The organism is Limosilactobacillus panis, assembly GCF_019797825.1.
Classification (GTDB): Bacteria; Bacillota; Bacilli; order Lactobacillales; family Lactobacillaceae; genus Limosilactobacillus; species Limosilactobacillus panis_A.
Genome location: NZ_CP081855.1, coordinates 1035894 through 1266579, shown reverse-complemented (window position 1 = coordinate 1266579; position 230686 = coordinate 1035894). Strand labels below are relative to the sequence as shown.

The following is a 230686-nucleotide window of genomic DNA, read 5'->3' as shown; positions in this document are numbered from 1 at the left end:
AGCAAGCAGACCGCTGGTTGCTCAGCGACCGTTACTTGATGAATCAGTTCCAAAGCCAGTTGGCTAAATTGGTGGACGCAGACACCACCCTAAATCAGTTTAACGAAACCCTGCGTGAACACGGGGATGAAGCGGCCTTCTGGTTGACGATTCGCCAATCAACGGAAAGAAGTTCTATGCGGTTGAGTGGGGGACTGCTGGCTGCCAACCACTTTTTGACGGAGAGTGTCTACCCGTACTTTGCCCAGCCGCTCTTCATTGGGGCCACCCTCTTTACCTCGGCCCGGTCACAATACCTTTACCACCAGCTCGATCTTCAGCGGCAGGAGACCCTTACCAAGCGCTTTAGTTCGCCGTTTGACTACCAGCACCATTCGAAGGTCCTGATTGCAAAGGATGCCCCCTTGCCGGGTAACCAGAAGAATGCGGACTACATTAACTACTTGGCATCAACGATTTACAAGCTGACCAAGCAGTCGAACTGCCAGACGATGATCCTCTTTAACTCGCTGATAATGATTGAACAAGTTTATAGCCAACTGCGGGAGACCGACCTCTTCGACCAGCGGGACATCTTGGCGCAGGGAATTACCGGCAACCGCGATAAAATCCTGAAGCAATTCTCGACGGGACAGAATGCCGTCTTGCTAGGCGCCACTTCCTTTTGGGAAGGGGTCGACCTGCCCCAGGCGGCCCTTGAGTTACTGATTATCACCCGGCTGCCATTCGATGCCCCGGATGAGATCATGAACCGGTCCCATAACAACCTACTTCGTCGGCAGGGGAAGAATCCCTTCTACCAGTCCGAGCTCCCCCAGGCAACCATGCGCCTGCGGCAGGGAATTGGTCGCCTGATTCGGACGGAAAAGGACACCGGGGTGGCCGTCATCCTGGACCCCCGCCTGGTAGCCCGGCGCTATGGTGAAACAATCATGAGGAGCATCAAGCGTGACTACCCGGTCGATGTCTTACCAACGGACCAGCTGGTCAAAACAACAAATAATTTCTTAAAAAAGGGGCATTAATTCCTGATTAAGTAAATTATTTGGTATAATCATAAAGATTGACATATCGAATATGGCAGTTAAGTGATACTAGATTGAGGAAGGGAAGAATAATATGCAAAGTCGGCGCGAAGTTCAACGGGCCCATGATCGTGGATCGGCCCTGCGAACGCTTCGAAACATTATCATTGCCATTTTGCTGGTCCTCCTGCTCGGCTGGAGCATTTTTGCAGTTAGCAACCAGCCGCGGGCAGAGGCCAAGCGGCAGGCAACCCAGATGGCTGAAAAGTATGCCCACTTGCAGCATCCACAGCACTTTTACATCTATAACCGGGAAAGCACCTTTTACACGGTTACCGGAAAGAACCGGAGTGGTCAACCCATTATGGTGATTGTCCCGCAAAAGGGTGGCAATATCCGGGTCCTGAAGCAAAACGCGGGGCTCTCTGCCCAGCAGGTTCGGGCAATGACCAGCCGCAACCGACGCCCAGCAGAAATTTTGAAAGTGGCACCCGGGGTGTTTAATGATAAGACCGTCTGGGAAGTTACCTACCGTAATAAGAAGGGTAACCTATGCTATGACCTGATCAACTTTAAGACTGGTCATTACGTTCAAGAAATTAATAATTTGTAGCTGAAGTTGGGAAAAAGTATTAGAGCGTTCCGTTTGGCTAGTATAGGAAGGTCGTTGGCACGGAATGAGCCGGCGATTGTCCTTAGCTAGACCTGGAGCGCACTTTTTTTCCGTGATTATTGTGTAATGAGGGGGGGAAGGCTGCGGTTCTTTTTCATCCTCTTCATTAATTTATGAAATAACTTTAAGGAGGGAGATTATGGCAGAAAATTCTCTGCAGCGGTATTTACAAGCGGGGGAGACCTCGGTGAGCAACATCCTGCTTCGCCACTATAAGGAAATTGGCCTGACCACGTCCCAGCTGGTCCTCTATTTACAGTTTAAGTCCTACCAGGACCGCGGCAATGCGAGTCCAGATATCCGGCAGATCGCCAAGAACCTGGCAACTTCCGAAGTCCAGGTGTTTGACCAGCTCCACCAGATGGTTATGAGCGGCCTGGTTGACCAGCAGATGCGCAAGACAAACGACGGTAAGGAAGAAGCGGCCTACGACTTTACACCGCTGATTAACCGTCTGGCCGTCTTTGATGACCAACAGGCTACCCAACATGTCGAGACGACGGCGGCAAATAGCCGGATGAAAACCTTCAACTCGCTGGAGGCCGAATTTGGTCGGCCACTTTCTTCGATGGAGATGCAAATCGTCAACGACTGGTTGGATAAAGACGGCTATTCGACCGAGATGATCAAGTTGGCCCTAAAGCAGGCGGTCTTGAATAGCGCCCTAAGCCTGAACTACATGGAACGGATCTTGCAGAGTTGGGACCGCCAGGGTTTAAGAACCCGCCATGATATCGAGCAACACGAGCGTCAGTTTGAGCAGCGGCGGGGGCAGCAGGAAAGCGCCACCAGCAACAAGCGCCAGCGAAAGAAGGGGCCCAAGATCCCAATCTACAAGTTGGGCGAATAGAGTTTGAAAGGGGAATAAAATAATGGAGCACAAGTCATCACATGCGGTCATGAAGGGGATGGGCTGGGCCGGACTAGCCTCAGTAATGTGGGGGATTTCGGGGACCACCCTCCAGCTGATCTCCCAAAACTTGGCCATCCCAGCAACCTGGATGTTGTCGACCCGGACCTTGATCACCGGGTTTATCCTTCTGGTCCTGAGTTTTATTATTTACGGCCGGAAGACCTTTAACGTCTTCAAGTCACGGGATACGGCCATCTCGGTGGTAACCTATGCCATCTTTGGGTTAATGCTGAACTTACTGACATTCTACTTTGCGGTTCAGACTGGGAATGCTTCGGCGGCCACAATTCTTCAGTACCTTTCACCACTGTTCATCGTCTTGGGGAACATCTTTATCATGCGGCAGCGGCCCTTCCGAAGTGACATCATCGCCTTCGTCCTAGCGTTGATTGGGGTGGTAATGTGCATCACTCGGGGAAACCTGACGTCGCTAGCCTTGCCGTTTATTTCGGTTCTTTGGGGCCTGGGGTCCGGGATTACGGCAGCCTTCTACGTTGTCTTACCCCGGCGGGCATCAGCGAAGAATCCGCCCCTGGTGGTTCTCGGTTGGGGGACCATGATTGCGGGGGCCCTCTTTAACCTCTACCGGCCAATGTGGGTCAACCCGCCGCACATTTCCACGACCCTGGTCCTGTCAGTAGGGACCGTGATCCTCTTCGGGACGATCCTGCCATTTGGCCTGCTTTTGCACGCAATTAACTTTGCCCCATCCGACGTGATCAGTATTATGGATGCCCTCCAGCCAATCGTTACGTCAGTTTTGAGCGTAATCTTCTTCCACCTTCATTTGAACTGGGTAGAGATCACCGGGATTGTCATCGTGTTGGTTGCCATCTACATCCTGCAAGATGGACGGCGGCGTAAAGAAATTTAAATAAGAATAAGCTCCAGCCTTCGGACGCTGGAGCTTATTCTTTACGGTGGGTAAGGAGGAAGCTACCCTTTAAACCCAAAATGGGGTTGTGACAAAAGCCTCTGAATCAGAAGCTCCATTCGGAATTTAACAAAAATTCTGAATGGAGCTTTTTGATTATCTGAATATTTTGAGAAAATGAGCGGCCTTCCGGCCATTTTCTTCATGTTTAATGCCATTAAAGCAATCCCAATTTGTCTTTTGGCTTTCTTAAGACCACGTACTGTGAACCTTTTAAAACCCAAATAAGCCTTCAAGTTACCAAAAACAGTCTCTACATCGTACTTACGACGGGAGTAAGTGTTGGAATTTGAAAGCGACTCGCGAGCTTTCGACTTAAAATATTCCCACTGTGGGTTCACCATAAGGTACTTAGTGTTCCCATGTGGTGTTAATGCCTGAGAAATAATTTGATGATTCTCATCATACTTCTCTGCTTGATATACTTTGAAATCACGACGGAATTTGTATTTATCATTTCGGTATGCGTATCGTTTAAAGTTGAATCGGACGCCCTGTGGGTTTACATAAAAGTCATCAGCCTCATGATATTCCCAGTTCATTACTTTTCGATCATCAGAACGCCACTTACGGCTATTCTCTTTAATCATGGTGCTGTAAGGAATTAAAGCTGTACAATCAGGTAGCTCATCTTCGATATACTTATAATTGCGTTCTGATCCGTAACCAGCATCGGCAACAATTTCTCGCCCCAAAACTTCGTTCTGGGCGAGATGAGATAAGAATGGGATTAATGTTCTAGTATCGGTTGGGTTCTGCATGAGTTCATAACCCAGCACGTACTGTGAGCTAGTCATAATTTGAAGATTATACGCTGGCTTTGTTTGACCATTACGCATCGGATCTTCCTTTAAACGCATAAAAGTAGCGTCATGATCGGTTTTGGAATAGCTATTACGTTGGCCAGCGATCTGCGATTGGGCTTGGTATTCAAGATGCTTTTGACGACAATGGTCTAAAGCATGGAGATACTTTTTGGCATGACGTCGTTCCTGCTTGGCCGGATTGGGCGAAACCTTTGCGGTTTCGGCCACCCGTTGGTTTAACTCTTCAATCCGTTGTTCAAGTAAGGCAATAATCGTATCAAGTTGATCAATGTCAAAGCTATCTTCATCAACATCAATCTTAACTTCTGCTTGCTTAATTTCACGAATTAGTTTTTGAGCCTTTTCAACGTTTAATTCGCGATACTTAATGGTGCGTTTCTTCCAAACAAAGGAATACTTATTTGCGTTAGCTAAAATCTTAGTGCCATCAATGAATGAAGCCTCATCGATCATTCCCTGAGCCTTTAAATAGTCATGAAATTCCTTGAAACTACTCTGAATCATATCTTCCAATTCTTGGGAGACAATGAAGCGAGCAATGGTGCGGTAGGTTGGGCGCTGTTCTTGAGTCAACCACATCGCAACAATGTTTTCACGAGCAAAGCGTTCAATTTTCCTAGAGGAAATGATACCATAGCTGTAAGCCAGTAAAACTAACTTTAACAGCATTCGTGGATCATACTCTCTTGGTCGACCCATAATATTGGGTCGCCGCAGCGCTAAGCTTTCAACCAGCCGATTAATATAACGTGCTGGATGATTTAACTCAGGTTCATAAGCAGTAGGTATGTTCAAACTAAGTTGATTCATGTTATAATCAGGTTCCAATGTTTTTGTATCCTTTCGAGGGTATTTTGGAGGCATCGACGGTCAGGTCGATGTCTTTTCTTTTACTAATATTTTAAAGGAAAATGGAGTTAAATGAAATCCGAAGATTTCATCTAACTCCATTAATTATTTGGGACTTATGTCACAGCCCCATTATTTAATCTTCGGATAACGAGCGTCTGCAGCCTGTGGATTAGCGGCTGGCTGTTGGGCACCACCGCCATTAGTATTACCACTTTTACCAGCATTGCTGTTGGTATTGTTGTTGCCACTGTTGCCATTGCTTGAGTTACTATTAGCGGTTGTATTCTGGTTCCGGTTGTTACCATCCTGGTCTTCATTGCTAAAGACGGAACGCGAAGTAACAATCGAATCAATGGATGATGAACCACTGCGGTCGCTACTGCTGCGACTGCTGTCGTCGTCATCACTGCTTCCGCTATCATCATCGATTGCAGCGTATTGGAGGGCCCACTTAGAGTCCTTGATCACTAGCTGCCGTTTACCATTTACCCGGACCGCTTCAACCGTATCTGGCATCTTCCAGTCACTAGCATGGTTTTGACTATCAAGGTATTGCATCAGGTCCCTGTAAAGAATCTGGGCATCGGTTGTTGAGGATTCAGCAATTGGGCTTTCCGACATTGGGTGGTCATAACCAGTCCAGACGGCAATCGAGTAGTTCTTGGTGTAACCCGCCATCCAGGAGTCCATGACACCGGATTTGCCGCTACCACCTGGGTAGTTCGTTGTCCCGGTCTTCCCGGCCTGGTTGACCCCGTCCAAACGAGCAGCCGTGGCACTTCCTTGGGAGTTAGTGAAGACCCCCTTGAGCATGTCGGTCATCATGTAGGCCGTTGCCTTGTTCATTGCCCGGTGGCCGGTGGAACTGTAATGCTTGACCGCGCCATCCTGGGTGGTGATTGATGAAATGTAGAACGGCTTGTGGTAAATCCCACCGTTAGCGAAGGCCGCGTAAGCAGCGGAAACCTGAAGTGGTGAAATGTACAGGGCAATCCCACTTTGCAGGGTGTACGGTTTCTTTTGGGAGATGCCGAGACCCTTTAAGAAGGTCGTTGCCCGTTTGATCCCGACTTGTTGCAGGGTCCGGATAGCCGGGACGTTCCGTGATTGCACGAGGGCAGCCCGCATCGTCATCGTTCCCTTGTACTTGTTATCAAAGTCATGCAGGGCAATGTTGGTGCCAGGGTAGTAGAACTTGGTATCTGAGACGGACTTGAAGGTTGGCCACTGCAGGTATTCGATTGCCGGACCGTAGTCCATTAATGGCTTGGCAGTCGAACCGGAACTCCGGTTAGTTTGGACCGCCCGGTTAAGGCCGTAAATAACCTTACCAGTGTGACGGCCACCAAGCATGGCAACAATCTGACCATTGTGGGGGTCGGTAACGGCCACCCCGGCCTGCATTTGGGGACTCTGGAAGGAGACCGTGTTGTTGGCCAGGTCGTATAGCTTTTTCTGGGCATCCAGATCAAGGTTGGTGTGGACCTGTAAACCATCGTTGTACGGGTTGTAACCCTTGGCTTCTAGGTCAGCCAGGACCTGTTTGACGTAAGGGTCAACAACCTTTTCGTTAACGTTAACGTCCCCGCCGGAAGTGTTTCCATGGTGGGGGTCCAGGTCAGCGGTGATGCTGTCCTTAGCCGCGTTGTCGGCCTGCGATTGGGTAATGTACTTACTCCGCACCATTGCGTTTAGGACTTCGTTTCGCCGTTGGGTCGCCGCCTGGGTGTTGGTCGACAACGGGTTATAGTAGGTTGGTGACTGCGGCATCCCGGCAAGCAGGGCCAGCTGAGACAGGCTCAGCTCGTCCAGGTTCTTACCATAGTAATATTGAGCCGCCGTTTGCATACCGTAGACCCCGTTACCCATGTAAACCTTATTAATGTAGAAATCGAGGATCTGGTTCTTACTAAAGTGGCGCTCAACGTTGATTGCCAGCCAGGCTTCCTGGGCCTTCCGCTTGAAGGTCCGGTCCGAGGCCGCAGTGGAGAATACGGAAAGTTTAACCAGTTGTTGGGTTAAGGTACTTCCTCCTTGCATTCCGTCGGAGTGACCAAAGATGTTTGAAGTGGCCGCTCCCATGATCCGAATCGGGTCAATCCCGTGGTGTTTGTAGAAGCGCCGGTCTTCAATAGAAACCACGGCGTGCTTCAACGTTGCTGGAACCTGACCATCTTTGGCGTATTCCCGTTTTTGCAGACCAAGGCGGGAGATAACCCGGTTTTGGTCATCATAAATCGTGGTCCCGTTTTGACTAGCCAGTTCACTCTCGCTGATTTTTGGGGCACTAGAAGCATAGTAGAAGAAGAGGGCCGCACCGGCGACAATCAGTAAGACGATTATCCCGGCCACCCATAACAGGATCTTCTTGATTAAGCCCCCGCTACGCTCGTCATCAAAATCTTCTTGACTCGGTTGATGCCGGTCGCCACGGGTCGGTTGATCATTATTCGACATGATAGACTCCTTTGTTCTTCGCAGCGATTATCTGATCGACTGCTTTGAGATATGGTAGGCGGGGGTTCAACTGGTAGCCAATTTGAAAGCCCGCCTTTTGAATGTCGGTCAGCAGGATTGATTTCCGACTGCCACTGGCCTGTTCATCCCAGTACTGGAAGAGAATGCTTGCCGGCAGTAAGTAGACGAGGTCAAGCTCCGTGAACTTAATAAAGGCAAAACAAATTCCGCCCTGCTTAACACACTCACGCATATGATGAATCTGGTGAGGATGAAAGTTCTTCAAAGGAAAGGACTGCTTATTGCGGGTCTCCTTGGCATCGAAATCGATGTAATACCCCTTGTAGACACCATTGTAATCGGTCGTCGATGGGCGCCTGAAGTAGGCCTCCCGAATAACCGCCGCACTCCGCTTCGGGTAGTCGACTTTGACTAGCTGAATGGGCGTCGGCTTTTTATGAATAACTGCAATGTGACGACTCAAGTAGTACTGATTACTATGGTTGATTTCATCCTCGAGCGACATCCCCCGCTTGGCATAAATTGACTGGTGGGGGGTCGGTAAATCCCGCTGGGCGTGATATGATTGATGGGGATGCTGGCCATTGGGATAGTGAATAGTCAAGGTGCTCACTCTCCTAACTAGCAATATATTATACCAGAATATTGATAAACTGATTGATACAGAATTGTTACGGAGGTAATTTTATGCGCCGCTTGTGGGTAACCGGCTACCGTAGTTACGAGCTCAACACTTTCAAAGACGATGACCCTAAGGTTTTGGTAGTCAAACGGGTCCTAACTGCCCGGCTAAAAAGCTACTTAGATGAAAGCTCGGACGAATTTTGGCTGATCACCGGGCCCCAGCTGGGGACGGAGCAGTGGGCAGCAGAGTGTGCTCTGGACTTGCGGAAGGACTACCACCAGCTCAAGGTGGCCATTATGTTGCCGTTTGCTGACTTCGCTGGTAAGTGGAACGCCGCCAACCAGGCTAAGCTGGCCACCCTCCGCGAACGGGTTAACTTCTCTAAGGAGGTCACCACAAAACCGTATGAGTCACCGGAGCAACTCCGCCTGTACCAGCAATTCATGATTACCCATACCGACCGGATGCTGATGGTGTATGACCCTGACCACCCGGGGAAGCCTAAGTACGATTACCGCTTAGCGCAGAAGTATGGCGAAAGTCAAGACTACCCCCTGGACCTAATTGACTTTGATGAGCTTCAGGAAGCGGCCCTTGAATGGGGTGAGCAGGAACGTGAAAAGAAACTGGCGGAGAAGGGGTACTAAAAAAATCCTTGCAATCAAGGCAGGTTTTGGTAAGATAGTTATGTATTACGCAAACTAAACAATTGAGGTGTTCAAAGTTGGGTAACATAAATTATACTCCACAAGATATTTTGCATAAGCAATTTAAAGAACACAGCATCGGTAAGGGTTACGATATGGCTGATGTTGATGAGTTTCTTGATAATGTTATCAAGGACTACGACACCTACAACAAGGAAATCGACCGTTTAAACGATGAAAACGAGCGGTTAAAAGCTAAGGTTGACGAACTCAACCGGCAAGTTGAAGTTGGCGCCACGATGAATACCCGGTCAGCTAACCAGCAACCCGTTTCTAACGCCACCAATATGGATATCTTAAAGCGGCTTTCCAACCTGGAACGCCGGGTATTTGGTTCCCAACTGGGTGACAACAACGGCAACGACGATTCACACTTGCTTTAGTGTGCGTTATCAAATATAATAAGATTTTGCAAGCTTTGGGTAATTGAGCGCAGCTTTTGTTGCGTTAGGAAGGTCCATGCTCGCACAGGCTGCGATGCCTGTAGTGTTTGTGCTCGCTGAAAAAATAAGGCGGGGCACCGGCTTGTCCGGTGACGGCGGAAAAAACGGCTAAGGTTTTACTATGCCCGAGTATTCCTGAAAAGTGCCACAGTGACGATACAGCAGGGGAAACCTTGCTGGTGGAACGCGGTAAACCCCTCAAGCGGTAAACCCAAACTACGGTAGGGGAGCTTTGGATAGCAAATTGAAGCGATTCCAGGGGAGAGTTTTTTAACTCTGAGATAGATGATTACCTCGGTCCAACCATTGCCTGGTGGTTGGGCTACGACAAAACATGGCCTACAGATGCTTGCAAACAGGTGAGGCTGGGAGAAGACTTTGTTTTCTCACCAGCCTCTTTTTCATATCCGAGTGTTACACAGTAATCGCGGAAAAACCAATAGGCTTGCTCCGCTTCGAAGCGCGCTCCTAGTGTCTACCGCCGCGCAGCAAGTCCATTGATTACGGACAATCGCCGGCCCGTTCCGTGCCAATGATCGTCCCATACTAGCCAAAGGCGCGCTCTGATGCTTTTTTCCAGCTTCTTTTTTTAGTTTTAAATTTCTGCCAGTCCTTGACTTTTTTCACAAAACTGGTATCTTATAGTCAATCAATGTCCTTTAAGTTAGTCCCGTGAGGCTAGTAAGGTTCGGCTATAATAACGCGAGTACCAGATAAGACCCTGGTATTAGTGAACCCCTAGACGAAACGGCTTTGTCTAGGGGCTTTTCTTTTGGGGCATGATCAAAAGAGGTGTAATGATGAACAAACAGATTATTGACGCAATGGCAATGAAGCGAGCTTTGACCCGAATTACTTATGAAATCATTGAACGGAACAAGGGCTTTGACGACCTGATCCTGATTGGGATTAAGACCCGCGGTGAATTTCTTGCCCGGCGGATTGCGGAACAGATGGCCAAACTCGAGAATGCCCAGATTCTAGTGGTTCCCCTTGATATCACCGGTTACCGTGACGACTTGCAAAATGACCAGGTGGCAAAAGAAAGTAAAGTCACCACGAAATTGCCGGTCAACATTGATGACAAACAAGTCGTTTTGGTTGATGATGTCTTTTTCACCGGCCGGACAGTGCGGGCGGCAATGGATGCCCTGATGGACCAGGGACGGCCCCAAAGCATCCGGGTGGCGGTTTTGATTGACCGCGGCCACCGGGAAATGCCAATCCGGCCTGACTTTGTTGGCAAAAACGTTCCAACATCCAGTGAGGAAAAGGTTAAGGTCAACATGACCGAAGTTGACGACCAGGATGACGTTGAACTAATTAACTTGAATAAGTAACCATTAATTTTGCTCCAGAGAGGGCAGCATGGTTACTTCTCCTTAATATAGGTGGAGAAGACCAGACTGCCCGGAGCAAGAGCCCCAGGCTTTTTTATTAAGGAGAATCAAATCATGACTGAATTTGTTAAGTTACCACACTTTGTAAGTGTTGAAAATTTGGGTGTTGACCGGATTAATACCCTGATCAAGCGGGCTGAATATTTTAAGAACGGTGGTGCAAGGCCCCAGCTAAAAACGCCCGTCTACGTCACGAACATGTTCTTTGAGAACTCAACCCGGACGCATACCAGCTTTGCAATGGCCGAAAAGAAGCTGGGCCTTACCGAAATCCCCTTTGACGCCGCCCACAGTTCGATGAGCAAGGGCGAGACCCTTTACGACACTTGCCTGGTGATGAATGCGCTGGGCGTTAACCTGTCCGTCATTCGGGCAAGTCAAAACGCCTACTATGAACCGCTGATTAACCACCGTGCCGACCAGCACCTCAACTTGGGGATTGTCAATGCCGGTGACGGGAGCGGCCAACACCCATCCCAAAGCCTCTTAGATATGATGACCATCCACGAGCACTTCGGTAGTTTCAAGGGCTTAAAGATTGCCATTGTTGGTGACATTACCAACTCCCGGGTTGCCCGGTCCAATATGGAAATCCTGACGCGGCTGGGGGCTGAAGTTTACTTCTCTGGTCCCGACTACTGGTACGACCATGCCTTTGACAAGTACGGTAAGTTCTGCCCGCTAGACGACTTGGTGGACAAGGTTGACGTGATGATGCTTTTGCGGGTGCAGCACGAACGGCATGCCGGTGACGCTAACGAAAGCAAGTTTGACGCGGCTAAGTACCATGAGAAATACGGAATCAACCATGACCGTTATAACCGGCTGAAGGACCAATGCCTGATTATGCACCCCGGTCCGATCAACCACGACGTCGAACTTGCCGGTAACCTGGTTGAAGCACCCAAGTGTGCCTTCTTTAAACAAATGCAAAACGGCGTCTTCATGCGGATGGCAATGTTGGAAGCAGTTGTCCGTGGTCGTCACCTGGGAGGTTTGGAATAGATGAAAACTTTAATTCAAAACGGCACCGTCTACGTCAACGGTCGGCTGATTTGCGCCGATGTCTTAGTTGACGATAACATTATCGAAGCCATTGGCAATCTTCCCGACCTCGCTGACGAGGTTGGTCACATCATTAACGCCAGCGGAAAGCTGGTAACACCTGGCCTGGTGGACGTTCACGTTCACTATCGCGACCCTGGCCAAACGCAAAGGGAAACAATCAAGACCGGGACAGCAGCTGCCATCCATGGTGGTTTTACCACGGTCGGGGCAATGCCAAATGTTGACCCCACCCCTGATACCCCTGAACGGGTGGCCCACATGGTCAAACGTAACCAGGAGGAGGGCCTGGTCCACATTGCCCAGTTTGCAACGATCACAACCGGGCGGCAGGGTGACCAGCTGGTCGACTTTGCAGGCGTCAAGCGCGCCGGTGCCTTTGCTGTTTCCAACGACGGGAGTGGGGTGCAAACTGCGGGCACCATGTACAAGGCGATGGAAGGTGCCGCTAAGGCGGGTCTCCCGTTAGCTGCTCACGTGGAAGACAACTCCCTCCTTTTTGGCGGCGTAATGAACGAAAGTCAGCGGGCAAAGGAATTAGGCTTGCCCGGCGCACCGAGCGTGTCTGAATCAGCTCAGGTTGCGCGTGACCTGGTGCTGGCTAAGGCAACGGGGGTCCACTACCATATCTGTCACGTTTCAACTAAGGAAAGTATTGAAATGGTCCGCTTCGCAAAGCAGCAGGGGGTCAATGTAACCTGTGAAGCCACTCCGCACCACCTCTTGTTAGCCGACAAGGATATTCCAGCAGGTAACACCAACTACAAGATGAACCCGCCGCTGCGGCATGAAGAAGACCAGCAGGCGTTAATTGCGGGCCTGCTTGATGGGACGGTCGACATGGTTGCAACGGACCACGCTCCCCACACCGTTAGTGATAAGCCGAATGACTTTACTAAGGCAGCTAACGGCATCACGGGAAGCGAGACGGCTTTCTGTGAGCTCTACACGAAACTGGTCAAGACCGGAATCTGCCGCCTTACGCAGCTGCTCGACTGGATGACAGCCAAGCCGGCCGACCTCTTTGGCTTGAAGGATGCGGGACATTTAGAACCCGGTAAGCCGGCTGACATTGCAATCTTTGACCTTGACCACCAATTTGAGATCAAGCAAGAAGATTACCAATCCAAGGGGATCAATAATCCCTTTACTGGTGACAAGGTCTATGGTGAGACCGTCTTGACGATGGTCGACGGCAAAGTGGTTTACGAACGAAAGGAAGATTAATGATGGAACGCTACCTTGTACTAGAAGACGGCAGCGTCTACGCTGGTGAGGCATTTGGCGCGGACTGCTCAACGCTTGGTGAAGTGGTCTTTACGACGGGGATGACTGGTTACCAAGAGGCAATCACTGACCAGTCCTACGCTAACCAGATCCTGGTATTTACCAACCCCTTGATTGGTAACTATGGGGTCAACCTGGATGACTACGAGTCATTGCAGCCCCAAATCAAAGGAGTAGTTTGTCACCGGGTCGCCCGGCGCCCCACCAACTGGCGAATGCAAGATACCTTGCCAAATTTCTTAACTCAACGAAAGGTACCGGGAATTCAAGGCATTGACACCCGGGAACTGGTGCGCAAGCTTCGCCAACACGGGACATTGCACGGGGCAATCGTTGACAACGTGGCCGACCCGGACAAGCTCTTGAAGAAGATCCAAACTGCCCACCCAACCGCAGGGATCATCAGCCAGGTTTCAACCAAGTCACCGTACCCGAACCCCGGGACGAAGCGGAATATCGTCGTGATTGACTTTGGAATCAAGCACAGCATTCTGCGCGAACTGGCGGAACGGGAATGCAACGTCATTGTCCTGCCGTACACCGCCACGGCGGAGGAAATCTTGAACCTCAAGCCCGACGGTATTCTCTTGTCCAACGGTCCTGGTGACCCGGAGGAGATGACGGACGCCGCAAAGATGGTTGCCGAGGTAGAAAAACACCTGCCGCTGTTTGGCATCTGCATGGGGCACCAAGTCTTTGCCCTCGCTAACGGTGCGAAGACCTACAAGATGAAGTTCGGCCACCGGGGCTTTAACCACCCGGTTAGAAACATTGCTACCGGTGAGATTGACTTTACCTCCCAGAACCACGGGTACGCGGTTGATCCGCAGTTAATTGACCAGGACAAGCTGCTGGTGACCCATGTCGAAGTAAATGATGGCACGATTGAAGGGCTACGTCACAAGCAGTACCCGGCCTTTTCAGTTCAGTTCCACCCGGACGCTGCACCGGGCCCCCACGATGCTGACGGCTTATTTGATGACTTTATTAGCATGGTAGACCAGCAAAGGAGTGCACGAACGAATGCCTAAACGGACAGATATTCACAAGATTTTAGTAATCGGGTCTGGACCGATCATCATTGGTCAGGCGGCTGAGTTTGATTATTCTGGAACCCAGGCCTGCTTAGCATTACGGGAAGAGGGGTACGAGACCGTTCTCGTTAACTCCAACCCGGCAACAATCATGACGGATAATGAAATCGCTGACCACGTTTATATCGAACCCTTAACGGTTGAATCTGTCTCCCGGATTATTCGGAAGGAATACCCGGACGCTATTTTGCCAACTCTGGGAGGTCAGATTGGCCTGAACCTGGCCGTGGCCCTTTCCAAGACGGGGCTGCTAGATGAATTGCACATTGAGCTCTTGGGGACCAAGTTAGACTCCATCGATGAGGCGGAAGACCGGGAAAAGTTCAAGGAACTGATGCAACGGCTCCACGAACCCGTGCCGGCCTCCCAAACCGTGGAGACGGTTGACGGTGCCCTGAAGTTTGCCCACGAGATTGGCTACCCGGTAATTGTTCGGCCGGCCTTCACCATGGGTGGTACCGGTGGTGGAATGTGCCACAATGACGAGGAACTGAAGACGATTGCTGCCAACGGGTTAGACCTTTCACCAGCTACCCAATGTCTGATTGAAAAGTCGATTGCCGGTTACAAGGAAATCGAGTTCGAAGTGATGCGCGACGCCAGCGATAACGCAATGGTGGTTTGCTGCATGGAAAACTTCGACCCGGTCGGCATCCACACTGGGGACTCAATCGTCTTTGCCCCGAGCCAGACCCTTTCGGACCGGGAATACCAGATGCTGCGGGACTGTGCCTTGAAATTGATCCGGGCCCTCAAGATTGAAGGGGGCTGTAACGTTCAATTAGCGTTGGACCCGAATTCCTACCACTACAACGTAATCGAGGTTAACCCCCGGGTATCCCGGTCCTCGGCACTGGCTTCTAAGGCCACTGGTTACCCAATTGCCAAGATGGCCGCTAAGATTGCGGTTGGCCTGACTTTAGACGAGATCAAGAACCCGGTTACCGGAACAACCTATGCCGAGTTTGAACCGGCCCTCGACTATGTCGTTTGCAAGATTCCGCGCTGGCCGTTTGACAAGTTCACCCTGGCCGACCGCCGGCTGGGCAGTCAGATGAAGGCCACCGGGGAAGTCATGGCGATTGGCCGGGCCGCCGAAGAGACCCTGCAAAAGGCCGTGCGGTCCCTAGAAATCAACCAGAAGGGCCTCTTCTCTGTTCCAGCCCACAAGGCCACGGATACGGCCCTAGAAGACAAGTTGGTGCACGCCGAAGACGACCGACTCTTCTACATTGCGGAAGCTTTCCGTCGCGGTTACACGATTGACGATGTCCACGAGCTGACTAAGATTAACGACTACTTCTTGGACATCGTTCTCCACCTGGTCCAACTTGAAAAACAAATTCAGGACAAGCCGGCGGGCCTGGCAACTTTGCGGTTAGCCAAGAAGTACGGCTTTAGTGACCAGACGATTGCCAACCTGTGGAAGACGACGGCAGATAAGGTTCGAGCAATGCGGAAGGATAATGGAATCATCCCAGTTTATAAGATGGTTGACACCTGCGCGGCAGAGTTTGACTCATCCACCCCGTACTTTTACAGTACTTACGACCGGGAAAACGAGAGTCACCGAACTGGCAAGAAGTCAGTGCTCGTCATTGGCTCTGGCCCGATTCGGATTGGCCAAGGAGTCGAATTTGATTACGCGACTGTCCACTGTGTTAAGGCCCTCCAGTCAATGGGCTACGAGGCAATCGTCATGAATTCGAACCCGGAGACGGTTTCAACTGATTTCTCCGTTTCTGACAAGCTCTACTTCGAACCGCTCACCTTAGAGGACGTTATGAATGTAATCGACCTCGAACAACCAGTAGGCGTAATCGTTCAGTTCGGTGGCCAGACGGCAATTAACCTGGCGGCCGGATTGGACAAGAACGGGGTCCAGATCCTGGGAACCAGTGTTAAGGACCTTGACGCGGCGGAAGACCGGCGAATCTTTGATGAGATTATTAAGAAGCTTGAACTGAAGCAACCAGTTGGCCTGACCGCCACGACCCACCAGGGAGTGATTGAGGCAGCCGAAAAGATCGGCTACCCGGTATTGGTACGGCCAAGTTATGTCCTGGGGGGCAAGGCAATGGAAATCGTATACAACGAGGACGAACTGCGCCAGTACCTGAAGGAGAATGCTGACGTGGCCGCTGACCACCCAATCTTGATTGATGCCTACCTGGAAGGCCGCGAATGTGAAGTCGACGCCATTTGTGACGGGACCGACGTCTTGCTGCCGGGGATCATGGAGCATATCGAGCATGCTGGGGTCCACTCGGGGGACTCGATGGCGGTTTACCCACCACAAAGCTTTGACGACGACATCAAGCACCAGATTGTTTCGGCCACTAAGAAGTTGGCAATTGCCCTCAAGTGCAAGGGAATCATGAACATTCAGTTCATCATCCATAACCACGAGGCCTATGTTCTGGAAGTCAATCCACGAGCTAGCCGGACCGTACCGTTCCTTTCTAAAATCACCGGAATTGAGATGGCCCAAGTCGCTACCCGGGTAATCCTCGGTAAGAGCCTGGCTGACCAGGGTTACCACGATGGCCTCTACCCGGAGAGCAAGATGATCCACGTCAAGGCGCCGGTATTTAGCTTCAATAAGCTGGATGACGTTGACGCTTACCTGGGACCCGAGATGAAGTCCACCGGTGAGGTCATGGGGTCCGACCAGACCTTTGCCAAGGCCCTCTACAAAGCCTTTGCCGGGGCCAAGATGAAGCTGCCGGACAACGGGAGCGTCTTGTTAACCATCGAAGATAACGACAAGCAGACCATCCTGCCACTGGCCAAGCGCTTTGCCCTGATTGGCTACCGTCTTTTGGCCACTAAGGGGACGGCAGATTTCTTGAAGGACAACGGCCTACATGTTGAAACCGTTGGTAAGATTGGTGAAGATGATGGTGACAAAAACATTATCCGGGTCATCAAGGATAACAAGGTTGACCTGGTGATCAACACGATGGGTCACAACTATGCCAAGAATTCCGATGGCTTTATCATCCGGCAGACGGCAATCGAGCATAATATTCCTCTGCTGACGGCGCTAGACACGGTGGGGGCCCTTCTTTGGGCTTTGGAAAACCGGTCATTCTCCGCAACCGCCCTTTAAAATAATTAAAAGTGGTGTCACCGGACTTCAAGGGGTCATTAACGAAAGCCTTCATAAATAAAAAAGTCCTCAGTGGGGCTTTTTTACTTTATTGTTAGACATGTCTAATAACTTTAAGGTGGCTTTTAGGATCATGAGGAAGGCCGGGTTAACCCCAGTTAAAATTAATGATTTTTGCGCCGATTTTAGTTATACTGGATTAAACCTAATAGAGGAGTGACTTTTTCATGGAAATTACAATTAATGGTGAAGCAAGACAATTAGTTGGCAACCCGCCAGCAGTTGGTGAAGAATTTCCCCACTTCAAGGTTTATGACAAAAATGATGAGAAGATCAAAACGCGGCAACTGCTGGGAAAGGTCACGTTACTAAGCGTTGTGCCAAACATTAATACCCCCGTTTGCAGTATTCAAACTAAGCACTTTAATTCAACGATGGACCAGTTCCCAGACGTTAACTTTTTAACGATCTCGACCAACACGATTGAAGACCAGCAAAAGTGGTGCGCTGCCGAAGGTGTCAAACACATGCAGCTGGCTTCTGATAAGGACGAGTCCTTTGGCTATGAGTCCAAACTGTTGATCCCAGATGAAGGAATCCTTGCCCGGTCGGTCTGGATCCTCGATCAGAATGGCAAAATCGTTTACCGCGAAATTTTGAAGGAACTCACTGATGAACCAAACTATGATCAAGCGTTATCTGAGTTGAAAAAGTTAGTCTGACAATGAAAGCACCTGATAAAGGCAAGCTCATATAAAGGTACATTCAATGTTCGGATAACACCAGAACTTCATAGAGATTTAGTTAAATATGCTGACGATAATGAGGAAACGTTAAATGCGGCAGTAACGACTGCCATTGAGAACTTAATACAAGTTAACTGAAAAAAATTTAAGCAGCTCGCGCCGGTGAATTCGGTGCGGGCTGCTTTTTATAATCTGCTGAATAAACACATTGGGCTCACGGTTGGGAGTTCAATGTTAATACTCGCTGTTTGTAAAATTAAGTTAGAAAAAGGCCATTTGTGATAGACTTTTGAATAACCACAAACAAAAGTAAAGAAACATCACAAATGACCTATAGACATCTTACCACACGTGAATTAACCCTCATAGCTGATTTGGAACTAAAACCTATCAAACCGCCAAACTTCTCAAGCGTAGTCAGGAAACGATTTATCGAATTTATCGTTTCCTTAATGGCGGTAAAACCATTGAACAATATCTTGAAAAATACCAGCGTAATAAACGTCACTGTGGTCGAAAACAAGCTCAGTTGCCCCAAAATGAAGTTGAGTATATTAACGACCAAATTAAAGCTGGCTGGACACCGGATACCATTATTGGTCGTAAGGAACATGCCATTAGCTGTAGTATGCGGACTCTTTATCGGATGTTTGCTCGAGGACAGTATAATTTCAATGCTCAACAGTTACCGATGAAGGATAAACGTCACCCCAATGGCTATGTCGAACGACGTGGTAAGGCTGGTCAGCTTGGACGCAGTATCTATCAACGTTATCAAGACTTCCCTCATGACCAGGATGAGTTCGGTCACTTTGAAGCCGATACTGTTCAAGGCAAAGCCCATCGTGGAGCTGTCATGACCTTGGTAGAACGTCAATCCAAAGTCATGTTTGTTCTCAATGTTCATCGCAAAACTGATGAAGCAGTTAATTGTCACTTAGATAAATGGCTTTCAAAAATGCCCCGTCACTTGGTTAAGTCAATTACCTTTGACAACGGTAAAGAATTCGCTGGTTGGCGTGACATCGCTAATAAGCATGACATTCATACTTATTTTGCGGAAGTCGGGGCACCCAATCAACGTGGACTTAACGAGAATAATAATGGCATTTTAAGCCGTGACGGTCTCAGTAAACGATTAGACTTCCGCAACCTACCTGATGAATTAATTACCCAACTCATGTCATACCGTAATCGAATTTCACGGAAATCGCTTCACTATCGCACACCTGTTGAAGTATTCATGAAGAATATCACAGATGAACAGCTTTCAACATTTTTCTAATTTAAATTGACATTTCAGGAGTGTAAACCCTAAGGGGTATTGTACGGTCCGAATTCATTCGAATGCTGAAGGCCTTTTGCGTCTAGTGGGAATTGTTTCCGATTACTGACCGGATATGTTAAATTTAATAAAAAAGGTGGGACGAAAATGAAATTAGAAGTAACTGATCATGCGGCAAACTGGTTGAAAGGCCACCTGGGCCTCCATGAAGGAGACCAACTAGCCTTTGTGGCGGAGAAAGGGCCGACGGGTGTCAAGGTCAAATACCAAGTGCCAACTGAACCGGGTCAGGCAGTCGCAAAGGTGGTCAAAGCTGGGGTCACCTACTACATCGATTTTAGTGATGAGTGGTACTTTTCTGGAAAGGTGACCACCGTCGATTATGAAAAGCAAAGGGGGATTAGCTACCACTTTGCGGCGGAAAATGATGATTTGAAGATTGTCAAGGGCAACGTAGTTCAGGCGGATAGCACGACGGCGGCGTCACGGGACTTTGAAGATTTTTGGGAATAGGATGGTAATAATGAAGGAGGTTAAACTAAATAACGGGATTATCATGCCCGCAGTGGGGTACGGAACCTACCAAACGGCACCGGAGGAGACAACGAAAAATGTCCTCTTGGCCCTGCAGACGGGGTACCGCCTAATTGACACGGCCCAGTATTATGGCAACGAGGCTGAGGTCGGCGAGGCCTTGACTGAGAGTGGGCTGGCCAGAGACCAGGTCTTTGTCACCACCAAGGTGCAGACTAGTGGCTACGCGGCCACCAAGGCAGGCTTAGACGAATCGTTGCGACGGTTTAACCATGACTACTTTGACCTGGTGATCATCCACTGGCCGACCGGGAACGATGACGAGACCTACCGGGCACTAGAAGACGCTTACCAGGACGGCAAGGTGCGGCAATCGGCCTCAGTAACTTCAACGCTTCCCAGGGCCAAGCGATTATCGATGGAGCAACCGTGGCCCCGGCGATTGACCAGATTGAAACCCACCTGCTCTGGCAGCAAAAGCGGATGCACGCCTATTTGATGAGCAGGGGGATGGTTCACGAGTCTTATGCACCACTGGGTGAGAACCAGCCCGGCTTTTTGAATCAGCCGGTTTTGCAGAAGGTGGCGGCGCGTTACCATAGGACACCGGCCCAGGTTACCCTGCGCTTCTTAAACCAGGAAGGGATCGTTGTGATTCCAAAGACCCTGGACCCGCAGCATATGGCAGATAACTTAGCGATTTTTGATTTTACCTTAGCCCCGGCTGATGTGCGGCTGCTGGAAAGCTTGGATAAGCGGCAGGCAATTGTCGGCTGGCCAGCAACGATGCAGAAGGACCAGTATTAGCATTCTTTATGCTCATCGGGTAAAATAGGGTTAACATTGAATAACGAGGAGATTTGATTTTGCAAAAATATCAATTAATGGCAACGGCGGCGGCCGGGATTGAGGCCCTGGTCGGCAAGGAACTCCGCCAGTTAGGTTACGAAGCCAAGGTTGAAAACGGCCGGGTGCGCTTTACCGGCGACATGCGGGACATTTTAACCACCAACCTGTGGCTCCGGACGGCGGACCGGATCAAGATTATTGTCGGCGAGTTTCCTGCCCGGACCTTTGATGAGCTCTTTGAAAACACGACGGCGTTGCCCTGGGAAGAATTCCTCCCGGTCGATGCCGAATTCCCGGTGGAGGGCCGCAGTCACCATTCTCAGCTCCATAATGTTCCCAGCGTTCAGGCAATTGTGAAAAAGGCGATTGTCCAACGGCTGAGTAAGGTGTACCACCGGCGGACACGGTTGCCAGAAACAGGGAACCTGTACCCGCTAGAAGTTGTAATTAACAAGGACCAGGTAATGTTGACCCTGGATACGACGGGAGAGAGCCTGTTCAAGCGGGGCTACCGGAAGAATAAAGGGGGCGCTCCCTTGAAGGAAAACATGGCGGCAGCGTTGGTGATGCTTGCCCACTGGTTTCCTGATAACCCGTTTGTGGATCCGGTTTGTGGTTCAGGAACGATTCCAATCGAGGCCGCTTTACTGGGACATAACATTGCTCCGGGGATCAACCGGGCCTTTGCGTGTGAGCAGTGGGTTAACTTAACGCCAGCGGGCTTATTTGATGACGTCCGTGATGAGGCTGATGATAAGGCGGATTATGATGTCAAACTCGACATCCATGGTTATGATATTGACCAAAACATGGTGGAGATTGCTGAAGAGAACTGTCGGGCCGCTGGATTGACCCATGACATTACCTTTAAGCAATTGGCGCTAAAGGACTGGCGGACTGACAAGTGCAACGGGGTCATCGTGGCCAACCCGCCATACGGGGAACGGCTGAGTGACCATGCGGCTGTCCACGAATTGTACCGGCAGATGGGGGAGCTCTACCGACCACTGACGACCTGGAGCAAGTACATTTTGACCGCTGATTTGGAATTTGAGAAGTACTACGGGGCAAAGGCAACCAAGCGGCGGAAGCTGTATAATGGTGCTTTGCGGACCGACCTTTTCCAATTCTGGGGTCATAAGGACCGGAGTAAGTTTAGGACAGTGAGATGATATACAAATAGGAAAACCGGTTAGAAAATATGGAATAATTATTTTAAGTTAGCTTAACGGCTGGCTTTTTTGTATGCACCAAAAGATTACGTGGTAAGACATAAATTGGCATATTGAAGGAGTAATTTTTGCCTAGAAAGCCTCCTTATCGGACGTTAAATTAAATGAATTTTAAAAAATTTTGCCTTTTCTTATCAGTGGCGAGAAATTAATTTTGGCACCGTAGCAATATCATTTTAAGCCCGTTAGCATGATATTGCACCCACTTAAATAGGTAAAGTAATTTAATTATCAACTGAAATTGAATTTCAAAATACCCAAACTTTAAATTATTGGTGATTTGTAAGTCGTGACCAGGAGGAATAAAATATAAGTTGTTAAAAAATTATTAAAAGTGTTTTTACGTATACGAAGAAATTAGGAGAAGACAGTCGATGTCAGAGAACAATGATACTAAAGATGAATTAGCGGGTCAGCAGTCGTTGAATGAACAAGTTGTTCGTCATCACCACCACCACCGCCATCATCGTCACCACCACCGGCGACGGATATTGAAGAATATCTTTTGGTGGGCCGTGGGGATTCTCCTGCTTTTTGCAATTTTCTTTGCAACAATTGCATGGCGAAACCTGAAAGTCACGACGAATGACATGTACAACAGCGCCGGCATCACTAAACAGCGTGATGCCGATAAGGTGCTTGCAAAGCGGCGGCCGGTATCGATCCTCTTACTGGGGACCGATACTGGGGCCCTTGGGCGAAACTACAAGGGGCGGACAGATACCATGATGGTAATGACCCTTAACCCCAAGAAGAAGACGACCACGATTGTCAGCCTGCCGCGGGACATGAAGGTCGACCTCCCCGGTTACCCTGATGAGTCACCGGCTAAGATCAACGCCGCCTACACATTTGGCGGGGTAAAAGAGAGTGTCAAGGTTGTTCACCAGCATTTCAATATCCCAATCGATTACTACGTCCTGGTCAATATGGGCGGCCTGGAAAAGGCAATCAACCAGGTTGGCGGGGTCGATGTCAAGTCACCACTGACCTTCACATACGGTGGTGTTTCCTTCAAGAAGGGAACGACCTATCATCTGAATGGGAAGAACGCGTTGAAGTTTAGCCGGATGCGTTATGACGATCCGCAGGGTGACTACGGACGGCAACAACGGCAACGGTTGATCATCACTGCTTTATTGAAGAAGTCCATTTCTTATAAGACGGTCCTCAACCGACAATTTTTAAAGTCAATTGCTGACAGTTCACAGACGGACCTGACTTTTAAGAATATGGTCACACTGGCCAAGGACTACCGCCAGGCAAATGCCAAGGTGGTCCAAGACCACGCCCAAGGACGGGGCCAAAACGATGATGGCCAGGACTTTGAAGTAGTACCAAGTTCCGAACAGGAGCGGGTAACGACCCTGCTTCAGAATAGTTTGAATAATTAAGGAGTAGACAATGACGGATTCACAAAGCGAAGCAACGAATACGATTGACCTTCACCGGTTACTGGTGATTATTCGCAATAATTACCTGATGCTGATTTTATGGACAGTCTTGATTGCCGTGTTAGGCTTTGCCGTGGCAAAGTTTGCGGTAATTCCGAAATATACGGCTAATACAGAAATACTGGTTAACCAAAAGCACAGTAATAGCAACGGTCAGGCATATAACGACCAGCAGGCCGATGTCCAGATCATCAATACCTACAAGGACATCATCACGAATAACGTGATCTTGGAGCAGACCAGTAATGAGCTGAATAGTAGTAGTCAGGTGGCTAAGGAATATGGTCGCAATTACAATGTTCCCGCTAGTCAACTGAAAAAGGGCATCAAGATCAGTAACGAACAGAATTCGCAAGTCTTTTCAGTAGCGGTAACGACCGATGACCCACAGAAGTCAGCAGCAACCGCCAACACGATTGCGTCCGTCTTCAAGAAGCGGATCAAGAAGATGATGAGTGTCAACAACGTCACGATTGTGTCGCGGGCATCGGCACCATCTGCGCCGTCCTTCCCGAACGTTAAGTTGTTCACCCTGGCCGGGGCAATCTTGGGACTTTTAGCTTCCTTTATTTACTTGATTATCAAGGAACTGATGGATACCGCGGTTAACTCTGATGAATTCATGGTTGATGAGTTAGGGTTAACGAACCTGGGGCACATCGATCACATTCATCTTGACCGGAAAAAGGAAACACTTAACAGTAAACAGCGTTCAAATACAAGCGCAAGGCGTCGGGTTTAAGGAGGTCAGAAAATGTCTTTATTTCACCGCAAAAATAAGAATTCAACCGACACAATGGATAACGGGGTTAAGCTAATTACTGCTGTCCACCCGAAGAGTGTTATTTCCGAACAGTTCCGGACAATTCGGACTAACATTAGTTTCATGTCGATTGATAAAACAATCAAGACCTTAGCATTTACCTCGGCCAATGTTTCTGAAGGGAAGTCGACGGTCACTGATAATATCGCCGTGGTTTTTGCCCAAAGTGGGAAGCATGTTCTGCTAGTGGACACTGACTTGCGGCAGCCGACGTTGAGCCGGACCTTCGGGATTGATGGTCGGGAAGGCTTGACTTCAATCCTAAACAGCCAGGAACACTCGATTGACTTAGCGGGGATTATTAAGCCAAGTGAGATTGAAGGCCTCGACCTCTTGCCAAGTGGGCCAATCCCACCGAACCCGGCGGAATTGTTAGGCTCTCACCGGATGCAGACCTTCTTGAAAGCCGTCCGGGGAAATTATGACCTGGTAATTCTGGATGTGCCACCAATGCTGGAAGTTGCGGATACCCAAGTGATTTCCCATAGCCTGGATGCCGTTGTGATGGTCATTCGGCAGGGAAGTACTCAAAAGATGGCCGCGCGGCGGTCGGTTGAACTTCTGAAGATGGCCCATGCTAACCTGCTGGGCTACGTCATGAATGATGTGGTTAGCGATGGTAGTGCCGGATACGGTTATGGCTACGGATACGGCTATGGTTATGGCTATAGGTGATGATGGGGATGACAAATAATGGTCATGGTTGATCTCCATTGTCACCTTTTACCAGGAATTGATGATGGTTCTAAGAGCATGGCAATCTCACTTCGTTTAGCGCGGGAGGCAACGGAGAATGGGGTGACCCATGCTCTTTTGACGCCTCACCACATGAATGGTCGATATGTTAACCATAAGCAAGACGTAATTCGGGAGACGGCAGAATTTCAAAAGCAGCTGCAGGAGCACGATATTCCGTTAACCGTTTTTCCTGGGCAGGAAGTAAGAATTAATGGTAACTTATTAGAGGCATTGGATAATGATGACATACTATTTGCGGATGAAGGTGGTCGCTACCTAATGCTGGAATTTCCAGACGATGATGTACCACATTATACGAATCGAATGATTTTTAACCTGCAACAGCGTGGAATTATACCGGTAATTGTGCATCCCGAGCGAAACACGATGATTATGTCAAAACCGGAGCTGCTATATGGACTGTTAGAAAAGGGCTGTCTATCTCAGATTACAGCAAGTTCATATGTGGGAACATTTGGTAAGAAAGTGGAGCACTTCAGTCGGCAGTTAATTGGAGCCGGACAAGGTTACCTTTTTGCATCAGATGCTCATAACCTACCAGGTCGGAAGTATGAAATGCGACAAGCCTTTGATAAGCTACGACATGAATTTGGGGAAAGCTTGGCCGGCCAGTATCAGCAGAATGCTAAGTCCATTATTAATGGTGAGAATGTACCATTAAATAATTTACAAGTGCTAAAAAAGAAAAGAAAACGTTTTTGGTTGTTTTAGGAGGAAAATGAAATGTCTAAAGCATTAATTACTGGTGGAGCCGGTTTTATAGGATCATTTTTGGCTCACAAATTAGTTGCTAATGAAGACGAGGTTGTTATTGTAGACGATCTCTCTACGGGTCGACTTGAAAATATTGCAGACATTCAAGATAAAGTTACTTTTTATAAGCATACAGTTTGTGACGAAGACTTTATGCATGACTTACTTTTAAAAGAAAAGTTTGATTATATTTATTATTTGGCTGCGGTATCTAGTGTTGCCGATTCAGTAGTTCGGCCTTGGTACACTCATTTAGTTAATCAAGAATCAGTTGTTAATACTCTTGAGTTTATTCGAACTAATGAATTGCCTATTAAGAAGTTCCTATTTACCTCTTCAGCTGCGGTATATGGTAATGCTGCAGACTTTCCTAAAACGGAAGACTCACATATCGATCCATTAACTCCTTATGCAATTGATAAGTATGCTTCTGAGCGGTATACCATTGATTATGGTCACCTTTACAATATTCCGACGGTTGCAGTTCGGTTCTTTAATGTGTACGGTCCACGCCAGAATCCTAATTCCGAATATTCTGGTGTACTGTCAATTGTGACAAAGTGCCTTAAGGAAAACAAACCATTTACTCTTTATGGCAATGGATCGCAGACGCGAGACTTTGTTTATGTTGAAGACGTAGTTGATGCATTAATTAAGATCTCAACTGAGACGAATGAGCCAACAGTATATAATATTGCCAATGGTGATGAAACACCATTGATTGATGTAATTCATACTTATGAAGATATTGCGGGTATAAAGTTAAACATTATCCAAAAAGAGGCTCGTCAAGGAGACATTAATAAATCACGAGCTGATGTTTCTAAACTAAAGGGAATAGGTTTCAAGCCTCAATGGTCATTACATGATGGTTTAACTAATTATTGGAAGTATTACTCAGAAAACTAATGGGAGAATTATTTTGGGAGCTTCAGTAGAAAACACTACTACTACAAATTCAACTGAAAAATATTCATTCTTGGATCAGATTGGTGAACCTGTTCCTAAGTCGAAATTAATTGGTAAAAGAATTTGTGATATTATTTTTGGAACGGTTTTTGGGGTCGTCAGTTTACCCGTTATTTTAGTTTTTGGAATTTTAGTAAAAATGACATCAAAGGGACCAGCTTTTTTTAAGCAACAACGAGTTGGTTATATGGGACAACCAATTACAATTGTTAAATTACGTTCAATGAGAAATGATGCTGAAAAAAAAACAGGCGCTGTTTGGGCTAAAAAAGATGATCCACGCGTTACTAAAGTTGGTCATTTTATGAGAAAAACACGAATTGATGAGTTACCGCAATTTTGGAGTATTATCAAAGGTGATATGAGTTTAGTTGGTCCACGACCAGAGCGTTTTGTTCTTACTGAACAATTTTCTGAGAAATGGCCTGATTTTCCAAAACGTTTAAAAATTATTCCAGGATTGACAGGTTATGCTCAGATACATGGAGGTTACAACCTTAATCCCAATGAAAAGTGTAAATTAGATAATTATTATATTGAACATTATTCATTGGGATTTGATTTTAAGATTGCTCTTGAGACCTTTAGAATTATTTTTACTGGGGATGGGGCGCGATAAAATGCAAAATGAAAGGTTCTTTTCAGTAATTCTAAATACTTATAATAATCAAAGTTCTGTTGTAAATACCTTAAACTCAGTTTTAAAGCAATCATACAAAAATTTCGAACTTATCATTGTCGATGATCATTCCGCAGATAAAACATTAAAGCTGATCAAAGATAATACTATAAAATTAACGATACCTGTTAAGATTATTTCATTAACACGAAACCATGGAGTAGCTTATGCTAGAAATATTGGTGTAGAAAATGCTTCTGGAAAATTCATTGCTTTTATAGATGGTGATGATATTTGGAATAAGGATAAACTGGAAATTCAACATAATTTCATAATTAAAAAGAAAGCTAGGTGGGTATTTAGTAATTATTCTGTTATTAATAATAAATATAAGCAGATAGGGAAACGTTTAAGAGAAACTGGAATTTATAATTACAAAAAAATAATTTCAAATGGTAACCCAGTAGGAATGCTAACTGTTGTTATAGAAGCTAATATATTAAGAAAAAATCCGTTTAGAAAAGTTAAACATGAAGATTATGATTTGTGGATTCGGCTTTCCAAAAAAGGCATACTGGGTTATTTGATTTCTGATAATCTAGCTAAATACATGAAACATAGCAAGTCAATTTCATCAAATAAGCTTGCGTCTATGAAGTGGACATATGGTGTTTTTAGAATTAATAATCTTTCGATGAGTTATTCATTATTTTTAACTATAAAGTATATTGTTAATTATTTTAGACGAAAAAAATATATGAGGTGATAGCATGATTCCAAAAATCATTCATTATGCATGGTTTGGGACAAAAATGCCTTTAAAGATTCAAAATAGAATTGAAGTAATGGAATGAAAAGCTGCCCGGCTGGGAATTTATTTGCTGGAATGAAAATAATTATAATATTCATAAATTATCTTCTAAAAACTTATAGAGGAGAAGTTAATAAAAAATGTTTAATAATTCAGATAATTACACGAGTAATCCAATCATTACAGATATTTTTATTAAAAGATGGCCGTTATTTAAGTTAAATGGAAAAATGCAAGTACTTGAACCAGGTATAATTATCTTTCCTAAGGATTATTTTTGCTATATTAGTAAAAATAAAAATGCTAACTATGCTCAACATTTATTTGATAATAGTTGGGGTACTAAGAATAAAGGCCTTTATGGATTATTAAAAAGAGCTTTTGCTACATTATTTCCTTATAAGTTTGCGCAAATTTCTGCAAAAAGAGGCATGGAAAAATCAAAAAAGCAGGTAGACACATTTAAACTTCATTAGTAATCACCGAGGCAATAACGGTAAATATTATCTTTATTATTGATAATTAAACTTGTTTTACCATAAAATTTAAGAATGTGCGAGGAATATAATGTTTATATATCTTCTATTGTTTGGCTTAGAAATAGTTACTATACCTATATATGTGTATGAGAAAAAATTATATTTAATTATTAATGGTACTTGTTTGTGGCTTTTGATGGCTTATAGAAATTACAGTGTTGGGGTCGATACTTCTACCTACAAGTCCTTCTTCTATCAGTCCGGTATGTATAATGTAAACTCTACACTTAGAAATTGGTTTTTCCCTTTTCATGCAAGATTTGAAAATGGCTTTATTTTTTTAAATCATATTGTCTACAATATTAGTCCTAATTTTCAGCTGATGATTATGGTAACTTCAGCAATTATGATAGTTTGTTTTACTTTTTTTGTCATTCAATTAAATATAAATTATGTTATTGGATTAATTGCCTATGAATCAATTTTTATGGCTAATTGTATGAATTTGATGCGTCAAGGATTGGCAATTTGTTTATGTATGGTTGCTTTTGCTTATGTAATAAAGGGAAAACCATTTAGGTTCTTACTATTTACGTATATTGCAACTACAATGCATGTAACAGCATGGATATTTTTACCTATCTATTTTATTAGAAAAATTAAGTTGAACAAGAAAGGAATTATAGCATTTCTATTTGTTGCAGGAGTAATATTCTTATCATTTGAAACATTATATACAAAACTATCATCTATCATTGATGAAGCTCAAAGTTTTTCTGGTGATGTTGCAAATAATAATTATAACGGTTTGACAAATATAATTATATCATCAGCTATAGTAATATTCATTTTATATATATCAAAACAATTTAAGAATAATGATCTATTATTTATAGATTCACAGCTAATGTTATTATGTGCATTGATTATATATATTCTTGCAATTAAGTTTTCACAAATATCAAGAATGTCATTATTTTTTATGCCTGGTTTATTTCCAATTTTATCCTATGTGGTCGGTTATGATTTTAAAAAGAACAGAATATTGGTCACCATTATGATTATTATTGGCTTAATATTATATTTTGTTGTAATTCAAAAGTATCGTCCTGAATGGGCAGGAATTGTTCCCTATAGTTTTTCTTTTTAAGGGTGAAATATTGTTGAAAGTTTTACAAATTGTACCATCCGTAAGTAAAGGTGATGGCATCGCTAATGTATTAGTCCATTACTTTGAAAACTTAAATAAGGATAATATAGTATTTGATTTTTTGATTTTAAATGAAGCTTCCTTACATGATAAAAATAATTCATTTAAAGATGAAATAACTAAACTAGGAGGAAATATCTATTATTTGGGAAATCCAACTAGAATAAACGAATTCTCTAGAAAATGGAGATGTTTTTGTAGTAAGCATTATAAAGAATATGCATTTTTAGAAAACAATTTGATTTTTTTAGGCTTTTATTTTAAAAATGCAATTTCAAGATTAGGGGTAAAAAAAGTTATAACGCATGTTCATAATCCTGTATATGGAGATACAATGCTAACCAACCTTAGAAATGGTCTTTTTTATCATTTAACAGGTTCTCCTTTAGGAAATGTATTATTTTCAAGTAGTAGAGAATCTGGCATAAGTTTGTTTTCAGAAAATAGATTCAATAAACCATGGTATGTTATTAATAATGCATTTAAAATTGAAAATTACAAATTTAATAATGTATGGAGAACACGAATAAGAAAAAAAATGGGTTGGGAAGGGAAATATGTTATTGGACATGTTGGAAGGTTTTCTCCTCAAAAGAATCAGGAATTCCTAATAAAAGTTTTTGCTAAAACATGTGAGAAGAGGAAGGATGCTTTACTTGTCCTGGTAGGGGTTGGGCAAGATTTAACTAAAATAAAGCGAATAGTCTATAAACTAAATTTACAAAAAAAAGTTGTATTTCTGGGAACAAGAAATGATGTTAATAAATTATTACAAGGAATAGATTTATTTGCTTTTCCTTCTAAATTTGAAGGTCTCGGTTTAGCAGCAGTTGAAGCACAAATTTCAGGTGTTCCTTGTATTATTTCAAATAAATTACCATACGAAGCAAATATTGGACATTGTAAAGTATTAGAAGTAAATCATGGAATCGACGCATGGAGTAAAGAATTTATCAATTTAAAAGACAGCCCCAGAAGATTAGATGGTGTTGAATTAGCTCGCAAAAAGGGCTTTGATATAAATTGTGAAGCTAGAAGACTAAAAGAAATTTATATACATGAAATTTTGAAAAATTAAAGCAATGGTTGAGAATAGGGAAATTATATATGGTTAAAGTATTACAGGTTTTTAATAAATTAAACCAAGGCGGCATTGAACATGTTGTTATTAATCTAATGCAAAATATAGATAGAGATAAAATTGAATTCCATTTTGCTATGACGTCAGGTGAAAAGGGCCTTCTGGATGAGAAAGTGAAAAAGTTAGGTGGCTATATCCATTATTTTAATTCCGGAAGTAGGAATCCATTAAACGTTAAGAAAAATCTAGAAAGAATAATACGCGATAATGGTCCTTTTGATGTGGTACATTCTCATATTTATTTTGCGTCAGGTTATATTTTATATATTGCAAAGAAAATGGGTGTTCCTATAAGAATTGCTCATGCACATGATACGTATAAGGGTGAAAAGAAAACTCTTATTAGAAAAGTATATGAGTATAAAATGCGTAAAATGATTAATAAATATGCAAATTATAAATTTGGTGTTTCAAAGGAAGCAATTTTTCATCTTTTTGGTAATAAGGATCAGAATACTTATATCGTTAATAATGGTATAAATTTTAATGAATATGTAGTCAATGAAAATATACGAAAATATTACAGGAGTAGGTTTCATGTGAAGGATAATGAAACACTCCTTTGCAATATTGGTCGGTTTGAAGACCAAAAGGATCATAATTACTTAATAGATGTTTTCAATCGTCTATTAAAGATTAATAAAAATTATAAACTACTTTTGATCGGAAATGGATCGCTAAAAAAAGCAATAATAAGTAAAGTGGAAAAACTAGGACTTTCATCAAAAGTCGTTTTTTTAGAAAATCGAAATGATGTCAATAAAATTTTAATGGCAACGGATATGTTTATTATGCCGTCAAAATATGAAGGATTACCTTTGTCATTAATAGAAGCTCAGGCTTCAGGGATACCTTGCGTAATATCAAATAATATAACGGATGAGGTGAAAATTAGCCCAAATGTATATTCACTGGAGAAAGATAATTATAATAGATGGATTAATTTTATAATTCAGCATAAAAATGATCCACGATTAAATAATATTGAATATTTAGATAATGCTGGATTTAACGAAATAAAAATTGCAAAATTTGTTGAAAATATTTATTTATCATGATATGGTAGACGACTTTGTATCTTACTTTCATAAAAATTAAAAATTAAAAATAGAAAATAAATGTAAGGAAATATTTCGATGAGAAAAATAGCTATTATTATTCCGTATTTTGGTAAGTTACCACATAATATGAACACTTTTTTGATTACCTGTAAATTTAACGAAAAAATTGACTGGTATATTTTTACTGATCATTCTACAAGTAACTTTCTTAAAGTTGAAAATGTACATTTTATAAGATCTACTTTTAAAGAAGTAAAGCAAAGAATAAAAAGTGTAGTTGGTAATAGAAAAATTGTCTTGAATAAACCATATAAGTTATGTGATTATAGACCTTTGTATGGACTTGCGTTTCAAGATATACTTCATAATTATGATTATTGGGGGTATTCAGATCTCGATGTTGTATATGGTGATTTATGGAAGTTTATAAAAAAAGGAATTAAAGAAAAGGTCGATAAAATTGGGAAATATGGACATTTTATGCTTTTCCGAAATGATAGTGAAATAAATCAAAGATATAAATTACCAATAATGGTTGCTAATAAGAAAGTTTGCCTTTTTAATATTGCTTCTACAACCTCAGCTGCTTATCATTTTGATGAGGCTGACGGAATTAATAAAATTTATAACTATTATGGTTACTCGGTTTATAATAACCGAGATTTGCTTAATGAGCCTTATCCAGAAAATATGGATTTGATATCAATGGATGACCGATTTTTTAAGCTACCTGATGCTTACGTTTGGAAGAAAAATATTTGTCTTTTTGTTTATAAGAGGAATGGTAGAATTAATTATAAGGAATTTGGATATTTTCATTTCCAGAAACGACGTTTTAAATATTTCTTAAATGATAATGGTATAGATATGTTTTATATTGATACATATGGGTATCATAGATTAGATTCTTTCAGTGATCATATAGCTGAAAGCCTAATTAAGGAGAATACTCATTCATTTGCTGAGCGATTTAAATATTTACTATATAGTCTTTTTAAAACGCCATATTATTCTTCTAAAAGTTTTTGTGGTATAAGAATACCTATTATGCATGTCCTTATAAGAATCTATTCAGAGAAAAATTTCTTTGTTTAGTGAGTATTTACAATCTAAGTGCAATAGATTTAAAAACCCGGTTTGTAAAATTAAGTTAGAAAAACAAAAAAACCATTTGTGATAGACTTTTGAGTATCCCTAATCAAAAGAAAGGCAATCACAAATGACCTACAAACATCTTACCACACGTGAATTAACTCTCATAGCTGAATTTTATCGTCAAGACACTCGAGCTTATCGAGTTGCTAAATCACTAAAGCGTAGTGCTGAAACAATTTATCGAGTTTATCGTTACTTGGATACGGGCAAGACAATTACGCAGTATTTAAAGCAGTACCAACGGAATAAGCGCCGTTGTGGTCGTAAACCAATGACGTTACCTGATGATGAAGTAAGTTACATTACCAAGCAAGTTAGTCAAGGTTGGACGCCAGATACCATTATTGGTCGGTCAGAGAAGAAAATCAGTTGTAGTATGCGGACGCTTTATCGCATGTTTGCTCGTGGTCAATATGGCTTTGATGTTAAGCAGTTACCAATGAAAGGTAACCGTCACCCAAATGGCTACGTTGAACGGCGTGGGAAAGCTGGCCATCTTGGTCGCAGTATTTACCAACGTTACCGCGATTTTCCACATTACCAACATGAATTTGGTCATTTAGAAGCTGATACGGTTCAAGGGAAAGCTCACCATGGTGCTGTGATGACCCTAGTAGAACGGATTTCAAAAGTTGAGATTGTTTTGAATGTCCATCACAAAACGGCCGAGAGTGTGAACTATTATTTGGACCAATGGCTATCAAAACAGCCTCGTCATCTTTTTAAGTCCATCACCTTTGACAACGGTAAGGAATTCGCGGGCTGGCGTGAGATTGCCAATAAGCACGATATTCAGACATATTTTGCGGAAGTCGGTGCGCCTAATCAGCGAGGGCTAAACGAAAACACCAACGGTATTCTTCGGCGTGATGGTCTGAGTAAAAAGAAAGACTTCCGTAATCTCCCGGATGAATTAGTTACTCAGCTAATGTCATACCGGAACAATATTCCACGGAAGTCACTGCACTACCGCACACCCATTGAGGTATTCATGGAGAATATCACAGATGCACAGTTAGTTTCTTTCTAACTTAATTTGACATTTCAGGAAAATAAAACCATAGCGGGTAGAATATGTTTAACGACCAAATCAAACTATTCGAGGTAACCAGTTATGAGCTATATCCATCTTACTATAAAAGAATGTGAAATGCTTATGTGTTTATTTAAAGGCTAAAGAATTAACTATTCGCGCAATTGCCTTACATATGAAGCGCAGTCCAAGTACTATTTCTCGTGAATTAAAACGTTGTTCGGGTGAGTACTCTGCTAATACTGCTGAAAATGACTATCACGTAAAACGTCGCAACTGTCATAAACCACTGTTGCTAGATAGTCATCCACAACTACGCCGTAAAATTGTCATTATATTTTAGATTTACATTGGTCTCCCGAACAAATCGCTGCGCGCTTTGCGAAAGAACATCATTGGTGTGTCAGCTATAACATTATCTATCTTCATATTTATAAGCATAATTTAGGTGAAAAGTATAGATCTCATGGTGACACGAGGATTCAGCGTCACTTAAGGCGCAAACATCACACCCGTCATCCTAAAAATACGAAGAAACATCGTGAAGCACAGACAGGTTATATTTCGATTCATGAACATCCTGAATTCATCAATGAGCGTCATCACATTGATGATTGGGAAATAGATACTATGGGAAAAACCGGACATGCGGTTCTCTTGACAGTCGTTGATCGGCTGAGCAATTAGTATTGATCAAAAAAATCAATCATAAAGAAACAGCTGATATTAATCAGGGGTTAATTGATCTTTTAGGGGCTATCCCTAAAGAATTTGTTCATTCATTAACTCCAGATCATGGGCGTGAATTTCTTAGCTTAAACGATATTCAAGAACGTTTAGGAGTGAACATTTACTGGCCAGATCCATATTCACCAGAGAAAAGAGGAACTAATGAAAATACCAATGGGCCTAATTAGAGAATACTTTCCCAAAAGAACTGATATTGATGACTATACAGATAAGGACGTCAGTTTCTGCCAACATCAGCTAAACCGCCGTCCTCGAAAGTTGTACTTGGTTTAACAATTCGTCAGAAAAATGGTGAGAATTTGAAAAAAGTTAATATTATTATTCCTGTTTACAACAAAGGAAAATACTTAGATAGATGTTTGAAAAGTATATTAAAACAAAAGGGCAATTTTCTACTTAATGTCATTATTGTTGATGATGGATCAATGGATAATTCTGTAGAAATTGCATCGAAATATACTGAACTATATGATAATTACGAGTTGATTATAAATGATCATAAAGGAGTTAGTGAAGCTAGAAATACTGGTTTAAAGAATGCTAGTGGTGATTTTGTTTTATTTGTAGATGCTGATGATTCAATAAATAAAGATTACGTTTCTACCTTAGTTAATGCTTATGAAGAAAATGATGTTGATTTAGTTGTTTCTGGGTTAGTAAAAAAGACAAATAATAATATTGTATGTGGAAAAATACAATTGAATTACCAAAATCTATCTTTAAAGAAAAATGGGTATATTAAATTCTTTAATGATAAATCCTTATTTGAAATTGTATATACAAGATTATTTAACCTGAATATAATTAAGCAACATAATATTACATTTAAGGATCAGCAGTTTGGAGAAGATACTTTATTTATGATGGAATACCTTAAATATGTTGATAATGTTCTACTTCTTTCATATATTGGATACAATAACTATATTATAGGTCAAACATTGTCTAGGAGACGTTTAAATAATGTATGGGAAGAAACAGTTATAATGGCAGATAAATCAAATGATTATTTTCATGACAATTATGGGAGAGTATGGCATTATTTATATTTAAGGTCGATAAAGTTAACATTATTAAATAATATGAGATCATATGCCTCGTTTAAGAAAATATGTGAAAAAATTACTACGGATTGGCGATTTAGTAATATAAAAATATCAAAATTTTTCAAAACCAAAGATAAAATTTTTACTTACTGTTTAAAGCATAGATTATTTTATTTGATATATTCGAAATATAAAATAATGACTAAGGAATAAGTTGTTTTTAGCTATGAGAACCCTATCTAATTTGGATAGGTGAGTCAATTACTGTGACAAGATATATTACCGAAATTTAATTGGGAGGTGAAGCCATGCGTCACGCCATAATGGCTATGGGATCTGGAAATGATGCTAGAGTCCTTCAAAAAGTAATCAATCATTTAGATGATTCGGATATTGATTTTTTTATTCACTGGGATTTAAAATACAAAATTCCTAAACTTGTGTCTCAAAAGTCACATGTTTTTTTTACACCGCGGATAAAGGTTTATTGGGGAACTAGTACCCAGATATCTGCTGAAAAGATTTTGCTAGAAAGTGTCTGGCATTATAAACAAAGGTATGATTATATTCATTTGATTTCTTCTAATGACATTCCTTTAATGACTACACAATATTTCAAAGAATTTTTTAATAAGGATCTTTATTTAGGATATTCACCTAGGAATGAGGAGAATACTCAGAGGCTTTCTTTTTATTACCCTATTGATCATTTTAATATTCGAGACCATTTAAATCTTATTCGGTTTATTAAATTAGCAAATACATTATTACATGTTAACCGTTTGAAGAAAAAAATATAATTGTTGAAAAAGGGCCTAATTGGTTTAGTATTCGGAGTACATTTTTACCTATTATTTTGAGTTATAAAAAAATGAAGATTTTTAAGCATTCATTTTTAGGCGATGAAACATTTTTACAAACAATTCTAAGTAATTATCGTCCTAAGCAGTTAAAAGATGATAATGAAATGGCAGCTAGGTACATTGATTGGCAAAGAGGTAAACCATATACGTTTACGGAAAAAGATGTATTGGAATTGGCCAAAATAAAAAACTTCTTAAAAAGTTAATTAAGGAGAAAATATGGAGCATAAACAGAATAATGACTTCTTTAAAAATACTATTAGGGTTATTATAAGTAATTCTGCTCTTTTATTGAGTAGTATATTAGTGGGCCTTATCCTTCCCAAAATATTAGGAGTAGAACAATATGGATATTATAAATTATTTATGTTGTATAGTGTCTATGGTGCACTACTTCATTTTGGGTTTGTTGATGGTATATTATTACATTTTGGTGGAGAAAATTATTGTGAAATTGATAAAAGAAAGCTTAGATGTATAACACGTTTCTTTATATCTTTGGAGCTAGTTGTAAGTTCAATCTTAGTTATTTGCAGTTTGTTCATCCCTAATGATATATATAGATTTATATTTATTGCTGTGGGAGTCTATTCTTTTATTTTAAATACCTTTACTTATTTTCAATTTTTTACTCAAGCTATAATGGATTTTGGCTTCTTATCCAGAGTAAATATGCTTCAAGCAATCTCCACTTCAGTCATAATTATAGTGTTATTATTCTTAATTAAGATTAAAGCAATAAATTATGTAAATTATAGGCAGTATACTTATTGCTTTATAATTACGTATTTGATTATTTTATTTACTTATATGTTTAGATATCATGATTTAGTATTTGGTGAAGCTTTATCCTTAGGAAAAATGAAAAAGACGATTCTAATGCTATTTAAAATTGGCTTTCCGGTTACTATTTCTTACCAAATAAGTAATCTAATTTTAAATTTGGATAATCAATATATTTCTATATTTTTTAATAATAAAATATTCGGCGAGTATTCTTTTGCTTATAGTTTAATATCACTAACGACAACAGTTGTAACAGCTGTATCAACTGTAATATTTCCCTATCTAAATAAGCAGGAGATATCAAATGCTATAAAAAATTATGGATTAAACATTAGCTATATTCTTGGATTAATGTATTTTTTAATTGCTATATATTTCCCTGTACAAGTTTTTGTAAGAATTGTTTTACCTGAATATATAGGTTCACTTGCTTTTTTTAGAATATTGTTACCTGGGGTAGGAATAACTAGTTGTATTTCTTTAGTTATTTTTAATTACTTTAAGATAACCAATAATTCTATGAAATATTTGGCTTTAGGGATTGGTGTTTTAATATTAGCTATAGTTCTTAATTATCTTGCTTATTTTATTTTTAAGGATCCATATGCTATTGCAATATCATCTCTTGTAGTCCTATTTATATGGTATTTATTAAGTAATAGTTATTTGTATAAAAGATATACTATAGAGAGAAATAAAAACACGTTTTATATGTTATTAATGACTTTGGTATTTGAATTTGTTACTTTAATCAAGAATCCAATTATATCTTTGATACTGTACTTGATTGTATATTTTGGAATAACAGAGTTGCTTGAACATAAAGTAGTTGAATATATAAAAGAAAAGATTAAGATATAAAATCTGTTTTTAAGATGCAATAAGAACAGTTAGCAAGTTAAAAAATCTTATTAAAAGCTTTTATCTGTCAAGGGCGGTTCAAAAATGTTATAAAAAGGCGAAATAAAATTGTATGATTTGGGCGGTTTAGGAATTGGCAGTTGCTAGTCGATATGACTTGCCTTTGATCTTAATCACATGTGAGTGGTAGACTAGACGATCTAAAATTGTCTCTGTCGCTGCTTGATTATGTAGTACCGTAAGTAGTCAATAACGATACGTCTAGGCGCGGTCGACCAATCCCAGCCTTGCGGCCGAGGTTGTGAAGGCTGTGGTGCATTATGCTCATTAACTGGCACGATCCAGACCACGTTTATCTGGTTTGCGGGAAAACTGATTTACGTAAAGGAATTGATGGGCTGGCGATGGTTATCGCGGAAAATTATGGACTAGAGTTATACGATAATTCTCTGTTCCTCTTTTGCGGGTCACGTAATGATCGGTTCAAAGGGTTACTTTGGGACGGTAAGGTTTTATTCTACTCTATAAGCGTTTTGAGAATGGTCATTTGAGCTGGCCAAGACATAGTAGTGAAGCTAAAGAGTTATCAGCTAGGCAATTGGATTGGTTATTGAAAGGTTTAAACCCGTTGCCAGTTCGTCGGATCAAAGCTGCCCAACCAGGTACCTTTTATTGAATTACCTCTGTTTAAAATCGTTGTTCTTTGATATAATTACCGAAGAATAATTTAAAGGGAGGTGACGTACTATGAGTAAGAGTTTAGTAGAAGAGAATCGAGAGCTTAAGCAGCAGATCAAAGCTTTGAAGGATCAGGTTAATAAGTTGACAGCGATTATTAAGCTTCAGCAAAACCAAATGTTTGGGAAAAAAACTGAAGTAATTGAGTCCGTAGTTGATGGTCAGCAATCACTGTTTAGTGATGATGAACTAGCTCAGCTGCAAGATTCTAATGTTTCAATCACGGAAGTGATTGAAAAGCAGACAAAACAAGTGGTGCGTCACCGGAAAGCCAAGTCTTCTGGTCAGCGGACCGCTTTTTTGGATGGTTTACCTCAAGTGGATAAGACGATTCATTTAACTAATATGAATTGTCCAAAGTGCCATGAACAGATGAAAAAGATTGGTAATCATTTGTATAGCCGCGAAGTCCGGCTGAAGCCAGCCGAGTTATATTGTGTGAATTTATACCAAGAAAGCTATAAGTGTAATGACTGTGACGAAGATGGTAAAGATATCATCATTAGTAGCGAGATGCCACAGTCGTTATTACCACACAGCTATGTTTCTAGCAGTATCTTGGCTAAAGTAGCTGAATATAAATTTGCCTTAGCTTTACCCTTTCATCGACAAGTAAAGCTCTGGCAAGCCGTTGGTTTGCCAGTTAGTGGTCGTCAACTCGCAACTAATATCATTACAGTTAGTCAAACATACTTGAGGCCACTGTATGACCGGCTAACCCAATTAATGCAAGGTGAAAACGTAATTCAAATGGATGAAACGCCATTTAAGGTCATTGATGAAGCTAAAAACACCAGCTATTTTTGGGCAACCAAGACGACGAGCGAATTTAGTCGTCATCATATGGTGATTTTTCACTATCGTAATACACGCTCAGGAAAAGTAATTGGCGATATTATCGGACAGGACTATCCGGGCTTTATCATGTGTGATGGCTATGGCGGTTACAGTAATCGTTTATATCCCAATGCCCGATTTGGCTCATGCTTGGTTCATATTCGTCGGGAGTTTATTCGAATCACTAAATTACTGAGTAAGGAGCAATTAAAGTATTCGAAAGCTCTCCATGCGGTAAAACTACTCGGGGCCGTTTTCCATAAGGAAAACGGATTAGTATATCAAACTGAAGAGGAAAAGCGGCAGCAAAGAATTACTCATGTGAAACCGTTGCTTGATAGGTTTTACCAGTACTTGGGAAGTATCACTTCACCACAGGGCCGGCTATGTGCAGCCATCAAGAATGCCTTAAAGCTTCGGACAAGAGTATATCGGATTTTTGAAAATGGACAAATCCCCCTAAGCAATAACTCGCTAGAAGGAGAGATCCGTTTTACAACCTTGGTTCGTAAGAACTGCTTGTTTGCGAAAAGCATTCGTGGAGCTGAAGCCAATGCGATTTATTACACGTTAGTGGCAACAGCGAAAATTAATAAACTAAATGTATATAAGTATTTCAAATACCTGTTTGATCGACTACCCAACCAGAAAAGTAGCAACATTGAGGTTTTTTACCATGGGCAGAAGAAGTGCAACGAGTATGTCGTAACTAAAGAAAGGGCGTGAACCGCAAGAAGCCGCGGCTCACGCCCTTTCACTTGTTTTCAATACGTATCGTTATTGACTGCTTACAAACTAGTAGGGGAAATAGATATAGACAAAAGAGTCAGGAAACTTATTTGGACGCTAATTGGAGTGGCCTTGCTACTGTTTAGTAATTGTTTTATCAGCAATGAGATACTCCAATCATCAACATTATTGGTTGCTTGATTCTCTAAGGAAATTAATGTGAACCTCCAATCCCGCCAGAGGTAAAGCGCTTGTATGAGTAAATTTAGGTGTAGCCACTTTTTTGATGATGGAAATACTAATTAATCTAATTTTGTTAGCAGTGGTAATAAAGTAACGAATATAATAATATTCCTTACTAAGATTTGATAAAAACTAATTGAATGGCCATACGTACAATAGGAATATGGTGAGGTTTTTTACGTAATACTGAAACTTGAAAGTATGAAGACAGACTGATCCCTTGGTATCACAGGGCATATTTTAATTAATTTAACCATTTAGCTTGCTGTTAACAGCGAAACTAACCGTTTCGGCAAAAATGTGAAGAACTGATTCATCATCTGAATAATTTGGGCTCTTCTTGCATAAACTTCATGATTAATAATCGTTTTTAACGAATTTAGAAGCCATACCAGTGCTTGAGACAACTCAATATCTGGCATGGCTTCGTTCATTATAAAGAATAAATCCCCAATGGTGCGATCATCCTGATTTTGCCGTTCCTGCCAAGCTAATAGGTCATAAGTCATCATGACAATTGCTAAATGGCCACAAAGCCCGTCATAATTTTGAACTTGTGATTTGTCGAGCCGCAAGTATTGCTTGGCAACTTTAAAGTAATTCTCAATTTGCCATCTTCGGGCGTATAGTTGAATGATCGCTTGTGGCTGAAGGCCTAACTGAGTCGTTGCCAGTACTAGGTAGTCATCTTGACGGGCCCGATTAGCCACAAATACCAAGCGAAGCTTGAATTTTTGGTTCCCGACGTGCGCTTCGACAAAGCAGCTGTATTGATAAGCTTGCTTGGGTTGATATTTTGAGGCCTGCAGTCGCTTGTATAATGTTTTAACTGAATATTGCCGTCCGCGATATTGATAGTAAATTTTGCTGGACCGTTTAAGCATGCCCACGCCGTTTAATCCCAACTTGGTTAATTCATAGAACATTTTTGGTGAGCTATACCAGCTATCAAATAACACATAGTCAGCCAGAACGCCATTTGCGAGGGCTTGCTTGACAAGTTGCAATGAAACGAGGTTCATTTTTTGCTGTGCTTGGCGACGTCTCCGGCCAGCAATTGTTCGTTGATCGGTTGTTTTAGCTGATTTTCCAAGGACGTTTTGTGGCTTCTTGGAAGACATTAATGCAAAGTTGATCGGTAAGAATGTATTGGCGTCACTCCAACCCAAAGTTAAAGCCCGGTATCCCTTAATATATAACTGTTTGTCATGGTCAAAGACTCGCGCTAGTAATTCGGTTTGGGTGGCGTACTCACGGGAAAAGAGTGTATCGTCAATGATCAATGCTAACCGCCGCCGGCGGTCAATAAACGGTCGTAAATGCTTGATTAAATGACTCCCAACTTGACAAATCAAGCGTTGCCAATTGATCCGGCCATCGTTCAAATTATTTCTGACGGTGCGACTGGTAAAGTTAGGTGTTTCATGGGCTCGATAAAGCGAGCGTCCCAGGAACTTTGTCGTGAGCAGCCATTCAATGACCTTCATCAAGCTGATTTCTGAATTCCGGCGATAATTCACCAACTTGGTGAGTTTAGATAGACCAATGAGGGAAGTAAATTGATGAACAATATTGTGAAGCTCGTTTTCTGTATTTTTTTGTCTTATAATATTCATGACGTAAGTCTCCTTTGTATCTTGGTTTTGGTCGACTAAAGTATACAACGCAGGAGAGCTTGCGTTTATTTTTTTGCCAAAAAAGCCAATAACCACACGCCTTTGGCGTGATTATTAGCTTTCAAGTTTCAGGTAATACAATAAGTTTGTATATTTTCTTAGGTAGTTGATCCTTAAAAGCATTTTTAAGGGTTTACATTTAAAACGTGTTTCAAGTAGGTTATGATAATTATGTTAGTTAAATATGTCACTTATGAGAGGAGTATATTTGGTGAAAATCGATGATAGACTGAATTTTTTACTTAATATTATGCCAGATAGAAACTTTATAAATATTATCAGAAATTCTGGTGGGCAATTAGGGTCACCCTCAAAAAAAATAAATGCTCAATATAGAGCATTTTTGATAAATAAAAAAATTCAAAATAACGTAGCACCCAAAGTGCTTAAGGCAATAATTAGTGAAGTAAGTACTATTGGTAATAATAATTCCGAAAACAATGACACTATTTCTCTACTATGCAGAGCTTACCTAAAAAAAGATAGTGAGACATTCAATTTGTACAAAAGTAAATATATTAAATCAAATAGCAAGGAAATATCAAATGATACAGGGCAAAAATCAGTTAAAAAAAATGATAACAAGCACTTAGAAAAGGTTATTGAAAAGCAGAAAGATAAAATAGTTAGCTTAAATAATAAATATCAGTCTGAAGCAGTAGTTGTAAAAAAGATGCAGGTAAAAGTTGATCAGCTAGAAGGTATAAATTCAGAGAATAGTCAGCTTATCACTAGCCAAAATGAGCAAATCAAAAAAATGGCTGATAATATATCTGACTTAAAATCTAAGTTGACTTTGAAAAATAGCTCAAGGAATGTTAATGGCATATATATAAAAGAAATCACATCACTAAAGTCAAAATTAAAAGTAACTCTAAGAAATGAGAAAACTTTAAAAGAGGAAAATACTAATTTACGAGAAGAAACTGTGAAACTTCAAGAGCAAATAGACCGGTTGGCGGCTAGAAATTACATACTAATTGGTATGCCGATTGGATTTAAATATGGTTCAATAAAAATTCCAAGAACAGCCAGGCTACAAATTGCGGTTAATAGTACATATATGAGCGTAAAAGATAGTCAAATAATAAGCTATGTATCAATTGATAATTTGATTTCAAAGTTAGATGATCCATTAACTGCATACGAAAAAATTATTATTTTTAATGGTGAAGTGACTAGAAAAGATATTATAGAGCTAATTAATAAAGCTGGAGAAAATCACTTAGCTTATATAGACAACATAAATGAATTAGAACAAATGTTAAATGGAAATGAGGAAAAATAATGAGTCAACTATTTATCGGTGCATGGAATCATGCAGATAATTATGGGAATATTTCCGATGATGGAGGTGTCTTTTTGATAAAAATGAGGATATAATGTTTAATTTACGGATACTAAATTCATTGGAAAAAGAATATCAAAACTCTCAGATTCACGTATATCCTAATGAACTTGAAAAGTTAGGCTTCCAAGATAATTTTTACGATGACAAGGATACCAGAAGAGAAACCTTAGAAGAGTACTTAAGAAATAAACTTTTCATTTTTAAAATTAATAGTACTGACAAGAAAAATTTATTTGCTTACGATATTAAGACTCATATTAAAAATAGTGACTTTTCAGTAAATGATACTTTTGAGGAAGTACCAATATTATCTGATGAGAGAAATAACTCTAAGAAAATTACTGATAAATTATTAGCAGGAGAGACAATCTTGTCTCATACTGTAAGTATGATAAGTAATAAAAAAGATAGTATTAGTTCATTTATGGTTTCTGAAGATAGTAATTCATCTTTGATGCTATACGAAGATGTCACAGCGGTAAGTACTGATGGTATAGAGAGTATTCAATATCAAACGCCCAACAAAAATAATCCAATTACAGTACGTAAGATTAATCGAAATTCTAAAATGGATAATTACTATTACGATAATGGTGATGGCGATACAAGACATAATATTATGTTTATTCCAACACGGTACTTAAGGGAGGAAGAAAATCAGCTAGAAAATTTTGCAAGTTTTACAACTCTATTAGTTGGAGAAGAAAGTGATGCGACTGATACTAATAAGACCCAAGATACGGATCTATTATTTTTAGATCAATTTAATAGTGTGATTAGGTCATCTAAGTATCACCTTCTTCTTGATGAAGATGACATTGTTAACTTTCACACATCTATTAAGTCGAATCTACTAACTATTCTTGCAGGGCTTAGCGGTACAGGAAAGTCCAGAATAATTCGTGCATATGCAGAAGCATTGGGGATTGATGAAGCCTCTGATCAATTTAAGTTTATATCTGTGAAGCCATCATGGCAAGATGATGCTGATTTACTTGGCTTTGCTGATACAATGAATAATAATTATCGCCCAAGTGATTCTGGATTAGTTGATACATTACTGAAAGCAGAGAAAGACAGCAATCAGATTTATCTAATTGTCTTAGATGAAATGAATTTATCAAGAATTGAGTATTATTTTTCACAATTCTTGTCTGTCTTAGAAAGAGATAGCAATGAGCGATATCTAACTTTATACAATAAATATTTAGAAGCCAGATTATACAATAGTGCAATATATCCACCTAAACTTTTAATTCCTGAAAACGTAAGGTTTATTGGAACAATGAATATTGATGAGTCAACGTTTGAATTGTCGGATAAGTTGTTGGATAGAGCTAATGTTATACAATTAAAAACTCTTCCGTTTTATAAACGTGAAGATATGAAGGTAGAGAATTTAAAACAAAAACAAGAAGAAAAGTCTTGGCGAAAGTTTCCAGTGAAGCTGCTAAATTACTCTGCTCATGGGGTAAGCTTAAATAAAGAACAGTTAGAATTCTTCTGGGATCTACACAAGACTATAAATCAAGTTCTTCCCAACGTTGGAATCAGTTGGCGAAATATAAAGTCAATAGAAAACTTCTTAAATAAGTTGCCTTCTAACTATTATGATAAGTTAGACAAAGCAGTGGATTGGCAGACCTCTGAACGAATACTTACCAAATTACGTGGGACAGATACTATGCTTTCTCCATTAATGTCTCTTAATGAAAAAGATCAAAAATTAAAAGGGAAAATTATCGATGTCTTAGACGAATATTCTGATTTATCTGATTTTACAACATGTCGAGAGACATTATTGGTTAAGGTAAGGGAATTAGTAGCAAATGGTTATGCAAGATAATATTTTTTTAGAAGGAAAAGACCAACCTAAAAAGCAATTTTTATTTAGCGATGATGAACTAAATAGTAGTTATTTAACGATTAATGAGAATTCAGAATGGAGTTTGTTCTTCAAGGAGCCCAGCAATGGGAAACTATATATGGATGGGCTTGACCTATTGTTAGATGAACGTATTAACCACGATGATGGTGGATTATTTATCCAAGCAAGCGATAGGCCATACTATATTTATGATCACAGACAAAATGATAAAAAATACTTACCCGGACTGTATAGATTAAAACTGGTAACGCCTGAAGCAATTAAGTATAGTTGGTTAAAAATAGTGCCGAAGTTTCTTTCAGAAGGTTCTCTGGAGTTAATGCGGCAAGATGTAGAGAATACAGTGAAAGGATTAGCTCGTTCGTTTCGTGCTAATGTTAATGGAAGTTTATCTAATTATTCAGCTTTTATATCTTTTGAAGAGTTGCAGGCGTTAAGTGTTTTAAATGAGAATTATAAGAAGTTTAACTCAAATTCATATTTCATATCACAATCGCCAAGGGTTAAAACTACTCCTTATTATGCGTGGTCAAGAAATGTAAAGCGCTCTATTGACAATAGATCCGTGATAAAGATGAGTATGCAGAAGAGGAATAACGCACTGTATTTGAAAAATTATAAGTTAACAGCTAATACTTCCGAGAACGGGGTTCTAAAGCGAGAGTTAATTGATATTCTGAACATTGTAAACCACATACAGAGTAATCTTTTAAATATTGCTGGTAAGGTAAATAGTTCTTCAATACAAGAGGATCTGGATTTAGTTAATAGGTATAGGTTAAAGATAAACTATATTCTTAGTAATACATGGTTAAAAGATGTTAAAGCTGTATATGATATTGGTGGAGCAGCTAATGCTTATTTAGATCATAGATATATTTTTTTCAGGGATCTTCAATGGAAGTTATTACATGTCTCTAATTTTCAGCCTCGATTTGAAAGACAATATCAGTATTATTGGCATAGAACTGATCTTTTATATGAGATATGGGGATATATAAAGGTGCTTGAAGCTTTAAATAATTTAGGATTTAAGCCTCAGAGAGGTTGGATATATGATAATAAGAACCTAGATTTTAGTGGATTAAAATCAGGTACTTGTGTGTATATGTGTTGTACTAAGGATTCAAAATTTAAATATCATATGAACTTAAAGGTAAAGTATGACAGTGTAATTAGACCAAATGAAGCAAATAAGGTAACGCCCTCTGATCCACTATGGTATAGTTCTAGTCATAATCGGCCGGATATTAGGATAGAAATTTACGATCAAGATATGATTTTCCAAAATGCCATTATCTTAGATACTAAATATAGGCGACTTAAAGATATTAACTCTTTTAAAAAAGGTGGGGCATTAGGACAACTTAACTCTTATCATGATCAAATTTTCAGTCCCTACCCATTTGAAACTGCTAAATATAGGAAATATAAAATATTTCATTACAAAGCGACTAATTCAATTTTAGACGTGGGAGCTCTTTATCCAGGTGATTACAGAAATGTTAGCGATCAATCTGATATTTTAAAAGCAGGTAGGGCAAAATATATTGTATTAAATCCTAAAATTTTAAGAAGTGATGCTTTAATGTCTTTTCTTAGAGATTGTTTTGAAAAACAGGAGCAGCTTTTTGAAAGATTTGAAAAATGGGATAAATTACTGGATGGTAATTTTAAGTAGTCTGGGTATTAGTTATCAGTTAATATAGAAGTATTCTGTAAAAAGATGACCGATAAAATCTCAGCCTTTTGCTTACATAGAAATCACTTCCATCTTACAGTCTTGGCCGAACTAAATAGTCGCAAGATGTCATCAGCTTTGTTTTCTACCTGGTGTCACACAAGAGAATACATGACCACTTAAACCATTCAAATCTATAGTCTGCCATTATTAAAAATATTAGTGAGGTGAGTTAGATGTCTATTTTTGGGAATGCACATAAAGTAAGTATAAAAGATGAAGCCTTAAATACAAAGAACTGGATATCTGATGAGGAATTAGAAAAAATATTCTTTCCTGATGATAATGATGGCGTAATTAATGACATAAATAGTTTAGTGCAATCAAATACACCCCAAACTGATGATTTAATATCAGTAAAAACCAATGCTAGTTACAACATGATTAAGGCAAAAAAATTAAGGGTTGCTTAGCATGAATACTAAAGACAATAAGAGCATTATCCAATTTACTAATCCAGAATTGGTTGAATCAATTTTTATAGATAATCCTAACTATGATGGACAGCTAGATATTCACCAAAATATGAAAATTACTTCAGCACATGACAAAGTATTTTCTAATGGTAAAAATAAGCGAAGTTCGACTGTATCACTAACTGTTTCAAACTTTAATCAGATTGATTTTTCCACTAACAGACCATTTTTCCTTAGAATAACGATGAGGGCTAAATTTACCTGGTACAGTGGCCTAAACGATAAGGAAGAGGAGAATTTTCTGAAGGTAAATGCCGCATCACTATTGCTTTCCTATATTAGGCCACATGTTTATAGCATTACAGCACTTTCTCGCTTTACCGAACAAAATATTCCCTTTATTGATTTTACCAGTCAAATTTAGGGACTAATCATTGCGTTATTTATTAAACTAATCAGATATAATAAGGCCTGATGAAGAAATCTTGTTGGTTCGGCGAAATGTTTTAAAAATCAGTATGTTTTAAAAACGAAAGCAACAATTAATTGTTTGGCCTTTATAAAATGCAATAGGATACAATGGAGATAAAAATTATAATATTCTGTAAAGGCTGACGACAATAATCGTTAGCCCTTTTTGTAAGTGGATAAGAATAACGCGTATTGGAAACAGTCTAATATGAATATACTTCTTGGTAACTTAAAGGTGAATAAGTATTTTGTAGGTAATAATATTTAACCATTTAGAGATTAAGGGAAAATGCTTCTAATTATTATTTTATAATACTGAGGGACATTAATTTACTAGCATATTGTGGAATTACAATATGGCTGTTAAAGAGAATGACGTTAGCCTAGCTGAGCGTAAGTGAATACATGAGATGGAATTATTTCTGATAATTTGTTCCTAAGGGAACAGTATTAAGGTAATTATCATGAAAAAAGTAAATCAATAATTTCTTTGATATTAATTTATACGCAATGTGTTCTGAAAGCGTGAGAAAATTTGGGCCTAGAATAAAAAGTGTACAAGTTAAATAGAGACTCTGATTTAGTATAATTAAGGAAGTAAATTGGAGGATCAAATAATGACGAAGCACAGTTATGACAAGGAATTTAAGATTAACATGGAAGCAAATCATGAATATAGGTTTCAAAATGGTGATCGAGTTTTCATAAAAGGTCAATTTCACCATTATCTAACGCACCAGCCTTATTATCTAATTAGGAATCAGAATGGTAACAATTATATTCTAAGCCAAAATGAGTTTAAAAATCTTATTGCTTCGGAAAGAAGTACGAATGAGAAAATTGATCTATATTTCCAGTATTTCAGTGGTCGCTTAGATGTTTATGCTCAGAAATGGAGTAATGGTAAGGGATATAGTCCAGCTCTAAAAAATTGGTGGGCATTTTATCAAACGCGAAATGATAAAGTGGCACAGGAAAAATTGACCAAAGAATATGCTCCCTACACAAGGAAAGTTGTATATGACCAGATTATTTCTGATGATTGTTATCATCATTATGGAATCTATCCACTAACAGATAATGATTGTACGAAACTCCTCGTTTTTGATTTTGATAAACATGGCGCACCGATTGATCCAAAAAAAGCGACGATGGCTGTTCTAGGAACTTGTCAAAAGTATGGTATTAGTTGTTTGCCCGAAATTTCTTCGTCAGGTGATAGTTACCATATTTGGTTATTTTTTTGTCAACCAATAAAAGCTTGGATCGCTCGTCAGCTTGGCAAGTTAATTTTGGTTGAAACAATGATGAGTAGTGATAATGTTGATATCTCATGTTTTGATCGTATGATTCCTGCACAAGATAGTTTGCCCAAAAATGGTTTTGGAAATTTAATTGCATTACCCTTAAAATGGTCCGAAGTAAAAGAAAAACGGTCAATTTTTACTGATAAACGATTAAATCCCTTGTTACCTACCCAGCTGTTTGATTGTTTAGCAAGCATTAAGCGATATACTTCTGATGAAATTAATCAACTGGTTAATAGAATTATGAAAGATATGCAGTTAATGAAAGGACAAAACAAGTCATTCGCTTTGTCTAATATTACCAATTATCCAGCTGAAATTAGGGGTTATATAAGTGGCGAGATTTATATTAAGCGACAGACATTGACTAGACGTGAGCAGCTTAGTCTTTTGGGCCTAGTGACTTTTGATAATCCAGAGTTTATTAAAAAACAGAGAATGCGAATGCCAGTGTGGAATGTCCCGTCAGTTTTAACTTCTGGACGTATTGATGGAGAATATATTTGTCTTCCACGAGGCGTTTTAAATATATTAAAGAAGTACTGTTCATGTCATTTAGAAAAGCGATTTGCATCTCCAGACAAGCTTAATGCGACCTTCAATGGGAAGTTAAGAGAAGAACAGCTATTGGCTGTAAAAAATCTTGGCGACCATAACTTAGGAATGATATGTGCTCATACAGGTTTTGGTAAAACAGTTGTTGGCTGCGCACTGGCTGCCTGTCGTAAAGCAAGAACCCTTATTATTGTCCCAACAACCAGCATTGCTAAGCAATGGCAAAAGGCCGCATTTAATTTTCTTAAAATTAAAGATAAGCCGTTTATTGAGTACACAGAAAAGGGGCATGTTGTTCGTAAAAAGAAAGTTGAAATAATCAGTGGGTCACGTAATCGCCCATCAAGGCTAGTTGATATTGTTAATATTAGGAAACTTACACGGATGAGTCCAACAGAAAGAAGGGATTTTTATAAACATTATGGCCAGATAATTGTTGATGAGTGTCACCATATATCAGCAGTTACTTTTGAAAGCACTTTGGTTCAAGCTAATGTTCCCTATATAGTTGGTTTAACAGCTACACCAGAACGCAAGGACGGCCTAGAACAGTTTATGCATTATCGCTGTGGGCCAATTTATTACCAGGGTAATGAAGAGGCTAATTATTTAATTCGGCGCTATATTTATCCAAGATATACTAGTTTTGCTGAAGAAAGGACTTTACAAATTAAAGATAATTATTCTCAGAGAATTAATCATTTAGTAATAAATAAAGACCGGAACCAGTTAATCGTTGATGATGTACAACGTGTAGTGTCTGAAAATCGGCACATACTTTTATTAAGCGGAAGGGTTAACCATTTAAAAATATTACAAAAAAGTATTCTCGAATTAGTTGGTAAAGGACAGGTTTGTTTAGTTACTGGTGGTGGAAATTCTACAATAGATATTAAGGATGAGCACTTACCATATGTGATCCTCTCGACTAGTAAATATGTAGGTGAAGGCTTTGATATGCCAAGCCTTGATACACTTTTTTTAACAACTCCTTTCTCTTGGAAAGGAAATACTAAGCAGTACTTAGGACGGCTCGAGAGAGGGTTAAATAAGAAAGATGAATTACGCGTTTATGATTATGTTGATTTAGAAGATAATACTTTTATTAAAATGTATCAGAAGCGGGTAAGTGTCTATCGTAAATTAGGTTATGAGTTTGTTAAAAGTAAAAAATGGAATCGCTATGATTCGGTTTATTATACAAGTCAGGATTACTTATCAGTTTGGCAGCATGACATTGATTGTTCATCAAGTATTTTTATGAAGGTAAAGCAGTTAACGAATCAACAAATTGTTTTGTTGACACAGTTAATGAGAGAGGGAAGAAATCTACATATAGAAGTAGAAAGCTTACCCAGTGAGTATAAAACGAACTTACCCTTGAAAGCATCTAAAGGGAAAGTGGGCGTTAATCTTTGTATTATCGATAATAAGATTTGTTGGTATGGTAACCTGAACCTCGGTGGACGTTCTTATGTTCATGCTTCGGGAATTAGGATTGTAAGCCGTAATATAGCAAAAAAAGTAATAGAAGAAAGTGGCTGATACAGGACGACTAAACATTACAATTTATACAAAGTTGTGAGCTTATCAGCTAAATATAAAAAGAAAGCTTCTCAAATAAACCTTTTCGGAGGTGATCCCCCATCAACTTCACCAACCCCTATTTACCAAGTAACATTTATATTCCTAACGGTGAACCAAAAGTCTATGGTAATCGCGTTTACCTATACGGTTCCCACGACCTGCCCGGTACCCGCTTTCCGTGTGAGGGTGATTACCAGTGCTGGTCGGCCTCCGTTGATGATCTCAGCCATTGGCGAAGTGAAGGAACAATTTACCGCCGACTCCAAGGCCCCTTTATCAGGCGCCACCAGCATGGCCTTCGTCCATTTAGCAAGTACCTCTTTGCTCCCGATGTCGTGCAGGTTGGCGCCCGTTGGTATCTTTACTATGGGGTGGGGATGTCTGGTGCCGGGATTGGAGTCGCCGTTGCGGATTTGCCGACGGGTCCCTTCAAATTCCTTGGACGGGTCACCTGTCCAGATGGTACGATTCTTGGGCACGGTCGGCCGCTATTTACGATGCCGCTAGGGATCCCAATTTTTCATAAAAAGGGTTACCCGTATGACCCCGCCGTTATCTACACGGGTGGCCGGCTGTTTCTTTACTTTGGCTATGGTCACTGCTATGTGGCGGAACTATCGACCACAGACATGCGGACCATCATCAAGGCGCCTGAAACCGACCGGTTCATTTCTCCAGACCTTATTCCAACGAAAACTGCCTGGCGGATGCAAAATGCCCCTTCAATCCGTCAAATTGGCAAGCGCTTCTTCCTAACTTACTATGCTAAAAAGGGGACCAACAACGCGCTTTGCTACGCGACCAGCCAATGTCCATTTGGCCCGTTTAACTTCCGCGGAGTATTGGTCTCCCTTGGTGACGGTGGCGTCTTTGGCAATCAAGCGGGAACTGCCTACCAGGGAAATACGCACGGCGGCCTTTTCTGCGCTGGTGGTCACTACTACCAGTCCTATCACCGGCAGACCGGTGGCCGCAATCCTAACCGTCAAGCATGCCTGGTAGAATTATGCCGCACCAAAGACGGCCTCTTTAAGACGGCCCACTTTACATCGCAGGTGCAGGCGAGCGGCGGCTTGCCCTGGGCCCAGACCTACATGGCAAACACCGCCTGTGTCTTAGTTGACCGGCATGGCTGCTGCCGTAAGCACCGGGCCCCATATTTCGCTCTGCAAAATAACCAGCAGGTAGTAACTAACCTCCGCGCAGGGAGCCAGGTGGGCTTTAAGTACCTTGACTTCAAGGGCGCAAGTAAAAAGCAGCGGATAACGGTCGAGCTCACCAACAGCCGTCCAGGGGAAATCAGGGTGCTGGTTGACGACGAAAAACAGCTGGTGGGGACCATTAAAACCACCAGCGGCCAGCGACGCTTTGTGGGCACGACCAAGATCCCGGCAGGGCGGCACGCGGTTTATTTCGTGTTTAATGGGCTCAAGCGGGCAAAGCTTGTGGCATTTCGGTTTGGGCCTGCATGAATGTGGAGGACAGAGCGGCTTTAATAAGTCCTGGGACAATACGAACCGATATCGCATCAATTATATAAACAGTTACTGGAATGTGTCTGCAGGCTTTTGAACGTGAAGGTGTAACTTAAGCCAAGCTGGGAGCTAACTCCTATATCGCTAACCTTAAGCCGCGTTGGATTGACTTCGACGCCGGCCAGTTGATGAATGAATCGATGGATGACTTGGCAGCGAAGTTCATCCAGTACATCATCGACGTGGCCAGTGGCAAGAAGACCAACAATGAAAAGTATGATGTTCACGGAATCGCCATCTTCAAGACCGGCGTAACGGAATAGCATTTTGTATGTAATAACTGAAACTTGAAAGTATGAAGACAGACTGATCCCTTGGTATCACAGGGCATATTTTAATTAATTTAACCATTTAGCTTGCTGTTAACAGCGAAACTAACCGTTTCGGCAAAAATGTGAAGAACTGATTCATCATCTGAATAATTTGGGCTCTTCTTGCATAAACTTCATGATTAATAATCGTTTTTAACGAATTTAGAAGCCATACCAGTGCTTGAGACAACTCAATATCTGGCATGGCTTCGTTCATTATAAAGAATAAATCCCCAATGGTGCGATCATCCTGATTTTGCCGTTCCTGCCAAGCTAATAGGTCATAAGTCATCATGACAATTGCTAAATGGCCACAAAGCCCGTCATAATTTTGAACTTGTGATTTGTCGAGCCGCAAGTATTGCTTGGCAACTTTAAAGTAATTCTCAATTTGCCATCTTCGGGCGTATAGTTGAATGATCTCTTGTGGCTGAAGGCCTAACTGAGTCGTTGCCAGTACTAGGTAGTCATCTTGACGGGCCCGATTAGCCACAAATACCAAGCGAAGCTTGAATTTTTGGTTCCCGACGTGCGCTTCGACAAAGCAGCTGTATTGATAAGCTTGCTTGGGTTGATATTTTGAGGCCTGCAGTCGCTTGTATAATGCTTTAACTGAATATTGCCGTCCGCGATATTGATAGTAAATTTTGCTGGACCGTTTAAGCATGCCCACGCCGTTTAATCCCAACTTGGTTAATTCATAGAACATTTTTGGTGAGCTATACCAGCTATCAAATAACACATAGTCAGCTAGAACGCCATTTGCGAGGGCTTGCTTGACAAGTTGCAATGAAACGAGGTTCATTTTTTGCTGTGCTTGGCGACGTCTCCGGCCAGCAATTGTTCGTTGATCGGTTGTTTTAGCTGATTTTCCAAGGACGTTTTGTGGCTTCTTGGAAGACATTAATGCAAAGTTGATCGGTAAGAATGTATTGGCGTCACTCCAACCCAAAGTTAAAGCCCGGTATCCCTTAATATATAACTGTTTGTCATGGTCAAAGACTCGCGCTAGTAATTCGGTTTGGGTGGCGTACTCACGGGAAAAGAGTGTATCGTCAATGATCAATGTTAACCGCCGCCGGCGGTCAATAAACGGTCGTAAATGCTTGATTAAATGACTCCCAACTTGACAAATCAAGCGTTGCCAATTGATCCGGCCATCGTTCAAATTATTTCTGACGGTGCGACTGGTAAAGTTAGGTGTTTCATGGGCTCGATAAAGCGAGCGCCCCAGGAACTTTGTCGTGAGCAGCCATTCAATGACCTTCATCAAGCTGATTTCTGAATTCCGGCGATAATTCACCAACTTGGTGAGTTTAGATAGACCAATGAGGGAAGTAAATTGATGAACAATATTGTGAAGCTCGTTTTCTGTATTTTTTTGTCTTATAATATTCATGACGTAAGTCTCCTTTGTATCTTGGCTTTGGTCGACTAAAGTATACAACGCAGGAGAGCTTGCGTTTATTTTTTTGCCAAAAAAGCCAATAACCACACGCCTTTGGCGTGATTATTAGCTTTCAAGTTTCAGGTAATAACCTCATGAAAAAGGCAAAGTACCATAAATTATGGCACCTTGCCTTTTTCCAGTGCGCCCGGCATGGGTATTAGCTAGGTGGTGAAAGTCCACTATGGGCCGTAGTAGTCGGAACCATGAGCCGAGGACAAGGGTGTCCGCTGTGAGGTGGAATCTGAAGGAAGTCTAAGGCAAAGTGCTGCACCGATGAACAAGAAGTAGCTATAAGGCTGAGAGTAACTGGATAAGGTTGCTAGACAAACTAAAGTCCAATACTACTCGAAGTTGCTTTCAGTAAAGCTAACGGTGACATGGTACGAAAGTTAATATTCTTACCCGGGGAGATCTGACCTACACGTTTCCGACAAGAGGAATGAATGAAATTCCACAGAAGCAAGCATAGCAGTGATGTTGTGTTGAGTAAGCCAGAAGTCAGCCGAGGTCATAGTAGTCTAATTAATTAGATGAAGGACCGAACGACAATAACTTATAACTTATATCGGAGGTGTAATCAGGTGCGACAATCGCAGAAAACAGAACCACAAGCTGACCGCTTGTCGAGGATAGGTTTGGAAAACCGAAAGTACACAAGGGCGCGTAGTACCGATTATGGTGAAGGTAAAGGTATGAGTGTCACTATCCAAGACCAAGTCTTGGACCGCAATAACCTGAACCAGGCTTATTTGCGAGTTAAGAGAAATAAAGGAGCAGCGGGCATTGATGATATGACTGTCGATGACCTCCTGCAATATCTTAGAGAAAATAAAACGGAGTTAATCACCAACCTACGTGAAGGCAATTATAAGCCAGTACCGGTTAAACGAGTGGAAATTCCCAAGCCCAACGGTGGAGTGAGAAAACTAGGGATACCAACGGTAGTGGACCGCATGGTCCAACAAGCAGTTGCCCAAGTGCTCACGCCAATCTTTGAGCGTATTTTCTCGGATAATAGTTTTGGCTTTCGCCCTCATCGTGGAGCCCAAGACGCAATCGCAAAGGTAGTTAAACTATATAATCAGGGATATCGAAGAGTAGTCGACTTAGACCCGAAGGCCTATTTCGATAACGTCAACCATGATTTGATGATTAAGTACCTCCAACAATATATTAATGACCCATGGACGCTAAGACTTATCCGCAAGTTTTTGACTAGCGGGGTCTTAGATCATGGGCTTTTCGCTAGGAGTGACAAAGGAACGCCGCAAGGTGGACCATTATCACCATTACTGGCGAATATTTACCTAAATGAGTTGGATAAAGAGTTGACCAGACGTGGCCATCACTTTGTACGCTATGCGGATGATTGTAATATTTATGTTAAAAGTCAACGGGCGGGAGAACGAGTAATGCGCAGTATTACCCATTTTCTCGAAAAGCAATTGAAGGTTAAAGTTAATCCAGATAAAACTAAAGTTGGTAGTCCCCTAAGATTGAAGTTTCTTGGCTTTTCACTAGGTGTAGACCGTAACGGTGCCTATGCCCGACCGGCCAAGCAATCACAAAAGCGAGTTAAGCAAGCACTAAAGCTGTTAACAAAGCGCAATCGGGGAGTATCCATTGAGCAAATGTTTGAGGAAATTCATCGCAAAATGCGGGGTTGGCTTCAATATTACTCAATTGGGAAACTGACTGGCTTTATTCAACGACTTGACCAGTGGTTAAGGGCGCGAATAAGGCAATATATCTGGAAACAATGGAAGAAATTCAAAACTAAGATTACTAACTTACAAAGGCTCGGATTGTCTTATAGTGATGCATATGTCTTCGCTAGTACCCGTAAGGGCTACTGGCGAACCGCACACAGTAAGACTTTGAGTTATTCTCTAACAAATAGAAAACTGGAGTACCTTGGACTAATAAATATGTCCAAGACGCTCCAGTCAATTCAAAGTGATTAAGTTGTCGAACCGCCGTATACGGAACCGTACGTACGGTGGTGTGAGAGGTCGGTAATTGAACTAATCAATTACCTCCTACTCGATTATTCGCACTAGGTAACTATTTTTGCTGACTACCACTTGCCGGCTTGTCAGCGGCCTTCTTGAGTTGGGCGTTGGTCTCCTTCAAGCGCGCATTCTCCTTTAACAGGTCCTTGACCTGGCCCTGCAGCTTTTGCAGTTGCTTAGGGTCAACCTTACTAGCCCGCAACTCCTTGAGCTCCTTATCTTGCTTCAGGTGAGTTGAGAAGGAGAGGAGGTAGATGATTAGGGCCCCAATTAAGAGGCAGACAAGGATTAAGAGAATTAATGGCATCTGGAACTTGGCAAACAGGAGGTTTACCACCACGGATGCCGTGTTAGCAACCGCAAAAATGGCAATGATGATAATTAGGATAATTGAAATAATAGTAGTTGATTGTTTCTTCAATGTTCTTCCCCCAAACTAAATTTACATTTATTGTATAACTTGTTTTGTTTGGCGCATAGCCTTAGAACACAGCTTTTGGTCGTTTCTGAAACTTTTGGTATACTAATAGCGGTATTATTCCAGACTCTTCAAGGCCTGGTTAGCGAGGTGGTGGGCACCCGCATTTTGACTGTCGGGAACCCACTGGGTAACGACGGTCGGGAAGTGGTCAATTAACCGGTTAAGGGTATCGAGTTGCGCTTGGTAATGTTTTGTATAATTTTTGCCAACCGCGTCACTAAGCAAGCGGCTATCGGTGTAGAATAAAACTGTTTGTTCGCTAGCAAAGTGATCACAAAGGTACTGGAAGCCAAACGTGGCGGCCGCAAATTCGCCGCTGTGGTTATCGGCTTTGGCAAGTGTTTTCGTCAGTTGGTACTGGTGGTGGTTGAAAAGGATCAGGACTCCTAAGCCGGTTGGCCCCGGGTTACCTTTTGTTGCCGCATCAGTATAAATTTTGATCATTAAAAATCACCTCATCGGAAGGATGTTTATCATAAATGGAAGAAGAAATACGCTATTTTTATCAACCGGACCTGACTGGGACCATCATTTCCTGGTGCTGGACCTTTATTATTTTCTTGGCGGGCCTGATCATCTGGTTGGAGATCACTCATTTTCAATGGATCACGGCCGTCCTATTCCTTATTTTTGCCGTCCTGGTTTTCTTAGAAATCAAGCGGCGGACCGTGGTGGTGACGCCAACTAAGATGACCTTTAGTCGTTTGTTGCAGAAAGACTACCTGGTAATTCCGCTAGCTGACATCCGCCAACCTCATTTTACTAAACATACGATGTCAATGACAGTCAATGGTGAGATCCTCAACTTTACTTTTACAAACAAGGCCATTCGTCGTTTGCAGGACTTGCTTGAACGTCAGGAAAAAGAAGGGGCCCGGTCATGATGGTGATTATTTCCTTCGTCCTGGTCCTTGTCCTGGTCGTTATTGACCAGCTAGTGAAGCACTGGGTGGTTGCTAGCGTGGCTTTAAACACCGCCCACCCTTTACTTCCCCACGTCTTGGCCCTGACGAACCTGCGAAATAACGGTGCCGCGTGGAGTATCTTAGAAGGGCAGCAGTGGTTCTTTTCACTGGTGACGGTGGTGGCTTTAGCAGTCATCCTCTACCTGTTCTACCGCTGGCGACATAACCCGCGCCTCCTGTTGTCATTGAGTTTTATCTTAGCGGGGGCGGTTGGCAACTTTATCGACCGCATCCAGCACGGCTACGTGGTTGACATGTTTGAAACCCTGTTTATGAACTTTCCCGTCTTTAACGTAGCAGATTGCTGCCTGACGATTGGCGTCATTTGGTTGGTTATTATCATCATTCGTGAGGAAGAGGAATAATATGGAAGAGAATTTACGGTTAGTGGTTAAAGAGGGGATGACGGGGCGCATCGATAAGCAACTGGGTCACCACTTCAGCCAGTATTCCCGCTCACAGATTCAAAAATGGATCGGTGACGGTAACGTGAAGGTTAATGGGCACCCGGTCAAGCCTAAGTATAAGCTGACGGTCGGTGACGAGGTGACCATCGCACCGGAAAAGCCCCAGAAAATTGACCTAGAACCGGAAAATATTCCCCTCGACATCGTTTACGAAGACGATGACGTGGTGGTCGTAAACAAGCCTCAGGGAATGGTGGTCCACCCGGCACCGGGGCACCCTGACCACACCCTCGTTAACGCCCTTTTATACCATTGCCCACTTTCGACGATCAATGGGGAATTTCGTCCCGGGATTGTTCACCGGATTGACAAGGATACCTCAGGCCTTTTGATGGTGGCCAAAAACGATATGGCCCACCATTCCTTAGCCGCTCAGTTAAAGGCCAAGACCAATAAGCGGGAGTATGTGGCGCTGGTTCACGGTGTTATTAAGGATGACCAGGGGACCATTGACGCGCCGATTGGCCGGTCAAGAAAGGACCGCAAGAAGCAGGCCATCGTTAGTGACGGGCGACACGCGGTCACCCATTTCAAGGTACTAAAGCGTTACCGTCACTACACCTTGGTTTCCTGCCGTTTGGAAACGGGCCGAACCCACCAGATTCGGGTTCACATGAAGTCAATTGGTCACCCCCTTGCTGGGGACCCCCTGTATGGTCCGCGGAAGACCCTTCCGGGGGCGGGCCAGTACCTTCACGCCCGGCTACTTGGTTTTAAGCACCCCCGAACGGGAAAAGAGATGGTGTTTACGACGCCACTGCCGGACTACTTTCAGAAAATGCTGGATAAGTTGGAGAGGACGGATTCCAATTAACAGAAAGTACTAAGTCGTATATAATTGGAAGAGTGAATAAGTGAGCAAAAAGCAATTTGCTCAAGAGGGGGATTATTAATGGCATCACGATACCTCATATTTGAAGATGGGTCTATCTTTGCCGGCGATGGTTTTGGCGCCCCGGCTGTGACCTTTGGCGAAGTAGTTTTTAACACCAGCATGACTGGTTACCAGGAGATCATCACCAACCAAATCTACAATAATCAGATTTTGATTTTTACCCAGCCGAATATTGGAAGCTATGGGATTCAGCGTAACATTTATGAGACGATTGTCCCAACAATTAAGGGCGTTGTTGTCCGGTCGCTATCCAACGTGGCAACTAATAACGTCCGCCGGCTGACCCTAGACCAGTACTTAAAGCAGATGAACATTCCGGGAATCAGTAACGTTGACACCCGGGCAATTGTTCATAAGCTCCGTGCTGCCGGAAAGCCGTTGAAGGGGAGCATCGTGCCTGTCCCTGATGACCACGCCTTTGACCAGCTCCACGCCACGGTCCTAACGAGCCAGCAGGTGGCTCAGGTGGCCACGCCCAAACCCTACCCGAATCCGGGAGTGGGGAAGAGCGTCGTTGTCATTGACTTCGGCCTGAAGAACGGGGTTCTGCGGCAACTGAGCCGGCGGAAGTGTAACGTCACCGTCCTGCCGTACACGGCGACAACGGATGAGATTCTCCGTCTAGACCCAGACGGGGTTGTCCTGTCGACCGGCCCGGGTGACCCCAATAAGTTGAAGTCATCGGTCCTGAAGATGATTCGGGAGGTCGAAGCAAAGGTACCCCTCTTTGCAATTGGACTGGGCCACGAGCTCTTTGCGATGGCGAACGGCGCCCGGGTCAAGCGCCTGCCGGTTGAGCACCACGGGATGAATCACCCCTTACATGAGATCGTAACGGACCACATTGTCTACGCGACCCAGGGTGGGGGCTTTCAGGTAGACCGGACAACGATTGACCGCTCCAAGCTCTTCATCACCTATGTTGATATGCTGGATAACAGTATCCAGGGCCTTCGTCACCGGCAGTACCCGGCGTTTTCCGTCCAGTTCTTCCCGGATGGGGCGCCCGGCCCGGACGAGACAAACGGCCTGTTTGATGAATTTATCGAGATCATGAACCGGAGGGAGGCGCAACGGTAATGACAAAAGAAGTTCGTTCCGTCCTGATTATCGGGGCCGGGGCCAATGACATCCAGCACGGGGATGAGCTCGATTCAGCCACCTACCAGGTAGCCACCGAATTTCACCAGCTAGGCATTCACACCATCCTCGTTGATGACAACCCGTTTTCGGTTAGCTTAGAAAGCAGCGACATCATTGACCATGCCTGTGTGGGCCCGCTGGAGGTCGACAACCTCATTCGAATCATTGACCAGTACAAGCCCCACGCCATCCTTCCGACCTTGGGGAACCGGCGGGCCTTTGAACTGGCCCAAAAACTGCTTGATAAGGGAATCATCCAGGAGAGAAATATCCGCCTGTTAGGTATTCCGGAAGGGACCATTCGACAGATCAACAACCCGGTCCTCCTCAGCCGGACCCTCCACGCCATGGATGCACCGACGAAGGCAATTGTTACCGTCAATACCTACCAGGATGCCTTGGAAGAGGCCCGCAAGATTGGCTACCCGGTTATTATCCGGTCGGTCCTTCCCAAGAGCAGCAGCACTCGGCAAATTGTCCATGACCAGCGGGAGTTGGCGACGGCCGTCCAGAAGTGCTTAAAGCAGTCGCGAGCCGACCAGGTCTTTGTTCAGCAGAGCCTGGCAGGCTTTAAGGAAATTGAGGTGGTTGTTCAGCGTGACCAGTCGGGGACGATGATGATGCTTTCGATGGTTGAAGATATGGACCCAATTGGTATTCACGCCGGCGACTCGATTGCCTTTAATCCTCCGCAGACGCTCCTGGATCGGCAAATCCAGGACATGCGAGATACCGCCTTTGCGATTACCCGTAAGTTACGGATTGTGGGGGTCAACCACGTCCAATTTGCCCTTAACCCGGAAAATGATAAGTTCTACGTAATCAAGAACAGTGCCTATTTCGACCGGATGACGGCCTTTGTTGCCCAGTCCACCGGATACCCAATTGCAAAGGTCTGTGCCCAACTATATGCGGGCAAGCTTCTTCGTAATATTGACTTGGGAGTAGGCTATGTTAATCACGCTGCCCTAGTTGAACCGACGATGGACCATATCGCAGCCCGGGTCCCGATGTGGGGCTTTAATGCGGTTCCCAAGGCCGACCAGCAGCTAACAACCGAGAAAAAGTCGGTGGGGACAGCCTTCGGGATTGGCCGCAGCCCGATTGAGGCCCTCTTTAAGGCAATTGAGTCCCGCTATAAGGAACCAACCGACTTCCACCTGTTAGCCCAGGAGAAGCTCTCCGATGATGAGCTCGTAATGAAGCTTGTCCACCCGGCTGCGGGACGGATCTTTGTCCTGATTGAGGCGATGAAGCGGGGCTATTCGGTCGATGAACTCGCCGAAATGACGAAGATCGACCCCTTCTACTTTGACCAGCTCAACCGGATGCGGCTCCTGATTGAAGAGGTTGTTAGTCACCCCCAGAAGGAGCCGGTGTTAATCAAGGCCAAGTACAACGGCCTCAGCAACCAACTGATTGCTCGCTTGTGGAAGACAACTCCAGAGCAGGTCTACCAGATGTATGAGGACCACAAGTTGATGACTAAGTATAAGGAGATTGAGCCCTCAGGTGGGGAGTTCACCCAGCACACCGGGAGCTTCTATTCCGCCCTTGAGTTTGAAAACGAGGCCACCAAAACGGCCCAGCCCAGTGCGGTGATTATCGGGACTGGTGGCCTGCGGTTGGGGATGAGCAACGCCGGGGACTACTTTGTCGCCATGCTTATGCGCCAATTAAAGGCCGACCACTTCCACACGGTAGTGGTCAATTCCAACCCCAGTTCGGTTACCCTGAGTTACTCGTTGGCTGACAAGCGCTACATTGAGCCGGCCACAACGGAAAACATCCTGCAGATCCTGCGAATCGAGCAACCGCAGTTCCTGTTTGTGCCTGCCAGTTACAGTGAACTCTTGACCGCACTGGAGCAGGACCAAGTTGAAAGCCAGCTCGTGGTGATCCCGGATGATGACCTGTCAATGTTGGACGACTATTCTAACCAGCTCGTTTCCTTCAACTTTCTCTACGATGGCAAGTATGCCTACCCACTGGGAACGATCACCAACCTGCTCTCCGTCGACCAGCTGGAATACGAATCAACAGCTATCCGCTATCCGGCGGAGCTGGCCAATGTCGATAACCAGAAATTGAATGATCAAAGCATGGCAGCCATTGCGGGGCAGTCTGGTCCAGGCCTTTACCAGGTAATTTTTGAAAAACAGGCAAGCGGCGGCTTCAAGAAGGTCGGTGTTCAGCCGATTCCACTGCCGGAAATTGCCTTTTTGGCCAAGGCCCTGGGGTTAAACCTCACCGCCATTTTGACCCGGATCCTTACTGGGCGGGCACAGAGTGCGGATATTAATGAGTTCTTGAAACACGAGGGTCCATCTGGCAGTGCTACCTACCGGGCAACTTTCCCATTCAAGGCGCTCCATGTTAAAGACGGTGTCCCGGCGGTTGAGAAGATTATCGGCGCCCGGATGCAGTTTATATAGAAAATAAAATTAGGTACTGATGCTCTTTACAGAGCACGGTGCCTAATTTTTTGTTAATATTTGATGAGTTTTTGAAAAATGTTCATTAAGTGTTATAATCGTTCTTGAAAGCGGTTACCTAGCGCTCATTCGCGAATGCCGCTTGATCAAAGACTTTTTAAGGAGCGTTTTTTAATATGGAAAGTTTAGTATTACTTTTAGGTTTTGCAATTGAAGCAGTGGTTCTCTTAGTTATTAAGCAAATATATTCTTAGTTCGAAAAAATTAAATTTATTCTTGACATTCATTAACGTGGATTATACAATAATGACAATCAAATTAAGAAACGCTTAGAAAAGATGAGTAGTGTTCTAATGACTTTACAGAGAATCACCGGTGCTGAGAGGTGACGAGTCGGCGGCTCACGAAGATGGTCTTGGAGCAAGTTGTGATTGCGAGCTACGGTAAGTAATCCACGGTTGACGACCGATAGCAAGTCTAGGTTTACCAGATCGGTGTACCTATTGAGGGTGGGGATGTGAGTCCCTACCAAATTAGGGTGGTATCACGTTAATGAATTTCTAACGTCCCTAGGAAAGACTATTGCGCCTTTCCTAGGGACGTTTTTGCTTTTAACCATCTTCTCATTTAAGCGGGAAAGGGAGAATTGAACATGAGTGAAAAATTACAAGCACCATACCGTTATGACATTGTCGGCAGTTTCCTCCGACCGGCTAAGTTAAAGGATGCCCGGGCTAAGTATAAGGCGGGTGACATTGACGAAGCCACCTTAAAGGCAGTCACCGACGAATGCATCACTGATCTGATCAATAAGGAAAAGGCGGTGGGCCTTCATGCGGTGACCGATGGAGAATTTCGGCGGAGCTGGTGGCACCTCGACTTTCTTTGGGGCCTGAAAGGGGTTGCCAAGTATGACTACCAGAAGAGCTATAAGTTCCACGGCGCTAAGACCCGGACAGACAATGCCGAATTAGCCGGGAAGGTGGCCTACAACCCTGACCACCCATTCTTCGCGGCCTTCCGGTTTGCCCAGCAGGCCGCTGGTAAGGGGACAGTAGTCAAGCAAACGATTCCATCGCCAACGATGCTTTTCCGGGATAACCGGTCGGACAACTGGCCAGAGTTTTATGACCGGCGGGCTGATTACCTCACTGACTTGGCAACGGCCTATAACAAGACCATCAAGCATTTCTACGAGCTGGGTTGCCGCTACCTCCAGATTGACGACACGACCTGGGCCTTCCTCATTAGTAAGCTCAATGAAACGGCTGACCAAAAAGCCGAACATGCCAAGTATGTTCAACTGGCCGAGGATGCGGTGACCGTTATCAATAAGGCCCTGGAAGGGTTGCCGGCTGACCTGACCGTAACGACCCACATCTGCCGGGGGAATTTTAAGTCGACCTTCCTCTTCTCCGGTGGGTATGGACCGGTGGCCAAGTACCTTGCCCAACTCAACTACGACGGCTTCTTTCTGGAGTATGACTCCGACCGGGCAGGGGACTTCTCACCACTGGCAACGATTTGGAATAAGCGGCCGGATGTCCGGATCGTCTTGGGACTAGTTACTTCAAAGTCCGGCGAACTCGAAGATGAGGGAAAGGTGGTTAAGCGAATTCACGAGGCGGCCGAACACGTTCCTTTGGAAAATCTGTGTTTGAGTCCCCAATGTGGGTTTGCATCAACGGAAGAGGGTAATATTTTAACGGAAGAACAAGAATGGGCAAAATTAAGACTGATTAAGAAGATTGCAGAAGAAGTTTGGAACTAAGAAATTTATAAAGGAGATCATTATTATGGCTAAAGTTGAAAGTTTTACGTTGGATCACACTAAGGTAAAGGCACCATACGTTCGTCTGATTACGGTTGAGGAAGGACCAAAGGGTGATAAGATTAGCAACTACGATTTACGGTTGGTACAACCAAACGAGAACGCCATCCCAACCGCTGGTTTACACACGATTGAACACCTGCTGGCTGGTTTGCTGCGGGATCGGTTAGACGGGGTCATTGACTGTTCACCATTCGGTTGCCGGACCGGTTTTCACTTGATTACCTGGGGTGAACATTCCACCACAAAAGTTGCCAAGGCCCTGAAGTCATCACTAGAAGAAATCGCCTACAAGACTAAGTGGGAAGACGTTCAAGGAACCACGATTAAGACCTGTGGGAACTACCGTGACCACTCCTTATTCTCCGCCAAGGAATGGTCCAAGAAGATTTTGAGCGAGGGAATTTCCGACAAGCCATTTGAACGGCACGTTGTTGACTAGTTTAAAGAAATAAGAGAGGAAGGTTGACTATGTGCAAGAAGAGAGGACGAAAGATTTGGTGGTGGGTGATTGGAATTGTCGTTGTCTTAGCAGCAGCGTTCGGCCTGGGCGTTGCCAGCAATGGCGGCCCACTGGGAAACAGGGAGATCACCATTGGGACAATTGGTCCGGATGTCCAGGTTTGGCAGCACATTGCTAAGAGTAAGGAGGCCAAGCAGGCCAGGCTAAAGATCCGGGTCAAGGACTTTACCGACCCGGTTGCTCTGAATAAGGCTACGGCCAATGGTCAGATTGATGTCAATGCTTTCCAGTCCTGGTCCTACCTCCAGGCTTATAACAAGGAAAATAAGAATGGCCAGTTAGCGGCCCTCGGGACGACCTACCTGGAACCAATGGGGATCTACTCCGACCGTTACAAGAAGATTAGCCAGGTTCCGGATGGGGCCACGGTAGCCATTGCAAATAATCCAGCAAATACGGCGCGGGGTCTTCTCCTCTTGCAGAGTGCTGGTTTAATTAAGCTAAAGAAGAGTTTCAATGCTACGAGTGGTACAAACGAGATTGCTGCTAACCCGAAACACCTCAAGTTTAAGGAAATTGACGATACAACGGGTCCCCGGGTTTTGAAATCAACTGACTTAGTCCTGATTGGGAACACAATCGCCTTGACGGGACACTTGAACGTGTTGAAGGATTCAATTTACCACGAAAAGGTTGACCAGAGTACCAAGAACAACATCAACGTTCTGGCAACGGCCAAGAAGAATCGCAATAACGCCCGTTACAAGAAGTTGGTCACCCTGTATCACAACCAGAAGATTCAGCAGTGGATCAACAAGAAGTACCAGGGAACCAAGGTAAATGTTCAAAAACCACTTAGCTATTTAGAAAAGTAGGGTGATGCTGATGAATATTGTCCACTATCTCGAAACAAACCTACTGCGGTCGCAACGGGCGGTTAAAACCCCAACCGGCCACAAGGTTTGGCGCTGGTTAAACCAACCGGTCAAATAAATAATTAGCTCTCCATTAGCTGGGGAGCTTTTTTATTTGGGCCGTCTTTAGAAGAGAATATTTACTTTAACTAACAACAAAACAAAACGATTTACAACAAAAAACCACAACCAAAAGGGCGTGGCTTCTGCTGACGTTAACTAGTTATTCAACTTATGTGGCGTTACGTATAAAGTTTTCTGCCCGCGAAAAGTAACGAAACCGGGCTTAGCACCGTTAGGCTTATGAAGACGTTTGACCGGCAGGTAGTCAACGGGCACGTTATCAGAATCGCGTCCCTTTGAGAAGTAGGCCGCTAGCTGAGCTGCCTCCAGGATGGTCTGGTCACTCGGGTGGGTATCACGAATCACGACGTGGGAACCAGGGATGTCCTTGACGTGCAGCCAGATTTCATTCTTGTTAGCGGTCTTGAAACTTAGTCGGTCGTTTTGCAGGTTGTTTTTGCCAACGAGAACGAGGGTACCATCACTAGTGTGGAATTGTTCAGGCTTACTTACCCGGACCTTGCGTCGCTTACCCTTATGCTTGTTCTTGATATATCCTTCCTGCTGTAGTTCCAGGCGGATTTCCTGAATGTCAGATGGCGAGGCGAGGTCGATTTGGTTCTGAATGTTTTCAAAGTATTTGATTTCCGCGTTAGTTAGCCCCAGCTGTTTGTTGACATAAGCCACGGAACTCTTTAACTTATCATACTTGGTAAAGTATTTCTGGGCGTTTCGTGATGGGGAAAGCTCGGGGGAGAGGTCGATTTTAAGGGGCTTGTTGTCATTGTAGAAGTTGGGGAGGGTGATTTCCTTCATCCCGTGCTTCAGCTTACCAAGGTAAGTGGTCAGAATCTCGCCGCGAATCCGGTACTTGTCCGCTTCACTGGCGTCTTCAAGCTGCTTATTAAGTTTCTTAACCTTGCGCCGATCCTTCTTAAGTTCGTTCTTAATGACCTTGATTACCTGTCCGGCCAGTTCCTTAGAGCGGTCCTGCTGGGCCTTCTGGGCATAGTAACTATCGAGCATTTCAGATAGTGTTGAGAAGTGCTGGATGGCGTTTTCGTCAGCCCCAACTGGTGGGAAGGCCATGAACTGTTTCTTCTTGCCATCGATAATAACGGGGTCCGGGTCATCAAAACGGTGAATAAACTGCTGGTAAGTAGTTGGAAGGTGGTCACTTGCTAGGAGCCGGTTTGCCAGGTCTAAGGACGTGTCATGACCCAGCCCTTCATAATGGCCTTGCAATTGTTTGGCGAGGCCTCTAGGGGCAGAGAACTCCCGGACCAGGTCACTGTAAAGCTGGTTAGGCAGGTAGGGATTAGCCTTATCCTGCTTCGGCGGCATGACAAAGGTTGCCCCGGGCAAAAGGAGACGGACGCGGTTCTGGTCAGAACCGACGTGCTTAATGGTATCAATAATCTTGCCCGTCTTATCATTGACCAGGGAGATGTTACTGTGCCGGGCCATGATTTCACTAACCAAGATGAGTTTCTGGCTGTCGCCTAGTTCATCGCGGGTATTAAAGATGAGACGAATAATCCGGTCGTTTCCGACTTGTTCGATCTTTTCCAGAATGGCACCGTCAAGGTATTTACGCAACGTCATCGTGAAGTTGGTGGGTACAGCAGGATTCGTGAACGGCACTGTCGTGATTTGAATCCGGGGATAGGTTGGGTTGGCTGAGATTAACAGGGAATAGTTATGCCGTTGGGCCCGAATAGTTATAATCAACTCAGCAGGGTAAGGCTGGCTGATTCGAGCGACCCGGCCGGTCTTTAAAGTCGTATTTAGTTCGTGCACTATGGCATGGGTGAAGAAGCCATCGAAAGACATTGTAATTACTCCTTTACTTTTTACGTTCATTAAAAGGGCGGTATTAATTATAACGTTTTTACCGGTGAAGCGCCAAGCCAAAGCCCTTCTTCGGGTGAAACAATAGTTGGTTTATGACTGCTCTTGTGGTATGCTTCTTATATTATGGATATTTTCTAATATCGCTTGCAATTATTCTATTAAATTTATAACGACTTGGAGGAAGATAAGATGAAAATTGCTGTTGTTACGGACAGCACCGCCAACATCACTCCTGAAGAAGCGGCAAAAAGCAACATTCATGTTGTTCCAATTCCGTTTTCGATTGATGGGAAAAACTTCCGTGAAGGAGTCGACATTTCAACTAGTGACTTCTATCAATTGCTGAAGACTTCGAGTTCTTTTCCAAGTACTTCCCAGCCATCGATTGGTCAAATGATGGAACTCTACCAGAAACTGGCCGATGACGGCTACAATGCGGCTATCAGTATCTTTTTGACTGGTTCCATCTCCGGCTTTCTGGGTAACGTCGCCCAAATTGCCGAAGAAATGAAGGATACGATTAAGATTATCCCGTTTGACTGTCACATTACCTCTGAACCGATGCACTACGTTGTCTTGGAGGCGGCCAAATTGGTTCGCGAACACGAAAATCCGGACGAGGTCATCGCTAAGTTACGGACCTTAAGTGATACGATTAACGATTTATTCGTGGTTGATGACCTGCAGAACCTGGTTCGGGGCGGCCGACTTTCTAACGCCTCCGCCTTTGTGGGATCGATCCTGAAGATTAAGCCTCTTCTGTCGTTCGATAATCCCAATCACTCAATTGAGGCCTTTGAAAAGGTGCGTTCGATGAAGAAGGCAAAACTGCGGTGTGAACAGATCTTCAACGAGAAGTTAGCCAAGGTTGATTACCCAGTACGGGGAATGGTGATTCACGCTAATGCCAAAGAGGCTGGGCAAAAGTGGCTGGATAAACTGCAGGCTGAACACCCTGATATTGACTTCACACTAGGTTACTTCGGCCCTGTGATTGGCACTCACCTTGGACAGGGTGCCTTAGCCCTAGCCTGGATGCAGGATACTACTAAGAAGCCCTTGTAATGGATATGAAGAAGAACTGGCTAAAATATGCAGGAATGATTATCATCACTGCCATCCTCACTATTTTGGTGGGGATTAACAGCTTTCGGATCGTTGCCCCCACGGGAGTGCTAATTGCCCCGTTGGCTGGTTTGATTCCCGTGGCAGTTACCATTGCTATCGGGACCGTCTCTGGAATTATTACGGCCGTGGGTGCTTGTTTTATCTTATTGTTGTTGGGGGATGCGGACTGGTTGATGTTAGCCAACTTTGTTCTCATCACGGCCATGGTTGGCTGGATTATCGGCTGGCGGTTACCACTGCGGCAAAAGGTAAGTCACCAGCAGCTGATTTGGTTAGCGCTGGGCGCGGCCATCGCGGAGGCGGTCCTAAACCTTATTTTCGTCGGTCTCGTCGGCTGGCAAACGGGAGGTAACTGGTTGGCCTTTATTCGACTGGACCTGGTGGCCACTATTCTGACGGCATTGATGTATGCTGTTTTGACAGCGCCATTGGCAATGGTATTCCGCTGGCTTGCCCGGCAGATTTTGCCAGATGATAATCACCCGGATAAGCCTCAAGGGTCCGTCGAAATCAACTTGAGTGAGCATAGTAAAAAGAATAAAGAAAAGGGTGGAAAATAATTTTCCGGCGGCATATCTACCTAGCCGGGAAGATATTTCCCGCCTTTTGTTTGGAGGATAAAATGGAGAGTTGGTTATTTTTAGGGGTCGTCTTACTGATTGCCCTGTTTGGCAAAAACATGTCACTGGTGATTGCAACGGTTGTTGTGATGGCCCTTAAGCTCTTGCCAATGACTGCTAAGTGGTTGCCGGTTATCCAGAACCGGGGAATTAACTGGGGCGTAACGATTATTTCCGTGGCCATCCTGATACCAATCGCTACCGGTCAGATTACCTTCAACGACCTCTTCAAGGCCTTTCGAACGCCGGCGGGCTGGATTGCAATTGCGGCAGGAATCGCGGTTGCCATCCTTTCTAAATACGGAATCAACCAACTGGCGGCGGTTCCCCAGGTGACGGTGGCGTTGGTCTTGGGAACCATCATTGGCGTGGTTGTCTTCAAGGGGGTTGCCGCAGGACCGGTGATTGCCAGTGGGATGACTTACTGCATTGTGAGTTTACTGAATTTACATTTTTAAAGCATGGAAGCTGAAAAACTTTGAAGTGCGCTTTTGACCGTAATGGACTTGCTTTGTGGCGCTAGATAGGTTTTTCCGCGACTACTGTATAATATTCAAAAAATGAAAAAGTGGGTTGGGAAAAATTACATTTTTCCCAACCCACTATTATAGTGCGCCCGGCATGGGTATTAGCTAGGTGGTGAAAGTCCACTATGGGCCGTAGTAGTCGGAACCATGAGCCGAGGACAAGGGTGTCCGCTGTGAGGTGGAATCTGAAGGAAGTCTAAGGCAAAGTGCTGCACCGATGAACAAGAAGTAGCTATAAGGCTGAGAGTAACTGGATAAGGTTGCTAGACAAACTAAAGTCCAATACTACTCGAAGTTGCTTTCAGTAAAGCTAACGGTGACATGGTACGAAAGTTAATATTCTTACCCGGGGAGATCTGACCTACACGTTTCCGACAAGAGGAATGAATGAAATTCCACAGAAGCAAGCATAGCAGTGATGTTGTGTTGAGTAAGCCAGAAGTCAGCCGAGGTCATAGTAGTCTAATTAATTAGATGAAGGACCGAACGACAATAACTTATAACTTATATCGGAGGTGTAATCAGGTGCGACAATCGCAGAAAACAGAACCACAAGCTGACCGCTTGTCGAGGATAGGTTTGGAAAACCAAAAGTACACAAGGGCGCGTAGTACCGATTATGGTGAAGGTAAAGGTATGAGTGTCACTATCCAAGACCAAGTCTTGGACCGCAATAACCTGAACCAGGCTTATTTGCGAGTTAAGAGAAATAAAGGAGCAGCGGGCATTGATGATATGACTGTCGATGGCCTCCTGCAATATCTTAGAGAAAATAAAACGGAGTTAATCACCAACCTACGTGAAGGCAATTATAAGCCAGTACCGGTTAAACGAGTGGAAATTCCCAAGCCCAACGGTGGAGTGAGAAAACTAGGGATACCAACGGTAGTGGACCGCATGGTCCAACAAGCAGTTGCCCAAGTGCTCACGCCAATCTTTGAGCGTATTTTCTCGGATAATAGTTTTGGCTTTCGCCCTCATCGTGGAGCCCAAGACGCAATCGCAAAGGTAGTTAAACTATATAATCAGGGATATCGAAGAGTAGTCGACTTAGACCTGAAGGCCTATTTCGATAACGTCAACCATGATTTGATGATTAAGTACCTCCAACAATATATTAATGACCCATGGACGCTAAGACTTATCCGCAAGTTTTTGACTAGCGGGGTCTTAGATCATGGGCTTTTCGCTAGGAGTGACAAAGGAACGCCGCAAGGTGGACCATTATCACCATTACTGGCGAATATTTACCTAAATGAGTTGGATAAAGAGTTGACCAGACGTGGCCATCACTTTGTACGCTATGCGGATGATTGTAATATTTATGTTAAAAGTCAACGGGCGGGAGAACGAGTAATGCGCAGTATTACCCATTTTCTCGAAAAGCAATTGAAGGTTAAAGTTAATCCAGATAAAACTAAAGTTGGTAGTCCCCTAAGATTGAAGTTTCTTGGCTTTTCACTAGGTGTAGACCGTAACGGTGCCTATGCCCGACCGGCCAAGCAATCACAAAAGCGAGTTAAGCAAGCACTAAAGCTGTTAACAAAGCGCAATCGGGGAGTATCCATTGAGCAAATGTTTGAGGAAATTCATCGCAAAATGCGGGGTTGGCTTCAATATTACTCAATTGGGAAACTGACTGGCTTTATTCAACGACTTGACCAGTGGTTAAGGGCGCGAATAAGGCAATATATCTGGAAGCAATGGAAGAAATTCAAAACTAAGATTACTAACTTACAAAGGCTCGGATTGTCTTATCGTGATGCATATGTCTTCGCTAGTACCCGTAAGGGCTACTGGCGAACCGCACACAGTAAGACTTTGAGTTATTCTCTAACAAATAGAAAACTGGAGCACCTTGGACTAATAAATATGTCCAAGACGCTCCAGTCAATTCAAAGTGATTAAGTTGTCGAACCGCCGTATACGGAACCGTACGTACGGTGGTGTGAGAGGTCGGTAATTGAACTAATCAATTACCTCCTACTCGATTTATCTTCAAATATTCCACAGTAATACACATTTTTAGTGCCCGTGAATCAACGCCTTATAATAGCCGTACAAGACATTCTCAGCTCGCTTATTAGCATTTATTATCCCATTCATTATGGAATTCCGTGAGAAAGTCTTTCAAGATTGCCTGGCGGTGGACCGCAATCTGCTTTGCCGTCGGTGTCTGTAACATCCCCGCCAGCTTGAGAATCTTCTCATAAAAGTGGTTGATGATTGTCTCGTCATCAAGGTTGCGGTACTCCTCATGGGACATGTTTTCCCGCGGCTTGATCCGGGGGTCATAGATCTTTTCATGGTGGGCTCCGCCATAGTAGACAGCCCGGATAATGCCGATAGCGCCGATAGCATCTAGCCAGTCAGCATCACGCACGATTTGGCCAACCTTACTGAGGTGGATCTCGCCCTTATCGAGGGTGTGGGCGAAGGAAATGTTAGCGATGACGTCCATGATGGTGAAAATGTCGTTTGCTTCAAAACCATTCTGCTCCAGGTATGTCCAGAGTTCCTCCTTGGCTTCATCAACGCTCGCCACCAGCTTCTCGTCAATTGTATCGTGGAGGTAAGCAGCGGCAACGGGGAGGAAGGGGTCGACCCCTTCACCCAGGGCAATCTTTTTGGCCATCTTGACGACCCGGTTGATGTGGTCCATTCCATGGCCGGTGCTATCCTCACCAAGTTTATCGATCGTGTACCGCTTAACCGCAGCAATTTGTTGTTCGTGCGTCATTATCTGATGCTCCTTCAGTTAGTTAATGCTTTAAGACTAACGGATTTTTTTAACTAGGGCAAGTCTCTTCTTACTATAATTGTAATTAGGACCCACCAATTTGTAAGCACACTCCCCTAGGCGTATGGGATGCTTCGGTGAATGGAATCTAAAATAGGTGGTGAAAATACGGTGACCCTGTACTATTGTAAGCGCGAAAAGTCATGGCTGAAGAACATTCTACCTGACTCAGCGTAATCTATAAGATGAGCCGGTCACCACTGAGAAAGCTCTGGGCAAACTTAGTTACGGGGTGAAAGTACTGCTTGCCGAACTCATCGATGAGACCGTGAAAGTCCTGGGCCATGGCGACCGTGAAGCTGGGCCCTAGTACACACCGCTTGGCAAGTGACTGGTAGTTACTGAGGTTGGGCACACCGAGCTTAGTAAACAGCGTCCGCGCATACTTATCCGCAATAAAGACTGGGTCATCAAAAATATAGGTACGAAAGACATCCGCTGTCTCGTCCCCAACCCCGTGCAGCTTTAATAGGGCCGCCCGGAGGTTAGTACCATAGGTCTGGCGAATTTGGGGGTAGTCAAAGTTGAACCTGGCGAGCCAGGAAAAAACGGCGGTTACCGCCTTGCTCTTGTTTTTATAGAAACCGGCCGGACGTACCAGTGATTGAATCTCATCCACTGAAAGTTTGGTAATTTGTTCCGGATTAAACCCTGTTCGTTGCCGAAAATTAGCGACCGCCTTATCGGCATTCTGCCAGTTGGTATTTTGTATCATGAGGGCCCCAATGATGATTTCTTCCTTTGAGTCGGCCGGCCACCAGCCAGAAGGGCCCATCTCCCGCTGCATCTTTTGGTAAAGGCTTAATAAAGTTAGTTCCATTCTGAGCACCTACTTCTCCCAGAAGAACTTGATTAGTTCCCGGTTCACCTGGGGATTACGGTGGAGGAGCTCGTGGGAAGCGTTGGGCCCGGTGATTTTAACTTCCTTGTAGGATGCTGCCCGGTCGTTGATTAGGTAGCGAAGGGTCCGACTAGAATTATTGCTAACCTGACTGTCGTTGCCGTTTCCCAAATCGCCGTATAAGTTAAGCACTTTGATTTGCTGGGGATAAGTGTGCCGCAGGGGGAGGAGCTTTTTAAAAGAGGCGTTTTCCCGGGATGGCTTACCCGTTTTCGGGTTGATTGTCAGGTTGGCAGTTTCGTTCCAGCCCATTGCCCCATCAAAGGTGCCGGCCAGTGCGGCCTGTTTTTGAATCTGCGGTAGGCGATGGTCTCGCCCGTCATGAAGCAGGTAGTACATTACGGCGAGGTTTCCCATTGAGTGGGCCTCGATGTTAATCCTCTTGAAATGGTAACGGTCCTGAAGCTTGACGATAACATTTTTGACCCATTGCCCCTGCATGGTATAGTCGGTATTGCGGCTGTTTTCAAAATTTACCATTACCAGTGGGTTCGCGGCTTGGCGGGGGATGGTGCCCAAGAGGGTGACTTTCCCATCGGCATCGACCTCTGCCGTGATGCTGGTCTTGCTGACCCCGGCCTTTTTGATGCCATTAACCATAAATTGCTCGGCATGGGCGCCGCTGTTGTAGCCGTGAAAGAAAATTGTCGGTGTTGTTGATTGGATATACTTAGCCGCGTGAACCGGCTGGGTCCCAACTAGGGTACACAGAATAATAACTAGTGATAGCCAAAAGTAACGACGAAAAATCATTTCAATAAACTCCTTTTTTAAATTGAATGTTAATCGCTTGGCAAAGCAGGGGAAAGTATGATAAAGTTTTTTTAGTCGGAATAAATTAGGATCATTCCAGAATAACGAGAAGGGAAGGTACGAACGATGAAATTAAGAAAGGCCACAATGGAAGATTACGACCAGATCATGTCTATTTTAAAGGATGGCAGTAACCAGCTGGCTGAACAAGGAATTGACCAGTGGCAGGGCGATTACCCGAACGCTGACGTTGTTAAGCAAGACATTGAAAATGGTTGGGCAATTCTGGCGCAGTCTGATGATGACCAAACGGTTGGTTATGTTGCGGTTGTCGACGGGCCAGATGAATCGTATGCTAAGATGAAGGGCAAGTGGCTCATCGATACTGATAAGTACGTGGTCCTTCACCGGGTTGCCGTTCACTCCAAGCACACCGGTCACGGTTACGCTTCAAAGCTCTTTGTTGCTGTTCTGGACTACATTAAGGAACACCGGACAGATATTGAAACTATCCGGATTGATACCCACATTGATAACAAAATCATGCAGCACTTGATTACCAAGCATGGCTTCAAGAAGGTCGGCGAAGTTTATGGTTACTACCGTCCTGATGAAGTGCTGTACGTTTACGCACAATTAACTAAATAGTTGTTATAGGGTACCTGCTAGTGAAGACTCACAGCAGGGCCCTTTTCGTTAGTTAATCCGTTCGGTCACGAACTGGAGGAAGCACTCGGCGGCCGGGGCCAGCATGTTATTTTTGCGCCAGATCAGGAGATGGCCAGTTTCCTTCTTCGGGGTGAAGGGGATAAAGGCAATTTCGGGGTCCGCATTCAAGGCCTTGATTCCCTTAATGCCAATTGCGTAATAGTTACCGAACCGGATCAACTCAATCGTGTTGCTGGGGAGGTTGTTGGTCACCATCCAGTAGAGCTTTGTCTGGTCGAGTTTTAAGATATCACTGACCTCGTCCCGAACGATGTTACGGTGGGGGAGGATCAGCGGCAGTTTATAAAGGTCATTCTTGCTGATGGCGGTTCTTTGAGCCAGGGAATCATCACTATGCATTAATAGGCCCCACTGCTCCTTAATGGGGAGGACGACGTAGTCATACTTGGCCGCCTCGACGGGCTCAATCAGGCAGGCAAGGTCCAGCCGGCCCTCATCAATTTGCCGACGGAGGGCGTCACCGTCACCATCGAAAACATTAAAGCGGACACCCGGATACTCCTTTTGAAAGTCGTTTACCATCTTCATCATGAATGGGGAAACGAGTGAGACAACACAGCCCAGGTTTACGGACCCCACCAGTTCCTTTTCCTGCTGGTGGAGGTCATCTTTGGTTTGGTCGACCAGTTGGAGGAGGGTGGTTGCCCGCTGTTGAAATAGGACGCCTGCCTTCGTTAACTGGAGCTGGCGTTGGGTCCGGTCGAAGAGGGCGACGTCGAAGTTCCTTTTCTAACTCCATGATTTGCCGTGAGAGGGTTGGCTGGGTGATGTGCAGCTGCTTGGCTGCTTTCGTGATATTATTAGTATTAGCAACGGTTAAAAAATACTTTAAAACGCGGGTATCCATTTAGGAGGGCCTCCAATTCTTAATAAATTAATTATACAACAAGGGGCGATTTACGATGGCACAGCAAGCATTAATCCTTTACTATTCACAATTTGGTAATACAGCCCGGTTAGCCAGTCAAATCCATGAAATGACGGGCGCCGATATCCTCCAGGTCAAGGTAGCGGACCAGACCTTCCCGCAGGACATGGAGGCGACGGATGTGGTTTACAAGAATCAGCGGCAGACAAACAGCCTTCCTGAAATTACCACTAAGCTTCCTGACCTGTCTTACTATGATGATATCCTGGTTGGCGGGCCAGTCTGGGATGGCCAAATTGCCTCACCGGTGATGGCACTGCTAGTTAAGTTGCAGGGCTACCAGGGGAAGGTTGCACCATTTTCAACGGGGTGGAGTGACACGGGTAACTACCAGCAGGACTTTATCGCTCATGCTGGGAAGCTAACGGTCCTGGACGGTTACCATGTCCTGACCCATGCCAAGCCAGCGTATTCTTCCGCCAGCCTGATGTCCTGGCTCCGTAAACTATAATACAATTTGAACATTAGCCATTAATTAAAATAAGTATTTCACATTAATGCCGGGGCGTCTAAAGTAAAGTTAACAACTTTGAGGAGGCCTTCACATGGCAAAGAATAAAGATACAGTGAAAAACGATATGTTTGGCTTTGGTGACAAGAACGTTGCCTATGCCAAGTATTTTATCGGGACTAGTTATTTAAATGGCTTAGTTTCACCGGACGATAACATCGATATCAACGTGTCGAATGTTTCTTTCGAACCTGGTTGCCGCAACGACTGGCATATACCACGACGGCTTCCAGATTCTCCTGGTAACAGCGGGTGAAGGTTGGTACCAAGAGGAAGGAAAGCCAGCCCAGCTATTACAGCCCGGTGACGTGGTTGCAATTCATGAAGGAGTCAAGCACTGGCACGGCGCTACTAAGGACTCCTGGTTCGCTCACATTGCAATTACCAAGGGAACCAGCGAATGGTGCGAAAAGGTTGACGATGATTACTACAACAAATTAAGTAAGTAGGAGGGGATTGTTATGGCTAAAAAACAAACAGCAGGTCGTGACCAACTGGGTGACTTTGCACCCAAGTTTGCGGAATTAAACGATGACGTTCTCTTCGGCCAAGTATGGTCCCGGGAAAAAGAATTAAAGCCTCGTGACCGGAGTATGATTACGGTCACTGCCCTGATTACTAAGGGTGCTTTTGCCCAGCTGCCGTACCACATGCGGACTGCTAAAAGCAACGGTATTACCAAGGAAGAAATCGTGGAAGTTATTACTCAGTTGGCCTTTTACGTTGGCTGGCCGAATGCTTGGTCTGCCTTTAACATTGCTAAGAAGGTTTGGGGCGCTGATAAGTAAATCACATCGATTAAAAGCGTTAGGTGGATTTTACCTTCACCTAACGCTTTTGTTGTTAACAAGGTGGTAGAAAAAAGTACATTAGTAGTGTTAGCGTAAAATAGGGAGTGAAGAATGGATGAGTTATCATATTCGGCATTGCTGGCTAATACTATTGGTGTTTGTACTGGGGATAACCCTGCCGTGGACAACAGCTGCCGCTGATAATAATCACATGCGACAACCGATTAGTTGGGTCAAGTCTTCCGAGACAGTTCCTTACCCAGAGTTGAATGGTCGACCCAACCTCTGGGTGAAGGTCAGCCTAAAAGGCAACTGAACCTATATCTATAGTGGAAAGAAACTCTTGTACACGATGTACAGCTCGGCGGGAGCTTACCAAAAGGATCCCCTGACGCACAAGATGGTCAGTGCCACGCCAACGGGGACCTTTGCGACTTCCAATATCCGGATGGACCGGGTCTATAATCCGAACTTGCGGCTAGGGGCCAACTATTGCCTGTCGTGGACGGGGACTACATGTTCCATTCGGTTGTCACAACGGCAGACCAACATCACTACATCAAACGTCTGGCAAAGCAACAGGGGAAGCATCCCAGCTCACCCGGCTGCGTCTGCCTGTCAATTGACGATGCCAAGTGGATTGAACATAATCTACCGACCGGGACCAAGGTCGTGGTGGCCGATAATTAGGACGAAATAAGCATCGGTGCGGAGCCGGTGCCCTTTTTTATATTGAAAAGCATAACGAACAATATTCTCTTTACACCATTGAAAGTTCGCTATAAACTATAATAAACAATATGAAGAGGGTATTTTGATGGCAGAATTAACAATTTGCGGAACATACTTCACTGCAACAGATCCTAATAACGTTCAATCAGTAAAGGACGCCCTGATCATGATTGACCAGACAGGGGTCATTCAACGAATTCTCCAGCCAAGTGATCAGGAGTACGCCGCCCAGCTGCAAAGCGCCCGGCAGGCAGACCGGCTTCTGGAGTTGGATAGCGACCAATACATATTACCGGGATTCATTGATCTTCACGTGCATGCGCCCCAGTGGCCACAGGCAGGATTGGCCCTCGACCGCCCACTGGCCGATTGGCTTAACCACTATACTTTTCCCCTGGAAGCCAAGTTCAGCGACCCCGCCTATGCCCAGCGAGTCTATCACGACTTTGTTCATACCCTGCTGGCCAATGGGACCACGGCCGCAATGATGTTTGGGACGATTCACTTTGACGCCAATATGACCCTCGCCAAGGAAGTTGTTAGCCAAGGACTACGCGGCTTTATTGGCCAGGTGGTAATGGACAACCCTGACCAGACCCCCGATTATTACCGTAATTCATCGGCTAAAGCCGCATTACAGTCAACGGAGAATTTTATCCAAGCGGTTCTGAAGATGCAAAGCCGGACTGGGCAGACGATTACCCCCGTGATTACACCGCGTTTTGTACCCAGCTGTACCGATGAAGCATTGGTTGGCCTGGGCCAGCTTGCCCGCCGTTATGATCTGCCGGTCCAGTCCCACCTTAGTGAAAGCAACTGGGAGCATGGCTACGCAATCGAACGCTTCGGTCAGCACGATACGACCGTGATGGACCACTTTGGTCTTCTGACTGACCGGGCCGTCATGGCCCACGGAACCCAGTTGACTCCCGGTGACTGGCAGGTCTTACGAGAACGAAGGACGGCGATTGCCCACTGCCCAATTTCGAATATCTACTTTGGCAACGGGATTCTCCCGGTTAACCGTCTGCTGAAGCTGGGCAATAAACTCGGCCTGGGTTCTGATATCTCTGGTGGGTATACGCCGAGCCTTTATCATAATGCCCGGCAAGCAGTGAAGTCGTCACAGCAGTTGACCGATGGGGTTGACAACCACCTGCTAGCTGAGCAGCGGGGTGTCCAGGGATCCCGGATTACAATGGCCAACGCCTTCTACCTGGCAACCCGGGGAGGGGCCCAGGCCCTGCACTTAAAGGCGGGCGTAATTCAGGAAGGCTACACCGCTGACCTACAGATTGTACGAATGCACCGTGCATTGATGCCCCTGACGACGGCGGATATTTTCCAGCGCCTGATGTACCAAACGGAACAAGCAGATATTTGTCACGTCTTTGTGGGCGGCAGAGAAGTATACAAGGCATGAAGTATAACAATCACGACACCAAAAGTAATTGAGTGACAATAGAAGCCCTCAGGAAGGTCTTGTCTTGCTGAGGGCTTTCTTGTTCGTCATGTGGCACACACTTGCCGAAATTATCCTCAACTCAATTCAACATCAACTTGGGCCCATCATTGCTTATCAGGGTCATGGCAGAGTCCTTGGCCATAAAGCAGGAGTCAAGATCGATGAACTTAACATTTTGGTGGCCTAAAGCAAAGGCTAGTCCAGCGGCGAGGCCGACCTGCGATTCAATCATGCACCCAACCATGCAACCGATTCCCGCAGTGGCACAGAGGTCGTTGATCTTGGCCGCCTGAAAGAGCCCCCCACACTTCATCAGCTTGATGTTGACATAGTCGGCGGCGTCAGCGCGAATGACTCTGAGAGCATCAGCCGGTAAAAAGACACTTTCGTCAAGCATGATCGGGATCGTTGTCTGCATCCGTAAGCGGGCCATTTCCGCAATTTGGTCAGCGGCTAGGGGCTGTTCAACGAAGGCGATGTTGAGGTTGCGTTCTTCCAGCATAGTCAAGGCCCGCCGCGCCTGCTTGTAATTCCATCCCTGGTTAACGTCCAGGCGGAGGAAAATCTTGGGTCCCACTGTTCTAGCAATTTCGGCCACGGTCGCGACGTCTTCGGCAACGGGGTTGTTCCCAATCTTGATTTTAAGGGCTGTGAAACCCGCGGCAACTAATTCGCGCGCCTCAGTCACCATCTGCTCTTGACTACCGATACTAATCGTATAGTCAGTTTGCATGGTATCCTTAGCACCACCAAAGAGGGCTGGAAATGGTAGTTTGGTGATCTGGCTTAGGAGATCATAAACGGCCATATCAAAGGCCGCCTTGGCCGGCTCATTGTAGCGAATCACGTTTGCCAAGGTAGCCATCAATTCCTCCAGGTGGTTGAGTGACTTGCCGACTAGTTGTGGGCCAATTACGGAATCCATTGTTTCCTTCAAGGAACTCATCGTATCACCAGTGACCTTTTCATTGGGGGTGGCGGCGCCAGTTCCGGTTAGGCCGTTGGTCAGGATTAGCTTCACTTGGACCGCGTGGATCGCCGTTACCTTGTGTAGGTGGGTGATGAAGGGACGCTTCAGGGGTTCGTCAATAACTGCGGTTTGAAAATTTTTGATTACTAGTTGGTCTGTCATGTTTATCAAGTCGATTCTTTTTAGAATATCATAATCATATCACGCCTTAGGAAAAATGGTATACTTACTGATAGGAAAGAGGGATGTTAATTTGGAAAAGACAGTAAAACTAAACAATGGCGTTGAGATGCCGCAGATTGGCATGGGTGTTTGGAAAACCAATCCGGATGATACCGCCGATTTGGTAAGGACCGCTGCTGCCAATGGTTATACCCTGTTTGATACTGCTAAACAGTATGGTAACGAAAGTGGTGTTGGTCAGGGATTGCAAGAGGCAATTAAGGAAAGCGGTAAAAAGCGTGATGATTTCTTCTTAACCACTAAAATCTTTAACGGTGACCAGGGTGACTATGATAAGCTGCGGGCAGCCTTTAACCAGCAGCTCCAGGACCTGCAGACCGATTACGTCGACCTGCTACTTCTCCACTGGCCGGTTTTCGGCAAGTACAACGAATCCTGGCGCGCCCTGGAAGGAATTCTAAAGGATGGTCAAGCAAGGGCAATCGGGGTTTGCAATTTTGATGTTGACCACCTGACTGACCTGATAGACCACGCCCAGGTAATGCCGGCAATCAACCAGATCGAGTTTAACCCCTTTATTCACCAACCCGACACGGTAGCCTTCTGTCAGGGAAATAAAATCCAGCTCGAGGCCTGGTCACCACTGGGCAATGGTCGGGCCCTGGCTAACCCGGTAATAAACCAAATTGCCAAGGAAAAGGGTAAGAGTCCGGCCCAGGTGATCTTGCGGTGGGAACTGCAACAGGGCTTTGTGGTTATTCCCAAGTCTAGCCATCCAGATCGGATGCGAGCTAACCGTGACCTTGACGGCTTTTCTCTCACGGCGGACGAGATGGAAGCAATCGCAGAATTAGATGAGGAAAAACACTCGATTTGGTATGATAAATACAAGTGGTCGGGAAACCCGAATGGGGTTGACGACTACATTGCTAAACCTAATGAATTCTAAAGAAAATCGGCTAACGAAAACACTATTTCGTTAACCGATTTTTTATTATTTATCATGGCGAATTAAAAGAACCGAACCGATTGTACTAATAATTGCGAAGATGGCACCAATATAGCCAATCTCACCAATTGCCAGGAAGTTAACACTGACTGAAGCGGTGAATGAACCCACGGTCACCCCAATGTTTGTACAAATGGGATTAAGGGAAGATGCCAGGTTCATTGCTTCTGGATAGTTGCGGTCAGCGACATTCAAAAACATTACTTGGAGAATTGAACCAGGCATCCCGAGGACCAGACAAATCACGCACAGTAAGATAATGCCGGTGAATGCGTTGGTAAAAGACAGCCCCATCAACAAAAGAAGCAGGAGACAGGCGCCGCTAATCAGGGGCATTTTACTCGTCCCGTACCGTCCAGAGATGGTGCCGGCACAGGTATTCCCAATGATAAACATGATACCAACAAGCCCGAGTAGCAAGTTCAGCTGGGTGGTGCTGTAGTGGAGGACATCGGTGATGATTGGTCGAATGTATGTATAAAAAGTATATTCAGCAGCCATCAGAGCGACCATGATCACGATTCCTAAAAAGATTCGCGGGTCCCGCAGTAACTGAAGCTGATGCATAATTGACCCTTTAGCCTGCTTGGTATTGCGGGGAACCAAGAAAAACAAGAATATCGTAATGATTAAGGTTAAGATACTGATGAAGGCAAAACTAGCGTGCCAGGAAAAAGCGGTGCTAATCGTTGTCCCAATTGGTACCCCAATAATTGTGGCCGTACTAAAGCCTGAAAAGACCGTTGCCACTAACATCGACCGCTTTTGAATAGGAGCGATGATGCTAACGTAGACCAGAACCAGCGAGATAATGGCCCCGGCTACCGCGGCAGTGATTATTCGTGAGGCAAAGAGACAGAGCAGGTTAGGTGAACAGGCTGTCAAGGTATTGCCAACCAGAAAAACGACCATTAAGGTCATCAGCACCTTAAAGCGGTCATACTTTGCGGTTATCGTTGTTAGAACCGGCGTGCAGATGGCATAGGTTAAAGCAAACATGGTTACCAACAACCCAACTGTTGAAAGGGAGGCGTGATAACTTTTGGCAATGTTTGAGATGACCCCCACCACCATAAATTCGTTGCAACCGAGTAAAAAGGCGACGAGGACAAACACAATACTTTGTAAACGATACTTCATAAAGAACTAATCTAATCCCTTCTTCAAGCATATTAATGCAGATAGTGTGCACGTTTTGTTTGGCGGGGACAAAATGGGGATGTTGCTTTTAAAACCCCGGTATTAGTTCAGTGAACTAAACCGTTGATATTATAACATAACCGGTTTAGTAAAACGTTATAATTTAAAAAAATAAGGGGTTAGGAAGCCCCCCTTGTTTAATTGTAAGGGGACCAGCCAGCAAAGGGACTCCCGATTTTGGGTCAAGCTTTTCTGATCTTGTGGTATAGTTTCTGACTTAAAAACAGGGAGGTTAGGAGAAAGAGTAAACAGAAGGCAAAACCACTCTGAATTCCCAGGTGAGAAGACTGACAATGAAGAATATTATTGATGATTCCGACAACGGCAATGATCAGGGCCGTCCCAAACGAGGCCGCAATTTGTCGCATCGTGTTAAAGGTAGCGACGGCATCGGGAACAATCTCGTTTGGCAAAAGGGAGAGGGCCTGAGTCTGTAGGGGAATCAGCATGGTCACTAAACCAAACTGACGGACCGTTTGGAAAATGGTGATCATCAGGACAGTACTCCGGGCACCAATTGCTGCCTGGCAGGTTGTCCCGATAATATCAATGATTAGCCCGGCACCGACGAGGACTTTGATTGGATAGATATCGTAGAAGCGGCCGCTCGTCATTGATAATAAACCGGTCAAAATTGCTCCCGGGAGGACACTAATGGCTGAGACAACGGTGCTTTTACCCAGCACGACTTGGACAAGGAGGGAAATCAGGATGGTGTTCCCGTACATGGTTGCCGTAATCAGCATGTTAATTACCGTTGCTAAGACAAATTGACGGTGAGCAAAAATGCGAAAATTAATCAGTTGGTGGTCACTATGACGTTGGTTGATGTAAAAGAAGGCCAAGGTAATTAACCCAATTGCGACATAACCAATTACGTTAAAGCTGGTTAGTTGGTAGTTGGAAACGTTGGAAAGCCCCATCAGTAATGACCAAAGACCAACCGTGATGGTGATTAGGCCAACCATGTTAAAGCGCGGTGACTCGTTATGTGGAATATAGGGCAGGAAGACAACGGAAAGGATTACCGTGGCAAGGGCGAAAGGCAGGATTAAGATGAAGAGGTACCGCCAGGAAAAGTAGTTCAGCAAGAAACCAGAAAAGGCTGGTCCGAGGATAGGGGCGCAGTTAAAGGCGAGCCCAATGATTCCCATAATTTGTCCCTTCTTTCCCGGCTTGGCGTAACGGATGGCAAGAACGTTAACGAGGGGCATCATCATCCCCGCCCCAATTGCCTGGATCATCCGCGCAATTACGATGAAGGTAAAGCTCATTGCCGCCGCGCCCATCATCGTTCCTAAAAGGAAGATTCCCGCAAACAGGATGAATAAACGACGGAAGGAAAAACGTTTGATGAGGTAGGAGCTGACCGGAATCATGAGAGCGTTAACTAGCATATAACCGTTAATTACCCATTGAACCCGTCCTTCCGAGATATGGAAGACGTTCATAAAGGTCGGAATAGCGATATTCATCAAGGATGAACAAAATAGACCAAAGAAGGTTCCGAAAACCATGATAGCTAGGGCCCGACTAATACGTTGATCTTTCATTGAATAAGATATCTCCTTCGATAAAATTAACAGTAGTTAAGTGTATCAAGTCCCGTTGGAAAGTCAATCATAATTGCAATGCTTCCTAAACAGTTAAAAAGATGCTAGACTAAAATTATCTACATATGTATTAAGAGGGGTGTTAAATGGTGAAAGATTTGCAAATTACGCCGGCTGAATGGCGGGTAATGCGAATCGTATGGACCTTAAATGAAGCAACCAGCCGGGAAATTACGGCAATTCTTCAAAGAAAAGTTGATTGGAAGTCCGCAACGATTAAAACTCTTTTGCACCGCTTAGTTACTAAGGGAGTATTAACTACTACTAAGCATGGTCGGGCCTTCATTTATCATCCGGCGGTTGCGGAACAATCAATGATGTGTCAAGCGGCCGATGATCTCTTTCAAAGTATCTGTGAACGACGGATTGGGCAGACGCTGAACCACGTGCTTAATCAGGTGGAGCTAAGTAAGGATGATATTCGGACTTTACAAGAAACCCTCCAAAAAAAATTGGCGACAGCTCCGGATCAGGTCCAGTGTAACTGTATCCCGGGGAGAAAAATGAACTGTTAGGGAGAAAAGATGATAAAGGGACTAGGAATAGACTTAACAGAAATAGCACGTGTTGCTCACATGGCAAAACAGCATCCCCAGTACGTAAAACGAATTCTAACGCCGCAAGAGATAAGACAGTACCAACAATTTACCGGTCAGCGGGCCAATGAGTACCTCGCTGGCAGATGGTCACTTAAGGAGTCTTTTGCAAAGGCAATGGGTACCGGAATTGGTAAGGCGGTTAGCTTTCAAGATGTTGAAATTATTGACAATCAACTTGGTGCACCAATCGTCACCAAATCGCCCGTTAGCGGGGTGGCCCATGCTTCGGTGAGTCACACTGGTAAATTAGTAATGACAGAGATTATTTTAGAGGATTAGGTAAAGCTTGTTGATGGTTTTTATTAATCATCTGCAGGCTTTTTTAATTTTAAATCAAATAATTTTAGCAATTAAGGTTAATGACTGTAATTACCTAGGTAAAATAATAGAAATATTTATAATTCAGGCCAATTAATTTATTTAGATAAGAAAATAGTTTGACAATCAAAATAATCCTGCATATAATTTGACCATCGAATACTTTGATGTTCGAAATACTTTTTAAATAGAAAGTTGGTGTGATATTTGGCATTAATGACGGCTCAAGAAGTTATGGATTTAATCCCGAATCGCTATCCAATTTGCTACATCGATTACGTAGATTCGATGGTGCCAGGTGAGAGCATTGTCGCGACCAAGAACGTCACCATTAATGAATCGTTCTTTCGCGGCCACTTTCCGCATAACCCAGTAATGCCGGGTGTGTTAATAATTGAAAGCCTTGCCCAGGCAGCTTCGGTTTTGATTCTTAAATCGCCGGAGTTTTACAAAAAGACTGCCTATCTGGGTGCAATTCATAAGGGAAAGTTTCGTAAAATGGTCGTCCCTGGGGACGTAATGAAACTGCATATTAAGATGGTCAAAAAACGTCAGCGAATGGGAATCGTCGATGCAGTGGCGACTGTCGGTGAACGGAAAGTCTGCAGTGCGCAGCTAGTCTTTATCGTTGCCGATCGTCAGGCAAAGATTTAAATGCTTGTTTCGTCTATAATGCATTTTGATATCTTAATTATTTGACATAACAAATAAAAAGGGGAATGCATTATGACCAATGAGTATCAACAAATTAACGAAGCACTAATTAAAATTTATAACGGAATCCTCTGGGTGGAAGAAAAAGAGCTTTGTAAGAGTACTTTTAGCGATTTAACCATCAAGGAACTCCATGCAGTTGATGCTATTTCAATGTATGACCACCAAACCGTTTCCCAGGTGGCAAAGAAACTCCACCTTACTCCGGGAACGATGACGGCCATGACGGACCGTCTAATCAAGAAAGGCTACGTCGAACGTAAGCGTGATAAAGCGGACCGGCGAATAATTCGCTTGTACTTAACTAATAAGGGACGGGTGTTATACCGGGCACACAGGGCCTTTCACAATATGATGGTCAAGAGCTTTTTAAAGGGCATGGATGCTGAAGAGTTATCGATTGTTAACAAGGCGATTCATAACCTGGAGGACTTCCTAAACGAACATGCTTAAAAGGAAAGGTTAGTAGTGAAAAATTGGCGAATTGTTGAGACCGCAAGTGTTGCTCCCCAACAAATCGAAACAAATGATGACCTCAGTAAGTTAATGGACACGTCTGATGAGTGGATTCAATCCCGTACCGGCATCAAGCAACGCCATATTAGCAACGGTGAAAACACCAGTGACTTAGCGGTAAAAGTGGCCACTCGCTTGCTGAAAAAGAGTGGTGTGCCAGCCGGTGACATTGATTTGATTATCGTTGCCACCATGTCACCAGATTCATATACGCCATCGGTTGCTGCAATCGTGCAGGGACAAATTGGTGCACGAAATGCCGTTGCTTTCGATATCTCAGCGGCCTGTTCAGGCTTTGTTTACGCGTTGGCAGTTGCAGGTGGCTTTCTTATGCAGGCCCCATTTCACCGGGCCCTCGTTATCGGCAGTGAGATTCTTTCGAAAATCATTGACTGGCAGGACCGGACAACAGCGGTTTTGTTTGGTGATGGCGCTGGTGGGGTTTTGATTGAGGAGGCTCGTGAAAATTGCCTCTATGGTCAAGACCTGGTCAGCTTTGGGGAACTAAGCGACAAAATTGTTGCCGGTAAGACAAAAGTTGCTACCGATTTTCCTGGCCGGGTTACCAGCTTGTCATCCTTTTCGATGGATGGGCGAGCGGTATACAAATTTGCTACCCACCAAGTACCCGCCTCAATTAAGCAGGCGGCGCAAGATGCGGGAATCGAGCTTAACCAGGTGGACCATTTTTTGCTTCACCAAGCAAACGCGCGAATTATTCGTCAGGTTGCTAAGCGGTTGGATCAGCCGTTAGAAAAGTTTCCAATTAACATTAATGAGTACGGGAACACCTCGGCAGCCAGTGAGCCACTCTTGCTCGATGAGTTGGTTACCCACGGCAAGATAAAACGGGGCGATACGCTTGTCCTGGCCGGTTTTGGCGGTGGCTTGACCATCGGTACAATAATTATCAAATATTAAAGAAGAAAGAGGAATGTAATTATGAGTAAAGATGAAATTTTTAATGACGTTAAGGCAATTGTTGTGGATGAATTAGACATTGATGCAGATAAGGTTAAGCTGGACGCAAATATCCAGGATGACCTTGATGCTGATAGCTTGGATGTCTTTGAAATCATGAACGAACTAGAAGACAAGTTCGATATTGAGTTAGACAGTGATGAATCCGTAAAGACGATTGGTGACGTTGTTGACCTTGTTGCCAAGCAAATCGCAGCCAAGGACTAGGATATGAGACTAGGAATTTTATTTAGTGGTCAAGGCGCCCAAAAGCCGGGAATGGGATTGGATTTTTTATCTGATCCCCTTTTTACAAGCATCGTTTCTCAAGGAAGCCAGATTACCGGGTTGGACCTGGAGAAAATAATGGCTAGCAAGGACGGGGAGTTGAAGCAGACGAAGTATGTTCAGCCCGCCCTTGTGGCAATGAGCTTCGGTATTTACCAAATGCTTAAGCGTGACTTGCCCCAGTTGCCAATCTTCGCAATGGCGGGACTCTCTTTGGGTGAGTACGCGGCATTGATTGCTAGTAAGGCAATTTCTGCAGATCAGGGCCTAAGTCTGTTAAAGGACCGGGGTGCATATATGCAAGCCGATGCTGATCAGGTTGACAGCACGATGGCCGCTGTCTTGAACCCCGTTCATGATAAGGTTGCTGCTATTTGTGATCGTTATTCGCAGGTGTGGATTGCTAACTATAATTCACCGCAACAGGTTGTCTTGGGCGGTGCAACTGACCAGGTCAAGGCAGCTGTTGGTGATATAAAGGCTGAGCAAGCGGCTAAGCGGGTCGTCGTGTTAAAGGTAAGTGGTGCTTTCCATACGCCACTTTTTAACGGTGCAAGAGCCAAGATGCATGACCGGCTAGCAGAAGAGCAGTTCCATAAACCGACAGTCCCGGTAATTAGTAATACAGTCGTAGCCCCCTTTACCGCCGAAAACATCGCTCCCATTATGGAACGGCAGCTGGCGGTTTCGACCCACTTTGGTGAGGACGTTCAGTACATGGTGAAGCTCTTAGAGATTGATGCAACATTAGAGATTGGGCCAGGGAAGAACCTTTCACGCTTTGCCAAGCAAGTCGATTCAAATCTTGTTCGCACCCACATTGGTACGTTGAAGGATTACCAGACTTATTTAAAGGAGAATCAACAATGGAGCTAAAAAATAAGGTCGTCATGATTACCGGAAGTAGTCGTGGCATTGGTGCTGCTATTGCGCTAGCATTCTTAAAAAAAGGATGCCGGGTAATTTTAAACGGTCGCCACGAACTTAATGCGGAGTTGAAGGCCCGTCTTGATCATGTTGGTGGCGAATATGTTTACCTGATGGGTGACCTCGCAAACGCTACCCAGGTTACTTCATTAGCGAAGAAAGCGTGGGATATGTTCGGCGAAATTGACGTGCTAGTTAATAATGCGGGGATTAACCGGGATAAGCTGTTTATCGGAATGAAAGATGCGGATTTTGATGACGTAATCACAACCAACCTCCGTGCTCCCTTTTTCCTGACCCAGCAGGTTCTTAAGAAAATGTATAAGAAGCGGCAGGGTTGCATTATTAATATGGCGAGTGTCGTTGGCCTCCACGGTAATGCCGGTCAGGCAAACTATGCGGTTAGCAAGGCGGGCTTGGTTGGTTTGACTAAGTCGGTTGCTAAGGAAGGGGCGTTGCGCGGTATTCGGTGTAATGCGATTGCTCCCGGAATGATTGACAGCGATATGACCGTTGCTTTATCTGACCACGTTAAAAAGCAAATATCTAAGCAAATCCCCCTGCAGCGGTTTGGTGAGCCGGAAGAGGTGGCCAAAACGGCTGTCTTTCTGGCGGAAAATGATTATATTACTGGCCAAACAATCGTTGTTGATGGTGGAATGACAATTTAGGAGTGAATAAAATGACAAGAGTTGTTGTTACAGGGATGGGCGCAGTTGCCCCCAATGGTAACGGTTTGCACGATTTTGTAGCAAACACCCTCGCGGGGAAGGTGGGCATCAAAAAGATCAGTAAGTTTGATGCAACGCCGACGGGGATTACCGTTGCCGGTGAAGTTGATAATTTTGACCCGAAAGAAGTTGTCGGCAAGAAGTCAGCACGACGAATGGACCTTTATTCACAGTATGCAGTTCAAACGGCAGTTGAAGCGCTGAAAATGGCGGGGATTAATGCGGACAATACTCGCGCTGAAGACCTTGGCGTTATTTATGGCTCTGGTATTGGCGGTTTAACCACCATCCAAGAGCAGATTATTAAGATGCACGAGAAGGGACCTAAGCGGGTCTCACCAATGTTTGTGCCGATGGCAATCGCCAACATGGCTGCTGGTAACATTGCGATTCGCGCTAATGCCCAAAACATTTGCACTTCGATTGTCACTGCCTGTGCCAGTGGTACTAACAGTATTGGCGAAGCATTTCGCCAAGTTAAAGAAGGGCGGGCCCAGGTAATGATTGCCGGTGGGGCGGAAGCCTCTGTTAACGAAATCGGCATTGCTGGCTTTGCGGCCCTTAATGCCTTGTCCACCGCAACAGACCCATTGAAGGCCTCTAAGCCATTTGACCGGGACCGCAATGGCTTTGTACTTGGTGAAGGTGCGGGGGCCCTCATTTTGGAGAGCCTTGAACACGCCGAAAAGCGGGGAGCAAAGATTCTTGGTGAAGTTGTCGGTTATGGCGCTACTGGGGATGCTTATCATATTACTGCTCCTGACCCGGATGGAAAAGGAGCTGCCCGGGCGATGCAAGAAGCAATCGATGAAGCTAATATTAAGCCGGCAGAAGTCGATTACATCAACGCTCACGGAACCGCAACACATGCTAACGATAGTGGTGAAGCTCTTGCTATTAACCATGTATTTGGCAAGGACAACTCCGTTTTGGTCAGTTCGACAAAGGGAATGACTGGGCACCTTTTGGGTGCTGCGGGCGCAATTGAAGCGGTAATTTCTGTTGCTGCGCTTGAAAAAGGTAAGCTGCCAATGAATATTGGTTGTGACCACCAAGACGAAGAATGTCCAGTCAACCTTGTTAATAAGGAAAACCAGGATGCACCAGAGGCAAAGTACGCGTTAAGCAATTCGTTTGGCTTTGGTGGCCATAATGCTGTCTTAGCTTTTAGAAAATGGGGGTAACTTGTTTGGAATTTGATGATATTCAAAAATTAATGACCGGGTTTGAGCACTCCTCAACCCGGGAACTTAAGATTGATGACCACGGTTTCCACCTTTACCTAAGCAAGAATAACCAATCGGCACCCGTTAAAGTTGAAAAGCAGGTTAATGCTGATGATGAAAACGACGCTGCCGAAAAGCCAGCCACTGATTCTAATACCGGCGCAATCAAGGCACCGTTGGTGGGAACAGTTTACCTGCAGCCGAAGCCAGACCAGCCAGCCTATGTTAAAGTCGGTGACCATGTCCACAAGGGGGACGTGGTTTGTGTGATTGAAGCGATGAAGATGATTACCGAGGTTAAAAGTGACCGTGATGGGGTGGTTAAGTCCATCGACGTTGAGAATGGTGACCTCGTAGAATTTAACCAGTCATTGTTTACCATTTCGGAAGGAGAATAATTAATGGCTAAAGTTAATTTAGACTCAACAGATATTCAAAAAATCATTCCGCACCGTTATCCAATGCTGTTGATTGATCGCGTTGAGGAATTAGAACCGGGAAAAATGGCGGTTGCGAGACGAAACGTGACTATTCATGAAGAAGTATTTAATGGTCACTTCCCCAATAATCCGGTTTTGCCTGGCGCTTTGATTGTCGAATCTTTGGCGCAGACCGGTGCGGTTGCTTTGCTGTCTGCCCCCGAATTTAAGGGAAAGACTGCCTATTTTGGTGGAATTCATTCTGCTGAATTTCGGAAGGTTGTTCGCCCTGGTGACTCAATGCAGCTAAAGGTTGAACTAACTAAAATTCGGGGCAATATCGGCGAAGGAAAAGGAACCGCCTTGGTAGATGGCAAACGGGCATGTACCGCTGAAATGACCTTTATGATTGGCTAGGTGAGTTGAATGTTTTCGAAGGTATTGGTTGCTAACCGGGGTGAAATCGCTGTGCGGATTATCCGTTCACTCCGGGAATTAGGAATAAATTCGGTGGCAATTTACTCAACCGCTGACCGGGAAAGTCTCCATGTTCAGTTAGCAGATGAGGCGGTTTGTGTCGGGACGGCACGGCCACAGGATTCATACTTAAATATGCAAAATGTCTTGGCGGCTGCAGTCGGTACCGGTGCGGAGGCAATCCATCCTGGCTTTGGCTTTCTTTCTGAGAATGCCGAGTTTGCAGAAATGTGTGCTGAATGTGGCATCACGTTTATTGGTCCGCGTTCTGAGACGATTGACCTGATGGGGAATAAGGAGCACGCCCGTGTCCAAATGAAGAAGTGTGGTGTTCCAGTTATTCCTGGCAGTGACGGTTACATTCGTGATTATCGGGCGGCGGAACAGGTTGCAAAGAAGATTGGTTATCCGGTCCTGTTAAAAGCGGCTGCCGGGGGTGGCGGAAAAGGTATTCGCCGGGTCGATAGTCCTGACCAGATGGAGCGGTCCTTTAGTGATGCTCAAAATGAGGCCCGCCTGTCATTTAATGATGATCGGATGTATTTGGAAAAGATCATGACCGACGTTAAGCACATCGAAGTTCAGGCCTTTCGGGACCAGTTTGGCCATGCAGTTTACTTTCCTGAACGGGATTGTTCATTGCAACGTAATAAGCAGAAGGTCCTTGAAGAAAGCCCCTGCTGCCTGATTACACCAAAGCAGCGGGCCGCACTTGGTAAAATTGCTCTCCGGGCTGTGAATGCTATTGACTATTTGAACACGGGGACGCTTGAATTCTTAATGGATAAGGACCATCATTTTTACTTTATGGAAATGAACACCCGGATTCAGGTTGAGCACACCGTTACGGAAATGGTTACGGGAATTGACCTTGTTAAAGCACAGTTAAAAGTTGCTGACGGGCAGCCGTTGCCATTTAAACAGGATGATATCCGTTTGAACGGGGTCGCAATTGAATGCCGGATTAATGCCGAAGACCCGGCAAAAAACTTCATGCCTTCAACTGGGAAGGTCAATTACCTTTACCTGCCAGTGGGCAACCTCGGGATGCGGATTGATACGGCCCTTTACCCGGGAACAACGGTCACGCCATTTTATGATTCCATGATTGCGAAGGTGATCGCCCATGGTCATAATCGGCAAGAAGCAGTTGAAAAATTAAAGCGTCTTTTAAACGAGATGGTAATTATGGGAATTCATACGAACCAAAACTTCCATTTAGCAATCCTTAATGATCCTGGATTTTTAGATGGTCACTTTACCACGACCTACTTAGAAAAGACGTTTATGCCACGTTGGAAAGGAGGGCAGGAACATAATGAAACTCTATGAGCAAGATAACACACTATCGGCCCAGCATGTGAAGGCTGATAAGCAAGCAGACTCGAAGGTACCAAATGGCCTTTGGCGAAAGTGCCCAAAGTGTGGGGCCACGGTCCTATCTAAGCAAATTGACCAATACGCGACCTGCCCGTCCTGTCACTATGGATTTCGAATCAGCGCGCACCAGCGTTTGAAATGGGCGGTTGATCATTTTTCTGACCTCGATGAGCAGCTGACTTCTGACGATCCGCTAAGTTTCCCAGGCTACAAGAAGAAGCTGGTGGCCTGCCAAGCCAAAACGGGGTTAAACGATTCAGTTTTGACCGGAGAAGCAAGCATTAAAGATATGCACTTTGCGTTTGGCGTAATGGACCCTACCTTTATCATGGGTTCTTTAGGAACGGTAACGGGTGAAAAGATCACCCGGATGTTTGAACGTGCGACGGCACAACGATTACCCGTCGTTTTGTGGACGGCTTCTGGTGGTGCCCGGATGCAGGAAGGCATTATGTCGTTAATGCAAATGGCCAAGATTTCAAATGCGGTGGCACAACATTCGGCGGCGGGACTCTTGTACATTGTGGTTTTAACGGATCCCACGACGGGTGGGGTTACTGCTAGCTTCGCGATGCAAGGTGATATTACCATTGCTGAGCCCCATGCCCTAGTTGGCTTTGCCGGTCGCCGGGTCATTGAACAAACCATTCAGCAAAAGATCCCTAAGGACCTCCAGGATGCCGAGAACTTGGTCAAACACGGTTTTATCGACCGGATAGTACGACGAGAAGATGAAAAAGCGGAATTATACCGGTTACTAAAGTTGGGAGGTGGCAGAAATCACGAAGAATAATGCAGCAGCAGTGGTTGCTGCTGCCCGGAGCAAGCAAAAAATCACTACAAAAGAACTTATTACGCAATTATTTCCTAATTTTATTCAACTTCATGGTGATCGTTGTGGCGGCGATGATCCGGCAATCGTTGGTGGTCTAGCTACTTTTGCTCATCAACCGGTAACCGTCATTGCCACCGACCGCGGAACAGCAATTGAAGAACGGGTCGCAACCCACTTCGGTTGCCCCACCCCTAGTGGTTATCGTAAAGCATTACGATTAGCTAAACAGGCGGCCAAGTTTCACCGGCCGGTTCTTTTTTTTGTAAACACTCCGGGTGCTTATCCTGGCCAATCAGCCGAAGAGGATGGACAAGGTGCCGCCATTGCGGACAACTTGTTACAGATTAGTCAGTTGCCAACACCCATCATCACCGTTATCTTTGGTGAAGGCGGTAGTGGGGGTGCTTTAGCGTTGGCCTGTGGTGATGAGGTCTGGATGCTAGAAAATAGCACTTATTCGATTTTATCTCCAGAAGGTTTTGCTTCAATCCTGTGGAAAGATAGTAGTCGCAGTGACGAAGCAGCGGAAATTATGCAACTGACGCCTAGCGACCTTTTAAGAAAGCGGGTAATCGAAGGCATTATTCCCGAACCAGCTGATCACCAGCAAGTTACGGCTGAAATTCGCGATGTCCTTTCTAAGCGGTTAAAAAAGTTGAATGAATTTTCTGGTGCGGAGCTTTTGCAAAGGCGCCAAAAACGGTATCGGAAATTTTAAGAGGAGCGAGAAAAAAGAATGGGAATTTTAGATCAAAAGAAAATTATTGTGATGGGGGTTGCAAACCGGCGTTCAATTGCGTGGGGATGTGCCCAAGAAATGGCTAAGCAAGGAGCCGAAATCATTTATACCTACCAAAATGAACGGATGAAGAAAAGCGTTAGTCGACTAGTCAATGACGATGATTACCTGATTGAATGTGATGTGTCAAGCGACGACAGTATTTCGACTGCTTTTCAAAAAATCAAAAGTGATTTTGGCAAGGTTGACGGTATTGTTCACGCCATTGCCTTTGCCAAAAAGGAAGAGTTGAACGGTTCAATCCTTTCAACAACGCGGGCGGGCTACGCACTTGCCCAGGATGTTTCCGCATATTCACTTCTGGCAGTTGCAAAGTGTGCGCATGATTTAGACCTCCTAAATGACCCCGCTAGCATTGTCACTCTGACATATTTTGGCTCAGAACGGGCAATCCCGGGCTACAATGTAATGGGCGTTGCCAAGGCGGCCCTGGAAGCCAATGTCCGGTACTTGGCCCGGGATATGGGTGAATACGGCGTCCGGGTTAATGCTATTTCTGCTGGAGCAATGAAAACACTAGCGGTCACCGGGATTGGTGGTCATTCTAATCTTTTGAAGATTTCAAAAGAGCGGACAGTCGATAACCAAAGTGTTACCCTCGAAGAAATTGGTGATGCTTGCGCCTTTTTGATGAGTAATTTATCCACGGGGGTTGTTGGTGACATTATTTATGTTGATAAGGGTGTCCACCTGATTTGAAAATAAAATGCAATATAAAAGATCCGCAGCGTTCAACTTAATGAGCGCTACGGATCTTTTAGTATTTAAGCTATTTTTCTTCTTTCTTCTGATCGTCGTTATCATCATCAGCCTGAGATTTTTTCTTCAGCTTTATATAAACGACCTTGAACTTCTTAACATAAGAGTTTTGCAGGTCTAAAGGTGTGAAGGAGAAGTTGTCCACCCGAATCGGCTGACCAACCTTTAAATCATACTGACGTTCCAAAAAGAAACCGGTCAACGTTGTAACTTCAGACTTTTCAAACTGAGCGATTTTAGTGTGGAAGTATCGTTCAAAGTCGTCAAGCGGCATCTTCCCAGATACTTCATAGGTTGGATTCCCTTTGGCATCGGGATCCTTCTTTTCAATCATGTCAGAAGTGGCATGGTCAATTTCTTCGCCCACGGTACCAAAGAGTTCTTCATAAATATCCTTATCTGTAATAATACCAGAAGTACCACCGTACTCATCCTGGACAACAACGATTGGAACCTGCTTCTTAACCATGGTTTGCAGGACACTGGTGATGGGTTCATTCTCATAAACGATGGGGATTCGCCGCATAATTGTTCGAATTGACTGCTGGGGATTGATTTGGTTTTGCCGCATCACATCGTAGGAGAAGATGTACCCTAAGATGTGGTCTTTATCATTATTCGCAACAACGGGGACCCGGGTAAACTTCTTTTCAAAGTAAAGCTTAGCGGCGTCTTCAATTGAAGCTTGAATATCAATGACGGCCAGCTGGGTCCGGTCAATCATGATATCTCCGGCAACCTTATCATTCATTTCAAATGCTCGCTGCATGAAAAGAACATCCTCTTTATCCATTTCACCCGCCTTTTCAGACTGACGAGAAAGGGTCACAATTTCATTTTGCGAATAAGTATCTTCTTCAGGCTGAACGTTAAATCCTAATAGCTTAGTGACCCCTGCAGCAGCCACCGCGAACAACCATACGAATGGGTAAAAGATCGTGTGGAAGAACTGAACGGGGTGAACAATTGCTAAAAGGATCGGTACCGGGCGGTCAATTGCCATGTTCTTAGGAACCAAATCAGTAAAGACGGCGTGGAAGAAGGTGAAGATCAGAACACCGATAACTGGCGCCAGTGGTTTCAACACGCTTTCGGGAATCAAGTGAATCTTCATAAGTAAGTCAGTAATGAACTCATCACCAATCCACCCTAAAATCAGCGACGTCATGGTAACACCAACCTGGGCAGTTGATAGGTACTCGTTCAGGTTATTGACCATGTGAATTGCTCGCTTGACTTTCCGTGTCTGGCGGAGTTCGGCTAGTTCGCTGGGCCGAACCTTAACAACTGAGTATTCTAGCAGCGTGAAGAGGGCCGCAAGAAGAAGAATCAATATAATAACAACTAATCTAAACCAATAAGATGACCATAGTGCATCCATATTACAAACTTCACCTAGGCTTTCATTTCTATTTTCATATCTATTGTATCAATTCACTTTTTAGGTGACCAACTATTTAGTAAAAAAGTGCGGTAAAATTAGTTTAATTACATTAATGGGGTGAATTTAATGGGAAATCAGCACGAGGCAGTTAAAAAAACGACCCGGTTAAAAGAAATTGTGGCAGTGATGCGAAAGTACCACTTTTTGTCTAACTTTTATCGGCAGGGAAATCCAGAAGCAATCTGTGCTGCCTTGCAGGAGCTGGGTCCAACCTTTGTCAAGTTGGGGCAAATTCTGTCGACACGACCAGACTTAGTTTCCCCTGAATACGTTAAAGCTTTACGGAAACTGCAGGATCAGGTCACCGCGGACCCCTTTAGTAGCGTTGAGCATACCTTTGAGGCGGCAACCGGGAAGAAAATCGCCACAACCTTCGTTAATTTCGACCGCCACCCCTTTGCCTCAGCATCAATCGGCCAGGTTCATCACGCGACATTATTTGATGGGACGGCTGTGGTCGTTAAGGTCCAACACCCAACGGTTACCCAGTTAGTTAACACTGATTTGGCATTGTTACGGCAGGCAATTAAATTATTAAAGTATGTGCCCACCGGGAAAATGGTGGTGGACCTGGACAAGACGCTAGATGAACTCAGCCGGTCTCTTCTTAGTGAAATTGACACCCTTAAAGAGGCGCAAAATGGGGCCGAGTTTTACCACCTGAATAATGGGGATGGAATTTTTCAAGTACCTAAGGTCTATTTGACTGACTGTGCACCACAAGTCCTGGTAAATCAGGCGATGACAGGAGAAAGTATTCGTACTTTATTCAAAAAGAGCGATGATGAAGCAGTTATTAAACGCAATAGGTACCTTGCGGAGGCGCTCGTACGAAACTTCATGAAGCAGGTTTTTGTTGACCACTTTTTCCATGCCGATCCACATCCAGGAAACATCTTATTTAGTCCTGGTCAAAGTGGTGAACAAAAGATAACCAGGCAGGTTGATAAACGAGTAGGGAGCCGTCAGGTTTCGTATCGCCAATTAGAGGAATTACCACCATACCGACTAACTTATCTCGACTTCGGGATGATGGGGCGGTTAACCCCGGTGATGGCAGATGGTATTGCGGAAGTTATTCTTGCATTAACAACTAAGAATAATAACCGCATCGCGCGGGCTGTTTTAGGGATTTGTAACCAGACTGGGGATTTGAATGAAAACCAGTTTACCAGGCAGCTAGCAAAATTCCTCCGTCCTTATCTTGCGGAAGGTGTCGGGCAGATTGACTTTGCTAACATGCTTTACCGGATTATTCAACTATGTCAGAAAAATAATTTACAAATCAAACCCGAAGTGACCCTGCTAATTAAAGCTTTTGGGACGTTAGAGTCCACGGTAGCTAAATTGGATCCTGATATTTCAATGATGGCAGTTGCCCGACCATTTGGCATTGCTTATTTAAAGCGTAAGCTTAATGCGCGTAATCTAGTGGACGATAGCATTTTTCAAAGTATTGCCACTTTGCAATCAATAAATAAATTGCCAGAAAAGATTGATACGGCACTAGAAGCCTTTAGCAACGGAGACATTGAAATTAAGTTACGGTATAAAGAACAGTCAAAGCTTCTCAAACAGGTCGAACGAATTACTAACCGCTTCCTGGTCGTCATTATCTTAGCAGCGGTCATTTTAGGGTCGTCTTTGCTGGTAGAAAACAGTACGCAACATCCCCATATCTACCATCTAGGTGTAACGGGGTACGCGATATCGATTGCCGTCATCATTATCTTGCTCGTTAGCGAATTGGTCCATCGTTTTCGGCGCTGGCGCAACCAGAATAAGTAGGCGTGGCGATCACTTATGAATAACGATATGGAAGTTATTTTGATTGCATTAATGACCGCCTTTGTCTGGGGAACTACTATCTTTTTGGTGTTAGTTCGTCACTTTGATAACCAGCAGACAATCTTACGGTACAACTTCTGGATAACCTTCTTGATGGTCGTCAATATCATGGTATGTCTCCCTGCCTTATTCTTGGTTAATCAGCAAGAATTAAGCTGGTTAGGCAACCTGGCTTGGCTACTATCATTTGGTACCGACACGCTCATAACGGCTGGCTTAGTTATTTTCATTCTGATTTCATGGTCATGGCACTACCAACGGTTACCAGTAAATTTTGATTTTTTAGTCGTGTTAGGGGCCGGATTGAATAAGGGGAGGGTCCCACCAGTACTAGCAGCGCGGCTTGAGCGTGCTTATTTACTTTGGCATTCTAATTCAACTGCCAAAGTAATTGTAACTGGTGGACGGGTTCACCAGGATGAGATTTCCGAAGCTGTTGCGATGGCAGCCTATTTACGGAAGCGTGGTATTCCATCGAAACAGATTATCTGCGAAGAAGCTGCCCTTAACACATGGCAAAATTTACGGAATTGTGCGAAGATTATTAATAAAAAATGGACAGGGGCGGCTATGCCACAAGTGGTAGTTGTTACTAGTTCATTTCATGTTTTACGGGCAAAGAGCTATGGCCATCGGCTCGGCCTGCACTTTAATTTTACTGGGGCGCCAACACCATGGCCGTATTTACCATTAACAACCATTCGTGATTACCTCGGTAATATCCGTGATCATCGCTACTTTGCAACCATGATTCTGCTTATCGTATTACTAATAATAGGAGTAATTTTATATTAATAAAGCGACTTGATGACTGATTACTCAGTGTTCAAGCCGCTTTATTGCTATTTGTTCTTGTAGACCGCAATTTCAATTAAGTTGTTATCGGGGTCGTGAACATAGATTGAGGTCATCGCTCCTTCGGAACCGTGCTTTTCAACCGGGCCCTCAATTACATCAATATAGTAACTTTTCAGGTGATGAATAATATCGTTTAACTTGTCACCGGCAACAATGCAAAAATCGGCAGCACCAATTGCCGGTTTGGCTGCTTTTAAGTTTGTTGGCCGGTCACCCTTTTGTAAGCGAATCAGTTGGTGACCACAGCGAAGGGTAATTAGGTGGTCGTTGCTTTGCTTATCAATAACGGGCATATCAAAAACTTCGTGATAAAAGCGCATCGATTCTTCAAGGTCACTAACTGTCAAAACGATATGATCAATTCTTCGCATTTTCATATGTAAATTCCTCTTTTCCTGAGATAATATTATACCCTAGTTGGGCCGCCGATGTCAGTTAGCTAACGGTTGGGATATTTTGGGTGCAAAGAGGGTTGATATTTATATCAATAGCTGATCCTTACCGTATCAGTGGCCCTATATTAGTCAGGGCAAGGGCGCTCTGATGTTCATAAATTGAACCCTTACAGCGTTTTTGTTAGATTATAAGCAATTCATGGAAAGTGATGGTGATGGACTTGCTAGAATTTGTTGACCATTTTTTTAATGCCTTTGGTGCGACAATCGTTGTGCCAATAATGATTTTTATTATCGCTCTACTTTTAAGGTTGCCTTTTAAAAGGGCCCTCCTTTCCGGTATTTACGCTGGGGTCGGTTTAACCGGATTTTCTTGGATTATTGGAATGTTCACGCCCGTTGTTACGAAAATAATTCATCAAATGGTTAATAACTCAGAAATTAAGTTACCAGTGGTAGATATCGGCTGGCAAGCTGGTGCACTGGCTAGTTTTGGTTCATCGGTGGGCCTTTCCTTCTTTGTTTTTGGCTTAATCGCCGAATTTATCCTGTTTGCTGTAGGGGTCACGAAGGTCTTCATGCCTTCCAACTTATGGAATAACTTTGGCTTCATGATTTGGGGGACATTAGCGTACTATGTTACTGATAACTACTGGTTATCAATCGGCCTTTCATTCTTTATTTTGCTATATACCTTGCTCCTTGCCGAAGTTCAAGCAGATTGTTGGTCTTCATATTACAAAATTAATAATGCAACAGTTTGCGCCGCGCAAAATATTGTCCAAACTATTCCTGCAATCATCTTGGATCCGCTTTGGAATATATTAAAATTGAACCGGATTAAGTCAACACCGCAACACCTGCAACAGCGGCTGGGGCTTTTAGGGGAGCCAACTTCATTGGGAGCCCTCCTTGGCTTACTTATTGGTATTTTAGCTAATTTACCCCGTCTTGCTAGCTATACTGCTTGGGGACAGATTTTGAGGTTTGCCATTCAATTATCTGCCGTGATGACTATTTTCCCCCTTGTGACCGACGTTTTTGCACAAGCCTTTAAACCGTTAGCTGAAAGTATCGATCAACAACGGCTCAAAAGGGAAAATGATGAAAAAGGAAGTGCTGATCCAGTCGATGATCGTAAACGGTGGTTTTTAGCAGTTGATGACGGTGTCGGTTATGGCGAACCGGCAACGATTATCGCCGGAGTGATCCTAATTCCAATTATGGTCGCCATTGCCTTTATTTTGCCCGGTAATAGGTCCCTCCCGGTTGTCGACTTAATTGCGCTACCGTTCATGATTGAATCAATTGTTGCGATTACTAATGGTAACATTTTAAAAGTAATTGCCAACGGAATTGTCTGGTTCAGTATCGGCCTATACTGTTCTAGTTGGCTTGGTCATATTTACACCGGTGCGATTACTCATTATGGCGCTGCTATCCCTGCTGGAATAGTTTTAGTAACTAGTTTTAATTTGATGGCACGGCCACTTAACGCCCTCGTGTTTGCGGCCTTTATTTCGCGAAATCCAATTTGGATCGCTCTGTGTATTGTCATTTATTTAGTACTCTTATTTGCTCTGCGGCGTTATCGCCCACAAGTTTGGCGGTATTTACGAAAACGGGCGGCCCTTAATGGGGGAACGAAAAATTAAATAAATAATTACCCTGAAATTAGTACAATAGTGCGAAAGATTAAAGTAATTTTCTTTAGTCTTCCGCACTATTTATTATGGGTAAAGGATTTGTAACCAGCATTAATAAATTGGTTAAGCATTTTAACCTCATGATACCATTCATCATCCTTAGTAAAATGATGACGCTTATTAATGGCAAATGAACCATGAAGAAAATATAAAAACAGGGTCTTTGCGTCTTTGTTACCAAGACCAGTACGTTTCATAATTTGCGGAACCATTCGTCCACCTTCATAATTAGCAATTCGTCCAATGATGTATTCACTAAGGTCGGGATCCATGAGTAACGAGCGGTACTGTGGTGAGTCAGCGATTCGCTGGCAGGTAGGTAGCAGAGATTCATTTTTCTTCAAAAAATCAACTGTTATATTACTAGCTAATGTAAGATTGCTATTAGGGTGATCCGAAATCATTAACGCGTCGTCAAGGACGCTATTTAGGAGCACAGACAAATTATTAAAGTGAAGGTAAAAAGTCGACCGGGTAATTCCCGCTTTTCGACATATTTGTGCGACAGAGAGCTGGGAATAGTTATGATTGTTGATTAGATTAAGAAACGCTTTTTTAATAACCTGGATAGTATACAGTGTCCGTCGATCTGTTTTACGAATAGTCATTATTAACTCTCTTACAATTTCAATAATGTGTCATGAAGAAAACAAGTTTGACAAAAGTGTGCTTAACTTATTGTTAAATTTCTTTTAGCCTTGATTAACACGCTTTGTTAGTAGCTAATCTATTTTCAAAATGGAAGCTAGGGGAAATAGTGACATGAAGCAAGACCATTGATTACGGTCAATCGCCGGCCTGTACCATGTCAACGATTTGCCTATGCTACTGGTAACGGGCGCCGGGAAATTTATTTTCTCAGTCATGTTCATAAAGCTAGTTTTGATAACGATTCCAGTAGTCAGCCAGATATTTACTGGTTAGGCTTTGCGGATTAGCAATTAACTTCTCCGGTGCTTCAGCAGCGACGATTTTTCCACCGTTCTTACCACCACGAGGGCCGAGGTCAAGAACATAATCAGCATTGACGACCAGGTTAAGGTCGTGAGTGATTGCCACGACGGTTGCTCCGCGATCAATCAGCTGTTGGATAACGCCCACCAGCGTCTTAACATCGAGGGGATGGAGCCCAATGGTGGGTTCATCAAAGACGAAAAGGGTCGTTGCCTGGTTGTGATTTAGATGTTTAACCAGTTTTAATCGCTGGGCTTCACCACCAGACAAACTGGGAGTACTTTCACCCAGGTGGAGGTAGTCTAAGCCAACCTCTTGGAGCAACTTTAACTCCCGCTCAATCTTTGGAACGTCCTTGAAAACAGGTAGGGCTTGACGGACATCTAACTTTAGAAGGTCCACGATAGAATAATTGTGCCATTTAACTGCTTGAACCGCTTTATTATAGCGATCACCGTTGCAGACAGGGCAGACTTGTTGCATATCGGGGAGAAATTGAATGTCAAGGGTAACAATCCCCGCACCACCACAATTGGGGCAAGCCCCCTGCTTATTGTTATATGAAAAGTAACTGGGGGTAAAGTGCTTTTCCTTTGCCAGTGGCTGGGCGGCAAAAAGCTTTCGTAAGTTGTCCATAATACTGGTGTAGGTGGCAACGGTTGACCGTTGTGTCTTACCAATTGGAGCGGCGTCAACACTGACGACCTCTTTTAGTGGTGATTTCAGTTTGCGGACCTGTTGGGGAAGCTTACCCCCAGTAGCCTGAGCTTTGATTGCGGGAACCAGGCTATCTAGAATCAGACTTGTCTTTCCTGCCCCGGAGAAACCAGTAATCGCACTTAAGCGGTTGATTGGCAGGCTGACGTGAACATCTTTTAGGTTGTAATAGTTGGCAACTTCAAAATCAATTTGCTTTTGTGCTGGTTGGTCATCGGGTCTCCGGGCCATTAGCTTAGCTGTTCCGTTTAGGTAAGGGCCAATCTTTGAATGCGGGTTTGCGGTGACTTCTTTTGGTGTCCCCTGGGCAATCACTTGGCCACCCTCATCGCCGGAACCTGGGCCAATTTCAATAATCCAGTCGGCATTCTTGATGATGTCAACATTGTGGTCAACGACGACAAGCGAATTTCCTTGATTGACTAATTCTTTGAAAACATTTAAGAGCCCACTGATGTTATCTGGGTGGAGCCCAATTGAGGGCTCATCAAGGATGTAAAGGACCCCTGTTGTTTGGGTGCGCAGTGTCCGGGCTAACTGAATCCGCTGCAGTTCACCAGTCGACAGAGTATTGCCATTTCGTGAGAGAGTTAAGTAATCAAGTCCCAACTCAAGCAGGGGGCGGAGGTTATCGTCAAATTCTTTAAACAGACTGCCGGCCATTTTGTTCATGGCGCTTGGCAGTTCATCTAAGACCTTTTTCTTCCAGGCCTTTAAATCACCAAGGGTGAGGTTGGTGACTTCTGCAATATTTAGGTTGCCAGCCAGTTGTTTGAGAAGTTCGGGTCGTAGTCTTGTTCCATGACAGACAGGGCAGGTTGAGTAGTGGAAAAACTCGCTAATCCTTTTCTGGGCCCGCTCACTCTTGCTGGACTTGGCAGAGGCTAAAACGGCAGCGTGAGCATTTTCATAGAGAGCGTTAAAGTCATGGAAAACGCGCCCGGTTCCGGACCGAAAGTCCATTTTAAACTTTTGTTGGGGACCGTTTAAGACAAAGTCCTTCTCCTTAGCAGTCAGGTCCTTGTAAGGAACGTGAATCCGGACACCCGCCTGTTCAGCAACACTCGGCATGAAGTTTCGGCCAGGTAGGTGCCAGGAAGCAACGGCACCATCAGCCAGACTAAGGTTTTCGTCACCAATTAATTTATTATCGTCAATTTCTCGCACCTGACCGGTTCCCTGGCAACGAGCACAAGCCCCATCCGAATTAAAGGCGAAGTCTTCAGCACTAAAGGCCTGGAACTTGGCGCCACACTTTGGACAGGTTAGCTGACCCATACTATTGTCGGAACGACTCATCGCTTCGGCAATCTTCAGACTCGGCTTGAGGCGGTGACCATTAGGACAGACGGGTGAACCGAGGCGGGAAAAAATCAGACGAATAACGTTAAAAATCTCACTCATCGTCCCAACCGTTGCTCGTTCAGATGGGATGCTTGGGCGCTGCCTAAGGGCCAGGGCAGAAGGAATGTGTTTGACACTGGTAACCTCCGCCTGGGCTCCTAACTTGATTCGCCGCCGGGTGTAAGTTGAGAGGGCCTCCAGGTAGCGGCGGGATCCTTCTTCATATAAAATTCCCATTGCCAGTGAACTCTTGCCTGAGCCGGATAAACCCGAGATAGCAACGAACTTGTGTAAGGGGATGTCAACGTCGATGTTTTTTAAGTTATGGACCTTGGCACCACGAACTTCAATTTTGGTTGGTAAGTCATTCACACTTAAGACTCCTTCATTAATAATTACTATTTCTAGGTTACCAAACAATAAACGGGAGCGGCAAATCCGTTCCCGTTATTTTTATTTATGGTATTTTTGGCTAAGAAAGGAAAACATATCCTGGGGTAAGTGACCAGTAATCCGTTGAAAGTCATCCGTGGTTTTATCCATCAACCCCCTTGCTGCTGCCGCGTACATCGAAGCCAATTCATCCCCGTCCCCTTCGAATCGGTAGATATCAGCAAATTCCCTAATAGAAACTGGTGAGTAACCGATTGGCTGGCCAGTAACCTTAGTCATAATCGTACTTAGTTCGACCATGTTATAGTTCTGCTTCATCGTCAGTAAGTAGTTTTGTCCGTGATCGCGGAGGTAGTCTTTGACGGCCACATGGGCAATTGCCGTGGCGCTGTTCTGACGAGAAATGAAGGACATTGCCTGGTCACCGACCGGGTAGATGACATTTTGCCGTTGAATGAGTTCTGGTAAGTAGGGAACCAGTGGGTCGGCATACAAAGCGTTTTTGATGACTGCATAGCCAAAAGGTGAGCTGGCCAGGCGGGCTGGCAGGTAGGCATAGTAACCCGCCATCTGGAAGGGATTATTAAACTGATCAGCGATGAAACTAACATCAACAATGTTCTTGACTCCGACGGTCTTCATCGCTGTCAGGGTGTTCTCAAATTCATTGATTCGGTCCTGGACATCGTAAGTCAGACTTGGAATATAGATGAGGACATCAACTCCCTGAAAAGCACTGACCATAGTAGAAGTGTCCGTATAATTAATCGCCGCTAGCTGGTAGCCAGCATTCTTCAGGCCAGCTGCCTTAGCCGGGGTGTGGACACCTAGGCGAATCGCATCCTTGGGCACTAACTTGCTTAGTTCCGCTACGACCTTACTGCCGAGGTGACCGGTTGCACCCGTAATAAAGTATTGCATTATTAATTTACTTCCTTTCCTTGGTAGCCTCTTTTTGGGCCTGTTTTACGAGAATCGAATCGATAACGTCTGCGAGCTTGAATTGAACGAGCTTAGCTTCCGCCGCAACCTCTGCCTGGTGGTAGTAATCAGCCAGGGTGGCTTGAATGTTACCACCAACGATGCACTCTGGCGCCGTTTTTTCGTCAATTGTGAAGAGGTGGCGCTTGGGACCCTCGACCGCCAGAAAAATATCGTATAAGGATATTTGATCAAGTGGGCGGGCAATCTGAGGGTCGGCAGAACCATGGACGGTTTTAAGTAACCCCGCCTTCCTGAGGGCACTCATCAAGCGGCGGACAACGACCGGTGATGTTTTGACACTTCCCGCAATATTTTCACTAGTTAGCGGTAACTTACCCTTGCATATCGAAATGAAGGCTAAGATATGAATGCTATCGCTAAAACGCGTTGAGATTCGCATGTCTATCCATCCTTTCACTTATTATTGTAACTATATTAGTTACATATGTCCAGGGGCAACACCGCCAATTTCGTACACGTATCAATTGACTTTACATATCCACCCGTACTATATTATTCCCAGCAGCTTAAATTGCCGGAGCTTTTATAGTTACTATAGGAGGCTGAATACCAATGTTGAAGAAAGCAAAATGGTTAGTGATTATTCTTGCAATCATAGTGGTTACAAATTTTGTACCATTAACCGTTAGGGCGAACAGCCGGACACCAATTGTTGTGGGTTCGAAAAGTTTTGCTGAGAGTAAGACCGTCAGTGAAATATACGCGCTGGCCCTCGAACAGGTGGGATACAAGGTGATTCGTAAACCTAATATCGCTAATTCCGTGGTCTACAGGGTGGTTAAGACCGGACAGGTAGACGTCTATCCCGAATATACTGGGACGATTGTTGAGACTTACCTGAAAAAGAATGGCTCCGGTTTAACGGCCCAGCAGATGGCGCGTATTGCCCGCAAAGGGGTACAAAAAGATGGCCTCGTAACCTTTAAATATGCCCCGGGAGACGACCGACAAGGAATCGGAATGCGGAGTAGTGTGGCCAAAAAGTACCACATTAAAACAATTAGTGATCTGCAAAAAAACGCGGCGAAGATTCGTTTTGTTTCGCAGGGAGAGTTTGATAAGCGGGCTGACGCACTTCCAGGAATGAATAAGAAATACGGTAAGTTTAACTTCAAATCACTGCGGGACTACGATGACAGCCTCAAGTACACCATCATGGCGGAAGGAAAGGGTGATGCGGCTCCGGTCTCGACCACTGAGGGTCAGCTCGCTACTAGTAAATATGTACTGTTAAAGGACGATAAGAGTTTGTGGCCACCTTATAACCTTGTTCCGCTGGCAAACAAAAAGTCTGCAAAAGAACACCCCAAGATGGCGGCGGCCCTTGACCGGGTTGACGCTAAGTTGACCACCAAGCAGCTGATTAACCTAAACAAGCAGGTAATGGTTCAGGGAAAGAACTACCGGATGGTCGCCTTGAACTGGTACAAGCAGAATATGCGGTAGAGGAGAGAAAGATGATGACGTCAATTATGCATTATTTTCAAAATGATGGTGGCCAGTACCTACAATATGTCTGGGAGCACCTTTATTTGAGTTTCATCTCGTTAGCGATCTCAATGGCGATTGCACTTCCTCTTGGCTACCTTGGTTCACGAATTCGGTCACTTGCCGCTGTTTGTACAGCCTTTACCCAGGCACTGCGCATCATTCCGAGCTTGGCCTTACTATTTCTCCTGATTCCCTTTATTGGGACGGGGATGCTGCCGGCAACCATTGCCTTGGTTGCCCTAGCCCTGCCACCGTTACTTATTAACACAATTCTGGGATTCAATGAAGTTAGCCCCCTGTATAAGGAAGTTGGTACCGCACTGGGGATGGATCAGCGCCAATTACGCCGGCAGGTTGAGATCCCCCTGGCACTTCCTTATATCCTAAACGGAGTTAAGCTGGCCCTTGTTGAAATCATCGCCAGTGCGACCCTTGCTACTTATATCGGGGCCGGTGGCCTTGGTACGCTAATCTTTACCGGATTGGGTCTCTACAATATGACGTATGTGGTGATTGGTGGAGTCAGTGTTGCTCTCTTGTCCCTGCTTTCGATGGTGAGTTTTGACCTGGTGATTAGGAGGATGAAGAAGAATGTCTAAGGCAGCAATTCAATTTAAAAACGTGCAAAAGAAATTTGGAAGCCGAACAGTCATTTCTGGCCTTAGCTTTACGATCAACGCGGGGGAATTGGTTACCATCCTGGGTTCGTCCGGCTCGGGGAAAACGACCACGCTGAAGATGGTTAATGGTCTGCTGAAGGCGGATGAAGGCCAGATTCTGGTCGATGGTAAACGGTTGGCTGACCAGGATATTGTCCGTCTTCGTCGTCATATTGGCTACGTTGTGCAACAGGTGGGCCTCTTTCCCCACATGACGGTTGCGGAAAACATCGCAGTGGTACCAAAGATGCTCCACTGGAACGGCAAGCAGATCAAGGAACGTGTCAATGAATTGCTTCAGCTGGTCCAGCTGAACCCCGCCGATTACGCGGGTCGCTACCCGTGTCAGCTCTCCGGCGGACAGCAGCAGCGGGTCGGGGTTGCTCGAGCACTAGCTGTCAATCCTCCGTACGTCCTGTTTGATGAACCATTCGGGGCCCTCGATGCCTTGACCCGGATGGAACTCCAGAAGGAAATCAAGCAGATTCACCAGCAACTCGGTGATAAGACTTTTCTGTTCGTCACCCACGACATTAACGAGGCGCTCTTCTTGGGCCAACGGGTAATGGTTATGCATGAAGGGCAAGTTGAACAGTTTGCCACACCATCGGAGGTAGTTAATCATCCAGCCACTGCTTTCGTTCGCGACCTGCTAGGGACAGTTCAACAAAACAAGAAATTGTGGGGTGGTTATCATGATTGAATATTGGCGGGAAAACTACCCAATTATGCTGATTGAAATGGGGCAGCATGCCGAGATGGTCTTTGCAGCCCTGGCAATCGCCATTACGGTTACGATTATCTTAGTGCTCGTCTTCCTTCACCGGCGGAACTGGCTAAACGGCTTGGTCTACTTCTTTTCCTTGCTATATTCGGTACCGAGCTTTGCGTTATTTGCTCTCCTTCTTCCGGTCACCGGCTTGGGAATGCGGACTGCAATCGTTGTTTTAGCTGTCTATTGTGAGTATGTCTTACTGCGGAGCTTCATTACTGGAATCCAGGAAGTAAACCCCGCGATGGTTGAAGTTGCCCGGGGAATGGGGATGACTAACCGCCAAGTCTTTATGAAGGTTCAGTTACCGTTGGCAGTACCTGCAATTTTCTCCGGCATCCAAGTGGCGCTTGCTTCCGCAATGGGAATTGCTACGATTGCGACTACCATTAATGCGGGCGGCCTCGGCGAACTTCTTTTTGAAGGATTACAGACCCAAAAAGTTACCCCAATCCTCTGGGGAACAGTATTAACAATCGTCTTAACGCTGACCAGTGCCGGAATCTTAAGGCTTGTTGAATGGGCTTTTGACCACCGCTGGCGCCGTGTGCTCACTGCCAAGAAGGCGTAATTATGAAAGCTGTAGTAATTAAAGAAGCTGGTGGGCCTGAAAAACTAATTTACCAAGATGTTCCCATGCCAAAAGTTAAGCCAGGGTGGACCCTGATAAAGGTTAAGGGTTTTGGTGTTAACCATTCAGAAATCTTTACACGAAAGGGCCTGTCGCTAACAGTCAAGTTTCCCCGGATCTTAGGGATCAAATGTGTGGGGGGTGGTTGCTAAGACAAGTACCCCGGACCGACTGCCAATTGGGCAAAAGGTCGTTTCCATCATGGGGGAGATGGGACGGGCGTTTGACGGCTCATATGCCGAATACACGTTGTTACCCAATGACCAAGTTTACCCGGTTGAAACCAGCCTTGACTGGACGACTTTGGCAACAATTCCCGAAAGCTATTACACCGCCTTTGGGTCACTTTTGAATCTGCAAATAAAGTCCGGCGAACACGTGCTGGTCCGGGGTGGTTCAAGTGGCGTTGGTGTTGCTTTTGTGAACCTCGTCAAAACTTTAGTCCCAGGCGTTCACTTAACGGGCACAACCAGGTCATTGAAGACCAGCAGGGTCACCTGGCAGGAAGGATAAGTTTGATAAGGTTCTGGAACTAATCGGTCCGGCGACGGTTAAGGATAGCTTTACCCACCTCAATGCGGGCGGAATCGTTTGTAGCACTGGCGAGCTCGGCAACCAGTGGTACCTACCACAATTTGACCCCATCATGGACATTGCACCAAATAGCTACCTGACGAGTTTTTACTCGGGAAACGTTGACGAAGCGAAACTAAATGACCTACTAGGAGTGATTGAAAAATACCATGTCCCAGTAAAGCCGAATCGGGTGTTCAGACTTGACCAAGTTGAGGATGCCCACCGCTACTTAGAAGGGCACCATAGTTTCGGCAAGGTTGTTGTAAGAATATAGGTTTAGCGGCGGAATCCGCTTTTTTTATTTGGGTAAAAAACGGTATAATGCATGCAGAGAATGTTGCAAAGGGGAATTAACGATGAAATTTATTTCATGGAACATTGATTCAATCAACGCGGCGCTGACCGGCACCTCGACCCGCGCCGGCGAAACCCGGGAGGTGCTGCAAAAGATCTATGAGCTTAAGCCAGATGTGCTCGCTATCCAGGAGACCAAGCTCTCCAAAAACGGCCCCACCAAGAAACACTACCAAGCTCTGGATAAGATGTTTCCAGGTTATCAGGTAGCCTGGCGAAGTTCCGTCGAGCCAGCACGGAAGGGCTATGCGGGAACAATGTACCTTTACCTGGATAAGTACAGTCCGCAGGTTACCTACCCACAGATCGGTGCACCGGAACCAATGGATGATGAGGGCCGGATCATTACGCTGGAGTTTTCGAACTTTTTCGTTACCGAAGTCTACACGCCAAATTCTGGTAATGGTCTGAAACGACTAGCAGAACGCCAAATCTGGGATGACCACTACCGGGAATATCTTGAAAAGCTTGATAAGCAAAAGCCAGTAATTGCTAGTGGCGACTTCAACGTGGCCCACGAAGAAATTGACCTGGCCCATCCCGCTAATAACCACCATTCTGCCGGCTTCACCGATGAAGAACGGGAACATTTCACGAAACTACTGGATGCCGGCTTTACGGATAGTTTCCGCTACCTTCATCCGGACGAGAAGGGAGCTTACTCATGGTGGGCCCAACGGGTAATCACCAGCAAGCAAAACAACTCCGGCTGGAGAATTGACTACTGGCTAGTCAGTGATCGCCTTGCTGATAAGCTACAATCTTCCACGATGGTTGACAGTGGCAAGCGTCGGGACCACACCCCAATTATGCTTGATATTGACTTATAATAAAATCCCATTATTCAGCGTCGATGCTGAATAATGGGATTTTATTATTATGCTGGTATTTCTTTATTGGAACGCGTGCGTTTAATCATCTTTTTAACAAGGACGTAGAGGGCAATCACGATTACAATCGCAACCACGGCACCAATCAAACGTTTGTTATCACCCTTAAAGAGGGCATCCCCACCAAAGGCGTAGATGAAAGAAGTCGGCGCCATTCCCACGGCTACCATTGCCAGGTAATGCCAGCGGTTGATATTGAGACGGGCCCCCGCGTAGTTGACCAGGACACTCGGAATGACGGGGAACATGAAGCCAATCGTAAGCCCAATGAGGGGTGACGCTGGTTCATCAGCGAATTCAGCAGCTTGGACTTCTTGGTACGCCTGGAGAGGTCAATCTTCCGAATGACTGCCATGACACCGCAGTTACCAATGATGTTCCCCAGCCAGTTGATGATGAAACCAATGGCTGGCCCATAGCAAAGGCCAACAAAAATGCAGACAAAGGAATTTGACATCCCGGGAATTGCGTTAAAAGTGGCAATCAACGCCAGGAGTAAAAGCATGTCCTTAATTCCGTGGCTCCGAATCATGTGAAGTAAAATTAGTTTGTTGTGGTGGCTCATGTGGAGAAGCAGAGTTAACTCGGGCCGGTAATCACGGTAAATAAAGTAGAGCAGAATTAGTGAAATGATAATCCCACCGGTAATTAATAGGGGCTTATTTATCTTTTTCATTTGTTTTCCTCCCGAGGAATGGTCAGACCCGCTTTTTTGAACAGGTCAGTGAGGGTATGGCGGAGCAAGGGGTCGTGGGCATAAATATATGTTCCGTAGACACCGCGCTTAAATAGAACATTCAGTGAATTCATAATCATCCGTTTCTCCAAGCTCGTGATTTCCTGGGGATCGGTTAAATCAGCTCGTTTCTTGAACGCTTCGCTGTCCGTGTACTTGTCAAGGTTGACCTGGAGCCGCTTGCTGGCAGGAACCTGACTGATTGGTGGCCCAATGATGATTCCCGTATAGTTAAGGTCAAAACCCTGGCAGGTGTAGATGGAGCCAACCTCGTCAATCGTCTGGGGGATCTCCGCCCAGGGCGTAACGGTATAATTATACTGGTCCCATGGCATCTTGAACCGTCCTTCACAGATATAGTGCTTTCCACCATCGAGGGTTGATGGGTACCCGGACGTGGAGAGAATTCGGGAGAGACCGACTTCACTGTTGCGGTGGACAATTGCCTGGCGCATTTTCTCCGCATCATCATATACCCGGAAATCATAGTGGTCACGGGCGTCGCGTGGAATGGGTGTTAACTCGCCTTTACCGGTAAAATGGTTAAACCAGGCAACGAGGTCGTCGCTAGCGGTCATCCGGAACATATGGTGAAGGTGGTACTCCTTAAAGGGATACTGGTGGGTAATTTTTTGCAACCTTTCTGGTGTCCACAGACTTTTCATCCGTAGAACCTGGTACTGGTCAAAGACGATGATCACCACTTTTGCCCGCTTGATGAGTTCAACCAACTGATTGTCATGATAAAAGTTATTGTAGTGGTCGGCCTTTGACAATAGGAGGTGGGCCTCGTCAACTACCGCAACGTCAATCGTCCTCCCGTGCTTATCTAATTGGTTAATCAATGAGGTGGGCCGGGCAAAGTCCTTCTTGTAGAGCTCCGGACGGCGGCCAGCAATTTCCCGGTAAACCTTCAAGATCTCCGGGTGATTGACCAAGAAGTAGTTGCTTGTCTGATAGAAAGGGGAGGATTTATCCTGTCGAGCAGCCGTTTGGATGCGGTCAAACAATTGTGATAAAACAACACTTTTCCCGGTCCCCGCATCACCGTAAACAGTGTATGTGGCTGGAAAGTTCTTTTTTAAATGATCACTGGTAAAGCTTAAAATGTCTTCTACCAGTTGTTCCTGTTCCCGAGTCAATTTTTTTAGCGGCGAGAGTTTCTCAACCGCAGCATTTTCAATTTCCCCCATAATCAAACCAAGTCCCTTTTTCAAAAAATCTTTACCTAATTATGGTATCTAAATCAGACTTGTTCGTCAATTTACGGATTCAGTATTTTCGCCCCTTTGTGAAAAGTGATAAAATAATAGGAAATGCAGGAAGCATAAAGTATCATTTATACCGAAAATCATAAAAGGAGTGGCGATAAATGAATCGGCATCCAGACTATTTACTGAATGAAGTAGATGAACCGGAAGATATCAAAGGGATGACGCTTGATGAACTGAACCGGTTGGCAAATGAAATGCGCCAACTGGTTCTGGAGCGTGATGCTGCAATCGGCGGACACGTTGGTCCGAACCTCGGAGTAATGGAGTTAACGCTTGCTTACCACTATGTTTTTAATTCTCCGCATGATAAAATCATTTGGGACGTTTCTCACCAGTGTTATGCTCACAAAATGCTGACAGGAAGAAAGCTGGCCTTCTTGGATCCTGATCATTACAAGGATATCTCGGGATTTACGTCACCGGCCGAGAGTAACCACGACTTCTTTGAAATTGGTCATACCTCAACTTCCATCTCGTTAGCAGTAGGGATGGCCCAAGCTCGGGACCTTTTGAACCCGGATTCCAAGGATAATGTTGTTGCTGTTATTGGTGACGGCTCCTTAAGTGGGGGACTGGCCTTTGAAGGACTGAATAACGCGGCCAAGCTTAAGTCCAACCTCATTATCGTTGTTAATGATAATCAGATGTCGATTGATGAAAACCAAGGGGGGCTATACCAGGGGCTGAAGGAACTTCGGAAAACTGACGGGTCCTCGCCAAATAATATCTTTAAGTTCATGGGCCTCGACTACCGGTACGTCAAGGATGGCAATGATTTACGGGCCATGATTGACGCCTTTAAGGAAATCAAGGATATTGACCACCCAATCGTGCTCCACGTCAATACACTGAAGGGCAAGGGCTATGAACCGGCAATCAAGGAGAAGATGACTTACCACTGGCGGATGCCATTTGACCTTAAGACGGGTAAAGATAAGCACCCCTTCACTGGTGAGTCGTACAGCGATGCTATTTTAGCTGAGTTGGACCGGCAAATTGCTGCCGGTGAGCCGGTCGTGGCAATGAACGCCGCCATTCCCGGTGCCTTTAACCTGAAAAGATTCCAGGCTAAGCACCCAGATCGCTACTATGACGTAGGTATTGCCGAACAGGACTGCATTAGCTCTGCGGTCGCGATGGCAGTCGCCGGTGCGCGTCCCGTCGTATTTCAAAATGCAACCTTCCTGCAGCGGGCGTACGACCAGTTGGTTCATGACATGGCACTAAATGATGCGCCAGTAGTGATGATTGTTCGTGGGGGAACAATCGCTACCGAATCCGCAACTCACCAGGGATCGTTTGATATTTCGATGATTAGTGACCTGCCGAACATTGAATACCTAGCACCGACAAACGTGGAAGAATTGCTTTCAATGTTGAAATGGGCAATCAAACAGACTGACCAACCGGTTGTTATTCGTGAACCAGAGAAACCACTGATTCACGGGGAAGCAACCCAGGAGGATTACAGTAACATCAAATACAATATTGCCCACCACGGGAGTGAGGTTGCCATCATGGCGGTTGGTGACTTCTGGGAGCTAGGTAAGAAAGTTTGTGAAGAACTCAAAAGGAAAATCAATATTGACGCGACATTGATCAATCCAAAGTCACTTACCGGAATTGATCCGCAGGTTCTTCATCACCTATCAGAAAATCACGATGTTGTCGTTACTTTGGAAGATGGTAACTTAAGTGGCGGTTTTGGTGAGACCATTGATCGTTACTATGGGCCAACACCGATGAAGGTTCTTAACTTTGGTGCACCACGTGAATTTGCCGATAACGTACCGTTAGAGGTTCTGTACGAATGGTACCACTTGACACCTAAGCAAATCGTTGATGATATCGAAAAGGTTATTCACTCCTTATAAAGAAGAAGCGCGCCCCACCTGTCTATGAAGAGGCGAATGGGGCGCTTTATTATTGTTTAAGAGTTTATCAATCTATTCTTTCTCGATATCGGATAGTTATTACGTTGAGAAAAGATAATAAAATTAAGTTGCAGAAAGGAATACATCATGTCACTCAGAAGTTCAGTTGCTGCCGGGGTAGGTCATCTTTCCTACTCCGTCTTACACGGAATCTTTAACCGGGGGAGCTCTTTGCCTGGCCTCGTTGCACTTAAACTCGATCCAGACATCCTTTACCACTACAAAGATCGCTATGATTTCGTAATTGTTGGGGGAACCAACGGGAAAACTACGGCGACCGCATTGGCTGTTCAGGCCCTCAAGCAAAAGTACCCGGACGTACTCTACAACCCAACCGGGTCCAATATGAAACGGGGAATTGCTACTATCTTCGTTACCGCCCCTAAGCCTAAGAAAAAGGGACTAGCGGTACTTGAGGTCGATGAGGCCAACATTGTCCGTATTGTGAAGTACTTTAAACCCAAGACCTTCGTCTTCACAAACCTCTTCCGGGACCAACTTGACCGTTACAGTGAACTATACGCAACCTGGGACCGGATGCTAGAGGGTGTACGGATGGCGCCTAAAGCAACCATTATTGCTAACGCTGATGACCCCATCTTTAATTCCGTTGACTTGCCAAACCCCCGTATCTGGTATGGCTTTAACGACCAGCCGATGGGCGATTTAGAAGCCCCATCAAACACCGATGGGGTGGTTTGTCCGAAGTGTCACCACATCATCCACTACGGATTCATTACTTATGGTGGCTTGGGTGCTTACTTCTGCCCTAATTGTGGCCACAAACGTCCGAAGTTGGATTATGAGGTAACTACCGTTGAGCGAATGACATCGGCGGACTCGGTAGTTAAATTTGATGGGAACGAATTTAAGATTCCCGTTGGGGGGGGCTACAATATTTATAATGCCCTGGCAGCCTACTCACTAGCTCGCTTTATGGGCGTAAACAGCAGCAGTATTAAAAACGCGTTTGCGGAAAGCCCCGAAATTTTCGGCCGCCAGGAAAAGGTGCAAATTGGTGACAAGGAAATGGTCATTATTATGGTCAAAAACCAAATCGGGGTCGACACTGTCCTAGATATGATCAAAACCGACAAAGAGCCGTTTTCCTTTGCCTTCTTACTTACCGCCTTACCAGCAGACGGCGAAGACACTTCCTGGATTTGGGACTGCAATTTTGAAACCCTCAAGGGCTATAATATCCCTTACTACCTAGTCGGTGCGGCCAACTATAAGGATGCCGCGACCCGCTTTAAGTTTGGTGGCTTTAAGGGTGTGAATGTTGAACCAGACCCGGCAAAATTGATTGACCGGATCAAGGAGATTCCTACAAAGCGCATGTATGTAGTAACCTGCTATACCGCCATGCGGCAGCTCCGGAAAGCACTGGCAGAACAGAAGCTGATCGATGGGGGGATGGAATAATGGCAAAGTATCAATTACAATTAGCCCATCTTTATGGGAACCTGCTGAATACTTATGGTGACCTCAGTAATATCATGGCATTAAAGTACTATGGCCAGCTCTTAGACACTGATGTGCAAAGTCGAGTTGTCAGTGTAGAAGATGAGTTCTCGGCAGACGACTACGACTTAATCGTCCTTGGTGCCGGTCAGAAGTTTGAGCAGTCGATCGCGCGAGAAGACATTGATAGTAAACGTGACGAACTCCACCGTTACATTGAAGGTGGCAAGCCCATGCTGGCGGTCGGTGAGGGTTACCAACTGTTGGGACAATCATATATTAACCAGCGTAACGAAAAAGTTGCCGGAGCTAAACTGCTATCCCACCGTAGCGAATTACCGACCGATGGCGAACCGGTCCAGGGTGAGTTGGTTATTAAATCTTTGTTGGGGACCAATATGCATGGTCATGAAAACCACGATCTGGTAACCTTCCTGGGCAATGGTGAAAAGGCTCTGGGGACCGTAATTGAGGGAGTTGGTAATAATCGTGATGACGATACGGAAGGAGCGGTCTACAAAAACACCTTCTGTACCAACATGCATACCGTCCTCGACCGTAATGGTGAGCTGGCGAAGAAGATGTTATTAGTAGCGCTAGCAAATAAGTACCCAGACGCGGATTTAACAGTCCAGCAGAATGTTAAGATTGAATCAACTTATTAGAATTAGGAGCGAAACTAAAAAATCAGGCAGTGGATTTACACCATTGCCTGATTTTTTATATGGCAGATTGTAAAATTTAAGTTGAACATTTAAGTGGACAGAAAAACCCATCAAGGTCTTTAATGGTGTTACCGCACAATCCATTAGAAAGAAGGACCTTGATGAGCACCACTATTTTATCATTCCAGAACCGTGTTGTCATTGAAACGCTTCATAATGAAGGACGTTCCTTGCGATACATCGCTAATTACTTAGGCTTTAGTAAAACCACAGTCTTTAACGAACTTCACCGGCTAAATAGTGAGTACCAGGCTGAGCTAGCGCAAACTGACTTTGAACGCAAGGTTAGTCAACGGGGGCGGAAGTCTTCGCTCACTAAAAACCTTAAACACTTGATCGAGGAAAAGATTCAAGTCCAGAAGTGGTCCCCTGAACAAGTTGCCCATGTAGTTGGAATTGCCTACAAGACGGTCTATAACTGGATTGATCAAGGATGGCTTGATGTACAGTTACCCGATTTGCCTGATCATGGGATTCGTCGTCATCGTGCTAAAGAAAAGCGTGGTACGTTCAGTCACGGCCGCTCCATTGAGGAGCGGCCTCATAAAGTCGAAACTCGCCAGGAATTCGGCCACTTTGAAGCTGATACCGTACTTTCTGGCAAACGTAAAGGTCAAGCTGTGGCTACTTTTGTGGAGCGTAAGAGTCGCCTGACAATTGTTAAACGGCTCCATGGTCGCGACAGTCAGTCCATGACTCAAGCCGTACTTGAACTAGCTAGTCAACTTCAAGACAAGCTCAAGACGCTTACCGTAGATCATGGTAAAGAGTTCGCTAACTACCAGGCAATTGAGCAGCGAACTGGTACTCCGGTTTATTTTGCCCATGCTTATTCACCACATGAACGCGGCAGTAATGAAAACCGTAACCGAGTTTTACGACGCTTTATTCCCAAAGGCCAAGCCATTGAAGAGTTAAGCGATCACAAGCTGATTCAAATTAATTGGTATTTGAATTCCCGGCCACTTAAATGTCTTAATTGGCATACACCAATCGAGATCTTCCTGCTTAATCTACGTCACTAAATTCGTTCAAGTTATTTCTTGCAATCTGCCGTTTATTAAAAATTCTTAGATGCCAAAATGGCTTAGCTTCGTATTTATTAAGTGAGACCAATAATGCGAGGAGAAGAACATATGAAAAGCAAACATATTAAAACAACATTAGCACTTTTTTCCACACTAGCCCTAGTTTCAATAACGGTGACGACGGTAGACGCAAAGGCAATTAACAGTGCAGAAAATACGCCAGCCGGGAAAGTTACCGACCCAATGGAGCGGACGGTTATCCGGGAAATAACGGTTGTGAACCCCCTAAGCAAGGAGAAGACAGTCATTAAACAGGTTGCCACTATTAATGTTGAGCGGATAAAGGCGAAGCATCCTGACATGTGGCCTGAATTTGTGGCCCCAGAGTTTGCTGGTTACCGACCATCCGAACTTCAGCTGGACCCCGTCAAGATGACTCCCCAGATGAAGTCAAGAAAGGTAACGATTGAATACCAACCGTTTACTGATAAGGTCGCCCCTGCAACCCGTTTTTTTATGTTAGATGACGTTGACAATCCTTGTAAATCATCAATTTTAATTCCAGTCCATTCTGATCAATTTGGCCGTTATAAATTACCGACCCCGCCGGCAGGATACCACTACTTCATCACGAATCTGCCAAAAGAAATTCAGTACTTTCCAAATACCGGTCACACCAGCTTCCACCTGACGGTCAAAAAGGATGAAAATGATCAAGAAAAGCCCGCTAGTAAGGTTTTAACCCGGAAAGTCATTTTCCACTTACCGGCTGGTGACAAGGTTATTGAACAGTCTGCACGGGCTGATTTTGTGAACGGCCGCTGGATGATTCAATCTTTCCCGCAATTAATGGTTCCGCAAATGGATGGGTATGTGTCGACGGTCAAATGTGTTCCTGATTTGCAAATTGAAGAAAATGCAATTAACCAGCCTGTACCGACATTTGAGGTCCAGTACAGTAAGAATACAAGTGACCAAAAGGATAGTAGTAAAGAGAAAGGGGAGGAGATGGCGCAAGGCTCAAAATCCGACTCAAAGGATTCATCAACCGCCACTAGCCAAACCGGTCAGGAAAAAGGCAGTCAGACAACGGATTCCGCGAAAGGTGACGGCAGCACTCAAACCGAGAATTCAGGGATTAGTTCTTCTACCCAGACAGATACTGACAGGGGACAAGATACAGATACTCAGACCAGTGAGGCTGAAAAAGGAGACGCAAGCACGCAGGTAGGTGAAAGCACGTCATCAGCAACCCAAACGGAAACGACCGATAGTAAAGATGCCGGGACCCAAACGTCTAAACAGCAGGTAGCCAGTGAAAACACTCAAACCAGCGGGGGAGTATCTGCAGGCACCCAGACCGATGGAGACGAAACAAAGGAAGAGGGCTCCCAGACAGCCGTGGTAGGGATGGAAGATTCGGCGTCCCAGACAGAGAATCCTGAGAAAGCTTCAACGGCAACCCAGACTGAACCTAATATTCAGACCAGCTCGAGTGCTACCCAGACAGATAATGAGGTTCAAGGGGGCTCTGTGGCCACCCAGACCGATGGTGTTTTGACGAATTCTACCGGGACCCAAACTACACCTAGTGTTTCCGTCGGTACGCAGACAGAAACTCATTCGTCAACTGCTTCTGTAGCAATTCAAACTGAAGATAACGGTGTCTCCAAAGGTGTGCAAACTGATTCTGCTACCGAGGAAAGCGCTGGTACGCAGACAGAAACGCCCAGACTAGATTCATCGACGACCCAGACAACTAATAATCTGGGGAAGGTTTCTACTGGGATCCAAACGAGCGGTACTATCGAGAATGTTGCGTCGGGTACACAAACAGAGGGAAGTGACGCTAGGGAAGGCGTTCAAACGGACCTGAAAGTCGGAAACAATGCAGAAACACAAACCGGCGATGTAAACGGTAGTTCTTCAAGCGCACAACTTGTATCAACAGGATCGCAAACGGAGACTGACCCTAGTAGTATTGTTTCATCAAGTACGCAGACGGATGAGAACACTACCACTACTGGTACTCAGACCGATAATTCTGGGGTGACTTCAACTGCTACCCAAGCATCAGGCAGCCAAACTAGTGATGGCACCCAAACTGACGAGTCGCAAGGCAAGGGCCAGGCAAGCCAGAATAACCAGGAAGAAGGATCAAATACAACAACCCAAACGCATCAACCAGTTTATGCAGACGATAGCAGTCAGGCTCACCAAGCTGTTAAGGAGAATGATTCGCAAGTCGCTGAAAAAGGGGATTCCGAGGGAAACAATAGTCGACAACTTAACGGTAATACCCAAGCAGGGGAAGGTTCGGTGAGCAATATTCCAGAAATGTTTGCTAATCACCCGTTCTCAGATAACTCTGCTGACCCGACAAGTATGCGGTCTCAAGGTCGGCCCGGACTTGACCACCATCTTCAACGAGAACTTAACCGGATTCAGGATCCGCTCCGCTCCTTAGAAAATGAACCAATTACAACCCATAATGATCAGCTTCCTCAAACGGGTAATAACCAGTCCAGTACTAAAACAGCATTGTTAGGATTAGTAACAACTGCCTGGACAGCTGCCGTTAGCCTCTTCGTTTTAAAGCGTAAATCCAAATAAATTTAGATTAGTACTTGCATTTTTAATTTTCTCATAGTATTCTAATAACAGTTGAAAATGAATGGAGGAAGTTAGAATGCAATTATCAATTGTACAACATAAAAAACTATCGCTAACCTCCACCACAACCACAACAACTAAGACCGTGGTTGGGGAATAATTAAACACGTATTTGATTCTGTTAATTAACAGCTATTCAATTTACTCAACCACAATTACTTATTAAAGTGTGTGGCTGATTGGGTAAATTGGATGGCTTTTTTTGTTGGAGAAGAGAGGTTTTATTATGTCAATGCATGAAAAGGTTAAATTAAAAAGAACGATGACTCCCGGACAAATGGAAATGATTGCAATCGGTGGAACCATCGGTAGTGGTCTTTTCATGGGGGCAACGTCGACCATCAAGTGGACCGGGCCATCTGTCCTACTAGCTTACGCCCTCGTCGGCCTGGTCCTTTACGGGGTCATGCGCGCATTAGGTGAACTGATATATATAAATCCAGGGACCGGATCTTTTGCTGACTACGGTGAGAAGTATATTCATCCCTTTGCTGGCTACTTAACAAAATGGAGTAATATCTTTCAATTCATCATTGTTGGTATCTCAGATATTATTGCCATGAGTCAGTACCTGAATTATTGGTGGCCCAACCTTCAGGACTGGATTTCCGGAATCATTGTGATTGCAATCCTGACCCTGGCTAACATTGTTTCCGCGAAGGCCTACGGGCGACTGGAATTCTGGTTTGCCATGATTAAGGTGGTAACCATCATTGCCATGATTATCCTGGGTCTTTGCGTGATTGTCCTCGGTCTTGGTAATAACTGGCACCCGGTTGGAATTTCTAACCTGTGGACACACGGCGGATTTTTCACCGGCGGTTTCATGGGCTTCATGTTCTCCCTTTCTGTTATTGCCGGCTCCTACCAAGGAATCGAACTTCTGGGGATTACTGCTGGTGAGGCTGCTTCTCCGCGCAAAGCAATTGTTAAGTCTGTTAAATCCGTTATCTGGCGGATTCTGATCTTCTACATTGGTGCAATCTTCGTCATTGTTTCGATTTACCCTTGGAACCAACTGAAAGCGGTCGGCTCACCATTCGTTGAAACCTTTACTAAGGTCGGAATCACTGGTGCGGCCGGGATCATTAACTTCGTTGTCTTAACGGCGGCCCTGTCCGGTGCCAACTCCGGTATCTACAGTGCCAGTCGGATGCTGTTTAAGCTTTCAATTGATGGTCAAGTACCAAAAGTATTCAGCCGGCTTTCAAAGCGGGTTGTTCCTAACGTGGCCGTTTTGACAATCGCCTTCTGGATCTTCGTTGGTTTCGCCCTGAACTCAATTCTTTCAATGGTCGACGCTAACGCAAAGAACATCTTCGTTATCGTTTATAGTTCAAGTGTTCTTCCCGGGATGGTCCCATGGTTTATCATTCTGCTGGCCGAATTAAACTACCGCCGGCATAATCCGCAAGACCTGGTTAACCACCCATTTAAGATGCCTCTTTACCCGGCATATAACTACTTCAGTCTGATTGCCTTAACAATTATCCTCGTGTTTATGTTCTTCAATCCAGATACGCGGGTATCAGTTTCCGTCGGGGTCATCTTCATCTTCATCATCTGGTTAGTATACCAGCTTAAGGAGCGGAAGAAGGCTGTAGTTAAATAAATCATTAAAACGAGGCTGGGAAAAAACTCCTAGTCAAATTAAAAATCCGGATGATAAATCTAAAATTGATTTATCATCCGGATTTTTATATGCACAGAAAATCGTTCCTGATATGATGTAATTACCCCTAAAAACAAATATAAAGGAATGATTTACATGTATCAAAATTATATCACAGGGCAAACTGAATTCGCACTAAGTTATGAGTTCAAAGTTTCAAAAAATCATATTACACGTTTGATTGATGCTTTTGTTGATTCAATTCCCCAGGAAGTTTTACTAGAAGCAGATGTGGCGACTACTGGTCGCCCACTTTCGCATCCGGCCATTATGCTGAAGATATTGCTTTTTGCTTATTCTCGTCAGACTTACTCTGGTCGGAAAATTGAAACTATGTTAGAAGAGAACTTACCAATGCGGTGGTTGGCTCGTGATCATACTTATAGTTACCATACCATTAATAACTTTCGCAGTAGTAACCATGCAGCGGGATTAATTAAACGGTCCTTTGTTTATTTCACCATGGCATTAGCCGACCATGGTTTAATTAAACATGACGCTTTTTTCGTTGATGGTACTAAAGTAAAAGCTGATGCTAATAAGTACTCTTTTACCTGGCGACGAGCAGTTGAAAAATATCACGCTAAGCTTCAAGCAAACGTGGCTGAACTTTATGATGAGTTAATTGAAAAGAAAGTTATTCAGTCAATGAAACCGGAAATGATTAAGTCTTCGACTGGTATGGAAGAGATTACCGAACAACTTGAAAATGAGATCAACCAATTAAATGAGGAGATTAAACAGGAACCTAAAGTGATTAAGGGTGGTTCCGTTAAGAAACAACGTCGTCGTTTCTTAAAAAAGATCTATCGTAAATTTAAACAAGATTTAGTTCCGCGAGCTAAGAAGTATGAAAAAGCTGAAGATACTTTTCAGGGTCGTAATAGTTACTCAAAGACTGATCATAATGCAACCTTTATGTGTATGAAGGAAGATTCAATGAAAAACCGGGAATTAAAACCAGGATATAATCTTCAAGTTGCTACACATAATCAATTTACCCTAGATTATGGTTTATTCTCTAATCCAACTGATACCAGAACTTTAGTACCATTCTTAAAACAATTCCCTCATTTAGATTTCTTCGATCATATTGTTGCCAATGCTGGATATGGCAGTGAATATAACTATACTGCAATTATTGATGAACTAGGAAAGCAGCCGATTATCCCATATACTACTTATCAGAAAGAACAAAAGCGTAAATATCAACACGATCTAAGTCGGCCACAAAACTGGCAATACAACGCCGAGGATGATTATTTCATTGATCATCAAGGTGTACGTTTTAGCTTCTATCGTTACAGCCGACGGACAGATAAGTATGGTTTTAACCGTGACCTTAAAATTTACCGTGCCGATAAACATCAACTAACCGCCAGGTTAGATCAATTGGCAAAGACCCCGGGTGGTCGCCAACGTCAAATGAACGTTAACCCTACTTGGAATTACTTCAAAGCTAAAATTAAAGATACCCTCTCTTCTGAAGAAGGCAAAGCAATCTACCGTCGCCGTAAATTCGACGTAGAACCAGTCTTTGGCAGAATGAAGAGGGATTTTGGCGTACGTCGAACCCATCTTCGTGGACAACAAGGTGTGGAAAATGATATTGGTTTGGTCTTAATGACCATGAATTTAACTAAATTAGGAAAATTCATGGCTCATTAGGGAGTCAAAATAATTGAAAAAGGAAAAATCCGAACTGCAATTTTCATAAAATTGAAAATTACAGTTCGGATTTTCTTATTAGAAGCTAGTAAACCATTAGTTTTTTCCCAGCCTCGTTTTTTGTCTGAATACAAAATGTTTGACCACAGGTTCGGCAAAATATAGTAAGATAGAGGTATTAAGAATTAGAGAGGTTTTAATCATGTATCGTCTCAAAAGAAAATTCTGGCGGATTATCCTCGCATTGGGAATCCTCTTTGCTGTTGGTGGGCTCGTTAATCAACCGGATAACGGTAAAGCAGCACTGTCACAAGGAATCCAACAGCTTGCTTCCTGGGGAAACCAGAGTCAGCGAAGCAGTCAACCAACGACACTTCCACCGACTAAGCAACAAGCCGAGGCAGTTCTCACGTCGGGGATTCGTTCCCAACTTGGTTCGTCCGTTTCGTGGAATGGTCACGGGGCATTCATCATTAATAATAACCAGCCCAGGCTAAACGCTAATATCAATATTGCTCCCTACGCGGTTAACTATAAAGATCGGCAGGGAAGGGCATGGCGGGGAGATGCCTGGCTAAACCGAACGACCCGTCAATACAGAAACCGTTCTGAAACCGGGAACGGAGCAACAAACTGGCGACCGGCGGGCTTCTTACAGGCGTATAATCTTAAGAACGGGTACCGTCATGCATATGATCGTGGCCACCTCCTCGGCTATGCCTTGGTTGGCGGAATCCGTAACTTCAATGCCTCGGAATCAAACCCGGCAAATATTGCAACGCAGACGGCCTGGGCAAACGAAGCGCGCAGCCCAGAATCAACGGGGCAAAACTACTATGAAGGCCTGGTTCGCCAGGCGCTCGACCAGGGGAAACAGATCCGTTACCGGGTTACCGACCTTTACGACGGCGACAACGTTGTTCCCTCTGGTGCCCATATTGAGGCTCTTTCGAAAGATGGAAGTTTGAAGTTTAACGTATTCGTGCCCAATTGCCAGCGCAATATCAATATTAACTACGCAACGGGAGCTGTAACACAGCGATAATAAAAGACATACAGCCATGAGAAATAGTTCTTGTGGCTGTTTTTTACTTCTCCGGTTAAACATTGGATCCTTTGTCTAACAATTATGAGGAACTTCACTATGAGTCGCCGGCCCGTATTGTGTCAATAATCGTCTTATACTAGTCAAAGGCGTTTTCCCAGCTTCATCAATCCCGAGGCTCTGGAACTGCTGTTGTGGATGTCTCTTGAAAAGGCTGTGAATCTTCTAGTCAGTACATTAAAATATAGGGAAAAGGGATGAAGATAATGGAAATACACACTTGTACGATGTTTTTGGCGGGGAAGAAGGCAACCCTGGACGGCTCAACGATTGTCTGTCGGGAGGAAGACTATTCCAATGCTTTTGATCCACAACGTTTTGTATACGTAAAGCCAACAGAGCAGCCGCGCCACTACGAGAGCAAGTCAACGTCCTTTAAGATTGACTTGCCTGACGACCCGGTCGGTTATACCTCGACGCCGGACGCCGACAGTTCCGCCGGCGTATTTGCTGCTGGCGGGATTAACCAGCACAACGTCAGCATGACTGGAACACTGACAATCACTACTAACTCCCGAATCCTCGGGATTGATCCCTTTAACACCACTGATGGGATTGGTGAGGAAGACTTGGTCACCTTAGTTTTGCCATATATCAAGACAGCTAGGGAAGGGGTAAAACGATTGGGTCACCTGCTAGAAAAATACGGGACTTATGAGTCAAATGCCCTGGCTTTTGGTGATCATGAAGAGGTCTGGTATATGGAAACAATCGGTGGGCACCACTGGGCCGCTGTCCGGATCCCAGACGATGCCTTCGTGATTGGGCCGAACCGGCTGACAATCGATAACTTTGACTTTGCATCCGACAAAACTGCCTGCTCTCCTGACTTACAGGACCTGATTGACCGCAATCAGCTCAACCCGGCCCTCGACGGTCACTACAATCTGCGGGAAATTTTTGGAAGCCAGACCGTTACTGACGCCCACTACAACAACCCGCGGGTTTGGTACGTGCAACAACAGTTGAGTGACAATCCAACCGGCAATCCAACTGATCAGAATCTTCCATTTATCTGTCATCCACGGCGTAGAATCTCAATTGAAGACATTAAGCGAGTGATGAGTTCGCATTACCAGGGCACCCCGTACGACCCTTATGAGCATGACCAGGTTCCGTACCGGTCGATTGCTCTCAACCGGAACCTGGAGCTCCATATTCTGCAGATCCGTAACGGTGTACCGGACGCGGTTTCTGGAGTCCACTGGCTTGCCTTTGGGCCGAACGCCTTCAACACGGTTGTGCCATTCTACGCCAACGTTACCAATACCCCGGCCAGTTACCGAGACACCCCAACCGACTTTGCCTCCGGTAGCATGTACTGGTTGACTCACACCATCGCTGCCATCGGTGATGCTCATTATGAACAGGCACGGGTAGCGGTAGAAGCCTATGAGCAGCAAGTTGTCGCCACTTGCCGGCAGATCCAGCGGACCACTGATCAAGAGGTGGACACAGCATCCCCACAGGACCAGCTCACCCATGCTAACCAACGGATGGCTGACATCGCTATGAAGGAGGCCACAATCTTACTGGGCAAGCTGGTTACCGTAGCCTTCAAGGAGGCCAAGCTCCAGTATTAAGAGCCATAAATTTATTTGAACAAATATGATGTGATAGGCTATTTTCGTTGTATTGGGAATCTATCCAATTAATTAAAAAATTACAAATGGGGGATAGCACCAGGTGCTTACTTGTTTAATAATGCGAAACGATTTTCATGAAATCCCCCCAATACCTGAACGGGCCTCCAGTGTTCTTAACGCTGGGGGCCTACTCTAGTGCGCCCGGCATGGGTATTAGCTAGGTGGTGAAAGTCCACTATGGGCCGTAGTAGTCGGAACCATGAGCCGAGGACAAGGGTGTCCGCTGTGAGGTGGAATCTGAAGGAAGTCTAAGGCAAAGTGCTGCACCGATGAACAAGAAGTAGCTATAAGGCTGAGAGTAACTGGATAAGGTTGCTAGACAAACTAAAGTCCAATACTACTCGAAGTTGCTTTCAGTAAAGCTAACGGTGACATGGTACGAAAGTTAATATTCTTACCCGGGGAGATCTGACCTACACGTTTCCGACAAGAGGAATGAATGAAATTCCACAGAAGCAAGCATAGCAGTGATGTTGTGTTGAGTAAGCCAGAAGTCAGCCGAGGTCATAGTAGTCTAATTAATTAGATGAAGGACCGAACGACAATAACTTATAACTTATATCGGAGGTGTAATCAGGTGCGACAATCGCAGAAAACAGAACCACAAGCTGACCGCTTGTCGAGGATAGGTTTGGAAAACCGAAAGTACACAAGGGCGCGTAGTACCGATTATGGTGAAGGTAAAGGTATGAGTGTCACTATCCAAGACCAAGTCTTGGACCGCAATAACCTGAACCAGGCTTATTTGCGAGTTAAGAGAAATAAAGGAGCAGCGGGCATTGATGATATGACTGTCGATGGCCTCCTGCAATATCTTAGAGAAAATAAAACGGAGTTAATCACCAACCTACGTGAAGGCAATTATAAGCCAGTACCGGTTAAACGAGTGGAAATTCCCAAGCCCAACGGTGGAGTGAGAAAACTAGGGATACCAACGGTAGTGGACCGCATGGTCCAACAAGCAGTTGCCCAAGTGCTCACGCCAATCTTTGAGCGTATTTTCTCGGATAATAGTTTTGGCTTTCGCCCTCATCGTGGAGCCCAAGACGCAATCGCAAAGGTAGTTAAACTATATAATCAGGGATATCGAAGAGTAGTCGACTTAGACCTGAAGGCCTATTTCGATAACGTCAACCATGATTTGATGATTAAGTACCTCCAACAATATATTAATGACCCATGGACACTAAGACTTATCCGCAAGTTTTTGACTAGCGGGGTCTTAGATCATGGGCTTTTCGCTAGGAGTGACAAAGGAACGCCGCAAGGTGGACCATTATCACCATTACTGGCGAATATTTACCTAAATGAGTTGGATAAAGAGTTGACCAGACGTGGCCATCACTTTGTACGCTATGCGGATGATTGTAATATTTATGTTAAAAGTCAACGGGCGGGAGAACGAGTAATGCGCAGTATTACCCATTTTCTCGAAAAGCAATTGAAGGTTAAAGTTAATCCAGATAAAACTAAAGTTGGTAGTCCCCTAAGATTGAAGTTTCTTGGCTTTTCACTAGGTGTAGACCGTAACGGTGCCTATGCCCGACCGGCCAAGCAATCACAAAAGCGAGTTAAGCAAGCACTAAAGCTGTTAACAAAGCGCAATCGGGGAGTATCCATTGAGCAAATGTTTGAGGAAATTCATCGCAAAATGCGGGGTTGGCTTCAATATTACTCAATTGGGAAACTGACTGGCTTTATTCAACGACTTGACCAGTGGTTAAGGGCGCGAATAAGGCAATATATCTGGAAGCAATGGAAGAAATTCAAAACTAAGATTACTAACTTACAAAGGCTCGGATTGTCTTATCGTGATGCATATGTCTTCGCTAGTACCCGTAAGGGCTACTGGCGAACCGCACACAGTAAGACTTTGAGTTATTCTCTAACAAATAGAAAACTGGAGCACCTTGGACTAATAAATATGTCCAAGACGCTCCAGTCAATTCAAAGTGATTAAGTTGTCGAACCGCCGTATACGGAACCGTACGTACGGTGGTGTGAGAGGTCGGTAATTGAACTAATCAATTATCTCCTACTCGATTATTGTCTTGATTAAAGGATCATGTCAGGCCTTTTTTAATTTTTAAACTACTTTTCAAAAATTGCTAATAATATGTTGACATATTAAAATACGATGAGTATAGTTGGTGTTAAATTAGAAAAAGATTAAAGAGGGCGAACAAAATGAAGAATATTAATATTTGCACTAATGTTGTTAGTTATTGTATGTGAAGCACAATACAGAAGGATGGTGCATGAACTTGTTTAAAAAGGTATTAATTGCTAACCGTGGAGAAATTGCAACGCGAATTGTCCGTGCTTGTCACGAACTCGGCATCAAGGCAGTGGCAGTATACGCTAAAGAAGATGAATACAGTGCCCACCGTTTTACTGCCGATGAAGCTTATCTGATTGGCCAAGGAGAACAACCCCTTGCAGCTTATCTTGACATCGATGAAATTATTCGGGTTGCTAAGGAATCAGGAGCAGAGGCAATTCACCCAGGATATGGTTTCTTAGCAGAAAACGCGGACCTTGCGCAGGCCTGTGTCGATAACGGAATTAAATTTATTGGTCCCAAGCCAGAACACTTGCGAATGTTTGGTGATAAGTTAGTTGCCAAGCAGGTAGCTGTCAAGGCCGGCCTCCAACCAATTCCGGGCTTATCAGGCGACGTGGTTAATGCTGAACAAGTTAAAAAATTTGCTCACCAGCATGGATACCCAATTATGGTTAAGGCGGCTAACGGTGGAGGTGGCCGTGGAATGCGGATCATCAAGGATGATCCGCAACTTGATGAAGAATTTGAGCAGGCTAAAGACGAGGCTAAAAAGGCCTTTGGTTCCGACGAAATGTATGTTGAAAAGGACATCCAGCATCCCAAGCACATCGAGGTGCAGGTCATTGCCGATGAGCATGGGCACGTCATGCACCTATTCGAACGGGACTGTTCTGTTCAGCGTCGCCACCAAAAAGTAATCGAGTTTGCCCCTAGTAAGGTTCTTTCTCCCGCACGGCGGGCAGAAGTCTGCAACATGGCGGTTAAATTGATGCAGAGCGTTCACTACCAAAATGCCGCCACAATTGAATTTCTGGAAACACCAGAGCAATTCTATTTTATCGAGGTTAACCCCCGGGTCCAGGTTGAACATACGGTAACGGAAATGATTACCGGCATTGACATTGTTAAGACACAGATCCGGATTGCGGCCGGCGAAGACCTTCATAAGGACATTGGTCTCCCGGAACAGGCGGACCTCAAGTTTCATGGTGCAGCCATCCAGTGCCGGGTAACAACCGAAGATCCAGAGAACAACTTTATGCCGGACACCGGGCAGGTCATGACCTACCATGCCCCCGGTGGTACAGGTATTCGACTAGATGGAAACGTCTACCCGGGTTACACCGTGACACCTTACTTTGACTCTCTTCTCGTCAAGTGCTGCGCTGCGGGTGAAGACTTCGCCGAGGCGCGGGTAAAAATGTTGTGTGCCCTTAATGAATTTCATATTCGTGGCGTTAAAACCAACATTCCGTTCATGATTAACGTCTTAAAGCACCCAACTTTTATTGCTGGAAACTGTTCAACCACGTTTATTGACGAAAATCCAGACTTATTCCACTTTAACACTCAGCCAGACACACCGCTGCAACTGTTAAACTACATTGGAAATGTCACGGTTAACGGTTTTGCTGGTGTAACAAAGAAAGCAAAACTTGCTCATCCTGACATGCAGGAGCCGCAGGCCAGGCAAATCGAAAACGATTCACAAGCAGACAAAACGGTCAAGGATATTCTCGATGAGCAGGGTGCAGACGCTGCATTAGACTATGTCAAACAGCAAAAGAAGGTTCTCTTGACCGATACGACCATGCGGGATGCCCACCAAAGCCTGTTTGCTACCCGAATGCGGACGCATGACATGCTCCCGGCTATGAAGGTATATGACCAGGCCATGCCGCACCTTTTTTCGGTCGAAAGTTGGGGCGGGGCAACATTTGACGTCTGCTACCGTTTCTTAGGTGAAGACCCTTGGGTACGGCTCCGCCTTCTTAAGAAGTACATGCCCCACACTCTTCAACAGATGCTTCTTCGGGCTTCTAACTCGGTCGGCTATCGGAACTATCCTGATAATGCCCTAAAACGGTTTATTGACCACAGTGCCAAGACCGGGGTTGACGTTTTCCGGATCTTTGATTCCCTAAACTGGATTGACCAGATGCAAAGAAGCATTGACTACGTTCGTAAGACCGGTAAGATTGCCGAAGGGGCAATGTGCTTCACCGGTGACTTTTTAAAGTCAAGTGAACGTAAATATACGCTAGCCTACTATATGAAAATGGCTCAATCGCTGGTCGATGCAGGTGCCCAGGTAATTGGCATTAAGGATATGGCGGGCCTACTAAAGCCCCAGGCGGCCTATGAACTGGTTGGCAACCTTAAGGCTAAGTTCGATGTCCCTGTTCACCTTCACACTCACGACACCACCGGGAACGGCGTGGCAACCTATGTGGCAGCTACAAAAGCCGGTGTTGATATCGTTGATGTTGCAATGGCGGCAATGGCGGGTACCACTAGTCAACCTAGTCTTGGGACCTTCTATTATGCCTTGGAAGGGGATTCCCGTCAGCCAGAATTAAACATGCACAATGTTGCGGTTCTTAATAGGTACTGGGCAAACGTCCGTCCCCTCTACAGTGACTTCAGTAACGGTGTCAATGCTCCCCAACCGGACCTTTACCAGACTGAAATGCCAGGGGGCCAGTATTCGAACCTGAAACAACAGGCCCAGTCTTTAGGAATCAGTGACTTTGGTAAGGTCGAGGCCAAATATCGGGAAGTTAATGAACTACTCGGCGATATTATCAAGGTCACGCCGAGTTCCAAAGTCGTTGGTGACATGGCAATCTTCATGATTCAAAACCATCTGGACAAGGACAATATCCTAACAAAGGGCCAGCACGTTGACTTCCCGGATTCGGTTGTGAACTTCTTTGCGGGCGACCTTGGTCAACCATATGGTGGTTTTCCTAAGGACCTCCAAAAAGTTGTCCTAAAGGATCATCCGGCAATTACCGTCCGTCCCGGCAGCCTTGCCAAGCCGGTTGATTTTGATGCCGTCAAGAGTGAGTTGGCAGCAAAAATTCACCAGGAGCCAACAGAAGATGACCTCCAGGGCTACATCATGTATCCGAAGGTATTCATTGACTACTTTAACAACCACCAATCATACGGAGACGTGATGGACCTGGATACCACTACTTATTATCAGGGAATGCGTCCCGGAGAAAACTTAACGGTCAGCTATGGAACAGGGAAGAAAATGCTACTAAAGTTCGACTTTGTCTCCCCAGCTGATAACGAAGGGAACAGGACACTGTTCTTTGAGCTTAATGGTCAAACTCTCCAACTAAAGGTCAAGGACCGGCAGTTAAAGGGAAAGGTTGCCAGCGTCCCAAAGGCTGATCCCGAAGATCCCGGCCAAGTGGGGATGCCACTTAACGGTAACGTAGTTAAAGTCAACGTCAAAGCTGGTGACGAGGTCAAGGTTGGTCAAGTCCTGGTGATCACCGAAGCCATGAAGATGGAATCAGCTGTTAAGGCACCGTTTACTGGTAAGGTCACAGAGGTCTTTGCTAAGGTTGGCGATGCCCTTAAGAGTCAGGACCTACTTTTAAAATTGAGTAAGGAAGAATAGAGTATCCAAGGAGGAGATTAGATATGCAAAAATTCCCCCAATTAGCGGCAATGGGTGTGCCAGCTGAAGAATACGCCACCCTTTCATCAACAAACGTGGTCGCAAAAAAGAAGATTGTCGAAGGGACTGCCCCAACTACGTTCCTGGTATCAGCAAGGGAACAAACAGCTGGTCACGGTAAATTGAATCGGTCATTCTATTCACCAGCTGGGAGTGGGGTTTACTTTTCTCTTGGACTAGCCGAAGAAAACATTGTCCAAAATAATGACCCTGCCAAACTTACGGTGACTGCTGCGGTAGCTGCTTTTCTCGTTTTAGAGCGGCACTTCATGGATTCACTTGCAATTAAGTGGGTTAACGACCTCTATGTTGGTGATAAAAAAGTGGCGGGTATCCTTGCAGAAACCGCAGTTGACGGTGCTAACCACCTTCATGGGGTGGTAATCGGCTGGGGGATCAACCTGGTAACACCGCCGGACCTACCGAGTGCACTCACTAACCAGGTTGGGGGCCTTAGTCCACTAATGGTTAGCAACCGAGAGCGATTAAACATTATTGACGAAACTGGCGCCCAGTTTATCCGCCTTCTTGCAGGCTGTAGTTGGGAGCAGATTCTCCAGATTTACCGCGAACACCAACTTCTTGCCGGGAAGAAAGTGGTCGTTGAATCTGGTCTTAAAAAAATAGCCGGACAATTCGACCACATCTCAGATAGGGGTGGTTTGTGTCTCCAAACCACTAATGGGGTGGAAGAAATAAGAACTGGGACGGTCCGTAAACAATAAATAACTCTAAGAAGAGACTGGGGAAAACATCAGAGTGCTCCGTAACTAGACAACTTGAGCGCTTCTTCCCCAGCCTCTTTAGTTTTGATAGAATTAATATTTTTAAGAGTCGGCACATGTGAAAACGCCATCAAGACAAATTAAAATTAAAAATTACATATTTCTAATATTTCTTTAATTTTACCCTTGATTTTCTCATAAACAGATGATATTCTACAAATAATCAATTGAAACAAACAAACGACGTTGATCGAGAACAGCGAGTATCATCGATTGCAGAGAGCTGATGGTTGGTGCAAATCAGTAGAAAGTGGTACTTAGCTAATCACTCGTGAGTTGTATGTCGAACGATTTTTCAAGTAGAACGTACTGGTAGCACCCATTATCGTGCCGACTGATATTCTTTTAATGGATGTTGGTTGAGGCGGCTCTTTAGCCGTAAAGAAAGGTGGTACCACGTTTAGAAGCGTCCTTTTTAACTCTTAGTGAGAGAGTTAAGAAGGACGCTTTTAGCGTTTTACCAAACATTTAAGGTGGTGATGAACATGTCAGACAACGACATTATTAACATTAAGAAGATATTAGAAAAATTTAAATTAAAATAGAGAAAGAAGTTAGTCGTCGTTAACGAATCGTAGGGTTGACTCCCCCAAAAGGTAACAGCGGCTAACCTTTATGGAGGATATTATGACTAAAGAAAATGTTACCTTAAACGCAAAGCAAGAATCATTCGCTCAAGCACTTTTTAACGCTTACCAGAACCACCAGCCGTTAAAGATGGCTGACTGGGATGGTGTTGTAACAGATGATGATACGGCATATGCAGTGCAGGACCGGTTCGCTGCCCTTAAAAAACTTCCGACTGGCGGATATAAGGTCTCACTGACGAGTAAGAAAACCCAGGACATGTTTGATTCTGATTGTCCACTTTACGGACAACAGGTCGATAGCCACTTTCTTCCTTCACCCGCACTTCTGTCACTTAAAAAGCAAACAATGGATCCGTTGCTTGAGGTGGAACTTGGTTTCCGCGCTACTGAAGACTTAAAACCAGATGATAGTCTGGAAGACCTCCTTCACAAGACGACCGTTTGCGGGACCGTTGAATTACCCGACTGCCGTTTTACTGACTGGTTCCCCGACCTCAACAAGTTTAATGTCATGAGTGACTGTGCTGTCGGTGGATTCGTTGTCTATGGTTTAGAACGTCCGGCTGATGAAGTGTTTGCCACTGTCGAAGATGCGGCTAACGTCAACATGACCCTTTACCATAATGGACAAAAACAATCAAGTGGTCAGTCGAGTGAGGTGCTTGGTAACCCATTCAAATCCCTCTCCTGGCTAGTTGGTAAACTAGCAGAACAAGGAAAGGAGTTCCGCACAGGTAAGTTGGTTTCTTCCGGAACTTTCCTTCTCCCACCGCACTTAACCAAGGGGGTCTGGACCGCTAAATTTGACCACGGCTTTGGTGACGTAACTGTTAACGTTAATGATTAATTATCCAAAACTTAAATCGGGCATAGATTGAAAGGAAGTTTTTATTATGACACGAAAAGTAGCAGTGTTTGGGATGGGACATGTTGGCGCAACGGTTGCTCACTACTTGGTTGCCGGTGGCTTTACAGATGATTTAGCGCTCTTTGATACAAACGAGGCCAAGGTAAACGCCGACGCCCTCGACTTTCGGGACGCCATGGCCAACCTGCCTTACCACACCAACTTAACCGTCAATGATGATTCACAGCTTGCTGATTGCGACGTGGTTGTTTCTTCCCTGGGTAAGTCAAAGCTAGTGGATACTCCAGACCATGACCGGTTTGCAGAATTTAAATTTACCCGCACCCAGGTACCATTGGTCGCTAAAAAACTTGTTGATAACGGCTTTCATGGAAAACTGGTGGATGTCACTAACCCGTGTGATGTCATCACCTCAATGTACCAAAAGTTAACTGGCCTGCCAAAGAAACACGTACTGGGGACAGGGACCCTGCTTGATTCCGCACGGATGCGTGCCTGTGTTGGTGAGGCCCTCCACGTTGATTCACGTTCAGTTGTTGGCTTCAACCTTGGTGAACACGGGAACTCACAGTTCACCGCCTGGTCTACGGTCCGTGTGTTAGGGAAACGTGTACTAGACCTAGCTAAGGAACGGGGTCTGGACTTGGCTGATATTGAAGAACATGCCCGCCAAGGTGGCTACCTGGTTTATCAAGGAAAGAAGTACACCAACTACGGGGTTGCAACCGCGGCAGTTCGGTTAACTAATGCCCTTCTGAGCGATGCCCGAACCGAAATGCCGGTTTCCAACTACCGCGAAGAGTATGGAACCTACCTATCATATCCAGCGGTTGTCGGCCGCGATGGGGTAGTTGAGCAACTCCACCTGGACTTAACTGATGAGGAAAAGGACAAGCTGGCCACTTCTGCGAAGTACATCAAGGAACGTCTTAAAGCAGAAGAAGAGCGGGCTGCCAAAGCAAATAAATAGAAAACGACTTTATAAACAACTAAAACCGATTCTTCCTGATAATTTCTTTCATATTCATTCCACAAAAGGAGTTTTCCCAACACTGGGTGACTCCTTTTTGCATTTAATAGCTTTCCAGGATAGTAGGACTTGCAAAATCGCCATAAATCAACGAAAATAAAACTAATTATTTCTTGCAGAAAGAAAAGGAATTCCTATGAGTAATGAACCAGATTTAACTAAATTAAACATTGTATTTAACGGGCAAAAAACGCCCCCATTAAAAATTAACCAGCTATTTGACTCCCGGCGGTTTAACCATTTTACGGCAATCACGGGACACGTTGAAGCAGATTTTGTCAACCAGTACCTCAGTAAATTCATCCAGGCTGAGGTTGTGATCGGTGCCCAGGAGAATGCCCGTGGTAAGAGTGCAGAAGAGGTCGTCACCAAGGTGGCCCTAACCGATGCGCTGCTTGCCGTGGCCAACAAGAAACCGGCAAAGCTTTTTGAGGCGTTGAGCAGCAGTAACCAGGCCAACATACTAAATGGTCTCTTCCAATTTGAGTACGCCCCCGTCCAGGCTATTTACTCCCGCTTTTACCTATTAAGTAATCCCGATACTGGTGACACCCGAGTCATCCTCGGTAGTATCGATTTAGACCAGGCTTCATTTGACGATCAGCATAACCAGTACAGCGAGATCTTAATCTTCGATAATGACAAGCGCCTGTTTAACAACCTGATGGACCACTTTAAACACGATATTAAGCCGGTCTTGCGGCCATACTTCTCTGACAACCTCTTGCAGGCGGCCCAAAAGCAGCTTGACGAAAGTGCTAAAGATAAGAGTGGTGGTAGCAATGTCGTTATTTTGGATAATGATACGACAAACGCAATTGCCGCGGCGGACATGACGGACATCATTAGCCACGACGTCCAGCAGCAAATGGACACTAACATCATCCCCCATGACACCACGATTTCCATGCGGAACGTGACAATGGACCGTTCCCAGGTTAAGGAGGCAATCGAACGGGATACCAAACAGCACGATACTGTTTACACCCTCCAGAAAACTTCTGTTTCACCGCGGGCGGCAAAGCCAAAAATCAAGAGCCGTGAGAAGATTTATGAGCAGGTCAAAGAGGCCCTGGTCAGTGGGATGTCGCCGCAGCAACGTTCTGCTGAAAAGAAGTACACAACATTCTTGTATGACCGGCCAATGGAGCGTAACCTGGTTAACAACAATAGTGGCCTCTACGTTCCTAATGATGCGGGTACCCACCCAATTCCGTTCGGTAAGTTAGCAACAATTAGCCAGATTCGGGAAAGTCTCAAAAGCATTGACGACGTGATGAAGGGCTACCAGAAGTACGTGATTGATTACAGCGACGACTATGGCAAACGCTTCTATGAGGCAATTCTCTACTGTTTTACCGCCCCATTCCTGTGGGAAATTCGGACTAAGGCCAGTCTTAACCCAGAAGACGGCAATGACGTTCCGAACTTCCTAATCTTTGGCGCAACAGCCGGTTCCGGGAAGTCAACCTTACTGAGAATTATCAACCAGTTGACCTGGAACACTGACCGCTCCCTGATCGATTTCGGAACGATTTATCCGGAAGAGACCGCCCAGAAGAAGAACAAGACGGTCGAAGCAATTGAACATTACATGAAAGAGGGGAGTTCCTACCCCGTCCTCCTCGATGAGATTGAGCCCTACTTTTTCCAGCAGGACCAATACAGCCGCCACTTGGTAGTTGATACGATGAACGAACTCATCAACCATCCCCAAGCGGTCGCTCCGCTGATTGGAACGACGAACTATGACTCAGGTTTCACGATGCTCCGGGAAACGGCCCGCCGGACTTACTATCTGCAAATCGATAAGGTGATTGATGACCGGCTAAAGGGCGAAGCTAACCGTTACATATATAACGTTCGTCAGACCCTTAACAACACTCTGTTCAAGGACTTCGTGATGCGGATGGCTAACTTGCTTGAAGATGATAATACTGCCTGGCGAATGTTTGACCAGAAGACGGGTCGTCTAGACTTCTTAGCAAACACCCGGAAAATCTTCAAGTCATATTACGAAATGGCTGGAATTGAAATTCCACCATACTTTGCCGATACCATCTGTGATGACTTCAAGGAAAGCTCCCGAAATACCTGGGCTAAGCTCTACCTTACCCAGGAAGATGACTTCAAATACCGGAAGGAAGACGATAGCCTCCTCTTCGATATTTCCAAGCTGAACACCCTTAACGGCTTCACTGCAGACAGTATTGAGGAGTATCGTAACGCTTTGCCAATTGAACTCTGCGTTGACGGTATTAATGGTAAGCGGGGGAAATTCGTTGAAATTAAGGCACCGGACTTCTTTAAGTGGATTGGTGAGCACAATCCATACGAGGAAGATGAACAGACGCATGAAGACAATTCAGGGCAGGCTGCTGAGGAGCCAAAAAAGAAGGGCTTCTGGGCGCGGCTTTTTGGCTAGCTAGGACAGTGCCCTTTTTCGGTTTGGCTTAGGTTTTCAGGGGATGACCACGATGAAAAAACTATTTAAAATTTTGTTGAGTCTCCTGACCGGATTCATTCTTATCGGGGCTGGAATTCAGGCTTACCTGTTGCGGGGAACAGCAGGTGTCCCACTAACTAAGGCAAAGTACCGGTCCGATGTTCGTTATTCTTCAACACCGACCATTCTTATTCCTGGTTGGGGCGGCAACACGGTGACCTACCAAAAACTAATCAATTATTACCAAGAGCGCCACATTGCGCAGAAAACCCTCACTGTCTGGATTTCACCATGGGGAAACATCCGCGTCACTGGTCACCTCAATAAGGGAGATAAGAATGCGCTGATCCAGGTCCTATATGATTGGAACTACGATTCAACATTTCATCCCCAGGTCAAGCAGCTTTCCAGGGCATTGTCATACCTGCATAGTCGTTACCACATCGACCGGACGAATGTAATTGCTCATTCGTATGGAGGAACCGAGTTTATGCATGCCTACCTCAACTCACCCCAGCTGCAAAAGGATCTTCAGTTGAACAAAGTCGTCTTTTTAGGGGTGCCAGCCGAGGAAAGCCTTTCATCACGGTTAAATTACCACTACCACCTGATTAAGCATTCGCGAGATAAAAACTTTATTCGTCTACGTAAACAGATGAAGGATTGGCAACCAACCGGGAAGTTAACAATCTACAACTTTATGGGAACTAAACCCGGAAGTACCCACACTGACGGCGAAGTACCGCTGATCCAGTCGGAAATGTTGAAGTCCTTAATTAAGGGCCACCCGACAATTCAGTACTATCAAAAGGTTTATCCCCAAACCACCCACCGGCAACTACACGACCGGGCGGTGATTCTTAATCAAATCGCAGATAAGTTATGGATGAAGGAGTAATAGGATGAAAAAAGAACATGGTCAAGTAACTGGGGTAATTTGGCGGGGCCCTGACGACTTAGAAACCTACCAAAAGCTTCGCCGGTATGCCTTGAAGAAGGGAATTAGTGTTTCGGCCGCAGCAAAGTTGATTATTAGCCAAACGTTAAACGCAATTGAAAAGTAGCTTTAAATAGAGAGGATATTATAAGAAATGACAAAGAGCAAAACCATTTACTTTTGTGCCGGCTGGTTTACTGACAAACAGAATAAAGCTTATCAAGACGCAATGGCCGCCATCAAGAAGAACCCGACCATTGACCTGGAAAACTCCTATGTTCCTTTGCAGCACCAGTATAAAGGGCTACGGGTAGATGAACACCCGGAACTTTTGAAAGACCGTGAGTGGGCAACTGCCACTTACAATGGCGACCGGGTTGGCGTCGCAACGTCTGATATGTTGCTTGCTGTGTACATTCCGGAAGAGGAAGACATCGGCATGGGTGTCGAACTCGGCATGGCTCAAGCATTTGGTAAGTACATTACAGTGGTTATTCCTGATGAATACTATGGTAGATCAATTAATTTGATGAGCTGGGGAATTGCTGACAACTTCATTAAGATGTCTGAATTGGCCGACTATGATTTTAATAAACCAGGCTTCAACTTTTACGCGGGAGCCGTGTATTAATGAACGTGAGAAAAAAAGGGTGGAAATAATGGTCACTTTCCCACCCTTTTTATTTGGTCCCCAGTTATAGATATTTTTGTATAATCGGGGATAATACTAATTGATACTGTCGTGGGTAACGCTTACAATGTAAGCAGGTGATAGATGAAGAAGGGAGGAAGCTCACCCCTTAATTTGCGGGGTAGAGCGTTAAATCATGGATAATCAGCCACGCGTGTGCATTTTTTCATCATGTCTAGTTGATTTACTTTTTCCAAATGTTGGTAAGGCAATGGTGCAGGTCCTAGAACGACTGGGGTGTAAGACCTTTTTGCCAAAGAAGCAGGTCTGTTGCGGCCAGCCGACTTATAACAGTGGTTATTCTAAGGGGTCACTAAAGACGTTCAAAAACGAGATTGACGCCCTCTTGAGTATTGATGCCGACTATATCGTGGGGCCCACTGGTTCCTGTGTATTCATGATTAAAGAATATGCGGGGATCTTAGCAGACGATCCAGTTTATGGCCCACGGGCAAAGAAGCTGGCTGATAAGATTTACGAATTTAGCCAATTCATTTATCGGGTGCTTGGCATTATTGATTGTGGAGCGGAGTTAGATGCTACTATTACGGTCCACCGTTCATGTCACATGACCCGCCTGCTCGGTGAACGGACAGCGCCGTTTGTCCTTTTAAATCATGTTAAGGGGATTAAACGGGTTCCCCTGCATAACGTTCAACTATGCTGCGGTTTCGGGGGAACGTTCTCGGCTAAGGAACCTGAATTGTCGACGGCAATGGTTCAGGACAAGGTCAAAAATATCATGGATACAAAGGCCGATATTCTTGTAGGAATGGAAACTTCGTGTCTAATGAATATTGCCGGTTACATGAACCGTCATGGTGACCACATTAAGGTGATGCACATTGCGGAAGTGCTTAATCACGATGTTGACCCAAGCCGAATTAAGTACATTAAAGACACCAACGAACCAGTTGTCCCAGCCAATGGGAAGGAGTGTTTTAGACTATGGGAATTTCAACAAGTGATAAGCCGTTTATAACGCGGGTCAAAGAAGCCGAAGCTGACCACTTCATGCGGGCAGCCGTCGCCAAGGCTCAGGATGCGCAATTCATCAAGCGAACGCAAGCCCGGCGCGAGCTTGGTAATTGGAACGAGTGGCGCGATTTAGCAACACGTCTTAAAATACCTTCCTGACTACCTGGAGGAGTTTGCTGACAATGTTGAAAAACAAGACGGCCACGTTTTCTTTGCCAAAGATGAAGACGAAGCTCACAATTTTATCAAGGAATTAGCGATTGCCAAAAAGGCGAAGAATATTGTCAAATCCAAGTCAATGGTCACTACTGAAATTGACCTTGATAAAACGCTGCTTTCAATTCCGGGCGCTAACCTGTTAGAGAGTGACCTCGCTGAGTTTATCCTTCAGGAGGATAACTGGGATGAACCAACTCACATTGTCTTCCCAACCCTCCACAAAAACCGGGACCAGATCCAAAAGGAATTCCAAAAGCTCGGTTATGATGGTGATGACGATCCCCAATATGAAGCTCGCTTTGTCCGCGGTTACCTCCGGAAGTACTTCATGAAGGCGGACTTTGGAATCACCGGTTGTAACTTTGCAATCGCCGATAACGGAATGATTAACCTGGATACCAATGAAGGTAACGCTGACATCACGATGGCTATTCCTAAGACTCAGGTGGTCGTAATGGGAATGGAGCGAATCGTCCCAAGCATGAAGGAAGCGGAAGTTCTCGACAACATGCTCGCCCGGAGCGCTGTGGGGCAAAAGCTCACTACTTACTGTACCTTTACCGGCCGGAAAAAGGGCGGCGAAGTTGATGGCCCTGATGATTTCTGGGTTGTAATTGTGGACGATGGTCGTTCCAAGGCACTGGGGACCGAATTTGAACCGATTCTGCAGTGCATCCGTTGTGGAGCCTGCATGAACGTTTGCCCAGTTTACCGGCAGGTTGGTGGAAAAGGCTACGGTTCAATTTATCCTGGGCCTTTAGGAGAAGTCCTTTCCCCAATCTTAGGGGGCTATGAGAAGTTTAAGGACCTTCCCTATGCCTGCTCACTTTGTGCAGTTTGCACCGAAACCTGCCCAGTAAAAATTCCGCTCCAGCACCTGATTCGTGAGCACCGGATTGTCGAGATGGATGGTAAGCATATGGACGATAGTATGACCAACCTGATCCTAAAGATGGTTGGCAAGGGAACCCAATCCCCATTCCTGTTTGGTTCTGCCATGAAGATGGCCCATCCTGCAAGTAACATGTTCTCACAAACGGAACAGCCCGGGGCCGTTGAAGGAATGTATGATGAAGGAAAAATTGACTACGTACCGAAGATTGTGCCAAAGTTAATTCATGGTTGGATTGACACGCGGGACGTCCCTCGGCCAGTAAAGGTAAAAGAGAACTTCCGGCACTGGTTTAAAGATCACAAGCCAGAAGAGACGGCACCAGTAGTAAAAAAGGAAGGGGGGGCATGCCAATGACTAGTCTGCTTGACCAAGCAAATAATAAGGATAATCGTGAACAGTTCTTGAACCGGATTGCAAAGGCAGCCGGTCGTCCTCGTCATGCGTTGAAGGACCACCCATTTAAGCCCCTTAATACCCTTCCTGATGACTTATTAGCGGATAAGAGTCCGGAAGAACTGCTTAACATTGCTATTAAAAACAGTGAATCAGTAAATGCTCAGGTGGTATTAAAGCCGGCCGCTCAATTAGCCGATTTTCTTACCACGTATGCTAAGCAGGAAAATATTAGTCACCTTTTGCTGCCAAACAATACCCCGGAAGAATGGGAAAAGTATGGCCTGATGGAATGGAGCAAGAATCCCGGCGTGGAAAACGTTGCTGTCTGGTCAGATAAACTGAGCCGGCAGGAAAATGAGGAGAATGCCAACCAAGCCGACCTGGCCGTCGAAATGGGGGATTATTTGATTGCCGCCACCGGAACCGTTACGGTAGTCAACCGGCCAGCTCAGGGACGGGGCTTCGATTACCTTCCAACCCGGTTGCTTTTGATCGTTCCAAAGAGCGGTCTTGTTAAGTCCACACGGGAGGCGGTCAATAAGTATAATGAGCAAACCGCCAATGGCCTGTCGACGTCTACGTTTAACTTCATTTCGGGCCCTTCCAATTCGGGTGATATTGAAATGGAATTAGTCGTGGGGGTCCATGGTCCCGTTGAATGTACCTACCTTATTGTTGAAGATCGGTAAAATAAAGTCCCCGGTACCTGTATAATAGATACCAGGGATTTTATTTTGTCTAAATGGAGGAAAATTAATGACAAGAACTAATAATCACTCTGAAAAAGAGGTAAACCAGCTTTTCTCACGAATTGCTGGGCGCTATGACCTAATGAATAACGTAATTAGTTTAGGAACCCAGGAACTCTGGCGAAAAAAGCTCTTTCAACAATTAAAGGTTGCCCCAGGAGCAGATTGTTTGGACCTGTGTTGCGGAACCGGTGACCTAACGATTGAACTAGCTCGGCGATCAGGACCGAGTGGTCGGGTAATCGGTCTCGACTTTAATGCTGCCATGCTGACAATTGCGGATAAGAAGATCCGCCAATTAGACCTCAGCAAGGACATTGAACTTGTCCAGGCCGATGCCATGCACCTGCCATTTTCCGATAACTCCTTCTCGGTGGTGACGATTGGTTTTGGCTTGCGCAATGTTCCAGATGCGGATCAAGTATTAAGGGAAAGTTATCGGGTACTCAAGAAGGGCGGACAATTTGCCTGCCTTGAGATGTCCCAGCCGACGAACCCTCTCGTAAAAGCTGGCTGGCGGGCGTACTTCAGGTTCTTCCCCTGGTTGGCCCAGTTAGCAAGAGCCAGCCGTAAGGACTACCGTTACCTCAAGCAGACGGCCCAGGAGTTTGTGTCCGCCAAGCAGCTGCTTGCCATGATGAAGGTGGCTGGTTTCAAGAACTGTACCTATTCGCCGCTCAACATGGGAGCTGCTGCCCTCCATATTGGTTACAAGTGAAAGAGACGCTCGACTTCTTTTAGTAATCCGGCGTGATTATTATCGAAGGTGGTAACCTGGTCAGCAACCGCCAAGAGGTCTGGCGTAGCGTTCTTCATTGCTATGCCCCGGCCGGCCGCCCTGAGCATTTCAATATCGTTTGAGGTGTCCCCGAACGCAATTAGTTGCCGGAGGTTGCCGCCGGTTTGTTTAACGAATTGCTCCAGCCCAGCCGCCTTGTTTACTCCAGCCGGGATAATGTCGATCCCAAACGCCCCACTGTAGGTAGCGTTAACCGTTGGAAAGGCCCGATTAATTTTTTGAACAATAGTATTAATCTTTTCAAGTCGGGGACGCTGTTTAAACCAACTGACGTTCATGTTATAGATGGGTTCCTTGACGTCGGCTAACTGGTGAAAGTAAGCATGGTGGGGATAAAAGGGAACCGGAACATTAATATACTGGTTAGCAATGTATGTTTGGCTGGCTCCCGAAAGTGACAGTAGGTCCGGAGTCGGGAAGGTAGTAACAAAGGCAAGTAATTGCTTGAGAACTGGTCGTTGGTGGGGAGAATCACTAATTTTCTGATCATTGACAAAGATACGACCACCATTTTCCGCCACAAAGTTATCTACTTTCCCCTTGAACATGTGCAGTAAGGCATCCAAGCTATTTCCACTAGCGATAATGAAGGTAATTCCGCGCTGCTTAAGGGCGGCAACATCTTTAATTAGCCGTTGCTCATCATAACAATTATGTTCATCTAACAGGGTACCGTCAACATCCACGGCAACGTATTTAATTCTCATTTTAGTCCTCCTTGTTAGGTCGATTATAACAGGACGGCGGTTAATTTTCTTTATCTTTTGACACAGGGTGCTATAATTGAATTGTTAAGCGCCCTTAGTGTAACGGATAGCACATGAGATTTCGGTCCTCATAATCCGAGTTCGAATCTCGGGGGGCGCATTTTTTAAGAATTGTGCAGAACCTTGTAAAGTCGTAGAACCGCTGTAAACGCCATAGCCATGGTACTTTGCAGCGGTTATTTAATTTGTAGGAATTGTATTGAATAGTGAAGAATTTTAGTTTTGGTGCACGTTGTTCTCCAAGCTTATTTAACGAGAATTATGATTACCAATCAAGGATAATTGGCCATAAATACTGCTAACTATTCATAGTAATTCTCTATTTTATGAAGTTTCAGCGAGATTGATTTATTTTTAGCTCCCTAGTACCAATCTTTTCTGCCTAATTTCCCAAGAAAAGGGCGAATTATGCTAAACTAGGGAAGCTAAAGGGAGGGGTATTTTAATGAGTATTGACCTAACGCAAATCAAGAAACAGACCAAGCAAGGTCTCACTGAGCTGCTTGACCAAGCCCACCTCCAGCAAGGAGATGTCCTCGCGATAGGTTTAAGCACGAGTGAGGTCCGTGCCGAACGAATTGGTGAAGCCCCAAGCATGGAAATTGGGCGGGCCATCATCAAAACAATCATTGAAACACTACGACCGTTAGGAATTCACCTTGCTGTTCAGGGTTGTCAGCACCTGAACCGGGCCCTTGTTGTTGAACGGGCCGTTGCCAAGCAGCGGGGGCTAGAAATCGTGATGGTGTACCCACAAATCCATGCTGGTGGTGCTGGACAAATTGCGGCCTTTGAAAACATGGTCGATCCGGTCGAGGTCGAACATATCCAGGCCGAAGCGGGGATGGATATCGGTGATACTTCCATCGGCATGCAAGTTAAGTTTGTTCAGGTACCGGTTCGGACTTCAATCAAGGAAATTGGTAATGCCCATACAACCTATCTGCGCTCCCGCCCGAAGTATATTGGGGGACCACGAGCAAAATATGAGTGGGATCCCTTTAATAAGAAAAGTTTTGCCGATAACTAGGCCTTTTCTTTAATAATTCGTGATAGAATAGAAAAAAATATCTTAAAATGAATGGTGTTTTATAAAAATGAATACAATGAATATCCTAATAATAATTGCGGTTGTCGTCGTAATTATTTTATTATTTGAGTTCTTACGGCAAGTTCATAATATCCGTAATGGCCGAAATAACGTCAGTAGCGGAAGAGTATTTTTGAACCGCTTCCTAGTCCTAGTCTTGCTAGTGAGTCTGGTTGGCATGGGTGTCTCTGTGTATGCGGACCATCACCAAGCGAAAACGGAGGAAACAACTCCGGCTCCAGCAAAGACGGTTTCCAGTTCTTCTGAAGATGATCAGCTTATGCTTGACTTTGACAATAAGGTTACTCTAAACGATAACAATGAGGCCAAGGTCAAAATCAAAGTCTCCTCAGACACCAAGGTTGTTATTCGGGGGAAGCGGACCAACACTAAGTACGCGGAGTTCAAATCTTCAAAGAGTGATGGCGCATTTACAAAGACGGTTACCCTTGATTACCCTGGTGATTACAAGGTTATTGCTACCCGCGGAGATAAGAAGTTCGTCAAGCACTTAACTGTTGAGGACAGCGATACCGAAAGCTCTTCGTCATCCTCCTCTGCATCATCATCTTCTTCTAGCTCTACAAATAGCCACAGTTCTTCGACAAGTTCAACGAGCAGTCATAGTAACAACAGCTCTGCTAATAACTCGACTGGTTCATCAAATAGTTCTAATCGGGCACAAAGTAGTAATGCTGGAGCAAATTACTACCAGCCATCACGGCCAGCAAGCTCGAATAACTACCGACCAAGCGCACCTGTACAGCAGCCAAATTACTCAGTTAACACTACTGTAGGTGAGTAAGCTTGAAAAATAAAAGTCACCTATCAGTTAATAGGTGGCTTTTTTGTATCCTGAAATGTCAAATTAAGTTAGAAAGAAACTAACTGTGCATCTGTGATATTCTCCATGAATACCTCAATGGGTGTGCGGTAGTGCAGTGACTTCCGTGGAATATTGTTCCGGTATGACATTAGCTGAGTAACTAATTCATCCGGGAGATTACGGAAGTCTTTCTTTTTACTCAGACCATCACGCCGAAGAATACCGTTGGTGTTTTCGTTTAGCCCTCGCTGATTAGGCGCACCGACTTCCGCAAAATATGTCTGAATATCGTGCTTATTGGCAATCTCACGCCAGCCCGCGAATTCCTTACCGTTGTCAAAGGTGATGGACTTAAAAAGATGACGAGGCTGTTTTGATAGCCATTGGTCCAAATAATAGTTCACACTCTCGGCCGTTTTGTGATGGACATTCAAAACAATCTCAACTTTTGAAATCCGTTCTACTAGGGTCATCACAGCACCATGGTGAGCTTTCCCTTGAACCGTATCAGCTTCTAAATGACCAAATTCATGTTGGTAATGTGGAAAATCGCGGTAACGTTGGTAAATACTGCGACCAAGATGGCCAGCTTTCCCACGCCGTTCAACGTAGCCATTTGGGTGACGGTTACCTTTCATTGGTAACTGCTTAACATCAAAGCCATATTGACCACGAGCAAACATGCGATAAAGCGTCCGCATACTACAACTGATTTTCTTCTCTGACCGACCAATAATGGTATCTGGCGTCCAACCTTGACTAACTTGCTTGGTAATGTAACTTACTTCATCATCAGGTAACGTCATTGGTTTACGACCACAACGGCGCTTATTCCGTTGGTACTGCTTTAAATACTGCGTAATTGTCTTGCCCGTATCCAAGTAACGATAAACTCGATAAATTGTTTCAGCACTACGCTTTAGTGATTTAGCAACTCGATAAGCTCGAGTGTCTTGACGATAAAATTCAGCTATGAGAGTTAATTCACGTGTGGTAAGATGTTTGTAGGTCATTTGTGATTGCCTTTCTTTTGATTAGGGATACTCAAAAGTCTATCACAAATGGTTTTTTTGTTTTTCTAACTTAATTTTACAAACCGGGTATAAATAAAAAGAGGCCGGCATCAAAGAGGGATGATGTCGACCAGGTGAGATAGGGAAGTCTCACACTAAGTAATACTCAAATGGTTTCTAGGAAAGAGCATTATTTAGATTCTGGGGGAGGTTAAGTAGTAAATCCATAAACTACCTAACACAATTATTATATGATTATGAAAATAAAAGTCAAATTATTTTATTAAATAATATTAAAACCTTTTAGAAGCCGTAAACACAGTATTCTGTCGATAAACTATTGATAAACAGATTTTGAATAGCGCCTTACATTCGCCAATCATTTTGCAATCTAGTAGAATAGGAGAGGAATACAAATGGGAGGATCTACGATGCTGACAATATACGATCTCAATGAGCAGAGGATGCTTAACCAACCTGATTTCTTTTCACTACTGGATGGTTACGATTACTTCGCGGGAGTTTCTTTTGTTAGTAGCTTTAAGATCATTGATCAGGAGCTATTATCCCGGTTCAAACAGGTAAACCTAATCTTGGGGCTGGAAGATCAGCAGACCAGTCAAGCGATGAACCAATTCTTTAACATCAGCCAACGTGCGAAAGCCTTAGCAAACACCAGCGATAATTTTATTGACCGCCTGGCGGACCAGACCCTTCACCTTAAATTTACCAAGGGACCATTATTTCACAGTAAGTACTTCATCCTTCGCCAGAGTGATCATTTCCGCTTATTTAATGGATCAATGAATTTAACTAGGCGAGCAACAAGTTCTAACCACGAGTTAATGTGGATGTATACTGGGACAACTGACGATTCATTATATCAGGCTCACCATAAGTTATTTCTAAAGAACTTCAATGAGGATAGCGCCGAATACCTCGACCGCAAGATTATTGACCAGCTGAAGAATAAAAGTCGCCAAGAGATTGGTGAATTATTGACAACGGATGTCTTAAACGCGGTTGAAAGCAATAAAGTTAAATTTTCTACCGAAGACGTGCGTAAAGTTGTTGCCAAGAAGGCTGCCATCGATGATTCCTACGAATTGCTTCCTCAGGCCGCAACGGAGATCGTCAAAGCTATTTACACGCCGAAAGGGAATAAGCGCCGGACACCACAGCAAACCCGAAAGAAGGTTCAAAAAATTGTTTACCAGTCCTTCAAGGATGATAAGCAGATAACTGACGTCCCGGCAAATTCTTTGTACCCAAAGCCAATGTGGTCATATAGCGATAGTGGTGAGTTGATCGTCCAGGACCCAACGACCAACCGCTTTTATCCCCTCCAGGCAAATATCAGTATCGTTAGTCGAGAGGACGTTGTAAACTTTGTCCAGATTATTAAAAGTTTCCGTTATAACAAGGTACGCGACGAGAGCCAACAAGCGCTCTCTACCTTTATGTATTTAATGACGGCTCCCTTGATTTGGAAAATCCGTCAAATTTATCGAGATTCTAACTTTGCCAAAAGTCCCGACCAGGTCCCCGTTTCAATGGTCCTCATTGGTCGCGGAACAACGGGGAAGACCCTCTTAGTCCGCGATTACTTCAAGCGTTTTATTGGTGACCATTCAGATAGTATCGAGTACCTACAAATTAACCAGGGAATTAGTTCCCACACAAACCGGGCAGTCGACTTTCTTGGCCACTATTTACAGTCGGGGCGGTTTGTTTCACCAATGATCATTGATGAATTAAATGATAATTTCCTCCACAGTAAGGTTTCCACTAACGCCATCAAACAGTGGTCCAACACGATCAAAGGTATCCACAATATTAATATCTTTGCGATGAACCATAACGCCGGAAGCCGTAGCATTAACAACCTCGAGGAAATCACTAAACGGGTCTACTACCTTTCCTTTGAAGCCGGGTGGCTGGAAATGGACCAGCAAAAGTATAACTTTGAAATTCTGGTCAACAATACAAACGACCACATTTACCGCTATGTTACTCATGAACTGAACGACCGGCTGAATAATCTTTCTGGAATTGAAGAAAGCAACTTAATTGATGATTACCTGAGCCAAACGAAAGCCATTGTAAAGGACCTGCTCGCTCATTTTGGCCTGGAAAGTGAGTTGGCAGATATCATCGATGAGAACTATAACTATAAGGTAGACCGTAACCGGATTACCTGGAAGATGCTGATTAGAGATGACGGCTTCCAGCACGTTGCCTTTACATCGGGGGACGACCAGCAATTTACAGTTTCCAAGGCCATCTTCAATAATTTGAAGGGGAGTGCTTATGAAAATATTAACCAGACTCTCGATAATTACTTCAATATGTTTCCCCGCGAGTTAGGAATCGCTATTTACCAGTACGATAACGGGATGATTTTAAATATTGATAAGTTTGACCACTACATCGGCGAACCCCTTATCCGCAACTATTACAACAAAGTCCATAAGAGTGAACGGCAAGATGATCAGCTAGCGGAGATGCTCAAGCTCCAGAAAAAGCGTGATGAGCAAAACGCTCAGGTTATTCAGGACCAGACTAAAATAATGAACCAGATGATGAAACAGATGAAAAATCAGCAAGACACAAAGAAGAAGGGGCTGTTATCGCGACTCTTTCGAAAATAATTTTTATCAAGATTAGGTAGACCAAAACTGATATAATCTTAGTTAGCAGTGTTACTTACCACGTTTCAAAAGGAGTTATTATCATGCCCGTCAACCTTATCTATACTGCTAAAAGCGGTAATCAGACTTACTGGACCACTCGTAATAATTTCTCGCTAAAAGATCTTGCCCGCCGTGAATGGCCGGAACAGTCAGCATTGGAGCAAGATATATTAAAGCTAATGAATAAGTTTCCAACACGCTTTAAGAACCGCAACTGCCAACGATTAGCAGCTTTTGATCTTGAGAAGGGAACGAGTACACCGTTAAAAATTAAGGGTAATCACGTCCAGAAGGAAAATCTACCGCATACTTGTCCAATCTCATTAGCAGATAATAAGGTTTTTGCAATCACAATTGATATTTCTTCAGGTCGGTTCTTCTACAACAGTAGTGGCAAGAACGGATCACTCGTTAGTACCCTCAACCAGACTGTTAAACGGTGGAACGACCAACGAAAGGCTGAGGTAACGGCCGCTAATATTCAAAATAACCCGCGATTATGGAAAAAATATCCCGATTTTGACCCCTCCCAACTAAAGGTGATTGACTTGAGTACTGGAGTCATCGTCTGGCCGCGCGATGGTAATGCTGGGACGAACCAAGAAGCAACTGATTTTGACACCAAATTGGTGCGGCACCTGGTAATGCGTCTCCATACACAACTCACTGATCATTTTGATCCGGCGAGAAATAATTTGCCAGTCAATCGATATTTGCGTAGTGAGCCCTTACCTGCAGTCGATTTCACTGAATATAATGCACAAAAAGTCTTTGATGCGTTATCCTATCTTGCACTGGCATTGACTAAGAAGAATCAAGTTGACCAGTTATTGGCCCAGTACGACGGTGACATCCTTCAGGACTACCTCCAATACAGTAGAAATAGTTGATATCAGCCAATTAGACACCGAAAAATTTGCGGAGCGCTTGCACCAGGTCCGGGTAAAGCGGCGCCGGGTTAAGGACCTTGCCATCTTGCTGGCGGTGCTTGCCGACAGTTTCAATCCTGAAAGGGTCCTCAAAGCCTTGTGGGAGAATCCGTCATTGAAGAATCAGTATTATCTCCGCAATAAGGAAGTCGGGGACGCCCTTTTAGAAATAATCCAGAATTAATGTAACTTCAGGAGGATTTTAATGCGATTTTTACATACGGCTGATTGGCACATTGGTAAGACCCTCAGCGGCTTTAGTTTGCTGGATGACCAGCGTGAACTTTTTAAGCAAATTGAGGATGTGGCAAAGGCAGAACAGGTTGATGCCGTCGTCATCGCCGGGGACCTTTATGATTCGAGTATCCCCAGCGAGACAGCGGTTCGGGCCTTAAACAGTATGCTCAAACGGCTAAACCTCGTTGATAAATTTCCGGTCCTAGCAATTAGTGGAAATCATGATTCAGCTTCCCGTCTGAGTGCAGGAGCCGACTGGTTTTCATTCAAAAACTTCTTCCTGCAAACTAGCCTTGCGAAAGCTTTTAATCCGGTTGTCCTGGGGGACACCCAGTTCTTCCTCCTCCCGTTCTTTGGCATTCAAACAGTACGTAATTATTTCAACGATTCTAAGATTAAGAATGTTGACCTAGCAATGCAAAGAATTGTGGCCGAAATGGAAAAGTCATTTCTTCCCGCAAAAAAACACGTCTTGATTGCGCACTTCTTTGCGGCGGGGAGTAAGAGGACAGCGGATTCCGAAACACTGATTGAAGTTGGGGGGCTTAGTCCAGTTTCTACGGAAACACTGGCACCATTTGATTACGTTGCCCTCGGCCACCTTCATAATAAGAATGCCCTCCATGATGAGCGGATTAAGTATAGCGGGTCGCCGATGAAGTTTTCCGTTTCGGAGGCCAAGCAAGAGAAGGGGATGTGGCTGGTGGATACTGATCCCTTCCAGACTAAGTGGATTCCTCTAAAGCCGGTTCACGATATCCACCTCTTGAAGGGCAGTTTTGCTGACCTCGTTAAGGATGCTAAGCAACAGCCGACAGACGATTTCTATGATATTGAGTTGACTGACCAGGGAAGGATTCCCGACGTACTAAACCGCTTGCGGGCTTACTATCCCAAGATAGTAACCCTGCACCGAACTGCTTTAGCACAAATGACCCGTCGCCAGGCTAACATTAAGCGGGCTAAAGCGGCGCCTTTAGACCTATTGACTGACTTCTATACCGAAACAACTGGGAATCAGTTGTCACCAACCCAATTAAAGGTGGCCAAGTTAACGCTTAGTGAAATTGAAGGGGGAAAGTAGGATGCGACCAGAAAAAATTACTCTTGACTACTTTGGGCCATATAAACATGAAACAATTGACTTTACCCAATTTTATGACCGCCCCCTTTTTCTTGTTGCGGGAAACACCGGAGCAGGGAAGACGACGATTTTTGATGCCATGTGTTACGCCCTTTTTGGCCAAACAACGAACGATCGTGACCGGTCCGCAACGGACCTGCGTTCCGACTTTGCACCCGTCAATCAAGAAACTAAGATATCGTTCACCTTTAACCACCAGGGGATGCGTTATCGGATAACTCGCCGTCCCAAGCAGGTCCTTCAGGGAAGGCGAGGAAAGTTGATTCAGCACAACCAGGCCGTTAATCTTATCTACCCACTAGACTCTTCTGCACCCCACGAACTGACTAAGGTGAAGGACGTTGATTCCTTTATCGTGGGTCTCCTCAACATGACCAAGGACCAGTTTAAACAGATTGTCCTCTTGCCCCAGGGCAAGTTTCGCCAATTCTTAGATTCTAACAGTAATGATAAGGAAACACTCTTGCGGAATCTTTTTGGGACCAGTTTATACGCAAAATGGGCTGAAAAGCTCAAGGACCAACTCAAGACGCGAAAAGGCGACTGGGAAAAGCAACGAATGCGAATTCAATCGGCCAAGGAATCTCTTCCTCAGGTCGATTCCCAATTGCCAAACAGTCAGTGGGATACCGCTACTGCGAAATATTCGGCGTCGTTGGATCAGCAGCTCAGCGATTTAAAAGGAAGCCAGCGACAACTACAAAAGGATATTGATAAGTATAATGACCAATTGCACAGTGAGCAACAGCTTAAGAAGTCATTCCAGGAACTAGCAGAGGTCAAGCAGAAGGAGAAAACCCTGCTTAAACAACGGGCCAACATTGAAGAGGTTTCTCAACGGGTGAACGACCTCCAATGGTTTCAAAAGCACCAGTTGCTCTATCACCAGTGGCAAGCTGACAAGGAGCATTATGACCAGCTAGAAGCTGAAATAAGTGAGTTGAGCACAGAATTTGCCAGTACGCGGACTCAACATACGGCAGTGGCCACGGAATTGAATAAGCTTCAAGGCTTAGAAGGAACAATTAATGACTTGAAACGTCAACATGACCAACTCAAAGAAGTTCTTCCGTTATTTCAAGATGTCGATTTAGTACGGTCTAAGGTGGCGACACTAACCAAGAAAGTTGCGGATAACCAAAAGAAGGAAAAGGCTGGCCAGGATAATGTGACCTGTTTGATTAGTCAACAAGCGAAACTTACTGACCAGTTGAAAATTAAGGATCAACTGGCCACTGAAGAGGTCGACCTTACCAAGAAGCAGGCCGCTCACCAACAACTGCTTCAGGAGAGTCAGGACCTTAAATTACTGGTTGACAAGCAACTAGCAGTTCAGAAGCAAAACAAGGAACTTGCAGATAAACTTCAATGCCAACGGATTGCTACCAACGATCAAAAAAGCCATTACGAAGATCTTAACGATGCGTATGCCCGTCAACAAATCGCTGAACTAGCTACCCGCCTAAAGCCGGGCTCCCCGTGCCCGGTTTGTGGTTCACCTGACCACCCCCAACCAGCCCACTTATCCCAAGACAGCTCCGTGGTCACTGAAGAGCAGGTCAAACGGGCTCTTAACAAGCTACAAAGCAGGCGGACAACTTTTGACAAACTTGGTGAGCAACTGCGGCAGGGGAAACAGACCGCTAGCGACCTGGGTATGCAGATTGATAAATTACGTGCAGCGGTTAGTAAGAGCCTGGGCGTTGATAAGCTTCCAAAAGACGATGGGAAGAAACTAATTGCTGATTCCGATGACCAGCTTACACAACAGGAGAACAATCTGAGGGGTCAGCAGAAACGGGTGCACGACTGGCAAGACCAGTTAAGCACCGTTAAAGAACAGCTAGCAGACCAACAAGATAAGCTCAGCCAGGTGCAGGCAGTCGGTACTCAATTAAGCCAGAATTTAGCTAAGGTTCAAACCAGCTTGGACGAAAAGCAAGGAAGGTTACCGGCTAATTTTACTGACAGTGAAGCCGCTAAAAATCAACTTAAGAATTGGGAACAAGAAATTAATAAGCATAAGGAAAACCTGCTAAGTTGCCAAAGCAAGGAGCACGAGTTGGCCGAAAAGGTCGCCGTTGTCCAGAACCAGATCAATCAAACAAGAAAAAAACAAACAAGGCTGAAAAAAGAGCAAGTAAAAAGTCATACAGAACTCATTAACGACTTAAACGATTACCGCCGTGACTTGTCCTGGTCTTTCTTTCAGGAAGCAGCGGATGACTTAGGTGAACTTGAACGATATCAGCAAGAGGTTCAAACATACCGGCGAGCCTTGCACGACACGCAACTTCAGCAAGAACGCCTCCGGGCACAAACAAAGGGGAAAAAGCAACCAAACCTTGAGAAAACTAAAGCTTCTTTATCCGCGGTCCGACAGCAAGCAGCGACCATCCAAGAAGAAATTGGCCAAGTGCGGGGACAACAAAAGCTAACCAAGGAAATCACAAATAAAGTGGCTCGGTTAATGAGTAATAATCAACAATTAGATAAGCGCATTGGTGAACTGCAAAAGCTCACGGATGTTGTTTCAGGAAATACGAATACCCATATCGGCTTGGAACGCTACGTCCTTCAAGCATATTTCCGGAACGTTTTAATTGTGGCTAATTCGCAGTTGGCCCAACTTACGAACGGACGGTATCAGTTTGAACTTGCTAACGAGAGTCACGGGGCCGGTGCAAAGTGGACTGGCTTAGAGGTCAATATTTACGATGACAATGCTGGTAAAACGCGTAGTGCGCGGACATTGTCGGGGGGTGAGAGTTTTATGGCTTCACTGGCCCTTTCTCTAGCCCTCTGCCAGATTATTCAAGAGCAGAGTGGCGGAATCAGTATTGATGCCTTCTTTATTGATGAAGGCTTCGGCTCTTTGGATCGGCAAGCGCTGACGGATGCCTTACGCTCATTACAGGCACTTGGTGGCCACCGGATGATTGGAATCATCAGTCACGTTACTGAACTAGAAGAGCAGGTCCCTGACCAACTGATTGTCGTCGCGCACCAGGGGAAGAGCACGGTCACCTACCGCCATGACTTCTAATGATAAAAAAGGTTGCGACATAAGTCTCCTACATAGTTGAAAATACTACATACACAAAGAGGGCTCTAATGTTCGGATTTTTCCGAACGTTAGAGTCCTCTTTGTGCTTTCTAAAGACTTACTTTGTTTCGAAAAACGAACTAGCAAGCTAGTTATCTCGCTCTTTTTTTCTATTCATCATCATCTTTTACTATTTTGCGGGAGACGTTCTTTGCCTGGTCCTCATTATAGCGGGCTAATAGTATCTGCTGGTACTTATCTTCAATCACGCTATTTAGGTCCTCATCAGAATCTATCTGTGGTTTTTCTTCCCTAATTTTTTTGAGAACATCATCTGCGAAGCTAAAGTTTGGTTTAACCGCTAGTTTACCATTCAAAACAGCAAGTGTTTGATCATAGTCCAACACCTTGAGGTCCCAAGCCGAGCGGTCAGCATCCGGTTGGTGTAAAACGTCCTTGCTGTTTTTGAGGTCCTCACGAAAACCGTTCTCATCATAATCTGCTTCTGTCATATGTCCGTCAGCCTCCTTATTTTGCTAGTAAATTATAGCATTTTATAAGAGCTTCTCCCAGAACGGGGTACGAGTCACAAGTTAAGCGAACGAATTGTCAAGGCAATCATGCTTTGTTTACCGGCACCCCTAGTGATTACGCGGGGATAGCCGAGATCCTTATTGAAGCAAAAATCATCGTTTACGTTACCCTTGGCCAACAAGTTGAAAGCCGCGGTGGCGGTGAAAAGCAGCATAATTTTTGGTATGAATTAATATTACTTTGGGGATAGCCAATACAGGCATTGAGGTTTGTAGTATTCATTGAACGACAAATGACTTCAATTTTATCATAAGGTTTTTTGCCAATTCCGTGATGGCGGAAAGATCAAGCAATGTAAATTGACGTCTCAACCGACCAATCATACTAGGTACGGATACCGTTTCATATTTTAAACCAACCATTCTTCTTTCGAATTCCGAAACGGTGGAAATTGTGTATTCAAAAGTAATCGCCGTCTTCTCGACATCTACGCATAAATCGCCAATAGCTGCTTTGCATCAGCTGGCGAGGCAACGCGGATCTGTACTGGAACATAGGTGGGATACTTTAAAAAAAGTATATATTTCCTAAGTATGATGTCCAGCGATTACTAATGAAGGCAATAAAGAGGCGAGAATGAACTTTATAATCAACCTGTCATTAAAATTATAGTTTTAATGCGATTGCATAATGAACCACCCCGAAGATATGGTTATCTGCTGCCAATCAGCAAGCCTTGTTTTAACCATTATCTTACATTTACTGTGCATTACATAAAATTATTTCTCTAGTCTATGCTAAACTTTAAAAGAATAAATGGATAAAATTGGAGGCTCTTATGGCAAACAAAAGTAATAACAGAACTTTGATTATGGATGCCGTTGCCAAGATCATTACTAATGATGGCTATGGCAGCGTTTCAATGAGTCAGGTTGCCAAGCTTACTGGGTCCTCACCAGTCACGACCTCTATCTCTGGAATGAAGGAAAACGCGGCTTTTGCAGTTGACTATCTCAACCACCGCGTTAAACCCGGTCACCACGTCGCCGTAATCGGTGCCGGCCTCACAGGAACCGAAACCGCCTGTGACTTGGCTGAACAAGGGTACCAGGTGGACCCTATTCGAGCAATTACCAAACATCCTGCAAACGCCAACGAGTGCTTGAACAATGAACAGCACCTGAAAGCTAAAGTTACCGTAGATAATGTTACTGTCCACACGAGTGCAATAGTTAAAGAGGTCGAGAATGGCCAGACCACCTATGTTGATAATCAGAAACAAGTGCAAACACTGGCCTGTGATACTGTTTTGAACGCCATCGGTTTTCGATCCAATGACCAGCTTAGTAACGACCTCTATGCCCTCTTTGACGATCACGCAAACGTTATTGGTGATGCATTACAGCCACGTAAGATCATGAATGCGATCCACGGAGGCTATCACACAATTAGAACAATGGAATAGTAACAAAACCCAGGAGATAAAAGGCATCTGCTCCCTTTATCTCCTGGATTTTCTTTATCCAAACAACAAATCTAAGACTTGTTCGGTAGTAATATTTTGAATTGGGGTTTTCTGCAACCACTGGTCCAACACCGGACGAATTATTGCCGGCTGAAACATTTTCCCGGCAAGTACCTTCTCCAGGCCTCGAACATCTAGGTTACTGAAAAAGTCACCAGTAATGTGAATCTGCTTTAAATAACCATGATCAACGTTCACGGCGAGTTTAACAAGGCCCCCACCATGAAAATACTTTTCCTTCATAATTGCCGTCCGTGGAGTTTGCCCATAGACAAAGGCCTGATTAGCAAAGATCCGCACCTTAATCGCCTGAATTTCGTCCTGGTCGGCACTCGTCAGCGAATAGTTCACTACCTTACCGGCCTGGTTAAAAACAGCCCGCTTCAACTTCGCACCGAACTCATCCATAGACAAGCTAGGAAGAAAGTTCCGTAAGTTGAGAACCCGCTGGTGGACAGAAGAGATTTTTTTAGCCTTCAGCTTCATTGGGTCAACATGCAAGGCCGCCGTCATTTCGTCAATATTGGCATCGAAAAGAAGGCTCCCGTGGTGAACCACACAGTCATTTCGGTTGTACTGGGCATTTCCGGAAAACTTGCGACCGTTGATTGTCAAGTCATTACGACTGGAGCGCTTCACCGGCAAGCCGAGCTCAGTCAAGGCATTACAAATAATTTTCAGGAAACTATCAAAATCAATCGTTTGCTTTACTGACGGCTTAATAAAGGAGTATTGGTAGCTCCCCCGGTCCGTAAAGATGGTTCCGCCGCCCGACAAACGCCGGGCCACCGTTAAATGGTGCAAATCAGCGTATTCCAGGTTGACCTCCGCTAACGCATCCTGGTACTTACCCAGCATAATGGTGGGATCAGTCGTCCAAAGTAAGAAAACAAGGTCGTCAAACCTTTTCTTGGTGAGCCAGTATTCCAAGGCAAAATTGTCAGCTGCCTGGTGCCCCATGCTTTGAACGAAAATCATTACCGACTTACTCCAACGGCAGCCAATTCAGCACTAGCCTTGTAGGAACTCCGAACAAGTGGTGAACTAGCAACGAATTTAAAGCCCTTATCCATCGCAACGTTATAGTACTTCTGGTATCGTTTAACAGGAACCCATTCCTTGAGCGGGTAGTGCTTGGGTGAAGGCTGGACATACTGGCCAATGGAAAGAAAATCAACGCCAGCATCAATCAAGTCGTCCATCGTCTGGTAAACTTCATCGTCTTTTTCACCCAGACCCAGCATAATCCCGGTCTTAACGTAGGTTCCCTCGTGCGCGTGTTTGTGAGCGTAACGCAAAACATTCAATGAGTGATCATACGTTGCCCGGTGGTCACGAACCAGTGGGGTAACCCGGCGAACCGTCTCGATATTGTGGTTGAAAACATCCGGTTTGGCATCTAAGACCCGCTGAACAAGGTCAGTCTTCCCTTGGAAATCAGGGGTCAAAACCTCAATCGTCGTGTGTGGTGACAACTCCCGAATTGCCTTGATAACCCGGACAAACTGGTCGGCCCCGAGGTCGGGGAGGTCATCCCGGTCGGTACTAGTAACACAAACGTGCTTCAAACCTAGTTCTTTAATTGCCTTAGCAACCCGCATCGGTTCCTTCAGGTCAACGGGTGCTGGACGCTTATGGGGAACATCACAGAAGCGACAATTCCGCGTACAGTAAGGCCCCAAAATCATGAATGCCGCTGTTCCCGTCCCGAAGCATTCACCAACGTTTGGGCAGTTTGCTTCGGCACAGACAGTATTCAAGTTGAGTTTATTTAACAGCTTGCTAACGTGCTCAACCTTTTCTTCATCATAACGAACTTTTAACCAACTGGGCTTTTTTGCAGCTAAACTTTCGGTCATAGATAATAGCCAGCCTTTCTATTCATCAACTTCGATTGTTGCAACAACATCCCCAACAGAGATGGGATCGCCTTCACTGACTTTCTGCTCCTTGAGTACTCCGGCAAAGTCACTTGGGACTTCGCTGATTACCTTTTCGGTTTCCACTTCGAAGAGCGGGTCACCCTTCTTAATTTGGTCACCGGGTTGCTTCTTCCAAGTACCAAAAAAATAATCATCAGACTTGGGACTCAACTTGGGCATTTCAATATTCTTTAGCATAATATTCACTTCCATCCATTTTGTCCAATAACAATCCGCCTAAAGTATAGCACCGATCATTTCTAAGCAGTAACCGCTTTCAAAATTAACTACTTTTTACTTATAATAGAAAGCCAGGCCGGTAAACTCACCCGGATATTACCATGAAAGACTTAGGAATAATTAGTTAGCTCACAATTACACTAGTCTACTCATTAATATTCACATTGCCGTCTTTAAAATGCTAAAATATTAGTATTTGATATATTGAGATGGAGTTATATAATAATGGATTTTTCATTTACAAATAAGCGACCGCTAAAGATGCTTTACCTAAAGTACAGCTTGGTGTTTATCTTTTTGGCAGCTTGTATTTTTGGGACATACTTGCTGACCGGGCATACCTTCATCCTCAGCAAGGATGCCCTAAACCAGCACGTGCCCCTGCTGGCCAATTATCGTCAGGCACTGATCAATTTCTTCCATCATCCAAGCCATTTTTCCTTCTGGTCATGGCAAATGGGTCTGGGGACCGATACCTTCCAGGTTTATTCCTACTACACAATTGGTGATGTTTTCGCCTACCTCGCTCTCCTCTTTCCGGCAGCTAAAATAACCCTCGCTTACCAGGTAATCGGGATTATCCGAATGTACTGTGTCGGCTTAGCCTTTGTTTACTTTGCCCAGCACTTCAAATTCCGTGATAACGTCATTTTGGCCGGGGCGACTACCTACATGGTGAACGCCTTCCTTCTCTATGCATGCGTTGCTCAGCCCTTCTTTACGACCCCGTTCATCCTCTTCCCATTAATTGTGGTCCAGATTGAACGGGTCCTTCAGGGAGGCAGTGCCTGGCCGCTAACGGGGGTATTTATCTGGATGCTAATCAGCAACTACTACCTTGCTTTCGTTCTCGGCATTGGCGCTGTTATCTTCCTGGTATTACGGGTCCTGACCCACTACCGTCACCGTCTCAGTTACATGCAGACGGTGGCTAAACTCGCCTTCGCCACAATCACCAGTCTTCTGGTGTCTGCTGTTATGCTGGTTCCAGAAATCATGGCCATCACCAATTCAACCCGGACTGGTGCTGAATTTGCTAACGGGCTTAAAGTTTACCCTCTCTACTACTACCTCTTTTTACCCAAGCAACTAATTAACGGTGGGCAGTGGTATTTCATGTACTGGACAGCACTGGGAATCGTGTCAATCGGGTTCATTGCCCTGGTCTATATTTATATGCACTACCGGCAGTACCCCTTACTGACAATTAGCCTCTTCTGTTCTTTGGTGATGCTCCTTATTCCCGCGGTGGGCGCTTTCTTCAATGGAATGATGTCGGCATCTAACCGCTGGACACTGCTGATTTACCTGCCGTTAGCAATGGCCGTCTGCCTATTGATGCAGAATGCTCCAGTAATCAGTCGCCACGAACTAAATATTCTGAGCTTGGCTACCGGGATTTATGTCCTAGTCCTGATCGCCACCTACTTCTTTGACAACAAGGATGACAGCTTTGTCCCCGTCATCTTCCTGATTATTTCCCTAATGGCACTCTGGGTCGTAAAGGTTCAGCCAGCAATTAAACTCGACCGCTACCTGCTTTTGATCATCCTGCTCAATGCTGGATTTAACGCCATCTACTCCGCCTTCCCCGCTAATGGAAACTTCTCAACCATGATGCTCAGCCGGGGTGAGTACCAAGCCATCACCGCGAACCGCTATGGTGGCCTTGACAAGGGTCTTAAGAAGAACCCCTTTTACCGGGTTTCAACGGTTAGTCAGAACCAAATCATTAATAATAACACTAGTCCCGATGGCCTCGGGCCCAGCCTCGATAACGACCTGACTTCGGGCTTACATAACATTGACTCCTACTACTCCCTCCAGAATAAGTACCTCGGTCAATTTAATAACTCCCTACAAAATAATCAATATAAGGCGAATATCCCCATCCGCCAGGCCGATGACCGGTCCGTGATGAACAACTTTTTCGGTGTTCGCTACCTCTTTGTTCAAAGCAACGGGAAAAATGCCTTGAAGATTCCTCATGGCTACTTCCTCGATAAGGCGACCGACCCTATCATCAACTACGATGTTGGCCAGCCCAGCCCAAATAGCATCAAGAACAACAAGCAGCTACTGGTACCCACCCAGACGATTCGCTATAAGAGTAACCAGGCCTTTCCCCTTATGTACTGGCAAGGCGACTACATCAGTGATAGTCGTTACCAGCGATTGTCACCAAGTGAAAAGGAGCGTGCCCTGGCCAGTGGGGCCCTCGTTGATGGTAAGACTAAGGGGATGCATCTAGCTAAGTTGACCAGGGCCACCTTCCTAAAAAGTCAACTAGTCTCCAACCGGTTAAATAAGGTTAATCCTAACCATCTTAAATATACCGATAGCGATGAATACTACCAACTGCAGTTTCCCGAATTGCAAAAGGCGGCGGTGGCACGCCGCTATCAGGGGAGCGAATTACACATTGAATTTTCCAAGATTAAGTACACCCCATTCACGATGCGCGAGCAAATCAAGTACGATAAACAACACCTCCAGCAGATGGCTGTTAACCCGGGAAGTATTATTAATCAGCGTTATAACCAGTATAAATACTGGCGTTATCACGTCTTGAACGGATCACCAGACATTAGTTTTAAGCTTAATTACAATAGTAAGTTTGGAACTGCCAGTGTCGTTCAGGCCAAGCAAAATGTTCTGTCCTTGTTCAAACGGGTAACAAGCTCCACGCTAAACATTGGCTATTACAATGGTAATCTTCCGGTAACCCTAAAGTTCCAGCCGTCTAAGCTGGGGAACTACCAGCTCCACTACCGGGTCGTGGCCGTTAAGCTTGGTCGTCATTACGACCAGCAAGTTGAGGCAATTCAACGCCATGCCCTCAAGAATATCCACTTCGGCCGGAATAGCTTACGGGGCCAAATTACAACCGACCGTTCAGGGGTATTGACCTCCTCAATCCCATATTCGACTGGTTGGTCCGGCAAAGTTGATAACCACCGCGCCAAGACAATTCGCACCAATCAAGCCTTTCTCGGGGTCTGGCTGCCCCGGGGTAACCACCACGTTACCTTTACCTACCAGGTACCGGGATTGCTGACGGGGGCCAAAGTTAGCCTGATCGGCCTCTTCTGGCTTATCTGTGCCGCCCTGGTTTCAATCATCTGGAAGAAAAAAAGTAAATAATAGAAAGGGCCCGCTAACGTTCAAAGAGAATGAGCGTTAGTGGACCCTTTCTAATTTTGACTAGCGTTTTACGCTAAGTGTCGGCGAAGGTACTTGGCCAATAGTGACAGTGAGTAACAGACAATGAAGTATAGGACTGCCAAGGCGACAAACATTGGGATAATGTAATTAGTGTTTTGTCCGTAGATTATTTGTGCGTGGTACATCAACTCTGGCAGGACAATGATGGTTGCCAAGGAGGTATCCTTCACCAAAGAAATAAACTGACTGACCAAAGCCGGCATCATGTTGCGCAAGGCCTGAGGGAGGACGATAATTCGCAGCGCCTGCCAGCGGGTCAAGCCATTGGCCAGGGCCCCTTCCGTTTGCCCGCAGTCGATTGAATTAATTCCCGACCGAACGATTTCGGCAACCATTGCCGACTCAAAAATAGACATAGCAAGGATGGCTGCCGGAATAATTTCGGGCTTGATTCCAATGTTTGGCAAGCCAAAGTAGGTAAAGAAAATAATTAACAGTAACGGTAAGTTCCGAATAATGTCGATGATAAAACCGACAATTGCGGAAAAATATTTAAATTTTTCGTAACGGATAATTCCTAGGATGGTTCCTAAAATAAAACTAGCAACAATCGAGGCCACGGAGATTTCAATTGTGACCCACAGCCCCTGTAAAAGGAAGCGGATGTTGATCCAGGAATAGGCATCAATGAAGTTTTGCATTTAATCTGCCCCCTAAGCCAATTTCTTTTCCAGGTGCCGCATATAGTAGCTAAGCGGCAGGGTGATAATCAGGTAAAGCACCCCAACAATGAAATAGGTAGGCATCGTCTGCAGGGTGTCGTTAGCAATCAGGTTTCCTTGATACATCAGGTCAAAACCGGCAACGAAGGCCAGAACGGATGAATTCTTCACCAGGTTGATAAATTGGTTACCCAGTGGTGGGATCACAACCTTGAACGCTTGGGGTAGGATAATGTAGCGCATTGCCTGAGTATAAGTCATCCCGTTGGCCAGGGCTCCTTCCAACTGGCCCGTTTCAACAGAGTTGATTCCCGCCCGAACTGTTTCGGCAATGAAGGCGGAAGTATACAGAGTTAGGCCAATCGTTCCCGCCGTAAAACCGTTGATCTTAGCGATATACATGGGCACGATCAGGAAGAAGCCCATCGCAATCACCAGTAAGGGAATGTTCCGAAATACTTCAACGTAGATACTACCAATTAACCGAATAACCCGTTTCTGTGAGATTTCTAGAAGGGCAAAGAATGTCCCAATAATTAGACTGCCAATTAAAGCGATTACGCTACAAAGAATGGTGTTCCACAACCCCAACAGGAGCGGTTGCCACTGACTCGAAATTAAATTAATCATTACCGTTTCATCTCCTGGAAATTAAATCCTTTGACATGACCAAACCACTTCAAGAGAAGACGGTTGTAAGTACCGTCTTTTTCAACCTGGTCCAGTGCCCAGTTGAGTTTCTTGCGAAAGCGGTTTTGGTTCTTGTTTACCGCAATTCCGTAGGGTTCCTTGGTAAAATTACCGCCAACTACCTCGTAGTGGGGATTTTCGGCGGCCATCCCGTATAGGATTCCGTTATCCGTCGTCAGAGCATTACCCTGTTTGGACTTCAGGGCCGTCATCGCCTGAGCGTAGTCGGATAACTGTAAGACCCGGACCCGCGGGGCAAACTTCGCCACATTCTTGACGGAATTAGAACCCGCGACCCCTAAGATGACCTTACCCGGCTTATTAAGGTCCTGAATATTCTTAATGGGACTTCCCTTCTTAACCAGCAGGGACTGGCCTGCATCGAAGTATGAATGAGTAAAGTCAACTTGCTTTTCCCGTTCCGGAGTAATGGTCATCGTGGCCATGATTGCATCAATGTTCCCATTTTTCAGTAAGGGGACCCGGGTCCCACTGGTGACGGGGACAAAGGTACATTTCCCGTTGGGGCCTAAGATCTTCTTGGTCAATGCCTTGGCCAGGTCAATTTCGAAGCCTTCAAGTTTGCCGGTCCGAATGTTTTCAAGACCGAATAAGCGAGTATCGGCTTTTACTCCCCAGGTAATCCGGTTGGTCTTCTGGTCAGTGGTCAAGACATCCTGCTCAGCGACTGACTTTGCCCCACAAGCGGACAAGCAGGTAAGTAACACCAACCCCAGGAAGGCAGTTGATATTAAGCGCCAAATCTTACGCATGGCTAATCTCTCCTTCCTTACAGATGGCCACTAATTTTGCTCATAAATTCACGGGCCCGGTCGGTTGATGGCTGGTCGCCAAAGAACTTCTCGGTAGAGTCGTCTTCAAGGATCTGACCGTCAGCCATGAAAATTACCCGGTCAGCCACCGCACGTGCAAAGCCCATTTCGTGGGTAACCACCAGCATAGTCATGTTTGAGTTTTTGGCGATGTCCTTCATGACGTCCAAAACATCATCAATCATTTCTGGATCAAGAGCACTCGTCGGTTCATCAAAGAGGAGGCACTTTGGCTGCATTGCCAGGCTCCGGGCAATTGCTATCCGCTGTTTCTGACCACCCGAAAGCTGACTCGGCATGCTATCGGCCTTATTTGCCAACCCGACTTTGTTGAGGAGCCGCATTGCCAATTCATGATTCTCATCTTCGGGCCGTTTAAGGACAATCCGCGGCGCAAGCATAATGTTCTCTAAAACGGTCTTGTTCTGGTAAAGATTGAAATGCTGAAAAACCATTCCAACGTCTCGACGGAGTTTATTGATGTTCGTCTTCTTATCGGAAAGGTCATAATTATTGACAATCAGTTTACCGGACTGAATTGGGTCAAGCCCGTTGATGGTCCGAATCAAGGTACTTTTCCCCGAACCGGAAGGACCAATTAAGACCACCGTTTCTCCGGCATCAACATTGAGGTTGATATTTTTTAAAGCGTGAAATTTCCCATAATACTTTTCGACATTATGGAATTCAATCATTGACATACTATGTCCCCCATCCCAATCATAAATTACGTTGTAAACACTTTATAAACAACGCTTTTAATTATAGGAGTCGCGTTACTATTCGTCAAAGCCATTTTGAAACATTTAATTCATAAATTATGTAATTGCCATGCAAAATAGATTACCCAGGAGGGATGTGTTTTAATATTAGTAGTAAGGATGTTTAGTTAACATAATTTAATTATCGTAATAGGAGATGGTAAGATCACTAATCAAGAATTAAAATTCATTAGCAAAAAAATGTCCTATGCTTTGCGCCATAACCCCCAAAAATATGGAATTAGCCTGGATAAGTATGGGTATACCAATCTTGACGGTTTCATTGTGGCAATGAACCGGGTCCACCACTTTTCTCCTGCGCTGACTAAAGAAAAGATTAATATGGTAATTGCTAACTCGAATAAGAAACGTTTTGCGATTAAGGGAAACAAGATTTGTGCACTCTATGGTCATTCAATTCCGGGAATTATTAAGCACCAGGTCGCCGTTCCTCCTGCCGTTCTCTTTCACGGCACTGCCCGGCGTTTCATGCCCAGTATTAAAGAAGTGGGCTTGTTACCGATGCAACGGCAGTTTGTTCACCTCTCTACTGATGTTGCGACGGCGCGGGCGGTGGGGATGCGTCATGATAGCAATCCTGTAATTCTCCAGATTGATACGGTGGCGGCCCGGAAGGCAGGCGTTAACTTCTACATCGGTAATAACCAGGTATGGCTTTGTGATGAATTGCCAAGTCAGTTTTTCAAAGAAATTCAATGATATTAGAAAAAGTACTTGCCTATTTACGAATCACTTGGTAGAATTATAAACGTTCGCTAAAGAGCAATAAAAAAGTTCGGAAAATAGCTCAGCTTGGTAGAGCACCTGGTTTGGGACCAGGGGGTCGCAGGTTCGAATCCTGTTTTTCCGATAACGAACTAAACCGGGAATATCGACTTCAAATTGAAGCTGGTATTCCCGGTTTACTTTATCCTACTTATTATTTTCAATTAACGGCATGTAAACTTTTGTCCACCATTCGCGTTTTTCCTGCTCATCGACTCGACCCCCGCGTTCCCACTGGACAGGCTGAATCAAATGATCCGGAACCCCGAATAGTCGTTGGCGTCCCTTGACCGGTACCGGCTCAATATGGTAAGACTTCCCCGTTTGAAATGGCGAAAAGCGCCAGCCCAAAGTCTTGTCAGGAAAATGGTAGATTCCTTCCAGATTCATGACACATAAGCCGTAGCCGGACAAGTAACCACAAGTTTTACGGGCATTTGCACATATCAGTACGGGCCCCCGATACTTTGTTTGCCAGCTCCGGTATTCCACCAGTTTTTCATCCCAGGCAACGGCCGCCGCATTTTGGGGATAAAGCGATAAGGCTTTCATATTCTTCCCTTCTTCTACACTTGTTTGTGCCTAACAGTTTATAATAGTAAGAAGAGATTTTAAAGGAGGAAAAAATGGAAGCCGATAAGTACCTGAATCTAATTCAAGACGAGCTGAAAAAGCTCCCCGACTACGTAAACGAATACTACCTGGGAACCAACCACGCGGTAACAACGACTTACCAATATCTGACCGAAATTCGCCGTTTCTTTGACTGGCTCCGTATCAGCGGTCTTTGTGACGCTAAAAGCAATCGAGAAATCAGTACCAAGGTGCTTGAAAAGCTCCGTCGTAATGACATCATGCTATACATTGACCATTTAAAACACACCCAAAACAGCCAGGGGCACCTCAATTCACCAACCTCAATTAACCGGTCAATCAATGCCCTCCGCTCACTGTTTAAATTTTTGACGGTTACTGCTGATGTTAATGACGGTGAACCATACTTTTACCGTAATGTCATGGCCAAGATTGATTCACTAAATGATACCAAAACCCTGAATTACCGTGCCCACACCCTTGCGGCCCATATGTACCGCGGCCAGATGAAGTTTGACTTTATCAACTTCATTAATAATACCTATCCCCAGAAGTGCGACAAGCGGGCCCTTCCAGCATTTAAGCGCAACAAGGAACGTGACGTGGCGATAATTGCCCTAATTCTCGGAACCGGCGTCCGGGTTTCTGAAGCAGCGAACACTAACCTTGCCGACCTCAATATCAAAGAAGGTCTCTTAGACGTGGTCAGAAAGGGGGGACAAAAGGATTCGGTGCCAATTGCCCCCTGGGCAACCCAGTATATTAAGGACTATCTGCTAATTCGGGTCCAGCGTTACCACGCCCTCAAGAAAGATATCGCCCTTTTTCTAACGGTCTACCATGGTACAACCCGGCGGATGACTGCTAATTCGATCGAACGAATGGTTAAAAAGTATTCAACAGCGTTCGGCCACCCTCTGACGCCCCACAAGCTTCGCCACACCTTGGCTTCGGAAATGTATGAAGTTACTAAGGATCAGGTCCTGGTTGCTCAGCAGCTAGGACAAAAGGGCACCTCAGCCACGGACCTTTACACCCACGTTGACCAGCACCAGCAAAGGGCGGCTTTAAAAGAAATTAGTGATGAAGAAAACAATAAGTAGTTGCTCAAACGGCCGCGATTATCCAGGACTGGATGATCGCGGCCGTTTTTTCATCCTATTTAAATTTAACTGCCGTTCCATAGGCAACAACCGACTGCATATCCGTACTGATTGAGCCAGAATCGAAGCGCATCATTACCACTGCATCGGCCCCCTTTTTATGGGCCTCGTCAGCCATCCTTGAAATTGCCGCTTCCCGAAATTCATGGAGCATCTTAGTGTAGGCCTTAATTTCGCCACCAACGATATTCTTCAGTCCCGCCCCAATATTGCTGAAAACGTTTTTGGACTGGGTCGTAACACCAAATACTTCCCCGATAATTTCATAATCGTGCCCGGGAATTTTTTCGGTTGTGGTAATTAACACAATTTCCCTCCTCAGATATTTCACAGGTTCTGATGTTATTTTAACACATCGCACAATTAGCGCTGAGCGTAACTAAGATGATCAAGTACCCGTCAAAATAATTTTCAGAGTGTCTGAGAGCTAATTGCCTTTTTTAACCAGCTTTTTGAGGAAAAAGGTGATCCGTAAGACTCTTTTGATGAAAGAGTCTTACAAATCTTTTAGAGGAAGCCCGGTATAATAGGCTTTTAAATTGATGTATTTTTGTGTAAGACTGTTGTATAATTTTATTTAAAAAGTGTCTCATGTAATTAGGCCTATTAATAACCCTCCTAATTACTAAAATAAGGAGTTTTGAGTTTTTATGTTATACAATGCAGCTTTAGTTCTTGAAGGTGGCGCCTTTCGTGGCCAGTACACTGCGGGGATCGTTGACACCTTCTTAGCACACCACATTGAATTCCGCAGCGTAATTGGTGTATCTGCCGGTTCACTGTGCGGAGTTAATTTTGTATCAAAGCAGTACGGTCGGGCAGCAAACATCAACATCAACCACCGGCACGACCGGAAGTACATTTCAATGACCCGGATTTTTCGCAAGCAGATTATCAATCTTAATTACCTCTTTGAAGACCACGGATATTCCTGGCAGAATTTTAACGAGGCAGCCTACCGCCGTTCGGCATCGCACTTCACCGCGGTGGCAACCTCGGTTGAGAGCGGTAAGACTGTCCTTTTCAACGATCCCGTTGGTGATGAGTTAACCGTCGCTCTCAAAGCATCATCATCGATGCCCTTCCTGTCAGAACCGCAGCGTACTTCTCAGGGACTCTGCCTTGATGGTGGAATTACTGACTCCATCCCGTATGATGTTGCCCAGCAACAGGGCTATGACAAGATAGTTGTTGTCCGTACCCGGGATGTCAACTACCGCAAGAAGCCTTCCAGTAAGCCTGTTAAGGAACTGTACCGCCGCTTTTATAAGGATTATCCGGTCTTTGCTGAGGCGGGAATAATGCGGCCCGTCCGTTACAACCAACAGGTTAACCAGATTAATAAACTTGCCAAAGATGGCCAACTTTACAACGTTGCTCCCAAATCACCAATTAAGATTAAACGAGTGGAAGGTAACGTTAAGAAAATTCGCCGCCTTTACGAACGGGGAAAAAAGGAAGGCGAGGAGTATTTACCGGGTCTAATTCGTTACCTAGAGAACTAGTCAAAGGAATGGTAATTATGTCAACTAAGCAAAAAAAGCGGATATATGTTCCCAAGAACAAGACCAATGGCCAAATAAAGGGACGGAAAAAGATTTGGGTAGAAAACGTTAAGTTTCTGACCCTGGACGAATACGAAAAGTTAGAGGAGACAATTAAGAAATACTCGCGTCCGGAACTCGTTAACCGCAACCTCCTGATGATTGCGATTGCTCTCAACAATGGTCTCCGTGCTTCCGACGTGGTTACCCTCCGCGTAGGGCACGTCTTGAACAAGACTAAGACCCGGGTGATTGAGCAAAAGACGGGTAAGGCAAAGACCCTCTTCTGGAATAATTGTCTGGCGGAAATTATTAACTACCTGAACGACCTCGATTACCATGATGAAAACGACTACCTCTTTCCTGGGAAACAAGATGGCCACTTCTCGGTCCACGGTTTTTATGAAATGCTGCAAAGGATGGGGAGGAAGACCGGTGACCCGAAGATTGCCGCCAAACTAGGTACCCACTCTTTTCGGAAGACATTTGGGCGCCAACTATACAAGAAAGGCGTGAACGTAGAAATTATCTCCCAACTGTTCAACCACTCATCAGAACGTAATACCCGTCACTACTTGGGGATTGAGCAGGAAGACCTCGATAAAGTTGTTCAGAACTTTAAATTTGAGTAGCTGTCATATCGTACATTATGTCAACTAGCGCTTAGCAATTAGTTGGTGTATAATATATATAATTAAATAATCGTTTTGCATTAGGGGTGTCTGTTTCCCAGACTGAGATACGGTTAGATCCGTGGACCCTACGAACCTGTTAAGTTGACACTTGCGAAGGAAAATGCACATCTTGTTTAATGACCAGGTTTTTTTGACCTGGTCTTTTTTGTTAGGAGGCGGCCAATGAACAAACATATCATTTACCAGCTACGTAATCAGCACCCGATTGTATTCACCATTGCTAACACCGTAACTAGCGGCAAAGTTGCCGACGGACTGAGTGCGCTGGGCATCTCACCGATAATGTCTTTTCAGCCTACTGAAGCCTTAGAACTTGCTAAGCTTGTACAGGCAGTGGTAATCAACCTGGGTACACCATGCCAGCCATTAGAAGCCGAATTTGACAGCGGTGCCGCGGCTGCTAACCAGTTATGTACACCCCTGGTTCTCGACCCGGTCGCTTGCGGCAGTTCTGCTTACCGGGCTCACCTGGCAAGGCAGTTACTGAGTCAATATGACTTTACAATTATCCGCGGCAATGCCGGTGAGATTGCCGCTTTGGCAGGCGAACAATGGGAAAGTCATGGGATTGACGCCGGTTCGGGGAAAAAGAACCAGGTTGATATTGCTCGCAGGTGTGCACACCTGTATCACTGCGTTGTTGTGCTCTCCGGAAAGGAGGACATTATCACAGATGGTACCGTGGCCTACCAAAACCGGTGTTCCACCCCCTGGCTGGCGACTAACGTGGGCTCCGGTGACCTTCTTTCGAGTACCATTGGCGCCCTACTCGGCATTGGCATTACACCACTAATTGCGGGACTAGTTGGTTGCCGGATAATCACCACTGCTGGCACCAAGGCCGCCCAAGGTGCTAACGGACTCGGCAGCTGGCAGGTTCGTTTCTTAGACGCCCTAAGCAAGCTTAACGATCAAGATTTAATGATAGAAAGGATCCTTACTAATGACGAATGATTTTCCGCAGGCACTCACGATTGCTGGAACCGATAGTGGCGGGGGCGCCGGCATTGCTGCCGACTTTAAGACCATGCAGGAACGCGATGTCTTTGCGACAATGGTAGTTGTGGCCGTCACTGCACAGAATACCCTGGGCGTGCAGGATGCCTTTCCAATGCCACCTAAAATGATCGACGAACAGTTTGCTTCGCTGGCGGAGGATCTTAATATTCGGGCCTGCAAGACGGGAATGTTAGCCGATGCGCCCCGGGTTTTGGCGGTAGTCCGCAACCTCAAAAAATATGATTTTGGTCCCGTCATTGTTGACCCGGTAATGATCGCGAAGGGTGGTGCCAAGTTATTGAGTGACGATGCAATTGCAACCGTCCGTGACCACCTCCTCCCCCACGCTAGTCTGGTTACCCCTAACCTTCCTGAAGCTGAGGAATTAACGGGCCTAAAGATTACTACTGAGGATGAAATGGAAAAGGCCGGAAAAGCGCTGCAAAACTTGGGCGCAAAAAACGTGCTGGTCAAAGGTGGGCACTTCACAAACGCAAATGAGGCCAACGATTTTGTCCTGCTGGAAAACGGGCACAGTTTCTGGCTAACCGCCAACCGAATAAACACGAAGAACACCCACGGCATCGGGGACACTATCTCTTCTTGCATCACGGCTGAGTTAGCCAAGGGACATTCAATGGAAAAGGCCATCCGGACGGGAAAAGAGTACGTAGAAGCGACAATCAGGAATGGGATTAACGTCGGTCATGGTCACGGGCCATTGAACCACTGGGCAAAGATTGGAAGTGAGCAAAAGTGAAATTCAACCCACGCATGCTTGAAACCTACCTAGTTGGTGGTGCCCAGGATGTGAACAACGACCCCACTGCCTTCCTAGACAGTGTTAAGCAAGCACTAAAAGCCGGAATTACCGCTTTCCAGTACCGGGAAAAGGGCACCAGTAAGCTAACCACAGATGAAAAAGCTGGAATGGCGCGGGTCCTTCGTAAATTGACCCGCGAATACGGAGTTCCCCTTTTGATTGATGACGATGAGGAACTCGCCCTAAAAGTCGGTGCCGATGGGGTCCACGTTGGCCAAAAAGATCGACGGATCGAGAAAGTCATCCAACGCGCTCATGGCAAATTAATAATCGGCTATTCTTGTAATCAAGTAGACCAGGTGACAAAGGCTAATTCGCTACCAATCGACTACATTGGTAGCGGCCCGGTCTTTGCCACTCACTCAAAAGACGATGCGGACCCGGTAATTGGCTTATCAAAGCTAAAACAGCTGGTTTCCTTAAGTACCCACCCGGTCGTGGCGATTGGTGGCATCAATTCCGCCAACATGGCCCAGACACTGGCAACTGGGGTTGCTGGCCTTTCCGTCATCTCAATGGTGCTTCAGAGCAATAATATTGGCTTGGCCGTAAGCGAAATACGTCAGTTGTTTTTTAATCTGCATAGCTAAAATTATGTTAACTAACCCATCTTAAAAAAGCGGTAAAGAGGTTCTCTACCCCTTACCGCTTTTAATATAAGGATATTTGCCGAACCAGGTCATAAGCTTGGGAAAAAAGGACTTCTTCATTCCCGAGGAAGATACTAGCCTTAAGTATCAGGTCCAGTTCGGTTACTGACATACCGAGAATGTACTTCTCTCGTCTTTCAATCCAGGCAGCGGGCTCTTCCTGAACTCGAACCCGATCGTAGAGGTACTTACGAAACTTTTCTACCTCAATCCCATATTGTGCTGCCTCCGCTGTATCAGCAAAGCGGTTTAAGAAGAAATCGCGGTCAAGTTTCTTCCTCGTGCTTGGGTAACAAGCGACGAGTTCCTTCTCTAGTGAATGGTAGAGGCGAAGCAGGAGGATTACAATTTCCTGCCTCTCGGCAACGTTTTGCACTTTTTTTATGCGCGGATCAACAACCAATGAACGAGTCGTTCCTAGAATGCTGAGCAATATTTGCTGTTCCGCCGCACCGGGATTGATCCGCAGGATTTGTTTAATTTTTGGATTTTCCAAAATCTCAATTGAGCACAGTATTTGCCCATTAAAAAGGTAATGAACTTCCGTCCCAATCAGCTGAATCTGTAGTCGATTAACCTGATTAGCGGGCACATACTTCACGTTCCAGGTTGTAAAGAAAGCCGCTAACCGGGCGAGCAATTCTTTAAATTCCATAGTGGGTCCCCCGTCTGACGCCACCCCATCTCCACCTTTATTATACCGTGAAAATGGTGTTTAAAGATAAAAAAGAGGCCTAAAAAGAAGGCCTCTTTTGCATGGTAGGCAATCACTCTACCACTTGTTATCATACCAACTTTGTCGTCTTTTCACAACATTAATTGGCCTTTTGTAATAATTTGCTGATTGTAATGGACACCGCGACCCCAACTGCTAGTGGCAGGAGGGCCGTGTAATTGAGGTGGCAGACCTCAAATAGCATAAACATTGCCATCAGTGGAGCCTGCTGTGAAGCGGCAAGAAAGAGCGCCGCCCCCAAAACGGCTGCTTGCGCGAGAGTAACTGCTGGGATAACCATCATGTAGCAAATACCGACAAATACGCCAAGAACAGCACCAGCAGCAATTGACGGTGTTAGGATACCACCATATCCACCACACTTGATTGTCCCAAGGGTAATTGCCACCTTCGCCAAAAGGCCAAATAACAAAAGCATTAGGACACGTTGGCTGACTGTCCCGGCGTTGATAGCAAGCTGGGCCAGGCCCCGGCCATTCCCCATTATTTGTGGATAAAAGCTCGCCACACCAGCAGTAATAAGTGATAAAATCGGTAGTTGGACAAGAATATTCTTATTTGTCGCCCGCTTCTCTTTAGCGAGCTTAACGCCCTGTTTAAAAGCGGTCCCCAAAAGGCCACCAACTATTCCCAGAATGACCGCCAGGGGAACTGTCCAGAGGCCAAAATTACGGGAGCCAACGATGTAATATGGTGCGTACCCCTTGACAATTGAACCAATCAGGGTTGCAATTACTGACATCGTGAGACTAACCGCGATCACGCGGGCATTCACCTTCTTGTAAAGCAGCTCAATGCAAAAGACTGCCCCGGTCAACGGTGCAATATAAACACCCGCAAACCCGGCACCGGCCGCGGCAGCAATCAGTAATTTCTGGTCATCATTGCTTAATCGCAGTCGACCGTTTGCAAGCCGCGTCCATTTCTGAGCAATTGCGGCACCGGCTTCCCGTGGCGCCAATTCACGACCAATTGAATTTCCGGTGCCAACAAAGAAGATCTGGGTGCAAACGTGAATCAAGGTCTTTCCAAGCGGCATTGTTTTCCCGGTTATGGCCTTTCCAATACTTACGGGATGATATTTACGCTGCAAAACATACCAGATCACGGCAGAAATAACCCCACCAATCAGAACAGAGATGAGCCGGTGGTGGCCACTAACAAACACGTTTACCGGCACCAGGTTAGTTTCCTTAAAGTCGAGGAAAAACTCCTCCGTATAATCTAAGAGGAGACTTAACAATAGTGAACTGCAGCCCACTACGGTTCCCAAGACTAGGGTTGCAACTGTCATTGCAAAGTTATTTGATTTATCGTTCATGGGTTCACCGCCTTTTTTATAAACGTCTGTCATTATATCACGGCTTACCCTTTTGCTAAATCAATAAGGAAAATTTATGGATTTCAGGTGATTACTTTTTATGACTATTCATACTAAAAAGAAATTATTGGCTGGACTGGCTTGTTGGTTAGTGTTTACTGGAATACTGGTTGCCGTCGTCACTGGGCAAGGATGGGTGCGTGAGTTCGACCGTATCGGTTATGCGATTACCCACCCGGTTCGACCGTGGAAAACAGGTTTGCTGAACATTATTACGACCTGCGGGGACCCGTTTGTAATTGACATTCTCACCTTCTTTCTTGTCCTCCTACTAGTTTACAAGCGGCGCTTTCGACAGGCCCTCTGGGTAGATGCTATCCAGTATGTTGGTTACCTCTTAGTTATCGGCATCAAATACAGTGTCCTTCGTGTCCGCCCAATCCATCGTCTTGTTAACGTGGGTGGGTATAGTTTTCCTAGTGGCCACACCTTTGCAACGACTATTTTTATGCTGACTGTTTTATCCTTAGTCTGGCCTGTACTCAAGAAACGATGGCAGCGGTGCCTGCTAGTGATTGCTATTATTTTTGTAATTGTCCTCGTGATGCTTTCGCGGGTTTACTTACGTGCGCACTTTCCTACGGATGTTACTGCAGGTCTACTTTTGGCCTTGGGCTGGTGGCTTTTATTTAGTGTTTATTTTTTTGTTAAAGTAAATAATATCTAATTTGTTTGCTTGGGCTCGAAAAAAAGTAGAATTTAACTATTATTACTAAACTGTCGGGAGCTAACATATATGGAAACAGCTTTTCTTTTTACCCTAACCACCATTTTCATTATCGAAAGTATATTTGAGGTACGCTATTACGCCCAGGTGCGAACGATTTTTCTCCGGCCTGGTCGGGCCGTGCTTAACAAAAGAGTCGCCCGGATCATCAAGGTTGAAAACATGTGGAGCTGGGGATCTTGGATTCTTCTTATCCTGATGTTTATCCTTCCAGAACGATTCACCTTCCTATTGATCTGCGTTATTACGCTAATTGAGACCTGGGTGGTTTATGAACTTCGCAGCGCCCGTAACTACGCGGAAAGAATTAATAAATAACTACACAAAAAAGGGGTTGTGACACAAGTTTTCTATAATAGTTGAAAATGCTACAGCGCAGTACACAAAGGGGACTCTAGTGTTCGGATTTTCCGAACACTAGAGTCCCCTTTCTAAAGACTTGCTTCGCTTCGAAAGACGAACTAGCAAGCTAGTTCTGTCTCCCTACTTACAACTTACTTACCCGCTTGCTGGTTTGTCTTTCCATCGTTAAGATAGTTAACCATCTTTAGAAAATTATCAACGTCTAAGCTCGCCCGACCAATCAGGACCCCATCGATATCTGGCTTGGCCATTAGGTCCTTGATATTATCCGGGTTAACACTTCCCCCATAAAGGATCCGAATCTTATCGGCAATTTCATAAGTATAGTTATCGGCAATCGTCCGCCGAATCGTCCGGCATCCTTCTTCTGCCAGAGCCACGTTAGCATGCTGACCGACACCAACCGCCCAGCTGGGCTCGTAAGAAATAACAACATTACGGATCTGGTCCAAAGAAACACCGTGGAGGACGCTCATGAGTTGTTGGAAAACATAGTGGATTTCACCATTGACTTCTTTTTGCACCATTGTCTCATCGGTACAGATAATCGGGGTAACCCCCATCTGGAGGGCCGCATTGACCTTCTTATGGACAGCGGCGTTATTTTCACCAAAGAGGTGCCGCCGCTCAATATGGCCAAGCATTGCATAGTTAGTCCCTAAATCATGGAGCCCTCGCAGACTGATTTCACCCGTGAAGGGGCCATTATACTCAGCCGCCGCATTTTGGGCAATGATCTTTAAGCCCGAATTACCGGCCACCTGCACCATACTGTAGAGGGCAAACGCTTGTGGAGCAATTCCGACTTCCACCTTTGCCGGATCAGGAAGCTTACCCTTGATCTGGTTCACAAAGTCAACTGACTCCGCAATGTTTTTATGCATTTTCCAATTGGCGGCAATAAATGGTTTTCGCATGATTTCTCCTCCGTCCGCTTTTTCCTCTATTATGGCATATTGGGCACTTAAATGCACTTAGTCTTTCCAGTGTTCCTGCTTAAACTGGGCCCGACCGCCCGCCTCTTCCAAGGCATAGCGTTGCGGATTTTTCTGGTAGAAATGCTGGTGATAGTCCTCAGCCGGGTAAAAAGGCTGTGCATCCTCAATCTGGGTTACAATCTTTGCATCCCCAAACTCGCCGCTTTCCTGCAGTGCTCGCTTTGACTTTTTCGCAATCCGCCGTTGCTCAGGACTATTAACAAAGATAACGGGTCGGTAATTATCTCCCCGATCCTGAAATTGCCCCATTGCATCAGTGGGATCCGTTTGGTGCCAGTAAATCGTCACCAGCTGGTCATAGGAGATAATATCTGGATCAAAGGTAATTTTAACCGCTTCGGTATGGCCAGTCGTTCCACTACAAACCTGTTCATAGGTCGGGTTGGCGACGTGGCCACCGGTATAACCGGAAACAACCTTCTTAATTCCAGGGTAAGTGTCAAACGGCTGAACCATACACCAAAAACAGCCGCCCGCAAAGATTGCCGTGTCTAAACTCATATCAACCATCCTTTTCCATGCTCCAAATATATCATCGAGCATTTTACTAATTTCCTATATTTTAGCCATTTACCGCCTAAAAACAAAACAATCCGCTCACGTCAAAACCAGGTGACGCAAGCGGATGTTTACCGTAAAATTAAATCTTTACTTTGCTAAGTGATAACTTTCTTCTTTGCTATCGTAGTCAAATTCAAAGCGACCGCGATCTGTTTCCACATAGATCCGTTCATAGGTTGGTTGGTAACCATGCTTGTGAAGTTGCACGGTAACTTGGCCGTTAGCAGCAACTTCCACGTAGTACTCGTTATATTCCCCTTCTTGGTACTTAAAGTCAAGACCGTTATCTTGGTAATGCTTATAGGCACCACAATCACCGAAGAGCCGGAAGGTCATTACTTTCTCCGGCTGGTCGCTAATGTGCTTAACCTTATTACCCCATGGCAGAATCGTATCCTTTTTAATGAAGAGTGGCAGCTTCTCGATTGGAGCATTGACCATAATCGTCTGCTTCCCCGAGTATTCAGCGTTGTTCCAGAAGTCAAGCCACTTCCCCGCTGGCAGGTAGACCAGCCGTTTATCAGCTCCCTGGTTTACGATTGGGGCAACCAGTATGTTAGTCCCCACCATATATTCATCATTTAGCTGACGAACTGCCGGGTCTTGATCGTAATTGAGAACCAGGGGCCGCATTACTGGCAGACCAGACTCAGTCTCGTGGCGCAGTTGATCATAGAGGTACGGGACAAAGCGGTAACGAAGGTTCAGGTAATCGCGGTAGATATCAAGCGTCTGCCGGTCAAATGCCCATGGCTCCTGGTAACGGGTCCCCATCTCAGCATGGTTTCTGAAGAGTGGGACAAATAACGAAGCTTCGAGCCACCGGGTAAGCAACTCCGGCGTGGTATCCTTCTGGAAACCACCAATATCGGTTCCGGCAATTGCAAAGCCACTCATTCCTAAACTATTCAGTTGGGGAATTGCTAACTGGAGGTGGGACCAGATTGATTGGTTGTCGCCCGTCCAAACGGTGGAGTACTTCTGGGTACCAGCATAGGCCGCCCGGGTGATGACGTACGGTCGCTTGCCAGTAGCATCCTTCATTCCTTCATAAGCTGCCTGTGCTTGCAAGTGCCCGAAGACATTGTGCATTTTGGCATGGGTACTCTTTTGATCACCATCACTGAAGACCAGGTCCTTCGGCAGTTCGCCGTCAAAGGAGGCTGGTTCATCCATATCGTTCCAGACTCCACAGGCTCCCATGTCCGCAAAGAACTTGATGTGCTTTGCCCACCACTTGCGGACTTCTGGACGGCCGAAGTCTGGGAAGACCGCGTCACCAGGCCATACCCGGCCGACAAAGACGGTTCCGTCAGGGTTTTCAACAAAGTACCCCTTTTTGATCCCCTCTTGGTAAATGTTGTAGCCATCTTCATCCTTTTTGACTCCGGCATCGAGAATAGGCATCAAGCGGATCCCCCGCTTCTTCATCTCGGCGACAAATTTCTTAGGATCCTGATACTTTGTCGTATCCCAGGTAAAGTCACGGTAACCACGCATGTAGTCAATGTCCAGGTGAATGACATCGATTGGTAGGTGGTACTTTGCAAAGCCGTCCGCAATGCTCTCTACCCGTTTGTCACTGGTACTGTAACCCCAACGTGACTGCTGGTAACCGAGAACCCACTTTTGTGGCAGCGGGGTAACCCCGGTCAGGTAAGTATAGTTAGCGACAACGTCTTTTAAGGTGTGACCACCCAGAACATAGTAGTCAATGTTCCCATCGTCTGCAGAGTAGTAGTAATAGTTCTCGCTCTCCTTACCGAGGTCGAAGTGACTCTTGTAGGTGTTGTCAAAGAAGAGGCCATACGGGTGCTCGTCTTTAAGGCCATACATCACTGGGATTGACTTGTAGATTCCCTTAACCGACTCATTATGAACTTGACCAAAGTCAACGTTCCAGTTGTCGTAGTCATAACCCCGTTTATTCAGGAAGCCAGGCTTGTCGCCTAAGCCGTAGAACTGTTCGTCCGGACTTAAAGACTTGATGATTTCGTAGTGCCGGTCATCGCTTTTCCCTAAGAGGTTAATATCGTGGCCTTCAGCCAGGACGGTAGACTTGTGCTCATCATCCAAGTCATTTGCCAAGGCCTGCCGGCGACCCCGGTAGTCCATTACTAATGAATTACCCTCTCCATCAAAGAAGTCGATGTGACGGTCGTCATAAGCCTTAACAGTCAGGTCCGGGGTACGCACTTCGATATGGTCCCCCTTATTGTCAACCGTGTAGTTTGTCTTATGGTGCTTGTCACCCTGGATTGCATAAGAATTCGTTGTGCAGTTCCGGTCCATAAATACGCGGATAATTTGACTAGTTAAGATATCTAAAACCAAATTATGACCATCTTCGTAGTTCAGCGTTAATTTTGGTTCACTACTCTGGTAGCCAGTTAAGCGATTAGTCATTGTCTTTCCTGCCCCTTCCGGATTTTTTCTAAATGCTATTTCTTTACATTTCTTACTTTACCACTTTTTGCAAACGTTTACAAATGCATTGTGGATACAATGTGAACGTTTGCTGATACTAAGATAATTTAATATAATAGGGGTAATATAACTAGTGGGAGGCGATAAAATATTGAAACCAACTATAAAAAACATTGCGAAAGCGGCCGGTGTCTCCACTGCAACAGTCTCGCGGGCCCTTTCTAACAAGAATGACATCCTAAAGCCCTCAACTGCTAAGAAGATTCGCCAAATTGCGCAGGAGATGGGCTACCACAAAAACGTGGCTGCTTCACAATTAGCTTCCCATATTACAAACACAATTGCGGTGATTATTAACTACCACCAGACTAATTTTTGGAAAGATATTGTTAATGGCATCCTCCAACGGGCGCACGAGTTAAATCATAAGGTCATCATCTTCTCTGCCGGAAATAATAACGCTAACCGTCTGACCGAAACTGTCAATGAGGCGTTGGAACACCAGGCAACCGGGATTCTTCTTATTTCAGGTAAGATTGAAAGCGTCCAGCTAAAAATTCTTAACAAGGCCCGGATGCCTTACCGCTTAATCTCAATTTATGACCAGCAGCATCCAGAACAACACTTCATCAGTTCAGATAATGTCGCAATTGGTGAGAAGGCGACTAACTACCTGATCGCACACGGCCACCAGAAAATTGGCATTGTTGGGATTGACCACTCATCTACTGGGCAACAACGTTTATTTGGCTATCAGCAGGCGATGACGGACGCTCAACTGACGATTAATCCCCACTGGATTTATTACGGTGACTATAGTTACCAAAATGGCCAGGACCTTTTTGAAAAACTTAAGGGACACGGGTTAACCGCAGTAATTGCTGGTAGTGATATGACGGCTGTCGGACTAATTAAGGCAGCCACTAAGCACCACCTCCACCTCCCCGACCAGCTGTCCATTATCTGTATTGATGGTTCCATAATCTGCGAGATCACTAATCCAACCCTCACCAGTGTCACCCAGGACTTCTACCAGATGGGCGTCAAGAGCGTTGATAATCTTCTTAATAACGAGCCATCAACTTTTATCCCAACATCAATCAATGAACGATCAAGCGTTAAGAATATTTAAACCCAGTACTGAAAAGGCCCAGTTTTTGAGAAACTGGGTCTTTTTGTTAACTAATTATCTAACTTTAGTGAAATTAGGATTTAATTTTTCCGCTTCTTAAAGCCAAGTCCAAGGCTACCCACAAACATTGTGGCAAGCACACCAGCAACAATGCCCATGTTCCCTTTACGACCAGTTTTTGGTAACTGGCGGTCAGGTTGTGGTTCAGTTGGTGCCGTCAATTGGGCTGGTTGTGCTGGATTTGTTGGTTGGGTAGGTTGCGTCGGCTGTGTTGGTGCCGTCGGTCTAGTCGATTGCGTCGGCACTGTTGGCTTAGTCGGCTGTGTTGGTTGGGCCTTCTTGGAATATAGGACTAAGAATTCAAGGTCGGCTGAGTCATGGTCAACGCGTTGAACTTGAACGACTGGTTTATCAGGTGTATAGCCCTTGATCTCTGGACTGATTACCGCTTTAAACTCTTGAGCAGGTGTCCACTGACCATCCCAGATAACAGCATTGGTAACCATGTCTTTGTGGCCGGTTTGAGTAAACGAAAGTGGTTTTGCTACACAAAGTCCGGAGCAGCAGCCTTACCGGTATCCTTGTACCGATAGTAAATAATCTCGTTAACCTTTACTGTCCGGCTCTGTAGCTCGTTAACATGGAAGTAATAAACGTCAACTTCCCCACCAGGAACGCTCGGCTGGGCCACCTTCTTTGCGACTACCGCAGCATCCTGCTGATTGTGCTGTCGGTTAAACGATGGGACCTTCTCATAGCCAAATCCGGTTAAATCAGGTGAGATTACGGCAGGGTAATCGTTGCTTACTGGTAGCCATGACTTAGCAGCGTCAGTCGTATCAATAGTCAGCTGACCATTCTTATCCTTGTTGCCGGTCGTGTTATACCCAAGAATTCTTCCGGTTACCTTATCAATGACCCAGGTTTGCTTCTAGGATACCGACTGAATAACTTTTTTGGCAAGCGGGGTCTTTTGACTCAGGTCCTGGCCAGTCTGGGCATCAAAGTACCGGATGACCCACTGCTCAGTAACTGTATTTTCTTTTGTATTTTGAGCGTGTTTGACATGGACAATGAAGACTTGTGAAGGAGCAGCAGTCTTGTCTTCAATATTATCAAAGTTACCAAATGAATACCGACTTAGCCGCTGCGGGTCTTGCTGGTTCTTTTCACTCGTCTTGGAAATTCCAACATAGATGTAATGCTTATTAAGCAAGTCATTCAATTCTTGTTGGTCATTCTTAAAGACAATTGCATCCCCGGTTTGACCGACAGTGTTGATTGGCTTTGCTTGGTCATCCAAAAATACTCGAGCGTCATCATCGTAGTACCGAAGCAGGGCCCGTTTGCCACGATCATAAATCAGGTAAACATAATAGTGCGTTTTATCCGGTGTAGTTGATGGAACAACTTCTTCCTTACCTTGATTCTTAGTTGCCGGCGTAATATACCAGGTGTTACCATTCTTATCCTTGATAGTCTGCTGGTTTTCATCATCAAATAAGATGGTTGACCCATTTAACTTGGAACGTTCACCGGCTTTTGGCTGCCACTTAACTTCTGCAGGTACCGCTACAGGGTTGACAACGTAAACACTGTCATCCCCCTTATTAACATGTAACTTGTGGACATCTTTGAAGTCCTTCAGGGTTAGAACCGCAACTGGCTTACCTTGTGCGTCCTGGTATTGACTACCACTGAAGCTAACGGACTGATCAACTGACGAAGCAAGATCAACCAACTTTGCCTGGTCAGGTTGACCAGCGTTTGCCTCTTTGTAGTAAACCGTCCGCGTGGCCGTTTTCGAGACCGACTTTAGCGTTGCCGTACGAACAAACTGGAGGGTAAAGCTTGTTGCATATGTATACTCGGCAACCTTCTTGGCCCCCTGTCCATATGTACCGTAATTTACGTTACTTATTGCACCCGTGCCATTATAAATGGTTGAACCAGTGTATTTACCACTTGTTAAAGTTCCCTTGGATGCACCAACCAGCTGATAACCAGCTTTTTCAAGCGTCTTGATTGCATCTAATTGGCCGTCAAAGGTAATCTTTGTACTCCCAAAAGCGCTTTCTTCACCATCACCATTAAAAAAAGTGACCCCATGACCCGTGTCAAGTGATGCAACTTCATCCGTATTGGTAACATCAGCAAAGTGAAGGGTTGCCTCGTAGGCAATTTGGTTGGTAAAGCCACTACCACCACCCTGGAAGACTTTCGATGTTGATTTATTGATCTGGGTTCCAGTGCCACTAAACTTCCCTGAGGCACGATTATAGGAAATTGAAGGACCATCACCCGGCTTTGTCCATGAAAGCGGCATGTTATAGTCCAGCAGAGTATCGAACTGAATAAAGAATGTTGAGTGGGGACTTTTTACCGCACTATCGGTATTATCACCGACATTTACTGAGAAGTTGTGCGACTGTCCATTAGCGTCTGTTGAAAGCTTAACGTGAGCCATGTCACTCTCATTCAGTTGAATTCCGTTAACCAACGGCGGTTCAGTTCCATTATGCTTTGCTTTCTGTAGGGCCGCCCGGTAGTCACGCCAGGAAAGCTTAGTAGTCGAATTGTTGACGGTCACTGTCAGATGGTCCTTCAGGAACTGTTCAAATGCGGCGTCTTCGTTAACAAAGACACCGTTTACGCAGTTAGTAATCTTACCGTACGATTTATCAATGCTGACCCGCTGACCGTTCGCGTCAACAGCATTAGGCTGGTAGACCCGGAAGACCTTAATGGTATCCGGCAGCATCATCTGGCCCTTTGAAAGATAAGCCGTAAAGTCTGCGGTCTGCAGAGGGCTTAGGGTCGTACCACGAGTATTGCCCGCCTTCCCGTAGTTCCATTCGATCATGTACTGCATTACTTCACGGTCGTCAGCTTCCTTGCCCGTCGTTGCTTTCGTGCCATTAAGGATATTTTGGGTATTATCAAAGTTAGTCTTTACTTTATGAACATCCTTGGCTGCCCAACCATGGGCAATTTCATTGGAGACAACATTGTCCTCATAGGGGATAATAATCGGCTTGACCGTCTCAGTATTAACGGTTTTGTCCCCCGCTTTGTTGCGATGACCAGTGACGTAGATGTATTGCTCCCTACATCACCAGCATATTGCAGGGCAAAGTGCAGATCAAAATTGATATCCAAATTCTTGTCCACATTCGACTTAACTGTAAAGGTACCATTACCATTGTTTGTGGCAGTCAGGTTATTGCTTAGTTGCTTGCTAACGCCGCCTTCCCAGTCAACAACCGTCCATTGACGCGGATTACTGTAAGAAATCGTGATCGGTTGACCAGCCGGTAAACGATCGTTCTGGTAATTGACCGCCACTTGAACATTGTCGTTATGTGCCATCACCTGCTGCCCATCAGCGCTACGCATTGAGCCATCGGCGTTAATCAGTTGGGCTGTGACCGTTGCACTCTCCTGCTGGTCACTTGCTAACTGACTTCTTGCCGGAGTTGCTGCCTGCCCATTATTGGTCGGGGTATCAGCATCCGCCTGGACACCACCTATAAAAAATATGACCCCCAATAAAACAGAAGCCACACCGACAGTCAGTTTGCGGAGAGCAAACCGTTGCCGTTGGGGCCTCATTCGCTTCATATACTCATTTTGATTATTCTTTGACATAGAACTTACCTTCTCCTACAACATTTATGTTTACATCGGCACCTAATTTGACTTATTTGCCGCTGAAAATGCAACCATAAACTATTATAGAACTATACTTCCATTGCGGGTGATAGTCAGGACGGCGAACTACAATAAACGTTGTCAAGTCGCGATTTGTGACCATTAGTATTGCATAACGAGTATAAAATAAGCAATATTTAAATTAGCTTATATGAAATAAATATCAACATTCATGTTATCGATTTAAAAGGCAATTATATCTATTATCAATAAATTTGTATGATACAAAAAGGATGCCTTTCCTTCATTTCAACGGTTAGGCATCCTTTTCTATTGATTGAATTTGTAAATCTATTTACTTAGCTTCTTCGCTAGCCTTTTGCACCATGACCCCTTCATGAATTCTTGGTACAACGATAGCCCCGACCAGAAGTGATAATCCAGCGATCAGCATCATCATCGTTTGGTTGTGTCCCACGAGTGGGAAAATGATAAAGCTGCATAGGGAGGCCAGAATCTGGGGAACACAGATTCCGACATTGAAGAGTCCAAGATAGGCCCCTTCATTTTTCCCGTTTAATGAGGAAGTCAGCAGGGTAAACGGAATTGTGTTAATACTAAAGTTAGCAATTCCAAAGAGAACCATTGCGATAATTGACAGCGTCTTAGAAGTGATAAATGCCATGCTACCGAGGCCAATGGCACCGAGGACCATTCCTAAAACGTACCATTTCTTCCGGGAGTTAGCCTTGGCTTTGGCATAGAGCAGACCCCAAATAATACCGGCAATACTATAAACGGCGGTTAAGATCCCATACCAGTTACCGGCTGCTTGGTAGCCAGCTGAGCTAACGTCAGTGGTGTGCCAAATATTCTTGGCAACCGTCCCGGTCGTATAGGTCCAAACATACATAATTGCAAACCAAGAGAATAATTGGACCAGGTTAATCTCCCAGAAGGACCGTGGTGCCTGCTTAACCAGCTTCCAGAGACTCACTTTCTTGTGTGCCTCATTGACGTCAATATGGTGGTAATCAGCATAAGTTTTCGGGTCATATTCTTTAACGTTAAACACGGTCCACAGTCCCGTAATCAACAGTACCGCAGCGGCACACAGGTAAGCCCAAATAACGGTGTGCGGAACGACCCCCCGTTTGGCCGTGTTGGACATCCCAAATGCAGTAAACAGGAATGGCAGAATCGTGGCAAGAATTGCCCCACCATTAGAGAAGACCTGTTGCCATGACCAAGCAGCATTATTTTGCTTGTTGTTAACCATGTCACCAACCAGCATCCGTAATGGCTGCATGCAGACGTTGGAGAACAGGTCCATAAAGCAGATTGCAACAGCGGCGTAAGTCATTGCGGCCAGTGAACCATACCCAAAGCCAAACGACCCGGAAAACGGTAGCATAATCAAAACTAATGCCGCAATTGGGGTCCCAAAAAGGAGATATGGTAACCGCCGACCAAAGCGGTTCCATGTCCGGTCAGACAATTGACCCAAGATTGGCTGAACAATCATTCCCATCAGTGGTGGGAAGATGAAGAAGAAGCCAAGGCTATTTGGGTTAGCACCAATTGTCTGGCAAATCCGGCTCATTTGTGAGCTTTGCAGCGAGAAAGCCATGTTAATCCCAAAGAAGGCAAATGTAATTGAGAAAATTTGGCTCTTGGATAATGACGGCATCCCCGCATCAAGGTCAATTCGATTATCTTCGTTAGTCTTTTTGTCCATAATAATTATCTCTCAACTTAGTATTGGTAAACCTTTGCTTCATAAGGACGAATCGTCTCGCCCGCATCATCAGCATAGTTAGTAATCAAAAGCTTGGCACCATCCGGAACGTCATAGTGGCGTTGCAGTGTTTGGTCGGTGTAGTTGGTGATGACGAGCAGAGTAGTGTCGCTATTTTGCCGAAGATAGGCAAACACTGCTGGATCATCCTCGTTGCCAGTAACTAATTCAAAATCACCGTTAGTAATTACTGGAAGCTCATGACGGAGCTTGATCAACTTCTGGTAGTAATAGAAGATGGAGTTTTGGTCCTCCAGCGCCTTTTCAACGTTGATGGTTGGGTAGTTCGGGTTGACCTTTTCCCAAGGCGTTCCAGTTGAGAAGCCGGCATTCTTGCTATCATCCCACTGCATTGGCGTCCGCGCGTTGTCCCGACTGTGCATTGCTAAGTACTTGAGCATCGTTTTTCCATCAAGCAGGTGCTGTTCGTCGACGAGTTGGTGGTATGCGTTAATCGACTCAAGATCAACGTAATCTTCCAGCTTGTCGAAGTAGACGTTTGTCATCCCAATCTCTTCGCCTTCGTAAATATATGGGGTTCCCTGCTGGAAGTGCAGCATGGTTGCCAACATCTTTGCAGATTTAACACGGTTTTCTTCACTACTATCATCACCAAAGCGGGAGACAACCCGCGGTTGGTCGTGGTTATTCCAGTAAAGGGAGTTCCACGCAGTCCCCATCAGGCCCTTTTGCCACTTTGTGAAGTTAGCCCGCAGATCCTTCAGCTTTGTCTTCTGGTCGTTCCACTTCCCCAAGGCAGGATTGCTATTACCATCGAGCCCCATATGTTCGAATTGGAAGATCATATTAAGCTCTTTATTGTCCAGGTTAGCGTATTTCTTAGCCTGCGCTGGTGTTGTCCCGGGCATTTCGCCGACCGTAATCATTTTATGCTTGCTCATGACGTTGCGGTTCATCTCCTGCAGGAATTCGTGCATCCGGGGACCATTTGGCACTACCTTTTCAACGTTAGCGTACTTTTCGTCACCCGTTACCGGTCCATCAACGAGTTCCTTTGGTTTGGAGATTAGGTTGATAACATCCATCCGGAAGCCATCAACCCCCTTTGCAGCCCACCAATTCATCATATCGTAAACACTGTGGCGAACGTTTGGATTTTCCCAGTTCAAATCAGGTTGTTGGGGAGCAAAGAGGTGGAGATAGTACTGGTCTGTTTCCGGATCATACTTCCAAGCAGGTCCCGAGAAGTAGGAGCCCCAGTTGTTTGGCTCCTGCCCATTCTTACCGTCCCGCCAAATATAGTAGTCACGATATGGGTTATCCTTACTTTTCTTCGATTCTTTAAACCACCTGTGCTGGTCAGAAGTGTGATTGACAACTAGGTCCATCACCAGCTTCATCCCCCGGTGGTGGATACCATCAATCAATTCAGAAAAATCAGCCATATTACCTAGGGTCGGGTTGATTGCCTGGTAGTCACTGATGTCGTATCCGTTATCAACCTGAGGTGACTTGTAGATCGGGTTTAACCAGATAATGTCAACACCAAGCTTTTTCAGATAGTCTAAGCGGTTAATGATTCCCCGAAGGTCACCGACTCCATCACCATTACTGTCCTGAAAACTCTTCGGGTAAATTTGGTAAACAACCGCATTATTCCACCAATGTTTATTTTCCATTAATAACAGCACCCTTCGTTTTATGGTTGCTTATTGTAACCATTTGCATTTCTTACAACTCAAATGATAACACTATCACTCAGATAATCAACCCCCAATTATGCAAACGTATTCATTTTTAAGTAAGTCCCTAGTAAAATTAACTACTAAGGCCTTAATTACTAAATTATTTTACTCTCCTATTGTACTTTAACGCCGTGTTTGTCTTATAATAAAAAGGAAAATTGCAAAAAAGAAGGAATTAGAATGATCGACAGTCTAACCAGCCTGATTCTGATATTCTCATTTGGCTATGGCCTATCACGAAACTTTAAAAGAGGTAACTATGCCTATTCCTTTGTTATGTATGCTGGTGCGATTATCTTTTACGCCAATCTCTACCATACATTAAACGGAAACCTTGCATTTTGTCTAATGATGGTCGCCCTGTTTTTAACAATTATTTTAGCCATCGTCTTTATTTACCACGCCATCTAAATGAATAACGGGAACCATCATTACTGGGGAGCAACCGCCCTGTGTGGGATTACGATTATCCTCGTGATCATATTTAGGTTTATTCTCTAACTCGGCAAAAAGAATAGGACAGGAAAAGTTGCAGAATGGCTCTGCAATCGACTGAAAATATAAAAGTGAGAGAGGCTGGGAAAAAACTCCTAGTCCAAAGCAAAAACCGGATGATGAATTTTTTGAACAATTCATCATCCGGTTTTTATGTACACAGGAAATCGTTCCTGATATGATGTAATTACCACAAAACAACCCAAAGGAGCGATTTTCATGTATCAAAATTATACCATAGGACAAACCGAATTCGTACTAAGCTATAACTATGATTTACCACAAAATCATATTGCGCGGCTAATTAGTGATTTTGTCGACTCGATTCCACAAAATGTGCTATTAGAAGATTCAGGAGCGGCTACCGGCCGCCCTTCATCGCATCCAGCAATTATGCTTAAGATTCTCTTGTTTGCCTACGCACGTCAAACTTATTCTGGAAGAAAGATTGAAATGATGTTGGATGAGAACCTGCCAATGCGTTGGTTAGCTCATGATTATGCTTATAGCTACCATACCATTAATAACTTTCGACGCAGTCAGCACGCTAGTAAGCTAATTAAACATGCCTTTGTTTACTTTACCATGGCTTTGAAAGATCACGGACTAATTCAAAATGATGCAGTTTTTATCGATGGGACCAAGGTAGAAGCCGATGCCAATAAATATTCATTTACTTGGCGACGGGCAGTTGAAAAGTATCACGCTAAGTTAAGAGAAAAGACGAGTAAGCTTTATGAGGAACTAGTAGAAAAACAAGTGGTGCAAGAAATGGCACCCGAGCTGGTTACTTCTGCCGAAGGCATGGAAGTAATGGAACAAGAACTTGCGGAGAAAATCACTAAGTTAGATGAAGAGATTAAGCAAGAACCAAAAATCATCAAAGGTGGTTCAGTTAGAAAACGGCGCCGTCGTTTTCTAAAAAAACTTCGCCATCAATTAAGCAACGACCTAATTCCGCGTGCCAAAAAGTATGAACGTGCCGAAGATATCTTCCAAGGTCGTAATAGCTATTCCAAGACTGATCATGATGCGACTTTTATGTGTATGAAGGAAGATCCGATGATGAATCGGGAGTTAAAGCCCGGCTATAACCTGCAAATCGCTACACATAAGCAATTTGTCCTTGATTACGGGCTCTTTTCAAATCCAACTGACACCAGGACCTTAGTGCCATTCCTTACCCAGTTTCATGCTTTAGATTTCTTTAAGCATATCGTTGCCGATGCCGGTTATGGTAGTGAGTACAATTACACAATGATTCTTGATCAGTTTGAAAAGCAGCCTGTTATTCCATACACAACTTATCAAAAGGAACAGAAACATAAATTTAAAAACGATCCAACTAAATCACAAAATTGGCAGTATAATGCCGAAGATGATTACTACATCGATCATTTAGGAGTTCGCTTTAGCTTTTATCGGTATAGTAGGCGAACCGATAAATATGGTTTCGAACGTGATTTCAAACTCTACCGAGCGGATAAGCACCAACTGTCAGAACAATTGGATGAGTTGGCAAAAACACCAAGTGGTCGGCAACGCTATATGCAGGTTAACCCAACGTGGAATTATTACAAGGCTAAAGTAAAAGCAACCCTCTCAAGTGACGAAGGCAAGGCAATTTATCGTCGACGAAAGTTCGACGTTGAGCCAGTCTTTGGTCACATGAAGAGGGATTTTGGCATACGCCGAACTCATCTACGCGGACAACGGGCTGTGGAAAATGACATTGGGCTAGCCTTGATGGCATTAAATCTAACGAAATTTGGTCAATCAATTAGTCGATTGGCGACTAATTTTATAAATAATTTAAAATCCGGACTATGATTTTTGAATCGATCAAAAATTATAGTCCGGATTTTACTGTTAGAGAACCAAGAATTAATAGTTAATTCCCAGCCTCTCTTTTAGTTTTCCGAATATTACACAGTAATCGCAGGAAAAAGCTGCGTGCCCACATTTCTTTTTAGTTGACAATCACGCTGATTACTCAACTAGACAAAGTAGTCTTACGATTAGCGGACACTTTTTAATACCTAATTTTATTGGTGGTGATGATATCCAGCCGCCTGTGCTTCAGCTAACAAGTTAAAATAAACAATATTTTCAGAGCAATTCCGGGATCTGGATATCGGCCCGGGAGGTGGCAACCCATTGTTAAACGATCATCAATAATCGAGTAACTCATTGTTGTCAGAATCAACCCACGACTCATTTTCCTGAGTATTGGCTGGAACCATATTTTCGGCTATGCTTAGCTGCCTTTTACTAGTCTTAGCAACCGTCGCCCTTTGCGTTTCTTGATCTTGACTGCGACAGTATAACGTTTTTCTGTTCATAACTCCCCTCCTTAAGGGTTCGGAAGGCGGGTGCAGGTAAGCCCGCCAGCAAAAACGAGGGGTTGTGACATAAGACTCTTATATAGTTAAAAATGCTACAGCGCAGTACACAAAGGGCCTCTAGCGTTCGGAAAATCCGAACACTAGAGGCCTCTCTGTGCTTTCTAAAGATTTGCTTCGCTTCGACGGGAGTTCACTACAGGCTAGCTTTGCGTCGAAACGTTTTCCAGCTTATTTTACCATTATCAATAAATATTAGCCTTCAAAGGCATCTGTCAATGGAGGAACGACCTGCTTCTTACGTGAAACAACGCCCGGCAGATTCATCCGCTTGTTAGCGTCAAGCTTGTGACCAAATGCTTTTTCAACCTTGTCAGTGTTATCACCAACAACCAACAGTTCGGAGTCGCTGTTAAGAATGTTAGTGGCAATCAGGATGAACAGTTGGTAACCATTTGCATCCATCAGTTCGTGCATCTTCTTTTCAAGGTCGGCTTGGCGCTTGAAGACATCATCAAGTTCAACCGCGTTTACTTGACCAATCCGCATCTTGGTACCACCAAGTTCGAAGGTCTTAGCATCACCATCAACGATGTCGGCATCAGACTTGGCATCAACATCAGCACCCGCCTTCAGCATGGCAACACCATACTTATTGTAGTCGTCAACCCCAGCAACCTTAGCTAAGTACTTAACAGCCTCACGGTCGTGGTCCGTTGTGGTTGGGGAGTTAAGCAACAGGGTATCAGAAATAATTGCAGAAAGCATCATCCCCGCCAAGTTAGCAGGAATGTCAATGTGCTTTTGTTGGAACATTTCCGTCAAAATCGTTGAAACACAACCGTATGGGCGGCAAGTTGCCCACAGTGGTTGAGCAGTGTTGAAGTTCGCAATCCGGTGGTGGTCAACAAGGTGGGTAACCGTAACCTTGTCGATGTCACTAACACTTTGTTGTGGTTCGTTGTGGTCAACCAGCATTACCTTGTCGACTTCATTAGCAGCGGTCTTAATAACCCGTGGAGCCTTCATGCCAAATTTCTTAAGAGCGTATTGCGTTTCGGCGTTTGGCTCATCAAGGGCAACCGCTTCCGTTTCATAGCCCAATTGGTTTTGGTAGTATGAAAAAGCCATTGCCGCAGTGATTGCATCTGTATCTGGCTTTTGATGTCCAAAGACTAATTCTTTTTCCATAAAGTAATTCCTCCTGTTTGTGCTTCAACAATACAACTAAAGCAATTTTCATTATTCATTTTATCACGATAAATAGTTCTCGTCCGCATTATTATTAACATTATGATTCTCTGTCCAGTATTCATTCAAAATTGCCCACATTTTTTCATGCTGATGGTTAAAGAAACGCGGTGGTCGTCCTTGCAGGGCAAAGTAATGTGTTGTAACCGTCTCGCTCGGTTTAACTGGAAAATGCTGGTCAGTAGCCCGGCGAACAAGGTAAAAGGCATTGACTGGCTGCACAGCATCCCCATTCGGATAAGTATATTGGTCATTATCCAGGATTTTTAGGAGACGGACCGGCTTAACAGTGAGTCCCGCGTCCTCCTTAAATTCGCGTTGGACAGTATCCGCAAACTGTTCGCCAAATTCCATGTAACCACCCGGGAAACCCCAATCGCCGGTATCGGCCCGGGCCTGGAGCAGGACGGCACCGTCTTCATTTACAAGTGCTCCGGAGGCACTTGTTAAAATCAGTGGCATATGACCAACTAGTGACCGTAAATCTACAATGTACGCCATTTTTACCCCCTCCTTTAAGAGTTATGGTTCTCCTGGACCTGGTTAAGGTAAACCCGCAAGTATACGCGACAGCTTATCATCCGGACTAGTCGATCAATCAATCGTTTCTCCTCGCTATCCGGGATTTCAATTCTTTCCCCCTGATCACCAGGAAAGAATGACTGTCTCAGGGCCAACTCAAGGGCAGCACAGAAATAGTTGTAACCGTCCTCAACGTTTTGACGCTCCTCTTGAATACGAAGGAGGGCCTGAATTTCATGAAGGGAAAGGCCCTGACGGCTAACGGTAATTATAAACAGGCTTGCCACCTGATTACGATCGTACTGCCGTCGCTGGGGATGATTAAGCAAACCACGCTTAACATAGCTACTAACCATTGTATTAGTCACCTTTATCCCCATTGCTTCAGGAAAGTAGCTGTTGATGTATTGGACCACCTGGTCAAGGTATAGGCCCATCTTGGGTAACTCATCATAACGGGGAAGGCAAAAGGTCCCCACAATTGGCTGAACTTGCCGCTCAACAATTCCCATAATACCACCTCATCATTTCAGGAGTGATTGTTGTTCTGGATCGTTTAAAATATTTGCCTGCTTGACGCGAAGCTTAACTGGAATTCCCTGGGTCTCGGTGTCAATAACGAAGGTGCCGTTTGACTTGATGGACCCCAGGTGGTGGTCACTAACGGCAACGTCCTGGAAGAGCGGTCGGTCTGTAATCACTTCAAAGTGACCCGTAAAGTCAGCATCATAGGCAGTAAAGTCAGCAATCCGGTGCGGATGAGTCTTGAGCCGGTGCAGGACAAGTTCACCCCGGCGGGCACGAGCACCAACGGCAATCTCGTCAACTGGCATTTCCTTGAAGGCCCCCCGTTGGGTTATTGAGGCAATCCGCTGTCCATCAGCAACGACTGCAAGATCGACTAATTCATCGTCATCCTTAAGGTTAATTGCCCGTACCCCAGCAGTTCGCAAGCCAGTAACTGGAACATCCGCAACATCAAAGCGGACCGCGTAACCTTCGCGACTGATTGCCAGCAGCGAACGGTTCTCATTTGCCGGTTCGTAGTAGTTAACACTGACTACTTGAGCATCCTTGCTCTTGAGCTTGATTGCCATGCTAGCATGACTTTTGTAGCGTGAACCAGGCTGGTAGTCCTGGTAGGCAGACTGCTTAACCTGGCCATCACTAGTGGCAAAAATTAGGGTTCCCGGTAGGTCTAAACGATCAAATACCATGGCCTTAATAATCTCTTCGTTTTCTGCTAGCCCAATTGTCTGTGAAATGTGTTCACCAGTGTCCTTCCAGCGAACGTCAGCCAATTCATGAACTGGTCGGTAAATCACGTGACCGAGATTCGTGAACATAAAGAGGTGGGCCAAGGTGTTAGTCTGTTCAACTAGTAACGGGTAGTCATCTTCCCGGAGACCATTTTCATCTAGTGATGAGGCCTTGAATGACCGCAAACTAGACCGCTTGATGTAACCAGCATGGGATACAAGAACAACCACGTCCTCGTTTGCAACGGTAACCTTCGTGTCAATCTCCAACTTTTGTACCCGGTCTTCAATCTTGGTCCGCCGGGGGTTGCCGAATTCCTTCTTAATTGCCTTCATCTCGCGCTCAACCACCTTGGCGAGCTCGTCATCATCACCCAAGATCAACTGGTATTCTGTAATTAACTTATTTAAGTGGGCCTGTTCCTTCTCGAGCTCAGTTACGTCTGTATTAGTCAAACGGTACAGTTGCAAGGTAACGATTGCCTCAGCCTGTTCCGCAGTGAAGTCATATTTTTTAACCAAGTTCTGTTTAGCATCCTGCCGGTTTTTGCTAGCCCGAATCGTCTTTATTACCTGGTCGAGGATTGAGAGGGCCTTAATTAACCCTTCGACGATGTGGAGGCGGTGTTGGGCCTTCTGCAGGTTGTAGTTGGTACGCCGCCGAACAACTTCCCTTTGAAAGGCAAGGTATGACGTCAGAATATGCTTTAACCCGACCCGCATTGGCCGTTGGTTATCGATGGCCACCATGTTAAAGTTGTAGTTAATCTGCAAATCGGTGTTTTTCAGGAGGTAGTTAAGAATCCCCTCGGCATTAGCGTTCCGTTTCAGCTCAATGGCAATCCGCAGGCCACTCCGGTCAGTCTCATCACGGGCTTCGACAATCCCCTCGACCCTTTTGGCCAGGCGGAGGTCGTTAATTCGCTTAACTAGTTGAGCCTTGTTAACTTCGTAAGGGATCTCGGTGACGTTGATCTGCTGACGACCACCACGGAGGGTCTCAATCGTCGTCTTGGCACGGACAACAACCCTGCCCCGACCAGTCTTGTAAGCCTTCTTTATCCCGTCAATCCCCTGGACAATCCCACCAGTGGGGAAGTCTGGACCCGGGATGAATTCCATCAATTTCTCGAGGCTCGCGTTTGGGTGCCTCAAGAGGTAAATTAAGGCATTAAAAACTTCGCTCAGGTTGTGGGTGGGAATTTCGGTTGCGTACCCTGCCGAAATCCCCGTTGCCCCATTAACGAGCAGGTTAGGAATCCGGGCTGGGAGGACAACCGGTTCCTTTTCGGTATCATCAAAGTTCAGGGTCATTTCGACCGTGTCCTTATCAATGTCTTGCAGCATCAGTCCCGCAATTTTGCTCAAACGCGCTTCGGTATAACGCATTGCCGCAGCAGGGTCCCCGTCCATTGACCCGTTGTTCCCGTGCATTTCGACCAGTGGTTCACGTAGTTTCCAATTCTGACTTAGGCGGACTAAGGCTTCATATATTGAGCTGTCACCGTGGGGGTGAAAATTACCCATGACGTTACCGACCGACTTTGCTGACTTTCGAAAGCCCTTGTCATAAGTATTACCATCCTTGTTCATTGCGTATAGGATCCGCCGCTGAACTGGCTTAAGCCCATCGCGAATATCCGGCAGTGCCCGCTCCTGGATAATTGATTTGGAATAGCGACCAAACCGCTCCCCCATCAACTTTTCGAGCGACATTGTCTCAATTTTTGCGTCTCTCACTAAAATGATCCCTTTCTTTACTTATTCAAATGCTTCTTGCTGGCAACTAGTTTATCGGATTCTTGGTCATCACTAAGGGTAAATTGAACATTGTTTTCAATCCACTCCCGCCGGGGCTCAACCTTATTCCCCATCAAGGTTGTGACCCGCCGTTCGGCTAGTTCAGCATCTTCAATTCGGACCCTGATCAACGTCCGGGTGGCAGGGTTCATGGTCGTTTCCCAGAGTTGGTCCGCGTTCATTTCACCGAGCCCTTTGAAACGTTGCAGTTGGGCAGTCTTACCCATTTTCTTGGTCAACTTAGTAAGCTCTTCGTTTGTCCAGGCATAGGTAATTTTCGTCTTTGCTCCCCGCCCCTGCTGAAGACGGTAAAGGGGTGGTAATGCGATATAAATCTTGCCGGCTTCAATCATTGGCCGCATGTACTTATAAAAGAAAGTGAGAAGAAGAATCTGGATGTGGGCTCCATCGTCATCGGCATCGGTCATGATGATGATCTTATCATAGTTCGCATCCTTAACATCAAACTCTGAACCAGCGCCGGCACCAACTGTATAGATGATGGTATTTAACTCTTCGTTCTTTAAGACGTCATCTAACTTTGCTTTTTCGGTATTCAGGACCTTGCCCCGTAATGGCAAAATTGCCTGGAACTTGCGATCCCGGCCCTGCTTAGCGGAGCCACCGGCTGAATCCCCTTCGACTAAGAAGAGTTCATTCTTCTGGGCGTTCTTGGACTGGGCTGGCGTTAACTTGCCAGAAAGGTTACGTTCCTTGCGGCTCTTTCTTTTGCCGCCCCGGGCCTGGTTACGAGCTTTACGGGCGGCCTCACGTGCTTCACGAGCTTTCAGAGACTTCCGAATCAGCATTTGGGCAAAGTCGCCATTTTCCATTAGGGCGTAGTTCAGCTGCTCACTGACAATTGTATCAACAATCTTGCGGGCTTCTGGCGTACCAAGCTTATCCTTGGTCTGTCCTTCAAATTGCAATAATCGTTCTGGAATCCGCACAGAGATAACGGCCGTGAGTCCTTCCCGGACATCGCTCCCCTCCAGGTTTTTATCGTTGTTCTTTAACAGACCGACCCGCTTCGCATACTCGTTGAAGGTTTTGGTCCACGCACTTCTAAAACCCGCTTCATGGGTACCACCATCCGGCGTCCGGACGTTGTTAACAAATGAAAGGAGGGTCTCAGAGTAGCCATCGTTATACTGGGCAGCCACTTCTACTTCAACCCCCTGGTCTTTACCGTCAAAGTACATGATCTTTCCCAGGGTGTCCTTCCCTTCATTAAGGTAGGAAACAAACTCTTGAATACCATCCTTGTACTGGAAAACGTCCTGCTTTTCTTGTCCTGCCCGCTTATCGGTCAAAACAATTTTGATTCCTTTCAAAAGGAAGGCTGATTCCCGCAAACGGTTAGCAAGGGTATTGTAGTCGTAAACCGTCGTGGTGAAGATTGTCGGGTCTGGTTTAAACGAAACAGTTGTCCCACTTTGCTCCCGGGTTTTACCAAGTTTTTTCAGCGTTCCGACTGGTTGACCACCATTCTTAAATTTCTCTTGGTAACGGACATGGTCGCGAACAATCGTTAACGTTAAATGCGTGGAGAGTGCATTAACAACCGATGCACCAACCCCATGGAGGCCACCAGAGGTCTTATAACCATCCGCCTGACCAAACTTTCCCCCGGCATGGAGAACCGTCATAATGACTTCCGGAGTAGGTTTCCCTGAAGCGTGCATCCCCACGGGCATCCCCCGACCATGGTCCTGGACGGTAATTGAATTATCTGCCTCAATCGTTACGTTAATCTCATCACCGTAGCCTGATAAGGCTTCGTCAACGGCGTTATCAACGATTTCATACACCAGGTGATGGAGTCCCCGCGCGTCTGTTGAACCAATATACATTCCAGGGCGCTTACGGACAGCTTCAAGCCCTTTTAACACTTGAATAGACGATTCATCGTATTTAACCTTTTTCGTGGTCACAAAATGACCTCCCGTATCATTTTATTTCTAAAACATATGTTCGATATAGTTAATGTTATCATGGTCGCGGGCAACTAGCAAATAGATTAAGCCCTGGACCTTGGTAAATAGTTACAATATTGATAATACTCAAATCCATTTCATTTGGCAAACGACAATTCGCTTCCTGTGCTCTACCACCCAGGAGTGTTTCATGGTATTCTTAGTGTCTGAGATATACTTTAATTCATGAGGAGCAATAATTATGATATTTGAAATATTAGGGATGGTGATTATCGCTTATCTCTTAGGATCCATCCCCTTTGGCTTATGGATTGGCCAAATTTTCTATCACAAGGATATCCGTAAGTTGGGCAGTGGAAACATTGGCACAACTAATACCTTCAGAACACTTGGCCCTAAGGCCGGGACGGTAGTCCTCTTTATGGATGTTTTAAAGGGAACGTTAGCAGCCAGTCAACCTTACATTTTGGGAATTTCACACAGCGTCAATCCCCTACTAATTGGACTCTTTGCATCTCTGGGCCACACGGTCTCCATCTTTGACCACTTTCATGGTGGAAAGGCGGTTGCAACCAGCGCAGGAATTTTATTGGCCTATAACCCCTTCCTCTTCCTGGTTGCCTGCCTGGTCTTCATTGGAACACTCCTCCTAACCTCAATGGCCAGCGCCGCCAGTATCATCGGAATCAGTACCATCTTTATAATTGCCGTATTTGAAGGCGACCTTATTCTTTCCCTGGTTGCTGGTTTCTTAACCCTGGTGGTTCTTTACCGCCACAAGAGTAACATTAAAAGGATCCTCACCGGCAAGGAGTCCCTCGTTCCCTTCGGCCTGGTCTACTACTTTCGGAGACATCAGTCAAAATAAGTACTTGGTTAAAAAAAACGGTCACCGCTTGTTTTTGCGCGGTGACCGTTTTTGACAATTCGCCGTTTAAAATTCAAAATACTAAAATGGCCGAATACTGAAGTGATAGTCCCGTTCCTGCCCCGGAGCCAAACGGTACATCCCCTGCTTGTGCAAGAGGAGACCATCCGCATTGACATTGTCAGCGATTCCCCACCATGGCTCGATGCAGGCAAAATTACCGGTGGCTGGGTAATCCGACCACAGACCAACGTACTGAGTTCCCACGGTTGCGACACTAACCCCGTGACCGCTAGTCTTGTCAGCAAGCGTAGCAGCAAAGTCACTTCCACACGTTTTAAAGATAATTGCATCATGGTTAAAAAGATTGTGATTGAGCATAAATGGCTTGGTCATATCGATCACCTGGGGGTGGCCGGAATCATTGTAGGGCCCGTCCAAAATAATTCGGGAGTATTTTTCTGCCGGGGTAACACTAAATTCCACATTTTCATAGGAACCCCGTGAAGTGAGGGGCATATTGAAACCGGGATGGGCCCCAATTTCGTAAATTAGCGATTGGCGGGCCGGATTGATTACCTTATAAGAAACCGCTAAACGGTCATCTGCAAGTTCGTAAGTAACCTGGAGAATAAAGTCAAACGGGTACACCTTTTTGGTATCGTCGCCTGCACGCTGCTCAAGGATTACCCGATCGTCCAGTTGCTTTGTGACCGTAAATTTGCGGTCACGGGCAAAGCCGTGTTGGGTTTGGTGGAAGGTTTGACCATTAAACCGGTACTGGTCATCTTTCAGGCGGCCAACAAAGGGAAAAAGGATTGGTGCCTGCCGTCCCCAGCTATCTGGCGAGCCCTGCCATAGGTATTCAATTGCATTATCTTGCCGCTTAATACTGTGTAACTGGGCCCCTAACTCATTGATTTCAACTACGAGTTTCTTGTTTCGAATTGTAATCATTTTACTACCCCTTTATTGCTAAACGTTTAACATCAAGTATATATAAAAATGTTTACTTGCACAATACCAAATAATGACGGCGCTTTCAATCCCTCACTAAGTAAAACCCAGTAAAAATATTTCACAGTTTTACTGGGTTTTACCTATTTCTGTACGGCTTCCTCGTAGTCGCCATTTGGACAAACCACTTGTTTACCACCCTTGACCTTCTTTTCAACCAGGAAGTGCCCATCTTTCGGACAATCCCGCCCAATTGGCTTATCCCATGAGACAAAATCACAGTCTGGATAGCGAGAACAGCCATAGAAAGTACGATTCTTTTTTGATTTGCGCTCAACCACAGTTCCTTTATGACACTTTGGACAGGTCACGCCAATTTCCTTGACAATTGCCTTCGTGTTTCGACACTTGGGGAATCGGGAACAGGCATAAAATTTCCCGTACCGGCCCATTTTAATTACCATGGGAGCACCACAAATGTCACAATCAATACCGGCAAGTTCCTCTTTCATTTGAATTTTGGCAACCTTGTCTTCTGCATCCTGGACTTCCTTGGAGAAGGGCTTATAGAAGCTATCAACAACCTTAATCCAATTCTGTTTTCCCGCTTCAACCTGGTCAAGTTCACCTTCAACATCTGCCGTGAACTTGGCATTAACGATATCGGGGAATTGCTTAGCGATGATCTTGTTGACAATCTCCCCTAACTCCGTAGGTTCAAAGTGACGTGAAACTAGACGAACATAGTAACGCCGTTGAATTGTATCCAACGTCGGCGCATACGTTGATGGCCGGCCGACCCCATTGCTTTCCAGCGTCTTGATCAATGCCGCTTCAGTGTAACGGGCCGGTGGCTGGGTGAAGTGCTGGGCTGGATTGTCATTGACCATCCGTGCATGGTCGCCTTCACTAAGGTCAGGTAAAAGGTTGTCCCTTTCTTCTCCCCGCTTATAAACCTTGGAGAAGCCGGCAAACTTAACTTTGGACCCGTTTGCCCGGAAAGTTACCCCATTTTGCTGGAGGTCAACTGTCATTGTATCAATTACTTCCGGCGTCATCTGACTGGCCACAAAGCGGGACCAGATAAGGCTGTATAGCTTGTACTGGTCATTATTCAGGTAGGGCTTCATCTTGGCCGGTGTCCGGTAGACAGAAGTTGGCCGAATTGCTTCGTGAGCATCCTGAGCCCCCTCCGGCAACTTGCCCTTTACTGGTTTGATGGCCGCATACTCGCCTCCATACTCCTCATGGATAAACTTAGAGGCTTCATGCTTAGCAATCGATGCGATTCGCGTGGAGTCGGTCCGCATGTAGGTAATCAAGCCGACTGGAGATCCTTGCTTAATATCAATCCCTTCATACAGCATCTGGGCAGCCATCATGGTCTTCCGGGTCCGGAAATTAAGCCGGCGGTTAGCGTCCTGCTGCATCGTTGAAGTAGTGTACGGTGGCTGTGGTTGCCGGCGTCGTTCCTTCTTGGTGACCTTTGAAATAACAAAGCCCTGTTTTTTATCCAGCTTGCCAAGGACCTTTTGAACATCCGCATTGTTGGCCAGTTTTATCTTCTTGCCGTCTTCACCGAAAAAGACGGCTTTAAATTTATCACGACCGTGCTTAAAGTCCGCGTCAATTGTCCAGTATTCTTCCGGTTTAAAATTACGGATTTCGTCTTCCCGCTGGATGATCAGATTTAGTGCAACCGATTGAACACGACCGGCACTCAGCCCCTTCTTAACCTTTTTCCACAGAATAGGACTAATCGAATAACCGACAAGTCGGTCAAGGACCCGCCGTGCCTGCTGAGCATCAACTAAGTCCATATTAATCGTCCGTGGCTCTTTAAAAGCGTTTTTGACTGCATCCTTCGTAATTTCGTTAAAAGTAACCCGGTTCTTATCCTTATCATCAAGCTTTAGAATATTAGAGACGTGCCAAGCGATGGCTTCCCCCTCACGGTCCGGGTCTGATGCCAAGTAAACGGCCTTCGCATTCTTCGCATCCTTACGAAGTTCCTTAATAACGTCACCTTTCCCGCGAATCGAAATATAGTCCGGTTGGTAATTATTCTCAATATCAACCCCCATCCGACTCTTCGGCAGGTCACGCACATGGCCAAGACTCGCAACAACTTTATACGAGCGGCCCAGGAAACGACCAATCGTCTTTGCTTTTGACGGTGACTCAACAATCACCAAATTTTTCTTAATCTTAGAACGGCGCCGCATTGTCTTCCGCTTTGCCGTCGTCTTAGTACTTTTCTTGGCTGTTTTGGTTGCCATAAAAGAGGCTCCTCACATTTTATTTGTTTATTTCTTCATATATAACATTATTATTCCATTTCACCATGGTCTGTCAAATGGAAATCGTATTTTAGAAGAAATTATTATAAAATGCAAGGACCCTTACTTATAGCATGAACTCTTCGAGGATGTCCTGTGCCCGGAGAATCGGTTTCGCACCCGCGGCAATCAGCTCATTGCAGCCCAGTGAACGGTAAGTATCAATTCGCCCGGGGACCGCACAAACCGTCCGATTCTCGTCTAGAGCAATATTAGCCGTGATCAAACTCCCGCTCTTCTTCTTAGCTTCTACCACTAAGACCGTCGAGCAAAGACCCGCAATTATCCTGTTTCTTTCGGGGAAATGATAGGCCAGAGGGGGTTCGCCCCGCCCGTATTCCGTAAGGACGAGGCCTGTTTTTGCAACCTTGGCCTGCAGGTGAGTATTCTCCCGGGGATATGCTTGGTCCAGTCCGCAACCAGCCACCCCAATCGTCTTACCACCATGCTCAAGGGTGATGCGGTGACACATTCCATCGATTCCCTTTGCCAATCCACTGACGGTAACGATTTGCCGTTTTACAATGTGGGGAAGCATCCCCCGTAACACCGCTTCACCGTACGCCGACATATCCCGGGCACCAACCACCGCTAACGTGGGCAACTGTAACAGTGTGAGGTTTCCTTGGTAGTAAAGAACAATCGGCGGGTCAAATATTTCACGTAACTGTTCCGGATATTGGTCATCCGCAATGGTGACATACGGAAAATCCTGATTACGAGCAACCGCCGCATCTAGTTCTTTGCTTGGCCAGTTATTCACCAAAGCTTCTTGTTCCCGGTCATTTAGCCGAATGTGGGTAAGTAGTTCGTTGATGTTATCGTAACATCCGTACTGGTCAGCTACCCGCCATAGCCGGTACTTTGTCTTATAGCCAATTCCACGGCATAAATTCAAGCGTAGTAAAAATTCACGTATTTGTTTCATAAAAAAGCCTCCTACCTAATAGATACGAGACTCTTCTTCATTTGCACTATAAAAATTTAGGAACCGGGTTAAATGATCGTCGGTGAATTGGCGAGGCACCATATTTCTTTAGTCCGGCTAGGTGTTCTTTTGTACCGTACCCCATGTTTTCTGCAAAGCCGTATCCTGGATAAACCCAGTCGTAATCAAGCATTAGGTGGTCACGGTACTCCTTAGCGACAATACTGGCCGCCGCGACGCTGATGCTTTTTTGATCACCCTTAATTAAGGTTGTCTGAGGATAATCAAATGGCAGCGGGACGGCATCAACAATCAAGTGGTCCGGCTGGTGGTTCAGACTTTGGATGGACCGCATCATCGCATCCTGCGTTGCCGCGTATATGTTAAGGCGGTCGATTGTTTCCGCGTCATTGACCGCGATGCTGACTTCGACGGCCTCGTCAACAATCCGCAAATAGAGCTGTTCCCGCTCATGGCGGGTCAACTGTTTGGAGTCAGTTACCCCCACCAGGTCAAAATCAGGACTAAGAATTACCGCACAGGTGACAACGGGACCAGCAAGAGGGCCCCGGCCGACTTCGTCCATTCCGGCAACATAGTGTACCCCGCTCTTCCAAAGGGCATCCTCATACTTGAAACGCTGTCGAAAAGCCTGATAAGCCCTAATCTGCCGTTCAATTCGCCACTGGTGGCGCTGCAAGGCCCGTTGAACACCCTTCCGGGGGTCAGCCTGCCACTCCTTAAGTCGCGGGTCGGCCAAGCTATCAATTGTGTCCAAGAGCCGCGAAATCTCACTTACCGTCTGTTTAATCATTGACGCCATCCTCATTCAAGTCTGCCGGGACTTCCATAGTAATGGGCCCGAGTTTACCCTTCCGTAGGTCAAAGATCAGCCGCTCGCTAGCCCGGTCGTAGTCATCCCTAAAACCCATCTTCTGGGTGATTGCTAGCAGCAGGTCGGGATCGCTAATCGTTTCCGCCAGGTCTTGGTCGGTCAGTCGGTAGCGTTTCTTCAGCATTTCCGGTTGGTACAAGCGAAGGTATTTCAGGGCGAACAGAGCAATATCATCTTTGGGGTAAAGACTATCCTTGATTGCCCCCGAGAGAGCTAACATGACCCCCTGCTTCTGGCTGGCAAACTTGTGCCACAGGACTCCAGGGGTGTCTAAAAGTTCCAACTCAGCCGACGACCGCAACCACTGTTGGCCAGTAGTTACGCCCGGCCGGTTTCCCGTCTGTGCAACGTTCTTTTTAACCAGGTGATTTAACAGGGTCGACTTCCCAACGTTCGGCACCCCGACACACATTGCCCGGATTGGCCTTTTTCTTAATCCCTTGGCCCTTTCTTCCGCCAGTTTATCTTGCAAAATTTCCTTACTCTTTTTGGTGACAATTTTTGCCACGTTTTGCTCCCGTGAATCGAGGGCCAGGACTGGCTGCCCTTTTTCTTCAAAGTACACCAACCACTTTTGTAGACGATCACGATTAGCCAAGTCCGTCTTAGTCATTATTAAAAGCCGGGGCTTGTTTCCGGCAGCTAATGCTACTTCCGGATTTTGGGAAGAATACGGCACCCGTGCGTCTACTAACTCAAAAACGATGTCAACAAGGGGCATCTGTTCACGAATCTGTCGTAAGGCCTTTGCCATATGTCCAGGAAACCATTGAATTGTTGCCATCCTATCCCTCCTAATTTCTCTCATCCAAATATTTTTGCCATGCGGCGTCAAAAATCGTCATTGATGGTAGGTAGTCCGCATTCTCTTCTAAATACTTTGAAACCTCATCAAAGTCGGATGACTGCTTAGGAAACGTTGAGTCTAGAAAGGCATTATTAGCGAATTGCTCAATTTCGTCTGCAGAATTAGGATTACGTTGGGTCATCAAATAACGATAAAAACTATCACGAACCATGTGATATCCTCCTCTTTATCACTTAGTCGGGACGGTTATCAAGAACTTAAACCGCCCTTCCGTCATATTTATTTCTTGTGCCCGGTACTTTAGCGCTCGCTTCTCACTGTACTTATTCAAATCCAGCAAGACAGTCTTCTTTTGGGCATTGATCTTTACCCATTCCGGAACATTGTAGTTCTTGGCAATATAGCCCATCACAAACTTGATGGGGATATTAAGCCGTCCCACCGAAAGGCCCTTAGCCCGTAAGAGGACGTTACCATCACTTTGTTTAACCGGCACAAAGTTAATGGCAAACCGAATTTTAGCACCGAGAAACCTGGTATCGCCCGTCAAAGTAGCGTACTGTTTACCAACCAAAAAACTGTACTTAATTTTCTGTCCCTTTAAGAACCGGTTAAGGTAGTTAGCCGCGAGGGCGTTAACTTGGTGACGATTCAGCTCAATTGTAACCGAAGTATCATTAAGTTTAGCTGGCTTGCTAACTGCCGAACTGGGCGCCGGTGCAGTGGCCCGGTTGATTATCGTTCCAGTTGCCACCACAATCACCAGGATAAGGACGATAAACGCCCACTTCCACCAGTTGATTGATTTCGTTTTCGTCTCCTTTTTCATTCGCTATTTTACCTCTTTACGTATTCCCAACTGTTGTGGTTCTTCATTGATTTAAATAGGCGGTTGGCCATCTGCTGATAACCACGATGGTTCGGGTGAAAATTATCTTCCGTTGAGATATATTCGTTTAAGTTATGGTCACGATCCCGCATGACGCTGACCAACCGAGCCTGAGAAATTTTTCCCCGGTTAGCCTGTTTTTCCTGTTGAATCAACTCCTGACGCTGGTCTGGAGTCTTGTACTGTCCCCATGACATCAGGTGGTTAATGTTCACAAAATACATTTTATGGTAGTTTCCCATCACCTTTTGGGTTGTTTGGTTCCACTTCACGATTGAGTTGTTAATTACGTCTACGTCGGGAAAGTAAGTATAAACAGGATTATAAATACTCATAATAAATACCGGTGCATGAGGATTCTGTTTCCGAACTGCCGTGAGTAACTGATTGAGACGACGGACATAAACCTTTTCTGCCTGGTCAACGTCCTTGTCGACCGTCTTAGGAGAGTTCATGATATTGGCTTCAAGATTTTGCATTAGGTCGTTTCCGCCCACCGTCATTGTGATTACATCAGCCTTCCGGAGGTTCGTCCGCATCTTAGGCTGGGAATTAAGGCGGGCCAGGATTTGGTCAGACCAATCCCCACTAACACCGTAGTTCTTCGTACTTACCGTCGTTTTACGATAGTGGTGTTCAATCTTATGCTTAATAATACTGACATAACCACCCTTTTTTTTCTCATCCCCCTGGCCATGGGTCAAAGAATCGCCAACTGCCACCAGGTGGACATTCTCCTTTTCAACATAGTGGGGCGATGAAGCCGTCCTTATTACGGGCGAAGATTGGCGATGACCATACCAGACGCCACCAGCAAGCACCGCTAAAATTATCACCACACCAATCATCCACCATTGTTTTCGCACTTGCACGTTCCTCCTTAATAATAAGAGGCTGGGAAAACAGTGTTTTCTCCGGCCTCGAATAGCTTTCAATTCTGTTGATACAAACAGTGGGGACTGATTTGTAAAACTTTAACCTATTCAGTGTAGTACAGCAAACAACATGCACCCATTCCGGTGTGGGTAGCAATAATCGGTACCGTTTCCCGAACCGTAATCTTTTGGTCAGGGTAGATCTTTTCTACGCCATTCTTTAAACGCTCGACTTCTTTATTCCCTTCAACGTGGGAAATCCCAACTTTGATTGGTTTAGGTCCAGCGGCCATTTCCTTCAAGATTCGGTCCCATTCCTTATGAATTGCCTTTGTTCCGCGACCCTTCATAATGATATGAATCTGACCACCGGCAACCTGGAGCATAACCTTGATGTTAAGGATATTGGAAAGTGCACCAGCGAACTTGCTAATTCTTCCACCGGCAACCAGGTTGTCAAGGTTATCAATTGCCAGGTAAAGCTTTGACTTGGCAAGGACATCCTTCATTTTGGTAATTGCATCATCTACACTACCGCCAGCCTCAAGGACTTTAGCCGCCTCAATAATTTGGAAGGCCATCCCTTGATCAGTAGTTTGGGAGTCGTAGACCGTGACCTTCGTTTTTGACATTGTTGCCGCCTGTTCAGCAGCGTGGACAGTCCCACTAATCGATTCCATCATGGTAACACAGAGAACTTCGCTGCCGTCTTCGCCAAGCTTGTCAAAGGCGTCGACAAATTTACCAATCGGCGGTTGGGATGTCTTTGGCAAAGACTTGGCGTTTTTCATCAACTTAGTGAATTCATCATTAGTGATGGTTTCACGCTCGACATAAATTGTACCATCAATCATAACCGTAAGTGGTACGATTGTAATGTTATACTTTTTAATGTCTTCTTCTGTCAATCCGGCGGAAGAATCACAAACTATTTTTACTTTAGACATGGAAAAATCCACTCCCCCTTGACAATTATCAATGGTTTATTTTAACCTAGTTTTAATAACTAGATATACTAGTTTCTAAGAACATTATAATCGTTTAACGTAGTTTTTAAATACCCAAAGGTGATTTTTATAGTCCTAGTATACCAAAAAGCCTTAAATAATGCATTTATCAGCCCGAAAGGAGTTTTGCTCAGTGAATAAGCAGCACATTGATAAGAAAACATTACTAATTGAAATCGGTAACGCCATCAGTCACGGGATTGGTACCGGCCTAGCAATTACTGGTCTGGTCTTCCTAATAATTCGGGCCGCCCATAGTGGGAGTGTCATGCGGGTGGTCACCTTTACCATCTACGGCAGTATCCTAGTCTTATTCTACCTCTCGTCAACCCTATTTCACGCCCTTGTCTTTACCCGGGCCCGGCACGTCTTTCAGGTATTTGACCACTGTATGATTTATGCCCTGATTGCCGGAACTTACACCCCCTACTGCCTCGTCAGTATCAAGGGATGGTTAGGCTGGACGATGTTTGGCGTCATTTGGGGGCTAGCCGTCATTGGGATTATTTATAAAAGTATCTGGCTTAAGCACAAGAGTGCCCTCTCGACTTTAGTTTACGTCCTGATGGGCTGGCTTTGCATCTTTGCCTTCTTCCCCCTTTGGAATGTCCTGGGGCCGGTTGGTTTTGGCCTGCTGCTTGCTGGAGGAATCACCTTCACAATTGGTGCCCTCTTGTACAGCCGGCCAACTGATTACACCCACCTCATCTGGCACTTCTTTGTCCTGGTTGGGACAGGTCTGATGTATTTCTCAATTCTCCTTTACGTTTAATTGCCAAGTTTCAAACCAGCAAACCGGCTGACCATCCTTAGTTACCGTTTGTCGGTCCTGCAAATGCCACTGGTCATAGTTGACTGGTGGCATTTTTGTGTCACCTTCGTAATGACCGTTGATAATGGTCCGGTGAAGGACCGTTACCAGCGACATAAGTTCAGTAAAAAGGCGGCCACCACCGATGATATCAACTACTGGAGCCGAATTTTCTTTAATCCAGTTTTTTAGCTCTGCCAGGTCTTGAAAGGAAACGACCCGTTTATCTTCAATCCTTCGGTGGGTCAGAATAACGTTTTGGCGCCCAGGAAGGGGATGACCAATCGAATCAAAGGTCCGTCGTCCCATCACTACCGGGTGGTCAGCCGTGACCTGCTTAAAATGCCGCATATCAGCCTTGACGTGCCATGGGAGAGAACCATCTTTACCAATCCAGCCGTCCAGGTCCTCTGCCCAAACATAGGTAACTTTCTTCATTATTTGCCTCCTCAGACAGCAACTGGGGCCTTGATTGCGGGCTCATGAGTATAGCCGTCAAGCTTAATATCCGTCATTTCGTACTGGTCAACTGGCTTGGCTTCAGCCGGCAAGATTAGTTTTGGAGCCGGGTGGGGAGTCCTTTGTAATTGCTCTCTTACTTGGTCAAGGTGGTTAAGGTAGATGTGGGCATCCCCCAAGGTATGAACAAAGTCGCCGACCTCAAGACCACACTGGTGGGCAATCATATGGGTGAGGAGGGCGTAACTAGCAATGTTGAATGGAACCCCTAAGAAGATATCCGCACTTCGCTGGTAGAGTTGGCAGCTAAGTTTCCCATCATTAACGTAGAACTGGAACATTGTATGGCATGGTGGTAGGGCCATTGACGGCACATCCTCTGGATTCCATGCTGAAACGATCATCCGGCGTGAATCTGGAGTTGTCTTTATCTGGTGAATAACGTTGGCAATCTGATCAATGGTTTCACCCTTACTGGTCTTCCAGGCCCGCCACTGACTACCATAAACTAGACCCAGGTCACCATACTTCTTGGCAAATTCATCATCATCAAGGACCCGTTGGCAAAAGTCCTTTTTTTCGGCCAGGTACTGTTTCTTAAATTCGGGGTCCTTCAACCAGCGGTGACCAAAATCCGTCATGTCAGGGCCATGATATTCATCACTTTCGACCCACTTTTTAAATGCCCATTCATCCCAAATGTGGTTGTGGTGCTGAAGAAGGAAGCGGATATTGGTATCTCCGCGTAAGAACCATAGAAGCTCACTTTTGATCAGGCCAAAGGGGACCTTCTTCGTCGTCAGGATTGGGAAACCCTTGGAAAGGTCAAACCGCATTTGGTAACCAAACACTGACCTGGTTCCCGTACCAGTACGGTCGGATTTTTCGTGCCCATTTTCCAAAACATACCGAGCTAGGTTCAGGTACTGTTGTTCATTCTGGTTTTTTGCCACCGTTAATTCCTCCTCTGATTAATCAACATAGTTACTCAAGTACTCCCAGCGTTCTGTCTTCTGATCGATCTGTTTTTGGACCTCATTGACCCTTTTCTGTAGTTCCGCCAGTTTAGGGTAGTCGTTAGCGTTAGCAGCCATTTCCTGTTCTAACTTATCATGCTGCTGGCTCAGCTTATCAAGGTCTTGGTTAATTTGGTCCCATTCAATTTTTTCAGCATACGTCAACTTAGTTTTCTTTTGAGAAGATTCTTTTTCCGGGGTCGGCTTTTTTTCCTTTTTAAACGGCTTCTTTTCCGCTTGCTGACGCTCATGATTTGCTTGTTTTTCCTTCAGATAGTCCGTGAACCGCCCAGTATAGCGCTGGATATCACCATTGCCGTGGAAAATCAATAAGTCATCGGCAACCTTATCCAGAAAGTAGCGGTCATGGGAAACCGTAATCACCGTTCCGGCAAAACTATCGAGGTAGTCCTCTAAAACCGTCAGTGTACCAATATCAAGGTCGTTAGTCGGTTCATCCAGGAGTAAAACGTTGGGCTGTTGCATCAAAATCTTTAACAGGTACAGACGACGCTTCTCACCTCCCGAAAGTTTCCGAATCAACGTCCCATGCATAAAGCGGGGAAATAGGAAACGTTCTAGCAGCTGGGTAACACTTAGCTTATTGCCATCCTTATCGGTCACGCTCTCCGCAACTTCAGAAAGAAAACTAATCATCCGCTTACTATCATTGATTCCTTCTGTTTGCTGTGTGTAGTAACCGAGTTTGACCGTTTCGCCAATCTTCATAACCCCACTATCCAGGGGAACACGCTGGGCAATCACGTTTAACAAGCTGGTCTTGCCAGCACCGTTTTCGCCGGTAATTCCAATTCGGTCACCGGCCTGTACAAGCCAGTTAAAGTCTTGCAGGATCTGGTGGTCACCCAACTTTAAATTAGCGTCTTTAAACTTGATTACGTCCTTGCCCAGCCGCTGGGAACCAAGATTAATTGAAATATCCTCATCTGTTTTGAGTTTTCCCACCTTATTCTCCAGCTGGTGGAAACGGTTGATCCGTCCTTTTTGCTTGGTCGACCGGGCCTTAGCACCCGTTCGCATCCAGGCCAATTCCTTCTTGTAGAGTTGCTGATTTTTCTGTTCAGTCTCCTTAGCAAGCGCCACTCGGGTCGCCTTCTTGGCCACAAAGTCCTGATAGTTACCATCGTATTGGTATAACTTACCAAAAGACAATTCCCAGATATGGTTTGTTACCTGATCCAAGAAGTAACGGTCATGTGTTACCACTAGCACTGCGCCTTTATAACTGGCTAGAAAGTCCTGCAACCAGATAACAGAGTCAAGGTCCAGGTGGTTAGTTGGTTCATCCAGAAGTAACAAGTCAGGTTGCTGAATCAGAACTTGCGCAAGGCCAACCCGTTTGCGTTGGCCACCAGATAGGTCGGCAATCCTCTGACTGGTGTCCTTGATCTTCAGCTGAGTAAGGATGGTCTTGATTCGGCTATCCGCCTCCCAGGCATCCTCTTGGTCCATCCGGTCCTGCATTTTATTGTAACGATCAACGGTTTGGGGATCTTCAGGGTGGGCACTAAACTTGTTCAATGCTTCTTCATACTGACGAATTGTCTTAAAAATTGTCTGGTCACCAGCAAAGACCGCTTCCATAATTGTCTTGCTTTCGTCCAGTCGGGGCTGCTGCTTCAGGTACCCAATCGTGTAGTCATTTGGGGTCGTAATCTGGCCACTTTCAGGGCTGACCTCCCCGGCAATCACGTTGAGCAAACTGGTCTTGCCGCTGCCGTTAACACCAATTAACCCGATTCGGTCATTTTCATTAATAATAAAGTTAATATGGTCAAACAGCACTTTCTCACCATAGGTACTGGTCAGGCCTTCTGCTTTCATTGTTTGCATCTAGTTAACCCTTCTTATTCTGTTTCAATCTCTTTTACCCGTTCGATGAGCGTTTCTTTATCATTTGGTAGTTTTCCTTCCACCACTGCCCGGGTGACTTGGTTAAGAACCTTACCAAGCTGGGGCCCGGGTTTAATTTTAGCCTCCTTAATCAAGGTCTGACCATTAATGGCCAAATCACGTGCATCCTTGATTGGAAGGCTTTGATACTTTTCCTTAGCGTCAGGCCACGGTAACTGCCAGTTGAAGACGCTTGCCACCCGGTTGGCATCAGCGAAGGCCTCCCAACCAGTCTTGTACAGCATCCAGGCGCTCACCTGCCCCCAACGAAGAGCTTCAATTAAAGGCAAGATCTTCTTTACCTGCCGAATAGTATCGTTAGCAGTCTTCCATGACTTAAGAAAGGCGGTCAGGTCTGCAAAGTTAGTTAGGTCAAGGGTGTAGGTAACCAGGGCCCAAACCTGGTTGATGTTCTTCATCCCCGCAAACGTCCGGTTTAGTGCCCCTAACTTATTGGCGGAATAAGCAAGCCCCGGACAGTACCTGTAGAGTCCAGAATTTAAGAAATAGTTCAAGCCAGCGGCCGGCTTTTGACCAAGGAACATCTTTTCAAATTCAACTTGAATTCGCTCTACAGCAATTTTTTGCAGTAGGGAAGCATTTTCCTTAATTCCCCGCAGGGTAGGTCCATCAATTTTGAAATCAAGCTGACTGGCAAAACGTACCGCCCGCATCATCCGCAAGGCATCTTCGTGGAAACGTTCTTCTGGATCCCCAACAGCCCGAATAACATGCCGCTTGAGGTCCTTAATACCATCAAAAAGGTCAACTACTTCTCCATTTTCTTTCAGGGCGAGGGCGTTAATTGTAAAGTCACGCCGTTTCAGGTCCTCTTCAAGTGAGCGAACAAAGGTAACGTGATCAGGGCGGCGATAGTCTTGGTAACCTGATTCCGTCCGGAAGGTGGTCGTTTCGTAACCTGTTCCGTGGTCAAGAATCATGACCGTGCCGTGTTCAATTCCCGTATCAACAGTCCGGTCAAAGATCTGTTTAATTTCACTTGGATAGGCGCTGGTTGCGATATCAATGTCGTGAATGGGGTCGCCTAAAATCGTATCACGAACACAGCCGCCCACAAAGTAGGCTTCGTATCCCGTCGCTTCAATTTTTTGTAAAACAGGGCGCGCCGGTTCAAAAATCGGTGGTAGTTGTTCAATCTTCATTCAATCAAATCCTTACATCCATTTTATGAAATAATCAGTATAAATTATAGCAAAAGACCTTTGGCCATGTGAACTTTTCTATTTCTTTTTTAGAGATTGTTTTTTATAATATAGTTAAAGTAAATTATTGCTCATAAGGAGGAATTCCATGGATTATCCCTATCAAACCAGGTTCCACCAGTTTTTACGCCAGCAGAAACTGGCTCCCTTAACCATTAAAACCTACGATACGACTATTACTAACCTCTTCACCTACCTCCTGGCTAACCGACCCGAGTTTGCCAAGCACCCGGTCCTGGCTAATCTTACCGAAGCAGACGTCCGCGCCTACCTGAATTTCTTACGAACTGATCGCCGAATCACCATGACCACCTTCAACAAGATTCTGTCCCAGTTAAACCGTTACTTCCGCTACCTCTTCACCCACCAGCTGATCAGCAGCTACCCAACGCTGACTTTGCACGGCCACGCGGTCACCCCTAACCAGCAGGTCTCTACCAAGTGGCTTGCCAAGCTCCCCGATATTTTGGCCGACAAGCACGTTCACTACTACACCCGCCTGACCCTTTTACTGAGCAAGTGTGGCTTTGTCGTGGGGGAATTCTTGGCACCGGGCTTTTACCAAGTCTGGGATAAGCTCACCCTGACCGGCCCAGGCGAAGAAGAATTTCGCCAGGCTTTCAACACCTTCATTCGTCCCCAACAAGACTTACAAAACAGCCACGACCTCTTTTTAAAGCAGCGCTTTGCCCCGGGAAACCCACGGTTAAGCAACGCTGCCTTACATAAGTTTCTCAAGAAAGATGAGCAGTATTTAGGCTTTAGCCTGGCGCCCAAGTATCTCCACCAGAGTTATATCCTGCTCTTTCTTGCTCACCACCGGCAGCTAAGCGATTGCGATTTAGAAGACACCCTTAAGCTTGACCCAGCTTCTTTACTCTATTACCAACGTCTTTTACTCCATGCCAACCAATAGTTAGTTCTAAAAAGCCACCGATCTCCACAATGAGGTCGGTGGCTATTACTATTTATCAAAAGCCCTCATATTCATCAAGCAGGTCCTGCATCGCCGTATCGGTCGGTTCAAGCGCCAAGTAATGGTGCAGGGCAGCTAGCAGTTTGTCCTGCTGACCGGTTTCCCGGTAAAAGTCAATACTTTCCCGCAAGAAGACTGAATTATCACCGTAGGTTTCACTGGCGGCCTGGTAGTACTTACCAGCAAGGTCAAAATTTTCCAACCGTTGATACGAGCGCGCCAGGTTCCAATAAATTTGCGGGTCAACCTCATCCTCTTTTACCAGGGGTAAAAGAAGGTCAACGTTTTCCTGGTCATCATGCTGGTGAAGGAGAAAATTACTGAACTGGAGGGTAATTGTTAGGTTATCAGGTGCCAAGGCATGGGCCCTATCTAGGTACTTCCGCATTAACTTACCATTGCCGAGGTGGCTGACGATTTCGGCCGCTTGGGCAAACAGCCGCTCATTATACTGGTCAACGCTCAGTCCCTCCTGGACGGCTTTAAGGGCCTGAGAATACTTATTTTGGGCCGTAAATGCCTGCGCCAGCGTTGGGTAGGCAGATGCATACTGGTTATCTTCTTTAATTACTGCTTCCAGGCTCTTAATTGCGTCGTCGTATTGCTGGAGGTGCAACTGGGTAAGCCCGGTTTGGAAACGCAGGTCATTGGTCTGGTATTCTGGCTTGACCTGTTTCAAGTACCCCAAGGCCTGCTTAAACTGGCCACTTTGGGCATAGCACATCCCCAGCCGACCGGCAATATCAACTTTGGCAAACTCAGTATAACCATGTTTGATCAGGTCGAAGTAGTAAGTAAGCGCCACATCAAAACGACTGACCAAAAAATAAAATTCTGCCAGAGCAAACTCTACTGCCGGCTCGTCTGGAGCGATTGAATATGCTTCCTTTAACTTTTGCTCCGTAACCTCAAACTCTTTTTCGGTCTGGTAAAGGTCGGCTGCCACCAGCAAGGACTCCAGATATGCCGGTGAATCGGGCTTAACCTGTGCCAGATAGGAAAGGGCCTCATCATTATGACCCTCGTCAATTGCGATGGTTGCAAGGTTGGTACGTAACTCGTCCTCGTCAGGATAACGCTGTAAAAGCGTCAGGTAGACACGCCGTGCTTGCCGCAGAAAGCCCAGTCCGTATAGTTCTTCCCCTAGGCTAAAGAGCATGTCATCATCGTCATTTGCCAGCGCTTGACGAAATGATGCTTTGGCAGCGGTTAACCGGCCCGCTTGAATTTCTTCTAACATTTTTTCTGAATAAGTCATCTATCATCAAGTCTCCTCATCGAATTATCCTGGATTTTACTATAGCATAGATCAAGTTCGGTGGTGGTAATTTAAGCCTGGGAAATAAAAAGACTCCCAGTATTCGCTAATTGAATAGGCACTAGTGCCTGTCAAGTATACAGTTCAAATAGAAAGATAGTTTATGCGGCTTGAGCGCGGAATTTTCCGCGGTCAAGCCGTTTTTGGATGTATAAGCTCGTTGAGTGTTGAAATATTTAATAGCTTCCTTTACCAATTGCTCAAATTCCGCCAATGTTTTAGGTCGTGACCGTTTAGCTAACCAAATGAGCTTAAAATCATTCCACCAACGTTCCATCGGCGAGTTTTCCCAAGGATGACCCGGGTGTGACATGCTGTGAATACAGTTTTGATTGGCTAAATAGTCATTGAAAGCCATTGAACAATATGCTGCTCCACGATCCGTGTGAATCATTGGACGGGCATCCGGTTCCACTTTGAAGGCACGCTCAAATACTTCAATTGCTGACACTGCGGTTTCTGTAGGTGAGATATTGTAGCTTAAAACGTAACGTCCATACAGGTCCAATACGACATGCACACGAGCCTTCTTTACCTGGTTTATCCCGTATAAGACCTCTGTAGTATCGGTTGCCCAAACTTCGTTTTTACTCTGACGATCAAATTGTCCATTGAGTAGATTATCATTGATGTATTCTTCATGACGCTTAACACGATTGTGTTTCTTCTTTCGGACATTAGCTTTGATTCCATGGTTTCTCATACAATTGGTTACTCGTTTTAGTCCTGCCTGGAAACTTAGCTTATTTTCGTAGGCTAGTTGTGTTGTCATCGCTAAGTAGCCCAGTGTCCACTTATGCTTTTCCTCTAGCTCTAGAATCGCCCCCAGTAGCTCTGACTGTTCAATCTTATAGTTACTTGGCTTTCTATGAAGCCACTTGTAATAAGCATCTCTAGTTATGCCAGCGATCTGACACAAGACAGTAATTGGCCAGTCGTGTTCTTGATTCAGTTCTTTGATGGCTTGTTGTTTGAGAAATCGTTCACCTCCCGATTGCGTATTTCCATCACTTTTTTTGCGTAGGCGCTCTCCATTTCTTTACGAAGAAGTTGAGCCTTTAATAATCGATTCTCAGCTTTTAACTGATCAGCTTCTGTCCATGCTTCCTTCGGCTTGGCTTTACCCCGCCGATCACGAAGTGATTGCGGGTCATTACCACTTTTACGATATTTTTGATACCAATCATAGACTTGTTGGTAACTAACATGGTACTTATCTACTGCCCAGTTGTAGTTAATATCATGCTTAATCAGTTCCTCAATTATCGATAATCGTTCTTCAAAAGTAGTTTTCCGTCCTGGCATAATTGAATCTCGCTTTCTTGGCGTATAAGCCGTTAGTTTTGATTCATTATACTGGATAATCCAATTTGATAGTTGTGTTTCTGACTTTAATCCATTTTTAATTGCGAATACTTTAAGGGAATCTGTTGATTCCTGGTATCGTCGGACTAAATCCAGTTTGAAGTCCTTTGAGTAGCTACAATTGTGATGACTGGATTGTAATCCGTCAATTCCTTGGTACTTATAAAGCAGTCGCCAACGCGAAATAGTACCTTTACCAATTGAGTGTTTCCTAGTAACTTCTTTCGCACTAGAATGACTTAATTCGTTTAATATCGCCAGTTTCTCTTCTGCACTAAATTTCGCTTTCCTAGTCATAGAAAAAGCCCTCCAAGTATAAGATGAATTTTCTATTTCATCTGTATACTTAGAGGGCATTATAGCCATACTAAGAGTCTCTTTGGATTTAGGAACATGATTGTGCATGCTCCCCCACTTGATCTGTTAATTACTTAACAGCATCCTTTAAAGCTTTACCAGGCTTGAATGCTGGTACCTTGCTTGCAGGAATTTGGATTTCTTGTCCAGTTTGCGGGTTACGGCCCTTCCGTGCGGCACGTTGACGAACTTCAAAGTTACCGAAGCCAATCAGTTGAACCTTTTCCCCCTTGGCCAATGATGCTTGAATTGAACTGAAGACAGCGTCTACAGCAGCAGTAGCATCCTTCTTGGTCAAGCCAGTAGCAGCAGCAACGTTGCTTACTAATTCTGCTTTGTTTGCCATGTGTTTTCACCTCCCACAATTAGTGCAAGCTAATTACACTAACTCACAATGTTAATTTTGAGTGGTCCAAAATTAACGAAATAATTACGAGGAGTTCGTATTATTTCAATGTTAAGATTAGCATAGTGAAACCCTACTGGCAAGCGGTTTTGCCAACTTTCCAGGGCAATTTTAAGATTTTTTAGGGGTTTTATTATTGCCGCTGTCGCTTGATGAGGTGGAGCGGTGTCCCCGTAAAGTCAAAAGCCTGTCGAATCTGGTTTTCAAGGTAGCGCTCGTAAGAGAAGTGCATCAGTTCTGGGTCGTTAACAAAGACAACAAAGGTCGGCGGTGCGGTTGCCACCTGGGTAGCATAGAAGATCCGTAGCCGTTTACCATTTTGCGTTGGTGTTGGATTAGCCGCAATTGCGTCCATAATCACGTTATTAAGGACCGAAGACTTAATCCGTCGCTCATGGTGGGCGTGAACCTCCTTGATTAGCGCAGGAAGTTTGTTTAAGCGCTGCTTAGTCTTTGCGGAAACAAAGATAATGGGTGCATAACTCAGGTACTGGAATTCGTTTCGAATCAGGTTTGTGAAGTCGGTCATCGTCCGGTGATCCCGATTCTCAATCGTGTCCCACTTATTGACAACAATGATGACCCCGCAACCAGCTTCGTGAGCGTATCCCGCAATATGCTTGTCAATTTCCCGGATTCCCTCTTCAGCGTTTAAGACCACCAGGACAACATCACTATCGTCGATCGCCCGCATGGCCCGCATCAGAGCATAGCGCTCAGTATTTTCGTAAATTTTGCCCTTCTTACGAATCCCAGCTGTGTCAATCATGGTAAATTCTTGGCCATCAGCAGACTGGAAACGAGTATTGATGGCGTCCCGGGTAGTCCCCGCAACGTTTGACACAATCACCCGGTTTTCACCCAGGATGGCGTTAACCATTGAGGACTTTCCAACGTTGGGCCGCCCAATCAAGCTGAAACGAATGCTGTTGTCCGCATTATTTGCCGCATTCTCGGGGAAATTACTAATTACCGCATCCAAAAGGTCCCCAAGGCCAACACCATGGACACTGGATACCGGGTAGGGTTCCCCCAGGCCAAGCGAGTAAAAGTCATAAATGTCGCTCCGTCGCTCCGGGTTATCAACCTTGTTTACGGCCAAAACTATCGGTTTATCAGATCGGTAAAGAATCCGAGCAACTTGTTCGTCGGCATCCGTAACCCCGCTCTCGATATCCACGACAAAGATAATAACATCAGCCTCATCAATAGCAATCTCGGCCTGCTGACGAATTTGGGTCAACAGCGGTTGGTCAGATAACTCGATTCCTCCGGTATCAATCATATTAAAGTGCTTGCCAAGCCATTCACCATGAGCATAGATCCGGTCACGAGTGACCCCCGGAGTATCCTCAACTATGGAGATCCGCTGACCAGCGATCCGGTTAAAAAGGGTTGATTTACCAACGTTGGGCCGTCCAACTACCGCCACTACAGGATTAGACATTAATTTCACCTTCCTTCAAAGAATAAAAAGGAAGTAACCACAAAAGTGCCACTTCCTCCTTAAAATATTTTAATATTGTATGAAATTACTTACGTAAATTCTTCAATTGGTCACCAATCAAGTCACCCATGGAGAAGCCACTTTCTTCTTCAGGAACGTTGTTCATTGCGGACCGGTTGTTGTTCCGACGAGAACGACGACGACCACGGTAATTTTCGCCATTGTCGTTTTCCTCGCCCTTTGGACGTTCTTCCAGAGCCTTCATGGATAAGCCTAAACGTTGCCGTTCAGGGTCAACATTCAGTACCTTAACCTTAACTTCTTGACCTGGCTTCAGTACATCAGCTGGGGTGGCGATGTGCTTATGGGAGATTTGAGAAATGTGAACCAAACCTTCAACACCTGGGAAAACTTCAACAAAAGCACCGAAACTCGTCAGACGCTTAACAGTACCCGTCAATACAGAGCCAGCAGGTGCCTTTTCTTCGATGTCATCCCATGGTCCAGGAAGAGTTTGTTTGATGGACAAGGAAATCCGTTCACGATCAGGGTCAACGTTTAATACCTTAACCTTGACATCTTGACCAGCAGACAATACATCAGAAGGCTTGTCAACGTGTTCGTAAGAAATTTCCGAAACGTGAACCAGGCCATCAACGCCGCCGAGGTCAACAAAAGCACCAAAGCTCGTCATCCGGGCAACCTTACCTTCAACAACATCACCAGGTTGTAATTCAGCAAAGATCTTTTGAGCAGCCTTTTCGTGTTCAGCCTTAACGATTTCACGGTGAGATAAGATCAGGCGGTTTTCACTTGGTTCGATTTCAATAATCTTAAATTCAAGTTCTTGGCCCTTGAATTGGTTCAGATCTTCAACGTAGTGATCAGTGATCATTGAAGCAGGAACGAAGCCACGTACTCCAGCATCAACAACTAAACCACCCTTAACTGCTTGGGTAACTTTTGCAGTGATGGTTTCACCATTGTCGAACTTCTTTTGGATGTCATCCCATACCTTACGGGCTTCAAGACGACGGTGAGAAAGTAAGTAACTACCATTTTCCTTATCGTTACCAATCTTGGAGATGACAACTAAGTCTAATTCGTCACCTACTTTAACTGCATCATTGATGTCTTCAACTGGCTTGGTTGATAATTCCTTAGCAGGGACGACACCTTCAACCCCTGCGTCTTTAATACCAACGATAGCTTGACGATCGTCATCGATTGCCAATACTTCACCCTTAACAACATCGCCCACCTTAACGGTTTCAATGCTGTCGAGCGCTTTTAACATATCGTTCTTGTTTTCGTTGTTTTCAGCCATTAAAAAAAATCCTCCTTGCAACAATCAACTCTGAACACTATTCTACTAGAAAAGTTCCCGCTTTTCCAGTGTTTACGATAATTCGTTAAGAGTTTTTTTGATAATATCACTAATTTTGTCAACGACTTCGTTAATCGTTAACTTCGTCGTATCCAAGCGGATTGCATCGGGGGCCTGAACAAGGGGAGAAACCTTTCGTGAGGAGTCCTTCTGGTCACGAAGCTCAATTTCGTGCTGCAGCTCCTCTAAAGAAGCCGTCGCAATTCCCTTCTCCTTATTTTCAACATAACGCCGTCGGGCCCGTTCATGGGCCGTTGCAACCATAAAAATCTTCACGGGAGCATCCGGTAAAACGGTTGAGCCAATATCACGGCCATCCATCACAATCCCCCCAGCCTGAGCAATCTGCCGCTGCTGGTTCGTCATTTCACGCCGAACTGCCGGAATCGCTGCAACTGCGGAAACATTATTATCAATTTTTCCCTGACGAATTGCCGTGGTGACCTCTTTATCATTGAGAAATACCCGTTGTTCCGGTTCACCCGGCTTAAACGAAATCTTAATCCGACTGGCTAAATTGGCGATCTTAGTAGTCGCATCCATCGCAATGCCTTGCTGCAAGGCGGCAAGAGTCACAACTCGGTACATTGCACCGGTATCACAATAGACGTAATTAAAACGCTTTGCAACCAACTTGGCAACCGTACTCTTCCCCGCAGAAGCCGGGCCATCGATTGCAACTTGAATTCCATTTTTCATGTTCTTATATTCACTCCTCGTTATCGTACCCTAATCTGTTGTCCCGGTCGCAACGGCGTATTAACGGACACGTTGTTCAACCGAGCTAGTTCCTGCGCCGACATACCATTTCGTGCAGCAATCCGGTAAACACTATCACCGCGCTGAACAGTTGTGTACCGATTATATGAATACTGGGTTCGTTGGTTGCTACTAGAACTAGACTGTTGAACGCTTGAACTCATCTGTGACTCTTGACTGGCGCTAGACAGGCTATTAACCGTTGTCTGCCGATCATCCGTCGTTTTTTTACTTATCCTCGAGGTTGATGAAGAATGATGAGTTGGTTTTTTTACTACTCACGGCTGATTTAGCGGTTTGCTCTGTTCGTACTGGGTGGTTAAACGACTGCTTGTTGTTAAGCCAGTATATCAATGGGGTAGCAGCCAATAGTATAATCAATACAATCAAAACGGTGGTAATCGTTGAACTGTGCGATTCCTGTTTCCGCCGTTCCATCCGCGATAGGTGGCCACTACTGTCACGGTCTTCATTATCATTGAACTTCTTATCCCAAAGTTCATCGTTCTTCTGCCGGCTCTCCTGCCGATGGTCACTCATTCTCACTCCTCCTTCCTACGCAAAGTTGACATTCTGATTGTAGCGCACTGAATTACTAATTGTCTAGATAGCAAAAAAACTAATTTTTAACAAGATTTAATAATGAAGCCAGACGAGAATGCCAGTCAAATGAAGACAACTTGGGCGAAGCATAAATTTGTTTCGGTAATATCCCTGCTGCCAGCCAGTCCGCTAGCTCGTGGTCACAGCATCTTTTTTGGGTAATGGTTGGCTCATCAAAATAGCGGAGAATAAAGTCGCGCCGGCATTCAGAAGACTGAACATAGTTGGTCATCATCTGAAGCTGAGCAAGGCGCCGCTTCTTCCGCCGGGTAAAAGCCCGCTTAACCTGGTCAGGCGTAAAATGATGCTTAAGGTAGAAGGAAAATAGCCGGTAGTCAGGGCCTAATGTCCTTTCGTCTACCTTCCCCCGTTGAACAGCCTGCATCAGGTCGGCTGGTGGGAGGTCAACAGTTAGTAACTGCCGTGGCAGTTGTTCGTCGCCGGGTGTATATAGGATAACAGCAACACTTTGCTTACCATCACGACCCGCCCGACCGATTTCTTGAACATAGTTCTCTAAGCTGTCGGGTATATGGTAGTGAATTACAAAACGGATATTTTCCTTATCAATGCCCATCCCAAAGGCACTGGTTGCACAAATCAGCTTTACCTGATCAGACATGAACTGTTGTTGGATACGAAAACGGTCGGCCGAAGACATTCCAGCGTGATAGGTAGCCACTTCTATTTTAGTTTGCGTGTTCAGCCACCTTGTCATTTCGTCTGCCAAGCGTCGGCTACTAAAATATATTATCCCCGCGCCGCCGAGCTGATTTATCATTTTTAGTAACTGGGCCCTTTTTTCCTCGCCATTCTGACACTGGTCGACGGCTAAAAAGATGTTTGGCCGGTTGACGGAACGCTGGACCTCAACTACTTGATCATCTGTCAGGCCGACCTTTTTAATGATATCGCAGCGAACAGCTTTCGTTGCCGTTGCCGTTAGCATCAGGGTAACCGGGTACCTTAAAAATTGGCGGAGTTGTTTGAGCATCAAATACTCCGGCCGGAAATCAGGCCCCCACTGTGAGATACAATGGGCCTCATCGATGGTCAATAGCGAAATCTGCACCTGTTGCAGCGCCGCAACGACTTCCTTATTTGTCAAAAACTCCGGCGATGCAAAGATAAATTTGTAATTAGCTAAATTTTGAAGTAACCGTTGACGATCAGCACCATAAATTTGACCGGTCAACATGACTGCCCCCTTCTCACCTCGGCGGTGGAGACGGTCAACCTGGTCTTGCATTAAGGAGATTAATGGTGAAACAATCAATACCGTTCCGGCCATTAGGTAGCCTGGTAACTGGTATAAAAGGGACTTCCCGCCACCAGTCGGTAGGACGGCCAACGTGTTGTGTCCAGCCATGATGGCTTTAATGGTTGCTAGTTGGCCATCGCGAAATTTAGCAAAGCCAAAGCGGTGCCGTAATTCCTGATAGATTTTCTGCTCATCCATTTTCTTCACTCCCCTGGATGATTTGATAGAGACGAAAGTAGAAAAAGTCACGGTTTTCGTTACTACCCCAACTAACAAATTGCCAGCTGGCAACGGGTCCCTCATACTTGTGCTTTAAATACTCTTCGTCTTGGGGCGGCAGTAGTTTTCCCCACTGATAGGCTCGGGGCACCAAGATAGCCGCGGTAAGAATGTGTTCACGAATTGTCCCCAGCTTGAGGTGACGATGCCGGGCAATCTCCTCTAGTGGTCTTCCCCGCCTAAGCATATTAATTGTCTGCCAACAGCTAGTCGAAAGTGGTGAAGAAGTGAGTAAGGGTTGGAGCAGCCGGGCAATTGGGCCTGTGGTATTTTTAGCAAAGGCACTGATCCCGAGGAGGACGTCATGGTTAATAATCATCGTTTCACCGATGTTAAGACTTAACTGTTGACTAACCTGGGCAATTGTCTGCCCACTGCCATCGTGCCCTACCAGGCTGGCAAAAAAAGCCGTCACCAACTGCTCATCTTCTCCTTCAAAGGCCGTTCCCAGTAAGTCAAGCTCACGCGCAACCTGGTGGACAAGCTGTGCGGAACCATAGCGATGAAACCAGGCCTTCACCGCCCCTTGTTCTGAATAGGGAACGTGCAAAGGGACGTAGCGCCAGTTGTGGTAGGCAAGTTCAGAAACAACCTGAATCCCCAGGAGGAAGCGCTGTTCAACCCGCCTTGTGTTGGCTAGCCAGAACCAATCAAAAAAATGGGGCTCATAGATGGGATTTTCTTCCTGGTAGCTCACTCCGGCGGCCGTTAACTGGACCTGGTTATCATGCAAACTGATCAACCCCGCCTTTTCCAATGCGGCGAGTTCATCATTAAACTCGACACGGTCCAGATTCCGCCGGCAGCCCAGCCAATTGATAAGGGAGTACTGCTTAGCCCAGAATAGGTTGGCAACTGTGGGGTGGTTTTGGCAGACATTTTCAATTACCCGCACCCGCCGTGGCTGGTGATAGCTACACAAGCGTAATAAAAAGTCATTCACCACTTATCCCTCCTTTTCGAACTACTATTAATATAATACGGCATAAATTCCTGACAACATTAAAATGGGTTGTGACATGAGTCTCCTATATAGTTGAAAATGTTACAGCGCAGTACACAAAGGGACTCTAGCGTTTGGAAAATCCAAACACTAGAGTCCTTTTTGTGCTTTCTAAAGACTTGCTTCGCTTCGAGGGGGTTCCCGATAGGCTAGCTTCGCGTCGAAAAGCAAACTAGCAAGCTAGTTCTGTCCCACGAGAATTTATTTTAATTGGTGACGAAGAAGCCACTGGCGCAAGTGGCCAGCAATCAGGGCAAAGACCCCCGATACCAACAGGCCCTTAATAACATTAAATGGCAAAACACCCACTGCAACCAGTTGCGCCACCGGAAGTGAAGAGCGCCAGTTCCAAACGGCCATGTATAACGGGGTCAGTACCCAGAGGTTAAGTAACGACATGACAATGGTCAAGGTAATTGTTGAAAGCAAAATTCCCATCCCCATTTGCCGCTTGAAGGTCCACCCACGTTGCCGCCATACAAAGCAGAACGGTAATAGGATAGCCAAGGAAGAAACGAAGTCACCAAAAATACCAATTAGTTCACCAACCGAAAAGCCGTGAACCATCGCATGAATCAAGCACTTGATAAGGGCGATTATCACCCCCGTAAAGGGTCCGTAGATATATCCGCCGAGGAGAACTGGAATATCGGAAAAGTCAATTTTCAAATAAGACACCACCGGAATAATCGGAAACTCAAATAACATCAAAATAAAGCCGAGGGCCCCGAAGCAAGCAACACCAACCATCCGTTGAATTCGCTGATGTGAAACTGTCATAAATAAACAACCTCCAATGAGATTACCTTCAGTTGGCTTTCCTATGAAAAAAGCGCCGTTAACAAGTTGTCAACAACGCTTTCATTATAGAAATCTTCTCTATACCAGACTTTACTGTCGGCATTGGAATTTCACCAAATTCAACCGTTCACACGGGTTGCGGGCTATCACCGCCGGTCGGGAATTGCACCCTGCCTTGAAGACAATTCTTAATATTTACAGCCCCATTATACCGGCGACTAGTCACCGTGTCAACGCATTCACCCGCCGCCTTAACCAGTAGCTGGCGTCACTTTACCTTGTGAAAAGGTGGGCGTAGTAACCTAAAGCTGTTTTAACTTTTTCACTTCTTCCGGCCGGAGCTTTCGGAACTCACCGGGTTGAACTCCCTGCAAGTTCAAAAAGCCATAATTTTCCCGGTGAAGTTTGATTACCGGGTGTCCCACTGCTTCCAGCATGCGTTTAACTTGGTGATAATGCCCCTCGTGGATTGTCAATTGAACAATACTCGTCTTCTTGACCCGGTCACTCTCCTTCAACCGCGACTTAGCCGGTTTGGTCTTTCGCCCATCGAGCTTGACTCCCAAGCGGAGTTGCTTTAAGTCATTGTTAGAAACCAGGCCCTTAACTTTTGCAATATAGGTCTTAGCAACCTCAAACTTGGGGTGCATAAGCTTGTTAGCAAGCGTGCCGTCATTTGTGAGGAGCAAAACACCCGTGGTGTCGTAGTCTAATCTTCCCACCGGGTAGATTCGTTCATCAACCCCTTTCTCACGCAAAATGTCGACAACCGTCCGCCGCCCCTTCTCATCATGGGCAGACGAGATCACCTCCCGGGGTTTATTCAGCAGGAAATAAACGTGCTTCTCGCGGTGGAGGGGTACCCCATCGACTTCTACCTTGTCCCGGCTGCTGACCTTAGTACCCAGCGTCCGCACAATCCGACCATTAACCTGAACATGGCCAGTGGCAATTAGTTTTTCTGATGCACGACGGGAGGCTACACCGGCCTCCGCCATTACCTTTTGTAAACGTTCCATTACTTATCCTCCTGACGTTTCTCACGCGATTGCAAAGCCGTCAAAAACAGGTCCCCATTCACCTGGTCAGGGGCGAGCTCACTTTCTGCCGGCAGCGGTGGCAGGTCATCTAGCGAAGTTAGACCAAAGTAGTCCAGAAAGTTCGTGGTGGTAACGTATAAAAATGGCCGCCCGGGAGCATCCAGCCGGCCCTTAGTATCAATCAGGCCCCGAACCATTAATTTCTGCAAGGATCCCGAACTCTGCACACTACGGATATCATCAATTTCTAACCGGGTAATCGGCTGCCGGTAAGCGACAATCGCTAACGTTTCCAGTAGGGCAGTCGTTAAGGGGACGGTCAATGGAACCTCAAAATAGTGCTTGATTACTGGTGCTAACGCTTGCTTTGTGGCGAGCCGGTAGGTTTCGTCACTTCTTAAAAGAACAAGAGCACAGTGCGGATCCGCCTGGTAACGCTGGGCAAGGTCACTAAGTAGTTTCCGGATTGCGGGTTTCATAAAGCCCGTAATCTTAGCCAAGTCACCCAGGGTAATTCCTTCATCCCCACTAATAAACAATAGTCCTTCAATCTGTGCCTGGTTTGTTAACTGATTGTTCGTCAATCTTGGGTCCCTCCGTTAGTATAATCGGTCCAAATAGTTCCGCCTGCTGTAAGTTAATTCGGCGGTGCCGACTCAGTTCCAGGATGGCAAGAAAGGTGGTAACCAAGCTGTCACGCGTCCGGTTATGTTCAAATAGGGTGGTAAACTGGACCGGTCCCTTCTTCACTAATTTAACCACGTCCCCCATCCGTTGGGCAACGCTTACCTTCTCCGCCGCAACTGTTTCCACCAGCGGCTGGTTAAGGCGGTGATTTTTTAGGACCTGAGCATAGGCGGCCTTAAGCTGGTCAATTGTTACTCCCGGTTCAACATGCGCCGTAATTAATTTGCGCGGTACGTGCATTGCGGGACGGGTAAATTCCTGCTGGCGAAAGTTTTCTTTATTTTTCAACTCCCCCGCCGCCTTCTTGTAGCGTTGGTATTCAAGAAGCTGGGCAACTAATTCCTGGCGGGGATCAGGTTCATCCTCTTCAGCTTCTTCCTCGTCCACGGGTGGTTTAGGCAATAACATCTGACTCTTAATATTCATTAATGTCGCTGCCATCACAAAGTAATCACCAGCTACCTCCAAACGGTGTGTTTGGCGCTGGTGGAGGTAGTCCATGTACTGGGAAGTAATAGTAACTATCTTAATGTCATAAATACCCATCTTATTTTCCTTGATCAAGTGTAAAAGAAGGTCCAGTGGACCCTCAAAGTCGGGAATCTTGATCACCGGTTGATAAGGGTGCTCCGTCAATGGCTTACTCATGATTCTTCTCCCACCCTGTTATCAGGGGCTGCGTTTCCAGCGTCCCCATCAGTCTTTTTTGCGCGTACTGCTCCTTAATAGCATCCAACAGGGCATAGACATTTCTGCCTGAACGTTCACTCGGGGTGAAAGAAATCTGCCGGAGCAAGACATAGCTCTCCCCCTCCTCGAGGATGACAACGGCAATGAAATGGTTGTCCTCTTCGTCCTTCCACAGGTAAATGGGGAAATGCTGGGCAACCGCATCATGAAGCTCCTCTGTAAAGCGATCATAGTTGTGCAGTTCAGGCAGCAATGAGAGCAACCCCATCGCAATTTTTTCGTAATCCTTCCGGTAGCGAACTAGCAAATAATCACTCCTTTATAAGCGTGGCTGGTGCTGACGATAACTGTTCACCATTTCCTGGGGGCTCATTTTCAAATAAGGCTTCAGCATCCGCATCTCGCTGTAACCAAGCATTGCTTGAATGAGACGACTATCTGCCCCATTATTCAGTAAACGAACAGCGAAGGAATAGCGGAGAGTCTGGGGGGTCACCGCCTTATCAATTTGGGCAACCTTGACCAACTGCTTGAGGTTCTTCCAGACTCCCTGACGAGTGAGGCGGTGACCATGCGCATTCACAAAGACAGCATCTTCACCTGGTCTCGCCAATTTTTTGCGAACCCTGGTCAAATACTCTTGTAAACTGCCACTGGCCACTGTACTTAGGGGGATCAACCGTTCCTGCTTACTACCGGCCCCAGAACGGACCATCTGAATGTCTAAATGCAGGTCTTTTAGGGATAGCTGGACGAGCTCACTGACCCGCATTCCGGTAGCCGCCATCACTAGCAACATCACATGATCACGGCATCCAAGGAGGCTCGTCGAATCTGGGGCCCGCAGGAGGCGCTGTGTCTCACTCTCCGTCAGAATTTCCGGAGCCTGGGGAGTCGCCGGTTGAATATTATCC

General features: G+C 45.1%; 207 protein-coding genes, 2 tRNA genes, 1 other RNA gene, 13 pseudogenes, 2 riboswitches and 1 other annotated feature (2 of these 226 only partly in view). Of the genes and pseudogenes, 138 read left to right on the top strand and 85 right to left on the bottom strand.

Annotation, left to right across the window (positions count from 1 at the left end):
* The 4 genes from KZE55_RS06100 to KZE55_RS06085 form a co-directional block, all read left to right on the top strand.
* A protein-coding gene (locus KZE55_RS06100) for a helicase C-terminal domain-containing protein (protein ID WP_396442472.1) crosses the window boundary here: on the top strand, positions 1–1025 show its 3' portion. The gene continues 1846 nt to the left of window position 1, outside the view; the window shows 1025 of its 2871 coding nt (coding positions 1847–2871); its start codon lies beyond the left edge, outside the window; the stop codon is at positions 1023–1025.
* A 94-nt stretch (positions 1026–1119) separates the two neighbouring features.
* Positions 1120–1638, top strand: coding sequence for a cell wall elongation regulator TseB-like domain-containing protein (locus KZE55_RS06095; protein ID WP_222257818.1), 519 nt, complete (start codon positions 1120–1122; stop codon positions 1636–1638).
* A 199-nt stretch (positions 1639–1837) separates the two neighbouring features.
* On the top strand, positions 1838–2548 hold the full coding sequence (locus KZE55_RS06090) for a DnaD domain-containing protein (RefSeq protein ID WP_222257817.1): 711 nt from the start codon (positions 1838–1840) through the stop codon (positions 2546–2548).
* Positions 2549–2570: 22 nt separating this feature from the next.
* The gene (locus tag KZE55_RS06085; protein WP_222257816.1) at positions 2571–3485 is read left to right on the top strand and encodes a DMT family transporter; all 915 of its coding nucleotides are present in this window, start codon (positions 2571–2573) and stop codon (positions 3483–3485) included.
* Between the two features lie 62 nt (positions 3486–3547).
* Here KZE55_RS06085 and KZE55_RS06080 read toward each other — a convergent pair whose 3' ends face one another.
* The 3 genes from KZE55_RS06080 to recU form a co-directional block, all read right to left on the bottom strand.
* Positions 3548–5236, bottom strand: coding sequence for an IS1182 family transposase (locus KZE55_RS06080; RefSeq protein WP_463674772.1), 1689 nt, complete (start codon positions 5234–5236; stop codon positions 3548–3550).
* A gap of 117 nt (positions 5237–5353) precedes the next feature.
* Entirely contained in the window at positions 5354–7681 is a 2328-nt protein-coding gene (locus KZE55_RS06075; protein WP_222257815.1) for a PBP1A family penicillin-binding protein, read from the bottom strand.
* The gene (gene recU / locus KZE55_RS06070) at positions 7671–8306 is read right to left on the bottom strand and encodes a Holliday junction resolvase RecU (RefSeq protein ID WP_047767297.1); all 636 of its coding nucleotides are present in this window, start codon (positions 8304–8306) and stop codon (positions 7671–7673) included. Before recU ends, KZE55_RS06075 begins: the two co-directional genes overlap by 11 nt.
* 83 nt (positions 8307–8389) lie before the next feature.
* Here recU and KZE55_RS06065 point away from each other — a divergent pair, with 83 nt between their 5' ends.
* The 32 genes and pseudogenes from KZE55_RS06065 (at position 8390) to KZE55_RS05910 (ending at position 38654) form a co-directional block, all read left to right on the top strand.
* A complete protein-coding gene (locus KZE55_RS06065) occupies positions 8390–8974 on the top strand; it encodes an SLOG family protein (protein WP_222257814.1) in 585 nt (194 codons plus the stop codon).
* A 77-nt stretch (positions 8975–9051) separates the two neighbouring features.
* Entirely contained in the window at positions 9052–9417 is a 366-nt protein-coding gene (gpsB, locus tag KZE55_RS06060; protein WP_222257813.1) for a cell division regulator GpsB, read from the top strand.
* 31 nt (positions 9418–9448) lie between these two features.
* An RNA gene (gene rnpB, locus KZE55_RS06055) (RNase P RNA component class B) lies at positions 9449–9824 on the top strand.
* A 453-nt stretch (positions 9825–10277) separates the two neighbouring features.
* On the top strand, positions 10278–10817 hold the full coding sequence (pyrR, locus tag KZE55_RS06050; protein WP_047767291.1) for a bifunctional pyr operon transcriptional regulator/uracil phosphoribosyltransferase PyrR: 540 nt from the start codon (positions 10278–10280) through the stop codon (positions 10815–10817).
* 114 nt (positions 10818–10931) lie between these two features.
* Complete coding sequence (locus KZE55_RS06045) at positions 10932–11882, top strand: aspartate carbamoyltransferase catalytic subunit (RefSeq protein WP_047767289.1); 951 nt, start codon at positions 10932–10934, stop codon at positions 11880–11882.
* A complete protein-coding gene (locus KZE55_RS06040; RefSeq protein WP_222257812.1) occupies positions 11883–13169 on the top strand; it encodes a dihydroorotase in 1287 nt (428 codons plus the stop codon). It begins immediately after the preceding gene.
* A gap of 2 nt (positions 13170–13171) precedes the next feature.
* Entirely contained in the window at positions 13172–14260 is a 1089-nt protein-coding gene (carA, locus tag KZE55_RS06035; RefSeq protein WP_222257811.1) for a glutamine-hydrolyzing carbamoyl-phosphate synthase small subunit, read from the top strand.
* Complete coding sequence (carB, locus tag KZE55_RS06030; RefSeq protein WP_222257810.1) at positions 14253–17435, top strand: carbamoyl-phosphate synthase large subunit; 3183 nt, start codon at positions 14253–14255, stop codon at positions 17433–17435. Before carA ends, carB begins: the two co-directional genes overlap by 8 nt.
* Positions 17436–17662: 227 nt before the next feature.
* Entirely contained in the window at positions 17663–18157 is a 495-nt protein-coding gene (gene tpx, locus KZE55_RS06025; protein ID WP_047767282.1) for a thiol peroxidase, read from the top strand.
* A gap of 12 nt (positions 18158–18169) precedes the next feature.
* Positions 18170–18319 carry a toxin-antitoxin system HicB family antitoxin gene (locus KZE55_RS06020; protein ID WP_082126017.1) on the top strand — a complete coding sequence of 50 codons (150 nt, stop codon included), beginning with the start codon at positions 18170–18172 and terminating at the stop codon, positions 18317–18319.
* A gap of 188 nt (positions 18320–18507) precedes the next feature.
* A pseudogene (locus KZE55_RS06015) lies at positions 18508–19466 on the top strand (IS30 family transposase).
* 147 nt (positions 19467–19613) lie between these two features.
* The gene (locus KZE55_RS06010; protein ID WP_222257809.1) at positions 19614–19979 is read left to right on the top strand and encodes a hypothetical protein; all 366 of its coding nucleotides are present in this window, start codon (positions 19614–19616) and stop codon (positions 19977–19979) included.
* A 10-nt stretch (positions 19980–19989) separates the two neighbouring features.
* Positions 19990–20807 (top strand): annotated as a pseudogene (locus tag KZE55_RS06005) (aldo/keto reductase).
* Between the two features lie 59 nt (positions 20808–20866).
* Positions 20867–22021 carry a THUMP domain-containing class I SAM-dependent RNA methyltransferase gene (locus KZE55_RS06000; RefSeq protein WP_222257808.1) on the top strand — a complete coding sequence of 385 codons (1155 nt, stop codon included), beginning with the start codon at positions 20867–20869 and terminating at the stop codon, positions 22019–22021.
* A 434-nt stretch (positions 22022–22455) separates the two neighbouring features.
* A complete protein-coding gene (locus KZE55_RS05995) occupies positions 22456–23475 on the top strand; it encodes an LCP family protein (RefSeq protein WP_222257807.1) in 1020 nt (339 codons plus the stop codon).
* Between the two features lie 10 nt (positions 23476–23485).
* Positions 23486–24277 (top strand): YveK family protein, encoded by a 792-nt coding sequence (locus tag KZE55_RS05990; RefSeq protein WP_222257806.1) that lies wholly within the window; start codon positions 23486–23488, stop codon positions 24275–24277.
* 12 nt (positions 24278–24289) lie between these two features.
* The gene (locus KZE55_RS05985) at positions 24290–25033 is read left to right on the top strand and encodes a CpsD/CapB family tyrosine-protein kinase (protein ID WP_222257805.1); all 744 of its coding nucleotides are present in this window, start codon (positions 24290–24292) and stop codon (positions 25031–25033) included.
* 18 nt (positions 25034–25051) lie between these two features.
* Complete coding sequence (locus tag KZE55_RS05980) at positions 25052–25828, top strand: tyrosine-protein phosphatase (RefSeq protein WP_222257804.1); 777 nt, start codon at positions 25052–25054, stop codon at positions 25826–25828.
* A 12-nt stretch (positions 25829–25840) separates the two neighbouring features.
* Complete coding sequence (locus KZE55_RS05975; RefSeq protein WP_222257803.1) at positions 25841–26779, top strand: NAD-dependent epimerase/dehydratase family protein; 939 nt, start codon at positions 25841–25843, stop codon at positions 26777–26779.
* A gap of 13 nt (positions 26780–26792) precedes the next feature.
* Entirely contained in the window at positions 26793–27458 is a 666-nt protein-coding gene (locus KZE55_RS05970; protein WP_222257802.1) for a sugar transferase, read from the top strand.
* Position 27459: 1 nt separating this feature from the next.
* Positions 27460–28224, top strand: coding sequence for a glycosyltransferase family 2 protein (locus tag KZE55_RS05965; RefSeq protein ID WP_222257801.1), 765 nt, complete (start codon positions 27460–27462; stop codon positions 28222–28224).
* A gap of 185 nt (positions 28225–28409) precedes the next feature.
* A complete protein-coding gene (locus KZE55_RS10285) occupies positions 28410–28745 on the top strand; it encodes a hypothetical protein (protein WP_261313191.1) in 336 nt (111 codons plus the stop codon).
* Between the two features lie 91 nt (positions 28746–28836).
* Positions 28837–29898, top strand: coding sequence for an EpsG family protein (locus KZE55_RS05955; protein ID WP_222257800.1), 1062 nt, complete (start codon positions 28837–28839; stop codon positions 29896–29898).
* Between the two features lie 13 nt (positions 29899–29911).
* Positions 29912–31036 (top strand): glycosyltransferase, encoded by a 1125-nt coding sequence (locus KZE55_RS05950; protein ID WP_222257799.1) that lies wholly within the window; start codon positions 29912–29914, stop codon positions 31034–31036.
* Positions 31037–31065: 29 nt separating this feature from the next.
* Positions 31066–32157, top strand: coding sequence for a glycosyltransferase (locus KZE55_RS05945; protein WP_169470713.1), 1092 nt, complete (start codon positions 31066–31068; stop codon positions 32155–32157).
* A gap of 78 nt (positions 32158–32235) precedes the next feature.
* Entirely contained in the window at positions 32236–33255 is a 1020-nt protein-coding gene (locus tag KZE55_RS05940; protein ID WP_169470712.1) for a DUF6625 family protein, read from the top strand.
* A 124-nt stretch (positions 33256–33379) separates the two neighbouring features.
* Entirely contained in the window at positions 33380–34345 is a 966-nt protein-coding gene (locus KZE55_RS05935) for an IS30 family transposase (protein ID WP_222257719.1), read from the top strand.
* An 84-nt stretch (positions 34346–34429) separates the two neighbouring features.
* Positions 34430–35371: pseudogene (locus KZE55_RS10535) on the top strand (IS30 family transposase).
* 26 nt (positions 35372–35397) lie between these two features.
* Positions 35398–36357, top strand: coding sequence for a glycosyltransferase family 2 protein (locus tag KZE55_RS05925; protein ID WP_169470711.1), 960 nt, complete (start codon positions 35398–35400; stop codon positions 36355–36357).
* 95 nt (positions 36358–36452) lie between these two features.
* Positions 36453–36944 (top strand): beta-1,6-N-acetylglucosaminyltransferase, encoded by a 492-nt coding sequence (locus KZE55_RS05920; RefSeq protein WP_222257798.1) that lies wholly within the window; start codon positions 36453–36455, stop codon positions 36942–36944.
* Positions 36941–37213, top strand: a complete 273-nt coding sequence (locus KZE55_RS05915) for a hypothetical protein (protein WP_396442471.1) — start codon at positions 36941–36943, stop codon at positions 37211–37213. Before KZE55_RS05920 ends, KZE55_RS05915 begins: the two co-directional genes overlap by 4 nt.
* 13 nt (positions 37214–37226) lie before the next feature.
* A complete protein-coding gene (locus tag KZE55_RS05910; protein WP_222257796.1) occupies positions 37227–38654 on the top strand; it encodes a lipopolysaccharide biosynthesis protein in 1428 nt (475 codons plus the stop codon).
* Between the two features lie 126 nt (positions 38655–38780).
* Here KZE55_RS05910 and KZE55_RS05905 read toward each other — a convergent pair.
* Positions 38781–38891: pseudogene (locus KZE55_RS05905) on the bottom strand (ATP-binding protein); the annotation flags it as partial.
* Between the two features lie 83 nt (positions 38892–38974).
* Here KZE55_RS05905 and tnpB point away from each other — a divergent pair.
* A pseudogene (gene tnpB, locus KZE55_RS10475) lies at positions 38975–39330 on the top strand (IS66 family insertion sequence element accessory protein TnpB).
* Between the two features lie 71 nt (positions 39331–39401).
* Positions 39402–40942, top strand: a pseudogene (tnpC, locus tag KZE55_RS05895) (IS66 family transposase).
* 516 nt (positions 40943–41458) lie between these two features.
* Here the strand turns inward: tnpC and KZE55_RS05890 are convergent.
* Positions 41459–42817, bottom strand: coding sequence for an IS4 family transposase (locus KZE55_RS05890; protein WP_222257795.1), 1359 nt, complete (start codon positions 42815–42817; stop codon positions 41459–41461).
* Positions 42818–43088: 271 nt separating this feature from the next.
* Here KZE55_RS05890 and KZE55_RS05885 point away from each other — a divergent pair, with 271 nt between their 5' ends.
* The 8 genes from KZE55_RS05885 to KZE55_RS05850 all read left to right on the top strand — a co-directional run bounded on the left by KZE55_RS05885 (position 43089) and on the right by KZE55_RS05850 (position 53991).
* A complete protein-coding gene (locus KZE55_RS05885; RefSeq protein WP_222257794.1) occupies positions 43089–44165 on the top strand; it encodes a hypothetical protein in 1077 nt (358 codons plus the stop codon).
* A 121-nt stretch (positions 44166–44286) separates the two neighbouring features.
* Complete coding sequence (locus KZE55_RS05880; protein WP_222257793.1) at positions 44287–46074, top strand: McrB family protein; 1788 nt, start codon at positions 44287–44289, stop codon at positions 46072–46074.
* The gene (locus tag KZE55_RS05875; RefSeq protein WP_222257792.1) at positions 46064–47797 is read left to right on the top strand and encodes a nuclease domain-containing protein; all 1734 of its coding nucleotides are present in this window, start codon (positions 46064–46066) and stop codon (positions 47795–47797) included. Before KZE55_RS05880 ends, KZE55_RS05875 begins: the two co-directional genes overlap by 11 nt.
* 236 nt (positions 47798–48033) lie before the next feature.
* Positions 48034–48270, top strand: coding sequence for a hypothetical protein (locus KZE55_RS05870; RefSeq protein WP_222257791.1), 237 nt, complete (start codon positions 48034–48036; stop codon positions 48268–48270).
* 1 nt (position 48271) lies between these two features.
* Positions 48272–48697, top strand: a complete 426-nt coding sequence (locus KZE55_RS05865) for a hypothetical protein (protein WP_222257790.1) — start codon at positions 48272–48274, stop codon at positions 48695–48697.
* Positions 48698–49361: 664 nt separating this feature from the next.
* Positions 49362–52151, top strand: a complete 2790-nt coding sequence (locus KZE55_RS05860; protein WP_261313183.1) for a TOTE conflict system archaeo-eukaryotic primase domain-containing protein — start codon at positions 49362–49364, stop codon at positions 52149–52151.
* A 101-nt stretch (positions 52152–52252) separates the two neighbouring features.
* Positions 52253–53665: a family 43 glycosylhydrolase gene (locus KZE55_RS05855; RefSeq protein ID WP_222259945.1), complete on the top strand. Its 1413-nt coding sequence runs from the start codon at positions 52253–52255 to the stop codon at positions 53663–53665.
* Between the two features lie 125 nt (positions 53666–53790).
* Entirely contained in the window at positions 53791–53991 is a 201-nt protein-coding gene (locus KZE55_RS05850) for a UxaA family hydrolase (protein ID WP_222259943.1), read from the top strand.
* A gap of 88 nt (positions 53992–54079) precedes the next feature.
* Here the strand turns inward: KZE55_RS05850 and KZE55_RS05845 are convergent, their stop codons facing one another.
* Positions 54080–55438 carry an IS4 family transposase gene (locus KZE55_RS05845; protein ID WP_222257789.1) on the bottom strand — a complete coding sequence of 453 codons (1359 nt, stop codon included), beginning with the start codon at positions 55436–55438 and terminating at the stop codon, positions 54080–54082.
* A gap of 632 nt (positions 55439–56070) precedes the next feature.
* Here KZE55_RS05845 and ltrA (KZE55_RS05840) point away from each other — a divergent pair.
* Positions 56071–57453 (top strand): group II intron reverse transcriptase/maturase, encoded by a 1383-nt coding sequence (gene ltrA, locus KZE55_RS05840; protein WP_222257788.1) that lies wholly within the window; start codon positions 56071–56073, stop codon positions 57451–57453.
* A 100-nt stretch (positions 57454–57553) separates the two neighbouring features.
* On the opposite strand, the gene KZE55_RS05835 is transcribed toward ltrA (KZE55_RS05840), so the two are convergent.
* Both KZE55_RS05835 and KZE55_RS05830 read right to left on the bottom strand, forming a co-directional pair.
* Positions 57554–57922, bottom strand: a complete 369-nt coding sequence (locus KZE55_RS05835; protein WP_222257787.1) for a lipopolysaccharide assembly protein LapA domain-containing protein — start codon at positions 57920–57922, stop codon at positions 57554–57556.
* Positions 57923–58036: 114 nt separating this feature from the next.
* Positions 58037–58426, bottom strand: a complete 390-nt coding sequence (locus tag KZE55_RS05830) for a ribonuclease HI family protein (protein ID WP_222257786.1) — start codon at positions 58424–58426, stop codon at positions 58037–58039.
* A gap of 35 nt (positions 58427–58461) precedes the next feature.
* Between KZE55_RS05830 and KZE55_RS05825 the strand changes: the two genes are divergently transcribed.
* The 8 genes from KZE55_RS05825 (at position 58462) to KZE55_RS05790 (ending at position 67056) form a co-directional block, all read left to right on the top strand.
* Entirely contained in the window at positions 58462–58866 is a 405-nt protein-coding gene (locus KZE55_RS05825) for an EbsA family protein (RefSeq protein ID WP_222257785.1), read from the top strand.
* Positions 58863–59312 (top strand): signal peptidase II, encoded by a 450-nt coding sequence (lspA, locus tag KZE55_RS05820; protein WP_222257784.1) that lies wholly within the window; start codon positions 58863–58865, stop codon positions 59310–59312. Before KZE55_RS05825 ends, lspA begins: the two co-directional genes overlap by 4 nt.
* Position 59313: 1 nt before the next feature.
* Positions 59314–60228 carry an RluA family pseudouridine synthase gene (locus KZE55_RS05815; protein ID WP_222257783.1) on the top strand — a complete coding sequence of 305 codons (915 nt, stop codon included), beginning with the start codon at positions 59314–59316 and terminating at the stop codon, positions 60226–60228.
* Positions 60229–60306: 78 nt separating this feature from the next.
* The gene (locus KZE55_RS05810; protein WP_222257782.1) at positions 60307–61389 is read left to right on the top strand and encodes a carbamoyl phosphate synthase small subunit; all 1083 of its coding nucleotides are present in this window, start codon (positions 60307–60309) and stop codon (positions 61387–61389) included.
* Positions 61389–63887 carry an ATP-binding protein gene (locus KZE55_RS05805; RefSeq protein ID WP_222257781.1) on the top strand — a complete coding sequence of 833 codons (2499 nt, stop codon included), beginning with the start codon at positions 61389–61391 and terminating at the stop codon, positions 63885–63887. Before KZE55_RS05810 ends, KZE55_RS05805 begins: the two co-directional genes overlap by 1 nt.
* A 652-nt stretch (positions 63888–64539) precedes the next feature.
* Entirely contained in the window at positions 64540–65658 is a 1119-nt protein-coding gene (locus KZE55_RS05800; RefSeq protein WP_222257780.1) for a vitamin B12 independent methionine synthase, read from the top strand.
* A 25-nt stretch (positions 65659–65683) separates the two neighbouring features.
* Positions 65684–66160 (top strand): S-ribosylhomocysteine lyase, encoded by a 477-nt coding sequence (locus KZE55_RS05795; RefSeq protein ID WP_222257779.1) that lies wholly within the window; start codon positions 65684–65686, stop codon positions 66158–66160.
* A 29-nt stretch (positions 66161–66189) separates the two neighbouring features.
* Complete coding sequence (locus KZE55_RS05790) at positions 66190–67056, top strand: MetQ/NlpA family ABC transporter substrate-binding protein (RefSeq protein ID WP_222257778.1); 867 nt, start codon at positions 66190–66192, stop codon at positions 67054–67056.
* Between the two features lie 258 nt (positions 67057–67314).
* On the opposite strand, the gene KZE55_RS05785 is transcribed toward KZE55_RS05790, so the two are convergent.
* Complete coding sequence (locus KZE55_RS05785; protein WP_222257777.1) at positions 67315–68991, bottom strand: NFACT RNA binding domain-containing protein; 1677 nt, start codon at positions 68989–68991, stop codon at positions 67315–67317.
* Between the two features lie 210 nt (positions 68992–69201).
* Here KZE55_RS05785 and KZE55_RS05780 point away from each other — a divergent pair, with 210 nt between their 5' ends.
* The 4 genes from KZE55_RS05780 (at position 69202) to ltrA (KZE55_RS05765) (ending at position 73195) form a co-directional block, all read left to right on the top strand.
* On the top strand, positions 69202–70077 hold the full coding sequence (locus KZE55_RS05780; RefSeq protein ID WP_222257776.1) for a DegV family protein: 876 nt from the start codon (positions 69202–69204) through the stop codon (positions 70075–70077).
* Positions 70077–70700 carry a hypothetical protein gene (locus tag KZE55_RS05775; RefSeq protein WP_222257775.1) on the top strand — a complete coding sequence of 208 codons (624 nt, stop codon included), beginning with the start codon at positions 70077–70079 and terminating at the stop codon, positions 70698–70700. Before KZE55_RS05780 ends, KZE55_RS05775 begins: the two co-directional genes overlap by 1 nt.
* A gap of 62 nt (positions 70701–70762) precedes the next feature.
* Positions 70763–71218: a DUF441 domain-containing protein gene (locus KZE55_RS05770; RefSeq protein WP_047769424.1), complete on the top strand. Its 456-nt coding sequence runs from the start codon at positions 70763–70765 to the stop codon at positions 71216–71218.
* A 594-nt stretch (positions 71219–71812) separates the two neighbouring features.
* A complete protein-coding gene (ltrA, locus tag KZE55_RS05765) occupies positions 71813–73195 on the top strand; it encodes a group II intron reverse transcriptase/maturase (RefSeq protein ID WP_222257774.1) in 1383 nt (460 codons plus the stop codon).
* Positions 73196–73370: 175 nt separating this feature from the next.
* On the opposite strand, the gene KZE55_RS05760 is transcribed toward ltrA (KZE55_RS05765), so the two are convergent.
* The 3 genes from KZE55_RS05760 to KZE55_RS05750 form a co-directional block, all read right to left on the bottom strand.
* Positions 73371–74027, bottom strand: a complete 657-nt coding sequence (locus tag KZE55_RS05760) for an HD domain-containing protein (protein WP_222257773.1) — start codon at positions 74025–74027, stop codon at positions 73371–73373.
* 238 nt (positions 74028–74265) lie between these two features.
* The gene (locus tag KZE55_RS05755) at positions 74266–74907 is read right to left on the bottom strand and encodes an endonuclease III domain-containing protein (RefSeq protein WP_222257772.1); all 642 of its coding nucleotides are present in this window, start codon (positions 74905–74907) and stop codon (positions 74266–74268) included.
* 9 nt (positions 74908–74916) lie between these two features.
* Complete coding sequence (locus tag KZE55_RS05750) at positions 74917–75741, bottom strand: alpha/beta hydrolase (RefSeq protein ID WP_222257771.1); 825 nt, start codon at positions 75739–75741, stop codon at positions 74917–74919.
* A 126-nt stretch (positions 75742–75867) separates the two neighbouring features.
* On the opposite strand from KZE55_RS05750, the gene KZE55_RS05745 reads away from it, so the two are divergent.
* Positions 75868–76389: a GNAT family N-acetyltransferase gene (locus KZE55_RS05745; protein ID WP_047767553.1), complete on the top strand. Its 522-nt coding sequence runs from the start codon at positions 75868–75870 to the stop codon at positions 76387–76389.
* A 48-nt stretch (positions 76390–76437) separates the two neighbouring features.
* On the opposite strand, the pseudogene KZE55_RS05740 reads toward KZE55_RS05745, so the two are convergent.
* Positions 76438–77317, bottom strand: a pseudogene (locus KZE55_RS05740) (LysR family transcriptional regulator).
* Between the two features lie 55 nt (positions 77318–77372).
* Between KZE55_RS05740 and KZE55_RS05735 the strand changes: the two are divergent.
* The 5 genes and pseudogenes from KZE55_RS05735 (at position 77373) to guaD (ending at position 80855) form a co-directional block, all read left to right on the top strand.
* On the top strand, positions 77373–77849 hold the full coding sequence (locus tag KZE55_RS05735; protein WP_222257770.1) for a flavodoxin family protein: 477 nt from the start codon (positions 77373–77375) through the stop codon (positions 77847–77849).
* A 94-nt stretch (positions 77850–77943) separates the two neighbouring features.
* Positions 77944–78358: pseudogene (locus tag KZE55_RS05730) on the top strand (cupin domain-containing protein).
* A 12-nt stretch (positions 78359–78370) separates the two neighbouring features.
* The gene (locus KZE55_RS05725; protein WP_222257769.1) at positions 78371–78697 is read left to right on the top strand and encodes a carboxymuconolactone decarboxylase family protein; all 327 of its coding nucleotides are present in this window, start codon (positions 78371–78373) and stop codon (positions 78695–78697) included.
* A 519-nt stretch (positions 78698–79216) separates the two neighbouring features.
* Positions 79217–79390 carry a L,D-transpeptidase gene (locus KZE55_RS10260; protein WP_261313181.1) on the top strand — a complete coding sequence of 58 codons (174 nt, stop codon included), beginning with the start codon at positions 79217–79219 and terminating at the stop codon, positions 79388–79390.
* A gap of 127 nt (positions 79391–79517) precedes the next feature.
* On the top strand, positions 79518–80855 hold the full coding sequence (gene guaD, locus KZE55_RS05715; protein WP_222257768.1) for a guanine deaminase: 1338 nt from the start codon (positions 79518–79520) through the stop codon (positions 80853–80855).
* Positions 80856–80976: 121 nt separating this feature from the next.
* Here guaD and KZE55_RS05710 read toward each other — a convergent pair whose 3' ends face one another.
* A complete protein-coding gene (locus KZE55_RS05710) occupies positions 80977–82029 on the bottom strand; it encodes a dipeptide epimerase (protein WP_222257767.1) in 1053 nt (350 codons plus the stop codon).
* Between the two features lie 55 nt (positions 82030–82084).
* Here KZE55_RS05710 and KZE55_RS05705 point away from each other — a divergent pair, with 55 nt between their 5' ends.
* Positions 82085–82999, top strand: coding sequence for an aldo/keto reductase (locus tag KZE55_RS05705; protein WP_222257766.1), 915 nt, complete (start codon positions 82085–82087; stop codon positions 82997–82999).
* 45 nt (positions 83000–83044) lie between these two features.
* Here KZE55_RS05705 and KZE55_RS05700 read toward each other — a convergent pair whose 3' ends face one another.
* Positions 83045–84199 (bottom strand): MFS transporter, encoded by a 1155-nt coding sequence (locus tag KZE55_RS05700; RefSeq protein WP_222257765.1) that lies wholly within the window; start codon positions 84197–84199, stop codon positions 83045–83047.
* A 242-nt stretch (positions 84200–84441) separates the two neighbouring features.
* A complete protein-coding gene (locus tag KZE55_RS05695) occupies positions 84442–85812 on the bottom strand; it encodes a DHA2 family efflux MFS transporter permease subunit (protein ID WP_222257764.1) in 1371 nt (456 codons plus the stop codon).
* 146 nt (positions 85813–85958) lie between these two features.
* Here KZE55_RS05695 and KZE55_RS05690 point away from each other — a divergent pair, with 146 nt between their 5' ends.
* From KZE55_RS05690 to fabI, 15 genes are all read left to right on the top strand, one after another.
* Positions 85959–86387, top strand: coding sequence for a CopY/TcrY family copper transport repressor (locus KZE55_RS05690; protein ID WP_222257763.1), 429 nt, complete (start codon positions 85959–85961; stop codon positions 86385–86387).
* Between the two features lie 9 nt (positions 86388–86396).
* The gene (acpS, locus tag KZE55_RS05685; RefSeq protein ID WP_047767570.1) at positions 86397–86750 is read left to right on the top strand and encodes a holo-ACP synthase; all 354 of its coding nucleotides are present in this window, start codon (positions 86397–86399) and stop codon (positions 86748–86750) included.
* Between the two features lie 246 nt (positions 86751–86996).
* Positions 86997–87443: a 3-hydroxyacyl-ACP dehydratase FabZ gene (gene fabZ, locus KZE55_RS05680; RefSeq protein WP_222257762.1), complete on the top strand. Its 447-nt coding sequence runs from the start codon at positions 86997–86999 to the stop codon at positions 87441–87443.
* A 72-nt stretch (positions 87444–87515) separates the two neighbouring features.
* Complete coding sequence (locus KZE55_RS05675; protein ID WP_222257761.1) at positions 87516–87956, top strand: MarR family winged helix-turn-helix transcriptional regulator; 441 nt, start codon at positions 87516–87518, stop codon at positions 87954–87956.
* A gap of 15 nt (positions 87957–87971) precedes the next feature.
* Positions 87972–88940, top strand: a complete 969-nt coding sequence (locus KZE55_RS05670) for a beta-ketoacyl-ACP synthase III (RefSeq protein WP_222257760.1) — start codon at positions 87972–87974, stop codon at positions 88938–88940.
* Positions 88941–88961: 21 nt separating this feature from the next.
* Positions 88962–89207 (top strand): acyl carrier protein, encoded by a 246-nt coding sequence (locus KZE55_RS05665; protein ID WP_222257759.1) that lies wholly within the window; start codon positions 88962–88964, stop codon positions 89205–89207.
* A gap of 3 nt (positions 89208–89210) precedes the next feature.
* Positions 89211–90143 (top strand): ACP S-malonyltransferase, encoded by a 933-nt coding sequence (locus KZE55_RS05660; protein WP_222257758.1) that lies wholly within the window; start codon positions 89211–89213, stop codon positions 90141–90143.
* Positions 90134–90865 carry a 3-oxoacyl-[acyl-carrier-protein] reductase gene (gene fabG, locus KZE55_RS05655; protein ID WP_222257757.1) on the top strand — a complete coding sequence of 244 codons (732 nt, stop codon included), beginning with the start codon at positions 90134–90136 and terminating at the stop codon, positions 90863–90865. Before KZE55_RS05660 ends, fabG begins: the two co-directional genes overlap by 10 nt.
* Before the next feature lie 11 nt (positions 90866–90876).
* A complete protein-coding gene (gene fabF, locus KZE55_RS05650; protein ID WP_222257756.1) occupies positions 90877–92109 on the top strand; it encodes a beta-ketoacyl-ACP synthase II in 1233 nt (410 codons plus the stop codon).
* Between the two features lie 5 nt (positions 92110–92114).
* On the top strand, positions 92115–92549 hold the full coding sequence (locus tag KZE55_RS05645) for an acetyl-CoA carboxylase biotin carboxyl carrier protein (RefSeq protein WP_222257755.1): 435 nt from the start codon (positions 92115–92117) through the stop codon (positions 92547–92549).
* Between the two features lie 3 nt (positions 92550–92552).
* Positions 92553–92987, top strand: coding sequence for a 3-hydroxyacyl-ACP dehydratase FabZ (gene fabZ / locus KZE55_RS05640; protein ID WP_047767588.1), 435 nt, complete (start codon positions 92553–92555; stop codon positions 92985–92987).
* A 9-nt stretch (positions 92988–92996) separates the two neighbouring features.
* Positions 92997–94379 (top strand): acetyl-CoA carboxylase biotin carboxylase subunit, encoded by a 1383-nt coding sequence (accC, locus tag KZE55_RS05635; protein ID WP_222257754.1) that lies wholly within the window; start codon positions 92997–92999, stop codon positions 94377–94379.
* Complete coding sequence (accD, locus tag KZE55_RS05630) at positions 94366–95220, top strand: acetyl-CoA carboxylase, carboxyltransferase subunit beta (protein WP_222257753.1); 855 nt, start codon at positions 94366–94368, stop codon at positions 95218–95220. Before accC ends, accD begins: the two co-directional genes overlap by 14 nt.
* Positions 95207–95980, top strand: a complete 774-nt coding sequence (gene accA, locus KZE55_RS05625) for a carboxyltransferase subunit alpha (protein WP_222259941.1) — start codon at positions 95207–95209, stop codon at positions 95978–95980. The genes accD and accA overlap by 14 nt, the downstream gene beginning before the upstream one ends.
* A gap of 18 nt (positions 95981–95998) precedes the next feature.
* Positions 95999–96760, top strand: a complete 762-nt coding sequence (gene fabI, locus KZE55_RS05620) for an enoyl-ACP reductase FabI (RefSeq protein WP_222257752.1) — start codon at positions 95999–96001, stop codon at positions 96758–96760.
* Positions 96761–96830: 70 nt separating this feature from the next.
* On the opposite strand, the gene KZE55_RS05615 is transcribed toward fabI, so the two are convergent.
* A complete protein-coding gene (locus KZE55_RS05615; protein WP_222257751.1) occupies positions 96831–98201 on the bottom strand; it encodes a hemolysin family protein in 1371 nt (456 codons plus the stop codon).
* A 129-nt stretch (positions 98202–98330) separates the two neighbouring features.
* On the opposite strand from KZE55_RS05615, the gene KZE55_RS05610 reads away from it, so the two are divergent.
* Positions 98331–100052, top strand: a complete 1722-nt coding sequence (locus KZE55_RS05610) for an ABC1 kinase family protein (RefSeq protein ID WP_222257750.1) — start codon at positions 98331–98333, stop codon at positions 100050–100052.
* Positions 100053–100067: 15 nt separating this feature from the next.
* Positions 100068–100907: a YdcF family protein gene (locus tag KZE55_RS05605; protein WP_222257749.1), complete on the top strand. Its 840-nt coding sequence runs from the start codon at positions 100068–100070 to the stop codon at positions 100905–100907.
* Between the two features lie 47 nt (positions 100908–100954).
* Here KZE55_RS05605 and KZE55_RS05600 read toward each other — a convergent pair whose 3' ends face one another.
* Positions 100955–101347 carry a VOC family protein gene (locus tag KZE55_RS05600; protein WP_047767605.1) on the bottom strand — a complete coding sequence of 131 codons (393 nt, stop codon included), beginning with the start codon at positions 101345–101347 and terminating at the stop codon, positions 100955–100957.
* Between the two features lie 233 nt (positions 101348–101580).
* Between KZE55_RS05600 and KZE55_RS05595 the strand changes: the two genes are divergently transcribed.
* Positions 101581–103020, top strand: coding sequence for a PTS transporter subunit IIC (locus KZE55_RS05595; protein WP_261313180.1), 1440 nt, complete (start codon positions 101581–101583; stop codon positions 103018–103020).
* A 68-nt stretch (positions 103021–103088) separates the two neighbouring features.
* On the opposite strand, the gene KZE55_RS10435 is transcribed toward KZE55_RS05595, so the two are convergent.
* From KZE55_RS10435 to KZE55_RS05575, 5 genes and pseudogenes are all read right to left on the bottom strand, one after another.
* Positions 103089–103415, bottom strand: coding sequence for a hypothetical protein (locus tag KZE55_RS10435; RefSeq protein WP_315853404.1), 327 nt, complete (start codon positions 103413–103415; stop codon positions 103089–103091).
* A gap of 111 nt (positions 103416–103526) precedes the next feature.
* A pseudogene (locus tag KZE55_RS10430) lies at positions 103527–103679 on the bottom strand (TetR/AcrR family transcriptional regulator); the annotation flags it as partial.
* 268 nt (positions 103680–103947) lie between these two features.
* A complete protein-coding gene (locus tag KZE55_RS05585) occupies positions 103948–106458 on the bottom strand; it encodes an excinuclease ABC subunit UvrA (RefSeq protein ID WP_261313179.1) in 2511 nt (836 codons plus the stop codon).
* Between the two features lie 81 nt (positions 106459–106539).
* The gene (locus KZE55_RS05580; protein WP_222257747.1) at positions 106540–107400 is read right to left on the bottom strand and encodes an NmrA family NAD(P)-binding protein; all 861 of its coding nucleotides are present in this window, start codon (positions 107398–107400) and stop codon (positions 106540–106542) included.
* 7 nt (positions 107401–107407) lie between these two features.
* A complete protein-coding gene (locus KZE55_RS05575; RefSeq protein WP_222257746.1) occupies positions 107408–107863 on the bottom strand; it encodes an Rrf2 family transcriptional regulator in 456 nt (151 codons plus the stop codon).
* A gap of 173 nt (positions 107864–108036) precedes the next feature.
* Between KZE55_RS05575 and KZE55_RS05570 the strand changes: the two genes are divergently transcribed.
* From KZE55_RS05570 to KZE55_RS05545, 6 genes and pseudogenes are all read left to right on the top strand, one after another.
* Complete coding sequence (locus tag KZE55_RS05570; RefSeq protein ID WP_222257745.1) at positions 108037–108930, top strand: glycine betaine ABC transporter substrate-binding protein; 894 nt, start codon at positions 108037–108039, stop codon at positions 108928–108930.
* A gap of 11 nt (positions 108931–108941) precedes the next feature.
* Positions 108942–109574 (top strand): ABC transporter permease, encoded by a 633-nt coding sequence (locus KZE55_RS05565; protein ID WP_222257744.1) that lies wholly within the window; start codon positions 108942–108944, stop codon positions 109572–109574.
* Entirely contained in the window at positions 109567–110337 is a 771-nt protein-coding gene (locus KZE55_RS05560; protein ID WP_222257743.1) for an ABC transporter ATP-binding protein, read from the top strand. Before KZE55_RS05565 ends, KZE55_RS05560 begins: the two co-directional genes overlap by 8 nt.
* Positions 110330–110977, top strand: coding sequence for an ABC transporter permease (locus KZE55_RS05555; protein WP_222257742.1), 648 nt, complete (start codon positions 110330–110332; stop codon positions 110975–110977). Before KZE55_RS05560 ends, KZE55_RS05555 begins: the two co-directional genes overlap by 8 nt.
* Positions 110978–110979: 2 nt before the next feature.
* Positions 110980–111887, top strand: a pseudogene (locus KZE55_RS05550) (zinc-binding dehydrogenase).
* 82 nt (positions 111888–111969) lie between these two features.
* Complete coding sequence (locus tag KZE55_RS05545) at positions 111970–112797, top strand: exodeoxyribonuclease III (protein WP_222257741.1); 828 nt, start codon at positions 111970–111972, stop codon at positions 112795–112797.
* Positions 112798–112844: 47 nt separating this feature from the next.
* Here the strand turns inward: KZE55_RS05545 and KZE55_RS05540 are convergent.
* A pseudogene (locus tag KZE55_RS05540) lies at positions 112845–113533 on the bottom strand (TVP38/TMEM64 family protein).
* On the bottom strand, positions 113530–114786 hold the full coding sequence (locus tag KZE55_RS05535) for a DUF2075 domain-containing protein (protein WP_222257740.1): 1257 nt from the start codon (positions 114784–114786) through the stop codon (positions 113530–113532). Before KZE55_RS05535 ends, KZE55_RS05540 begins: the two are co-directional and overlap by 4 nt.
* A gap of 179 nt (positions 114787–114965) precedes the next feature.
* Here KZE55_RS05535 and KZE55_RS05530 point away from each other — a divergent pair, with 179 nt between their 5' ends.
* From KZE55_RS05530 to ubiE, 22 genes and pseudogenes are all read left to right on the top strand, one after another.
* Positions 114966–116741 carry a 1-deoxy-D-xylulose-5-phosphate synthase gene (locus KZE55_RS05530; RefSeq protein WP_222257739.1) on the top strand — a complete coding sequence of 592 codons (1776 nt, stop codon included), beginning with the start codon at positions 114966–114968 and terminating at the stop codon, positions 116739–116741.
* 147 nt (positions 116742–116888) lie between these two features.
* On the top strand, positions 116889–118226 hold the full coding sequence (locus KZE55_RS05525) for a Mur ligase family protein (RefSeq protein ID WP_222257738.1): 1338 nt from the start codon (positions 116889–116891) through the stop codon (positions 118224–118226).
* Complete coding sequence (locus KZE55_RS05520; protein WP_222257737.1) at positions 118226–118930, top strand: type 1 glutamine amidotransferase; 705 nt, start codon at positions 118226–118228, stop codon at positions 118928–118930. Before KZE55_RS05525 ends, KZE55_RS05520 begins: the two co-directional genes overlap by 1 nt.
* A gap of 161 nt (positions 118931–119091) precedes the next feature.
* Positions 119092–120015 (top strand): IS30 family transposase, encoded by a 924-nt coding sequence (locus KZE55_RS05515; protein WP_222257736.1) that lies wholly within the window; start codon positions 119092–119094, stop codon positions 120013–120015.
* Positions 120016–120126: 111 nt separating this feature from the next.
* Positions 120127–122631, top strand: coding sequence for a hypothetical protein (locus KZE55_RS05510; protein WP_222257735.1), 2505 nt, complete (start codon positions 120127–120129; stop codon positions 122629–122631).
* A 292-nt stretch (positions 122632–122923) separates the two neighbouring features.
* Complete coding sequence (locus KZE55_RS05505; RefSeq protein WP_222259935.1) at positions 122924–124303, top strand: amino acid permease; 1380 nt, start codon at positions 122924–122926, stop codon at positions 124301–124303.
* 156 nt (positions 124304–124459) lie between these two features.
* Positions 124460–126031, top strand: coding sequence for an IS1182 family transposase (locus KZE55_RS05500; protein WP_222257734.1), 1572 nt, complete (start codon positions 124460–124462; stop codon positions 126029–126031).
* A gap of 202 nt (positions 126032–126233) precedes the next feature.
* Positions 126234–127076, top strand: a complete 843-nt coding sequence (locus tag KZE55_RS05495) for a DNA/RNA non-specific endonuclease (RefSeq protein WP_222257733.1) — start codon at positions 126234–126236, stop codon at positions 127074–127076.
* 266 nt (positions 127077–127342) lie between these two features.
* The gene (locus tag KZE55_RS05490; RefSeq protein ID WP_222257732.1) at positions 127343–128719 is read left to right on the top strand and encodes a C69 family dipeptidase; all 1377 of its coding nucleotides are present in this window, start codon (positions 127343–127345) and stop codon (positions 128717–128719) included.
* 640 nt (positions 128720–129359) lie between these two features.
* A complete protein-coding gene (gene ltrA / locus KZE55_RS05485) occupies positions 129360–130742 on the top strand; it encodes a group II intron reverse transcriptase/maturase (protein ID WP_222257731.1) in 1383 nt (460 codons plus the stop codon).
* Between the two features lie 298 nt (positions 130743–131040).
* Positions 131041–134484: a pyruvate carboxylase gene (locus tag KZE55_RS05480; protein ID WP_222257730.1), complete on the top strand. Its 3444-nt coding sequence runs from the start codon at positions 131041–131043 to the stop codon at positions 134482–134484.
* Between the two features lie 23 nt (positions 134485–134507).
* Entirely contained in the window at positions 134508–135269 is a 762-nt protein-coding gene (locus tag KZE55_RS05475; protein ID WP_222257729.1) for a biotin--[acetyl-CoA-carboxylase] ligase, read from the top strand.
* Between the two features lie 237 nt (positions 135270–135506).
* Positions 135507–135746: a binding site (T-box leader), on the top strand.
* A gap of 210 nt (positions 135747–135956) precedes the next feature.
* Positions 135957–136766, top strand: coding sequence for a 2-keto-4-pentenoate hydratase (locus tag KZE55_RS05470; protein ID WP_222257728.1), 810 nt, complete (start codon positions 135957–135959; stop codon positions 136764–136766).
* 46 nt (positions 136767–136812) lie between these two features.
* Positions 136813–137757 (top strand): L-lactate dehydrogenase, encoded by a 945-nt coding sequence (locus tag KZE55_RS05465; RefSeq protein ID WP_047769573.1) that lies wholly within the window; start codon positions 136813–136815, stop codon positions 137755–137757.
* Between the two features lie 196 nt (positions 137758–137953).
* Complete coding sequence (locus tag KZE55_RS05460) at positions 137954–140242, top strand: P-loop NTPase family protein (protein ID WP_047769571.1); 2289 nt, start codon at positions 137954–137956, stop codon at positions 140240–140242.
* 52 nt (positions 140243–140294) lie between these two features.
* Positions 140295–141161: an alpha/beta hydrolase gene (locus KZE55_RS05455; RefSeq protein WP_222257727.1), complete on the top strand. Its 867-nt coding sequence runs from the start codon at positions 140295–140297 to the stop codon at positions 141159–141161.
* A 4-nt stretch (positions 141162–141165) separates the two neighbouring features.
* Positions 141166–141327: a hypothetical protein gene (locus KZE55_RS05450; RefSeq protein ID WP_222257726.1), complete on the top strand. Its 162-nt coding sequence runs from the start codon at positions 141166–141168 to the stop codon at positions 141325–141327.
* Between the two features lie 27 nt (positions 141328–141354).
* Positions 141355–141831, top strand: a complete 477-nt coding sequence (locus KZE55_RS05445; RefSeq protein ID WP_222257725.1) for a nucleoside 2-deoxyribosyltransferase — start codon at positions 141355–141357, stop codon at positions 141829–141831.
* Between the two features lie 196 nt (positions 141832–142027).
* Positions 142028–142873, top strand: coding sequence for a (Fe-S)-binding protein (locus tag KZE55_RS05440; protein WP_222257724.1), 846 nt, complete (start codon positions 142028–142030; stop codon positions 142871–142873).
* Positions 142840–144337, top strand: a pseudogene (locus KZE55_RS05435) (LutB/LldF family L-lactate oxidation iron-sulfur protein). The gene KZE55_RS05440 and the pseudogene KZE55_RS05435 overlap by 34 nt, the downstream one beginning before the upstream one ends.
* Positions 144328–145068 carry a LutC/YkgG family protein gene (locus KZE55_RS05430; RefSeq protein ID WP_261313178.1) on the top strand — a complete coding sequence of 247 codons (741 nt, stop codon included), beginning with the start codon at positions 144328–144330 and terminating at the stop codon, positions 145066–145068. The pseudogene KZE55_RS05435 and the gene KZE55_RS05430 overlap by 10 nt, the downstream one beginning before the upstream one ends.
* Positions 145069–145135: 67 nt before the next feature.
* On the top strand, positions 145136–145846 hold the full coding sequence (gene ubiE, locus KZE55_RS05425) for a bifunctional demethylmenaquinone methyltransferase/2-methoxy-6-polyprenyl-1,4-benzoquinol methylase UbiE (RefSeq protein WP_222257723.1): 711 nt from the start codon (positions 145136–145138) through the stop codon (positions 145844–145846).
* Here ubiE and KZE55_RS05420 read toward each other — a convergent pair.
* Positions 145837–146634, bottom strand: a complete 798-nt coding sequence (locus KZE55_RS05420; RefSeq protein ID WP_222257722.1) for an HAD-IIB family hydrolase — start codon at positions 146632–146634, stop codon at positions 145837–145839. The genes ubiE and KZE55_RS05420 overlap by 10 nt on opposite strands.
* An 88-nt stretch (positions 146635–146722) precedes the next feature.
* Here KZE55_RS05420 and KZE55_RS05415 point away from each other — a divergent pair.
* From KZE55_RS05415 to KZE55_RS05405, 3 genes are all read left to right on the top strand, one after another.
* Positions 146723–146794: transfer RNA gene (locus tag KZE55_RS05415), tRNA-Arg, on the top strand.
* A 345-nt stretch (positions 146795–147139) separates the two neighbouring features.
* Positions 147140–147724, top strand: a complete 585-nt coding sequence (locus KZE55_RS05410; RefSeq protein ID WP_222257721.1) for a TIGR01440 family protein — start codon at positions 147140–147142, stop codon at positions 147722–147724.
* Between the two features lie 67 nt (positions 147725–147791).
* Complete coding sequence (locus tag KZE55_RS05405; protein ID WP_222257720.1) at positions 147792–148589, top strand: hypothetical protein; 798 nt, start codon at positions 147792–147794, stop codon at positions 148587–148589.
* Between the two features lie 68 nt (positions 148590–148657).
* On the opposite strand, the gene KZE55_RS05400 is transcribed toward KZE55_RS05405, so the two are convergent.
* Positions 148658–149623, bottom strand: a complete 966-nt coding sequence (locus KZE55_RS05400; protein WP_222257719.1) for an IS30 family transposase — start codon at positions 149621–149623, stop codon at positions 148658–148660.
* Positions 149624–150054: 431 nt separating this feature from the next.
* Between KZE55_RS05400 and KZE55_RS05395 the strand changes: the two genes are divergently transcribed.
* From KZE55_RS05395 to KZE55_RS05375, 5 genes are all read left to right on the top strand, one after another.
* Positions 150055–152274 (top strand): phospholipase D family protein, encoded by a 2220-nt coding sequence (locus tag KZE55_RS05395; protein ID WP_222257718.1) that lies wholly within the window; start codon positions 150055–150057, stop codon positions 152272–152274.
* Positions 152275–152357: 83 nt separating this feature from the next.
* Complete coding sequence (locus KZE55_RS05390) at positions 152358–153206, top strand: hypothetical protein (protein ID WP_222257717.1); 849 nt, start codon at positions 152358–152360, stop codon at positions 153204–153206.
* A complete protein-coding gene (locus KZE55_RS05385; protein WP_222257716.1) occupies positions 153163–153429 on the top strand; it encodes a hypothetical protein in 267 nt (88 codons plus the stop codon). The genes KZE55_RS05390 and KZE55_RS05385 overlap by 44 nt, the downstream gene beginning before the upstream one ends.
* A 21-nt stretch (positions 153430–153450) precedes the next feature.
* Positions 153451–154566, top strand: coding sequence for an exonuclease SbcCD subunit D (locus KZE55_RS05380; RefSeq protein WP_222257715.1), 1116 nt, complete (start codon positions 153451–153453; stop codon positions 154564–154566).
* A gap of 1 nt (position 154567) precedes the next feature.
* Positions 154568–157672: an AAA family ATPase gene (locus tag KZE55_RS05375; RefSeq protein WP_222257714.1), complete on the top strand. Its 3105-nt coding sequence runs from the start codon at positions 154568–154570 to the stop codon at positions 157670–157672.
* A gap of 170 nt (positions 157673–157842) precedes the next feature.
* Here KZE55_RS05375 and KZE55_RS05370 read toward each other — a convergent pair whose 3' ends face one another.
* A complete protein-coding gene (locus tag KZE55_RS05370; RefSeq protein ID WP_222257713.1) occupies positions 157843–158184 on the bottom strand; it encodes a hypothetical protein in 342 nt (113 codons plus the stop codon).
* An 860-nt stretch (positions 158185–159044) separates the two neighbouring features.
* Here KZE55_RS05370 and KZE55_RS05365 point away from each other — a divergent pair.
* On the top strand, positions 159045–159671 hold the full coding sequence (locus tag KZE55_RS05365; RefSeq protein WP_222257712.1) for an FAD-dependent oxidoreductase: 627 nt from the start codon (positions 159045–159047) through the stop codon (positions 159669–159671).
* Positions 159672–159725: 54 nt separating this feature from the next.
* On the opposite strand, the gene KZE55_RS05360 is transcribed toward KZE55_RS05365, so the two are convergent.
* The 3 genes from KZE55_RS05360 to KZE55_RS05350 are packed head-to-tail and all read right to left on the bottom strand — an operon-like array spanning position 159726 to position 161851.
* Complete coding sequence (locus KZE55_RS05360; protein WP_222257711.1) at positions 159726–160709, bottom strand: lipoate--protein ligase; 984 nt, start codon at positions 160707–160709, stop codon at positions 159726–159728.
* Positions 160709–161590, bottom strand: coding sequence for a lipoyl synthase (gene lipA, locus KZE55_RS05355; RefSeq protein ID WP_222257710.1), 882 nt, complete (start codon positions 161588–161590; stop codon positions 160709–160711). The genes KZE55_RS05360 and lipA overlap by 1 nt, the downstream gene beginning before the upstream one ends.
* A gap of 18 nt (positions 161591–161608) precedes the next feature.
* Complete coding sequence (locus KZE55_RS05350) at positions 161609–161851, bottom strand: biotin/lipoyl-containing protein (protein ID WP_047767004.1); 243 nt, start codon at positions 161849–161851, stop codon at positions 161609–161611.
* Positions 161852–162118: 267 nt separating this feature from the next.
* Between KZE55_RS05350 and KZE55_RS05345 the strand changes: the two genes are divergently transcribed.
* Complete coding sequence (locus KZE55_RS05345) at positions 162119–165037, top strand: YfhO family protein (protein ID WP_222257709.1); 2919 nt, start codon at positions 162119–162121, stop codon at positions 165035–165037.
* A gap of 68 nt (positions 165038–165105) precedes the next feature.
* Here KZE55_RS05345 and KZE55_RS05340 read toward each other — a convergent pair whose 3' ends face one another.
* The 4 genes from KZE55_RS05340 to KZE55_RS05325 are packed head-to-tail and all read right to left on the bottom strand — an operon-like array spanning position 165106 to position 168004.
* Entirely contained in the window at positions 165106–165759 is a 654-nt protein-coding gene (locus tag KZE55_RS05340; RefSeq protein WP_222257708.1) for an amino acid ABC transporter permease, read from the bottom strand.
* 12 nt (positions 165760–165771) lie between these two features.
* Complete coding sequence (locus tag KZE55_RS05335) at positions 165772–166410, bottom strand: amino acid ABC transporter permease (RefSeq protein ID WP_222257707.1); 639 nt, start codon at positions 166408–166410, stop codon at positions 165772–165774.
* Positions 166410–167243, bottom strand: a complete 834-nt coding sequence (locus KZE55_RS05330) for a transporter substrate-binding domain-containing protein (RefSeq protein ID WP_222257706.1) — start codon at positions 167241–167243, stop codon at positions 166410–166412. Before KZE55_RS05330 ends, KZE55_RS05335 begins: the two co-directional genes overlap by 1 nt.
* Positions 167244–167260: 17 nt before the next feature.
* Positions 167261–168004, bottom strand: coding sequence for an amino acid ABC transporter ATP-binding protein (locus KZE55_RS05325; RefSeq protein ID WP_315853345.1), 744 nt, complete (start codon positions 168002–168004; stop codon positions 167261–167263).
* Between the two features lie 261 nt (positions 168005–168265).
* Between KZE55_RS05325 and KZE55_RS05320 the strand changes: the two genes are divergently transcribed.
* Complete coding sequence (locus KZE55_RS05320) at positions 168266–168784, top strand: RNA 2'-phosphotransferase (RefSeq protein ID WP_222257705.1); 519 nt, start codon at positions 168266–168268, stop codon at positions 168782–168784.
* A gap of 77 nt (positions 168785–168861) precedes the next feature.
* Positions 168862–168935: transfer RNA gene (locus KZE55_RS05315), tRNA-Pro, on the top strand.
* Between the two features lie 62 nt (positions 168936–168997).
* On the opposite strand, the gene KZE55_RS05310 is transcribed toward KZE55_RS05315, so the two are convergent.
* Entirely contained in the window at positions 168998–169402 is a 405-nt protein-coding gene (locus KZE55_RS05310) for an ASCH domain-containing protein (RefSeq protein ID WP_222257704.1), read from the bottom strand.
* 74 nt (positions 169403–169476) lie between these two features.
* Between KZE55_RS05310 and xerS the strand changes: the two genes are divergently transcribed.
* Positions 169477–170547: a tyrosine recombinase XerS gene (xerS, locus tag KZE55_RS05305; protein ID WP_047767017.1), complete on the top strand. Its 1071-nt coding sequence runs from the start codon at positions 169477–169479 to the stop codon at positions 170545–170547.
* Positions 170548–170602: 55 nt separating this feature from the next.
* On the opposite strand, the gene KZE55_RS05300 is transcribed toward xerS, so the two are convergent.
* Complete coding sequence (locus tag KZE55_RS05300; protein ID WP_047767019.1) at positions 170603–170914, bottom strand: heavy metal-binding domain-containing protein; 312 nt, start codon at positions 170912–170914, stop codon at positions 170603–170605.
* 343 nt (positions 170915–171257) lie between these two features.
* Here KZE55_RS05300 and KZE55_RS05295 point away from each other — a divergent pair, with 343 nt between their 5' ends.
* The 5 genes from KZE55_RS05295 (at position 171258) to thiE (ending at position 175258) form a co-directional block, all read left to right on the top strand.
* The gene (locus tag KZE55_RS05295; protein WP_222257703.1) at positions 171258–172112 is read left to right on the top strand and encodes a patatin-like phospholipase family protein; all 855 of its coding nucleotides are present in this window, start codon (positions 171258–171260) and stop codon (positions 172110–172112) included.
* Between the two features lie 17 nt (positions 172113–172129).
* The gene (locus KZE55_RS05290) at positions 172130–172783 is read left to right on the top strand and encodes a site-specific integrase (protein ID WP_047767022.1); all 654 of its coding nucleotides are present in this window, start codon (positions 172130–172132) and stop codon (positions 172781–172783) included.
* 72 nt (positions 172784–172855) lie between these two features.
* Positions 172856–172962, top strand: a riboswitch (TPP riboswitch).
* Between the two features lie 46 nt (positions 172963–173008).
* Positions 173009–173800: a hydroxyethylthiazole kinase gene (thiM, locus tag KZE55_RS05285; protein WP_047767024.1), complete on the top strand. Its 792-nt coding sequence runs from the start codon at positions 173009–173011 to the stop codon at positions 173798–173800.
* Entirely contained in the window at positions 173790–174605 is an 816-nt protein-coding gene (thiD, locus tag KZE55_RS05280; protein WP_222257702.1) for a bifunctional hydroxymethylpyrimidine kinase/phosphomethylpyrimidine kinase, read from the top strand. Before thiM ends, thiD begins: the two co-directional genes overlap by 11 nt.
* A gap of 14 nt (positions 174606–174619) precedes the next feature.
* Positions 174620–175258, top strand: a complete 639-nt coding sequence (thiE, locus tag KZE55_RS05275; protein ID WP_396442470.1) for a thiamine phosphate synthase — start codon at positions 174620–174622, stop codon at positions 175256–175258.
* 61 nt (positions 175259–175319) lie between these two features.
* Here thiE and KZE55_RS05270 read toward each other — a convergent pair whose 3' ends face one another.
* Complete coding sequence (locus KZE55_RS05270) at positions 175320–175973, bottom strand: hypothetical protein (protein WP_047767031.1); 654 nt, start codon at positions 175971–175973, stop codon at positions 175320–175322.
* A gap of 160 nt (positions 175974–176133) precedes the next feature.
* A complete protein-coding gene (locus tag KZE55_RS05265; protein WP_047767032.1) occupies positions 176134–177375 on the bottom strand; it encodes a chloride channel protein in 1242 nt (413 codons plus the stop codon).
* Positions 177376–177475: 100 nt separating this feature from the next.
* Between KZE55_RS05265 and KZE55_RS05260 the strand changes: the two genes are divergently transcribed.
* Both KZE55_RS05260 and KZE55_RS05255 read left to right on the top strand, forming a co-directional pair.
* Positions 177476–178102 (top strand): phosphatase PAP2 family protein, encoded by a 627-nt coding sequence (locus KZE55_RS05260; RefSeq protein ID WP_222257700.1) that lies wholly within the window; start codon positions 177476–177478, stop codon positions 178100–178102.
* 69 nt (positions 178103–178171) lie between these two features.
* Complete coding sequence (locus KZE55_RS05255) at positions 178172–178480, top strand: hypothetical protein (protein WP_222257699.1); 309 nt, start codon at positions 178172–178174, stop codon at positions 178478–178480.
* Positions 178481–178656: 176 nt separating this feature from the next.
* On the opposite strand, the gene tpiA is transcribed toward KZE55_RS05255, so the two are convergent.
* The 3 genes from tpiA to KZE55_RS05240 all read right to left on the bottom strand — a co-directional run bounded on the left by tpiA (position 178657) and on the right by KZE55_RS05240 (position 182490).
* A complete protein-coding gene (tpiA, locus tag KZE55_RS05250) occupies positions 178657–179442 on the bottom strand; it encodes a triose-phosphate isomerase (protein WP_222257698.1) in 786 nt (261 codons plus the stop codon).
* 57 nt (positions 179443–179499) lie between these two features.
* Complete coding sequence (gene msrA, locus KZE55_RS05245) at positions 179500–180024, bottom strand: peptide-methionine (S)-S-oxide reductase MsrA (protein ID WP_222257697.1); 525 nt, start codon at positions 180022–180024, stop codon at positions 179500–179502.
* A gap of 147 nt (positions 180025–180171) precedes the next feature.
* Positions 180172–182490, bottom strand: coding sequence for a glycoside hydrolase family 31 protein (locus KZE55_RS05240; RefSeq protein WP_222257696.1), 2319 nt, complete (start codon positions 182488–182490; stop codon positions 180172–180174).
* Positions 182491–182662: 172 nt separating this feature from the next.
* Here KZE55_RS05240 and KZE55_RS05235 point away from each other — a divergent pair, with 172 nt between their 5' ends.
* The gene (locus KZE55_RS05235; protein WP_222257695.1) at positions 182663–183643 is read left to right on the top strand and encodes a LacI family DNA-binding transcriptional regulator; all 981 of its coding nucleotides are present in this window, start codon (positions 182663–182665) and stop codon (positions 183641–183643) included.
* A gap of 80 nt (positions 183644–183723) precedes the next feature.
* Here KZE55_RS05235 and KZE55_RS10255 read toward each other — a convergent pair whose 3' ends face one another.
* The 7 genes and pseudogenes from KZE55_RS10255 to KZE55_RS05205 form a co-directional block, all read right to left on the bottom strand.
* Complete coding sequence (locus tag KZE55_RS10255; RefSeq protein WP_261313316.1) at positions 183724–183948, bottom strand: LPXTG cell wall anchor domain-containing protein; 225 nt, start codon at positions 183946–183948, stop codon at positions 183724–183726.
* Positions 183949–183990: 42 nt separating this feature from the next.
* A pseudogene (locus KZE55_RS10530) lies at positions 183991–184173 on the bottom strand (mucin-binding protein); the annotation flags it as partial.
* Between the two features lie 14 nt (positions 184174–184187).
* Complete coding sequence (locus KZE55_RS05225) at positions 184188–184334, bottom strand: hypothetical protein (RefSeq protein WP_222257693.1); 147 nt, start codon at positions 184332–184334, stop codon at positions 184188–184190.
* Between the two features lie 240 nt (positions 184335–184574).
* Complete coding sequence (locus tag KZE55_RS05220; protein ID WP_222257692.1) at positions 184575–186515, bottom strand: hypothetical protein; 1941 nt, start codon at positions 186513–186515, stop codon at positions 184575–184577.
* 80 nt (positions 186516–186595) lie between these two features.
* Positions 186596–187291, bottom strand: a complete 696-nt coding sequence (locus KZE55_RS10245) for a YSIRK-type signal peptide-containing protein (protein ID WP_261313177.1) — start codon at positions 187289–187291, stop codon at positions 186596–186598.
* 358 nt (positions 187292–187649) lie between these two features.
* Positions 187650–189032 (bottom strand): SLC45 family MFS transporter, encoded by a 1383-nt coding sequence (locus KZE55_RS05210; RefSeq protein ID WP_222257691.1) that lies wholly within the window; start codon positions 189030–189032, stop codon positions 187650–187652.
* A 17-nt stretch (positions 189033–189049) separates the two neighbouring features.
* A complete protein-coding gene (locus KZE55_RS05205) occupies positions 189050–190732 on the bottom strand; it encodes an alpha,alpha-phosphotrehalase (protein WP_222257690.1) in 1683 nt (560 codons plus the stop codon).
* A 246-nt stretch (positions 190733–190978) separates the two neighbouring features.
* On the opposite strand from KZE55_RS05205, the gene KZE55_RS05200 reads away from it, so the two are divergent.
* Both KZE55_RS05200 and KZE55_RS05195 read left to right on the top strand, forming a co-directional pair.
* Entirely contained in the window at positions 190979–191209 is a 231-nt protein-coding gene (locus KZE55_RS05200; protein WP_261313176.1) for a hypothetical protein, read from the top strand.
* A 303-nt stretch (positions 191210–191512) separates the two neighbouring features.
* Positions 191513–193123, top strand: coding sequence for an IS1182 family transposase (locus KZE55_RS05195; RefSeq protein WP_222257689.1), 1611 nt, complete (start codon positions 191513–191515; stop codon positions 193121–193123).
* A 341-nt stretch (positions 193124–193464) separates the two neighbouring features.
* On the opposite strand, the gene KZE55_RS05190 is transcribed toward KZE55_RS05195, so the two are convergent.
* The 6 genes from KZE55_RS05190 to parE form a co-directional block, all read right to left on the bottom strand.
* The gene (locus KZE55_RS05190) at positions 193465–193635 is read right to left on the bottom strand and encodes a hypothetical protein (protein ID WP_222257688.1); all 171 of its coding nucleotides are present in this window, start codon (positions 193633–193635) and stop codon (positions 193465–193467) included.
* A gap of 255 nt (positions 193636–193890) precedes the next feature.
* Entirely contained in the window at positions 193891–194826 is a 936-nt protein-coding gene (locus KZE55_RS05185; RefSeq protein WP_222257687.1) for a manganese-dependent inorganic pyrophosphatase, read from the bottom strand.
* Between the two features lie 63 nt (positions 194827–194889).
* Positions 194890–195387 (bottom strand): NUDIX hydrolase, encoded by a 498-nt coding sequence (locus KZE55_RS05180; RefSeq protein WP_222257686.1) that lies wholly within the window; start codon positions 195385–195387, stop codon positions 194890–194892.
* 14 nt (positions 195388–195401) lie between these two features.
* Complete coding sequence (locus KZE55_RS05175; RefSeq protein ID WP_222257685.1) at positions 195402–195920, bottom strand: DUF1836 domain-containing protein; 519 nt, start codon at positions 195918–195920, stop codon at positions 195402–195404.
* 12 nt (positions 195921–195932) lie between these two features.
* On the bottom strand, positions 195933–198407 hold the full coding sequence (gene parC, locus KZE55_RS05170) for a DNA topoisomerase IV subunit A (RefSeq protein ID WP_222257684.1): 2475 nt from the start codon (positions 198405–198407) through the stop codon (positions 195933–195935).
* A gap of 17 nt (positions 198408–198424) precedes the next feature.
* Positions 198425–200401: a DNA topoisomerase IV subunit B gene (parE, locus tag KZE55_RS05165; protein ID WP_222257683.1), complete on the bottom strand. Its 1977-nt coding sequence runs from the start codon at positions 200399–200401 to the stop codon at positions 198425–198427.
* A 244-nt stretch (positions 200402–200645) separates the two neighbouring features.
* On the opposite strand from parE, the gene plsY reads away from it, so the two are divergent.
* A complete protein-coding gene (plsY, locus tag KZE55_RS05160) occupies positions 200646–201272 on the top strand; it encodes a glycerol-3-phosphate 1-O-acyltransferase PlsY (protein ID WP_222257682.1) in 627 nt (208 codons plus the stop codon).
* An 81-nt stretch (positions 201273–201353) separates the two neighbouring features.
* Here the strand turns inward: plsY and KZE55_RS05155 are convergent, their stop codons facing one another.
* From KZE55_RS05155 to KZE55_RS05115, 9 genes are all read right to left on the bottom strand, one after another.
* Positions 201354–202229, bottom strand: coding sequence for an aldose 1-epimerase family protein (locus KZE55_RS05155; protein ID WP_222257681.1), 876 nt, complete (start codon positions 202227–202229; stop codon positions 201354–201356).
* Positions 202230–202372: 143 nt separating this feature from the next.
* Positions 202373–204508, bottom strand: coding sequence for a type I DNA topoisomerase (topA, locus tag KZE55_RS05150; RefSeq protein ID WP_222257680.1), 2136 nt, complete (start codon positions 204506–204508; stop codon positions 202373–202375).
* Between the two features lie 127 nt (positions 204509–204635).
* Positions 204636–205496 carry a DNA-processing protein DprA gene (gene dprA / locus KZE55_RS05145; RefSeq protein WP_222257679.1) on the bottom strand — a complete coding sequence of 287 codons (861 nt, stop codon included), beginning with the start codon at positions 205494–205496 and terminating at the stop codon, positions 204636–204638.
* 46 nt (positions 205497–205542) lie between these two features.
* Entirely contained in the window at positions 205543–206310 is a 768-nt protein-coding gene (locus tag KZE55_RS05140; protein ID WP_222257678.1) for a ribonuclease HII, read from the bottom strand.
* The gene (gene ylqF / locus KZE55_RS05135) at positions 206303–207175 is read right to left on the bottom strand and encodes a ribosome biogenesis GTPase YlqF (protein ID WP_222257677.1); all 873 of its coding nucleotides are present in this window, start codon (positions 207173–207175) and stop codon (positions 206303–206305) included. The genes KZE55_RS05140 and ylqF overlap by 8 nt, the downstream gene beginning before the upstream one ends.
* A gap of 10 nt (positions 207176–207185) precedes the next feature.
* Entirely contained in the window at positions 207186–207410 is a 225-nt protein-coding gene (locus KZE55_RS05130) for a YozE family protein (protein WP_222257676.1), read from the bottom strand.
* An 18-nt stretch (positions 207411–207428) separates the two neighbouring features.
* Positions 207429–208028, bottom strand: coding sequence for a YpmS family protein (locus KZE55_RS05125; protein WP_222257675.1), 600 nt, complete (start codon positions 208026–208028; stop codon positions 207429–207431).
* Between the two features lie 8 nt (positions 208029–208036).
* Positions 208037–208954 (bottom strand): SGNH/GDSL hydrolase family protein, encoded by a 918-nt coding sequence (locus KZE55_RS05120; protein WP_315853343.1) that lies wholly within the window; start codon positions 208952–208954, stop codon positions 208037–208039.
* 113 nt (positions 208955–209067) lie between these two features.
* A complete protein-coding gene (locus KZE55_RS05115; protein ID WP_222257674.1) occupies positions 209068–209910 on the bottom strand; it encodes a DegV family protein in 843 nt (280 codons plus the stop codon).
* Between the two features lie 193 nt (positions 209911–210103).
* Between KZE55_RS05115 and trhA the strand changes: the two genes are divergently transcribed.
* Entirely contained in the window at positions 210104–210742 is a 639-nt protein-coding gene (trhA, locus tag KZE55_RS05110; protein ID WP_396442454.1) for a PAQR family membrane homeostasis protein TrhA, read from the top strand.
* On the opposite strand, the gene KZE55_RS05105 is transcribed toward trhA, so the two are convergent.
* Genes KZE55_RS05105 through KZE55_RS05090 form a run of 4 tightly spaced genes read right to left on the bottom strand, consistent with a single transcriptional unit; the run spans position 210722 to position 215333 of the window.
* A complete protein-coding gene (locus tag KZE55_RS05105) occupies positions 210722–211219 on the bottom strand; it encodes a dihydrofolate reductase (RefSeq protein ID WP_222257672.1) in 498 nt (165 codons plus the stop codon). The two genes, trhA and KZE55_RS05105, sit on opposite strands and share 21 nt — an antisense overlap.
* Before the next feature lie 11 nt (positions 211220–211230).
* On the bottom strand, positions 211231–212193 hold the full coding sequence (locus tag KZE55_RS05100) for a thymidylate synthase (protein ID WP_222257671.1): 963 nt from the start codon (positions 212191–212193) through the stop codon (positions 211231–211233).
* Between the two features lie 18 nt (positions 212194–212211).
* A complete protein-coding gene (locus tag KZE55_RS05095) occupies positions 212212–214110 on the bottom strand; it encodes an ABC-F family ATP-binding cassette domain-containing protein (protein WP_222257670.1) in 1899 nt (632 codons plus the stop codon).
* A 14-nt stretch (positions 214111–214124) separates the two neighbouring features.
* The gene (locus KZE55_RS05090) at positions 214125–215333 is read right to left on the bottom strand and encodes a CCA tRNA nucleotidyltransferase (RefSeq protein ID WP_222257669.1); all 1209 of its coding nucleotides are present in this window, start codon (positions 215331–215333) and stop codon (positions 214125–214127) included.
* Positions 215334–215481: 148 nt separating this feature from the next.
* Here KZE55_RS05090 and KZE55_RS05085 point away from each other — a divergent pair, with 148 nt between their 5' ends.
* Complete coding sequence (locus KZE55_RS05085; RefSeq protein ID WP_222257668.1) at positions 215482–216309, top strand: phage integrase N-terminal SAM-like domain-containing protein; 828 nt, start codon at positions 215482–215484, stop codon at positions 216307–216309.
* Between the two features lie 55 nt (positions 216310–216364).
* Here the strand turns inward: KZE55_RS05085 and KZE55_RS05080 are convergent, their stop codons facing one another.
* The 17 genes from KZE55_RS05080 to KZE55_RS05005 form a co-directional block, all read right to left on the bottom strand.
* Positions 216365–217627 carry a tetratricopeptide repeat protein gene (locus tag KZE55_RS05080; RefSeq protein ID WP_222257667.1) on the bottom strand — a complete coding sequence of 421 codons (1263 nt, stop codon included), beginning with the start codon at positions 217625–217627 and terminating at the stop codon, positions 216365–216367.
* 121 nt (positions 217628–217748) lie between these two features.
* Positions 217749–218606, bottom strand: a complete 858-nt coding sequence (locus KZE55_RS05075) for an IS3 family transposase (RefSeq protein ID WP_261313175.1) — start codon at positions 218604–218606, stop codon at positions 217749–217751.
* A gap of 29 nt (positions 218607–218635) precedes the next feature.
* Complete coding sequence (locus KZE55_RS05070; protein ID WP_222257666.1) at positions 218636–219349, bottom strand: helix-turn-helix domain-containing protein; 714 nt, start codon at positions 219347–219349, stop codon at positions 218636–218638.
* Positions 219350–219479: 130 nt separating this feature from the next.
* Positions 219480–219755 carry an HU family DNA-binding protein gene (locus tag KZE55_RS05065; RefSeq protein ID WP_047770053.1) on the bottom strand — a complete coding sequence of 92 codons (276 nt, stop codon included), beginning with the start codon at positions 219753–219755 and terminating at the stop codon, positions 219480–219482.
* Between the two features lie 193 nt (positions 219756–219948).
* The gene (der, locus tag KZE55_RS05060) at positions 219949–221262 is read right to left on the bottom strand and encodes a ribosome biogenesis GTPase Der (protein ID WP_222257665.1); all 1314 of its coding nucleotides are present in this window, start codon (positions 221260–221262) and stop codon (positions 219949–219951) included.
* A gap of 85 nt (positions 221263–221347) precedes the next feature.
* Positions 221348–222589, bottom strand: a complete 1242-nt coding sequence (gene rpsA, locus KZE55_RS05055; RefSeq protein ID WP_222257664.1) for a 30S ribosomal protein S1 — start codon at positions 222587–222589, stop codon at positions 221348–221350.
* A 72-nt stretch (positions 222590–222661) separates the two neighbouring features.
* Positions 222662–223348, bottom strand: coding sequence for a (d)CMP kinase (cmk, locus tag KZE55_RS05050; RefSeq protein WP_222257663.1), 687 nt, complete (start codon positions 223346–223348; stop codon positions 222662–222664).
* A 20-nt stretch (positions 223349–223368) separates the two neighbouring features.
* Positions 223369–223572: a LysM peptidoglycan-binding domain-containing protein gene (locus tag KZE55_RS10240; protein ID WP_261313174.1), complete on the bottom strand. Its 204-nt coding sequence runs from the start codon at positions 223570–223572 to the stop codon at positions 223369–223371.
* 64 nt (positions 223573–223636) lie between these two features.
* A complete protein-coding gene (locus KZE55_RS10235) occupies positions 223637–223948 on the bottom strand; it encodes a hypothetical protein (RefSeq protein WP_261313173.1) in 312 nt (103 codons plus the stop codon).
* Between the two features lie 79 nt (positions 223949–224027).
* Positions 224028–225470, bottom strand: coding sequence for a RecQ family ATP-dependent DNA helicase (locus tag KZE55_RS05040; protein WP_222257662.1), 1443 nt, complete (start codon positions 225468–225470; stop codon positions 224028–224030).
* Positions 225463–226494 (bottom strand): helix-turn-helix domain-containing protein, encoded by a 1032-nt coding sequence (locus tag KZE55_RS05035; RefSeq protein ID WP_261313172.1) that lies wholly within the window; start codon positions 226492–226494, stop codon positions 225463–225465. Before KZE55_RS05035 ends, KZE55_RS05040 begins: the two co-directional genes overlap by 8 nt.
* Before the next feature lie 261 nt (positions 226495–226755).
* Positions 226756–227334, bottom strand: coding sequence for an ECF transporter S component (locus KZE55_RS05030; RefSeq protein ID WP_222257660.1), 579 nt, complete (start codon positions 227332–227334; stop codon positions 226756–226758).
* An 88-nt stretch (positions 227335–227422) separates the two neighbouring features.
* Positions 227423–227542: riboswitch (FMN riboswitch) on the bottom strand.
* 115 nt (positions 227543–227657) lie between these two features.
* Positions 227658–228374 (bottom strand): pseudouridine synthase, encoded by a 717-nt coding sequence (locus KZE55_RS05025; RefSeq protein ID WP_222257659.1) that lies wholly within the window; start codon positions 228372–228374, stop codon positions 227658–227660.
* On the bottom strand, positions 228374–228979 hold the full coding sequence (gene scpB / locus KZE55_RS05020; RefSeq protein ID WP_222257658.1) for an SMC-Scp complex subunit ScpB: 606 nt from the start codon (positions 228977–228979) through the stop codon (positions 228374–228376). Before scpB ends, KZE55_RS05025 begins: the two co-directional genes overlap by 1 nt.
* Positions 228942–229730, bottom strand: coding sequence for a segregation and condensation protein A (locus KZE55_RS05015; RefSeq protein WP_222257657.1), 789 nt, complete (start codon positions 229728–229730; stop codon positions 228942–228944). The genes scpB and KZE55_RS05015 overlap by 38 nt, the downstream gene beginning before the upstream one ends.
* Positions 229723–230079: a reductase gene (locus tag KZE55_RS05010; protein ID WP_222257656.1), complete on the bottom strand. Its 357-nt coding sequence runs from the start codon at positions 230077–230079 to the stop codon at positions 229723–229725. The genes KZE55_RS05015 and KZE55_RS05010 overlap by 8 nt, the downstream gene beginning before the upstream one ends.
* Before the next feature lie 12 nt (positions 230080–230091).
* Positions 230092–230686, bottom strand: the 3' portion of a protein-coding gene (locus KZE55_RS05005; RefSeq protein ID WP_222259804.1) for a tyrosine-type recombinase/integrase. Its footprint extends 293 nt past the window's final position; only the last 595 of its 888 coding nucleotides appear in the window; its start codon lies off the right edge, out of view; it ends in the stop codon at positions 230092–230094.

What these genes read in the sequence shown, in the direction of transcription:
- guaD (WP_222257768.1), top strand. Translation starts at nt 79,518, where the DNA reads ATGGCAGAATTAACAATTTGCGGAACATACTTCACTGCAACAGATCCT.
- thiE (WP_396442470.1), top strand. Translation starts at nt 174,620, where the DNA reads ATGCTTGAAACCTACCTAGTTGGTGGTGCCCAGGATGTGAACAACGAC.
- KZE55_RS05535 (WP_222257740.1), bottom strand. Translation starts at nt 114,786, where the DNA reads ATGGGGGAAATTGAAAATGCTGCGGTTGAGAAACTCTCGCCGCTAAAA.
- KZE55_RS05920 (WP_222257798.1), top strand. Translation starts at nt 36,453, where the DNA reads ATGCGTCACGCCATAATGGCTATGGGATCTGGAAATGATGCTAGAGTC.
- KZE55_RS05340 (WP_222257708.1), bottom strand. Translation starts at nt 165,759, where the DNA reads ATGCAAAACTTCATTGATGCCTATTCCTGGATCAACATCCGCTTCCTT.
- KZE55_RS10260 (WP_261313181.1), top strand. Translation starts at nt 79,217, where the DNA reads ATGTTCCATTCGGTTGTCACAACGGCAGACCAACATCACTACATCAAA.
- KZE55_RS05770 (WP_047769424.1), top strand. Translation starts at nt 70,763, where the DNA reads ATGGAGAGTTGGTTATTTTTAGGGGTCGTCTTACTGATTGCCCTGTTT.
- KZE55_RS05390 (WP_222257717.1), top strand. Translation starts at nt 152,358, where the DNA reads ATGCCCGTCAACCTTATCTATACTGCTAAAAGCGGTAATCAGACTTAC.
- KZE55_RS05660 (WP_222257758.1), top strand. Translation starts at nt 89,211, where the DNA reads ATGAGACTAGGAATTTTATTTAGTGGTCAAGGCGCCCAAAAGCCGGGA.
- KZE55_RS05785 (WP_222257777.1), bottom strand. Translation starts at nt 68,991, where the DNA reads ATGTCTTTCGATGGCTTCTTCACCCATGCCATAGTGCACGAACTAAAT.
- KZE55_RS05195 (WP_222257689.1), top strand. Translation starts at nt 191,513, where the DNA reads ATGTATCAAAATTATACCATAGGACAAACCGAATTCGTACTAAGCTAT.
- KZE55_RS05615 (WP_222257751.1), bottom strand. Translation starts at nt 98,201, where the DNA reads ATGGATGCACTATGGTCATCTTATTGGTTTAGATTAGTTGTTATTATA.
- KZE55_RS05805 (WP_222257781.1), top strand. Translation starts at nt 61,389, where the DNA reads ATGACAAAAGAAGTTCGTTCCGTCCTGATTATCGGGGCCGGGGCCAAT.
- KZE55_RS05325 (WP_315853345.1), bottom strand. Translation starts at nt 168,004, where the DNA reads ATGTCAATGATTGAATTCCATAATGTCGAAAAGTATTATGGGAAATTT.
- KZE55_RS05570 (WP_222257745.1), top strand. Translation starts at nt 108,037, where the DNA reads ATGTTGAAGAAAGCAAAATGGTTAGTGATTATTCTTGCAATCATAGTG.
- KZE55_RS05865 (WP_222257790.1), top strand. Translation starts at nt 48,272, where the DNA reads ATGAATACTAAAGACAATAAGAGCATTATCCAATTTACTAATCCAGAA.
- KZE55_RS06080 (WP_463674772.1), bottom strand. Translation starts at nt 5,236, where the DNA reads ATGCCTCCAAAATACCCTCGAAAGGATACAAAAACATTGGAACCTGAT.
- carA (WP_222257811.1), top strand. Translation starts at nt 13,172, where the DNA reads ATGGAACGCTACCTTGTACTAGAAGACGGCAGCGTCTACGCTGGTGAG.
- KZE55_RS05940 (WP_169470712.1), top strand. Translation starts at nt 32,236, where the DNA reads ATGAGAAAAATAGCTATTATTATTCCGTATTTTGGTAAGTTACCACAT.
- KZE55_RS05155 (WP_222257681.1), bottom strand. Translation starts at nt 202,229, where the DNA reads ATGATTACAATTCGAAACAAGAAACTCGTAGTTGAAATCAATGAGTTA.
- KZE55_RS05140 (WP_222257678.1), bottom strand. Translation starts at nt 206,310, where the DNA reads ATGATTAAACAGACGGTAAGTGAGATTTCGCGGCTCTTGGACACAATT.
- KZE55_RS05990 (WP_222257806.1), top strand. Translation starts at nt 23,486, where the DNA reads ATGACGGATTCACAAAGCGAAGCAACGAATACGATTGACCTTCACCGG.
- KZE55_RS05375 (WP_222257714.1), top strand. Translation starts at nt 154,568, where the DNA reads ATGCGACCAGAAAAAATTACTCTTGACTACTTTGGGCCATATAAACAT.
- KZE55_RS05910 (WP_222257796.1), top strand. Translation starts at nt 37,227, where the DNA reads ATGGAGCATAAACAGAATAATGACTTCTTTAAAAATACTATTAGGGTT.
- KZE55_RS05320 (WP_222257705.1), top strand. Translation starts at nt 168,266, where the DNA reads ATGTCCTATGCTTTGCGCCATAACCCCCAAAAATATGGAATTAGCCTG.
- ylqF (WP_222257677.1), bottom strand. Translation starts at nt 207,175, where the DNA reads ATGGCAACAATTCAATGGTTTCCTGGACATATGGCAAAGGCCTTACGA.
- KZE55_RS05695 (WP_222257764.1), bottom strand. Translation starts at nt 85,812, where the DNA reads ATGAAAGATCAACGTATTAGTCGGGCCCTAGCTATCATGGTTTTCGGA.
- KZE55_RS05735 (WP_222257770.1), top strand. Translation starts at nt 77,373, where the DNA reads ATGGCACAGCAAGCATTAATCCTTTACTATTCACAATTTGGTAATACA.
- KZE55_RS05985 (WP_222257805.1), top strand. Translation starts at nt 24,290, where the DNA reads ATGTCTTTATTTCACCGCAAAAATAAGAATTCAACCGACACAATGGAT.
- KZE55_RS05345 (WP_222257709.1), top strand. Translation starts at nt 162,119, where the DNA reads ATGGATTTTTCATTTACAAATAAGCGACCGCTAAAGATGCTTTACCTA.
- KZE55_RS05870 (WP_222257791.1), top strand. Translation starts at nt 48,034, where the DNA reads ATGTCTATTTTTGGGAATGCACATAAAGTAAGTATAAAAGATGAAGCC.
- KZE55_RS05030 (WP_222257660.1), bottom strand. Translation starts at nt 227,334, where the DNA reads ATGACAGTTTCACATCAGCGAATTCAACGGATGGTTGGTGTTGCTTGC.
- KZE55_RS05555 (WP_222257742.1), top strand. Translation starts at nt 110,330, where the DNA reads ATGATTGAATATTGGCGGGAAAACTACCCAATTATGCTGATTGAAATG.
- KZE55_RS05200 (WP_261313176.1), top strand. Translation starts at nt 190,979, where the DNA reads ATGATCGACAGTCTAACCAGCCTGATTCTGATATTCTCATTTGGCTAT.
- KZE55_RS05445 (WP_222257725.1), top strand. Translation starts at nt 141,355, where the DNA reads ATGACAAAGAGCAAAACCATTTACTTTTGTGCCGGCTGGTTTACTGAC.
- KZE55_RS05290 (WP_047767022.1), top strand. Translation starts at nt 172,130, where the DNA reads ATGTCAACTAAGCAAAAAAAGCGGATATATGTTCCCAAGAACAAGACC.
- KZE55_RS05965 (WP_222257801.1), top strand. Translation starts at nt 27,460, where the DNA reads ATGCAAAATGAAAGGTTCTTTTCAGTAATTCTAAATACTTATAATAAT.
- KZE55_RS05545 (WP_222257741.1), top strand. Translation starts at nt 111,970, where the DNA reads ATGAAATTTATTTCATGGAACATTGATTCAATCAACGCGGCGCTGACC.
- KZE55_RS05945 (WP_169470713.1), top strand. Translation starts at nt 31,066, where the DNA reads ATGGTTAAAGTATTACAGGTTTTTAATAAATTAAACCAAGGCGGCATT.
- KZE55_RS05575 (WP_222257746.1), bottom strand. Translation starts at nt 107,863, where the DNA reads ATGCGAATCTCAACGCGTTTTAGCGATAGCATTCATATCTTAGCCTTC.
- KZE55_RS05800 (WP_222257780.1), top strand. Translation starts at nt 64,540, where the DNA reads ATGAGTGAAAAATTACAAGCACCATACCGTTATGACATTGTCGGCAGT.
- KZE55_RS05330 (WP_222257706.1), bottom strand. Translation starts at nt 167,243, where the DNA reads ATGCGTAAGATTTGGCGCTTAATATCAACTGCCTTCCTGGGGTTGGTG.
- KZE55_RS05130 (WP_222257676.1), bottom strand. Translation starts at nt 207,410, where the DNA reads ATGGTTCGTGATAGTTTTTATCGTTATTTGATGACCCAACGTAATCCT.
- KZE55_RS05370 (WP_222257713.1), bottom strand. Translation starts at nt 158,184, where the DNA reads ATGACAGAAGCAGATTATGATGAGAACGGTTTTCGTGAGGACCTCAAA.
- KZE55_RS05095 (WP_222257670.1), bottom strand. Translation starts at nt 214,110, where the DNA reads ATGCAAACAATGAAAGCAGAAGGCCTGACCAGTACCTATGGTGAGAAA.
- KZE55_RS05460 (WP_047769571.1), top strand. Translation starts at nt 137,954, where the DNA reads ATGAGTAATGAACCAGATTTAACTAAATTAAACATTGTATTTAACGGG.
- KZE55_RS05595 (WP_261313180.1), top strand. Translation starts at nt 101,581, where the DNA reads ATGGACTTGCTAGAATTTGTTGACCATTTTTTTAATGCCTTTGGTGCG.
- KZE55_RS05420 (WP_222257722.1), bottom strand. Translation starts at nt 146,634, where the DNA reads ATGAGAATTAAATACGTTGCCGTGGATGTTGACGGTACCCTGTTAGAT.
- KZE55_RS05335 (WP_222257707.1), bottom strand. Translation starts at nt 166,410, where the DNA reads ATGATTAATTTAATTTCGAGTCAGTGGCAACCGCTCCTGTTGGGGTTG.
- KZE55_RS05580 (WP_222257747.1), bottom strand. Translation starts at nt 107,400, where the DNA reads ATGCAATACTTTATTACGGGTGCAACCGGTCACCTCGGCAGTAAGGTC.
- topA (WP_222257680.1), bottom strand. Translation starts at nt 204,508, where the DNA reads ATGGCAACCAAAACAGCCAAGAAAAGTACTAAGACGACGGCAAAGCGG.
- lipA (WP_222257710.1), bottom strand. Translation starts at nt 161,590, where the DNA reads ATGACCGAAAGTTTAGCTGCAAAAAAGCCCAGTTGGTTAAAAGTTCGT.
- KZE55_RS05255 (WP_222257699.1), top strand. Translation starts at nt 178,172, where the DNA reads ATGGAAACAGCTTTTCTTTTTACCCTAACCACCATTTTCATTATCGAA.
- KZE55_RS05565 (WP_222257744.1), top strand. Translation starts at nt 108,942, where the DNA reads ATGATGACGTCAATTATGCATTATTTTCAAAATGATGGTGGCCAGTAC.
- ubiE (WP_222257723.1), top strand. Translation starts at nt 145,136, where the DNA reads ATGACAAGAACTAATAATCACTCTGAAAAAGAGGTAAACCAGCTTTTC.
- KZE55_RS05400 (WP_222257719.1), bottom strand. Translation starts at nt 149,623, where the DNA reads ATGACCTACAAACATCTTACCACACGTGAATTAACTCTCATAGCTGAA.
- KZE55_RS10285 (WP_261313191.1), top strand. Translation starts at nt 28,410, where the DNA reads ATGTTTAATAATTCAGATAATTACACGAGTAATCCAATCATTACAGAT.
- KZE55_RS06085 (WP_222257816.1), top strand. Translation starts at nt 2,571, where the DNA reads ATGGAGCACAAGTCATCACATGCGGTCATGAAGGGGATGGGCTGGGCC.
- KZE55_RS05775 (WP_222257775.1), top strand. Translation starts at nt 70,077, where the DNA reads ATGGATATGAAGAAGAACTGGCTAAAATATGCAGGAATGATTATCATC.
- KZE55_RS05105 (WP_222257672.1), bottom strand. Translation starts at nt 211,219, where the DNA reads ATGAAGAAAGTTACCTATGTTTGGGCAGAGGACCTGGACGGCTGGATT.
- KZE55_RS05470 (WP_222257728.1), top strand. Translation starts at nt 135,957, where the DNA reads ATGACTAAAGAAAATGTTACCTTAAACGCAAAGCAAGAATCATTCGCT.
- KZE55_RS05395 (WP_222257718.1), top strand. Translation starts at nt 150,055, where the DNA reads ATGCTGACAATATACGATCTCAATGAGCAGAGGATGCTTAACCAACCT.
- KZE55_RS05220 (WP_222257692.1), bottom strand. Translation starts at nt 186,515, where the DNA reads ATGCAGTACATGATCGAATGGAACTACGGGAAGGCGGGCAATACTCGT.
- KZE55_RS05410 (WP_222257721.1), top strand. Translation starts at nt 147,140, where the DNA reads ATGAGTATTGACCTAACGCAAATCAAGAAACAGACCAAGCAAGGTCTC.
- KZE55_RS05705 (WP_222257766.1), top strand. Translation starts at nt 82,085, where the DNA reads ATGGTATACTTACTGATAGGAAAGAGGGATGTTAATTTGGAAAAGACA.
- rpsA (WP_222257664.1), bottom strand. Translation starts at nt 222,589, where the DNA reads ATGGCTGAAAACAACGAAAACAAGAACGATATGTTAAAAGCGCTCGAC.
- tpiA (WP_222257698.1), bottom strand. Translation starts at nt 179,442, where the DNA reads ATGCGAAAACCATTTATTGCCGCCAATTGGAAAATGCATAAAAACATT.
- KZE55_RS05180 (WP_222257686.1), bottom strand. Translation starts at nt 195,387, where the DNA reads ATGGCGTACATTGTAGATTTACGGTCACTAGTTGGTCATATGCCACTG.
- KZE55_RS05260 (WP_222257700.1), top strand. Translation starts at nt 177,476, where the DNA reads ATGACTATTCATACTAAAAAGAAATTATTGGCTGGACTGGCTTGTTGG.
- KZE55_RS05610 (WP_222257750.1), top strand. Translation starts at nt 98,331, where the DNA reads ATGGGAAATCAGCACGAGGCAGTTAAAAAAACGACCCGGTTAAAAGAA.
- KZE55_RS06065 (WP_222257814.1), top strand. Translation starts at nt 8,390, where the DNA reads ATGCGCCGCTTGTGGGTAACCGGCTACCGTAGTTACGAGCTCAACACT.
- KZE55_RS05750 (WP_222257771.1), bottom strand. Translation starts at nt 75,741, where the DNA reads ATGATTTTTCGTCGTTACTTTTGGCTATCACTAGTTATTATTCTGTGT.
- KZE55_RS05605 (WP_222257749.1), top strand. Translation starts at nt 100,068, where the DNA reads ATGAATAACGATATGGAAGTTATTTTGATTGCATTAATGACCGCCTTT.
- fabF (WP_222257756.1), top strand. Translation starts at nt 90,877, where the DNA reads ATGACAAGAGTTGTTGTTACAGGGATGGGCGCAGTTGCCCCCAATGGT.
- KZE55_RS05430 (WP_261313178.1), top strand. Translation starts at nt 144,328, where the DNA reads ATGCCAATGACTAGTCTGCTTGACCAAGCAAATAATAAGGATAATCGT.
- thiD (WP_222257702.1), top strand. Translation starts at nt 173,790, where the DNA reads ATGACGAATGATTTTCCGCAGGCACTCACGATTGCTGGAACCGATAGT.
- plsY (WP_222257682.1), top strand. Translation starts at nt 200,646, where the DNA reads ATGATATTTGAAATATTAGGGATGGTGATTATCGCTTATCTCTTAGGA.
- KZE55_RS05175 (WP_222257685.1), bottom strand. Translation starts at nt 195,920, where the DNA reads ATGGGAATTGTTGAGCGGCAAGTTCAGCCAATTGTGGGGACCTTTTGC.
- KZE55_RS05760 (WP_222257773.1), bottom strand. Translation starts at nt 74,027, where the DNA reads ATGACGCACGAACAACAAATTGCTGCGGTTAAGCGGTACACGATCGAT.
- KZE55_RS05500 (WP_222257734.1), top strand. Translation starts at nt 124,460, where the DNA reads ATGTATCAAAATTATATCACAGGGCAAACTGAATTCGCACTAAGTTAT.
- KZE55_RS05185 (WP_222257687.1), bottom strand. Translation starts at nt 194,826, where the DNA reads ATGGAAAAAGAATTAGTCTTTGGACATCAAAAGCCAGATACAGATGCA.
- KZE55_RS05190 (WP_222257688.1), bottom strand. Translation starts at nt 193,635, where the DNA reads ATGAACAGAAAAACGTTATACTGTCGCAGTCAAGATCAAGAAACGCAA.
- KZE55_RS05980 (WP_222257804.1), top strand. Translation starts at nt 25,052, where the DNA reads ATGGTCATGGTTGATCTCCATTGTCACCTTTTACCAGGAATTGATGAT.
- msrA (WP_222257697.1), bottom strand. Translation starts at nt 180,024, where the DNA reads ATGAGTTTAGACACGGCAATCTTTGCGGGCGGCTGTTTTTGGTGTATG.
- KZE55_RS10245 (WP_261313177.1), bottom strand. Translation starts at nt 187,291, where the DNA reads ATGTCAAAGAATAATCAAAATGAGTATATGAAGCGAATGAGGCCCCAA.
- KZE55_RS06090 (WP_222257817.1), top strand. Translation starts at nt 1,838, where the DNA reads ATGGCAGAAAATTCTCTGCAGCGGTATTTACAAGCGGGGGAGACCTCG.
- KZE55_RS05815 (WP_222257783.1), top strand. Translation starts at nt 59,314, where the DNA reads ATGGAAGAGAATTTACGGTTAGTGGTTAAAGAGGGGATGACGGGGCGC.
- KZE55_RS05675 (WP_222257761.1), top strand. Translation starts at nt 87,516, where the DNA reads ATGACCAATGAGTATCAACAAATTAACGAAGCACTAATTAAAATTTAT.
- KZE55_RS05845 (WP_222257789.1), bottom strand. Translation starts at nt 55,438, where the DNA reads ATGAATATTATAAGACAAAAAAATACAGAAAACGAGCTTCACAATATT.
- KZE55_RS06010 (WP_222257809.1), top strand. Translation starts at nt 19,614, where the DNA reads ATGAAATTAGAAGTAACTGATCATGCGGCAAACTGGTTGAAAGGCCAC.
- KZE55_RS05690 (WP_222257763.1), top strand. Translation starts at nt 85,959, where the DNA reads ATGGTGAAAGATTTGCAAATTACGCCGGCTGAATGGCGGGTAATGCGA.
- KZE55_RS05780 (WP_222257776.1), top strand. Translation starts at nt 69,202, where the DNA reads ATGAAAATTGCTGTTGTTACGGACAGCACCGCCAACATCACTCCTGAA.
- KZE55_RS05525 (WP_222257738.1), top strand. Translation starts at nt 116,889, where the DNA reads ATGTCACTCAGAAGTTCAGTTGCTGCCGGGGTAGGTCATCTTTCCTAC.
- KZE55_RS05240 (WP_222257696.1), bottom strand. Translation starts at nt 182,490, where the DNA reads ATGACTAATCGCTTAACTGGCTACCAGAGTAGTGAACCAAAATTAACG.
- KZE55_RS05935 (WP_222257719.1), top strand. Translation starts at nt 33,380, where the DNA reads ATGACCTACAAACATCTTACCACACGTGAATTAACTCTCATAGCTGAA.
- KZE55_RS05790 (WP_222257778.1), top strand. Translation starts at nt 66,190, where the DNA reads ATGTGCAAGAAGAGAGGACGAAAGATTTGGTGGTGGGTGATTGGAATT.
- KZE55_RS05405 (WP_222257720.1), top strand. Translation starts at nt 147,792, where the DNA reads ATGAATACAATGAATATCCTAATAATAATTGCGGTTGTCGTCGTAATT.
- KZE55_RS05890 (WP_222257795.1), bottom strand. Translation starts at nt 42,817, where the DNA reads ATGAATATTATAAGACAAAAAAATACAGAAAACGAGCTTCACAATATT.
- KZE55_RS05810 (WP_222257782.1), top strand. Translation starts at nt 60,307, where the DNA reads ATGGCATCACGATACCTCATATTTGAAGATGGGTCTATCTTTGCCGGC.
- KZE55_RS05520 (WP_222257737.1), top strand. Translation starts at nt 118,226, where the DNA reads ATGGCAAAGTATCAATTACAATTAGCCCATCTTTATGGGAACCTGCTG.
- KZE55_RS05210 (WP_222257691.1), bottom strand. Translation starts at nt 189,032, where the DNA reads ATGGACAAAAAGACTAACGAAGATAATCGAATTGACCTTGATGCGGGG.
- KZE55_RS05995 (WP_222257807.1), top strand. Translation starts at nt 22,456, where the DNA reads ATGTCAGAGAACAATGATACTAAAGATGAATTAGCGGGTCAGCAGTCG.
- fabI (WP_222257752.1), top strand. Translation starts at nt 95,999, where the DNA reads ATGGGAATTTTAGATCAAAAGAAAATTATTGTGATGGGGGTTGCAAAC.
- KZE55_RS05085 (WP_222257668.1), top strand. Translation starts at nt 215,482, where the DNA reads ATGGATTATCCCTATCAAACCAGGTTCCACCAGTTTTTACGCCAGCAG.
- KZE55_RS05070 (WP_222257666.1), bottom strand. Translation starts at nt 219,349, where the DNA reads ATGACTAGGAAAGCGAAATTTAGTGCAGAAGAGAAACTGGCGATATTA.
- KZE55_RS06045 (WP_047767289.1), top strand. Translation starts at nt 10,932, where the DNA reads ATGACTGAATTTGTTAAGTTACCACACTTTGTAAGTGTTGAAAATTTG.
- fabZ (WP_047767588.1), top strand. Translation starts at nt 92,553, where the DNA reads ATGGCTAAAGTTAATTTAGACTCAACAGATATTCAAAAAATCATTCCG.
- accC (WP_222257754.1), top strand. Translation starts at nt 92,997, where the DNA reads ATGTTTTCGAAGGTATTGGTTGCTAACCGGGGTGAAATCGCTGTGCGG.
- KZE55_RS05040 (WP_222257662.1), bottom strand. Translation starts at nt 225,470, where the DNA reads ATGGATGAGCAGAAAATCTATCAGGAATTACGGCACCGCTTTGGCTTT.
- KZE55_RS05310 (WP_222257704.1), bottom strand. Translation starts at nt 169,402, where the DNA reads ATGAAAGCCTTATCGCTTTATCCCCAAAATGCGGCGGCCGTTGCCTGG.
- KZE55_RS10235 (WP_261313173.1), bottom strand. Translation starts at nt 223,948, where the DNA reads ATGAGTGACCATCGGCAGGAGAGCCGGCAGAAGAACGATGAACTTTGG.
- KZE55_RS05015 (WP_222257657.1), bottom strand. Translation starts at nt 229,730, where the DNA reads ATGAGTAAGCCATTGACGGAGCACCCTTATCAACCGGTGATCAAGATT.
- KZE55_RS05205 (WP_222257690.1), bottom strand. Translation starts at nt 190,732, where the DNA reads ATGGAAAATAAACATTGGTGGAATAATGCGGTTGTTTACCAAATTTAC.
- lspA (WP_222257784.1), top strand. Translation starts at nt 58,863, where the DNA reads ATGATGGTGATTATTTCCTTCGTCCTGGTCCTTGTCCTGGTCGTTATT.
- KZE55_RS05505 (WP_222259935.1), top strand. Translation starts at nt 122,924, where the DNA reads ATGCATGAAAAGGTTAAATTAAAAAGAACGATGACTCCCGGACAAATG.
- KZE55_RS05825 (WP_222257785.1), top strand. Translation starts at nt 58,462, where the DNA reads ATGGAAGAAGAAATACGCTATTTTTATCAACCGGACCTGACTGGGACC.
- KZE55_RS10240 (WP_261313174.1), bottom strand. Translation starts at nt 223,572, where the DNA reads ATGAGTTCAAGCGTTCAACAGTCTAGTTCTAGTAGCAACCAACGAACC.
- KZE55_RS05495 (WP_222257733.1), top strand. Translation starts at nt 126,234, where the DNA reads ATGTATCGTCTCAAAAGAAAATTCTGGCGGATTATCCTCGCATTGGGA.
- KZE55_RS05955 (WP_222257800.1), top strand. Translation starts at nt 28,837, where the DNA reads ATGTTTATATATCTTCTATTGTTTGGCTTAGAAATAGTTACTATACCT.
- KZE55_RS05090 (WP_222257669.1), bottom strand. Translation starts at nt 215,333, where the DNA reads ATGAAGATTGAACAACTACCACCGATTTTTGAACCGGCGCGCCCTGTT.
- dprA (WP_222257679.1), bottom strand. Translation starts at nt 205,496, where the DNA reads ATGAAACAAATACGTGAATTTTTACTACGCTTGAATTTATGCCGTGGA.
- KZE55_RS05710 (WP_222257767.1), bottom strand. Translation starts at nt 82,029, where the DNA reads ATGACAGACCAACTAGTAATCAAAAATTTTCAAACCGCAGTTATTGAC.
- tpx (WP_047767282.1), top strand. Translation starts at nt 17,663, where the DNA reads ATGGAAATTACAATTAATGGTGAAGCAAGACAATTAGTTGGCAACCCG.
- KZE55_RS05530 (WP_222257739.1), top strand. Translation starts at nt 114,966, where the DNA reads ATGAATCGGCATCCAGACTATTTACTGAATGAAGTAGATGAACCGGAA.
- KZE55_RS05510 (WP_222257735.1), top strand. Translation starts at nt 120,127, where the DNA reads ATGAAAAGCAAACATATTAAAACAACATTAGCACTTTTTTCCACACTA.
- KZE55_RS05700 (WP_222257765.1), bottom strand. Translation starts at nt 84,199, where the DNA reads ATGAAGTATCGTTTACAAAGTATTGTGTTTGTCCTCGTCGCCTTTTTA.
- KZE55_RS05115 (WP_222257674.1), bottom strand. Translation starts at nt 209,910, where the DNA reads ATGTCTAAAGTAAAAATAGTTTGTGATTCTTCCGCCGGATTGACAGAA.
- KZE55_RS05600 (WP_047767605.1), bottom strand. Translation starts at nt 101,347, where the DNA reads ATGAAAATGCGAAGAATTGATCATATCGTTTTGACAGTTAGTGACCTT.
- KZE55_RS05065 (WP_047770053.1), bottom strand. Translation starts at nt 219,755, where the DNA reads ATGGCAAACAAAGCAGAATTAGTAAGCAACGTTGCTGCTGCTACTGGC.
- KZE55_RS05360 (WP_222257711.1), bottom strand. Translation starts at nt 160,709, where the DNA reads ATGATTTTCGTTCAAAGCATGGGGCACCAGGCAGCTGACAATTTTGCC.
- KZE55_RS05365 (WP_222257712.1), top strand. Translation starts at nt 159,045, where the DNA reads ATGGCAAACAAAAGTAATAACAGAACTTTGATTATGGATGCCGTTGCC.
- KZE55_RS05125 (WP_222257675.1), bottom strand. Translation starts at nt 208,028, where the DNA reads ATGAAAAAGGAGACGAAAACGAAATCAATCAACTGGTGGAAGTGGGCG.
- KZE55_RS05270 (WP_047767031.1), bottom strand. Translation starts at nt 175,973, where the DNA reads ATGGAATTTAAAGAATTGCTCGCCCGGTTAGCGGCTTTCTTTACAACC.
- KZE55_RS06075 (WP_222257815.1), bottom strand. Translation starts at nt 7,681, where the DNA reads ATGTCGAATAATGATCAACCGACCCGTGGCGACCGGCATCAACCGAGT.
- KZE55_RS06040 (WP_222257812.1), top strand. Translation starts at nt 11,883, where the DNA reads ATGAAAACTTTAATTCAAAACGGCACCGTCTACGTCAACGGTCGGCTG.
- KZE55_RS05490 (WP_222257732.1), top strand. Translation starts at nt 127,343, where the DNA reads ATGGAAATACACACTTGTACGATGTTTTTGGCGGGGAAGAAGGCAACC.
- thiM (WP_047767024.1), top strand. Translation starts at nt 173,009, where the DNA reads ATGAACAAACATATCATTTACCAGCTACGTAATCAGCACCCGATTGTA.
- KZE55_RS05665 (WP_222257759.1), top strand. Translation starts at nt 88,962, where the DNA reads ATGAGTAAAGATGAAATTTTTAATGACGTTAAGGCAATTGTTGTGGAT.
- KZE55_RS05380 (WP_222257715.1), top strand. Translation starts at nt 153,451, where the DNA reads ATGCGATTTTTACATACGGCTGATTGGCACATTGGTAAGACCCTCAGC.
- KZE55_RS05830 (WP_222257786.1), bottom strand. Translation starts at nt 58,426, where the DNA reads ATGATCAAAATTTATACTGATGCGGCAACAAAAGGTAACCCGGGGCCA.
- KZE55_RS05860 (WP_261313183.1), top strand. Translation starts at nt 49,362, where the DNA reads ATGACGAAGCACAGTTATGACAAGGAATTTAAGATTAACATGGAAGCA.
- KZE55_RS05795 (WP_222257779.1), top strand. Translation starts at nt 65,684, where the DNA reads ATGGCTAAAGTTGAAAGTTTTACGTTGGATCACACTAAGGTAAAGGCA.
- KZE55_RS05515 (WP_222257736.1), top strand. Translation starts at nt 119,092, where the DNA reads ATGAGCACCACTATTTTATCATTCCAGAACCGTGTTGTCATTGAAACG.
- carB (WP_222257810.1), top strand. Translation starts at nt 14,253, where the DNA reads ATGCCTAAACGGACAGATATTCACAAGATTTTAGTAATCGGGTCTGGA.
- KZE55_RS05475 (WP_222257729.1), top strand. Translation starts at nt 134,508, where the DNA reads ATGCAAAAATTCCCCCAATTAGCGGCAATGGGTGTGCCAGCTGAAGAA.
- KZE55_RS05295 (WP_222257703.1), top strand. Translation starts at nt 171,258, where the DNA reads ATGTTATACAATGCAGCTTTAGTTCTTGAAGGTGGCGCCTTTCGTGGC.
- KZE55_RS05265 (WP_047767032.1), bottom strand. Translation starts at nt 177,375, where the DNA reads ATGAACGATAAATCAAATAACTTTGCAATGACAGTTGCAACCCTAGTC.
- KZE55_RS05480 (WP_222257730.1), top strand. Translation starts at nt 131,041, where the DNA reads ATGAACTTGTTTAAAAAGGTATTAATTGCTAACCGTGGAGAAATTGCA.
- pyrR (WP_047767291.1), top strand. Translation starts at nt 10,278, where the DNA reads ATGAACAAACAGATTATTGACGCAATGGCAATGAAGCGAGCTTTGACC.
- KZE55_RS05465 (WP_047769573.1), top strand. Translation starts at nt 136,813, where the DNA reads ATGACACGAAAAGTAGCAGTGTTTGGGATGGGACATGTTGGCGCAACG.
- KZE55_RS05755 (WP_222257772.1), bottom strand. Translation starts at nt 74,907, where the DNA reads ATGGAACTAACTTTATTAAGCCTTTACCAAAAGATGCAGCGGGAGATG.
- KZE55_RS05025 (WP_222257659.1), bottom strand. Translation starts at nt 228,374, where the DNA reads ATGGAACGTTTACAAAAGGTAATGGCGGAGGCCGGTGTAGCCTCCCGT.
- KZE55_RS05450 (WP_222257726.1), top strand. Translation starts at nt 141,166, where the DNA reads ATGAAAAAAGAACATGGTCAAGTAACTGGGGTAATTTGGCGGGGCCCT.
- KZE55_RS05725 (WP_222257769.1), top strand. Translation starts at nt 78,371, where the DNA reads ATGGCTAAAAAACAAACAGCAGGTCGTGACCAACTGGGTGACTTTGCA.
- cmk (WP_222257663.1), bottom strand. Translation starts at nt 223,348, where the DNA reads ATGAAAAATGGAATTCAAGTTGCAATCGATGGCCCGGCTTCTGCGGGG.
- KZE55_RS05875 (WP_222257792.1), top strand. Translation starts at nt 46,064, where the DNA reads ATGCAAGATAATATTTTTTTAGAAGGAAAAGACCAACCTAAAAAGCAA.
- der (WP_222257665.1), bottom strand. Translation starts at nt 221,262, where the DNA reads ATGTCTAATCCTGTAGTGGCGGTAGTTGGACGGCCCAACGTTGGTAAA.
- KZE55_RS05455 (WP_222257727.1), top strand. Translation starts at nt 140,295, where the DNA reads ATGAAAAAACTATTTAAAATTTTGTTGAGTCTCCTGACCGGATTCATT.
- KZE55_RS06095 (WP_222257818.1), top strand. Translation starts at nt 1,120, where the DNA reads ATGCAAAGTCGGCGCGAAGTTCAACGGGCCCATGATCGTGGATCGGCC.
- KZE55_RS05350 (WP_047767004.1), bottom strand. Translation starts at nt 161,851, where the DNA reads ATGCTAAAGAATATTGAAATGCCCAAGTTGAGTCCCAAGTCTGATGAT.
- KZE55_RS05080 (WP_222257667.1), bottom strand. Translation starts at nt 217,627, where the DNA reads ATGACTTATTCAGAAAAAATGTTAGAAGAAATTCAAGCGGGCCGGTTA.
- KZE55_RS05745 (WP_047767553.1), top strand. Translation starts at nt 75,868, where the DNA reads ATGAAATTAAGAAAGGCCACAATGGAAGATTACGACCAGATCATGTCT.
- KZE55_RS05975 (WP_222257803.1), top strand. Translation starts at nt 25,841, where the DNA reads ATGTCTAAAGCATTAATTACTGGTGGAGCCGGTTTTATAGGATCATTT.
- fabG (WP_222257757.1), top strand. Translation starts at nt 90,134, where the DNA reads ATGGAGCTAAAAAATAAGGTCGTCATGATTACCGGAAGTAGTCGTGGC.
- KZE55_RS05440 (WP_222257724.1), top strand. Translation starts at nt 142,028, where the DNA reads ATGGATAATCAGCCACGCGTGTGCATTTTTTCATCATGTCTAGTTGAT.
- accD (WP_222257753.1), top strand. Translation starts at nt 94,366, where the DNA reads ATGAAACTCTATGAGCAAGATAACACACTATCGGCCCAGCATGTGAAG.
- KZE55_RS05560 (WP_222257743.1), top strand. Translation starts at nt 109,567, where the DNA reads ATGTCTAAGGCAGCAATTCAATTTAAAAACGTGCAAAAGAAATTTGGA.
- acpS (WP_047767570.1), top strand. Translation starts at nt 86,397, where the DNA reads ATGATAAAGGGACTAGGAATAGACTTAACAGAAATAGCACGTGTTGCT.
- xerS (WP_047767017.1), top strand. Translation starts at nt 169,477, where the DNA reads ATGGAAGCCGATAAGTACCTGAATCTAATTCAAGACGAGCTGAAAAAG.